Raw genomic sequence first — 222,886 nt, forward strand, 5'->3', positions numbered from 1 at the left:
GGTTCTTCATGAGGGGGTTCAGGGCCTTTCGGTACGGAGGTGGTGGCGGCCCACCGCGCGGGTGCGCGGGATGCCGGTGGAGGGGTCCGGTTCGACGTCGATCCGGATGCCGTAGGTCTGGGTGAGCCGCTCGGATTCGTAGACCTCCGCAGGGGTGCCGGAGGCGGCGATCCGCCCCGACGAGAGCAGGACGACCTGGTCGGCGACGGCGGCTGCCTGGTCCAGGTCGTGCAGGACGACCCCGACGGTCACGCCGTGGGTGTCGGCGAGATCGCGTACGAGATCGAGGATCTCCACCTGGTAGCGCAGGTCGAGGTAGGTCGTCGGTTCGTCGAGGAGCAGCACATCGGTGTCCTGCGCGAGGCAGCAGGCGAACCAGACGCGCTGCAACTGGCCGCCGGAGAGGCTCTCGACGCCGCGGTCGGCGAAGTCGGTGAGGTTGGTGACGGCGAGCGCGTGGTCGATGGTCCGGGCGCCGTCGGGGTCGCTCCCGCGCAGCCGTCCCCGGTAGGGGTGGCGGCCGAATCCCACCACGTCCCGCACGCTGAGCCCCGCCGGGGCGTTGCGGCTCTGGGCGAGCAGGGTGATGCGGCGGGCGAAGTCGTTACGCGACAGGGCCAGGGCGTCGACCGGCTCGGGGTCGCCGGGGGCGGACACCGTCACCGTGCCGGTGCGGGCCTTGTGGAGCCGGGCGACGGCGCGCAGCAGGGTGGACTTCCCGCTGCCGTTCGGCCCGATCAGGGCGGTGACCCGACCGCGCGGCAGCCGCAGATCGGCCCCGTGGACGACATCGGCGCGGTCGTACGCGACGGTCACGTCACGGGCGTCCAGGCCGACGTGGCCGGAGGGGCCTACGGGGCTGTCGGGGCCCGAGGCGGGGTCGGGCGCGGTGCGCCGGAGCGGCGGGCTGTCTTCACGGTCGTGGGCAGGAGCGATCACGTCGGTGAGGGTAGCCTAACCTTAATTCGGCGCATCACCCGGTATACGGAGTGTTCAGTTCCGGGGGTCGTGAGGGGGCGTCACCGGTCGGCCGCGGGCCCTGGCGAGTGTGGTCGCGAAGGTGCGGATCGGCCCTGATGGCGTTGCTTTCCAGTCGAAGCGGCTCGTGGAGGTTTCCGGTCGCTTCGGAATCGCCGCAGGTCAGACGGTCGTTTTCCGTTGAACCGTCGAAGGCTGTCCATATGCTGGACGAGCCTCGCGCCCCGTGTGAGCTGCCCGAACGACCATCCGGTCGGTTCGAACGAACGTCTGCGGCTGGAAGCGGGCTGTCGATGTGCGCCTACTTTCCGCACACGAAAGACTCCTGACCGCAATCAACACCCGAGCGAGGAGTTTTCACTCATGCGACACAACCGTCACGCAATCTTTGCAACCATCGCCGCGAGCACCCTGGTCCTCGGTGGCGTCGCCACCACCTCCGCCCACGCGTCGCCGGCGAGGGCGGAGAGCCTCTACGCGCCCTCCGCCCTCGTCCTCACCGTGGCCCAGGGCGAGGACCCGCTCACCGCGACGGTCCAGCGGGCGGTCACGCTCACCTGCGCCCCGAGCGCCCAGGGCACCCACCCGGCCCCGAAGGCCGCGTGCGCCGAACTCGAGTCGGTCGGCGGCCAGTTCACCGCGCTGGCCAAGACCTCGCCGGACCGCATGTGTACCCGGCAGTGGGACCCGGTCGTGATCACCGCCCACGGTGTCTGGCACGGCAAGCGCGTCACGTTCTCGACGACGTACGGCAACGCCTGCGAGCTGGCCGGCAGCATGAACGACAGTGCCGTCTACTCGTTCTGAGCCCGTTCGGCACTCTTGGGGGAATCCTGCGTCACCCGGGTACCCGGGTGACGCAGCGCGAACAGGAACGCGATGGCCAGGACGATCGCCATCCCGTAGAACACCCACTGGTTGGCCTGGGCGAAGTCCATCCGGATCGCCTGCATCGAGTCCTTCACCGCATCGGCCACCGGGCCGCTCCCGGAGGGGCCCCGGGTGTCGGCCTGACCGGTCACCGCCTGCGCGACCGACTCCGCTGCATCGCCCGCCGCCCCCTCCGGCACACCCTTGCCGACCAGCGTGCCCTCCACGTCGGTGATCGTCCGGTGCGTCAACACCGTGCCGAACACGGCGAGTCCGATGCTGGCCGCGAAGTTCCGCACGGTCTGGGTGATCCCGGTGACCTCACCGTACGAAGCGCCGATCGCCCGGTTCACCGCGTCCGTGGAGGCCGGCGCCAGCAGCAGCCCGATCCCGGCACCGGCCATGGCCGCGTACAGCCACTGGTCGTGCATCGAGAGCGTCGTCAACTTCTGGGCCCACAGGAAGAATCCGACCGCACCGAGCGCGGTGCCCAGCTTCAGCGCCGGACGGGCACCGCGCTTGTCCAGGATGCGGCCGCCCCACTGGGAGGCGAGGCCGAAGCCGATGAAGAAGTACAGGAGGTAGAGGGCCGCCTGGTTGGGCGAGGCGCTGAGCGAGACCTGGGCGTACACGGAGGCGAAGAAGAAGACCGGGACGAACGCCATCATCGAGAAGAACAGCACCGCGTTGTCGATCCGGAACGCCCGGTCCCCGAACACCTGGAGCTTGATGAGCGGGAACCGCGCGCGCAGTTCGAACCAGCAGAAGAACGCCAGCACCAGCAGCCCGACCACGATGCACGCCCACGTGACGAAGGAGCTCCAGCCCCAGGTGGACGCCTGTTGCAGGCCCAGCACCGTCAGCCCCATCCCGACCGCGACGAGCGCTGCGCCGGGAAGGTCCAGAGGCTCGCGCCGCGACCGGTCCGGGATGCGCGCCATCAGCGTCAGCACGACGGCGATGACGGCGATGGGCACGTTGACCCAGAAGATCGCGCGCCACGTCCACGCGGTGAGCCAGCCGCCGAGCAGCGGCCCCACGGCCGTCAGAGCCCCCGACAGCCCGAAGAACAGCGCCAGCGCCCGCCCCCGCCGCTCCACCGGGAACACGGCGATGACCACGGCCAGCGCGGCCGGGAACATCAGGGCCGCGCCGATGCCCTGCACGGCACGGAACCCGATCAGCCACGCCTGCGCGAAGTCCCCGGCCGGCACCGCACCGCACATCGCGGAGGCGATGACGAAGACGAGGGTGCCGATCAGCATCACACGGCGGTGCCCGTAGAGGTCGGACAGCCGCCCGCCCAGTGCGAAGAACGCGGCCAGGGTGAGCAGATAGGCATTGACGACCCACTGCATCTGCGTGGAGGTGAGGCCCAGTTCGTGGATGATGTCCGGTGCGGCGATGGCGACGATCGTCTGGTCGATGAATGTCATCGACACGGCGAACAGCATGGCCGCGAGAGCGAGGCTCTGATTCGGGGATCCGGCCCGGCGACCGGTGGCCGCCGGGCCTGACGACGCCGGTTCCGGGCCGCCCCCCTTGGAGGTGTCTGTGCCCATACGTTCATGGTGCTCGGCCTGCCACGCTGCTGCATCCCGGGCGCCCGTCGCCCCTGCCGTGACAGGGGCGACGGCGGGCTACTTGCCGGAACCTGAGTACGGCAGCAGCGCCATCTCGCGGGCGTTCTTGATGGCCGCGGCGAGCTGCCGCTGCTGCTGGGCGCTCACCCGGCTCACCCTGCGGCTGCGGATCTTGCCGCGGTCGGAGATGAACTTCCGCAGCAGATCGGTGTCCTTGTAGTCGATGTACGTGATCCTCGCCGCGTCCAGCGGGTTGGGGCGGTCCTTGACCGGCTTACGGGGGTCCTGCTTGCGTGCCATCGGGGCTCCTTGTGCGGGGAGTCGGGGTTACGGGGGTGGCGTGCCGGTTCAGACCGGGTCGAGGAGCGCGTCGAACGCGGCGGGCAGGCTCTTCCACGCCTCCCGGCCCGCCCGGTACTCCTCGTCGCTGAGCAGGCACGACTCCAGCAGCCCGGTCAGCCCGTCACGGTCGAGGCCGGGGGAGACGAAGACCAGGTGCTGGCAGCGGTCGCCGTGCTCGGGGTGCCAGTCCAGCGCTGCGGCGGCCCGCCGGTAGGGCGGCACCAGCGCCCAGGCGGCGTCCGGGAGGGAGGCGAGATAGGGGCCGGTATTCTCCACGCAGAGCGCGCCGCCCGCCGCGTCCCAGGAAAGCAGCGTGTCGGGCCGGTCCGCGAGCCAGAACCGGCCCCGGCTCCGGGCCGCCGCACAGCACAGGTCCTCCAGCGCGTGGTAGAGGCGCTCGGGGTGGAAGGGGCGGTGGCACCGCCAGACGAGCGTGGAGACCCCGGCCTCCTCCGCCTCCTGCGGCAGCAGCGCACAGGCCGGATGCTGACCTGCGGCAGCCGCCTCCACATCGAAACCGGCGACCGCGAGCCGCGCCAACTCGGGTGAGTCGGCCGCGATCTGACGGGCCATCGGGTTCATCTGACGGATCAGCGCCCGGTCCTCGTCGTCGGCGGCCGGGCTGTCGGCCACGGCGAGGACGGGAGCGTACTCCACCTGCCGGGCCCAGGTGTCCCCGATGGTCCGCTGGTCGGCGGGGGCCGCCGCGAGACCGGCCTCCGCCAGGTCGTCGCCGTTGGTGAGGCACGGCAGGACGAGGGTGGGATCGACCGCGGTGATCACATTGGTCACCTCGAAGCTGCCTGCCCCGTGGACCGCGATGACCTCGGCCATCGACTTCGGCTCCACGGAGTCCCAGAGCTCCAGGACGGCCAGCCGGGTCAGCCCGCTGTCCGCCAGCCGTTGCAGCTCGGGGACCAGGTCCTCCCGCAGCGCACAGCACGCGCAGTCGTTGACCAGGGGCGTCTCACCGGCGGACAGCTCCCCGGTGGCGTCCCGCAGGGTGCGGCGTACCGTCCCGTCGGTCGCCGTGGAGAGGTCGTGGTGGAGCGCGACGCTCTGCGGAACCTGGGAGAGCAGCGCCTCCACCACCTCGCGCCGCACCTCGGAGTGCAGCCCGCAGACGATGACGACGGGCAGCTTCCGCCGCTGTTCCTCCATCACCGGCCCTCACCGCGCCCGTACCGGCGCTCGAAGCGCTCCACGCGGCCCGCGGTGTCCAGGACACGGGCGGTGCCGGTGTAGAAGGGGTGGCTCGCGGAGGAGATCTCCACATCGACGACCGGGTAGGTGCGGCCGTCCTCCCACTCGACGGTCTTGTCGCTGGTGAGGGTGGAGCGGGTGAGGAAGGCGAAGTCGGCGGCCTTGTCGCGGAAGACGACGGGGCCGTAGGCGGGGTGGATTCCGGGCTTCATGAGGGGGTCCTAGCGGGTCGGGGGTTTGCTGCGAGGCGGGCCGGGGAGACCTCAGCGCTCCTCGCGGAAGTCGACATGGCGACGGGCGACCGGGTCGTACTTGCGCAGCACCATGCGGTCCGGGTCGTTCCGGCGGTTCTTGCGGGTGACGTAGGTGTAGCCGGTTCCCGCGGTGGAGCGGAGCTTGATGACCGGGCGTACTTCGTTGCGTGCCATGGGCGCTACTATATGGCAATGGTTTCCATTTTCAATAATGGATGCATCGATGAGAGGCAGGTAACGTCCGTGTCCGCCCACTGCCAACTGACCGGCTCCAAGCCGGGATTCGGCAACGCCATCTCCCACTCGCACCGCCGTACGTCACGCCGGTTCGACCCGAATGTCCAGCGCAAGCGGTACTGGCTGCCCAGCGAGGGGCGCCACGTGCGGCTGACGCTCAGCGCCCGCGCGATCAAGACGATCGACGTGATCGGCATCGAAGCCGCGGTCGCGCGCATCCGCGCGCGGGGAGGGAAGGTCTGATGGCCAAGAAGAGCAAGATCGCGCAGAACGAGAAGCGCAAGGCGATCGTCCAGCGGTACGCGGCCCGCCGGGCCGAACTGAAGGAGATTGTCCGCCGCCCCGGCACCCCGGCGGCCGAACGTGCCGCAGCTCTGGCGGAGTTGAGGCGCCAGCCGCGCGATGCCAGCGCCACCCGGGTCCGCAACCGGGACAGCGTCGACGGCCGGCCCCGGGGATACCTGCGCGCCTTCGGGCTCTCCCGGGTCCGCATGCGCGAACAGGCACACGCCGGATTCCTGCCCGGGGTGACCAAGTCCTCCTGGTGACGCCGGTCTGAGTGCGCGAGGGGCGGGTGGTGGCGCGGCGGTCGTGCCGCGCCACCACCCGCCCCTTGTGCTGTGCGGGCTCAGCCCTCCGGCCGGATCAGGCCGCGCTCGTACGCCTTCACCAGTCGCTGCGGCACCTGGTGGACGGTGCCCTCGATCGTCACCGAAACGAGCTGCGGCGTCGTGGCCTTCCACTGGGCCCGCCGGTGACGGGTGTTGCTGCGGGACATCTTCCGCTTCGGAACTGCCATGGGTCTCTCCTGGGGTGTGCGAGCCGCCGGCCGTGCGGACGGCGACGGCGGATGGGTCGATGGTGCCGACCGTATATGGAAATGGAAGTCGTTTCCAAGCGGTGATCCAGGGGCGGTCACCGTCCCACCGGGTCGGCGTGTGCGCCGTCACCGGGGGTGATCAGGGCGAGGTGGCCGCCGTCGTCGAGTGCGGTCGGCAGCGTGAGGGTGGTGACGGGCTCCGCCCGGTCGGCGTCGAAGACATGCACCTCGCCATGGCCGCCCCGGCTGACCGCGACCAGCCCGGCGCCGGGGGAGGCGGCGATCGCCCGCCGCTGGACGCCTTCCCAGGGGGTGCCGCCACGCCGTGGCGCACCTGGCATCGCGGGCAGCGGAAGGCGGGTGGTGATGTGCGGCCGGTCGCCCGGGGCGGTGGGCGCGGCGAGCAGGATCAGCTCGTCGCCGTCCGGGTGGATGCGGGAGTACGCGATGTGGCGTGCGGTCACTGCGAGCCGGAACACCAGTCCGGGCCCCAGCTCCAGCCTCCCCGTGGTGCCCGTGTCCAGCCCGTGCCACCAGGCGTCGTTGGTCCACTCCGGCCACTGCCCGGGGTCGGCGGGCCCGCCGCGTACACAGGACCAGAGGGTGCGCCGTACGGGGTCGAGCCGCAGGTAGTAGCCCCGGCCGCCCGTGCGTCCGTCGGCGGCCCACGGCAGGGGCGGCTCCGGCGTGAGCCCCTGCCCGTCGTGCCGGACGCGGTGCACCCCCGAGCCCGCCGCGGCGAACACCCGTCCGGTGGCCGGGTCGTGGGCGTCCCCGTGCCCGTCGGCGTCCGGCAGTCCGATCCGCTGGACGGGCTCCGCCGGCGGGCACGAAGGGGGTGCGGCCATCAGGTCGCGGTGGTGGTGGACCAGGAGTTCGCCCGGCTCCCGGTGGCGCAGCACCACGAGCGGCGACGGCCCGCCGAGGACCGTCACCCCCGGCTCGCCGGTCCGCCCCCGCACGCGTACGGCGACGGCGCCGTCCGGTGCGTCGAGGTCGACGGAGGTCAGGAGTCCGGTCCAGGCCTCCTCGTTGCGCCCGAGGCCGGTGGTGACCGCGAGGTGTCGGCCGCCCGGCGCGACTGCCAGGTGCTCGGCGGGCACCGCGACCGGTATCCGGCGCCGGACCAGGGGGCGACCCGTGTCGGTGCCGTACGGATCGAGGACCAGCAGCTCGCCCGCCCGGTCGTCCACGCAGGCGACCAGGTCATCGGGGAGGGCGAGGAACCCCGCGTGCTCGGCGAGGTGCCGGTGGTGGAGCGCCGCCCGCTCGTCACCGTCCGGGAGGTCCAACAGGCTGATGCGCCCGGCGACTTGGTCGGCGACCAGCAGGCGGGGTGGCAGATGGGGGGCGTGGGGCATGGCGGTCTCCTGGGAACGGTCGGCGCTGTCTGTCGTCATGGCGGGAGGTCTTGGCCCGCTTTATTGGAAATGATAATCATGTGTAAGGTTCCGGTCTGTGGTGGGGATGGCTCCCGGGGCCCCGCCGTCGCACCTGCCTCGTCCCCGGGGCCGTACAGAATCTGAGAGACAGCTGATGCCACGCACCGCACTGAGAGTTCGCCGCTGGGCCGCGATCGCCGTACTGGGAGGGCTGCTGGCCGGCTGCGGCACGACGGGCGACGAGACCGGGACCGCCGAACCGGCGGCCGGGGCCGGACCCCGTACGAGTACCGAGGTGCAGCCCATCAAGGCCGCCACCCGGATCACCGACGCCAAGGGCGTCACGGTCTCCCTGGAGAAGCCCCCGCAGAAGATCGTCTGCCTGGTCGCGCTCTGCGACGACATCCTCGTGGAGCTGGGCATGACCCCGGCCGCCACCAACTCCGCGGTGCTCGCGCACCCCGACTTCCTGGGCAAGGAGAAGGCGGCGAAGGTCCCCGTCGTGCCCGGCGGCTTCCTCAGCCCCGAGGTCGAGGCGATCCTCTCCCACCGGCCCGACCTGGTGATCGGCCTGGAGGACACCCACGGCAAGCTCGCCCCCGCGCTGAAGGGCGCCACCACCTTCTGGCCGGTGCAGCCGGGCTCCTGGAAGGACAGCGTCGGCTACCTGCGGGACCTCGCCGCGCTCACCGGCCGTACGGCACAGGGGGAGAAGGCCGAGAAGGTGTTCCGTACCCGGCTGGCCGAGGCCGAGGAGGCGAAGAGCGACAAGACCGCGCTGATCGTCTTCGGCAGCGACGAGAACTTCGGCGTGGCCACCCCGGAGACCGATGTGGCGGCCGGGCTCTTCCCGAGGATCTCCCACTACCCCTGGAAGAGCAGGGGAGTCGACGGCTCCTACAGCCTGGAGGAGATCCTCGCCCGGGACGTCGACGTCCTGTTCGTGGAGACGCTCTCCTTCGGCGCCCCGGACGGCAAGCTCTCCGACAAGCTCGCCAAGAACCCGCTCTGGTCACGGATCCCGGCGGTGAAGAACGGCAAGGTCATCGAGGTCGACTCCGAGGTCTGGGCCAAGGGGCGCGGCACCCGGTCCCTGGGCATCGTCCTCGACGAGGCGACGGCCGCACTGCGGTGAGGGGCCGCCGGACCACGCTTGCGCGGCTGCCCGTGGCGCCCGTCTGCCTGACGGTGGCGGCGGTGGTGAGCGCGGTGTGCGCGCTCAGCCTCGGTACGCCGTACGTTCCGCCCGGCCGGCTTCTCGCCACCCTGGGGTCCGACGACCTCGCGGGGCTCGTCGTCACCGAACTGCGGCTGCCCCGGATGGTGTTGGCGCTGGTCGCCGGTGCCTGTCTGGGAGCCGCGGGCCTCGTCCTCCAGGAGGCGCTGCGCAATCCGCTCGCCGTCCCGGAGATGCTCGGCGTCTCCTCCGGGGCCGCGCTGGGGGTGGCGGCACCGCTGGTGCTCGCCCTCTCCGTACCGCTCGGTCTTCAGCCCTTCCTGGCCCTGGCCGGGGCGGCGTTCGGCGGGCTGCTCACCCTGATCGCCGCCGGATTCGGGCGCAGCCCGTCCTCCGTGCTGCTCACAGGGGCCGCCGTCGCCGCCGCGCTCCAGGCCGGGCTGCTGGTGCTCATGGTGATGGCCGACCAGCTGGACCTCCAGCTCATCTACCGCTATCTGCTGGGCAGTCTGTCCGCCCGCACCTGGGACGACGTGACCGGGCTGCTGCCCTGGCTCGCCGTGGCGGTGCCCGCGCTCGTGCTCTGTGTGCCGGTGCTCTGTGTGCTGCGGCTCGGCGACGACGACGCCCGCGCGCTCGGCGTACGCGTCGAACGCGCGCGGGTCGCCGCGCTGGGCATCGCCGTCGTCCTGATCGCCCCCGTCGTGGCGGTCTGCGGCCCGGTGGCCTGGGTCGGCTTCCTCGCGCCCCACCTCGCCCGGCGGTTGCAGCCGGACGGCGGGGCCGCGGGGTGGCTCGTGCGGTCCGCGCTGTGCGGGGCGGTCGTGGTGCTCTGCGCGGACCAGCCCGCACGGCTGGCGCTCGCACCGGTGGAGACGCCCGTCGGCGCGTGGACGGCCCTGGTCGGGGTGCCGGTGGGGGTGGTGCTGCTGAAGCGGGGGCGGGCGGCGAAGGACCAGGGGCCCGGGCCGGTGGTCCTGCCGGTTCAGGGCGGGCCGGTCGACAGGCCCGTACCTCTCCTGCGGAAGGCGGAGCGATGAGCGTTACGGAAGCGGTGCCCGCGCCACCCCGGCCGGTGCGGCGCTCGCCCGGCGTCCGGATGGGTGCCCTGGCGGTGCTCGTCTGCGCCGTAGCTTGCGCGGACCTGTTCGCGGGGCGAGGTGTCACCGGCGAGGGGGTACGGGCCGTACTCCTCGGCGGGGTCGGCGACCCGATGGCCGAACACATCGTCCTCCAACTCCGGCTTCCCCGAATGCTGGTGGCGCTGGTCGCCGGGGCGGGCCTGGGTGTCGCGGGGCTCGTCCTCCAGTCGGCCCTGCGCAACCCGCTGGCCGGACCCGAGGTCACCGGCGTCACCCCCGGCGCGGTCCTCGGCGCGGTCGCCGCCACCGGTCTCGGCCTGGCCGGCTGGGACTCCCCGACGGCCGTCGTCGTGGCGGCCTGCCTCGGCGGGTTCGCGGGCGCGGGGCTGCTGTGGCTGCTCGCGGGACGGGAGAAGGGCGACCCGGAGCAGACCGCCGTGTACGGGGTCCTGGTGTCGGCGGTCCTCGCCGGACTCACCGCCGTCGTCCTCCTGGTGGCCCCGGGCGAACTCGGCAGCGTCGTCCAGTGGTTGATCGGCTCCACCGAGGGCCGCGTCTGGCAGCACTGGCACCTGCTCTGGCCGTGGGCACTGGTGTGGGGAGCCTTGGCCTGGCTGCTCGCCGCGCCGCTGACCCTGTTGCGCTGCGGCGACGAACAGGCCTCCGCCGCCGGGCTGAACCCGGGGCGCGGCCGCGCTGCCGCGCTCGTGTGTGCCGTGGCCCTGACGGCCGGAGCGGTCTCCGCCGTGGGGGCGCTCGGCTTCGTGGGCCTGCTGGTACCGCATCTGGCGCTGGCCGTCTTCGGCGCCGACCTGCGCATCGCCCTTCCCGGCGCCGCGCTGCTCGGCGCGGTGGTGGTGTGCGGGGCGGACGCGGCGGCCCAACTGCTCTCCCGGCTCCTGGTGGTGGCCCTCGACGCGGACCGGCTGACCCTGCCGGTCGGCGCGCTCACCACCTTTGTCGGTGCCGGGCTGCTGCTGGTCGTGGCGCGGCGACGGACGGACGAACGATGACGAGGAGGAGGCCGGAGATGGCCGCACGTACGAGAGGCGTCACGACAGATGTGGAGGCCGGGGAGAAGGGAATGGCGGAGGCGCCGGACGAGAGGAACAGCAGGGCGGGAGCACCGGACGTGGTCCGGGCGGAACGGCTCAGCTTCGGCTATCCGGGGCGTGAGGTGCTGCGCGGGATCGACCTGAGCATCGGAGCGGGCGAACTCGTCGCCCTCATCGGCCTGAACGGCTGCGGCAAGAGCACCTTCCTCAAGCTCGCCGCCGGACTGCTCACCCCCAGCGGGGGCCGGGTCCTGCTCGGAGGGGACGACGCGGCGCACCTGCCCAGACGGGCCGCCGCCCGCCGCGTGGCGCTGCTCCACCAGTCGGCACCAGCCGTACCGGCGCTGACGGTGCGGCAGTTGGTCCGCCAGGGCCGTTACGCCACCCGGGGGCCGCTCGGCATGCTGCGGGACGGCGACGACGAGGTGACGGCCCGGGCCCTCGCCGATGTCGGCGTCACCGGCTGGGCGGACCGGCCGGTGGACGCGCTGTCGGGCGGTGAACGCCAACGGGTCCGGCTGGCCATGGCGTTGGCCCAGGACGCCCCGGTCCTCTTCCTGGACGAGCCCACCACGTATCTGGATCTGCGGCACCAACTGGAGGTGCTCCAGACGGTCGTACGGCTGCGCTGTGAGCGGCGGCTCACGGTGGTGATGGTGCTGCACGACCTCAACCACGCGGCGCGGTTCGCCGACCGGATCGTCGCGCTGCGCGAGGGCCGCATCGCCGCCGACGGCCCGCCCGGAGAGGTGGTCACAGAGCGATTGCTGGCCGAAGTGCTGGGAGTCGTGGGGCGGGTGGGGGCCGACGCCGAAGGCGGCTGGCCCGTCTGTTACCCAGATCACCCTCTCGATCCGTTCCAGCTATTGCGCAATGAAAATCATATTCATTAGTGTCTGTGGTGCGGCAGAGAACGGCGTCGCAACCATCACCAACCGATCCGAATGGAGGCTTCAACTCATGGAGCACAACAAGGTGTTCAGCCCGATCGCGGACCAGGGCCAGCTCGCCCACCTCTCCGCCACCCACTCGAACGCCCTCGTCGAGAACCCCTTCGACGACGCCGTCGAGGCCGACACCGCGGACGAGAAGTAAGCGGCACCTGCCGCTGAGGCAGTCTCCCGTTCCTCGCGTGGCGGGCCCGTCCGGGCGAAACCCCGGACGGGCCCGTCCCGTTCGCACCACCCGCCCACTCCCGTACGACGCCCATCGGAGGCTCCCCGTGAACCGCAGTCGACTCGCCCCCGGCGCCGGGATCGTCACCGTGCCCGGTGGCCGGCCCGTACTCCGCACCTCCGAAGGGGAGTTCCTGCGCATCGACACCGGACGCGTCGGCGCCGAAGAGCTGGTCGGCCGACTGGTACCGGGGGAGGGGGCGTACGCGGAATCGGCCGAACTCGACCACCTGGTAACGGCATTCGAGGAAGCCGGGCACGCCGTGACCGAACCCCGCCGCCTGCCGCTCACCGGCCGGACCGTCCACCTCCTGGGCGACCCCGTACTCACCGAACCGCTCTCCCGGTTCGCCGCGGCGGAAGGGGCCGAGGTCCGTCCCGCCACCGCCGACGACGTGGCCGCACTCACGGGGGAGCGGGACACCGCCGTGCTCTGGTGCCTCGACTCGCCCGTACCGGAAGGGCTGTGGGACGAAGCCGACCGGCTGCCCGCCCGGCACACCGCCTGGCTCCGCTGCCACCGCGAAGGCGCCCAGGCCTGGATCGAACCCCTCGCCTCCGCCCCCGGCGACGTCACCGCCGCCCATGTCCGCCTGCGCAGACTGGCCGCGACCGCTGCCCACCGCGAACTCGCCGCCTACTGGGCCGGCCACCGCACCCCCGACACCGGACCGCACCCCACCCAGGCGTCCGCCGCCCTGATCGCCGCACTGCTCACCGCCGACCTGATCACCTGGGCGAACGGCGAACCGCCGAGGGGAGCCCGTCTCCCCGCCCGCCGCCGACTGCGCCAGGTCGACCTACGACACCTGACGGTCACCGAGCATCCCGTGCTCCCCGTACCGGAGGTCGCCCCGCTGCCCGCCCCCACCGCGCGGACGGCCTCGTGAACACCATGGCGGACACGGCAAACGCCCCGGCGAACACCACGACCGTGTACGTCCCCGCCCCCGACGGCACCCCCCTCGCCACCGACCTCCACCTCCCGGACTCACCGGGCCCCCACCCCGCCGTCGTGATCCGCACCCCCTACGGCCGCACCGCCCACCGCGCCGAGCTGCGCGGCTGGGCGGCCCACGGGTTCGCGGCCCTCGCCCAGGACGTACGCGGCCGGCACGGCTCGCCGGGACCGTGGCACCCCTACCGGGACCACGAGGAGAGCGACGGTGCCGCAACCGTGGCCTGGGTGCGCGAGCAGGCGTGGAGCGGCGGCGGCCCGGTCGTCGCCGCAGGCGCCTCCTACGCCGCCCACTGCGCCCTCGCCACCGCGCTCGGCCCGTCCGGCGACGGGCGGCCGGACGCCGTCATCGCCGCCGTCCCCGCCCTCGGCCTCGCCGAGACCGCCCGCGAACCCGGCGGCCCCGAACGGCTCTGGGCCCGCGCCGGCTGGTGGGCCGCGCACGGCGACCGCCCCGACTCCGCCCCCGACGCGCTGACCCGCGCCCTCGCCGAGGACCCCCGCCTGCTGGAGCACCTCCCGCTGACCCGGCTGCCCGACCGCCTGGGCCGCGCCCTGCCCTCCTGGCCCGAACTCTGGGACGCCTGCCCGCGCGGCAGGACCGTCCTCCGGGGCTCCGCCTCCCGCCTCCCCCTCCTCGCCGTCGGCGGCACCCGCGACCCCTTCGCCGAGGACACCGTGGCGCTGTGGTCCGGCTGGGGCGGCCCCGCCCGTCTGCTGCTCGGCCCCTGGGGCCACCGCCTCACCGCCGACCGGCCCGAGATCGCGGCCGACCGCCTCAACCTCGGTGCGCTGTACGTACGGTGGGCCCGCGCCGCCCTCGCCGGACGGCTGCACCCCGAGCGGCGCGGGGTCATCACCCTGGGCGGCAGCGGCCGTTGGCACGGCGTACGGCTTGACGACGCGCACGGGTCGAAGGACTCCTCGACGCGCATCACCACCTGGCCCTTCGACGCTCCGGCCGGTCTACGCCTCCTGCACGGCGCCGAGTTCACCGCCGACCCGGTCCGCCCGGTCCGCTCGGACGACCTGGCCGTCCCCGCCGACGCCACCCCCGCCGACCGCTGCCTCCTCCTCTCCCCGCCTCTGCCCCGCCCCCTGGACCTCCTCGGACCCGGCGCCGCCCGGATCCACGCCACCGCCGACACCCCCGCCGCCGACTGGGCCGTACGCGTCACCGCCCTCGACCCGGCCGGCCGCGCGGAGCCGCTCGCGTTCGGCATCGTCCGGCGCGCCGACCCGCCGGGGGAGACCGTGGAGATCACCGTGCCGCTAGGCACCCTGGGCCGCCGCCTGCCCGCCGGGACGAGGCTCCGCGCGGAGATCGCCGGACACCACTTCCCCGCGCACGCCCGCAACCCGCACACCGGCGAGAACCCGGTGACCGCCACCCGCCTCGCCCCGTCCCGCAGAGCCGTCACGGCCCGGGGCAGCGCCCTGCACCTGACCGTCGTCGCCCAGCGTCGTTACGCCGAGCCCGTACCGGAGATATGCCGTTGACCAGCACCTTGCCCATCGAAGCCCTGGTCGACCCCGTCTGCGGGTTGATCCGGGGGGTGGAGCCCGTCGAACACCCGGAAGGCGCGCCGCCCCGCTACACCGCGATGACCGCCGAGGTCGCCGACGCCCGCCGCCTCGGCGCCTGGCCGGCCGACCGGGTCTCGCTCGGCACCACCTTCGGGGACCCCGAGGGCGCCTGGATCGCCGCCGTCGCCGAGGCCGTCGAACGGTACTGCGGCAACAGGGTCCCGCCGCCCGGCCACCCCGACGCGCCCCGCAGGGCCACGGCCGCCGAGCTGGAGGCGGAGGGCCTGCGGCTGTACGGACCCGGGGCGGTGCCCTCGTACGCATCCTGGCAGCACGAGCGCCCAGGATTCCCGTACGCCGAACTCACCTTTGACACACCGGCACTGTGGACACGGGCCACCGAGAACGGCCGTCCCTGCTGGGCCCCCGTAGCGCTCACCCACCTCAACTGGCGCCAGGGTGAGCTGCGTTCGCTCCCTCGCACCCACCACCTCAACTACGCGGGCATAGCCACCGGTCAGGGCTTCGACGACGCTGCTGAGCGCGGGCTGCTCGAAGTCGTGGAGCGCGACGCCTTGGAGCTGTGGTGGCACCTGGACGGACCCACCCGGGGCATCGACCCGGCGAGCGTGCCGGGCCTCACCGAAGACTTGGCAGGTACCGAACTGGACGTCCACATCGTGGAGATGCCCTCCGAGTTCGCCCCCTGCATGGCCGCCCTGGTCCACGATCCCCGGCGCGGGATCCACGCCGCCGGGTTCGCCTGCCGGTACGACCCGGCGGAGGCCGCCCGCAAGGCAGTGCTGGAGGCCGTGCACACCTGGGTTTTCACACAGGGTGCGGTGGATGCCGACGGCTGGGTCCACCGTTCCGTGGAGGCCGGTCTCTTCGCCCGGGGCCTCTACCTGGACCACCGGGCCGACCGGCGCTATCTCGACGTCTGCGGACCGGAGTTCGCCGCCGTACGGGACCTCGGTGCCCATGTGCAGGTCTGGCTGGACGGCCGGATGGCCCCACTGGCCCGCCGCTTCACCGAACCCGCCGGGGGCATCGTCCCCGTCACCGAGGTCGCCCACGGCAGCCGGTCCACCCTGGATGCGGCGCTCAGCGACGGCGGCCACCGGGTGATCACCGTGGACCTGACCACCGAGGACATAGCCGAGACCGCGCTGCGCGTAGCCCGCGTACTGGTCTCCGGTCTGATCCCCAACGCCCCCGCCGCCTTCGGCTACTTCGGCTGCCCGCGCTTCGCCGAGGCCGCGCTCGCCCGGGGCTGGCGGACCGAAGTCCCCACCGGTCCGGCGGATTTCACCCTCGCACCGCCACCCCACATGTGATGGAGCGCGTTCCCATGACCCAGGCTCCTCCCGCAGCTTCCGGCCTCCTGCGCCGCGCCCTGTCCGACGCCAGGTCACCCCGTCTGCCGCGCTCGGTCCCGTACGTACCGGAGCGCGCCTTCCCGTGGGGCGGCCCGGCCCTCTCCCCGGCAGGGACCGGTGGAGCGGTGGACCTGGATCGTGTCCTGCGGCTGTCGCTCGCCGCCCCCGACGGGTCGACGGCGGGCCGGCTGCGGCCCGTAGCCTCGGCGGGCGCGCTCCATCCCGTACGGGCGCACCTGCTCGTCGGCCCCGGCTGCTCGCTGCCACCCGGGCGGTACGCCTACGACCCGCGCACCCACCGCGCCCGTCCACGCGGCCGGGCCCCCGCCGGCGCGGCCCCGGGAGCCGTCGTCGTCCTCAGCGTCACGGCCGCCCGTACCGTCGCGCACTACGGGCACCGCGCCTGGCCGCTGCTCCTGCTGGACGCGGGCCACGCGGCGGCCGCCCTGGCGCTCGCTGCCGCACCGTACTGCGCACAGGTCTCGCTGGACGCGGACGGCGCCGAGCTCTCCGCGGCGGCGGGGCTGCCCGGGGCGGCCGAGTGGCGCGAGCTGTGGCCCGGAAGCGAACCGGAACTCCCCCTCGCTGCTGTCTGGTTGGCGGCCGCCCGCAAGTCGGCCCCCTCAACCGACCCGCTGGCCGCCTGGGCTGATCTGCCCCGCGCCACCGCCCCGGTGCCGCAACCGGGCAGCGAGACCGCCCCGCCCCGCGAACTCGCCGCCACCAGGCACGTGTTGGACCAGCTTGCCGCAGCTCCGGGCCGCCCCACCTGGCACCCCGCCCGCCGTCCAGCCCCGGTGACGGACGACACCCTCCGTACACGAAGGAGCGCGGACCCCGCCGACCTGGCGCACCCGTCCGCCCCGTACCTGCTCGCCCAGGTTCTGGCCACCGCCGAGGGCGCGCGCCCGGACGGCCCCGCCTGGGCCGCAGCAATCGGCGGCGACACCCCGGGGCTCCTCACCACCACCGGCGTCCTCGCCTCCGGTGATGCCCGCCCCACCCTCGCCCGCTGGGCGGCGGGCCAGCAGTGGATCGGCACAGCGGGCGCGGTGCTGGTCGCCCACGGCTGCCCCGCCGACGCCCCGCCCGCCCTGATCCGCAGCAGCCATCTTGCCGCCGGTCACGCTGCCGGAGTCGCCCAGGCCCACGCCACCGCGCTCGGCCTCCGCTCGCGCCCCATCGGCTCCTGGCAGCAGGCCGACCTCGGCGCCGCGCTCGGCGACGCCCCCGGACACGACTGGATCGTCCACGGAATCGCCCTCGCCGGGCCGGTCGACCCCGCACTCCCCGCCCCACCGCCCCCGTCGGGCAAGGAAGAACGCCCATGATGCTCCACCCCGAACTCCTGCGCGCCGCCCGCACCGCCCGCCGTCCCCTCGGCTGGGCCACCGCGCTCCTCGCCGCCGTCACCCTCACCCACCTCGCCCAGGCCGTGCTGCTCGCCGTCGTCCTCTCCCGGATCGCCCAGGGAGACACGTCCGGCCTCACCCCGCTCCTCCTCTCCGTGCTGGCCGTGGTCCTTATCCGCGCCGCGCTGGGCCGCGCCCAGCGGCTGACCGCCGTCACCGCGGGAGCCGCCGTCCGGATCCGGCTCCGCGACACCCTGCTGGGCCGCCTCGGCGAACTCGGGCCCACCGCCATCACCGGCGCGCGGGCCGGAGCCGTACGCGCCACGCTCGTGGACGGCGTCGAAGGGGTGGACGCGTACGTCTCCCGCTATCTGCCCCAGGCGCTGATCACCGCCGCTGTCCCGCCCCTCCTGCTCGTCGCCGTAGCGCTCATAGAGCCGTACGCCGCCCTCGCCCTGGCCCTCGCCCTGCTGCTGGCGCTCTTCGGGCCGCGCGGGTGGGACCGGCTGCTCGCCCGGCGGGGCAAGGAGCACTGGGATTCCTACGAGGCCCTCGCCGCCGACTACCTGGAGGCGTTGCAGGGCATGGCCACCCTGCGCGCGGCCGGAGCCGTGGGCCGCGTACGGGAGAAGCTGGAGAACCGGTCGGCGGCGCTCCACCGGGCCACCGTCGCCAAACTGCGGGTCTCGCTCGTCGACACCGGCCTCACCGACCTCGCCGTGCAGGGCGGCACCGCGGCCGCCGTCCTGGTGGCGTGCTCCTCGGCGGCCACCGGACGCACCGCCGCCACCGGGACGTACCTCCTGCTCATGCTCGCCTCCGAGTGCTTCCGCCCCATCCGCGACCTCTCCCGCGAATGGCACGCGGGCTACCTCGGGGTCTCGGCCGCCGACGGGATCGCCGCCCTGCGCACCGCCGAACCCGCCGTCCCCGACCGGGGGAGGGCGCTCGCCCGCTGGGACACCGCGCCCCCCATCCGCTTCGAGGACGTGCGCTTCACCCACCCCGGCGCCGGCCGCCCCGCCCTGGACGGCGTCACCTTCACCGCACCCGCCGGGCGTACGACGGCGATCGTCGGGCCTTCGGGTGCCGGAAAGTCCACCCTGCTGAGCCTGCTGCTGCGCCAGCGTGACCCCGACGGCGGCCGCGTCACGATCGCGGGGACCGAGACCGCCGCGTACGCCCTCGCCTCCCTGCGGCGGGGCATCGCCGTCGTCTCGCAGGAGACGTACCTCTTCCACGCCACGATCGCCGAGAACCTGCGCATCGCCCGCCCCGCCGCCACCGACCAACAGCTGCGCTCCGCCGCCCGGGCGGCGGGCATAGACCGGGAGATCACCGCCTTCCCCCAGGGGTACGACACCCTCGTCGGCGAACGCGGCGCCACGCTCTCCGGCGGCCAGCGCCAACGCCTCGCCCTCGCCCGCGCCCTGCTGGCCGACGCCCCGGTCCTGATCCTGGACGAGGCGACCAGCGCGGTCGACGAGCGGGGAGAGGCCCGGATCGTACGGGAGTTGCTCGCGGCGAGCCGGGGCCGGACCTGCCTCGTCGTCGCCCACCGACTCGACGCCGTACGCCACGCCGACCACATCGTCGTCCTCGACGGCGGCCGGGTCGAGGCGTCCGGCGACCACAGCGGACTGCTGGCGAACGGCGGCGTGTACGCCTCGCTCGTCGCGGCGGGCCGCACCGCCCAGGAGGAACACGCCGCATGACCCCGCCCGACCCGAGCCCTTCTGGGGCCCGTACGCCCCCGCCCGCGTCCGGCGCAGACGAGGCCCGCACGCCTCCGGCCCTGCCCGCCCCCGCCGCAGGCCAGGCTCGTACGTCCTCGGCCTCGCCCGAGCCAGCCGCAGACGAGGCCCGCACGTCCGTGGACCCGCTTGGGCGCGCCGTGGACCATGCCCGTACGCCTCCGGCCCTGCTCGCACCCGCCGTAAGCGAGGCTCGTATGTCCTCGGCCTCGCCCGAGCCAGCCGCAGACGAGGCCCGCACGTCCGTGGACCCGCCCGCGTCCGGCGCAGACCATGCCCGTACATCCCTGACCCCGCCCGCCTCCACCGCAGGCCACGCCCGTACGTACCCGACCCCGCCGGCCCTCGCCGCGGACCAGGCCCGCACGCCCCTGCCCCTGCGCGAACCCGCCGCAGACCATGCTCGTACGCCCGCGACCCCGCCCCCACCACCGGCCACAGACCACGCCCGTACGTCCCTGACCTCGCCCCAACCCGCCGCCGACCAGGCCCGCACGCCCCCAACCCCACCCCCACCCAAGAACGCCTCCGCACCCCACCACCCCCACCCCCACGACACCGGCGCCCTCCGTTCCCTCCTTCCCGTCCTCGGCGCCCACCGCGCCACCGTCCTGCGGACCTGCCTCGCCGCCCTCGTCGACCAGGCGGCCCTCGTCGCCCTGGTCACCCTCGCCGCGCACACCGTCGGCACAGCGGTCATCGAACACCGGGCCCCATCACCCGTCACCGTCGCCGTCCTCATCGGGCTCGTCCTGCTCCGGGCGCTCGCCACCTGGCGGGAGATGGACCTCTCGCACGACCTCGCCTACCGTGTCCTGGCCGAACTGCGCGTCCGGGTCTTCGACGGGCTCGCCCGTTCCGCCCCCGCGCGGATCGCCGGGCGGCGCAGCGGTGACCTCGCGGCGACCGCGCTCGGCGATGTGGAGGCGCTGGAGTTCTTCTACGCCCACGCCATCGCCCAACTCCTCGCCTCCGGACTCGTCTTCGCCGTCGCCGCCACCCTGCTGGGCGTCCTCGGGCCGTGGCTGCTGCTCGCCGTCGTGCCCGCCGCCCTGCTCCTCCTCTGGTCGCCCCTGCTGGAGGCGCGCGGCCGGGCCGAGCGCGGTGCCAGGACCCGGGCCGCGCTCGCCGACCTCTCCGCGGAGAGCGTGGAGAGTGTCGACGGCCTCCGGGAGCTGCTGACGGCGGGTGCCCTGGGCCGTACCCGGGCCCGGCTGCGCTCCGGCGGCCGGCGGCTCGCCCGCGCCCAGCGGGCCGAGCAGTCCTGGGAGACGGGGGCCGGCGCGGCCCGGGATCTGCTCGTCGTGGCCGCCGTCATCGGGGTCGTGGCCGCTGCCGCCCATGCGACGGGCGGCAGCCGTCTCGACGGGGCCTGGGCCCCGGCCGCCATGGCCCTCGCCCTCGGCGCCCTGGCCCCGGTGGCCGAATCGGCGGCCGCACTGGGCCGGGCGGGCAGCCTGCGTGCCGCCGCCGCCCGGGTCCGCGCGGCCGTGAACGCCCCCGCCGGGGCGCCCGTCCCCGCCTCCCCGCTTTCCGTCCCGCCGGGTCCGCTGGGGCTGCGGCTGCGCGGGGTTCGGTTCGGTTACGGCTCCGCCCCTGTCCTGGACGGCCTCGACCTCACCGTACGGCCGGGGGAGACGGTGGCCCTCGTCGGCGCCTCGGGGGCCGGGAAGACCAGCTGCGCCCATCTGCTCGCCCGCTACTGGGATCCGCAGGACGGAACGGTGGAGCTGCTCCCGGAGGACCAGCCCCACTCCGTCGACCTGCGGGATCTCGCCGAGGACGACCTGCGCGCCGCCGTGTGCGTGGTCGGCCAGGAGGCCCCGCTCTTCCACGGCACCCTCGCCGAGAACCTCCGCCTCGGTGCTCCCGACGCCACCGATCAGGAGCTGGCGGATGTCGTCCGTACCTGCGGCCTCGCCCCGGTCGTCGACGCCCTGCCCCAGGGACTGGACACCCCGGTCGGCGAACGCGGCGCGACCCTCTCCGGAGGCCAGCGCGCCCGGGTCGCCCTGGCCCGGGGGCTCCTCGGCCGGCCCCGGGTCCTCGTCCTCGACGAGACGACGGCCCACCTCGACCACCGGGGCGACGAAGAGCTAGCGCGGGCGCTCGCGGCGGACTCCCGGGCCCGTACCCGTACGACGCTGATCATCGCCCACCGGCCCGCCACCGTCCGCCGGGCCGACCGCATCGCCGTCCTCGCCAGGGGGCGCATCGTCGAGGAGGGCACTTGGGACGAGCTGATCCGGGCCGGAGGCGCACTGACCCGGCTGTTCAGCCGGGCGGGGGAGAGCCGGGAGGCAGTGGGGACGGCAGATTCTGTTCCGCCCAGATGATCTTCCCCCGGTGCGTGTACCGGGTGCCCCACCGCCGGGCGAGCTGGGCGACCAGGAACAGACCCCGGCCTCCCTCGTCCGTCGTACGGGCGTGCCGCAGCCGTGGGGTGGTGCTGCTGGCGTCGGACACCTCGCAGGTCAGCACGGACTGGAGGAGCAGCCGCAGGCGTACGGGACCGGAGGCGTACCGGATCGCGTTGGTCACCAGCTCGCTGACGATCAGTTCGGTGGTCATCGTCAGCTCTTCCAGGCCCCACGCCTCCAGCTGGCGGGCCACCTTGTTCCGGGTCGCGCCGACGGCCGCCGGGTCCAGGGGCACGTCCCACGAGGCCAGCCGGTCGGGGCTGAGCACGTGGGTACGGGCGAGCAGGAGGGCGATGTCGTCCGGCTGCGGAACGGGCAGCAGCTCCTTGACCACCGCCGCGCACAGCTCGTCCAGCGGCAGCCCCTGCCGCGAGACCGCCCGGCCCAGCCGGACCATGCCCTGTTCGGTGTCCTTGTCGGTGCCCTCGACGAGGCCGTCGGTGTAGAGGCCGAGCAGGCTCCCTTCGGGCAGCTCCACCTCCATGGACTCGAAGGGGAGCCCGCCCAGGCCCAGCGGGGGGCCGGAGGGCAGGTCGGGGAAGCTGACCGCGCCTTCCGGGGTGACGACCACCGGCGGCGGGTGCCCGGCCCGGGCCATCGTGCAGCAGCGGGACGCCGGATCGTAGACGGCGTACAGGCAGGTGGCGCCCAGCACCGTCGTGCCGCCCCGGTCGGCCTTCCCGCCCGTCGGCTCCTCCTCACTCAGCCGCATGACGAGATCGTCCAGCCGGGCCAGCAGCTCGTCCGGCGCGAGGTCCATGTCGGCGAGCGTCTGCACGGCGGTCCGCAGCCGGCCCATGGTCGCGGCCGCGCTGATGCCGTGCCCCACCACATCCCCGATGACCAGGCCGACCCGGGCCCCGGACAGCGGGATCACATCGAACCAGTCGCCCCCGACCCCGTCCTTCGCGTCCGCCGGGAGGTAGGAGGAGGCCACGTCCAGCGCCGTCCCGCCGCGCAGGGTGTGCGGCAGCAGGCTCTCCTGGAGCACCAGTGCCGCCGTGTGCTCCCGGGTGTAGCGGCGGGCGTTGTCCACGCAGACCGCGGCCCGGGCCACCAGCTCCCGGGCCGGCGCCACATCGTCCTCGTCGAACGGGACCGGGTTCTGCGACCGCATGAACGTGGTGAGCCCGAGGACGGTGTCCCGTGCCCGCATCGGTACGGAGATGAGCGAGTGCAGCCCGAACTCCCGGATCCGGGCGGCCCGCGCGGGCTGCTCCACGGCCCATGCGCGGCTGTCCGGGTCGAGGAGCGGAAGGAGGACCGGGTCGCCGTCGAGGAGGAAGTGGACGTCGTGCGGCGGCGGTACGAAGTCGACGTTCTCCCCGACCCGCACCACCGCCTCCGGACATCCCTCGCGCACCGAACTCATCCCCATGCGGCGCATCTGCGGCCGCCCGTCACGCGCGCCCGCCCCGAGCAGCGGAACCCCCGGCCGCTCCCTGCCCAGCGGTGTCTCCAGCAGGTCGACGAAGACGAAGTCGGCGAACCGGGGCACCGCGAAATCGGTCAGCTCCTGGGCTGTGCGCTGCACGTCGAGGGTGGAGCCGATACTGGCCCCCGCCTCGTTCACGAGCGCCAGCAGCCTGCGCGCGTTCCACCGGTCGGTCACGTCCTGGACCATGTAGCCGATGCCGATCCGGTTCTCCTCGGCGTCCGCCAGCGGGAAGAACGAGCTCGAATAGGCCCGTCGGCGGTTCGGGTCGGACCAGCTCCAGCCCAGGTACTCGTAGTCCGTGACCGGTACACCGGTCGCCATGACCTGGCGCATCAGCCTCTCGATCGGCGCGGCGAGCAGCCCGGGCAGCACATCCGCCGGCCGCTGCCCCAGGCGCTGGTCCCGGGGGACCCCGCCGAACCGCTCCAGGGTGTCGTTGAGCCAGATGTAGCGCAGCTCCGGGTCCATCACCGCCATGCCGACCGGCGACCGGGTGAGGAACCCCTCCAGCACCGAACCGTCCACCACCCACTGCGGGCTGCGCTCCCGCCCGGAGACCAGGAAGCCCTCGCGCCCGGCGATCAGGAACGAGGCGGAGACCCGTACGTCCACGTCGATCCGCCGGTCGTCCCGGCCACGCAGAGCGATCAGCCCGCTCCACCCCGAACCGCCGCGGGCCCGGGCGGCGATCGCGGCCGTACGCCGGGGGTCCGGGGCCCCCGCCAGCAGCAGGGCGGCGGACCGCCCGACCATCTCGGCGGCCGCGTACCCCAGCAGGGCCTCCGCCCCGCGGGTCCAGCCGATGACCGTGCCGTCCCCGGCGATCACCGCCACCGCGTCGTCGCTCAGCTGTACGGGACCCCGGGGGTCCGCGTCGGGCAGCGGGCCGGGCCCCGCCGGGGGGCCCTCGTCGGCGGATGCCATGCACCTCACCACCATCTCTAGGTTTCCATGGTCGCGCGTCACCCCCGAGTACGCACCGGCCGGGGCTCCCGCACGGGCTTTCGCCCGTTCGGCGGCGTGACGCGGCGGGCCGTGTCCCCGTTGGGGGAGTGACAAGCGGTCGCTTGCCCACCTGCCCCCGCGCTGGACCCGTGTGGGTGGACGGCTCCGGCTCCCCTGAGGAGAGCCGGAGCCGTTTCCATGCGCGCGGTCAGTACCGGACGCAGATCCTGCGTTCCTTCAGCCACTGTCCCAGCCAGTCCCCGAACGGCACGGTGATGCACCACCTGCGGGTGACCGGCGGTTCGGGAGCCGCAGGCGTGGGCGGCACCGACGGCGTGGGCTCCACGGCCGGCGGCACCGTCGGAGACGGAGGCGGCGTGGGGGAAGGCGGCTGAGTCGGGGTCGGGGCCGTGGTGGGAGGCGCGGACGGGGCGGGCTTCACCGGCGCGGCCATCTCGGCGAGCTTCGTCCGGAACACCTTCGAGGCGCGCGGATTGCTCTTGCACTGCCACACCCCGTGCGGGCAGTAGTCCGTGATCGTCTGGTACAGCGGCTGGTGCCGGTCGATCCAGTCCAGCATCCGCCGCATGTACTCCGGATTGTCGCCGTTGCGGAAGAGCCCCCACTCCGGGAACGAGATCGGCTTGCCGCGCTCCGCCGCGAAGTCGACATGCTTCTGAAGGCCGTACGGGTCGTTGATCTGGTCGTCGAACGACTGGCCCGGCGGCTGGTCGTAGGAGTCCATGCCGATGATGTCGACGACGTCGTCACCCGGGTAGCACTCGGTCCACGGCACCGCGTCCCGTCCCCGGCTGGGCGTGAAGTCGAAACGGAACTCCTGGCCCGGCACCGCGCGCATCGCCGTCACGATCCGCTGCCAGTACGCCTTCCAGGACGCCGGATCGGGACCGCAGCGATGGGTGTACGTGGTGCCGTTCATCTCCCAGCCGAGCACGATCACCGTGTCCGGAACCCCCAGGGAGACCAGGCGCTCCGCCAGTTTGGTGAAGTGCCGGTCGTAGTCGCCCGCCGCTCCCGACCGCAGCAGCCGGCGGACCTGGGCGTCCGGGACGCGCTCCTCGTTCCGCTCCAGCATGGGCACGTTGAGGACGAACAACCGGTCCTTGTCCGCCTTGCGCCAGTCGGCCCAGGAATCCAGGAAGTCGGGAGTCCCCTCGATGTTCACCCAGAGGTCGCCCGGCAGGTAGGTGTGCCCCACCCGCAGCTCCGCGCCGCCGAGCCAGCGGGACAGGTCGGCCATCCTGCTCACCCCGGCCGGCCCGTAGTCCAGATAGGCGCCGTGCGCGGTGGAGCCCGCGCCCCTGGTGCCCTGCGGCCCGGGGGCGGCGCTGTCCACGGAATCGGCGCCCGGCGGCGGCTGGCCCGCGATGCCGCCGCCCGCCAGGAGACTGAGAACGGCCGCCGCGATGCATGTGGTGATGAGTCGGCGCTTGGCCGGCATGACTCCTCCTGGCTACAGGGAAATTCCGGCCGCTTCGGCCCGATGGGGAGAGAGTTTCATCATCCTGCACCGCACGCTAATAGAGTGGTCCATTTATCGCATTCGGCGTTGCGAACGGGCCGATCAGGTGAACGTCGGGCCGAAGGTGAACGGCAGCGAACCGACGCGGTTGTCGAAATTCGAATCGACCAGCTTGGGGTCGCCCGTCTGCCGGATGACGGGCCGTCGGGTGAGCAGCTCCCGGAACAGGGCCGTCATTTCGAGCCTGGCCAGATGGGCGCCGAGGCAGTGGTGCGGGCCGCCGCCCCCGTAGCCCAGGTGCGGATTCGGCGACCGGGTGATGTCGAAGAGATCCGGACGGGTGAAAACTGATTCATCGCGATTGGCGGAGGCGTAGAGCAGTGCGACTTTCTCCCCCGGAAGAAAGTTCCGGCCGCCCAGCTCGAATTCCGATACGACGGTCCTGCGGAACTGGATGATCGGCGTCGAATGGCGGACGATTTCCTCCACGGCACCCCCGATGTACCGGTCGAAGTCCGACCGCAGGAGTTCCAGTTGCTCCGGATGGCGGTCCAGCAGGGAGAGCCCGTGCGCGATCGCGTTACGGGTGGTCTCGACCCCGGCCACCAGCAGCAGCGAGAAGAAGGCGCCCAGATCCCGCGAGGAGAGCCCCTCACCGTCGATGTCCGCGCGCACCAGGGCCGAGACGAGATCGTCCTGCGGGTGATGGCGGCGCTCGTGCGCCAGACGCGCCATGACGAACTGCATCATCGCCAGCGACGCGATCCCGCGCCCGGGGATCCGCAGCCTGGCCCGGCCCCGGCGTGCGACGCCGACGTGCTCGGAGGCGTGGTCGATCTGCTCGGCGATCCGCGGCCGGTGCTCCCCGGGGATGCCCATCAGGTCGCAGATCACCTCCAGCGGCAGCCGCGAGGCCGCCGACGGCATGAAGTCGCCGGGACGCTCGGCGATCATCTCGTCCACCAGACGGGCGGCCAGCCGGTCGATGTTCTCCTCGGTGGCGGCGAGCAGCCGGGGGGTGAAGCGGCGGGAGATGATCCGGCGCAGCGCCGCGTGCTCGGGCCCGTCCATGTTGACCATCGAGTTCCCGAACAGCGCCTTCGCCCAGCCGGCCGGCTCCGGGGTGGTGACCCCCGGCGCGCTCGCGAAGACCTTCGGGGTGCGGCTCGCGGTCAGCACGTCCGCGTGGCGCACCAGGGCGTAGAAGGGCTTGCCGGAGGTACGGGCGGTGCCCGGCCGGGGCGTGAACAGCACGGGTGCGTCCAGTTCCCGCAGCCGGGCGAAGGCGGCGAGCCGCTCCGGGCGCGGCAGCTGCCAGAAGGCCGGGTCGGCGAGGTCGCAGTGGGCCGCGCGGTCCCCGGACACCTGATTCGGAACGGTCATGTCCATCCACCTCCATGAGTTCGCGAGGTCATCGTCCGGTCCGGTGCGCGACCGGCTCCGCGCGACGCGTGCCTCCGGCGCGGATGGCCGCGCAAGGTCACGCGTTTGACGGAACGCGAGGCACGCCGCGCCCACAAGAACCGTTTCGCCGCCGCCTCGTTGCCACCATCGCGAGGAACAGCACCTCGAACGAGCCGAACGAGAGGCAGTCACCCATGAGCCGAACCACGGATCCGGGCGGCGCACCGCGTGGAGCACGCGGTCCGTCGCGCCGGATCGTCCTGCGTACCGCCTTCACCGCGGCCGTGGCCGCAGGCACCGCCGCGGTCCTCCTGCCGCTGTACGACGACGAACCGGCCACCGCGCCCGCACCGGCGAAGGGGCAGGGCCACACCGCCGCCGGGGCGGAGGAGTTCGCCGAGATGTACCGGGGCCGGGAGATCCGCGGGTCGGTGACCGTCCTGGTCCCGGCCGGCGAGGCGGGCGGGGCCGGCCGGGGGGAGCCGGTCACCGAGATCCGCATCGACGGCCGCCCGCTGCACGTCATGCGGCGCGCGGACGGCACGTACCTGAGCGATGTCACGCACTACGAGTCGTTCCCCACGCTCCGCGAGACGGCCCGCGCCGCCGTGGACGAGCTGGGCACCGCGCGGCTCGCACTCCCCGCCTCGCACCACAAGTGACCGTCGCACGGCACGTGAATGTCGCACCACATGTGAACCAGGAGGACCAGAACCGGTGTACACCCGCAAGAACCAGCGCGACCTTACGCGCACCGAGAAGCGGCGCCTCGTCGACGCGATCCTGAAGCTCAAGCGCTCGGGCCGCTACGACGACTTCGTCGTCATGCACCGCGAGTACTACGTCATGGACACCGAGAACCGGCCGCGCCCCGCCCATATGACGTCGTCGTTCTTCCCCTGGCACCGCCGCTACCTGCTGGAGTTCGAGCAGGCCCTCCAGGCCGTCGACCCCGGGGTGAGCGTCCCCTACTGGGACTGGACCCAGGACCGATCGACCACCTCCTCCCTCTGGGCGGAGGACTTCCTCGGCGGCAACGGCAGGCCCGGCGACCGGCGCGTCACCACCGGACCGTTCGCCTTCGACGCGGGCAACTGGAAGGTGGGCGCCGGGGTCACCGACCAGAACTGGCTCACCCGCAACTTCGGCAGGCCCGGCAACAACCCGGTCTCCCTCCCGACCGCCGACGACGTGGCGCGGGCGCTGAAGGACCCGGTCTACGACACCGAGCCCTGGAACAGCATCAGCACCGAGGGGTTCCGCAACCGCATCGAGGGCTGGGGCATCCACCGGGTGCGCCCGGTCGGCAACCACAACCAGGTCCACCAGTGGGTCGGCGGCCCGATGGCCGGGGCCGCCTCCCCCGAGGACCCGGTCTTCTGGCTCCACCACTCCTTCATCGACCTGCTCTGGGACCGCTGGCAGAAGGCACACCCCAAGGCCGCCTACCTGCCGGGCCGCAAACCCGCCTCACCCGGCCGGGACCGTGACTACGTCTTCGGCCTCGACGACCCGATGCCCCCGTGGAACGTCACCCCCAGGAAGCTCCTCGACCACAGCAAGGTCTACCGCTACGCCTGAGCGCGCACGGCGAACGGCCGGCCCCTCCGGGAAGGAGGAGGCCGGCCGTTGCCGTGGAGCGGGGAGATCAGCGGCCGTAGCCGTAGTCACCCTTGTCGTCGTGGCCCTCGGAGACGTTGGCGCAGGTGTTGCCGAAGGCCGGGTTGAGCAGGCCGATCACGTTGACGGTGTTGCCGCAGATGTTGACCGGCACGTGGATCGGGACCTGGAGGACGTTGCCCGAGGCGACACCGGGGGACCCGATGGCCGCACCCTGGGCACCGGCGTCCGCCGAGGCCATGCCGGCGCCGCCGGCGATGAGGGCACCGGTGCCCGCCATGACGGCGGCGACCTTCGTGATACGCGACATCAGAACTCCTTGTAAGGAAGGGGGGTTGCTGCGGAGCACGAGGCCCGCATGCCCTGACAACGCGCAAGACGGCCGACGGTAACGGATCAACGTCCAGACGAAATCTCCGGTGTTGTCCTACGGCCTGTCGCCGCCCGCCTCACCGCCCGATGACCGGAAGCGTGGTAAGCCGCTCGTGCCAGTCCCGGGCGGCGGGGAACCGTGCCTTCACGGTCTCCACGGCCCGCTCCCGCACCGCCACCTGCGACTCCCGCAGCCGCAGCAGCGGCTCCAGACCCGGGCGGGCCAGCAGCAGCCGCTGGTTGACCACCGTGACCGGCTGCCAGTGGTTCTTGTACTGCTCGGCGCCGCGCAGCAGGCTCAGCACCTCCCGGCCGGTGTCCGAGGCCTGCTGGGACACCTCACGCAGCAGCATGGTCGACACATCGACCTTCCGCTCCCGCAGCCCGGGGTCCGCCCCGTACAGATAGCCGCCCGCCAGGTGCCCGGACTGAAGGGTCAGGTTGGCCGCCACGACCTCGCCGCCCATCAGGAACTCGGTGACGGCGGCCGTGCCGTTCCCCACCATCCGCCCCACCGACCGGACCAGGTGGTCCGAGAACCGGGCCCGCAGGTGCTCCGGGTTGACCCCGCGGTCGCGCCACTGGAGTTCGTGGAGCCGCAGCAGGGTGCCGATCGCCGCGGGCACCCGGTCCTGCGGGACCTTGCGGGCCTCGACGTCCAGGGCCTCGATCCGGCGGAGCTTGGCCCGCAGCCGCTGGCCGCGCGAGCCGGTGAGCCGCGCCACCAGATCGCCCAGCGGCTCGGCGGGCAGCTCCATGCAGGTCGAGTCCGTGAGCCGGCTCCGCGCGCCCGGCCACCGGCCGAACAGCAGCTGCGCCGACGCGTCCGGCCGGACCTCCCGCAGATCGACCACGGTGTGCCGGGCGGCCCGGTCCAGACCGCGCTGGAGCGCGCCGACCGCGTGCCCCGCCTCCTCCTCGTCCACCAGGATGTCGAAGAAATCGGAGATCGCCCCGCCCATCGGCACCAGCAGCGGCATCGGACGGTGCACCAGCATCAGCGGCGCCGCCCCGATCAGCCGCCCGGAGCGCCGGACCAGCAGGACCCGCAGCCTCCCCTCCTGACCGTAGGAGATCCACCAGGAGTGGAGCCACGCATGGCTCTGGAACGGGGTGGCGGTGGCGCAGCGGCGGTGCAGTGCGTCCCACTCACCGGCGAGCGCGCCGAACTCCCCGAAGTCCCGGCAGAGGGTCACGGTGAGGGTGCCCGCCCGGTCGGCCGTCATCGCACGAGCTCCCGGTCGTCGGTGGGGGTGTGGTCCTCGGCGGCGGTCGGCCCGGGCACCTGGGCGGAGACGCTCCAGCCCGCGCGCCGGGGCCGTACGAGCAGCACGAGGCCGCCCAGCAGACCGCCCGCGGCCGCTCCCACTGCGGTGCCGAGCGGCACCGACGGCGAGACCGGCTGGTCGGGCTTCATCGCATGGGTGAACTTGATCAGCTTCACCCCGGTGTCCTTGGAGACATGGCCGCTGCTCACGATGACGGCCTCGATCACCGCGTTGGCGATGTCGGCCGCCTTGTCCGCGCTGTTCGACGTGCCCGTCACCGCGATCATCGGCGAGTCGGGCGAGGTCTCCGAACGCACCTGGGAGCGCAGGGCACGCATCGGCTCACCGGCCGCGCCCTGGGCGTAGGAGAGCGTCGCGTCGCTGGTCACGAGGCGGCCGTAGGACTGGGCGTAGCCGAGCGCGGCCGAGGGGTCGGTCTCCTCCTCGGCGACCGCCATGGCGTAGCTGGTGGCCTCGTACTGGGGGGCGGCGAGCAGCCCGTACGAGAGCCCGGACGCGGTGCCGAGCAGCACACAGACGGGCAGGGGCCACCAGTGGGGCAGCCGGGTGAGGGAGGTGCGCAGCCGCTTCCGCAGGGCGGCGGGTCGCTGCTGCTCGGGAGACTCGGTCATGAAAGGGCTCTCCGGTTCGGTGGGGCGGTGTCGAGGGCGTACGCGTACACATCCATCAGGCGCTCGCTGCTGCGCCGGATGTCGTAGTGGCCGACGGCCCGTGGTGGCGGGCGGCGGTCCGGGCGGGCCTGTATCCGCTGCCGCAGCACGGCGGTCAGCTCGTCGGGGCTCCCGGCGATCCGGGTGGCGCCCGGTGCGTGGGCGGCGGACAGGTCGTCGATGGCCGGGCAGGCGTCGTGCAGGACGGGCAGCCCGGCGGCGAGCGCCTCCACGGCGGCCAGCCCGAACGACTCCTCACGGGACGTCGATACGAAGGTGTCGACGGCGCTCAGCAGGGCCGGGACCCCGGGGACCGGGCCGCCTCCGTCCGCCCCGCACTCACCGAGGAGGCGGATCCGGTCCGCCGCCCCCAGCTCGGCCGCCAGGGTCCTGAGCGCCCCGGCCTCCGGCCCGTCACCGGCCAGCAGCAGCCGGGCCTCCGGCAGCGCGGCGACCGCCCGGACCAGCACGTCGAAACGTTTGCCGGGTACCAGCCGGCCCACCCCGCCGACCACGAACGCGTCATCGGGGATCCCCAGCGCCGCCCGGACGGCGAGCCGCCGGTCCGGGTCGAAGCGGTAGCGGTCCGCGTCGATGCCGTTGGGCACCAGCCGGATCCGCTCGGCGGGCACCCCCCAGTCCCGCAGCCGCCCGGCGACGGTGGAGGAGACCGCGACGGTGGCCGCGCCGAGCCGTTCGGTGGAGAGGTACAGGGCGCGGATGCCCCGGGTCAGCGGGCGGCCCTCGATCTCGGCGCGCCCCAGGGAGTGCTCGGTGGCCACGGCCGCCCGCACACCCGCGAGGCGCGCCGCGATCCTCCCGTACACACAGGCCCGGTAGAGGTGGGTGTGGACCAGGTCGTAGCGGCCGTCGCGGATCAGCCGGGTCAGCCGCCCGACGGCCGAGAGGTCCCGGTTGCCGCGCATCCCCAGGTGGATGACGCGTACCCCGTCGGCCCGCAGGCCGTCCGCCACCGGGCCCGGGTTGGTGAGCGTCACCACGTCGCACTCCACCGGCAGATGGCGCAGCAGCAGCCGCAACTGCTGCTCGGCGCCGCCGACCCCGAGCCCGGTGATGACGTGCAGCGCCCTCACCGGGGGCCGCCCGCCCGCACCGGGGAGGCCGTACGGGAGCCCGCGCCGGGAACCGCCCCGTGGCGCAGCCCGTGCCGCAGGTCCTTCGCCCAGAGCCGTACGCCCCGGTCCGCCTGGCTGATGTGGGTGCGGGGGAGGGCGAACCGGCTGATCAGCGGCCCGGGCGCCAGCGCGCAGCCGTACCCGTACCCGGCAGAGCGCACCGCCTCCGCCACCCGCCGGTCCAACGTGCCGTACGGGTAGCAGAAGCCCTCCGGGAGCGTCCCCGTCAGCTCGGCGATCAACTCCCGGCTGTGGAACGTCTCGTGGCGCAGCTCCTCGTCCGCCAGCGTGGTGAGGTCCCGGTGCAGCAGGCCGTGCGAGCCGACCTCCATCCCCGCCTCGGCGACCCGCCGGATCTCGTCGTGGGTGAGCAGCGGTTTCCGGGGCCCCAGCGGGTCCCACTCGTTCACCCCTCCCGGCCGTCCCGGCAGGACGTAGACGGTCGCGGTGCAGCCGTGGACGCGCAGCACCGGCAGCGCCTCATGGAGGAAGTCCCCGTACCCGTCGTCGAAGGTCAGCCCGACCAGATCGCGCCTCCCCGCCGCGTGCGCCCGCATCAGCTCCGACACCCCCACCCCGCGTAGCCCTCTGCTGCGCAGCCACGCCAGCTGCTCGCCGAGCCGCCGGGGGGAGACGGTGATGCCGTACGGGTCGTCGTCGGTGTCGGTGACCGAGTGGTACGTGAGGATCCAGGGCTGGCGGCGGGTGTGCGGGCGGAGCCGGGACGAGGGGGCATCGGCGCGAGGCGCCGAGGGGTCAGCGGCCATCTGTGAACCTCCGTCGGATGAGTGCCAGCAGGGAGACGACCTCGGGCGAGCGCAGGGCCAGCCCGGTCAGGAAGAAGACGGCGGGGACGAGGACACACCCGGCGGCCAGGCTCAGCACGGCGTCGGGGAGCAGCGGCGCCGCCGCCCAGCCCGCCGCCCCGGCCACCAGGGCGGCGCCCGCGAGACGGCCCAGGGAGAGGGCGACCGCCCGGGCCCGGATCGGGACCACCCGGGTGCCGAGACCCATCAGCAGGAGCAGCGCGGTCGTGCTGATCCCGATGGCGTTGGCCGTGGCGATGCCGTCGACGCCGAAGCGGTACGTGAGCGCGTACCCGGCGCCCATCGTGACGAGCAGCCCGGTGCCCATGGCGAACGCCGGGAACCAGGTGGGCCGCCCGGACGAGAAGAACGGGCGGCTCAGCGCGCCGACGAGACAGTGGCCGAGCAGCCCCGCCGCGTAGACCCGCATCACCTGGGCGGTGGCCTCGGTGTCGGCGGTGTCGAACGCGCCGCGCTGGAAGAGCACATCGATGATCTGGGGCGCGTAACCGAGGACGACCGCCGTGCCGAGCAGCACGACCATGCCCGCCAGCGCGAGATCCCGCTCCACCCGCTGCCGGGCCTTCTCGTGGTTCCCGTCGGCCATCGCCCGCGCGACGACGGGGAACGTCACCGTGCAGATCATCAGCGAGAGCACCATCGGCATCTGCGCGACCTTCTGCGCGTAGTTCAGATGCGAGATGGCGCCCGCCGGGAGCGTGGAGGCCAGGAACCGCTCCACCAGCACCTGTGACTGACGGCTCACCACGAACAGCACGACCGGGGCGAGGACGGTCACACCCAGCAGGGGAGCGGTGCGCCGGACACGCTTCCTGATCCGCCTGAGGCGGGGCCGCGCCAGGGGCAGCAGCCGCAGGAAGGTGGGGAGCTGGGTGAGGATCATCAGCAGGCTGCCGACGGCGACGCCCGCCGCCGCCGCCCGTACGCCCCACACCGAGTGCAGCGCCAGCGTCATGCCGATGATGCCGACGTTGTACGCGACGTAGACCCCGGCGGGGGGCAGGAAGCTGCGGTGGGCGCGCAGCGCGGCGCTGAAGTAGCCGGTGATCCCGAAGGTGAGCACGGTGACGGCGGTCAGCCGGGTGCAGTCCACCGCGAGGCCCGGGTCGGCCAGCCCGGGGGCGAGGACGCCGACGACCCAGGGGGCGCCCGCCATCAGCAGCGCCGCACCGGCCATGAGCAGGACGCAGAGCCGGGGCAGGGTGGCCGCCACCAGTTGGCGTACGGGGTCGGGTCGGGGCTCCCCGTCGGCATCCGGCTCCCCGGTGGCCTCGGTGCCCTTCGCGGCCTCGGTGTCCGCGCGGCGGGTGAGGGCGAGACTGAAGGCCGGGACGAGCAGGAGCGCCATCCCGTCCTCGATCAGCAGCGTGGCCGCCATCTCCGGCACGGTCCAGGCGATCAGGAACGCGTCGCTGGCGTCGCTCGCGCCGAAGTACCGGGCGATCGCCTGGTCCCGTACGAGGCCCAGTACGGCGCCGACCACGGTCAGCACCGCAGTGGCCGCCGCCGCGCGGGCGAGGAAGGACCCGAGGCCGGGAGCCTCGCCGCCGCCCGCAGGTTCCGGCGCGTCCCCGGCGGCGGTGGTCCCCGTGAGGCCGGAGCCGGGGGGCTGGCCGGGGCCCGGGAGCAGGGGAGGGGCGGCTTTGCCGGGAGGTGCCTCGCGGGGGAGTCCCTCCCGGGAGCGGGCCTCCGCCTCCGTCCCCGTACCGGTGTCGCTCACGCGGTGCCCGCCTTCCCCGGCTCGGCCAGTGCCCACCAGGCGGCGAGCCCCAGGACGACGCCGCCCAGCACGGTCGTGGGGCCGCCGATGTCGGAGTACAGGAAGTTGACGCTCTGCCAGGTCATCAGGGCGACCGCCACCAGACCGCAGTCGACGGCCGCGTGGCCGCGTGAACGGGCCCGGACCAGCCGGCGCACCGCGCCGACGAGGATCGCCGCCCAGCTGCCGACGACCGCCGTCAGACCGATGAGGCCCTGCTCGCTGAGGATCAGCAGATACATGTTGTGCGGGGAGAGGAGGGCCTGCCTGCGGAACTCCTGGCCCGCCCCCGCCGTGTCGCTGCCGGAGGAGAGGCCGATCGAGGCGTGGGCGTCGCGGTGGGCGGGGAACCCCTTGAGGCCGACACCGGCCACGGGCTGCTCGCGCCACATGGAGCCCGCCGCGCTCCACATCGTGTACCGGTCGTTCACCGAGCGGTCGGGGGCCCGGGTCACCTGGGTCACGCTGGCGGCCCGCTCGGCGATCATCTCCGAGCCGATGCCGAACCCGCCGACCAAAACCACCGCGGTGGCACCCAGCACCGCCAGCGAGGTCAGCGCCTGCCGACGGCCCGTCAGGGAGAGAGCGACCAGGAGGGCGAGCGCCGTGGCGATCCACACCCCCCGGCTGAAGGAGAGCGCGAGCGGCACGATCAGCCCGACGGCGACGACCGCGGCTGCTGGGCGCAGCCAGGCCGGAGCGTTGCGCGGGGTCCGCAGCGCGAACGCGGCGGCGGCCAGCAGCCCGTAGGCGACGACCGTGGCCATCCCCATGATGTCGCTGGGCCCGAACGTGCCGACCGCCCGGACCTCCTCGCCCATGTACGAGGCGCCGGTCCCGGTGACGTACTGGTCGACGCCGACGACGCCCTGGACGAGGGCCAGGACCACCAGCGCACCGGCCACGATCCGGAAGCCGTGGGCGTCCTTGAGCAGGAGGCAGACGGCGGCCGGGACCAGCACGAAGACCTGGAGGTAGCGGACCAGGCCCGGCAGTGCGGCGGCCGGGTCGGCGGCCGTCACCGTCGCCACCGCGAAGCCCACGGCGGGCAGCCCCAGCACCAGGGCGGCGGCTCCGCTGAGCGGGCGCTGCCGGAGGTACAGCAGCCGTCCCACACAGACCAGCACCGCGATGCCGGAGGCGATGTCGGCCGGACCCACCCCGGGGCCGCCGCCGCCCGCGAACCCGTACGGCAGGGCGGGCAGCAGGACGGTCGCGATCAGGGGGAGCAGCGGCCACCGGCTCCGCCAGCCGCCCCGGTTCGGATGCGGAACGGTACGGGCCGGGGCCTCGGGCGCCGGTGCGGTCAGGGTGGCGGCCATCGTCAGCTGCCCCCGAGCCGGAAGAAGGAGCCCACGGTCCGCGCCAGCACGCACGCGTCCTGCCACAGGGACCAGGTCTCGATGTACCGGTTGTCGAACCGGGCCCGCTCCTCGATCGAGGTGTCACCGCGCAACCCGTTCACCTGCGCCAGCCCCGTGATGCCCACCGGCATCCGGTGCCGGTCCTGGTAGCCGGGGTGGGCGCGGCTGAACTGCGCGACGAAGAAGGGGCGTTCGGGCCGGGGCCCGACCAGGCTCATGTCGCCGCGCAGGACGTTCCACAGCTGCGGCAGCTCGTCCAGCGAGGTGCGGCGCAGCAGCCGGCCCACCCGGCTCATCCGCCCGTCGGAGGCCACGTTCCAACGGGTCGCCGACTCCTGTGCGTCGGCGGGCCGCAGCGTACGGAACTTCAGCAGGACGAACGGGCGGCCGTGGCGGCCCACCCGCTCCTGCCGGAAGATGACACCGGGACCGTCCGAGAGCCGCACCGCCAGCGCGCATCCCGCCATCAGCGGCGCCACCAGCACCAGGCCGATGGACGCCAGCAGGGCGTCCATCACCCGCTTCGCCGCATGGCTCACCGGCCGGTGCGTGCCGTCCTGGAGGGGGTGCGCGGCGAACCCCCACAGATGGTCCGGGCGGGCCCCGGCGGGGCGGGTGGCGACCGCCGTGTCGCCGCTGACCAGCCACACCCGGCAGCCGTGCCCGGTGAGCAGGGCGAACAGGGCGGCGCCGTCGGGCGTGGTCTCGGGCGGGGCGGTGAACACCGCGTGCCGCACACTGTTCTGGACGACGGCCCGCCCCACCTCCTGCGGGGTGACCAGGACCGGCAGCTTCACCCCGTCCGGCCGTGCCGTGGGCTCCTCCTCCGTGGTGGCGGGTGCGGCGACCCGGCCTACGGGGCGCAGCCCGTACTCAGGGTGGTCGTACAGCGCGGCCGTCACCTGGCGGGCGACCGGGCCGTGGCCCACGATCAGCGTCGACAGCGGGTTGCGGACGGCCGCCCGGTGCCGGACCCGGTGCACCACGGCCCGCCCGGCGGCGCACAGCACCGTCTGCGCGGCCGCCGCGTACGCCAGGACCGCCCAGCCGAACGCGTGGGCCGGGGCCCAGGCGTCGACGACCTCCATGGTCACGTACCACTGGAGCAGGGCCAGGCCGAGGAGCGCGGGCACTTCGGAGAGCACCGAGGGGGAGAGGCCGAGCCGGTAGAGCCCCCGGTACGCGTGCAGCGCCACCTGGGCCACCGCCTGGGCGGCGACCACGGGCCAGGGCCAGCCGGCCGGGGTGCACAGGGCGAACGTGCCGGCCAGCGCCGCCGCGTCGGCGCCCAGCAGCTGCGCGGCGGGCGCGACCCGGGCGCCGCTGCGCCCACCGCCGAGCTCCCGCGTACCGCCCTCGCTTCTTCGCGGCGGATGAACCGTGTGAGCCTGTACGGCTGTTGCCTGGCCGGCGCCGGGGACCGGTGCACTCTCCATCGTCATCGCTCGGTGCGCTTCCTCATCGTGGGGCCGGACAGGGAGACAATTTCCTGGTAGAGACCGGCAACCGCCCCCGCGGTCCGTCGGACGTCGAACGCCGCCCGGGCATGGCGCTGGGCCCGGTGGGACACCGCCTCGCGCAGCTCGGGATCGGTGAGAAGTGCGGTGAGCGAGGCGGCGAGCGCCGTGGGCTCCTCGGGCGGTACGAGGAGGTGGTCCTCGTCGCCCGGCGGGACGCTCTCCCGCGCCCCGCTCACATCGCTCATCACCACGGCCCGGCCGCAGGCCATGGCCTCCAGCGGGGCCAGCGCCATGCCCTCCCAGCGGGACGGCAGGACGACGACGTCGGCCGCGTGGATCCAGGGCCGTACGTCGGCGCTCGCCCCGGTGAACAGGACATCGGCCGGGGCCGCGCCCTCCAGACCGGCGCGGTCGGGCCCGTCGCCGACCAGGACCAGGCGCGCGCCCGGAACCCGCAGCCGCCGCCAGGCGTCGAGCAGGACGTCCTGGCCCTTCTGCCGGGTCAGGCGGCCGACGCAGACGACGAGGGGGGCCCGCCGATCCACCCCGTCCAGTAAGGGCAGCGAGGCCCGGGCCGCGGTGCGGTCGGCCTGTCCGCCGGGGCGGAAGCGGTCGAGGTCGATGCCGTTGTGGATCACCGACCAGCGGGCGGCGATCCCCGCCTCCTGGCCGGTGCGCCGCTCGGACTCGCTGACGCAGAGGATGTGATCGGCCCAGCGCGCCCCGAACCGCTCCCATTTCAGGGCCAGTTCGGCGGTTCGGCCGCCCACCGCCTCGAAGGACCAGGCGTGCGGCTGGAACACCGTGGGCACCTTGCCCCGCACGGCGATCCGGCCCGCGAGCCCCGCCTTGGCGCTGTGCGCGTGCACCACGTGCGGGCGGCAGTCGCGGACGATCCGCCGCGCGGCGGCGACCTCACCGGCCAGCCGCGGCCCAGGGGCCCGGGTGGCGGACCAGCCCCGGACCTGAGCGCCCGCGGCGGCCGCCCCGACGGCCAGCGGGCTTCCGGGCGGACAGGCCACCACGGGCCGCAGCCCGGCGCCGGCCTGGGCCCTGACGAGATCGGTGACGACCCGGGCCACTCCGCCGTCCACGGGCTGAACCAAATGAAGGACCGTCAATTGTCTTTCTTCGGCACGACGCATGTGCAGCACGTACGGCTCTCTTCGCTCAATCCGGTGAGTAAAGCCGAAGTGCACTTTGGCAGACATGTGACGAAATCGTGCGCGTGACTCGCTCATACGACCACGTGAGGATTACCCGCGCGATGCCGCTGATCAGGTGGTCCGCGCGGCCGTCCCGTGTCCTTGCGAAGGCGCCGGAATGCGGCGGCGAAAGGGTGGGAGGGGAGAGGCCGCAGCACCATTACGGGGGCGCGCCGAAGGAATTCCTCCGGTCGGATGTCACTCCATTCGCCGCATCTCGGGGGCGGCCGGTTGCCGCAATGGATGGCGGCCCCATCGGGCGGACAGTCACGCAGTTCTATTGTCGGCAAAGGGCTCCGCCCGGGTGGCCGCGAAGGTGACGTCCCCGGCGCGGGCGACGACCTCCACCTCGTCGCCCAGGGCCCATTCCGCGACCCGGGACGCCATCGCCGCCGGAACGCTCTCACTGATGCCCGGCGCGGCGGGGATGTCGTAGGTGGCGTGGGCGTCGTGCGGCAGCACGACCCGGTACTCCAGCTCCAGCGCCCGGCGGGCGGTGGCCAGGACGCACATCTCCGACATCACCCCGCACACGGCGAGCGACGCGACCCCGGCGGCCGTCAGCTCCGCCTCCAGCGGGGTGCCCTCGAAGCCGTCGTCCTCGGTCTTGCGGATCACGGTCTCTGCGGGGCCGCCGGTGACCGGGAGGTACAACTCCCACCCGGGGGTGTGCGGTTCGTCGGGCTCCCCGGCCGGGCCGTCGTTCTGGAGGTGGACGACGAGCGCCCCGGCCGCCCGGGCCCGGCGGACGAGGCCGTCGACCCGGTCCAGCAGCCGGGGTGCGTCGGGCACGGGGTTGCCGCCCGCGACGAAGGCCGCCTGGACATCCACGACGAGCAGTGCCTGTACGGGGGCGGGGTGGGGGTGCATACCGGCTCCGGCCTTCGGGGTGTCGTCGGGGAGGGGCGGCCATCCTTTCAGCCGGCGGCCCCGGGGGAGGCCGCCGGCCTCGGGTCACCCGGTGCGGTCGACGAGGAAGGGGATCAGGGTGAGCAGGTCACCGCGCGCCCCCTCGCGCAGCTCCACGCCGTCCAGGCAGGCGCGGGCGGCCCGCAGATGCTCCCGCGCCTCGTCGACGGCGGCCCTGCGCCCGCCGGCCTCGTCGACCAGCTCGGCCGCCCGGCGCAGCCCCGCCTCGTCGAGAGGACCGGCCCCGGTGAGCAGGGTCGTCAGCTGCCGGGCCGCCGGATGCTCGGAGGCCAGGGCCGCGAGGACCGGGAAGGTCTTCTTCAGCCGCCGCAGATCGCTGTGGACCGGCTTCCCCGTGATCTGCGGATCGCCCCAGATCCCCAGCAGGTCGTCCACCGCCTGGAACGCCACGCCCAGATGCCGCCCCGCCCGGTCCAGCGCGTCGGCCGTGGGTGCCGGAGCCCCGGCCAGTACGGCACCGAGGGCGGCGGCGCAGCCGAGCAGCGACCCGGTCTTGTGCGTCGCCATCGCCCGGTACTCGTGCGGCAGGACCGCCTCTGGCCCCGTCCACGGCCGCGACTCGAAGAGCAGGTCCTGCGCCTGACCGTGCACCAGGTCGCCCAGCGTCCCCGACAGATGACGCACGGCCGCCGTACCCGTGGGCCCGGGGACCTCGGCCAGGGTCCGGACGGCCAGCGCGAACAGGGCGTCCCCCGCCAGGACCGCTGGCCCGGTGCCGTACGCCTTCCATACGGCCGGGCGGCGGCGCCGGGTCTCGTCGCCGTCCATGATGTCGTCGTGGATGAGGGAGAAGGTGTGCACGAGTTCGACGGCGACCGCACCCGTGACCCCGTCCGTGCCGCTGCCCCCGGCGGCCTCCGCGCCGAGCACCGCGAGCGCCTGGCGGACCCCCTTGCCCTCCGAACCGGGCAGGGGCTCGCCCTCGACCCCGCTCCAGCCGAGCGAGAAGGCGGCCGTCTCGGCGTGCCAGGGGTGGAGCCGGCGCACCGACTCCACCAGCGCGGGCCGGACGAGGTCACGGCACCGGTCCAGTATCTGCGGCGCGGGCGCCTGACGGGTCGTGGACAGCGTCATCGGGCCCGGGCCTCCTCGTGCGGGGCGTCGGATGCGGTGTCGTGCGGGTGCGCGGGTTCCACGGCGGGTTCGGCGGTTCGGCGGTGCGCGGGGGCCAGCTCAGCGCCTTCCATCGGGCCCTCGCCGCGTCCGTCGTCCCCCTCGCGCTCCGCGACCGGTTCCACGCCCAGTTCCACGTACGCCTTCTCCACCATCTCCCGGGCGTTGAGCAGGCCGATCCGGCTCAGCCTGCCCCGCAGCTCGTCCAGGTCGGCGGCGGTCGCCGCGCGGTCCCGGCCGAGGCGGGCGCGGGCCTTGACCAGGCCCAGGGCCGCCAGCGCCTCGCCCCGGGGCTCGGTCATCGCACGGAACTCTCCGAGCGCCTGCTCGTAGACCTCGCGGGCCTCCTCGTACCGCCCGGCGCGGAAGAGCACATTGGCGCGCATCTTGTGGTTGTAGGCGAGCGCGCTGGAGAGCTTCATCTCCCGGCAGGTGACCTCGGCCTCGGCGAGCAGCCCGAGCGCGCGTTCCGTCTCCCCGTCGCGGAGGGAAACGATGTCGGCGATGCCGCGCAGGGCCCAGGCCCGGCCCCGCCGGTCATCCGCCTCGCCCGCGAGGACGGCCGCCTCCTCGAACATCTCCAGGGCCGAGTCGAGTTGCCCGGTGTTGCGGTGAATCTGCGCGATGCCCTCCAGCGCCCACACCGTGTGGCGCGCCTCGCCCCGGGCGCGGGCCTCGGCGAGCAGCTGCTCGTGCAGGGTGGCGACCGTCTCGTAGTCGCCCTGGATGCGACCGGTCTCGGCCAGCCCGGCCAGTGAGTAGCCGCGCGCCACCACGTCCCCGCCGCGCTTGCCCAGCTCGGCGGCGAGCCCCAGCAGCCGGAACGCGAGCCGCAGCGAACCCCGTTGACGCGCCAGCGTCCCCCCGCTCCACAGCGCCCAGGCCATCGCCCCGGTGGCCCCGGCCGAGCGCGCGGCCCGGTAGCTGGCCTTCCACGCCCGGTCCGCCTCCTCCACCTGCCCCAGCCTGCGGTGCGCCTCGGCCACGGCGAGCCCGGTCCGCGCCACCTCCTCCTGGGAGCCGGAGAGCTCGGCCTGTTTCAGATGCCGTACGCCTTCGGCCAGTACGTCGGTGAGGGAGGCGTTCACCGACATCTTGGTGAGAGCGCCCTGGTACTCGGGCGCCAGTGCCTTGGTCTGCATGGGAGCCTTCCGCGCGGTGCCCGGGCCGGGCCGATGTCCACTATGCGCCACGTGTATACATAGGGTGCATAGTTGGCCGGTTCTCCGAGCCCGGTACAGGTGGGGGCGGACACCGCCCGTTCCCGGGCGGCGATCCGTTCTGTCAGTGATCAAGACGGCAGCGGGACGCCCGGGGTTGCTCGAACCGCGCAGGACGTTCTCCGGAACCTCCCTGGGGCGCAACCCCTCGGCCGTCAGCCGGCGCGGGGCGGCTCGTGCAGGCCGAAGGGGGAGCCCTGGTCGTCGCGGCAGAGCCGGAACCGGCCGAACCGGGCGGCCGACTCGTCGTCCTCGCCGAGGTCGGTGCCCTCCACGCTGCCGCCCAGCTCGCGCACCTGCGCCACCGCCGTGGCCATGTCGTCGACCCGGAAGAAGAGGTACGGGCCGCCCCCGGGGTCACCGCCGTGGACGCCGCCCTGCCCGCTGGGGGTCCCGATCGCGTAGCCGCCCTCGCCGGAGGGGCCCGCCTCGAAGTGCCAGCCCAACAGGGCGCCGTAGAACGTCCGGGCCTTCTCGGGATCGTCCACCCCGAGCTCGAAGAAGGAGATCTCGCCGGCCATCGCGGGTACCTGCCGTCTCTACGGGGCTGCGCACGCCGGAACGCCCACGCACGCCCCTTCCACCGTACGGCGACGGCCCCGCCCACGCACCGGCGCCGTACGGCATCCCCGTACGTCTACCAACCGGTTACGTCTACGAATCGGTCTCGATCGTGGCGCCCGGCCGGGCCGGGGCAGGTGGTGGGGCAATCATGGGGGCATGTCACGGCCTCCGACGCACCTCCGCAGCCCCGAGTGGGTCACGGTGGACGCGTCCGTGCTGAACGTGGCGCTGGTGTATCCGATGCAGGGGCCCGCCGGGATCTTCGGGCCGGGGTGCGAGGCGTGTGCGCGGCTGGCCGTGGAGGAGGTCAACGCGGCGGGCGGCGTGCTGGGGCGGGAGCTGCGGCTCCTGGAGGTGGACGGCGGGGCGGCGCCGTCGAGGGTCGCGGGGGAGGTCGAGGCGCTGGTGGCGGCGGGGGCGGTCCAGGGGGTCACCGGCTGGCACATCAGCTCGGTGCGGCAGGCGGTGGCGCCACGGGTCGCGCACCGGGTGCCGTACGTCTACACCGCGCTGTACGAGGGCGGCGAGCGGACCGAGGGCGTCTTCATGACGAGCGAGACCCCGGCCTGGCAGCTGCTCCCGGCGATGCGGATGCTCGCGCGGACGCGGGACGTGCGCCGCTGGTTCGTCGTCGGGAACGACTACGTCTGGCCGCGGAACTCCGCCCGCGCGGCCCGCCGGTACGCCCGGGAGGCGCGGGGGCGGGTGTGCGGGGAGGCGTATCTGCCGCTGGGGACGGACGACTTCGCCGGTGTCCTGCGGCGTATCGAACGGGCGGACGCCGACGGTGTGCTGATTCTGCTCGTGGGCAGCGACGCGGTCCGGTTCAACCGGGCGTTCGCCGCAGCCGGGCTGGACGCCCGCTGCCTGCGGCTGAGCACACTGATGGACGAGAGCATGCTCCTGGGCAGCGGCCCCGATGCGACCGTCGACCTCTACAGCACGGCCGGGTTCTTCGCCTCGCTCGCGGACGGGAACAGCATGGACTTCCACGGCCGTTACGCGGCCCGCTTCGGCCCGGACGCACCGGTCCCCGGCAGCCTCGGCGAGTCCTGCTACGAGGGTGTGCTGCTGCTCGCCGCGCTCATCGAACGCGCACGCACCCTGGATGTGTCCGCCATCGGCGCGGCCGCCGGCCAGGTCCGGTACGAGGGTCCGCGCGGCCTGCTCGGCCTGGACGGGCGGCATGTGCGCCAGCGCATCTATCTGGCGGAGGCCGACGGCCTCGATTTCACCGTGCTCGCCCAACTTCCTTCGCCGAGGGATTTGTTGTGACGCCCTCGCCGCCCGCCAGCCCGTCGGACAGCCGGCCGAGCAGCGGCATCAGCTGATCCTCCTCGTCCTCCGTGAGCCCCGGCGACGACGGCCCCCACTCCGCCCGCACCGCGCGGGAGAGCTGCCGGCGGCGCCGCAGGCCCCGGGGAGTGAGCTGGGCGAGGACCCGGCGGCGGTCGGTGGGGTCGACGCGGCGGAACACCAGGTTCTGGTCGACGAGTTGGTCGACGATCTTGGTGAGGGTCGGCGCGGGCAGGGCGGCGTCCTCGGCGAGGGCCGTCATCGTCCGGCCCCCGTCGTCGGAGAGCAGTTCGAGGACCCGCCACGCGTCGACGGAGCAGTCGTACGCGTCGAGTGCGGACTGGACGCGCCGCGCCGCGAGGCGCTCGGCCCGGGTCAGCAGGTGGAGCAGTTCCTGGGGCTGCCTCGCCATCGCACTCCTCGGGCTCGCGTCCGCACGGCCCCGCGGTGGGGGCGCGTCGGAGCCTACAGCCGATCACCGCGCCTCCGGCAGGAATTCGCCGAATCCGATCCTTTCCGGTGGAAGCAATGAATACACCGGCCGGTAAGTCTTCCACCGCCGCATCCGGGTGACGTCGGCTCATATGGAGACCGACCGCGAATTACTTCCGTCGGAAACTGTTCCTCAACTGCGGTGCAACGCACCGGAAACAGTTCCGCCGCAGGCTGTGGACCACTTCAGCGACCAGCCCGGCGGCCACCCCGGAACGGCTGGGATCCGTGCTGTCGAAACGGCCGCACCGAGCACCTCAGGTGCCGATCCGTTCCCCGCCCTTCCCTCGACTCCCTCCCTTTCCTCGCCCAGAGGAATCCGCTCGCACCGCCCTCAGGGGCAAGGAGGTATGTGACATGTCCGGGCTCATCACCAGGCGCGGTCTCCTGACCGGCATCTCCGCTCTCGGCGCCGGCGCCGCGCTCAGCGCCTGCGGCGCGAAGACCGGCGGCGACACGTCGAAGGCCGCCGGCGCCAAGGCCGACACCTCCGGCTCCACCGTCAAGGTCGGCCTGCTGAACTCGCTCTCCGGCACGATGGCGATCAGCGAGGTGACCGTCCACAACGCGCTGCTCCTCGCGGTCAAGGAGATCAACGCCGCCGGCGGCGTCCTCGGCAAGAAGCTGGAGCCGGTCAGCCAGGACGGGGCCTCCGACTGGCCGACCTTCGCCGAGAAGGCGCAGGCGCTCATCACGGACTCCAAGGTCGTCGCGACCTTCGGCTGCTGGACCTCGGCCAGCCGCAAGGCGGTGAAGCCGGTCTTCGAGCGGAACAAGTCGCTGCTGTTCTACCCCGTGCAGTACGAGGGCCTGGAGCAGTCCCCGTACATCTTCTACTCCGGTGCCACCACCAACCAGCAGATCGTGCCCGCTCTCGACTACCTCAAGAAGCAGGGCCTCACCAAGCTCTACCTCGTCGGCAGCGACTACGTCTTCCCGCGCACCGCCAACAAGATCATCAAGACGTACGCGAAGGCCAACGGCATGGAGGTGCTCGGCGAGGACTACGCGCCCCTGGGCTCCACGGAGTTCGCGACCATCGTCAACAAGGTCAAGGGCGCGGGGGCCGACGCGGTCTTCAACACCCTGAACGGGGACAGCAATGTGGCCTTCTTCAAGGAGTACAAGTCCGCCGGGCTGACCGCGAGGAAACTGCCCGTGCTCTCCGTCTCCATCGCGGAGGAGGAGGTCAAGAGCATCGGAACGCAGTACCTGGAAGGGCAGTTGACGGCCTGGAACTACTACCAGACCACGCCCGGTGCGGCGAACGAGAAGTTCGTCGCCGCGTATCAGGCGGCGTACGGCAGGAACAAGCCCACCAGCGATCCGATGGAGGCGGCGTACATCTCCGTCCACCTGTGGAAGGCGATGGTCGAGAAGGCGGGGTCGTTCGACGTCGAGAAGGTGAAGGCGGCCTCCGACGGGATCGAGTTCGACGCACCGGAGGGCAAGGTCACGGTCGACGGGGCTACGCAGCACGTCCACAAGACCGCCCGTATCGGCAAGGTCACCGCGAACGGGCTCATCGAGGAGGTCTGGAACTCGGGCGGACCCATCAAGCCGGACCCGTACCTGAAGGGCTACGACTGGGCGGCGGACCTGTCCTGAGGCCGACGCGAAACCTGTCCCTCCGACCCGGAGCCGCTCCATGACGGTCATCCTCAACCAGTCCTTCACCGGCGTCAGCATCGGCGCCGTCCTCCTCCTCATCGCCCTCGGCCTGACCCTCACCTTCGGGCAGATGGGCGTGATCAACATGGCGCACGGCGAGTTCATCATGGCCGGCGCCTACACCACGTACGTCCTTCAGAAGTCGATCGGCGACGCGGGGATATCGCTGCTCCTCGCCCTGCCGGTCGCCTTCCTCGTGGCCGGGTCCATGGGCGCACTCCTGGAGTGGCTGCTCATCCGGCGTCTTTACACACGGCCGCTGGACACCCTGCTGGTGACCTGGGGTGTCTCGCTGATGCTCCAGCAGCTGGCGCGGGACATCTTCGGCGCGCCGAACGTGCAGACCAGAGCGCCGGACCTGCTGACGGGGAGCGTGTCCATCGCGGGGGTGACGCTGGCGAACAGCCGGCTGTTCATCCTCGGGTTCGCGCTGCTGTGCGTGTTCGGCCTGGCGGCGACGCTGCGGACCACACCGCTGGGCCGCCGGATCAGGGCGGTGGTGCAGAACCGGGACCTCGCGGAGGTGTCCGGGATCGCGACGGGGCAGGTGGACCGGACGACGTTCTTCATCGGCTCCGGGCTGGCGGGCATGGCGGGCGTCGCGCTGACGCTGATCGGCCCGATCGGACCGACGACCGGCACCAACTACATCGTGGACGCCTTCCTGGTCGTGGTCGTCGGCGGCATCGGACGGCTCAGAGGAGCGGTCATCACCGCGTTCGCCCTCGGCCTGTTGCAGTCGGTCCTCGAATACTCCACGACCGTGAGCGTGGCGAAGGTGGTGGTCCTCGTGGGGATCGTCGCCTTCCTCCAGTGGCGACCGCAGGGCCTCTACACCGTACGCACCAGGAGCCTGGTATGACGACGACCAGCACACCCCCGGCGCCCGCCCCGGCCACCGAACCCCCGGCCGCGCCGCAGGCCCCACCGTTCCTGAGCCGCTTCCGGACCCCCGCCGCCTTCCTGCTCGGCGCCGTGCTGCTGGTGGGCGTCGCCCCGCTGGCCCTGTCGGACTTCCGGCTCGGGCTGCTCGCCAAGTACCTCTGCTACGGGATCGTCGCGGTCGGCGTCAGCCTCGCCTGGGGCCGGGGCGGGCTGCTGGTGCTCGGGCAGGGCGTGTTCTTCGGCCTCGGCGGCTACGCCATGGCGATGCACCTCAAGCTCGCCGACGCGGCGGCGACCGGTGAGACCCTGCCGGACTTCATGCTGCTGTACGGCACCGAGGGCGGGCTGCCCTGGTGGTGGCAGCCGTTCGCGAACCCGGCGTTCGCGCTGGTCATGACGGTGCTGCTGCCGATGGCCGTCGCCGCGCTGCTCGGCGTGCTCGTCTTCCGCCGCCGGGTGAAGGGGGCGTACTTCGCCATCCTCAGCCAGGCGCTGGCCGCCGCGCTGGCGATCTGGCTGGTCGGCCAGCAGGCCACCACGGGCGGCACCAACGGCCTCACCGACTTCCAGGGCTTCTTCGGCTACGACCTGAACGACCCGGTCAACCAGCGGATGGTGTACATCATCATCGCGGTCGCCCTGCTGCTCCTGATGGCCGGCGCCCGGCAGCTGTTCGTCAGCCGTTACGGCGAACTCCTCATCGCCGTACGGGACTCCGAGGAGCGGGTGCGCTTCCTCGGCTACAACCCGGCCAACGTCAAGCTGGTGGCGTACGTTGTCGCGGCAGGCATGGCGGGTCTGGCCGGGGCGCTCTTCGTACCGGCCGTGGGAATCATCTCCCCGGCGCTGATCGGGGTCGTGCCCTCCATCGGCTTCGTCATCGGCGCGGCCGTCGGCGGGCGGGCGTCGCTGGTGGGCGCGGTCCTCGGGGCGATCGCGGTCGCCTGGGCGCAGAGCACGCTCTCCGACGCGTGGCCGGCCGGGTGGACCTACCTCCAGGGCCTGCTGTTCGTCGTCGCGGTCGGCTTCCTGCCCGGCGGACTGGCCTCGCTGAGGACGGTGCTGCGCGGACGGCGGAAAGCCGACGGAGTCAGGACAACCAAGGGAGTGACCACATGAGCGGCGAAGGACTGACCGTCCGCGACCTGCGGGTGACGTTCGACGGGGGAGTCAGTGCCGTCGACGGCGTCGACCTGGACATCAGCCCGGGCGACCTGCGCTTCCTGATCGGGCCGAACGGCGCGGGCAAGACCACCCTGGTCGACGCCGTCACCGGCCTGGTCCGGGCCACCGGATCGATCCGCTTCGGCGGTGAGGAGATCATCGGCGAGCCCGTGCACCGCATCGTCCGCCGGGGCATCGGCCGCACCTTCCAGACGGCGACCGTCTTCGAGCAGCTGACGGTGGAGCAGAACCTCGACATCGCGGCGGGCGCCGGCCGCAGCGCGCTCACCCTGCTCCGGCGCCGCAAACACGTCCCCGATGCGGTGGACAAGGCGCTGGAGACCACCGGCCTGACCGCGCTCCGCCACCGCCCCGCCGGGGTACTGGCCCACGGCCAGAAGCAGAGCCTGGAGATCGGCATGCTCCTCGTCCAGGACGTGAAGCTGCTGCTCCTCGACGAGCCCGTCGCCGGGATGAGCCACGACGAGCGCGAGTCCACCGGCGCGCTGCTCCAGCGGATCAGCGAGGACCGCACCGTCGTCGTCATCGAGCACGACATGGACTTCATGCGCTCCTTCGCCCGCAGCGTCAGCGTCCTGCACGCCGGCAAGGTGCTCAGCGAGGGGACGGTCACCGAGGTCCAGGCCGACGCCAAGGTCCAAGAGGTCTACCTCGGCCGCGCCTCCGAACCGGAGCCGTCGGCAGCCGTTCCCGTCCCCGTCAGCGAAGAGGTGTGACCGCCGTGCTGGAGATCAACGACGTCCACGCCGGCTACGACCGCACGACCGTCCTGCACGGCGTGACCGTAGCCGTTCCGGACGACGGCGTCGCCGCCGTCCTCGGCCACAACGGCGCCGGCAAGAGCACCCTCCTGCGCACCGCCATGGGCCTCATCAGGCCCTCGCGCGGCACCGTCCTCCTCGACGGCGAGGACATCACCCGCCTGGCCCCCCACCAGCGGGTCGCCCGCGGTATGGCGTACGTCCCCCAGGGCCAGCAGTCCTTCCCCCACCTGACCACCGCCGAGAACCTCCGGCTCGTCGCCGACGGCTCCCCGCGCGGCGGCCGCGACGCCATCGCGGAGGCCCTCGACCTCTTCCCCGTACTCCGCGAACTCGCCCACCGCCGGGCCGGCCTCCTCTCCGGCGGCCAGCGCCAGCAACTCGCCATCGCCCGCGCCCTCGTCACCCGCCCCCGGCTCCTGCTCCTCGACGAACCGACCGAGGGCATCCAGCCCTCCGTCGTCGCCGAGATCGAGGCCACCATCCTCTCCCTGGCCGCACGCGGCGGCCTCTGCGTCCTCCTCGTCGAACAGCACGTCGGCTTCGCCATGCGGGCGGCGGACCGCTACTACGTCCTGGAGGCGGGCCGGGCCACCTCGTCGGGGGAGGGGGGAACGGGTGCGGAGCGGACGGTCCGGGAGGCGCTGAGCGTGTGATCGGCGGGCCGGGAGCGCTCGCCGCGGCCATCCCGTCCCCGAACACCCCCGGACGGACGAACAACACGGGCGGCGATCCCGCGCCCGCGCTGGAATGGGCGGGTGACGGCACCCCCGGACGACTGCCTCGCACGCAACGAGTGGATCTGCGGCGCCTACCTCTCCAGCCGCCGGGAGATCCTCTGGGACGCTGCCCTCCAGCACCTCCAGCTGACCGCGCTCGCCGTACTCACCGCCCTCGCCCTCGCCGTTCCGCTGGCCCTCGCCGCCCGCCGCTGGCGGTGGGCGGCCGGCCCCGTGCTGGGGCTGACGACGATCCTCTACACCATCCCGTCGCTGGCGATGTTCTCGCTGCTGCTGCCGGTGTACGGGCTCTCCGCCGCGCTCGTCGTCACCGGGCTCGTCCTCTACTCGCTGACCCTGCTCGTCCGCAACATCCTCGCCGGGCTCCGGGCCGTCCCCGAGGAGACCCGGCAGGCCGCACGCGGCATGGGGTACGGGCCGCTGCGCCTGCTGCTCGCCGTGGAGCTGCCGCTCGCCCTGCCCGCAGCGATGGCCGGACTGCGGATCGCCACCGTCTCCGCCGTCTCCCTGGTCACCGTGGGCGCGATCGTCGGGTACGGCGGGCTCGGCAACCTCATCTACTCCGGGATGAACACCTACTTCAAGGCCCAGGTGCTGACCGCCTCCGTGCTCTGCGTCGTCATCGCCGTCGCCGCCGACCTGCTCCTCCTGGGAGCACAGCGGCTGCTGACCCCCTGGACGCGGAGGGGAAGCGAGTCATGAAGACGCTCTCCGACACCTGGTCCTGGCTCACCACCGCCACCCACTGGTCCGGCCCCGACGGGATCTGGAACCGGCTCGGCGAACACCTCTTCCTCACCGTCGTCTGCCTGCTCATCAGCTGCCTGATCGCGCTGCCCGTCGCCCTGGTCCTCGGCCATCTCGGCAAGGGCGGCGCGCTCGCCGTCAACATCTCCAACATCGGCCGGGCGGTGCCCACCTTCGCCGTGCTCGTCCTGCTGCTGCTCACCCCCGTGGGCACGTACGGCCAGTGGTCGACGATCATCGCGCTCGTGCTGTTCGCCGTGCCGCCGCTGCTCACCAACGCCTACGTGGGGATGCGCGAGGTGGACCGGGACGTGGTGCGGGCGGCCCGGGGGATGGGCATGACCGGGCGCCAGATGCTGTGGAGCGTGGAGCTGCCGCTGGCCCTCCCGCTGATCCTCACCGGCGTGCGGATCGCCGCCGTGCAGCTGGTCGCCACCGCCACCCTCGCCGCCCTGGCCGGAGGCGGCGGACTGGGCCGGATCATCACCGCCGGGTTCAACCTCGCCTCCACCCCGCAGGTGGTGGCCGGGGCCATCCTGGTGGCGGTCTTCGCCCTCCTCGTCGAGAGCCTCTTCGAGGCGGGGCAGCGGATGGCACCCAGCCGGGGGAGGGAGGCCGCATGACCCACCTGAACCGCGCCCTCGCCGGGCTCCTCCTGCTCGTCGCCACCGCTTGCACCACCGGCCCCAGCCTGGAGAACCAGGGCGAGGTCACCGCGCCGCCCGGCGACAGCAAGGAGCTGACCATCGGCTCGGCAGGCTTCACCGAGAGCGACCTGCTGGCCCAGATGTACGCCCTCCTCCTGGAGCGCGCCGGATACTCCACCGACATCGTCTCCGTCACCAACCGGGAGATCTACGAACCCGCCCTGGAAAGCGGCCAGATCGACGTCGTACCGGAGTACGCGGCGACCTTCGCCGACTGGCTGAACGCCAAGGCCGACGGAGCCGACGCGGCCCCCGTCGGATCACCCGACCTCGCCGCCACCATGAAGGCGCTCCGCGCGCTCGCGGCCCCGCGCGGGCTCATGGTGCTGGACCCCGGCCGGGCCGTCGACCAGAACGCCTTCGCGGTCGCCGCCTCCTACGCGAAGAAGCACGGCCTCAAGACCCTCAGCGACCTGGGCCGGGCGAAGCTCCCGGTGCGCCTCGCGGCGGGCGACGAATGCGTACAGCGGCCCTACTGCGCACCCGGGCTGAAGAAGACGTACGGCATCGACATCGTCGCCGTCGACCCGAAGGGCGTCGGCACCACCCAGGCGAAACAGGCCGTCCAGAACGGTCAGGACCAGATGGTGCTGACCACCACCACCGACGCCACCCTCGACCAGTTCGGACTGGTCCTGCTGGCGGATGACAAGAAGCTCCAGAACGCCGACTACGTGGTCCCCGTCGTCAACCGCGCCCGCGCCGGGAGCGATGGCGTACGCGACGCCCTCGGCCGGCTCAACACCGTCCTGACCACCGCCGACCTGGCGTCCATGAACGAACAGGTCGACAGCTGGCGCAGGCTCCCCGAGGACGTCGCACGCACCTACCTGGAGTCGAAGAAGCTCATCCCGAAGGGCTGAGCACTCAAGGTGCCGGTGGCCACGGCACATCCGCCAGCAGCGGCAGGATCTCGGCCTCCTCGTAGTAGAGGTGGGCGGTCAACTCCTCGGTCATTCGGGCCAGTTCGGTACGGAAGCGCTCCGGCTCGGCGATGGAGATGCCCGCCAGCAGAGCCGCGAGCGACGCCTGCACGGCCGCGATGGACCGGTGCTCGTCCCGGAGCCGGTCGAAGACGTGCCCGAGATGCGGGTGGTGCCCCTCCATCACCGGGAACACATGGCCGTCCTCGCTCGTGTGATGGAACTCCAGCGCCTGGCAGAACGCCAGGCAGCGCTGCCGGATCTGGAGGCCGAGACCGGGCGGGGGCGGTGCGCCCGCTCCCCGGTGGGCGGCACGGGTGGCGAAGTGCGCCTCCGTCTCCGCGTGCACCTGGGCCAGTTGGCCGCGCAGCCAGGTGTGCACCTCGGTGAGCTTGCCGGCCAGCGAGGTGACCGTGGGCGCCGGTTCCCGCGGGTCGGGGAGGTGCAGGACCACGACCGGCAGCACCCGGTCGGTCGCCGCCTGGTACTCCGCGTAGCCGGGGGCCTCGGCCACCACCCGGGCGAAAAGTTCGTCGCGCGCGGGCCCTTCGGCGGGTACGGCGAGGGTCTGGAACTCCTGGTCGCCCAGCTCCACTTGGACCGTCGGCCGGGCCAGGAGGTTGTGGTACCAGTCGGGGTGGTGCGGGGCGCCGAGGTTCGAGCCGGCGACCAACAGCCGGTCGCCGTCGCGGACATGGCCGAGCGGGGTGGTGTGGGGCTTGCCGGTACGGGCGCCGGTGGTGGTCAGCAGGAGGAGGTCGGAGCCGGCGAAAGGGCCGCCGACCTTGCCCGCGTTGGCGCGGAACTCGTCGATGACGGACTGCTGGAAGGCAGAGGGCATGGGTGTTCTGGGTCTCCCGGAAGAAGTGTGGACACGGCGCGGCGCGGGGCGCGGGTGCGGCCGGAACGGCGGCAGGCGCGGACGCGCAGGCGTCGGGTGTCAGAAGCAGCGGGCGGTGAGTGGACTCATCACGTCGTCCCTGGAAGAAGGTGCTGGCTTGACCGCCGGCCGGCCCAGATCTCTTTGGCCGACGTCACGCTGCACGCGGACCATTAGAACGAGAGCGCCCCGCGCTGTCAACGCGAGCCCCAGCCCTTCCCGACGTGCCCCCGACGCGCCTCCGGCGTGCGGAAAACGCGTTGCCCGCCCGTCCGACGCCTGCGACGCTCGGGCCCATGCCTGAACAACAGACCCTTTCGCCGCAGCAGTCCGCCCGCCGTACGCACCCGGTCACCGCCCTCTTCACACACGGCCGGCTGGTCACGATCCCGCGCAAGCAGGCCCGGCTGGAGCAGCTGCTCGTGCACCTCGCCGGGACGCTGTTCGAGCGCGACCGCTCGTACACCGAGCGGGAGGTCAACGAGGCGCTGCTCACCGTCCACGAGGACTGCTCCGCGCTCCGCCGCCACCTGGTCGTCGCCGGGCTGCTGGTCCGGCCCCGGGACGGCAGCAGCTACCGGCGCGGCAGGTGACCTCGCGCCCCTGCGGCCCGGGATGAGATCCTGCCCTCATGGGGATTCTGCGTAAGGCGTGCACGCGCTGCAAGAAGCGGGGGCGGCTGCGGGGCGGAGTGTGCCGCCGATGCCGGTTGAAGGAGCACGGGGCCGACGCGGCCGACACCGGTACCGATGTCGCGGAGGCCGTGGTGGAGGCCGGTGCGCTGGGAGCGGTGGGGCGCGTGTTCGGTGCGATCGCCCGCGCGCTGTTCAACTGACCGGCCGCACAAGGGACCTGCCGAGGGCGGCCGGCTCACCGCGCCCCCTCACGCGTCCGCCACCGAGTCGAAGTCCACCTCCTCGCGCCCCACGCCCTGCGCGTCCGCGTCCACCGACCGGCGCAGCGCCTCGTGGAGCTTCGCCGGGGTGAGGACCCCCAGGAACCGGGCCCCGTCCAGCACGGCCACCCACCCCGCGTCGTGCTGGAGCATCTCGCTGAACGCCTGCTTCAGCGGGGCCCCGACCGGCACCCACGCCTCCATCCGGCGGGCCAGCGCGCCCACCGTCCCCCGCTCCCCGGCGCTCCGCAGCGCGTCCGCCGACACCCAGCCGTGCAGCTCGCCCGTGCCGTTCAGCACCACCGCCCAGCGGGCCCCCGCCGCCCGCAGCCGCTCCGCCGCCGCCGACGCGGGCTCCTCCAGCCGGGCCACCGGCGGCTCCTCCAGGTCCTCCGCCTCGATCGCGGTCACCGACAGCCGCTTCAACCCCCGGTCGGAGCCCACGAATCGGGCGACGTACGGGGTCGCCGGGGTGCCGAGCACGGCGGCCGGGGTGTCCAGCTGTTCGATGCGCCCCTCCCCGTACACCGCGATCCGGTCGCCCATCCGCACCGCTTCCTCGATGTCGTGCGTGACCATCAGGACCGTCTTGCGCACCCGCTCCTGGAGGGCCAGGAACTCGTTCTGCAACCGCTCCCGCACCACCGGGTCCACCGCCCCGAACGGCTCGTCCATCAGCAGCACCGGCGGATCCGCCGCCAGCGCCCGCGCCACGCCGACCCGCTGGCGCTGGCCGCCGGAGAGCTGCGACGGATAGCGCGAGCCGTACGTCTTCGGGTCCAGGCCCACCAGGTCCAGCAGCTCCGCCGCCCGTTCCCGGGCCCGCGCACGTTTCCAGCCGACCAGTGCGGGGACGGTCGCGGTGTTGTCCAGGACCGTGCGGTGCGGGAAGAGGCCGACCTGCTGGATCACATAGCCGATCCGGCGGCGCAGCTTCACCGGGTCGATCCCGGCGATGTCCTCGCCGTCCACCAGGATCCGGCCCGACGTCGGCTCGATCAGCCGGTTCACCATCATCATCGTGGTCGTCTTGCCGCAGCCGGACGGCCCGACCAGCGTCACCAGCTCACCCTCCGCCACCTCGAAGGAGAGCCCGTCGACCGCCGTCGTACCGTCCGGGTAGACCTTGCCGACCTGCTCGAACCGGATCATGTCTGCACGCTAGGAGCAGCCCGGGCGCGGCGCACACGGGCCGGGACTGTCCGGGTCACCCGCCCCTGCGCCGACGGAGGCCGACCATGTGCTGAACTGGCGCCGACCCCCGACACAGGAGCACCCCGTGACCAGCTACCGCCAGCCCGGCGTCGTCCTCACCGACCGGCGTTTCACCGTCCCCCTCGACCACAGCGACCCCGGTGGTGAGCAGATCGAGGTGTACGGGCGCGAGGCCGTGGCCGCCGGGCGGGCGGGGGAGGAGCTGCCCTGGCTGGTCTACCTGGAGGGCGGCCCCGGCTTCGGCGCCCGCCGGTTCACCGGTACGGAGGCCTGGCTCGGCCGGGCGCTGCGCGAGTTCCGCGTGCTCCTCCTCGACCAGCGCGGCACGGGCCTGTCCACGCCCGCCAACCGGCAGACCCTGCCGCTGCGCGGCGGCCCGCGCGAACAGGCCGACCACCTCGCCCACTTCCGCTCCGACGCCATCGTCCGGGACTGCGAGCTGATCCGGCGGCACGTCACCGGCGGCGCGCCCTGGACGGTGCTCGGCCAGTCCTTCGGCGGGTTCTGCGCGGTCCGTTACCTCTCCTCGGCGCCCGAGGGGCTCGCGGCGGTCCTCATCACGGGCGGGCTGCCCTCGCTGGACGCCCACGCGGACGACGTCTACCGGGCCGCGTACCCCCGTATCGAACGCAAGGCCGCCGCGCATTACGCCCGCTACCCGCAGGACGTCGACCGGGCCCGCGCCATCGCCGCGTACCTCGCCGAACACCGCCCCGAGAGCGCCGGCCACCGGCTGACCCCCGAACTCTTCCAGTCGCTCGGCCACATGCTGGGCACCGGCAGCGGCAGCCACCAGCTCCACTACCTGCTGGAGAACGCGTTCGTCCGCACCCCGCACGGCACCGAACTCTCCGACACCTTCCAGGAGGGCCTGCGCTCCGCCACCTCGTTCGCCGGGCACCCGCTCTACGCCCTGGTACACGAGGCGATCTACGGGTACGGCGAGCGGCCCACCGGCTGGTCCGCCGAGCGGGTCCGCGCCGAGTTCCCGCAGTTCGACGCCGCTGCGGCCCTGGCGGGCGACGGGCCGGTCCTCTTCACCGGCGAGACCATCCACCCCTGGCACTTCGACGTCGACCCGGCGCTGCGCCCGCTCCGCGAGACCGCCGAACTCCTCGCGCAGCGCACCGGCTGGCCCGCGCTCTACGACCCCGAGCGGCTCGCCGCCAACGAGGTGCCCGTCGCCGCCGCCGTCTACCACGACGACATGTACGTGGACACCGAGCACTCGCTGCGCACCGCCGCCGCGATCCGGGGGCTGCGCACCTGGGTCACCAACGAGTACGAGCACGACGGGGTGCGCGCGGGCGGTCCGCGTGTGCTGGACCGGCTGCTGGCGATGGTCAGGGACGAGGCCTGACCACCGCGGCGGACGTCAGCGCTGGAGCGCCTCCAGCGTGGCGTCCAGGTCCGTGGTGCCCGAGCGCGAAGCCCGGTTGTACGGGAGCTTCGACAGGGCCGAGGCCATGCCGCAGGTGTTGGTGACGGCCGAGAAGACCAGGCCCGAGCCGATGCCCGCGGAGAGCCAGCGGGCGGCCGGGAAGCGGATGCCCGCCACCAGCCCGGCCACCACCAGCGAACCGGCCGCGAGCCGCACCTGCCGCTCCATGGGCCAGACGGCGCGGGCGCCCTCGGGCCGGTCCAGGCCGCGGCCGTCACCCTCCCAGGCGGACGTGCCGCCGGTCAGCGTGGCGGCCTCGATGTCGGCGCCCGCGAGGATCTCGCAGGCCCGGGTGGAGCGGACCCCGGAGGCGCACACCACCAGCAGCGAGCCGCGGGCCGAGGCGGACTTCAGGGCGGGCAGGGCGTCGGGCAGCTTGTCCAGCGGGATGTTGAGCGCGCCGGGTACATGGCCCGCGGCGTACTCGCCGGGAGCCCGCACATCGATCACGGTGAACTCCTCCAGACGGGCTGCGGCCTGGGCGGGGGAGAGGGATGCGGGGCTGGTCACGAGCGGTTCCTTTCGTCGACCGGGGCGGCGCGCGGGAGGGCTGGGACTCTACACGTGTCTCCAGCACGGCCGAGCGGCTCGGCATTCCCGTCCTCCTACCCGGGAATCCGCCGGTCACGGCCCGGGCCGGTGATCGTCGGTAGCCTGCGGGTATGACGCAGCAGCCGCTCGAACCCCTGCCCGCCGACTGGAGCCGCGCCCTGGCGGTGGTCGCCCACCCCGACGACCTGGAGTACGGCGCTGCGGCCGCCGTGGCCGACTGGACCGACGGCGGCCGTGAGGTCGTCTACCTCCTCGCCAGCCGGGGCGAGGCCGGGATCCACACCCTGCCGCCCGAGGAGTGCGCCCCGCTGCGCGAGCGGGAGCAGCGGGCGAGCGCCGCCGTCGTCGGAGTCCGTACGGTGGAGTTCCTGGACCACCGCGACGGGGTGATCGAGTACGGCACCGGGCTGCGCCGCGACATCGCCGCCGCCATCCGCCGCCACCGCCCCGAGCTCGTCGTCACCCTCAACCACCGGGACACCTGGGGCGGCGCGGCCTGGAACACCCCCGACCACCGGGCCGTCGGCCGGGCCACCCTGGACGCCGTCGCCGACGCGGGCAACCGGTGGATCTTCCCGGAGCTGAAGGAGCAGGGTCTGGAGCCCTGGGACGGGGTGCGGTGGACCGCCGTGGCGGGCAGCGACCGGCCCACGCACGCGGTGGACGCGACGGCGGGGTTCGAACGTTCCGTGGAGTCCCTGCTCGCGCACCGGACCTATATCGAGGCCCTGACGGCGGACGAGCCGGAGACCTACTGCCGGTCCTTCCTTGAGGGCATGGTGCGGGCCGAGGCCGACCGGTTCGGCGGGCGTCCGGCGGTCGCCTTCGAGGTCTTCGCCCACTGACACCACCATGAACAGGGAGGCGGGATTGACAATCCCGCTTGCCGATTCTGCAATGGGCACATGAAGGAACACGACCGGGAAGACCCCGAACTCGACGCCGTCCTCACCGGGGTCGGCCCCCGGCTGCGCCGCCTGCGCAAGGACCGCGGGGTCACCCTCTCCGCGCTCTCCGCCGCCACCGGAATCTCCGTCTCCACCCTCTCCCGGCTGGAGTCCGGCGGCCGCCGCCCCAGCCTGGAGCTGCTGCTCCCGATCGCCCGCGCCCACGAGGTCCCCCTCGACGACCTGGTGGGCGCCCCGCCCGTGGGGGACCCCCGGGTGCGGGCCAAGCCGATCGTGCAGCACGGCCGGACGATGCTGCCGCTGACCGCCCGCCCCGGTGGACTCCAGGCGTACAAGATGGTGCAGGAGGCGGGCAGCGGGGAGGAGCCGGAGCAGCGCACGCACGAGGGGTACGAGTGGCTGTTCGTGCTCTCCGGGAAGCTGCGGCTGCTGCTGGCCGAGCACGATCTGGTGCTGGAGCCGGGCGAGGCCGCCGAGTTCGACACCCGGCTGCCGCACTGGTTCGGACCGGCGGAGGACAAGCCCGTGGAGTTCCTCAGCCTCTTCGGTCCGCAGGGCGAGCGGATGCATGTGAGGGCGAAGCCGAAGCGGGGCTGAGGGGCTCGGTGCGGGGCCCGACGAGGTGTTCCCAGATGGGCAAGCGACCGCTTAGTATGCGCCGGAGCAGTGGTTACGCGAGCAGTGGAAATGCCGACAGCGGCAGCGGTTGATGCCGACAGTGTTGTGGAGGCCCCTCATGCAGGCATGGCGAGTGCACCGGAACGGCGAGCCGGGCGAGGTGATGAGCCTGGAGGAGACGGACCGGCCCGCCCCCGGCGATGGACAGGTGCTCGTCCGGGTCGCCGCGGCGAACGTCAACTTCCCCGACGCCCTGCTCTGCCGGGGCCAGTACCAGGTGCGGCCGCCGCTGCCGTTCACCCCGGGCGTCGAGGTGTGCGGCACGACGGAGGACGGACGGCGCGTCCTCGCCACCCCCGCCCTGCCGTACGGCGGTTTCGCCGAGTACGTCGTCGCGGACGAGGCGGCCCTGCTGCCCGCCCCCGACGCCCTGGACGACGCCGAAGCGGCCGCTCTCCACATCGGCTACCAGACCGGCTGGTTCGGCCTGCACCGCCGCGCGAACCTCCGGGCGGGCGAGACCCTCCTCGTCCACGCGGCGGCGGGCGGTGTCGGCAGCGCGGCCGTCCAGCTCGGCAAGGCGGCGGGCGCCACCGTGATCGGCGTCGTCGGCGGACCGGAGAAGGCGGCCGTCGCCCGCGAGCTCGGCTGCGACCTGGTCGTCGACCGGCGAAGCGAGGACATCGTCGCCGCCGTGAAGGAAGCCACCGGCGGGCGCGGCGCGGACATCGTCTACGACCCGGTCGGCGGCGAGGCGTACGCCAAGTCCGTCAAGTGCATCGCCTTCGAGGGCCGTGTCCTCGTCGTCGGCTTCGCCAGCGGCAACATCCCCGCCCCGGCGCTCAACCACGCCCTGGTGAAGAACTACTCGATCGTCGGGCTGCACTGGGGCCTCTACAACGCCAAGGACCCGGCAGCCGTCCGCGCCTGCCACGACGAGCTGACCAAGCTGGCCGCTCAGGGGATCGTGAAACCCCTGATCAGCGAGCGTGTCGAGATGGCCGGAGCCGCCCAGGCGGTCCAGCGCGTCGCCGACGGCACCAGCACCGGCCGGATCGTCGTCCTGCCCGGAGGTGTCCGATGAGCCCCGCCGTCGACGCCAACGACGTCCGCCGCCGCACCCGCGAACTCCTCGCCGCGCACCCGCCCGCCACGACCGACCGTACCGACTTCCTGAAGGCCCGGTTCGACGCAGGCCTGGCCTGGGTCCACTACCCCGTGGGCCTCGGCGGACTCGACGCGCCCCGCTCCCTCCAGCAGGTCGTCGACGCCGAACTCGCCGCCGCCGACGCGCCGGACAACGACCCGCGCCGCATCGGCATCGGCCTCGGCATGGCCGCGCCCACCATCCTCGGTTTCGGCACCGACGAACAGAAGCAGCGCTTCCTGCGCCCGCTCTGGGTGGGCGAGGAGGTCTGGTGCCAGCTCTTCAGCGAGCCCGGCGCCGGCTCCGACCTCGCGGCGCTCGCCACCCGCGCCGTCCGCGACGGCGACGACTGGGTGGTCGACGGGCAGAAGGTCTGGACGTCCAGCGCCCATGTGGCCCGCTGGGCGATCCTCATCGCCCGCACCGACCCGGACCTCCCCAAGCACCGGGGCATCAGCTACTTCATCTGCGACATGACCGACCCGGGCGTCGACGTCCGGCCGCTGCGCCAGATCACCGGGGAGGCCGAGTTCAACGAGGTCTTCCTCTCCGGCGTACGCATCCCCGACAGCCGCCGCCTCGGCCCGGTCGGCGAGGGGTGGAAGGTCGCCCAGACCACGCTGATGAACGAGCGGGTCTCCATCGGCGGCTCCCGCATCCCGCGCGAGGGCGGCATGATCGGCCCGGTCTCCCGGACCTGGCGTGACCGCCCCGAGCTGCGCACCCACGACACCCACCAGCGCCTGCTCACCCTCTGGGTGGAGGCCGAGGTCGCCCGGCTCACCGGGGAGCGGCTGCGCCAGCAGCTCGTCGCCGGACAGCCGGGGCCCGAGGGCTCGGGCATGAAGCTCGCCTTCGCCCGCCTCAACCAGCAGATCAGCGGCCTGGAGGTCGAACTGCTCGGCGACGAGGGCCTGTTGTACGGCGACTGGACCATGGTCCGCCCGGAGCTGGTCGACTTCACCGGCCGCGACGCCGGCTACCGCTACCTCCGCTCCAAGGGCAACTCCATCGAGGGCGGCACCAGCGAGGTCCTGCTGAACATCGTGGCCGAGCGCGTTCTCGGGCTGCCCGCCGAACCCCGCAACGACAAGGACGTCGCCTGGAAGGACCTGAGCCGATGACCGCGCCCACCCAGCCCCCCGCCACCCCCGACCTCCTCTACTCCCAGGACGAGGAGGACCTGCGCTCCGCCGTACGCGCCCTCCTCGCCGACCGGGCCGACGCGCCGACGGTGATCGCCGCGACCGAGTCCGACACGCCGTACGACCCGAGGCTCTGGGAGGCGTTGGCCACCGGCATCGGCGCCGCCGGACTCCTCGTACCGGAGAAGCTCGGCGGCCAGGGCGCGTCCCACCGGGAGGCCGCCGTGGTCTTGGAGGAGCTGGGCCGCAGCGTGGCCCCGGCCCCGTACCTGACCAGCTCCGTCGTGGCCACCCAGACCCTGCTCGGGCTCGCCGGGGACGACGGTCCGGCCGCCGCGCTCCTGGGCGAGCTGGCCTCCGGCACGCGTACGGCGGTGCTCGCCGTGCCCTTCGCCACGCCGCCCGCGGGGGCGCAGGCGGCCCTCACCTCACTCGACGGCACGGTACGGGGAGTCGCCGACGCGGCGGTGGCCGATGTCCTGCTGGTGCCGACCGCCGAAGGGCTGTACGCGGTCGAGGCTGCGGCCCCCCGAGTGGCGGTGGAACCCCTCGTACCGCTGGACCTGACCCGACCGCTCGCCACCCTCACCCTGACCGGCGCCACCGGGACCCTGCTCGCCGACGCGGACGCGAGCGCCACCGCCGTACGGCGTGGTCTGCTCGCCGGGGCCGGACTGCTCGCCTCCGAACAGCTCGGGATCGCGGAGTGGTGCCTCACCGAGACCGTCCGCCACACCCGCGAACGCCACCAGTTCAACCGGCCGGTGGGCTCGTTCCAGTCGCTCAAGCACCGCATGGCGCAGCTGTGGCTGGAGGTCGTCTCGGCCCGCGCCGCCGCCCGCAACGCCGCCGACGCGCTGGCCACCCACAGCCCCGACGCCCCGCTCTCGGTCGCGGTGGCCCAGGCGTACTGCTCGGGCGTCGCGGTCCACGCCGCCGAGGAGTGCGTGCAGCTCCACGGCGGTATCGGGATGACGTGGGAGCACCCGGCCCACCTCTACCTCAAGCGCGCCAAGGCGGACTCCATCGCGTACGGCTCGGCGGGCAGCCACCGCGAGGCCGTCGCGGAACTGGCGGAGCTGCCGGCGCCGTAGGGCCTGAACGCCTCGGTCCGCTCGCCCGTTCCGGTGGTGTGCTCGTGCGGGGCGATCCGTTCCGCCGCCGTGGGCGTTTGTCCGTGGGGCGCGCGTGCGCCCGGGGACACGACGGACAAGGGTGTGAGGCAGGCGATGACGGACCTGGATCGCAGGAGCATTCTCCAGCTGACCTCGGCGGCGGCCATCGCCGGGGGGCTGGTCGCCGGGGCGGGCGGCACGGCGCACGCGGCGCGCAGGGCGGACCGCCGGATCGTCCTGACCGGCAGGCGTACGGGCGCGAACATCCCGGACGTCCTCACGGTCGGCGTCCCGTACTTCGTCCGGTACGAGCTGTCGGACGCGCAGGGCGGCATCGTGGGCACCGAGAACGCCCACTGCCTGCCGGTCACGGTGGGGCTGGAGGGCTCGTCCGTCCTGGCGACGCTGGTCCTGGCCCTCGACGACGGGCTGATCACGGCTGCCACGGCCTTCCAGCGGCCGCTTCCCGCCGTGACGGAGTCCCCGGTGAACGCTCAGCCGTGGTCCCACGTCTTCGCGATCACCGGGGGGACGGGGTCCTACGTCGGCGCGGCGGGCTCGGTCACCATCGACCACCGGACGCGGGACGAGGACGTGCTCACCATCGACCTGGCCGACGCTTCGCTGTAGGCGGGAGCGGTCGGCTCCCTGAGTGGCCACCCTTTCGTACCGGCCCCGGTGCACTCGTCCCGCCTGTCGGGGCGGGGTGTACCGGGGCCTTTTACATCCTGTTTAATTGCATACTGTTCGCAATAACAGTCGATCTTGAACAGGGATGTGCAGAGTATGACGGCCCGATCGATACGGGGGGCGGTCGCCGCCACGCTGGTGACCGCACTGTCCCTGACCGCGGCAGCCTGCTCCAACCCGGACAGCCCGAAGGCCGGTTCCGGAACCGGGACCACCTCGGCCGTCGTCGGCATCGCCTACGAGCCCGACAGCCTGAGCCCGCTGCTCGGCTACGGCAAGGACGGCAACTCCAAGATCTTCGACGGGCTGCTGGCCCTGGACGCCGACATGAAGCTCCAGCCGGCCCTCGCCACCGCACTCCCCGAAGTCAGCGGGGACGGGCTGACGTACACGTACAAGCTGCGTCAGGGTGTGAAGTTCAGCGACGGGAAGGCGTTCGGCGCCAAGGACGTCGTCTTCACCTACCGCACCATCCTCGACGCGAAGACCAACAACCCCTCCCGCACCGAGCTGGACGCCGTCAAGGACGTCACCGCCAAGGGCGAGGACACCGTCGTCTTCACGCTCAAGTACCCCTACGCCCCCTTCGCCCAGCGCACCGTCCTGCCCATCGCCCCCGAGCACATCGCGGGCAAGCAGGACGTCAACAACGGCGCCTTCACCACCCGGCCCATCGGCACGGGACCGTACGTCCTCACCAAGTGGTCCAAGGGCGAGAAGCTCAGCTTCACCGCCAACCCCCACTACTGGGGCGGCGAAGCCGAGGTGAAGAAGTTCACCATGGCGATCATCAAGGACGACGACGTACGCGCCACCCGGCTGCGCTCCGGCGACCTGGACGGCGCGATCCTGCCGCCCAACCTGGCCAAGGGGTTCGCGGACGACAAGGGCAAGAAGACGTACGCCGCGAACAGCTACGACTACCGCACGGTGACGCTGCCCACCAACAACAAGGTCGCCGGTGACACCGCCGTGCGCCGCGCCCTCGATGTCGCGGTCGACCGCCAGACCATGGTCGACGCCATCCTCAACGGCAGCGGCAAGCCCGCCTACGGGCCCGTCCCCACCGACAGCGAGTGGTTCACCAAGGGCACCGAGCGCAAGCACGACGTCGCCGCCGCGAAGAAGATCCTCGACGAGGCCGGGTGGACCCCCGGCAAGGACGGCGTCCGGGTCAAGGACGGCGTGCGCGCCACCTTCCCGCTCTGGTACCTGAGCGGCGACAAGCTCCGCCAAGAGCACGCCCTCGCCTACGCCTCCGACGCCAAGAAGGCGGGCATCGACATCCGCACCGAGGCCGGGACCTGGGAGGTCATCGAGCCCCGGATGAAGCACGACGCCGTGCTCGCGGGCGGCGGCTCGCCCGCCGACCCCGACTTCGACCAGTACACCCTGCTGAAGTCCTCGCTCGCGGGCGACGGCTTCAACAACATGGCCTGGTACGACAACAAGGCCGTCGACGCGGCGATCGAGGCGGGCCGCAAGAGCGGGGACAAGGCCGAGCGCAAGAAGGCGTACGACACCGTCCAGCGCGAGCTGGTGAAGAACCCGGGCTACACCTTCCTCACCCACATCGACCACCTCTACGTCGTCGACGACCGCTTCGGCCCCCTCACCACCCAGGTGGAGCCGCACGACCACGGCCTGGCCTCCGGCCCCTGGTGGAACGTCGAGAAGTGGAAGCCCGAAAGCACGGGAGACACGGAGAAGTGAAGCGCCGCCTCCCCTGGGGGCCGATGGCACGGATGACGGGACGGCGGGCCCTGTTCGCCGTCCCGGTCCTCCTCACCGTCACCTTCGGCGTCTTCGCCGTCGCCGCCGCGTCCCCCTTCGACCCCGTCAAGGCGTACGCGGGCACCGCAGGACTCACCGCCTCCCAGGAGAACCTGGACCAGCTCCGGGCCAACCTCGGCGCCGACCAGCCCCTCGTCACCCGCTGGTGGAACTGGCTGACCTCGGCCCTCCAGGGCGACCTCGGCGACTCCAGCGTGATGCGCCAGCCGGTGACCGACGTGATCGTCGAACGCATGGGCTGGTCCGTCCTGCTCGCCGCCTCCGCCTTCCTGATCGCGATCCTGCTCGGCACCGGACTCGGCGTCCTCGCCGCCCGCAGGCCCGGCGGCTGGCTGGACCGGGGCGTCAGCTCCGCCGCGTACACCCTGGAAGCCGCCCCTGCCTTCTGGCTCGGCCTCCTCGCGATCTGGCTCTTCGCCCTGAAGCTGGACCTCCTCCCGGCCGGCGGTCTCACCGACGCCGCCAGCGAGACCGTCACCTTCGGCCAGGTCGCCTCCCACCTGGTGCTCCCGGCCGCGGTGCTCGGGATCTCCCAGCTGCCGTGGTTCTTCCTGTACGTACGCCAAGGGGTCACCGACGCCCTCGCCGAAGACCCGGTGCGCGGGGCGCGCGCCCGGGGCCTGAGCGAGCGCACGGTGCTCCTCGGCCACGGCCTGCGCTCCGGGATGCTGCCGATGCTCACCCTGATCGGCTCCCGGGTCCCCGAACTCATCACCGGCGCCCTCCTCATCGAGACGGTCTTCAGCTGGCCCGGCATCGCCGCCGCCACCGTGGAGGCCGCCACTTCGGTGGACTTCTCCCTGCTCGCCGCGCTCACGGTGCTCGCCACCGCAGCCGTCCTGCTCGGCAACCTCCTCTCCGACCTGCTCTACGGACTCGCCGACCCCCGGGTGGCCTTCGATGGCTGAGACCGCACTCGCCCTTCCGGGCCGCACCACCCGCCGCATCCGGGTCGCCACCTCCGTGACCATCGTCGTCGCCGTCGCGCTCGCCGTGCTGATCGTGCCGCCGCTGGCCCAACTCGACCAGCAGGCCGTCGACCTCTCGAACAAGCTCCACCCGCCGTCCTGGGCGCACCCCTTCGGCACCGACGACGTCGGCCGCGATCTGCTGCTGCGCTGTGTCTACGGGCTCCGCGTCTCGCTGCTCGTCGGACTGGTCGCGGCCCTCACCGCCACCGTCATCGGCACCGCGATCGGCGCGCTCGCGGCGGCCTTCGGCGGCTGGACCGACCGGATCGTGATGCGGCTCGTCGACACCTTCTCCTCGGTGCCGCACCTGCTGCTCGGCATCTTCATCGTGGCGATGTTCCGGCCCGGCGTCTGGCCGGTGATCATCTCGGTGGCGCTCACCCACTGGCTCTCCACCGCCCGGATCGTCCGCTCCGAGGTGCTCTCGCTGCGCTCGCGCCCCTTCATCGACGCGGCCGTCTCCGGCGGCGCCTCCCGGGGCCGGGTCATCGTGCGACACCTGCTCCCCGGGGTGCTGCCGCAGGCCGGGCTGGCGGCGGTCCTCATGGTGCCGCACGCCATGTGGCACGAGTCCGCGCTCTCCTTCCTCGGGCTCGGCCTCCCCGCCCACCAGGCCAGCCTCGGCAACCTCGTCCAGTCCGCGCGCGGTTCGCTGCTCGCGGGGGACTGGTGGCCGACGCTCTTCCCCGGCCTCTTCCTGATCATCCCGACGCTCGCCCTGGCGGGGATCGCCGGAGCCTGGCGGGACCGGATCAACCCGCGCCGGAAATCGGAGCTGATGCTGTGATGCGCCCTCACGCCGTCCTTGACGTCCAGGACCTCTCCGTACGCTTTCGCATGCGCGGCGGCCGGGACATCGCCGCCGTCACCGGCGCCCGGTTCTCCGTCGCGCCGGGGGAGTGCCTCGCCCTGGTCGGCGAGAGCGGCTGCGGCAAGTCCGTCCTGGCCTCCGCCCTGCTCGGCCTGCTCCCGGCCAACGCCCGGACCACGGGGAGCGCGGTGCTCGGCGGGGACGTCGACCTGCTGACGGCGGGGGAGCGGACCCTTGCCCGTACGGTACGGGGACGGCGCATCGGCCTCGTACCGCAGAGCCCCGCCGCCCACCTCACGCCCGTGCGCACCGTCCGCGCCCAGCTGGAGGAGACCCTGCGCGAGCTGACCGGGGTGCGCGGGTCCGCCGCCGTCCGGGACGCGGCGGAGAAGGCCGCCGCGCGGGCCTCGTTCCCGGCCGACCACCTCGACCGCTACCCGCACGAACTCTCCGGCGGACTCGCCCAGCGCGCGGCCACCGCCCTCGCCCTGATCGGCGACGCGCCGCTGCTGCTCGCGGACGAGCCGACCACGGGACTCGACCGGGACCTGGTGGAGCGGACCGTCGACGAGCTGCGCCGCCACACCGACGAGGGCCGGGCGCTGCTGATCATCACCCACGATCTGGCGGCGGCCGAAAGGATCGCGGACCGGGTGGCCGTGATGTACGCGGGCCGGATCGTCGAGATCGCCGACGCCGGGCCGTTCTTCGGCGCCCCCGGCCCCCGCCACCCGTACGCCAGGGGGCTGCTGGACGCCCTGCCCGAACGGGACTTCGCCCCCATCCCCGGCATGCCGCCCGAGCTGGGTGCGCTCCCCGAGGGCTGCGCCTTCGCCGCCCGGTGCGTCCGCGCCGACACCCGCTGCACCGCCGAACGCCCGGCCTTCGACGACCGACTCGCCTGCCACCATGGGCTGACCGGCCGCGCGCATTCCCTCGTGAAGGAGGCCGCCGATGCTTGAGCTGACCGGCATCACCGCCGGATACGACCGCCGCGCCCCGGTCGTCCGCGATGTCTCCCTGAGCGTCGGGCACGGCGAGGCGGTGGGGCTGCTGGGCCCCAGCGGCTGCGGCAAGTCCACCCTGGCCAAGGTCGCCGCCCTCCTGCACCGCCCGGAGGCCGGAACCATGACCCTCGACGGAACGGTCGTACGCGGCTGGCGGCACCGCGCCCCGCAGGAGCAGCGCACGGCCGTGGGCGTCGTCTTCCAGCAGCCCCGCCTCTCCGCCGACCCCCGTCTCAGCCTGCGCGAACTCATCGCCCAGCCGCTCCGGTCCACCGGCCGCCGCCGCGAGGTCCCGGCCCGGGTGGCGGAACTGGCCCCGCTGGTCGGGCTCTCCGCCGAGCTGCTGGAGCGCCGCCCGCACGCGGTGAGCGACGGGCAGCTCCAGCGGGCCTGCCTGGCGCGGGCGCTCGTGCTGCGGCCGGGGCTGCTGATCTGCGACGAGATGACGGCGATGCTGGACGCCTCGACGACGGCCGCGCTGGTCGCGGTGGTGGAGGCCTACCGTGCGGAGTCCGGAGCCGCCCTGCTGGCCGTGGGCCACGACCGGGTCCTGCTGGAGCGCTGGTGCGACCGGACGGTCCGCTGGGGAGAGCGGGCCGTGGAGCGTGCCCCGGTGGGGTGAGGGGGACGGTCAGCGCGTCCCCGCAGCGGGTACGTGGAACGCGATCCACGCATCCGGCGGCAGCTCCGGCCGGCCCGGCACGGGCCGGTGCTCCTCGGTCCAGGCGTCACCGGCCACCTCACGGGCGACGCGGCGCCAGAAGCGTACGGCCGGGGCGTTGTCGTCCTGGAAGGCGACCTCCCACGGCCCCGGGTGCCGGGCGAGGACGTCCCGGACGGCCCGCAGTCCGATACCCGACCGGCGTGCTCCCCGTACGACGAAGAAGCTGTTCAGGACCCGGACCGGCCCGGCCAGACCCCGTACGAAGGCGAGGCCGACCGGGCTCTCGTCGGCCGTCAGCAGATAGGGCACCCGGTCGGCGTCGGTGAAGGCGGCGTCCAGCCGGTCGGTGCGGAAGGTTCCGTCCGGCCTGGGCGTGATGGCGCTGAACTCGGACATGTCGTGGCGGAACATCAGCCAGAGCCGCTCCATGAGGGGGCGGTCGTCGGCTGTGGCGAGGCGTACGTGTACGTGGGTGTGAGGCATAAAAAAAGCCTCCCCGGCGGGACGTTGTCCACGGCGGGAAGGCCTGAGAGGTCGCTGACAGCTTATCAAGCGCCGACGAGAGGGCGACGGTCAGGCCAATAGTTGGCAGGTACCTGACGATCTGCTGGTGGTCGGCCCCATACTCGTCGCGTCCGGCTCACCCCGGGCCCCTCCGCCCGGCCGACCGCCTCAGGGAGCCCCCATGACTGCTCCATCAGCCCCCACAGCCCTCTCAGCCTCCTCAGCTCCTTCGGCTGCCCCGACCCGCCGTCGGGCCCTCACCGTCACCCTCGCCACAGCGGCCGCGGTGATCGCGGCTCCAGCCGGTGTGGCCGCAGCCGCCCCGTCCGCCACCACCCGTCCGCCCCGTCCGCGCCCCCTCCGCCAAGCCCACGCGCACAACGACTACCTGCACCCGCGTCCGCTCCACGATGCCCTCGCGCACGGGTTCACCAGCGTCGAGGCCGACATCTTCCTCGTCGACGGCGAGCTGCTGGTCGCCCACGACCTCGCCGAGACCGACCCGAGCCGCACCCTGGCCGGCCTCTACCTCGAACCGTTACGCGCCCTGGTCCGGGCAGGACACGGCAGCGTTTACCCGCACCACCGGCAGCCCCTGCAACTGCTCATCGACATCAAGGCCGACGGCGTCGCCGCCTACCGCGAACTCGACCGGCAGCTCGCCCGCCACCGCACCCTGTTCACCCGCTACCACCACGGCCGCGTCCGCCCCGGAGCGGTCACCGCCGTCATCTCGGGCGACCGTGCCGCCCGGGCCCCGATGGAGGCGCAGCGCACCCGCCTCGCCTTCTACGACGGCCGCCTCGACGACCTCGGCACCGCGTCGCCCGCCTCGTTCACCCCGCTGATCAGCGCCAACTGGACCCAGACCTTCAGCTGGCTCGGTGCCGGGCCCTTCCCCCGTGCCGAGCGCGACCGGCTCCGCACCCTCGTCGCCACCGCCCACCGGGAGGGCCGCCGCATCCGCTTCTGGGCCACCCCCGACCTACCCGGCCCCGAGCGCGATGCCGTGTGGAGCGAGCTCCTGGCCGCCGGGGTCGACCACCTGAACACCGACGACCTGGCCGGGCTCGAACGCTTCCTCCGCGAGCGGGCGGGCGCGGCCCCGACCCCGTAACACCGCACCGCCGGGGAGTACCCGTTCGGCGGACACGCCAGTGCGCCGAACGGCCGCTCCGCTGCGCCACACTGGCGGCCGAATGCCGCAAATCAGGCGCGGCGGAGGAGGTTGGCCATGGTCATTTCGATCTCACTGGTGCTGCTGCTGACGGTCCTGGCGGTGATCTTCCTCCGCAACGGCGGGCTGAAGCTCTCGCACGCGATCGTCTGTGCCCTGCTGGGCTTCCTGCTGGCCAGTACGAGCATGGCGCCGACCATCCACGACGGGATCGGGGCCACCGCCAACCTGGTCAGCGGCCTGCACCCCTGACCTCGGCCCCGGCCCGTACCCCCGGGGCCGTCCGCGCGGCGCCCGGCGATCCCGCACAATGGGCAGATGTCCTTTCCGCCCCCCGGACGGCACTCGGGCGCCGCCCACCACGAGTTCTGCAACACCGGCCTCTGCTGCCGGTGCCAGATGCGTACCTGGACGACGAAGGCGGGCGACGAGCGGCTCTGCGGGCCGTGCGCCGCCTGCTGCCAGATCTGCGGCCGGGCGCCCGCACCCCATCTGGACGGACTCGACGGCGGAGTCTGCGCCGAGTGCCGCGGCCTGTGCGGCCGGTGCCACGCCCCGAAACGGCACGACGGCTCCTGCGGCTGCGACCGCTGGCGGGAGAGCGCCAAGAGCAACCCGCGCGGCTATGTCCTCCAGGCGCTGCCGCAGCAGCTTCTCCAGGCGCTCGGCGGCCGGGTCCCGAGCACCGTCCACGACCTGATCCACCAGGAGCTGGAACGCAACCGCACCGCCGGTCTCCTCCGTGAACGCATCGAACGCCGCTGGAACCTGCGCTGGGCCCACGCCCTCAACGAGAAGGACGAGGACGGCCGCCGCCGGTGGAGCGCCCAGGACATCGCCGAGCAGCTGCTGATGCCCGGATCCTGCTCCGACCCGCAGTGCGAGGACGGCCATCTCGTCACCACCGACGCCCCGTGTCCGCGTTGCAGGCAGCCCCTGCACCGGTTTGTCACCTCGGTCGCCGACGGCACCGCGACCCCGGAGCACGCCCACGCGGCGGCGGCCCGGATCCGCCGGGCGATGCTGGAGAACCGCTCGCACCGGAATCCCCCGCCGCGCGGATAGGCGGGCCGGTGGGCGGACAGGCGTGCGGCTCGGCGTGTTGCGAGGCGTTGCCGCACATGGCGCGGTGTTGCGGCGGTGTGTCGTGGACGCGAAACCCGTCTGCTTTCCATGGACACTTCAAGGGGCGCGTCCTAGCGTCGGGCGGCGGCGCGACCCCCGTCCGTAACCAAGGAGCCCGATGCCCCCGCCGTACCGCCGTGCGCTCGCCCGCGCCCTGGCCCTGACGCTCGCCGTCGCCTCCGTCACGCTTCTGGGCCCCGCGGCCCCCGCCGCGGCCGAGGACATCCCCAAGGCTCCCGGCCACCGCCTGGTCAGCGACTACCAGGGCGCGCCCGCCACCGCCTCCCCGGTCCCCGGCCAGGCGCCCCCGCAGCACCCGTACCTCGCCCCCAACGGCCGCAGCGGCATGCACGCGGACGCGGCGGGCAGCGGTACGCACCCGTACTCCGGGCCGCTCGGCCGCAACCCCGAAGTGGTCAGCGAGAAGATCGCTCCGGTCGGCGGCGAGTGCGCCACTGCCACCTTCGACGCGGCGGGCCGGCTGATCACGGTCTGCGGCACCTTCACCGGCTTCCTGCTCAAGCTCCTGGACCCGCGCACCCTCGACACGCTGGCCGAGTACAAGCTGCCGCAGCGCTCGTCCACCGTCGAGGCGATCACCACCCTCGACTTTTCGAAAATCTTCAAGGACACCTCGGGCGGCGCCTACTTCTACCTGGACGACCAGGACCGGGTCGTCCTCGCCGACTCCCGCCAGCACGTCCTGCGCATCGCCCACCGGCAGAAGGCGGACGGGCGGTGGGAGTTCGTCGTCGAGAACGACTGGGACCTCACCGGGCAGGTCCCGCACGACTGCGTGAGCTGGACCAACCTCTTCCCCAGCGGTACCTGCGACCCCGTCACCTCCGTCATGCCCGACTGGCAGGGCCGGATCTGGTGGGTCACCCGGCTCGGCCGGGTCGGCACGGTCGACCCGCAGACCTCCGTCATCCGCTCCGTGCGGCTGGCCGGTGAGGAGATCCAGAACTCCTTCTCCGTGGCCCAAGACGGGGTCTCCATCGTCTCCGACCACGCCCTCTACAGCTTCACGGCCGACCCCGACGGCACCCCGCGCATCCAGTGGCGCCAGACCTACGACCGGGGCACCGGCACCAAGCCCGGCTCGGTGAACCAGGGCTCGGGGACCACGCCGGACCTCTTCGGTACCGGTGAGGAGTACGTGGCGATCACCGACAACGCGGACGACCGGATGAACGTCCTCGTCCACCGCCGGGGCACCGACGTCCCCGCCGACCGCCGCCTCGTCTGCTCGGTCCCGGTCTTCGGCTCCGGGCAGTCGACCACCGACAACTCCCTCATCAGCTGGGGCAACAGCCTGGTCGTCGAGAACAACTACGGCTACGAGAACCCCACCTCCCTGCTGCTCGGCCGCAGCGTTGTCGGCGGCGTCACCCGCATCGACGTACGGCCCGACGGCAGCGGCTGCGACACGGTCTGGGAGAGCACCGTCCGCTCACCCTCCACGGTGCCCAAGCTCTCCACGGCCAACGGGCTGCTCTACTTCTACGAGAAGGAGCCCAACGTCCTCGGCATCGACGCCTGGTACCTCACCGCCGTCGACTTCCGTACCGGTGACCGCCGTTGGCGCAAGCTGACCGGCACCGGACCGGCGTACGACAACAACTGGGCGCCCATCACCATCGGCCCCGACGGAACGGCGTACGCGGGGGTCTTCAACGGCATCGTGGCGGTGCGCGACACCCGCTGAGGCGCCGGGGAACCACGCTGACACCGCACAGAAGTGCACACCACCGCACGTGGTGAGCGGTGCGTACGGCCTATGCTCGCGGCCATGGAGCAACGGGAAGTCGTGAAGCGCGTGATCGGCATCCTCACAGAGGCGCGCGAAATGCAGCGCCTGCTGGAGGCGGACCTCGAACGGGAAGACCTGGATGCGGGAGCGGGCGCCGTCACCGCCCTGCTGAACGAGACGATGCCCCACATCGCCATCCCCGACGATTTCTCCGTCGAGGAGGTGGTGACGGTGGTCGGGCGCGAGGTCGGCGGCGCGGTCGAGCAGCTCGTGAGCGCCTTCACGCTCGCTTTCACGATGCTGGCGCAGGTGCACGACTCCGGGCAGACGGACGTCTCGTCGGCCGACGTCCTCCAGGACCTGGCGCTGCGGGTCGAGGCCGGCGGCCCCGAGGACGAGGACGACGGTCCGGTGGTCTGAGCCGTCGTCGGCGGCCTCCTGCGTTCCGCCGCGCGCGTAGGCATAGTGGAGAGGGAGAAGCGTGAATCTCCTCGCGGTACGGAGGCAGCTGTGGGTAAGAGCACCGACATGGCCCGCGCCAAGGCGCGCCGGCTGAAAGGCATGAAGAAGGAGTCGGACGGCATCGCCCTCGGCGACGAGCGGCTGAAGGCCGAAGGAAGGCAGGAGCAGGACGCGGCCCGCCGGGAGGAAGAGCGGGCCCGCGCACTGGGAGGGACTTCCGACCGCTGAGGGTGCCGGGGCGCCCGTGCTGTCGCGTTCACCGCGTACGGCACGGGCGCCCCCGTGCGTACGCGGCGCCTGCTGCCCCGCGTGCGGGGGCCTCTCTTCGCGTACGGGTGGGCGCCACGCGACGTATCGGCGGCGTGCCGCCTCAGCGGGGCCGCACCGACTCCGTGACCGCGTCCACGATCTCCTTGTCCAGGGCCGCCCGTACGAGCGCGGCAGCGAACTTCGCGTCGTCGTGCCCGCGTGCCGCCTGGGCCAGCTTGCCGGGGGAGGTGGGCAGGCCCAGCCGCTCGGCTCCCTGGAGCGCCTTCGCGCCCAGCCAGGGGCCGGTCTCCGGCCAGAGGGACTGCACCTCGCGTACGAAGATGTCGGCCCCGGCCGGTCCGATGCCCGGCACGCGCTGGAGCCCCGCCATCAGCCGGTCCCGGTCGCCGTCGGCCTCCTCGCGCAGTCGGCGCAGATCGCCCCGCCAGGTGTCCAGGACGAGCCGGGCGCCCTCACCGAGCTGGGTGGCGGTGCGTTCGTCGTAACGCCGGTAGTGGCCCTCGCCCAGCGCGTCGACCCGCTGCTGCCAGGTCGCGTCGGCCATCTTGCGCGGGGTGCGCATGCCGTGACCGAAGAGGGCGCGGGCGGCCGCCACGGCGACCGAGGCGCGGATGCGGGCGGAGAGCAGGAGGCTCAGCACCAGGAGCTGGTAGAGGGGCTGCGGGGTGTCCTTCAGCCGGATGCCCGCCTCCTCCGCGTACGTCCGGCCGCACTCTTCCACCAGCGCGTCGGCGATCCGGCGTGCCGAGGGTGGTCGCTTCCCGCTCATGCCAGGCCGAAGACCCGCGCGACGAAGAACCCGGCGACCAGCAACGCGCCGAGCACGATGAGGCCGATCCAGACGGCCGGGTGCTCCCAGACACCGCCGTCCGGACGCTCCTCGTGGGCGTCGCCGATGGAGCCCTCGGCGGGGGGCGTCTCTGTGGGGGGATTCAGGAGAACAGCCATGTCTCCAGAGTCCCCCCGTCGCCGCTCGTTCGCACGCCGTGCGAACGGGAGGGCGCCGGCACAGGGCCGGGGCTCCGGCACAGGGCCGTACGGAGGCACCCCGGGCGCGGAGCGCTGCACGCGGGGGAAACGGGGCACGGTCAAAGGATGCCCGCCGTTTCCGCGCCCGTCATCAAGCTCGTGCAGCGCACCACCGAACCCGCGGGGGTCCAGACGCTGCGCTCCACCGCGGCCGCCGTCATCGCCTACTCCGTCGCCGTCTGGGCCCTGCCCGAACCGGCACCGCTGACCGCCCCCCTCACCGCGCTCCTGGTCGTGCAGGTGACCCTCTACGCCACCCTCACCACCGGCATCCGCCGTGTGAACTCCGTGGTCGTCGGCGTGCTCATCGCCATCGCCTTCAGCTCCCTGGTGGGGCTGACCTGGTGGAGTCTCGGCCTGACCATCTTCACCTCGCTGCTGATCGGGCGGCTGGTGCGGGTCAACGAGTTCGTCCCCGAGGTGGCGATCAGCGCGATGCTCGTCCTCGGTGTCGCCCAGGTCGCCGACACGGCCTGGGACCGGGTGTGGGAGACGCTCATCGGGGCGGTGGTGGGGCTGCTGTTCAACCTGGTCTTCGCACCGCCCGTCTGGGTCGCGTCGGCAGGCACCTCCATCGGGTCTCTGGCCCGCCGGATGGGCACGATGCTGCGGAGCATGGGCGAGGAGGTGGTGGGGAACAACCCCGTCCCCCGGGCGGCGGCCCGGCTCCACGAGGCCCGCAGACTCGACCACGACATCGTCGAGGTCGACGCCTCGCTCCGCCAGGCGGAGGAAAGTCTCACCCTCAACCCCAGGGTGAGACAAGGGCTGCTCTACCGGGTCGTCCTGCGCACCGGACTCGACACCCTGGAGATCTGCGCGGTGGTGCTGCGGGTCCTCTCCCGCACCCTCACCGACCTGGCGAAGGCCCGCACCGAGGAGACGCTGTTCCCCGCCGATGTGGCGGGCCTGCTCCAGGAGCTGTTCGGCCAGCTCGCGGACGCCATCGAGAGTTTCGCCGAACTCGTCACCGCTCCGCTCGCCGCCGACGGCGAGGCGGCGGAGGACCGGCTCGCCGAAGCCCTCGCCCGCAGCCGCGCCACCCGCGACCGTGTGGCCGACCTGCTGCTGGAGGACGTCCAGGAGCATCCGCGCGAGTGGCAGCTGCACGGGGCCCTGCTCGCCGAGATCGACCGGGTACTGGCCGAGCTGGACATCGACGAACGGACGAAGCGGCTGGGCGAGGAGCTGGACCGCCGCTCGTCCGAGGCCCACGAACGCCACCCCCGGCTGCGCGCCGTCGTCCGGCGGCTGAGCCGGACCGGCACGTGAGCCGCCCCGGCGAGGCGTGTGGGGCGCGCGGGATGCGGAAGACTCCGGTCACTGGTTCGCTGGGGGCAGTGGTCCGGTTCTGACCAGGGACCAGGGACCAGGGATATGCCCAAGGAGTGGTGATGAGCGGTTCGGACGAGCCCGCCGACCTGGCGCGGCAGATGCGTGAGAAGGCCCAGCAGCTCGCCGAGGCCGCGGAGCGCGCGACAGACCCGCAGGAGCGCGAGCGGCTGGAGAAGAAGTCCCGGACGATCCGGGACCGCAGCGAGCAGCAGAGCGGCATGGCCGCCGGAGACGTCTACCCGCAGAAGTAGACACGCGTTACGCGGTACCCGCCCGCCCCGGGCTCCTTCCGGGGCGGGCGGCTCCATGTCCGCGCTCTGCCGGGCGTACGGGGCACTCACCCAGCTGCCCACTCCAGCAGCCGCTCCACCGGCCAGGTGGTCACCACCCGGTCCGCCGGTACGCCGCACTCCTCGGCCCGCGCGCAGCCGTTGATCTGCCAGTCCAGCTGGCCGGGGGCGTGCGCGTCGGTGTCGATCGAGAAGAGCGTGCCCGCCTCCACGGCTTTGCGCAGCAGCCGGCGGGGCGGGTCCAGCCGCTCGGGCCGGCAGTTGATCTCCACCGCCGTCCCCGCCTCGGCACAGGCCGCGAAGACCCGGTCCGCGTCGAACTGCGACTGGGGCCTGCCGCGCCCCGACAGCAGACGCCCCGTGCAGTGGCCGAGCACATTGGCCTGCGGATGGCGTACGGCCGCCTCCAGGCGCCGGGTCATCGGGGCCGCGTCCATCCGCAGCTTGGAGTGGACGGAGACCACCACCACGTCCAGCTGTTCCAGCAGCTCCGGCTCCTGGTCCAGCGAACCGTCGGGGAGGATGTCGCACTCGATCCCCGTCAGCAGCCGGAACGGCGCCCACTCCTCGTTGAGCCGCGCCACCACCGCCAGCTGCTCCCGCAGCCGCTCCGGCGACAGGCCGTTCGCCACCGTCAGCCGGGGCGAGTGGTCGGTGAGCACCGCCCAGTCGTGCCCCAGCTCCGCCGCCGTCCGGCCCATCTCCTCGATCGGGCTGCCGCCGTCCGACCAGTCGGAGTGGAGATGGCAGTCGCCCCGCAGCCGGGACAGCAGCTCCTGGCCCTCCTCGGGCGCGGGTTCGGCGGACGCCTCGTCCTCCAGCCGCTCCAGATAGCCCGGGACCTCACCCGCCTGGGCCTCCTGGATCACCTGGGCGGTTCGAGGGCCGATGCCGGTGACCCGTTCCAGGGTGCCCGCCGCCACCCGCTCGGCCGCCTCTCCGGGGGCCATCGCGGTCACGACCTCGGCGGCCGTCCGGAAGGCCTTCACCCGGTAGGTGGCGGCCTGCGAGCGCTCCAGCAGGAACGCGATACGCCGCAGAGCGGTGACGGGGTCCATCGGCACCTCCAGGTCGGAACGGCGGCCGCCCCGCAGGTCACCCGGCCGGGCCGCCTGTCCTCAGGATGGCCGCAGCGGTGCCGGAACGGCCACCGCACCCGCCGGTATCAGGAGCCGGGCGAGGCGTCGGCCTCCTCCGTCCCCGCCACCCAGCGCCCGGTCGTGAAGTCGTAGTCGTGGACGGGCCGCCCCGGCGCGCCACTCGTACGGAACGGCTGCCCGCCGTCGTCGATCCGCACCGTACCGGACCGACCCCCGCCGCTCCATCGCAGCTCCACCACCCAGTCGCAGTCGCAGCGGGCCGTACGTCCCGTGACGAGCAGGACCTCGGGGTCCGAGGCCGAGACGCGATACGGGAAGGAGACCGCCGGGATGGGCTCACCCGTGTCGTTGCCGGGCACCGAGCGGGCCACGGGGCGCTGAGCGTCGAGATCCACGTCGAACATCCGTGGGGTGAGTGCCCCGCCGCACCCAGAGCTCATCCGGTGCACCCGCCCGTCGGCAGGCTCCCGCCGCGCGACCACCCGGATCCGCAGCGCCTCCAGGACCACCGCCTGCTCACCCGTGCCCTGGAGAGTGATCCGTACGCCGGTCTCTCCCGCGTGCACCGCGCCGAGCCCCTTCGCCCAGGCCTCCGCGTCGGCCTCGGCCGGCGGCGGCGGGACGGCGCTCGGGGGAGGGGCGACGAGGTAGGCGTGCCCGCAGCCGTACCGCCAGACGTGGTCGTCGACGGTCCAGGTGAACGGGGGAGCGGTGGGCTTCGCCACCGGGGGCGGCGGCTCTGGGCGATCGGGCCGCGAGGGGTTGCCGAAGGCGGCGATCAGGACGAGCGCCAGGGCGGCGACGGCGGCGCAGGCGGCGAGGGGCGGCACCCACCGGCGTACGACAGGGGAGCGGGGCGTTGGGGGCGCGGGCACGGGCCGGTGCTCATCTCGCCGTACCGGAGCGCTGGGCGCGGGTGCGGTCGACGGCGGGGAGCCGCCGAGGGCCCCCGCAACCGGCTGCGCCGGGGCCAGGCCCTCGGGAGGAGCCGGGGCGGCCGGAGAGCCTGCCTGGTCGGCACCCGGGGCCGCCGGAGACCCAGCCCCCTCGCCCCCCGGGGCCGCGGCCCCCTCGGCACCAGGGCCCCCCGCCCCCGCCCCCTCCTGCCGCTCCACCCGTTCCGCGTCCGCCCGGAGCCACAGGCGGTGGAGGGTCTGCCGTTCCTCGCCCGTGCGGCCGCACAGCCGGGCCAGGCGCTCCACCGGGGCGAACTCCGCCGGTACGGTCCGGCCCGTGCAGTACCGGTGGAGCGTCGAGGCGCTGACCCCGATGCGTCGGGCGAGGGACGCGTACGTCCGGCCCGAACCCTCCCTCAGCTCCCGCAGCCGCTCCGCCAGCGCCTCCCGTGCGGGCTCCTCGTCCGCTTCCCGCTCGCCCACCACCCGATCGACCTCCCCGGCCGTTCCGGGGCGCGTTCCACCCCACCGTGAACACCCACGTCACCGGGGGTGGGACGGTTCCGGGCCGGCCGGAACCCGTGTCGTCCTTGTCGCCGCCCGATGGCCCGCCCCACGCTGGTGCCGCACCACCCGATCCGACCGATCGACCACCTGAACGGGGAGTTCATCCATGCGCACCACCCGCACGCTCCGCACCGCCCTCCTGACCGCCGCGGTCGCGGGCCTCGCCGCCACCGCACTGCCCATGGCACCCGCCTCCGCCGCCCCCGCCGCGCCGAAGCTCCTCTCCGCCGGGCAGTGGCCCGCCTCCCTCACCCCCTGGACCGCCGGGCCGGTGCGGAAGGGCCTGCCCGAGGACGGCTCCGTCTGCACGGCGGGCACCACCCAGGCCAAGGGCACCCGCCACCGGGACTTCCGTACCGAACTGGACACCGGGGCCCGGCAGACGGTCACCGTCGCTCCCACCACCGCGAAGGCGAAGGCGCTCGCCGCCGACCTGCGGACCGCGCTGGCGACCTGCCTGGAGCGGCTGAAGGAGCAGGAGCCCGGGCTCGAAGGCGCCAGCCGGTACCACGGCCGGGTGAACGTGGAGGAGGGCGCGCACATCTACAGCATCGACACCTCCTACCCGGAGGCCGGCTCCACCGACATCGGCCTGTACGCCGTCGGCCGGGACGGCCGTACCGTGACCGTCCTGGAGTGGGGACAGCTGGGTGACCTGGACGGAGCCCCGCTCCAGGGGTTCAGGAAGACGACCCGCACCGCCGTCGCCAAGCTGCACTGAGACCCGTCGGCGGAGCGGCCGGCACGGGGTTCCGGCCGCTCCGCCGACGTGCGCTGCCCCCTCTGCCGGGAGCATCCTGGCTGTGTGACCCGGCACGATGCGACCCGGCCCACCCCGTCCCCCGGAAGCGGGGCCGCGGCCGGGCGAGACGACGGCGGCCGAGTACCGGACGAGCTGTCCCTCGTACTCGCGCAGGGGGTCGTCAGCGCCGTCGAGTCCGCCGGGGGATACGCGGGGGGCATCTACCTCCGCTCCGGTACGCCGGGGCTGCTGCGCCTCGCCGTCCTTGCCGGACTGCCGGGGCCGCTGTTCCGGCCCTGGTGGCGGATGCATGTGAACCGGCCTTTCCCCGTCTCCGAGGCCTACCGCACCGGGCGGCCCGTGCTGCTCGCCGACGCGGAGGAGGCCATGCGGCGCTTTCCGCAGCTGATGGCGGGACTGCCGTTCCCGTTCGGCTCGCTGTGGGTCCCGATCACCGGCCCGCAGGGCAGCGTGGGCGTGATGGCCGTCCTGCGGGCCGCCACCCCGGGCGAGGAGGTCGCCGCCGCCGACGGGGAGCGGCTGCTGGGGCTCGGCCGCCGGCTCGGCGCCGCGCTCACGGACCTGGATTCGCGGTCCCTCCCCGTGGTCTGGGAGAAGGAGCCCATCCCCGTCCAGCTGCCGGCCGCCCCCGCGCCCCCGGTGCGCGTAGGCAGCTTCGACTGGGACCTGCACTCCGGCTCCCTCACAGCCGACGACGACCTGTGCGCGATCTTCGGGACCGAGCCCGCGGAGTTCCCCGGCACCGTCGACGCCCTCGCCGGACGCCTCGTACCGGAGGACGTGTACGGGCTGTGGGCCCTGGCCCGGCAGGCGGTGGAGTCCGCCGATCCGGTGGTCCGCCGGATGCGGCTGCGCGGCCCCGACGGCCGGTACCACCTGCTGGAGCTCTCGGGCCGCTGGACGCACCCGGACGGGGAGAGCGCCGAGAGCCATCTGAACGGCTTCGTCGTCGACTTCGGCGCGGGGCCCGTCATCGCGGAAGCGGCGGACCGGCTGCCCCGGGGGATCGTCTCCCTGGACCGGATCGGGCGCATCACGTACGCCAACGTGCTCGCGGAGGAGCTGCTGGGCCGCCCCCGCGCCGAGCTGGTCGGCCATGTCGTCTGGGAGGCGCTGCCGTGGTTCGGACATCCGGCGTACGAGGACCACTGCCGGGCGGCCCTGATCTCCGACGAACCCGTCCACTTCCTCGCCCGGCGGGCCGAGTCCGTCTGGCTGTCGGTCTCCCTGTACCCGGGTCTTGACGGGCTGAGCGCGGTCTTCCAGGCCACCGAGCAACCGGCGTACACGCCCGGCTCCGTCACCTCGCCGGGTCTGGGCATCGGCTCCACCGCCGACCGGTCCTCCGCGCTCTACCGCCCGGTCGCCCTGGCCATCGCCCTCACCGAGGCGGTCACGGCCCGCCAGGTCTCCGCCGTCGTCACCGAGGAGCTGCTCCCCGCGTTCGGCGGTAGGCAGCTCGCCATCTACCTGCTGAGCGAGCGTCACCTCCACCTCGCCTGGGAGACGGGGTTCCCCAAAGGGTTCCTCGACCGCTTCGACGGGGTCGGACTCGACGTCTCCATCCCCGGTGTGGAGACCCTGACCACCGGCCGCCCGATCTTCTTCGAGTCCATGCAGCGCCTGGCCGACGCCTACCCGGGCATCCCGATGGAGACCGACATCGGCGCGCGGGCGTTCCTGCCGCTGATCGCCTCGGGGCGGCCCGTCGGCTCGTGCATCCTCGGCTTCGACCGGCCCCGCGGGTTCAGCCCCGAGGAGCGCACCGTCCTGACCGCCCTCGCCGGGCTCATCGCCCAGGCTCTGCAACGTGCGCAGCGGTACGACAGCGAGTCGGCGCTCGCCCGGGGGCTCCAGGACGCCCTGCTGCCGCACCGGCTGCCGGAGGTCGAGGGGGTCGACACCCTCGGGCGCTATCTCTCCGGCACCCAGGACATGGAGGTGGGCGGCGACTGGTACGACGTCATCGAGACCGGCGACGAACTGGCCCTGGTCATCGGCGACGTCCAGGGGCACGGTGTCTCGGCGGCCGCCACCATGGGGCAACTGCGCAGTGCGGTACGGGCGTTCGCCCTGAGCAACCATGACCCGCAGGAGGTGATGAGCGGGACGAACCGGCTGCTCATCGATCTAGACCCGGGACAGTTCGCCAGCTGCTGCTACATCGTGCTGGACCCGCTCACAGGGCGGGCCCGTGCCGTACGGGCGGGCCATCCGCAGCCGGTACTGCGCCACCCCGACGGCCGGACCGAGGTGCTGGACCTGCCCGGCGGCATCGTGCTCGGCATCGACGGGCAGGCGGCCTACCCCGTCACGGAGCTGCGACTCGACCCGGGCGATGTGCTGGCCCTGTTCACCGACGGGCTCATCGAACGCCCCGGGACCGACATCGACGAGGGCATCGAACGGCTGCGCGCCACCATCGCCGGGGTCGGCTCCGTGCCGCTGGCCCAGCTGGCGAACCGGGTGATCGGGGAGGCCAGACAGGCCACGGACCGCCCCGACGACATCGCGATCCTGCTGGCCGCCCGCTGGACGCACGTCCCGGAGAAAGCGCCGCCGCCCGCCCGGGAGGCCGCCCCGCCGGACCTGTGGCGGACGTTCCGCGGGCCGGGCCCGCAAGGCGCGGAGAGTGCCACGGACCCGGCCTGAGGAGTGACGGGACTGATCAGGCGCCGGAGGCGTCCAGCATGCCCTCGCGCTCCACGACCTTGATGCGCTCACGGCCCTGGGCCGCGCCGAGCGCCTGCTCGTGGGCGTCCAGCTTGTGCCAGCCCTCCCACGTCGTGTAGCGGACGTTCCGGCTCTCCAGGAAGGCTTCGACGGCCTCAGGAGCGGGCGTAGCCGGTTCGGGCAGACGGCCGGCGGCGCGGTCCTCCAGCAGGCAGGCGACCGTCTCGTTGGCGTCGCCCTTGGTGTGGCCGATCAGACCGATCGGGCCGCGCTTGATCCAGCCCGTGACGTAGACCGAGGCCATGTGCTCGTCACCGGCGATGACGCGTCCCGCCTCGTGCGGGACGGTGCCGGAGGCCACGTCGAAGGGGAGCTTGGGCAGCTCCTCCGAGTAGTAGCCGACGGCGCGGTAGACGCTCTGCATGTCCCAGTCGGTGAACTTCCCGGTGCCCCGGACGTTGCCGGTGCCGTCCAGCTCGGTGCGCTCGGTGCGCAGCGCGGTGACCTTGCCGTCCTCGCCCAGGATCTCGACCGGGGACTCGAAGAAGTGCAGGAAGAGCTTGTGCGGGCGGTCGCCGACATCGCGGATCGCCCAGTTCTCCAGGGTCTGCGCGACCATGTTGGCCTGCTTGTTCTCCCGCCGGGTGGCGATGGAGCCCTCGTCGTACTCGATGTCCTCGGGGTTGACGATGACCTCGATGTTGGGCGAGTGGTCCAGCTCCCGCAGCTCCATCGGGCTGAACTTGGCCTGCGCCGGGCCACGCCGCCCGAACACATGCACCTCCAGCGCCTTGTTCGCCTTGAGGCCCTGGTACACGTTGTCCGGGATCTCGGTGGGCAGCAGCTCGTCCGCCGTCTTGGCCAGCACCCGGGCCACGTCCAGCGCCACGTTGCCGACGCCGAGGACGGCGACCTTTTCCGCCGTCAGCGGCCAGGTGCGCGGGACCTCGGGGTGGCCGTCGTACCAGGAGACGAAGTCGGCCGCGCCGTAGGAGCCGTCCAGCTCGATGCCCGGGATGTCGAGGGCGCGGTCGGCCTCGGCGCCGGTGGAGAAGATCACCGCGTCGTAGAAGGACCGCAGGTCGTCCAGGCCGATGTCGTTCGGGTAGCTGACGTTGCCGAAGAGGCGGATCTGCGGCTTGTCCAGCACCTGGTGCAGGGCCTTGACGATGCCCTTGATCCGGGGGTGGTCGGGGGCCACGCCGTAACGGATCAGGCCGAAGGGGGCGGGCATGCGCTCGAACAGGTCGATCGAGACGCCCGGGTCCTGGCAGACCTCGGATTTGAGCAGCGCGTCCGCAGCGTAGATACCGGCAGGGCCGGCTCCGACAATGGCGACGCGGACGGGGCGTGTCATGGCGTGGTGATCCTTAAGGCGGGCGAACGCGGGCAGGTACAGCGTACGTCGGAGGTAAGGGTTGGCTTACTAGTCTCCACCCCACACCGTAAGCCCTCGGCCGGCGAGACCCTCGAACCGGCCTACGGAACCGCCCGATAAGTCCGTTTCTGCGGGGCGGTATGGGTGATTTGAGTCTTTTGGACTTCTCTTCCATAAAGGGGCTATTGGGGCCGTTGAGCTATTTTGGCCGCGCCTGTTTCGGCCACCTCCGCGCGAAGTGGTGAGCGTCACGTCCGAGGGTGCGGACGCAGAAGTGGAGGGTTCGGTTCCCTTCTGTGCGAAGAAAGTTGACGACGCGGCGGAACGGGTGGATCCGGGAATTCCTGAATTCGATCTTGCGGAGAAAGGTCATCCGGAATTCGGGGCTTGTTCTGTCCGGCGCTTTTCGCCTACGGTCACGCTCAATCCGGATGGAACGCCGAATCCTGCCGCCGTCCGGGAAACCGAAACCCACTCACGTACGGCAGGAGCGGGGGACCCAGGTAAGCCGCCGATCCGGTATCCGGAACGGCTAGGGGTGAAGTCGCATGTCCATGCGGCCAGACATCTCCCGTCTGAACCCGACAGCTCACCTCGTAGGCGCCGGAGAGGAAATTCCCCATGCCCGCACAGGGTAAGCACCGCCGTCCCAAGTCCGTCTCGCTGAGCCGCGGCATCGCCGCCGTGACCACGGGTGGAGCCGTTCTGGCCCTCCCGGTGCTCGGCGCCACCACCGCATCCGCCGCCCCCGCGCACTCCGTCGCCGCGGAAAAGGCGGTGGCTCCCGTCTCCGTGACCGCCCAGGCGAATTCCGTGACGAAGGCCGCGCCCGTCAAGCATTCCGTGGTGTCCGGCGAAACGCTTTCCAAGATCGCCCGCGAGCATTCCGTCAGCGGCGGCTGGAAGAAGCTGTACGAAGGCAACCGCAAGGTCGTCGGCGAGAACCCGAACCTTATTCACCCCGGTATCACGCTGACCATCGGCGCCAAGGCTGCCGCCCCGTCAGACGCCAAGGCCGGCAAGGCTGCCGCCCGCACCGCCACGACGGAGCGCGCCGACCGCTCGGAGCGCACGACGGCCGCTCCCGCCGCCGCCCCGGCCGCCGCCGCTCCCGCCACGTACACCAACGATCTCGATGGCTGGATCAAGGAGTCGCTGGCGGTCATGGCCCAGCACGGCATCCCCGGCAGCTACGAGGGTATCCACCGCAACATCATCCGCGAGTCCTCGGGCAACCCGAACGCCATCAACAACTGGGACTCCAACGCGGTGAAGGGCACCCCCTCCAAGGGCCTGCTCCAGGTGATCGACCCGACGTTCCAGGCGTACCACGTGCCCGGCACCTCGACCGACAGCTACGACCCGGTCGCCAACATCACCGCCGCGTGCAACTACGCCGCGGACCGGTACGGCTCGATCGACAACGTCTTCGGCGCCTACTGATCCCCGTACGCGCGCACGCCCGAGGGGCCCCGGACCACACCGGTCCGGGGCCCCTCGGCGTACCGGGAAGTTACCCCCAAGTTTCTAGTGACTTACCACGCGATCGACAGTAGAACCTGTTGCACTCTGTCGAGAGTGAGGGATGTCACATGAACGACACCACCCCGCACGGCAACGCCCCCAAGGGTGTATCGCGTCGAAGATTCATCACTGGAACAGGTTCTCTTCTCGGGGTCGCGGCGCTCGCCGGATCCACCACACCGGTCTGGGCCACGGCCCGCGCGGCGGCGGCCCCGATCGGTTCCGGCGCCCATGTGCCGGTGCTGATCGTCGGCACCGGATACGGCGGCTCGGTCGCCGCCCTCCGGCTCGCCCAGGCCGGCACGGACGTCCACATGGTCGAGATGGGCATGGCCTGGGACACCCCCGGCGCGGACGGCAAGATCTTCGCCAACACCACCAGGCCGGACGACCGCTCCTTCTGGCTGCGCACCCGGACCAAGCAGCCGCTGAGCAACTTCCTCGGCTTCCCGATCGACAGATCCGTCAACCGCTACACCGGGATCCTGGACGCCGAGGAGTTCGCCGGCATCACCGTCTACCAGGGGCGCGGTGTTGGAGGCGGGTCGCTGGTCAACGGAGGCATGGCCGTCACGCCCAAGCGGGAGAACTTCGCCGCGATCCTGCCGTCGGTCGACGCCGCGGAGATGTACAGCACCTACTACCCGCGCGCCAACGCGGACCTCGGCGTCACCACCATCGACCCCGCCTGGTTCGACAGCGTCGACTGCTACCAGTACGCCCGGGTCGGCCGGAAGCACGCGCAGCGCTCGGGCTTCCCGTTCCTCTTCGTGCCCGCCGTGTACGACTGGGACTACATGAAGCAGGAGGCCGCCGGGACCGTACCCAGGTCAGCGCTGGACGCCGAGATCCTCTACGGCAACAACTACGGCAAGAAGTCGCTCCAGAAGACCTACATCGACCGGATCAGGGCCACGGGCCGGGTCACCATCACCCCGCTGCACAAGGTCACCCGCGTCTCCCCGGCTTCCGGCGGCGGCTACACGGTCCTCATCGACCAGCTGGACACCACCGGCCGGACCACCGCCACCAAGACCGTCACGGCGGACAAGGTCTTCTTCGCGGCAGGCAGCGTCGGCACCAGCAAGCTGCTCGTCGGCCTCAAGGCGACCGGAGCGCTGCCCGCCCTCAACAACGAGATCGGCAAGGGCTGGGGCGACAACGGCAACGTCATGTGCGGCCGGGCCAACCACCTCTGGGACCCGACGGGGAAGGTGCAGTCGTCCATCCCCACCGGCGGCATCGACAACTGGGACGCAGGCGGAGCGTTCGCCGAAGTCGCTCCGCTGCCCACCGGCATCGAGACCTGGGCCTCGTTCTACCTCTCGATCACCAAGAACCCCCACCGGGCCCAGTTCACCTGGAACGCGGCGGCGGGGAGGGCCGAACTGAACTGGCAGACGGCGTGGAAGCAGCCGTCCATCGATGCCGCGAAGACCATCTTCGACAAGATCAACCAGAAGGAGGGGACGATCTACCGCACGGACCTCTTCGGGACCTACAAGATCTGGGGCGACCACCTCACCTACCACCCCCTGGGCGGCGCGGTCCTGGACAAGGCCACCGACAACTACGGCCGGCTGCACGGCTACCCGGGTCTGTACGTCATCGACGGCGCCCTGATCCCCGGCAACACCAGCGTCAACCCGTTCGTCACGATCACCGCGCTCGCCGAGCGCAACATCGAACGCATCATCGCCACCGATCTGTAGGGGCGTACGGAGAGCCCGGGGCCGGGAGTGCCAACCCGGCGGCCCCGGACTCCGTCAGTGACCCGGCAGCACACACACCGCGTCGATCCCCAGTACATGGTTGAGCCGCCCGAACGCCAGCCAGGAGCCGATGCTCATGGACAGCTCCACGATCTCCACCTGGCTGTAGTGCGCGGTCATCCGCTGCCAGAAGGCGTCGTCGAGACCGTGGTGGTCCAGCGCGTACCGCTCCGCGTACTCCGCCGCCAGCCTGGTCCGCACGTCGAAGGCGTCCGTCGTACGCCACTTGGCCACCGCCTGCGCGAACTCCTCCTCGACCTTCTCCCCGTCCCGCTCGGTCCGCCAGTCCAGGCAGAACAGGCACCCGTTGACCTGCGCGATCCGCAGCCGCGCGGCCTCGAACTCCCGCAGGCCCAGCGTCGTGTGCTCGTACACGGACATCGAGAAGGCGGCGGCGGCCACGCCGATGCCGGGGACCATCTCCCCCCATACGTAACCGATGGGCTCCTGGCCCTCCGGGATGTCGATGATCATGCCGGTCTCCTTCCCAGCCTGCCGACGGCGGGCCGCAGCGGGATGTCCAGTGCGTCGTACAGGCCCGGTTTCGCGTCCACCAGCCAGTCGATGGCCGAGACGAGCCGCCCGACCGCCGTAGCGTTCCCGCCCGCCGACCGGTTCTCACCCTCGTCGAAGGCCTCGACCGTCACCTCGATACGGGGGCGGCCCTCGATCACCACGCGGTGCGCGCCCACGCCGTCGGGCGGGGAGGGCCAGTCCGGTGCGCACGAGGGATGGATACGGGTGATGTGCTCGATCACGATGCGGGGCTCCCCGCCCACGACGCCCTGCACCTCGAACCGCACCGCGCCCTGGGTGCCCGCCGCGAACTCGCCCATCGTGCGGGTGGTCACCGACGTCTCCAGCGCCCGGCGGTCCAGCGTCTCGCGGATCTCGTCCAGTTCGACGCCCAGCGCCCGGGCCATCAGCCGTATCTGACCGCCCCACACCATCGTCGGAACGGTCTCCGCCAGCATCAGCGGCTGGTAGTCCAGCGGGTGCCCCATGCCGATCAGATGGCGTACCGACTCCTCCTGCTCGTACGTGGAGTAGTCGAAGATCTCCTGGCAGCGGATCACATCCACCTCGGTGCCCAGACCGCTGATCAGCAGCGGCAGGACGTCGTTGCCCCAGCCGGGGTCGACCCCGGAGACGAAGAGGGAGCCGCCGCCCTCCGCGACGGCGGCCAGGACCGGATCCCGCAGCTCCGGCGGGGCGTTGCGCTGGTCGTAGAGCGGATAGAGGGAGGGCGTGACGACGACCGCTCCGGCCCGGATCGCCCGGCCGATGTCGGTGAGAGCGTCGTCGGGGCGGATGTCGCCGGACGCCGCGTAGACCACCGCGCGGGGGCGGTCGGCCAGGACGGCGGCGATGTCGTCGGTGGCCGCGACGCCGAGCGTGCGGCCGAGCGCGCCCAACTCGCCCGCGTCGCGGCCGACCTTGGCCGGATCGTGGACGAGGACGGCGGTGAGTGTCAGTGCCGGATGGGCCTCGACGGCGCGGATCGCCGCGCGGCCGACGTTGCCGGTACCCCAGACAACCGTGGGAATCATGCGCGGAGGGTAGCGGCCGGACCTCGCACTTCCCAGAGCCGTGGAGGGGTGAATTCGGGGCTCGGGAAAGGGTGTTGCCGGGCCGGCGGATGACCGCCGGCCCGGCAGCCGTACAGAGGGGATTACCGCCCCGCGCGTGCGATGTTCGGGCTGCCGCTGATGGTGAACTGCGAGCCGGGCTCGATCAGCACATGGCCGTCACGCGAGTTGGTGATCGTCACATCGGTCAGCGTCGCGTTGCCGCGCGCGCCGCCCATCGCGAGGATGCCGGAGCCGTTGTTCGACTTGTCGATCCTGACGTTCTGGATCTTCACGTCCGGCATCAGGCCGCCACCCGTCTTGAACTGGATGCCGTCGTAGGTGGAGTCGATGATGTCGGTGTCGCGGATCGTGACGCCGGGGATGGGCAGGTTCTGCGGGAAGAGCGTGATCGCGCCGAACTCCTGGTCCTCGTTCCAGAAGGCTCCTCCGGTGCGGTACAGGGCGTTGTTGGCGATCAGCGTCTGCCCGGAGAAGGGCAGCGGGTCATGGTCGGTCGCCAGCATGATCGCCGGGTAGTTCATGGTGTCGGCGATGATGTTGTTCTCGATCTTGTTGCCGTAACCGCCGTATATCGCGATGCCGTTGGCGCGCCAGGGCAGCTGGATCGTGTTGTTGCGGAAGCTGTTGTCGTGGCCGATGTCGACGGACTGGTCCTTGACGTACTTGCTGGACCAGACGGCGAGCGCGTCGTCGCCGGTGTTGCGGAACGAGGAGTTGTAGACCGTCGAGTTGCGGGTGCCGTTGGCGAAGTTGATGCCGTCGGCGTAGGTGTTGCGGATGCGCATCCCGGTGAACTCGACGCCGTCGCCCGGGTTCCACAGGGCGGGGATGTTGTCGAAGTCGCGGCCCGCCCAGACGGCCACGTTGGCGTGTTCGATCCAGACGTTGCTGATCTTCGTGTTCTTGCCGAACCGGCCGTTCAGCGCGACACCGCCCTCATGGTTGCCGTCACCGCCGCGGATCGTCCCGGAGCCGAAGATCGCGATGTCGGAAATTTTCGTGTTCTCGTCGATGTCGAAACCGAAGTTGCCCTCGTGCGGGTGGTTGATCCCGCCCGCCTCGTGCGGCGGGGTCAGCGTGTAGAGCTGGGAGTGCCACATGCCCGCGCCCCGGATCGTCACGTCGCGGATGCCCACCTGGTTCCACTGGCCCCGGTCCAGCGGGTCGTCGGTGAGGATCTTCTGCTCCTGGCGCCACTGGCCCGCCGGGATCCAGACGCAGCCGATCTGGCCGTTCTGGTTGGCGGTCACCGCGCGCTGGATGGCGGCGGTGTCGTCGATCCCGTCGTTGGGGACCGCGCCGTACTGCGTGATGGAGACGCAGCCCGAGGGCTGGGCGGTGGGCGGGGCGACCTGCTCCAGGTCGATCAGGTCGATGATGTAGAACGCTGCGTTGTCGCCGGAGTCCCGCTGGAGCCGGAACTTGGTGCCCGCCGGGTAGGTCTGGGCGAGCAGGGCGTGCGACTCGTCGAACAGCCGCCGCGCGTCGCCGCCGGGGGTGTTGGTGAGGCCCTCGGGGCTGTCGGTGTTGCCGTACAGCCAGCTGTGCTTGGAGGAGAGGTCCAGCTTGCGCACGAACTGGCCGTTCGCGTAGAGGCTGATGGTCGCCTGGCGGCCGCCGCCGCCCGCCGCGTCCGGGATGGAGTTGCGTACGACGATGGAGTTCGACGCGTTGGCCGAGGTGAACTCCACGTACTCACCGGTGGAGTTGAGCCGCACCGACTTGCGCCCTGAGGACTCGGTGGCGAAGTTGGTGTGGCCGAAGGTCCGCTTGGCGTCCGCCGTCAGCAGGGTGCCCCGGTACGCGGCGTCCTCCGCCTCGTACTCCGTGTACGGCACCGCCGCGCCGCGCCCGACGACGATGGAGCGGGCGAGCACGTTGTTGGTCTCGTTCGTCTCCGCGACCAGGTTCGTCGCGTCGGCCGTGGCGGTCAGGGTGGCACCGCCGCTGGCCGCCGTCCAGCTGCCGCTGATGGGCACGTTCACCGTGGCGCCCGCAGGGACGGCCGGGGTCGTGCCGTTGAGCGTGGTGGAGCCCGCGGTCAGCCGGGTGACGGTGCCCGCGCTCACCGCGCTGGTGCCGCGGTTGTGCACGGCGACGGTGAAGGTGACCGCCGCGCCGACGGCCGGGTTGGACGGGCTGGAGGTGATGGAGCGGACCTCCAGATCGGGGCCGGGGCTCTGGCCGACCACCAGCGGGGAGGCGGTGGTGCGGCTGTTGTTGGTGTTGTCCGACTCGATGATCGTGTCGGCCGGGTCCACCAGCGCCGAGACGGTGTACGAGCCCTGCGGCCGCTTGCCGACCGGCACCGAGAAGGTCGCGGAGGCCCCCGCGGCGAGCGCGCCGACCGGGGCGCTGCCCACGACCACGCCGCCCAGGCTCACATCGACCGTGGTCGCGGCCGAGGGAGCCGTACCGATGTTGCGGACGGTCCCCTGGACCGTGACGTTGTCGGCCTCCGAAGGCGCCGAGGGGGACCAGGACAGGGCGCTCACGGTCAGGTCCGGGTTGGGCGCGGGCGTCCCGAGGATCTGGATCTCGGCGACCTGGGCCCCGGGTGCCCCGGTGTTGGAGAAGAACTGGAGCTGGAGATCGGCGGCCCGGCCGCTGACCGGGACGGTCACCGTGTTCCGGTTGGTCGCCGGGTTGAACACATGGCCGGCCCGGGCCTTGAGCGAGGTGAAGGCGGTGCCGCTCTGCGTCCGGCCGAGCACCTGGAACTCCTGGGTCCTGGTGGACCAGATCGGGTCCGGGTTCAGCTTGATCACCACGGACTGGAGGTCCGCGTCGGCCCCCAGCTTCACCGTCAGGTTCGAGGGCAGCCCGTTCGACTCCCAGTAGGTGTTCACCTGGCCGTCGTTGGCGTTGACGACGGGGAAGCCGCCGTGCGATCCGCTGGCCGTGACGGTCTTGCCCCGGGCCAGATCGGTCGCCTCAGCCGCTGCTGCCTGGACGGGAAGCAGGCCGACGGTGACGAGCCCCGCTATGAGCAGGCCGGTGATCGATCTTTCGCTGAGCCGTTTCCATCTCATGCTGTCCTCTGCTTCCACGGTATTTGAGCCATGCAGTCAATGTTTTGCAAACAGCAGTTGATAGATTTCTGGTCTGTTTCTGATTTGTCAACGGTTCTCGCATGCTCGCGTCATGAAGGCATGCTGAGTGACGCCCCGTCAGAGGGCTTTGGGTGGCGCCGGGTTCAGGCCAGCGCTGTGCCGCGCGCCAGCAGCAGCGCCACGTCCGCCGCCGCCACGGCCACCGCTCCTGCCAGCGCGGCCTTGTGCCACCACCGGCCGAGCGCCGGCCCCAGCAGTGCCGCCGCACCGGCCAGGACGAGGACGGCCAGGGACCCGGCGTCCACCGGACCGGGCGGGCCCAGCACCAGGACGGCCGTCGCCGCGAGGAGCGGCACCGGCAGCAGCAGCCTGGTCCCTCTGGCGCCGAGCCGGTGCGGCAGCCCCCGGATACCGGCGGCCCGGTCCGCCTCGATGTCCGGGAGGGTGTCGCCCAGATGCGCCGCACACCCCAGCAGCGCCCCGGCGGTGACCGTCCACCACCGGGGCCAGGGCGCGTCGGGCAGGCTGAGCGTCACCAGCGAGGGGAGCGCGGCGAACCCGGCCGCGTACGGCACCCAGGAGAGCGCCGTCGCCTTCAGCCGCAGGTTGTAGAGCCAGGCGGCGGCGACCGCGGCCAGGTGCACCGTACCGGCGAGAAGACCGCAGGCCAGCGAGAGCGGTACGCACAGGGCGAGCGCGACCGCCGACGCACCCCACACCGCGCCCACGGAGACCGCACCGTCGGCGACCGGCTTCCCCCGCCGCCCGGCCCGGGCATCGCGCCCTGCGTCGTACGCGTCGTTGCACCAGCCCACCGAGAGCTGCCCGGTCAGCACCGCCACCCCGACCAGGGCGAGCCGCGCCGGGGAGAGCCCCACCCCGACGGCCAGGGCGCAGGCGAGCGCGGTCACCGCGACCACCGGCCCCGGATGGCAGGCCAGCGCCAGCCCCGCCGCGCGGCCCGGCCACCGGACCGCCGACGCCGACGTCCTCGCCCCGTCCATGGCACCCATCGGGCGATCGTAGAGACCTGTGGGCCCGTCAACACGGTGGCCGCGCGGGTCCCTTACCGGGATTCACCGGACTTTCCGGTCAGGATGGGGCAATGACGTCCCCGACGCAGGAGCCGCAATGACCCGGATCGCCGCGGTCCACGGGGCCCTGCCGCCCCACCGCCACACCCAGCACGAGGTCACCGACATGGTGGCCGCCACCTGTCTGCCGCCCGGTGCCGACCGCCGCGTCCTGGACCGGCTCCACGAGAACGCCCGCGTCCGCACCCGGCATACGGTGCTGCCGCTGGAGGGCTACCGCGACCTGGACGGCTTCGGTTCCGCCAACGACGTGTTCATCCGCTCGGCCGTCGACCTCGGCGGCCAGGCCGTACGCGGCGCCCTGCGCGCGGCGGGGCTGCGCCCCACCGATGTGGACCTGCTGATGTTCACCTCCGTCACCGGCATCGCCGCCCCCTCCGTCGACGCCCGGCTGGTGGCCCGCCTCGGCCTGCGCTCCGATGTGAAGCGGCTGCCGGTCTTCGGCCTCGGCTGCGTCGCCGGAGCGGCCGGGGTGGCCCGGGTCCACGACTACCTGCTCGGCCGCCCCGACGACGTCGCCGTGCTGCTCTCCGTCGAACTGTGCTCGCTCACCTTCCAGCGCCACGACGTGACCCCCGCCAACCTGGTGGCCACCGCCCTGTTCGGCGACGGGGCCGCCGCGGTGGTCGCCCTCGGCGGACGCCGGGCCACCGCCGGACCCGAGATCGTCGCCACCCGCAGCCGGATGTACCCGGAGACCGAGCATGTGATGGGCTGGTCCATCGGCTCCACCGGATTCAGCGTGGTCCTCGATCCGGCCGTGCCCGACGTCGTACGCCGGTACCTCGCCGACGACGTACGGGAGTTCCTCGACGAGCATGGTCTCAAGCCGAAGGACATCGCCCACTGGGTCTGCCACCCCGGCGGCCCCAAGGTCCTGGAGACCGTCACCGAGGTCCTCGACCTGCCCGAGGGGGCACTCGACGTCACCTGGCGCTCGCTGTCCGACGTCGGCAACCTCTCCTCGTCCTCGGTCCTGCACGTCCTGCGCGACACCATCGAACACCGCCGCCCCGAACCGGGCACCCCCGGGCTCCTGCTGGCCATGGGCCCGGGCTTCTGCTGCGAACTGGTGCTGCTGCGCTGGTAGGAAGGTACGGCCCATGATCTGGTACACCGCCCTGGTGCTCGCCGTCGCCGCCGAACGCCTCGCCGAACTCGTCGTCGCCCGCCGCAACACCCGCTGGAGCCTGGCCCGCGGCGGCACCGAGGCGGGCAGCGGCCACTACCCGGCGATGGTCCTCCTGCACACCGGCCTGCTGGCCGGCTGCCTCGCCGAGGCCCACTACGCCGACCGCCCCTTCCTGGCCGCCCTCGGCTGGACCATGGCGGCCGTCGTCGTGGCGGCGCAGGCGCTGCGCTGGTGGTGCATCACCACGCTCGGGCCCCGGTGGAACACCCGCGTCATCGCCGTCCCCGGCCTGCCCCTGGTCACCGGCGGCCCCTACCGGTGGCTGCGCCACCCGAACTATGTCGCCGTCGCGGCCGAAGGCATCGCGCTGCCCCTGGTCCACGGAGCGTGGGCGACTGCGGTGGTCTTCACCCTGCTCAACGCCGTCCTCATGGCCGTCCGGATCCGCTGTGAGGACGAGGCGCTGGCCCGCCTCCCGGTGGCGGAAGCGCGGGCGTGATCGACATCCTGGTCGCGGGCGGCGGCCCGGCGGGGCTGGCCGCCGCGATCCGGGCCGCCCGGGCGGGCCTGGAGGCTGTGGTCGTCGAACCCCGCCCCGCCCCCGTCGACAAGGCCTGCGGCGAGGGCATCATGCCCGGCGGCCTCGCCGCCCTCCACCGCCTCGGCGTGCACCCGGCCGGACAGCCCCTGCGCGGCATCCGCTACACCGACGGGCGGCGCAGCGCGGAGGCGGAGTTCCGGGGCGCGTACGGGCTCGGTGTCCGGCGCACCGCCCTGCACGCGGCCCTCCACGAGCGGGCCGAGGCCCTCGGCGTACGCATCGTGGAGGGCAAGGTCCGGGAGGTCCGCCAGGACGAGCGGACCGTCACCGCCGCCGGTCTCACCGCCCGCTGGCTCATCGCCGCCGACGGGCTCCACTCGCCCCTGCGGCGCGCCCTCGGCCTCGACCACCCCGTCCCCGGCCCCGGCCGCTACGGGCTGCGCCGCCACTACCGCACCGCCCCCTGGACGGACCTGGTCGAGGTGCACTGGTCGCCGCACGGCGAGGCGTACGTGACCCCCGTGGGCGACCACCTGGTGGGCGTCGCCGTACTCAGCCGCGACCGCCGCCCCTACGCACAGCACCTGGCCGACTTCCCGGCCCTGGCCGCCCGGCTCGGCCCGCACGCCACCCCCGTACGCGGGGCGGGCCCGCTCCGGCAGCGGGCGCGGGGGCCCCGGGCCGGGCGGGTCCTGCTGGTCGGCGACGCGGCGGGGTACACCGACGCGCTGACCGGGGAGGGCATCGCCCTCGCCGTGGCCACCGCGACGGCCGCCGTCGGCTGTCTGGCCGCCGGACGCCCCGAGGACTATCCGGCGCGGTGGACGAGGGCGACACGCCGCTACCGGCTCCTCACCCAGGCCCTGCTGGGGGCCGCGGGCCACCCCGTCCCGCGCCGGATGATCGTCACGGCGGCCCACCGCGCACCCGCTCTCTTCCGCACGGCGGTCCGGGCGCTCCAGTGACGCGAGCCGGCCGGTCGGAGGGGCCAGGTGATCGAATGGCGAGGCTCCCGGTTCCGTCATAACGTCGACCGGGTGAACGCCCGCGTTCATCCGGCCGACGGAGAGACCGACCGCCCCGACGGGGCGCAGCGCCCTCGGAACGAGAGACGAACCCACCTATGACGGGCTCCCACGCGACACCCGGAAAGGCCGCCCGGCCCGATCGGCAGGGCCGCGGCAGCGGGCTGGCACTCCTCGTCATCGCCTCGTGCCAGCTGATGGTGGTCCTCGACATCACCATCGTCAACATCGCCCTCCCGCACATGCAGAAGTCCCTGGGCTTCTCCACCGAGAACCTGTCCTGGGTGGTCAACGCCTACACGCTGACCTTCGGCGGACTGCTGCTGCTCGGCGGGCGGCTCGGTGACATCCTCGGCCGCCGCCGCGTCTTCATCTTCGGCGTGCTGCTCTTCGTGCTCGCCTCGCTGCTCGGCGGACTCTCGCAGGAGTCCTGGCAGTTGCTGGCCGCCCGCTCGCTCCAGGGCGTCGGTGGCGCCATCGCCTCGCCGACCGCCCTGTCGCTGATCACCACGACCTTCCGCGAGGGCCCCGAACGCAACCGCGCCTTCGGGGTGTTCGCCGCGGTCTCGGCGGGCGGCAGCGCGATCGGGCTGCTGGCGGGCGGGGTGCTCGTCGAGTGGCTGGACTGGCGCTGGGTCCTGTTCGTGAACGTCCCCATCGGCCTGCTCATCGCCTTCGCCACCCCCCGCTACATCCGCGAGTCCGAACGGCATCCGGGCCACTTCGACGTCGTCGGCGCCCTCACCTCGACCGTCGGCATGGTGCTGCTGGTCTACGGCTTCATCCGCGCCTCCGAGGACGGCTGGAGCGACTCGCTCACCCTCGGCTCCTTCGCGGCGGCGCTCGTGCTGCTGGCGCTGTTCATCTTCATCGAGAGCCGCTCCCGGCAGCCGATCACCCCGCTGTGGATGTTCCGCGACCGCAACCGCGCCGGGACCTACGCGATGATGCTGAGCCTCGCCGCGGCGATGTTCGGGATGTTCTTCTTCCTGACGCTCTTCGTCCAGAACGTGCTGGGCTTCAGCCCGCTGCGGGCCGGACTCGCCTTCCTGCCGGTCAGCGTCATCATCGCGGTCGGCGCCGGCCTGGCCTCCCAGCTGCTGCCCAGGCTGGGGCCCAAACCCTTCATGGTGACGGGCGCGCTGCTGGCCGCCATCGGGCTCGGCTGGCTGACGCTGACCGACGTCCACAGCACGTACCTTGGCTCCATCCTCGGCCCGATGCTCGTCTTCGGCCTCGGCATGGGCATGCAGTTCGTCTCCCTGACCCTCATGGCGGTCTCCGGCGTCGCGCCGAAGGAGGCGGGCGCCGCGTCCGGTGTCCTCAACGCGACCCAGCAGGTGGGCGGCTCCCTGGGGCTCTCCATCCTGGTGACCATGTTCGGCACGGCCAGCCGCCACGAGGCCACCGACCAGGTGCCGCGCTTCCTGGAACAGGCCACCCCGGCCCAGCTCCTCCAGTTCCGCAGGACCGGGGAGCTGCCACCGCCCTGGGGCGACGAGGTCCTCACCGCCGGTGTCTCCAGCGCCTTCGTCGTCGCGGCCTGCTTCGCCGTCTTCGCCGCCCTGGTCGCCCTGGTGATCATCCAGGTCCGCCCCTCCGACCTGGCCCGGCTCCAGGGCGGCGCCACCCCGGGGGTGACCGCCCCCGGCGGGACGGCCTCCGACAGGACATCCTCCGGAACAACGTCCTCCGCAACGGCCGACGACACCTCCGGCACACCCCCCGACACAGCGAAAGGCCCCCACAGCCATGGACTGGACCCTTGAAGTGATCGTGCTCCCCGTGACCGACCTGGACCGGGCCCGTGACTTCTACCGCGACAAGCTCGGCTTCCACGTCGACATCGACGGCGAGGTGATGCCGGGGGCGCGCGTCGTCCAGCTCACCCCGCCCGGCTCGGGCTGCTCCATCGCCCTGACCGACGGCGTGCCGAACCCGACGGGGGAGCCGCAGCCGGGCACGTACCACGGCCTCCAGCTCTGCGTCACCGACATCGACGCCGCCCACGCGGAGCTCGTCGCCCGAGGGGTGGAGGTCTCCGAGCCCCAGCGGTACGCCCCCGAGGACGGGGCCACGTTCATGTACTTCACCGACCCGGACGGCAACGGCTGGGCCGTCCAGGAGTACCGCCGCCGGCTGACCGAACCCCTGCACCAGGTCCTCGCCGATCTGGCCGCGAAGGGGGCCGGGGAGACGGCGGACTGACCCGCTCGTCCCCTTTGCCGCTCGCACACCCGCCCACCGGGGCCCGCACCGCCTGCCGCGGTGGATCGCGCCGCGCCGGTCCATCACAATGCTCCCCGTATCACCGCAGTGATCCATGAACACGAGGGAGCAGCATCCAATGGCCGGCAACACAGACATGGTGGCCTTCGTCCAGGCGCGTCTCGCCGATGAGGAACAGGTCGCCCTGGCTGCCGGCGGGGACCGGTGGCGGTGTCCGGCGGATGTGCCCGGCGAGGTCCACGACCGCAGGGGCGGGGTCGCGTTCACGGTGCGGGACCGCGGCTTCGACCACCACATCGCCCTCCAGGACCCCGCCCGCACCCTGGAGCGGATCGAGACGCACCGGGTGCTGCTGGGGGAGTACGTCGAGGTCGCCGAGCTGGACACCGACCGCCCCGCCCAGGACTTCCGCTCCGGCCGGGCGGTGGGCCTGGGCTTCGCCGTACGCCAGCTGGCCGCCGAGTACGCCGGGCACCCGGACTACCAGGCGCGGTGGCTGCCCCGGTTCATCCAGTAGCGAGAAGGGGACGCGGGGCGCCGGGAACCGGTAACTTACTCGCAAGTAAGTCGAGTTCCCGGACCATCCGAAGCCCCGAGGAGTCCCCATGCCCCGCCGGACACGCTCCCCCCTGCTGCTCGCCGGACTCATGGCGGGAGCGGGGGTGCTCCACTTCGCCGTCCCGAAGGCGTTCGACGCCACCGTGCCCCGGATCCTGCCCGGAGCGCCCCGAACCTGGACGTACGCGAGCGGAGTGGTCGAACTCGCCCTGGCAGCGGGGATCGCGCACCCCCGGACGCGGGGCGCCGCCGCCCGGGCGACCGCGGGATTCTTCGTCGGGGTGTTTCCGGCCAATGTGCAGATGGCCGTGGACTGGCGTGACCGGCCCCGGCCGCAGCGGGCCGCCGCCCTGGCCCGGCTGCCCCTCCAGCTGCCGCTGGTCCTGTGGGCGCGGAGCGTCGCCCGGGGCGCCGACGCGCCCTGAACGGGGCGCAGTCGGTGCGGTTCGAGCCACCTGCCCGGAGGAAGATCCACACCAAAATGGCGTTGCTCTCTGGTGAGGAGTGATCCCGCCGTGTAGCGTCCCTGGCAGATGTCGTGGTTCGCAGTACCTGCCCGCGCCTGGCGCGGGCGTTTTGCTGTGCAGTGCCTGAGAACCAGGGCGATCACCTCCGGGTCCGCGCGGTGCGGATCCGTTTACTGCTGAGAGGTACAGGCATGGCCAGCGGAACCGTCAAGTGGTTCAACTCGGAAAAGGGCTTCGGCTTCATCGCGCAGGACGGCGGCGGCCCCGACGTCTTCGCGCACTACTCCAACATCAACTCCACCGGCTTCCGTGAGCTCCAGGAAGGCCAGGCGGTGACCTTCGACATCACCCAGGGCCAGAAGGGCCCGCAGGCGGAGAACATCACCACCGCCTGATCCGGGTCGAACGACCACTGGGGCCCCCAGGACGCATCGCGTCCTGGGGCCCCAGTGCGTCCTACGCCGGTTACCCGGTGGACTCGTCCGGTGTCGGGTGCTCCTCGGGGTGCGCACCCGCGTTGCGCGGCTCGTCCCGGCCGGAACCCGCCTCGTCCGGATCGGGGCGGTCGCCGCTCTCACGGGCGACCCGGTCCGGAATCGGTATGTCGAGGGCGTCCTCGCCCTCCTGGTGCTGCTGGTCCGGCAGATCCGCCGGTACGGGGGGCGGGCTGCCGGAAGCCCCGGTGTAGGCGGTGCCTTCCGGCCTGCGGTCGGTCATGAGAGCTTCCTTCCGTGCTGCCCCGGAGAGCCCGGGGACGAGTCGTTCGTCCTGCTGGGTACCCCTTGCGGACCGAACGATTCACCGGAGGCGGGGCCGGGGGAGACTTCCCACACGGGGGTATGGGTCGCACATGTCGGGGTACTCGGGGCTGTGCCCGAGCGCACAGCACGGGCACACGACATTCACATGAAGCATCCCGCCCGGAAGGATCCCCCGCATGCTGATGGCCCACCCCACCGTGCTGCGCAACCTGGTCGAGCAGTACGAGGCCCTGCGCCTGCTGCACGCGGAGAGCGGCACCACCGAGGCGCGGCAGCGCATGGACGACGTGGCGTACACCCTGTGCGTCTCCACGGGCACGGGCGATGTCGACAGCGCGCTGGTCGCCGCCCGGCACCGGCTGCCGGGGGCCCGCCCCGAGGACGACTCCATCCTCTCGGCCTGATCACCGGATGAACAACGAAGGGGTGGGCGCTGTGGTGCGGACCGTGGGCGTGGAAGAAGAACTGCTGTTGGTGGACCCGGACAGCGGGGAGGTGCGAGCCCTCTCCACGGCTGTGCTGGCCCTCGCCGAGAAGGACGCGGAGGGGGAGTCGGCCTTCGAGCCGGAGCTGCACCGCCAGCAGCTGGAGTTCGCGACGCATCCCTGCCGTGAGATGGCCGAGATCGCCGAGGCGGTGCACCGGTGGCGCGCCGAGGCGATCCGCCACGCCGCCGACGTAGGGGCATCGGTCGCGGCCCTGGCGACCTCACCGCTGCCCGTGAGCCCCATGATCGGGGCGGGCGAGCGGTACAACTGGATGGCGGAGCACTACGGGCTGACCGCCCAGGAGCAGCTGACCTGCGGCTGCCACGTACACGTCTCGGTCGAGTCGGACGAGGAGGGCGTCGCGGTCCTGGACCGGGTGCGCGGCTGGCTGCCCGTCCTGCTCGCCCTGAGCGCCAATTCCCCCTTCTGGCAGGCGCAGGACACCCAGTACGCCAGCTACCGCAGCCGGGTGTGGGGCAGGTGGCCCTCGGCCGGGCCCGTGGAGCTGCACGGCTCCGCCGAGCGCTACCACGAGCAGGTGAAGGCCCTCGTCGGCACCGGCGTGCTCAAGGACGAGGGGATGGTCTACTTCGACGCGCGCCTCTCGCACAGCTACCCCACAGTGGAAGTGCGGATCGCCGACGTCTGCCTGGACCCGGCGGACACGGTGCTGTTGGCCACGCTGGTGCGGGCGCTGGTGGAGACGGCGGCGCGCGAGTGGCGGGCCGGGGTGCCTGCCCTGGACACCGAGGTGGCTCTGCTGCGGGTGGCCTCCTGGCAGGCGGCCCGATCCGGTCTCGAGGACCGGCTGATCCACCCTCGGACCCTGCGGCCCGAGCCCGCCGCCGACGTACTCCAGGCGCTTTTGGCCCATGTGCGGGAGGCCCTGGAGGACAGCGGCGACCTCAAGGCCGCCCAGAAGGCGCTGGCCGCCCTGGAGCGGCGCGGCAACGGGGCCAGGGTCCAGCGCGAGATCCTGGAGCGGACCGGGAGCCTCCGCGACACCGTCGCGGAGTGCGTCCGCATCACCGGGGGATGAGCACGACCGACCGTAGGACCTGTGAGGAGAGGAGCAGCACATGGCCACCACCGATCTCGGCAACCGCCGGATCCTGGCGATCGTCACCAACTACGGGGTGGAGCAGGACGAACTCGTCGTCCCCGTGAAGCACCTGCGCGACAGCGGCGCACAGGTGAGCGTGGCGGCGGTCTCCGACGACGAGATCCGCACCCTCGTGGGCGACAAGGACCCCGGCGACACGGTGCGGCCCGACCTCACGCTGGCGGACGTCGACCCCGCCGCGTACGACCTCCTGCTCATCCCGGGCGGCACGCTCAACGCCGACACGCTGCGCCTCCAGGACGCCACCACCCGGATCGTCAGCTCGTTCGCGGCCTCCGGCCGGCCCGTCGCGGCGATCTGCCACGGCCCGTGGGCGCTCATCGAGGGCGGCTACGTCCAGGGCAAGACCCTGACCTCGTACGCGTCCCTCAGGACCGACCTCACCAACGCCGGCGGCTCCTGGGTCGACAAGTCGGTGGTCCGTGACGACGAGGGCGGCTGGCCGCTGATCACCTCGCGGACGCCCGACGACCTGAAGGACTTCCTGCGCGAGATCGACGCGGTGCTCACCGAGTCCTGACGGGCACCCGACGGCCCCCGCTCGCACACCGCGGCGGGGGCCGTCGGCATGTCCGCGTACGCGGGTACGGGGACGGGTGCAGGGAGGCAATAGGGCCACCGCGCACTTACCGGCCGGGACGTGGTCGCGGTATCCAGGAAAGAGGCTGCCGGTAAGAAGCTCCTGAAGCGGGCCGACCCGAGGAGGGCTCATGGACGCCCCGACCGCCACTACGGCCGACACGGACGTACTGGACACACCTCAGGAAGACCCCACCGTCCATATCTTGTGGATCAACGCCGGGCTGAGCTGCGACGGGGACTCGGTCTCCCTCACCGCCGCCACCCAGCCGAGCATCGAGGAACTCGCCCTCGGCGCCCTGCCAGGACTGCCCAAGGTCGCCGTCCACTGGCCCCTCATCGACTACGAGTGCGGGCCCGTCCAGGGCGCCGACAACTTCGTGGAGTGGTTCTTCAAGGCCGACCGGGGCGAGCTGGAACCCTTCGTCCTGGTGGTCGAGGGCTCCATACCGAACGAGCGCATCAAGCCAGAGGGCTACTGGTGCGGCTTCGGCGACGACCCCGAGACCGGCCAGCCCATCACCACCAGCGAGTGGCTGGACCGGCTCACCCCCAAGGCCCTCGCGGTCGTCGCCATCGGCACCTGCGCCACCTACGGCGGCATCCACGCCATGGCGGGCAACCCCACCGGAGCCATGGGCGTACCCGACTACCTGGGCTGGGAGTGGAAGTCCAAGGCGGGCATCCCGATCGTCTGCATCCCCGGCTGTCCCGTCCACCCCGACAACGCCTCCGAGACCCTGCTGTACCTGCTCTACCAGGCCGCCGGCGCCGCGCCCATGATCCCGCTGGACGAGGAGCTGCGGCCCACCTGGCTGTTCGGCGCCACCGTCCACGAGGGCTGCGACCGGGCGGGCTACTACGAGCAGGGCCAGTTCGCCGACGAGTACGGCTCCCCGCAGTGCCTGGTCAAGCTCGGCTGCTGGGGCCCGGTCGTCAAGTGCAACGTGCCCAAGCGCGGCTGGATCAACGGCGTCGGCGGCTGCCCCAACGTCGGCGGCATCTGCATCGGCTGCACGATGCCCGGCTTCCCCGACAAGTTCATGCCCTTCATGGACGAGCCACCCGGCGGCCACGTCTCGGCGGCGGCGAGCGGGATCTACGGCTCCGTCATCCGCCGGCTGCGGCACTTCACCGAGAAGACGGCCGACAAGGAACCGAAGTGGCGCACCAAGACCGACACCATCAAGACCGGCTACCGGCCGCCCTGGTGACCCGGGCCCCCGGCGATCCCGGGGAGCCGTAGGGCCAGGACGGGCAGCTCGACCTACCAGAAAGGCGGCGCGGGACCATGGCGACTGCGACCGGCAAACACGCCGTCGACGCTGACGGCCTCATGGAGATGTCGTGGGACCCGATCACGCGCATCGTCGGCAGCCTCGGCATCCACACCAAGATCGACTTCGCCGCGAAGCGGGTCGCGGAGTGCTACAGCACCTCCTCGATCTTCCGCGGCTACAGCGTCTTCATGAAGGGCAAGGACCCCCGGGACGCCCACTTCATCACCAGCCGCATCTGCGGCATCTGCGGTGACAACCACGCCACCTGTTCCGTCTACGCGCAGAACATGGCGTACGGCGTGGCACCCCCGCACCTCGGTGAGTGGATCATCAACCTCGGTGAGGCCGCCGAGTACATGTTCGACCACAACATCTTCCAGGAGAACCTGGTCGGCGTGGACTACTGCGAGCGGATGGTCGCCGAGACCAACCCCGGCGTCCTCGAACTCGCCGAACGCACCGAGGCCCCGCACGCCGCCGACCACGGCTACCGCACCATCGCCGACATCATGCGCTCCCTGAACCCGCTGGAAGGCGAGTTCTACCGCGAGGCCCTCCAGGTCAGCCGCTACACCCGGGAGATGTTCTGCCTGATGGAGGGCCGCCATGTGCACCCCTCCACGCTCTACCCCGGCGGCGTCGGCACGGTCGCCACGATCCAGCTCTTCACCGACTACCTCACCCGCCTCACCCGCTACGTGGAGTTCATGAAGCGGGTCGTCCCGCTCCACGACGACCTCTTCGACTTCTTCTACGAGGCGCTGCCCGGGTACGAGGAGGTCGGCCGCCGTCGCATCCTGCTCGGCTGCTGGGGCGCGCTCAACGACCCGGAGCACTGCGACTTCAAGTACGCCACGATGGAGGACTGGGGCCGCAAGATGTTCGTCACCCCGGGCGTCGTGGTCGACGGCGAGCTCGTCACCAACAGCCTCGTCGACATCAACCTCGGCATCCGCATCCTGCTCGGCTCCTCCTACTACGAGGACTGGGCGGGCATGGGCAAGTTCGTCGAACGCGACCCCCTCGGCAACGAGCTGGACGAACGCCACCCCTGGAACCAGCACACCATCCCGGCCCCGCAGAAGCGCGACTTCGACGACAAGTACAGCTGGGTCATGTCCCCGCGCTGGTTCGACGGCACCGACCACCTCGCCCTGGACACCGGCGGCGGCCCCATCGCCCGCCTCTGGTCCACCGCCCTGTCCGGACTCGTCGACATCGGCTACATCAAGGCCACCGGCCACAGCGTCCAGATCAACCTCCCGCGCACCATGACCAAGCCGGAGATGTCGCTGGAGTGGACGATCCCGCAGTGGTCCAACGCCATCGAACGCAACCGGGCCCGCACCTACTTCCAGGCGTACGCGGCCGCCGCCGCCCTCCACTTCGCCGAGCAGGCGATGGAGGAGGTCCGCGCCGGACGCACCCAGACCTGGGAGCAGTTCGACGTCCCCGACGAATCGATCGGCTGCGGCTTCACCGAGGCCGTACGCGGCGTCCTCTCCCACCACATGGTCATCCGGGACGGGAAGATCGCCAACTACCACCCCTACCCGCCGACCCCCTGGAACGGCAGCGTCCGCGACAGCTACGGCACCCCCGGACCGTACGAGGACGCCGTCCAGAACACGCCCATCTTCGAGGAGAACACCCCCGAGAACTTCAAGGGCATCGACATCATGCGGGCCGTCCGCAGCTTCGACCCGTGCCTGCCGTGCGGCGTCCACATGTACGTCGGCGGCGGCCGGACCGTCGAACAGACCCATATGCCGACCGGGCTGAGTGGACTGGCGGGCGGCTGACCCCCGTACGGGACGGGCGGAGCCGACCCCGTACTCCAGGAAAGGGGCCCACGATGGCGGGAGCCGACCCCGGTGCACGCATCGGTGAACTGCTGGACCGACTGGGACGCGAGGCCGGACCCCAGGCCCGCGAGACCGCCGACGAACTCGTGCGCAGCGTCGTCGAGTTCTACGGGGAGGGCCTCGCCCGCACCGTACGGCTGCTGCGCGCCGCCCCGGCCGGCTCCGACCCGCTCGCCGTGCTCACCGCCGACGAACTCGTCGGGGATCTGCTGATCCTGCACGACCTGCACCCCGAGGACACCATGACCCGGGTCGGCCGCGCACTCGACAAGGTCCGCCCCTACCTCGGCTCGCACGCCGGGGACGTCGACGTCGCAGGCCTGGACCTGGAGACACCCGAAGGGCCCACCCTGCGGCTGCGGTTGCGCGGCAGCTGCGACGGCTGCCCGTCCTCCACCCAGACCGTGCGCTGGACCATCGAGGAGGCCGTCGCCCGCCTCGCGCCGGAGATCGCGCACATCGAGGTGGAGGGGGTCGCCGAGGCCCCGGCCGCCGACGGACAGCCCCTGCTCCAAATCCTGCCCCACCCGCCCGCCGACGCCCCGGGCACGCAGCCCCCGGCCGCCGACGCGGAACCGCCCCGCTGGCACACCCTCGCCACCCCCGCCCTGCCCGCCCGCGACCACGCCACCCGCGTCGCCGACATCGAAGGCAACGCGCTCCTCCTCGTCCGGCTCCCCGGCAATCTGTACGCCTACCGCGACCGCTGTCCCGGCTGCGGGGCCGATCTGCGCACCGCACCCCTCGACGGGGAGTTCCTGAGCTGCGCGGAGTGCGCCGCCCGGTTCGACGTACGGCACGCGGGGCGCGGCGAGCAGGCCCACCTGGAGCCCCTGCCGCTCCTGGAGGAGGAGGGCGCCGTCCGGGTCGCGCTGCCCGAGCTGCTGGGGGCAAGGCCGTGAGCGCGGGCGTCCTCGCCCAGTTCACCCGGCGGCCGCCACCGCCGGGGGAGCGGTGCGAGCTGTGCGGGGAGCCGCTGCCGGACGAGCACCGGCACCTCGTCGACACCACCCGGCGCTCCCTCAAGTGCTCCTGCCCGCCCTGCCACCTGCTCTTCACCCGGCCCGGCGCCGGACAGGGCCGCTTCCGGGCCGTCCCGGACCGCTACCTCACCGACCCCGGCTTCACCCTCGACGGCGACGGCTGGAACCGGCTCCAGATCCCCGTCGGCCTCGCCTTCTTCTTCCGCAACTCCGCCCTCGACCGGTTCGCCGCCTTCTACCCCAGCCCCGCCGGAGCGACCGAGAGCGAACTCGACCCCGCGACCTGGGACGCCGTCATCGGCCGCACCCGTCTCGCCGGGCTGCTGGAGGACGACGTGGAGGCGCTGCTGCTGCACGCCGAGCGCGGAGAGCCGGCGACCTGCACCCTCGTACCGATCGATGTCTGCTACGAACTCGTCGGGCGGATGCGGCTCCACTGGAAGGGCTTCGACGGCGGAGCCGAGGCCCGCGCGGACATCGAGGAGTTCTTCGAGCGTGTCGCGGCCCGCGCACGACCGCTGCCCGCAGAGAGCGGGGAGCCCGCGGAGACCGAGGCCTCAGCCACGGGGAATCCCGGGGGCGCCCCATGACCGACCTCGACTTCCGCTGCACCGGCGTTCGGCCCGAGCCCTTCGGCGCGAGCCCCACGCTCCTGTTCGACCTGCGCATCGAGGAGCTGGACCACCAGCCCGTCCACGCCGTCGCCCTGCGCTGCCAGATCCGGATAGAGCCGGCCCAGCGCACCTACGACCCGGACGAGGTCGACATGCTGGGCGACCTGTTCGGCGAGCCCAGCCGCTGGAGCAGCACGCTGAAACCGCTCCAGTTCGCCCACGCCTCCATCACCGTGCCCGCCTTCACCGGCACCACCCACGTCGACCTCCCGGTGCCCTGCACGTACGACACCGAGGTCGCCTCCGCCTCGTACTTCCGGGCCCTCGCACGCGGCGAGATACCCCTGCTGCTGCTCTTCTCCGGCACGGTCTTCACCGGCCGCAACGGCTTCCGCGCCGAGCCGATCCCCTGGCACAAGGAAGCGTCCTGCCTGATGCCCGTGGACGTCTGGCGGGAGCTGATCGAGTCCTACTTCCCCAACACCGGCTGGCTGCGGCTGCGCAAGGACAGCCTGGAGGCGCTGCGCCGCTACCGCTCGGCGCGCGCCCTGCCGTCCTGGGAGCAGGTCTTCGACGAGCTGCTCGCCACCGCCGAGGCGACGGCGGCCGCGGAAGCGAAGGGGGCCGAGTGAGATGACGAACCCGGACCTGCTGCCCCCGCCCGGGAGCGCCGACGACGCCCTCGACCAGGCCCGTACGGTCGCCGACGCCGTCCTCTTCGAGGGGTACGTCCTCTACCCGTACCGCGCCTCGTCCGCGAAGAACCAGATGCGCTGGCAGTTCGGCGTCCTGGTGCCGCCCTCCTGCGCGGCACAGGGCGGTGAGTACGCGGAGCAGCGCACCGACCTCCTCCTCGAACCCCGCACCGCCGACCGGCTCCACGCCGAGCTGCGCTTCCTGCACGTCCGGCGGCGGACCGTCGAACGCCTCGACCCCGACGGCACCTACACCGAGGTGCCCGAACTGGAGCTGCCCGACCGGGTCCTGGTCCCCTGGGACGAGGGCCACGAGGAGCGCATCCGGCTGCACGCGCCCCTCGCCGAGCTGACGGGAGCGCAGGCCCACACCCGTACCGCCACCTTCGACCTGCCGCCCGCCGTCGAGTACGAACCCGTGCGGGACGCGGAGGGCCGCGTCCTGGGACGGCTCGTACGGCGACGGGCCCGGCTGTCCGGCGAGATCCGCCCCCGGGCCGAGCAACTCCCCGGCCCCTACCGGGTCTCGCGCCTCACCGTCACCGTGCACAACACCACCGGCGCCCCGGCCGGGGACCGGACGACGGCCCTCCCGCACAGCATGATCGGCGCCCACCTGCTGCTCGCCGTCGAGGGAGGCAGGTTCCTCTCCATGACCGATCCGCCCGAGTGGGCCCGCCCCGCCGTCGCGGAGCTGCGCAACGACCACACCTGGCCGGTGCTCGCGGGCCCGGCCGACCGTGAGGACCTCGTCCTCTCCTCGCCGATCATCCTGGAGGACCACCCCGTCCTCGCGGAGGAGAGCCCCGGACCGCTGTACGACGCCACCGAGATCGACGAGATCCTCTCGCTGCGCACCGCCGCCCTCACCGAGCGGGAGAAACGGGAGGCGCGCGGTACGGACGACCGGGCCGCCGAGGTCATCGACCTGGTGGACTCCATGCCCGATGCCGTAAGGGAGCGGCTGCACGGGGCGATCCGGGGGCTGCGCGAGGTGACGGGCGAGGAGCCATCCGCAGCGCCCACTCCCGGGCTCACCCTTCCCGAAGGCGGCGGGCATCCCTGGTGGGACCCGCAGCAGGATCCCGAAGCGGCCGACGCGCCCACCACCATCCCCATTGACGGTGAGGCCGTGGGCCAGGGCTCCCGGGTCCTCCTCACCCCGGGGGCCCGCCGCACGGACGCCCAGGACACCTTCCTGCGGGGCTGCCCGGCCACCGTCGAGGCCGTCGTCGCGGACCTGGACGGCGAACTCCACCTGGCCGTGGTCCTGGACGACGATCCGGGCACCGACATCCGCCGCCAGCAGGGCCGCTTCCTCTACTTCAAGCCGGACGAGGTGGCGCCGCTGAAGGAGCCGGGGGAGGAGGAGCCATGAGCGGTACGGAGACACCGGAACGCACCCTGGTCGCCGGGGTCGGCAACATCTTCCTCCAGGACGACGGCTTCGGGGTGGAGACGGTCCGGCGGCTCGGCCGCCTCGACCCGTCCCGCCTCCCGCCCGGCACCGAGCTGATGGACGCCGGAATCCGCGGGGTGCACCTCGCCTACCGGCTCCTGGAGGGCTACCGCACCCTCGTCCTGGTGGACCTGGTGAGCCGGGGCGGCCCGCCCGGCACGCTGTACACGATCGACGTCGGACCGCAGCCCCCGGCCGCCGGCCACCGGCCCGGGCCTCTCGACACCCACGCGATGGACCCCGCCACCGTGCTCGGCCTGCTGCACGACCTGCACGCCGGCGCGGGCGGCACGCTCCCCGACGAGGTGTACGTCGTCGGCTGCGAGCCCCGCGACACGGGGGAGGGGATCGGGCTGAGCCCGCCCGTCGAGGAGGCGGTGGACCCGGCGGTGGAGCTGGTGCTCGGCCTGCTGTCGCGTCGCGGCGTCCCCGTACCCGGCCCCGTACCGCAGAAGAACTGAGAGACCACGACGGAACTGAGAGAGCACGACGTTGGAGGCACAGGATGCACTGGATGTGGATCGGCGTCGCCGCGGGCCTCGCGGCCGTGTACGGCGTCGTCAGGAACCTGCCCGACGCCCGGCGCTACCTGCGCATGCGCCGGATGTAGTCCGCGTGTTCGGAGTGGTGCGGGGAACCCTCCTCGCCCCCGACGTCCTCCAGCTGCACATAGCGCTCGAGGAAGAGATGGAGGGTGCTGTGCAGTTCTCCCAGCCGGACGAACCAGAGGGCGAGGTTCATGGCGCCCTGCGGAGTGATGGCGTACACGCGACGGGCGGGGCCGGAGGCGGAGGCGCACCACTGCGAGGTGACCTCGCCGCACTTCTCCATGGACCGCAACAGCCGGTAGACGTGGGCCGACTCGGCTTCCTCCCAGCCGAACGCCCCCAGGCGCTGCACCAGCTCGTAGCCGTGGCCCCGGCGTTCCGCCAGGAGCAGGAGCAGGACCGGGGTGAGCAGCGCTCGCCGTTCGACCTCGTGACCAGCCATGGTCCTTTCAGGGTAGCGAGGGGGTGAGCGCCGTGCATGAGCTGTCGATCGCGATGGCCGTCGTCGACCAGGTCGACGGCGCGCTGCGGGAGCGCGGCGCCGAACAGGTCCCGGTCCGCTCGCTGACCCTGCGGGTCGGGGAGCTGTCCGGGGTGGTGCCCGAGGCGCTGGACTTCTCCTTCGGGGTGGCGGCCGAGGGCACTGCCCTGGCGGACGCCCGGCTGCTGATCGAGACTGTTGAGGGAAGAGCCCGCTGCGAGAGCTGCGGCCGGGACACCGCGACCGGGATGCCCCCGGACCTGTGGTGCGCCACCTGCTCACGGGCGATGAGCCTGACCGGCGGGCGCGAACTGGAGATCGCCCGGGTCGTCCTGGAGGACCCGGAGATCAGGCAGGGGGACGACATACCGGAGGCGAGCCATGTGCCGCACCGTTGACCTGCATCAGGCCGTGCTGGCGAAGAACGACACCAACGCGGTGGAGCTGCGCCGCACCCTGGACGATCGCGGCACCACGGCCGTCAACCTCATGTCCAGCCCCGGCAGCGGCAAGACCGCCCTGCTGGAGGCCCTGCTGACCCGGGCCGTCGCCGCGGGCACCCCGGCCGCCGCCGTCACCGCCGACCTCGCCACCGAGAACGACGCGACGCGCCTCGCCCGCTCGGGCGCCCCCGTGCAGCAGATCCTCACCGACGGGCTCTGCCACCTGGAGGCGGGCATGCTCGGGGCCAAGCTGGAGGGCTGGCTGCCGGAGGGGACCCGGCTGCTGTTCGTCGAGAACGTCGGCAACCTCGTCTGCCCCGCCTCCTACGACCTCGGCGAGACCGTGCGGATCGCGCTCGCCTCGGTGACCGAGGGCGAGGACAAGCCGGTGAAGTACCCGGCGGCCTTCGGCCTCGCCCACCTGGTCGTGGTGACCAAGACGGACCTCGCGGACGCGGTGGAGTTCCGGCGGGAGGCCTTCCTCGGCGGAGTCCAGCAGGTCAACCCGGGCGTGCCCGTCATCGAGACCTCGGCCAGGACCGGCGAAGGCATCGACGCGCTGCTCGCCCATGTCCTGCGGGCGGCGGACGGCCTGGAGAGCCATACGCCGGTGCTCGCGCGGCAGCACGAGAAGCACCTGCACCACCACCACGACACCCCTTCCGCCTCCGCCGAGCACTCCCACGCCCCCGCCGGAACCCCGCGATGACCACGGCGGACCCTCTGCCCCAGCCCACGGCGGCCCCGCAGGACCGGGTCCGCCGCCACCTCACCGTGCGCGGCGCGGTCCAGGGCGTCGGCTTCCGTCCGTTCGTCTACACGCTGGCCGAGGAGCACGGCCTCACCGGCTGGGTCACCAACGACGCCGACGGCGTGCGGACGGAGGTCGAGGGACCGGCGGCGGCGGTCGACGCCTTCACCGACGCGATCGGCACCCGCGCGCCCCCGCTCGCCGTCGTCGAATCGGTGGAGCCGCGCCCTGTGCCGCCCCTCAACGACGGCTGCGGCTTCACCATCCGCCCCTCCGCCTCCTCCGGCACCGGCCGCACCCTGATCCCGCCGGACACCGCGACCTGCGACGCCTGCCTGGCCGAGCTCGCGGACCCGGCCGACCGGCGCCACCGCCACCCGTTCATCACCTGCACCCACTGCGGACCCCGCTTCACCGTGGTCACCGGCCTGCCCTACGACCGGCCCCTCACGACCATGGCCGGCTTCCCGATGTGCCCGGACTGCGCCCGCGAGTACGCCGACCCCGCCGACCGCCGCTTCCACGCCCAGCCGATCGCCTGCCCGGCCTGCGGTCCCCGCCTCACCCTCCGCCGACGACAGGACGACCCGGGCGCGCTGCACGGGGACGACGCGCTCGCGGAGGCCCGGCGGCTGCTCGCGGCCGGCGCGGTCGTCGCGGTCAAGGGGATCGGCGGCTACCACCTCGCCTGCGACGCCGGGGACCCCACCGCCGTACGCACCCTGCGCAAGCGCAAGAACCGGGGCGGCAAGCCCTTCGCCGTCCTCGCGGACTCCCTGGAGACCGTCCACCGCCTCGCCGAGGTGGACGAGGCCGAACGCGACCTCCTCACCGGCCCCCGTAAACCGGTCGTCCTGCTACGCCGCCACGCCTCGCCGTCCGCGGAGGTGGCCCCGGACGTCGCCCCCGGCAGCCCCGATCTCGGCGTGATGCTCCCGTACACCCCGCTGCACCGCCTCCTCCTCGGCCTGACCGGCGACCTGCCCGGGCCACGTGTCCTCGTCATGACCAGCGGAAACCGTTCCGGCGAGCCGATCGTCACCGACGACGCCGAGGCGCTCGCCCGGCTGGACGGGCTGGCCGACGCCTGGCTCCAGCACGACCGGCCCATCCATGTGCCGTGCGACGACTCGGTGGTCCGGATCTGCGCCGGGGCCGAACTCCCGGTCCGGCGCTCACGCGGCTACGCGCCGCTGCCGCTCGCCCTGCCGCTGCCCGTCCTCCCGGCCCTCGCGGTCGGCGGCGACCTGAAGAACACCTTCTGCGCCGCCGACGACCGCTACGCCTGGCTCTCCGCCCACGTCGGCGACATGGACGACCTCGCCACCCTCACCGCCTTCGCCGAGGCCACCGCCCACCTCACCGGCCTCACCACCGTCACCCCGAGCCTCCTCATCGCCGACCGCCACCCCGGCTACCGCTCCACCCGGTGGGCCCGCCGCACCGCCGAGGCGCGCGGCCTGCCCCTCCGCCAGGTCCAGCACCACCACGCCCATGTCGCCTCCACCATGGCCGAGCACGGGCTGGACGGCACCGCGCCCGTCATCGGCATCGCCTTCGACGGCACCGGCTACGGCGACGACGGGGCGGTCTGGGGCGGGGAAGTCCTCATCGCGGACTACGACGGCTTCCAGCGCTTCGCCCACCTCCGTTACGTGCCGCTGCCCGGCGGTGACGCCGCCGTCCGCAACCCGTACCGGATGGCGCTCTCCCACCTGCGCGCCGCCGGAGTGCCCTGGTCGGACGGGCTGCCCTGCACCGCCATCGCACCGCCCGGCGAACGGCGGCTGCTGGAGCGGCAGTTGGAGCGCGGACTGAACTGCGTCCCCACCTCCAGCATGGGCCGCCTCTTCGACGCCGTCTCCTCGCTCGCGGGCGTCTGCCACCGGGTGGAGTACGAGGCCGAGGCGGCGATGCGGCTGGAGAACGCGGCGCTGGGTGCCCCTGGTCCGCACCCTCGCTCCGGCGACGACGGGCGCGGGCGGGCGTACGGGTTCATCCTGGGAGCAGAGCCGGGCGGGCCGGAGCTCCCGCTGATCGCCGACCCGTCACCGGTCCTGGCGGCCGCCGCGGCGGATGTCCTGGCCGGTGTGCCGGCCCCGGCCGTGGCCCGCCGCTTCCACCGGGCGGTGACCGGCCTCGTCCGTGACGTGTGCGCGGCGGCCCGGCTCCGTACGGGCATCGCCACCGTGGCCCTGACCGGAGGTGTGTTCTGCAACGCCCTTCTGACGGAGGGCTGTTCGGCCGGCCTGGAGGAGGACGGCTTCACCGTACTGAGACACCGCAAGGTGCCCCCCAACGACGGCGGGCTCGCGCTCGGACAGCTGATGGTCGCCGCCCGGACGAAGGAGTGAGGGAGGAGAGCGCCATGTGTCTGGCCGTACCCGGCCGAGTGCTGGAGATCGAGGAACGCGACGCCACCCGGATGGCCAAGGTCGACTTCGGCGGCGTCGTCAAGGACGTCTGCCTGGAGTACGTCCCCGACATGCAGGTGGGGGACTACGCCATCGTCCACGTCGGATTCGCCCTGCAACGACTCGACGAGGAGTCGGCGCGCCAGACCCTGGAACTCTTCGAGAACCTCGGCGTCCTGGAGGAGGAGTTCGGCGACCACTGGGGCAAGGCGGCCAAGGACGCGGGCGCCCAGCGCCCCGCCGGAACGGAACTCCCGGCAGAGAGCACCGAAAAGGAGGGGCGGTCATGAAGTATCTCGACGAGTTCAGCGACCCGGTCCTCGCCAAGCGGCTCTTCGACGACATCCGGGCGCTCACCACCAAGCCCTGGTCCCTGATGGAGGTCTGCGGCGGGCAGACGCACTCGATCATCCGCCACGGCATCGACCAGCTGCTCCCCGACGAGATCCGGCTGATCCACGGCCCCGGCTGCCCGGTCTGCGTCACCCCGCTGGAGATCATCGACAAGGCCTTGGAGATAGCCTCCCGTCCCGATGTGATTTTCTGTTCGTTCGGCGACATGCTCCGGGTGCCGGGAAGCGGCCGCGATCTCTTCCAGGTGAAGAGCGAGGGCGCGGACGTCCGCGTGGTCTACTCGCCGCTGGACGCCCTGCGCATCGCCCAGGAGAACCCGGAGAAGCAGGTCGTCTTCTTCGGTATCGGCTTCGAGACCACCGCCCCGCCCAACGCGATGACGGTCTACCAGGCGAAGAAGCTCTCCATCCCCAACTTCAGCCTGCTGGTCTCCCATGTACGGGTGCCTCCGGCGATCGACGCGATCATGAACTCGCCGGACTGCCAGGTGCAGGCCTTCCTCGCCGCCGGCCACGTCTGCACGGTCATGGGCACCAAGGAGTACCCGGCGCTCGCCGCCGAGCACGAGGTCCCCATCGTGGTCACCGGCTTCGAACCGCTGGACATCCTCGAAGGCATCCGGCGTGCGGTACGGCAGCTGGAGGCGGGCGAGCACACCGTCGAGAACGCCTACCCGCGCGCCGTCAACGAACAGGGCAGCCCGGCCGCCCAGGCGATGCTGGCCGATGTCTTCGAGGTCACCGACCGCTCCTGGCGCGGCATCGGGATGATCCCGCAGAGCGGCTGGCGGCTGTCGCCCAAGTACCGGGAGTACGACGCCGAGTACCGCTTCTCCGTCACCGGCATCGAGACCGAGGAGTCCACGGTCTGCCGCAGCGGCGAAGTCCTCCAGGGCCTGATCAAGCCGCACGAGTGCGCCGCGTTCGGCAAGGAGTGCACCCCGCGCAACCCGCTGGGCGCCACGATGGTCTCCAGCGAGGGCGCGTGCGCCGCGTACTACCTGTACCGGCGGCTCGAAGCACCGGCGGCGAACGCCCCGGCGAAGGAGGCGAGTTCCGTTGGCTGACATCGCCCCGGCCCCCCTTCCGGAACCCGCCGACTTCTCCGGCTGGACCTGCCCCGCGCCCCTGCGCGACCACGAACGCATCGTCATGGGCCACGGCGGCGGCGGAACGCTCTCCGCCGAGCTGGTGGAACACCTCTTCGCCCCCGCCTTCGGCAGCGACGTCCTCGCCGAACTGGGCGACTCCGCGCACCTGACGATGGGCGGCGCCCAGCTCGCCTTCTCCACCGACTCCTTCGTCGTCCGGCCGCTCTTCTTCCCCGGCGGGTCCATCGGCGACCTGGCCGTCAACGGGACGGTCAACGACCTCGCCATGGCCGGTGCCGTCCCCGCCTACCTCTCCTGCGGCTTCATCCTGGAGGAAGGCATCGAACTCTCCGTCGTCGGCCGGGTCGCCCAGGCGCTCGGCGACGCCGCGCGTACCGCCGGAGTGACCGTGGCGACCGGCGACACCAAGGTCGTCGACGCCGGACACGGCGACGGGATCTTCATCAACACCGCCGGGATCGGGCTGGTCCCCGACGGCGTCGACATCCGCCCGCAACGGGCCGCCCCCGGCGATGCGGTCCTGGTCAGCGGCCAGATCGGGGTGCACGGGGTGGCCATCATGAGCGTGCGCGAGGGGCTGGAGTTCGGCGTCGAGATCCAGAGCGACACCGCCTCCCTGGCCGGGATGGTCGCCGACATGCTCGCCGTCTGCCAGGACCTCCACGTCCTGCGCGACCCCACCCGGGGCGGGCTGGCCACCTCGCTCAACGAGATCGCCGGAGCCGCCGGTGTGGGCATCACCCTCGACGAGCGGTCCCTGCCCGTGCCCGACACCGTCGCCAACGCCTGCTCGTTCCTCGGCCTCGACCCGCTGTACGTCGCCAACGAGGGCAAGCTCGTCGCGTTCGTACCGCCCGAGCACGCCGACGCCGTCCTGGAGGCGATGCGCGCCCACCCGCTCGGCAAGGAGTCGGTGCGGATCGGGACCTGCGTGGAGGACCACCCCGGCATGGTCGTGGCCGCCACCGGCCTCGGCGGGACCCGGGTGGTGGACATGCCGCTCGGTGAGCAACTGCCCCGGATCTGCTGACGCGGGTGGTTACCGGTCCGGCAGCAGCGCGGGGTCCGTGGCCGCCGAGCGCAGGCGCTGGTGGATGCCCTTGGCTGCCTTGTCGTAGCTGCCGAACTCGTTGTGCAGGACGGATTCGGCGTTGGCCAGCTCCAGCAGCGCGGCGATCTCGAAGGCGAGCTGCGGGACGTCCGTCTCCTCCGCTAGCTCTCCGGCCGCCCGTGCCCCCCCCGTACGGTCTCCTCGACGTAGGCGGACCACCGGGCGCGGACGGTCGCCAGCACATCGTGCACCTGGCCCTCGCGGGCGTCGTACTCCGCCGACACCGCGTAGAAGAAGCAGCCGCCCGGGAAGACCCGGTCCCGGGAGTACGCCAGCCAGGCGGTGCACGGGCGCCACAGCCGGGCGATCCCCGGGGGAAGTTCCTCGGCCGGCCGCACCACGTGCTGGGTGTAGCGGGCGACAGCCGCCCGTACGGTGGCGAGTTGCAGGTCCTCCTTGGAGCCGAAGAGGGCGAACACACCGCTCTTGCTGAGCTTCAGCTCGGTCGCCAGCCGCCCCAGGGAAAGCCCGTCCAGACCCTCCACGGAAGCGATGTCCACGGTGCTCCGGAGGATCAGCTCGCGGGTCTGGTTCCCGCGCGCGATCCGCCCGTCGGTGTGCGGCGCCGCCATGCCCCTGCCTGCTTTCGCCGGTCGGGTTCCCGGTGCTGCGGGAAGAGGGAGCCGGTCTAACGACTAGGCGTACGACCGTGCGGTCAGTACGCCGGGGGTCAGCAGGTCAGTGGGGGAGGGCGGATTCCGCCGCGCCCTGCGGCCGCCCCTCTTGGCGACGGCCTCCTCCCGCAGCCGGCTCCTGAGGCGGTCGCGGAGGCCGAGGGGGGAGGAGAACAGGTCGATCAGCAGGTCGAAGTCGCAGACCCGCTGATGGTCACGACCTTCGGTACGGTCACGCCGTGTTCGAGGGCGAAGAACGATCCGAGCGCCCCCAGGGAGTGCGCCACCACCGCCTTGAACGTGCCGTACCGCTGGTGGAGCGCGGTGATAGCGGTCCGGTAGTCCAGGACCGTGGTGCTCCGGCCGGTGGAGTCGCCATGGGCGGGTGCGTCGAAGGTGATGACGCTGCGGCCCCGGTCGAGGAGGGCCGGTACGAACGAGGAGAGACGCGATCCGCGCGACTGCCGGCCGTGCGCCAGGAGGACCGGCCGGGTGCCTTCGTCCCACCGACAGGTCATCACGGACGCACCGTCCACCTCGATCGGTTCGGTGTGGGCCCGGTCGAACAGCTCGCGTTCGGAGGCCCGCATCGCACTCCGGGGGAGCGGCATGTGGAACAGGGCGTGCGCGGCTGATGCCGCGAGCCGCCCCGAGACGAGGGAAGCGCTGTTGAGGGCGGTGCTCGCGACGCGTTCGGCCAAAGTCATACCCGTTGCTCCTCGATGGGCTTCCAGGAGCCAGGACATTGGCACGAACGACCGTGCTGGTGGTTTGACCGCGAAGTCCGCCGTGCCGACCCGGCCGGTATCGGACCGTAGTCCCGAGGCGGTATCGAACAAGGGGTCAGAGAAGGTTAGGCTGACCTAAGTCGATCGGAGCCGCCTGGGGCGAGTGCTCCGGGCCGGACGGCCGCCTCCGCGCGCGCCGAAGCCCGTCCCGGTGGCGCATCCGTCACCCGTGGCGGTGTCCGATGGGCGTATCCGCGTCCTGTCGCCGTCGCGAACAGGTCGACCGCCGCGCACGAAGGGGCCATGCCCATGACGATCCACCGAGCCGTCGTCGCCCGAGTCCAGCCGCTCACCGCGACCATGACCCGGGTCACGCTGCACGGCGAGGGGCTCGCCGGCTTCGAGTCCACCGGGGTCGGCGACGAGTACATACGCCTCTTCTTCCCGCACGGCCCCGACCGCACCGACCTGTCCCTGCCCCTCACCACGGAGAAGGGGTGGGAGACCCCGGAGGGGCGGCCCGTCGCCCCGATGCGTACGTACACCGTGCGGGCGGTGCGCCCGGAGAGCCAGGAGATCGACGTCGACTTCGTGCTGCACGACCACGGGGTGGCGTCGACCTGGGTGGCCGGGGCGCAGCCCGGGGACGTCATCGGCGTCAACGACCCCACCGGCCTCTACAGCCCCCCGGACGACCTCGCCTGGCAGGTGCTGATCGCCGACCAGACCGGACTGCCCGCCGTGGCCCGTCTGCTGGAGAACACCCCGGACGAGGTCGCCACCCGCGTGGTCGTCGAACTGCCCGGTCCCGAGGCCGTCCAGCCGCTGCCCGGCACCAAGGTGACCTGGACGTACGGCGGCAACGGCCATGGGGCCAGCAGGCTGGCCGAGCTGGTGAGCGCCGCGATCCCGCCCGGCACGGACATGGCCGGCGGCTACATCTGGGTCGCCGGTGAGACCAACGCGCTGCGTACCGTACGCCGTTACCTCCGCAAGGAGCTGGGGCTGCCCGCCACCCGGTTCAAGGTCGTCGGCTACTGGATCCCGGACGCCGACAGCTGGAACGAGCGGTACGAGGCCCTGCCCGACTCCGTGCGCGCCGAGCTGGTGGCCCTCTGGGACGACCCGGTCGGCGACGAGGAGGACCTCACCATCCGGTACGAGGCGCGCCTGAGCGATCTCGGGCTCTGAGGCCCGGGCCCCGGTCGCGTATGGCAATGCTCCTGATGCGCAGGGGAGTTGCGGGGTTCGAGGACTCAACCGGCGGCGATGCGGGTAGAGTCGCTGCCGTCGAAGTAAAGGCAGCCTTACCTAAGGTCGAGGAGGATCGGTGACCAACCCGTTCGAGGACGAGAACGGCACCTACCTGGTGCTCGTCAACGACGAGGGACAGCACTCCCTGTGGCCCGCCTTCGCGGAGGTGCCCGGCGGGTGGACCGTGGCGCACCCGGAGGACACCCGCCAGGCCTGCCTCGACTACGTGGAGCGGAACTGGACCGACCTGCGGCCCAGGAGCCTGAAGGAGAGCATGGCCACCGACCCGGCCTGAGCCGTCCGCGCCACGCGGGGCGATGCGCCTAGGCTGCCACCGGCACGAGAACCGGCCGCGACCCAGGAGCACGCCCCATGTCCCAGCCCGCCCCGCACCACCCGTACCCCGATGCCTTCCGGCCGGACGACGCACCGGCACCGCACGCACTCCTCGCGCCGGTGCTCGGGCTGCTGGGCACCTGGGCGGGGAGCGGGCGGGGCGAGTATCCGACGATCGAGGGTGCGTTCGCCTATGCGCAGGAGGTCACCTTCAGCCATGACGGACGCCCCTTCCTCCACTACGCGTCGCGCGCCTGGGTGGTCGACGCCGAGGGGCGGCCGCTGCGTCCGTCGGCCCGGGAGAGCGGCTGGTGGCGGCTCCAGCCGGAAGGGCGGGTGGAAGCGCTCATCACCCAGCCCACCGGCATCGCGGAGATCGCGGCCGGCCGGGCCGGCGACGGCTCCGTCGACCTCGCCACCCACGAAGTGGCTCTCACGCCCACCGCCAAGCGGGTCGATGCCACCCGCCGCCGCTACACCCTGACCGGCGCGGACACCCTCACCTTCGTCCACGACCTCGCGGCGGTGGGGCAGCCGCTGCGGCACCATCTGTCGGCGGAGTTCCGGCGGTCTGGCAAGAGTTAGGGCTTGTGGGGCATAGGTCGGATTTGCATACCGGCGGTCTTGTAGGGCATATGGACAGGACAACTTTTGGTAAAGGAGTTCGTATCCGATGTCCATGCCCAGTTACCCACAGCAGCCGAATGCGGACCAAGGGCAGTACGGCGCCCAGTACGGTGCTCCGGAACCCACCAGGAACAACGGCTTCGCGGTCACCGCTCTCGTGCTGGGTCTGCTCGCCTGCCTCTTCTTCTGGACGGTTGTCGGGGGACTCCTTCTCGGCCTGCTCGCCCTGGTGTTCGGCATCCTCGGGGCGCTCCGCGCCCGTGGGGGCCAGGCCCCGCGCAAGGGCATGGCGATCGCCGGTGCCGTGCTCGGCGCACTCGGCCTGATCGGCTCGGTCGTCGTCCTCATCATCGGCATATCCCTCTTCAACTCCGAGTCGTTCCAGGACCTCCAGGACTGTGTGGACCGGGCCGAGACCCAGGCCCAGGAGGACCGCTGCGCGGAGGACTTCGGCGAGAACCTGTTCAAGTGACCTCGAACGGCGGGACGGCGGTTTGCGACCGCGCCCCGAGTTTGTGACGGTAGGGGCGGGGAGTAGTCTTCCTCACCACCGGACCCCACGGTCCGGCGGATCATGTGTGCCCAACCGAGCAGAGGGAAGAGGAGGGTTCGATGTCCTCGAAGCGACGTCGTAAGAAGAAGGCCCGCCGCAAGAACGGCGCCAACCACGGCAAGCGCCCGCAGAGCTGAGGCCAGGTCCGGGGGTCCGAGGGGCAGCACCGCACGGTGCTGCCCCTCGGACCTGTTCCGGGCCGGGCGCACGGGCTCGCCCCCGGCCCGTCGCGCCGGGAATGCGGGAGAGTGGCCGGAGCACTCATAAGGTGAGCCCATGTCTGCCACGTTGAGCTCCGAAAAGAGCGCCGCCGCGCTCCGTAGATCGGCACGCGTCTCGCTCGAACTGCTGCTGGTCCTGTTGATGGCCACCGTCGTCCTGTGGCTGCTGGGCCGTACGTGGTCGGTGGTGTGGCCCCTCATAGTGGGTCTGCTCCTCACCACCCTGACCTGGCCGATCGCCCGCTTCCTGCGCAACCGGGGGTGGCGGCCCGCACCGGCGGCCGCGCTGGTGACCGTGCTGTTCCTGCTGGTCGGCAGCGGCATCGTCGCGCTGATCGCGGTGCCGGTGGCCTCCCAGTCCGGCCAGCTCGCCGACGGGGTCGTCGAAGGCATCGGGAGGCTGCGCGACTGGGCCGCAGGGCCGCCGCTGAACATCAGCGACGCCCAGATCACCGGTGCTTTCGACGCCGCCGTCGACCGCATCGAGAACAGTGCGGGCAGCGTCGTCACCACCGCGGTCACCGGGGTGAGCACCGTCTTCAGCGGCCTGGTCACCGCCATTCTGGCCGTCTTCCTGATGTTCTTCTTCCTCAAGGACGGTCCGCGCTTCCTTCCCTGGCTCGCCCGCCAGCTGCCCGGCCGCCTCGCCGCCGACGTCCCCGTCGTGGCCGAGCGCTGCTGGAACACGCTGGGTTCGTTCGTGCGGTCCCAGGCGTTCGTCGGCCTGCTGGACGCCGTCTTCATCGGCATCGGCCTGTGGATCCTGGATGTGCCGCTGGTGCTGCCGCTGGCGGTGCTGACGTTCGTCTCCGCGTTCGTGCCGATCGTGGGCGCGGTCTTCGCCGGTTTCGTCGCGGTGCTCATCGCACTGGTCTCGAACGGTCTGACGGACGCGCTGATCGTGCTGGCGATCATCATCGCGGTGCAGCAACTGGAGGGCAACGTCTTCCAGCCCATGATCCAGAGCCGTGGACTCGGCCTGCACGCGGCGGTGGTCCTGCTGGCGGTGACGCTCGGCGGCAGCCTGGCCGGCGTCGTGGGCAGCCTGCTCGCGGTACCGGCGGCGGCGCTGATCGCCGTGGTCTGGAACTACCTGCGCGAGCAGCTCAGCGACCCGGGGGAGGGGTCGGAGCGGCAGGACCGGGCGCCGGACCCCGAACCGGCCCCCGGCGGGCCCGAGTCCGATGCCCCGGTCCCCGCATGACGCCGTAACAGCCCCTCCTGCGGGCGCCCTTGACCGCTCAGCGCTGTCGGACCCGACCGGCCCGCCTCGGCACCACCGAGGCGGGCCGGTTTCCGTTGCCCGCTTCAGGCCCCCGGCGGGCCGGGTCGTGGAGAGCTCGTACAGATTCTCCGCACGGGTCTAGGCCCGCACTCCCCTCTTGCTATACCTTGCGTCTAATAAGCTTGCTAGACGCAGCGTCTAACAAGCGGGGCGGCGCTCGGCGGCCATCGATCTCATCGGGCGGGAACGCGATGGGAGAGGGGCCGGGCGGCGCCGGGCCGATCTCTCGAGTCAAGGAGCCGCACCATGTCAAGCAGCACCGTTCGGCCGGAGGACCAGGACCGGCTCGCCGAGCAGGACGTCGCCCGGCGACTGCTGGACTCGGCCGCCAAACTCTCCTACGACCCGGCCACCCAGGTGGACTGGGAGACCCCCCTCGACCCGGACCACTACGGTGCGAGCCCCGAGTGGTCCACGCTCTACAACACCGCGTACTGGAACGAGCTGACCGACGCCCAGCGCAAGGCGCTCACCCGGCAGGAAGCGGCCTCCGTCGCCAGCACGGGCATCTGGTTCGAGATGATCCTCCAGCAGATGGTGCTCCGCGACATGTACGCCAAGGACCCCACCGACCCCCGGTTCCAGTGGGCGCTCACCGAGGTCGCCGACGAGTGCCGCCACTCGATCATGTTCGCCCGGGGCGCGGCGAAGCTGGGCGCCCCCGCCTACCGGCCGCGCCGCCCCGTGGTTGAGCTGGGGCGCGCCTTCAAGACCCTGGCCTTCGGCGAGGCCGCGTACGCGGCGATACTCGTGGCCGAGGAAGTCCTCGACGTGATGCAGCGCGACTGGATGCGCGACGAGCGGGTGGCGCCCTTCGTCCGCACCATCAACAACATCCATGTCGTGGAGGAGTCGCGGCACATGAAGTTCGCCCGCGACGAGACCCGCAAACGGCTGCGGGACGCGGGCGCCGTACGCCGCCAGCTCAACGCGATCGTGGTCGCGATCGCCTCGTACTACATCGTCACCAGCATGGTGAACCGGGACGTCTACGCCAACGCGGGCCTGGACTCCCGGCGGGCGCGGGCCGAGGCCAAGGCCAACGAGCACCACAAGTCGCTGATGCGGTCCAGCTGTTCGGGGCTGATGGAGTTCCTGGCCTCGGCCCGGCTGCTGACGAAGCCGGCGCTGTTCTTCTACAAGCGCGCCTCGCTGATCTGACCGCGGCAGCGGTACGGCCCCGCGGCCGGTCCGATCCCTCACCACGACCCGAGACGACGAGATGACCTACGCCATCACCCAGACCTGCTGCTCCGACGCCACCTGCGTCGCCGTCTGCCCCGTCAACTGCATCCACCCGACCCCCGAGGAGCGGGCGTTCGGGTCCACGGAGATGCTCTACGTCGACCCGGAGACCTGCATCGACTGCGGGGCCTGCGCTGACGCCTGCCCGGTCGACGCGATCTTCCCGGTGGACAGCCTCTTCGGGGCGCAGAAGGAGTACGCCGCCATCAACGCGGCCTACTTCGCGGACCGGGAGCCCGAACCCGCCCCCGCCGGGCCGAACTTCCACGCCTGGGGCGAGCCCACCTTCGAGCGCGGCCTGCCCGCCGACTTCGCCCCGATCAGGGTGGCGGTCGTCGGCACCGGACCGGCCGGGATGTACGCGGCCGAGGACCTGCTCCTGCACACCAACGCCGAGGTGACCCTGGTCGACCGGCTCCCGGTGGCGGGCGGCCTCGTCCGCTACGGCGTGGCGCCCGACCACCCCGCGACGAAGAAGGTCGGCGAGACCTTCGCCCGGTTCCACTCCCACCCCCGGGTACGGATGCACCTGGGCGTCGAGGTCGGCAAGGACATCACCGCCCAGGAGCTGGCCGCCCACCACGACGCGGTGGTCTACGCGGTCGGCGCCTCCACCGACCGCAGGCTCGGCATCCCGGGGGAGGAGCTGCCGGGCAGCGCCTCGGCCACCTCGTTCGTCTCCTGGTACAACGCCCACCCGGAGGTGGCGCCCGAGTCCGTGTCCCTGGCGGCGGAGCGCGTGGTCGTCGTCGGCAACGGCAACGTCGCCCTCGATGTCGCGCGCATCCTCGTCACGGACCCGGAGGCGCTGGCCGCCACCGACATCGCCGACCACGCGCTCGCGGCGCTGCGGGCGTCCCGGGTCCGTGAGGTGGTGCTGCTGGGGCGGCGCGGTCCCGAGGATGCGGCCTGCACCGCCTCCGAGCTGCTCGCCCTGAAGCACCTGCCGGGTGTCGGCCTGGTCGTCGACGACCACGACCCCAGGACCGGCGCCGCGATCGACGCGGCGGCCCCGGGCACGAAGGCGGCCCTCCTGCGGGACGTGGAGCGCCGGGCGGTGGACTGGTCGCAGCCGCCCGCACCGGGCCGCCGCATCGTCTTCCGCTTCCACTCGGCCCCGGTCGCGGCGCTCGGGGAGGACGGTGTCACGGCCGTGCGCGTGACGGAGGGGCCGGGCGAGCAGGACATCCCGGCGGGCCTGCTGCTGCGGGCGATCGGCTACCGGGGCGTGGCCGTGCCGGGGCTGCCCTTCGACGAGGCGTCGGGGACCGTACCGCACGAGGGCGGCAGGGTGAGCGGCATGGCGGGGACGTACGTCGTCGGCTGGATCAAACGCGGCCCCTCGGGCGGCATCGGCGCCAACCGGACCTGCGCGGCCGAGACCGTCGGAACGCTGCTGGCCGACGCCGTGGCGGGCGCCCTGCCCTCCCCGGCCCACCCGGCCACGGCGTTCCGCCGCCTCGCGCGCGGCCGCGGCCGGAACGTCGTCGACGCCCGGGGGCTGGCCGCCATCGACCGGGCGGAGACGGCCCGAGGCCGCGAGCACGGCCGGCCGCGCGTCAAGCTCGGCACGGTGCCCGCCCTGGTCGCGGCGGCGAAGGGCCGCCGTTGGAAGACGCCCAGCTGATCCGGCCGCGAACAGAGCCGAGGCCCCACCGGTCGGTGAACCGGTGGGGCCTCGGCGGTTCGTGCAGGCAGGAGGGGAGCGCCTGCATGAACTCGGGTCAGGGGGACTCGTACCCGCTGTGCGCCGGATTGCACCTGGAAGTGCGCGTGGGGTGCGGCACAGGGGCCCGGGCGCCCGATATCGAGGTCCGCGGCGGCGCGGTCAGCGGGTTTCGGGATCCCCGCCGGACACTGTCAGCTCGGCCAGTTTCTGGAATTCACCGAGATCGTAGTTGGCGAGCACCGAATCGAGGTTGGTGAGCGCGCCGAGGCGTTCCACGAATCCCTGGGGGTCGTATTCGATCTGGAGCGCGACCCGGCTGGAACGGTCGTCGAGCCGATGGAAGGTGACCACCCCGGCATGATGGACACCCTCGGTCGTCTTCCACGCGATCCGGTCCTCCGGCACGACCTCCGTCAGCTCCGCGACGAACCCCTTGTCCGCCCCGGGCAGCGACAGCTGCCAGGCGAAACGCCGCTCGTCCAGCGGATCGACCCGCTGCACATGGCTCAGGAACTTCGGCCACTGGGTGACATCGCTCCACAGCGCCCAGGTGACGGCGACCGGCGCCTGGATGTCGACGGTCTCGACGATGGAGGAGGACATGCACGACCACCTTGCTTTCCCTCGGATACGGCTTGGGTTCTCTGGTACCCGCATCCGGTGGGCCCACGCGAAGCCGGCCGACGGAAAACCTTCAGCCGACGGAAAACCTTTATGAGGCGCATACTCGAAGGTAGTCGGCATTGTTTGGAGGGCTCCATGATTGTCCTCGGTGTCATTCTTCTGGTGATCGGCCTGATCGCCGGCATTTCCATCCTCTGGACCATCGGCATCATCCTGGTGGCCATCGGTCTGGTGCTCTGGGTCCTGGGAGCGACGGGCCGCGCGGTGGGCGGAAGGCGCCACTACTGGTAGCCCGCCGGGCGTGGAGCCCGCAAACCCGCACGGCCTTCGCCGCCGTCCCCACGGGGCGGCGGCGAAGGCGCGTTGTCAGTGCCTTCTCCTACGGTGTGGTCAGTGAGATCCGCCGGAACAGCCGCGGGTCCGCCCTGGGGAGGGGTCTGCCATGTCCACCGCGTCCACCGTGCCGACGACGACGTATCTGGAGCTGTCACAGGAGGGCGCCGGTGCGCACAAGTTCTACGAGGTGACCGTCGACGGCCTGGTCGTGACGGTGCGCTACGGACGGATCGGTGCCGCCGGGCAGACCCAGACCTCCACGTTCGCCACGCTCGCCAAGGCGCAGGCCGCGGCGGCGAAGAAGGTGGGGGAGAAGGTCCGCAAGGGCTACGCCCCGGCCGTCCCCGGGCAGCGCGCACCCCGGTCGGTGACCCGCCGCCAGGTGACCTCGGCGCCCTCCACCGCGCGCGCCGTCGCCCCCGTGCTCTGGCGTTTCCGCACCGGCTCCTCGGCCTTCGGTATCCACGTCGACGACGAGCAGTGCTGGGTGGGCAACCAGGCGGGCGATGTCTACACCCTGGACCACGAGGGCGGCGTCCTCGCCCGCTTCAGCCTCCCCGACGGTGTGAAGTGCCTGGTCGCCGACGACTTCTGGATCTACGCGGGCTGCGACGACGGCCGGGTCTACGACCTCTCCTCCAAGCTGCCGTTCGCGGCGTACGACATCGCGGCGGACGTCGACATCTTCTGGCTGGACATCCACGAGGGCCTGCTGAACGTCTCGGACCGCGACGGCCGGCTGACCGTCATCGACCACGAGGACGAGCACCAGTGGGCGCGCCGCAGCCAGGGCGAGCACGCCTGGATGGTCCGCGCCGACGACCGGGCGGTCTACCACGGCCACCACCGGGGCGTCACCGCCTACGCCCCGGACGGCGGCGGCGAGTTGTGGCACACGGCCACCCGCGGCGGCGTCCTGTTCGGCTGGCAGGAGGACGAAGCGGTGTACGCGGGGACGGCGCACCGGGCGGTCCAGCGGCTGGCGAAGGCGACCGGCGCGATCGAGGCCACGTACGCCTGCGACAGCGCGGTCTACTCGTGCGCCACCTCGCCCGGCGGACGGTTCGTCTTCGCGGGCGACGCCTCCTCGTCCGTGTACTGCTTCGACCAGGACGGCACCCGCCTGTGGAAGCTCGGTACGGGCGGCGGGTCGGCGCTGTCGATGCAGTACCGCGAGGGGCGGCTGTACCTCGTGACGACCGACGGTTCGCTGGTCTGCGTGGACGCGAGCGAGGCGGCCATCTCGGCGGCCCAGCAGGGCACGGTGCCCGCTCCCCGCGATGTGAAGCTGGCCGCCGCACTGCCGACCTACGCACCCGCCACCGCCGCCGCGGCGGTCACCACCGTGACCCACGCCCCCGCCGGATCGGTCGTCGTCGAGTGCGTCCAGGACACCGGCGGCCGCCTCCGCGTGCACGTGGTGTCCGGGGGCTACGACACCTCCTGGAACGTCCAGTTCCCCCGTGCGATACGGCAGCCCGGCGCGCGGTACGTGGTGGACGCCCTGCACGCGGCCGCCGGCGGTTTCTACCGGGTGCGGGGTGACATCCGGCGGCTGGAGTGAGGTGTGCCGGGCCGGTGGGCCCGTGGTCAAGTACCGGCTTCCATCCTGCACTTGCACGACAAGCGGAAAGATGAAGCATCTCCTTCACTCGTACGAGTGAGTGCCGCGCCCAGGTTGAAGGAAGCCGCTCCCAACGCAGATCCTCTTCCTTTCGCTTTCCTTCCGCTTTTCGCTCAGGAATGGTCGCAGTGTGATCGGAGAGGCCGCTCAGCGGCTCCGGCGAAGGGTGCGGCTCCGACCTCAACAGAACAAGATCATTCCGCTTTCACAGGCTTTCCTCGCAGTGGCACCGGATTCCCCCGCTGGCTACGTTGCGGTGCGGACAGACGGGAATGGGGCTTCGCCGGGTGCGCTCGGTGTACCCCGGAGTGCGGGCGAGGGGCGAGGGCGATGGAGCGGGTGGAAGGGCGGAGCGCGGGCCGCCCTGTGTTCAGTGTCTGCGCGTTCGAGGGGTGCCGGCGCCGGTTCCGTCAGCGGAACGCCACGGGCCGGCCCCGCACCTACTGCCAGGTCGCCTGCCGGCGACGCGCGCAGCGCCTGCGTGACCTAGTCGGCACGGAAGCCGAACGCCCCCGTGCCGGAACGGGGGTCACCGGCCCCGGGCGGTCGGGGGCGCCGGAAGGCCGGCGCCTGTTCGGGCTGTTGCTGCGGAATCTGCTCTGGTTGAGCGGGCTCACCGTGGACGAGGTCGCCGACCTGACACAGACGCGGCCCGAGCGGGTGGCGGCGGTGATCTGCGGCGACTCCGTGCCGGGCTGGCCGGCCACCTTCATGCTCGTCACCGCGATGAGGGGCTCACCCGATGACGCGCGCTGGCTGTGGGAGTGGGCCCGCGGACAGCGGCCGCGACGCCCCGCATCGCACGCCGCCGCGGTGTACCGGGCCCATGCCGCCCTCAGAGGCCTGCGGTTCGTGTCGGCCCTGCCCCCGGCCGGATCCGACAGCGGGAAGCGGATGTCCGTGGACGGCCCGGGTCTGCCCGAGGTCCTGTCGGACTGGGACCGGACCCGGGAGCTGGTCGAGAGCCTGGGCGGAAGTGCGGAACGGTTTCGGCCATTGTGGGAGCAGGTCCGCCGCTCCGCACCCGGCACCCCCGCGTTCCTCTCCTCCGGTGAGGACGGCGACGGTGCAACAGAGGAGTGAAACGGCGGGAGCGATACGCGCCCGGCGCGCCCAGCCCGCGCGCAGCGCCTCCGCGTCCGGCTGCCCCGAGCCGCCCTCCTGCGCTCTCCCGTCCGCGACGGCCGTCACGGACAACGTGCTGGAGCTACGGATGCCCGCAGCTTTCATGGCCTTCTGCACCCGGCGAATGACCGCCTACACGCGCTTCGCCACGGTCTGTACCGGCTGCCGGGACACCGGCACGGAGCTGGCACAGGAGGCGCTGGGGGACCTCGCGGCCGTCTGGGAGAAGGCACTGCGCAGTCCCTCGCCGGCGGCGGTCTCCTGGGATCTGCTCAGCGTGCGCGGCAGCGCCAGGGCCCGGTCCCGCCCGGGCGGCTCGGTCTACCGCTTGATGCCCCGCCTCCACGGCGACGCCGTGGTGCTGCGCTACCGCCTGGGTCTCACGCTGCCGGAGACGGCGGAACTCATGGGGGTGGGCCGGCTGGAGCTGAACGGAATGCTGCGCTATGCGACGAGAAGAGTTCTAGAGTCGGGCATATGCGTTTGACATAACCGAACGGTCGGCAGCTTGATTCCGGGCTTGTCGGGGCGCCGATATCCGTGACCGAAAGTAGTGTTCTCGAAGGGCCCGCATCCCCCCCAGGCGGTGAAGCCGCTGGCCACGGCGGAGGGGGGCTCCTAGCATGGAGCCCTGCTCGGAAATGGAATCCGACGCCGCGCGGGGCGCTGCGGCGCGGAAAGGCTACGGGGAGAAATGTCATCCAACCTGATTTCGGCACGCCCAGCGTAGCGAGGATGTACGACTACTTGATCGGTGGGCGCGACAATTACCCATCGGACCGGGAAGCGTGTGCGGAACTCCTGCGGATCGCTCCCAGTACACGTGAACTGGCCCTGATCAACCGCGCCTTTCTGCTCCGCGCGGCTCGCTATCTGGCCGCGGAATGCGGCATCAAGCAGTTCATCGACCACGGCTCGGGCCTGCCCACCCAGCCGAATGTCCACCAGGTCGTCCAGGAAGTCCACCCCGACGCACGCGTGGTGTACGTGGACAACGATCCCATCGTCCTGGGCCACGGGCGCATGATGCTCGAAGAGGACACGGCGACCACCGCGGTGATACTCGAGGACATGCGCCGGACCGACGCCGTGTTCGAGAGCGACGAGGTGAGACGGCTCATCGACTTCGGCCAGCCCGTCGCGGCTCTCTTCGTCTCGGTCCTGCACTGCGTGCCCGAGAAGGACGACCCCTGGGCGCTGGTGCGGGACGTGGCGCGCCGACTGCCGTCGGGCAGTTACCTGGTCGTCTCCCAACTGGCGAGCGACGACGAGCAACTGCGCAGCGACATCACCCAGTTCATGCATGCCGCGACGGGCGGAAACTGGGGCGAGGTCAGGTCCCTGGCCGAAGTGAACCGCTTCTTCGAAGGGCTGGACCTGGTGGAGGGCGACGCACCGTGCGAGGTGTCGCTCTGGCGGCCGGACAGTGAGATCGGGCCCCGCCAGGAGACCCAGGAGTGGGTCGAGTACGGGGGTGTGGCCCGGGTCCGCTGAGCGGTGGCCCGTCGATCAGGTCGCGCTCGTCGTCCGGCACCCCTCTGAGGGTGTCCGACGGATCATGGCCGGACACCCCTAGGGCCTGTCGTCAAACTGCCGTCTGCCGCGCGACGCCTGGCACGCCCGCTCGCGGCGTTGCCGGAATGGCCAAGTAGCTCCGCTACGAGGCCATTCCGGCGCCTTGCGATCGCACGCACCAGACGCCGCGCGGCCGCCCTTCGGGCGACGACGGCAGTTTGACGACAGGCCCTAGCGCTGCCCGACGAGCCGGTCGATATGGGACTGGATGATCTCCAGCGTCGCATCCTTGCCGGCGGCCCCCATGAACAGCGTGGTCAGCCGCTGGCGGTGCTGGTCGATGCTGTCCTGGTCGCTCAGATAGGACCCGCCCACATTGCTGGACTCGATGTAGACCACATCGCTGCCCTGCCCCGGCTCCATCGTGAGCAGGGTGACCGAGTTGTGCGCGGGGGCCAGGGCGGCGAGTGCGTCGAACGGCAGGACCCTGATGTGGATGCGCCGGTTGTTCTCCGCGAGGCTGTACAGCTGGCGCAGCTGCCCGCGCATGACCGTCGTGCTGCCCTTGGTCCGCCGCAGGACGTTCTCGTCGAGTACGGCGTAGAAGTCGGGCGCACCAGGCAGGAAGAGGAACATCTGGCGCTGTAGGCGGACAGCCATGCGGCGGCGGACCCGCGCGATGTCTGGCTCGTGGAGCGTGCCCTCGGAGTCGGCGGCCGCCTCCGTCATGATCGCCAGGGCGTAGTCGGGCGTCTGGAGCAGGCCCGGAACGTGGTGGGTCTCGAACGTGCGGATCTCGCGAGCCGCCCGCTCCTGGCTGAACAGCCGGTCGCTGTGACCGGGCACGACGTCCCGGTACTCGGCCCACCACTCCTTGACGCTCGCCTCCTTCGCCATGTCCAGGCAGGCTTGGAGGTTTCCCGGGTCGCCGTCGGTGTAGAACTCGACCAGCGCCCGGACCTGTTCTTCATGGACCGGCACCTTGGCGCCCTCGTACTTGCTGAGCATCGACGCCGAGCCGATCACCTTGGCCGCCACCACGTCGGTCTGACGCAGCCCGGCCTCCTCGCGCAGCCGTCGCAGATGCCTCCCCAGGAGGTCAGCTGCGACGGCCGGCGGCCTGCCCGGCTCGCCACCAGCGTCCGGAAAAGCTCTCACATCTCGATCGGGCATCCTCGCTCCTCGCCCCTCACCGGCCCGGCGGCCAGTATTTCAGAGCGAAGAGTCAACGATGGCGAGGTGGCGGACGGCTATCTCTTTTTCAGACAGTCATGCCGTCGAACTCGCCACTCTTGGCACCCGCCAGAAACGCCTTCCATTCCGCCGAGTTGTACACCAGCGCGGGGCCGCTGGTGTCCCGGGAGTTGCGAAGGGCGACGTGGCCTTCCTCCAGACGTGCAATTTCCACGCAGTTCCCGCCGATGCCGTCGCTCGCCGTGGCCTTCACCCACGTGACGTTCGTGATCGAGTCTGCCGGAACACCGTTGCTGTACATACGATTCACCTGCCCTTTCGGTCCTGACCTGCTGGAATGTGAGCGAGAGCGACAGGGTCGTGTCGCGAGCGCGCTCGGTCGGCACCCCGGTTTCATGCACCCGTGAAAGTTCATGGGCGGTGGGGTCGCTGGCGATCCTATCCCCGGGAAAGGGCCTTTCGGTGTCCCTCGAAAGGGTGTTCCTGCGGGGTGACAATATGGGTCGCCGGGTGATCATTCACGGGCCGGGCGGCCACTCCCCGGCCACTCCCGCGCGGGGGCCGGCCAGGCGGTGGAGATTGGCCGGGGGCGATGAGGTGGCGAGCACTGGCAGACCCTGGCGGATTCCGGCGGAGAGCTATTTTCCTTTTCAATCACCGGTCGGCGGTCCGGGGGCGCGCCCGGCCGGGCGGAGGCCGGCGGCCGGCGATTTGTTCACGCGAGTGCAACGCCGTTCGCCTGTCCCGGGCCGGGGGAGCCCGCCTACCGTGGACGGGTGACCCTCCCCGCGCTCCACCGCCGACTGCACGTGGACCTGGTGCGCACGTCCGCCTCCCTCTGTCGACGGGCCCGCCTCCGTCCCCGTACGACAACAGCCGCGAGCACAGGGAGCAGATGGGCATGACCACCGTCACCACGCACGAGATACGCCGTGTCGGACCCAGGATCGGCGCCGAGGTGATCGGCATCGACCTCACCCAAGCCGTCGACGAGAAGACCGCCGACCAGCTGCGCCAGGCCTTCGAGGACCACAAGGTGCTGGTGTTCCGGAACCAGCACCTGACCCCCGATCAGCACGTCGAGGCCGTACGCATCTTCGCGGAGCCCTTCGACCACCCCACCGCCGTCAAGGACACCGCCAACCCGCTGGTCTACCCGTACAACGTCCAGCAGACGGGGAAGGCGAGCCAGTGGCACATCGGCGGGCTGTGGCGCAGCCCCGTCTTCGCCATCGAGTCGCTCACCTACGAGGAGGTCCCCGAGCTCGGCGGGCACACCCTGTGGGCCGATCTCCAGGCCGCGTACGACGATCTGTCGGAGCCCTTCAAGACCCTGCTCGCCTCGGTGAGCGCCGCCTATGACGCCGACCCGCAGAACTACGCCCAGGGGAAGAAGCGGACCGCCGTCGCGGAGACCGTGGAGCACCCCGTCGTCCTCGAACACCCCCTCACCGGGCGGAAGGGGCTGTTCATCAGCAGCTCGGCCCTCCACCTCACCGGCGTCACGCCGCAGGAGAGCAAGGTGCTCCTCGACCATCTGCTCCGGCACGCCTCCTCGCCGGACTACACCATCCGCTTCGGCTGGAACCCCGGCGACTTCGTGCTCTGGGACAACCAGGCGACCTGGCACTACGCCGTGGACGACTACGGCGACGGCGCCCGCGTCTACCGCAAGGTGATCGGCGTGGAGCGCCCCGGGACCGCGACCACCGGCTGACCCCGTCCGCGGCCCGCTCACCCCACACTGCGCCGTACGGGTGAGCGGGCCGCCCCGCCGGGAATACCAGGCACGGGTGACGGTTGATCACACCATGACTTCCTTGACGCACGAGGCATTCGGACGGGTCGGCATCTGGAGCGGCGCCCTGCACGGGTCGCGGACGGACGACGCGGGCAGGAAGGCGATCGCGGAGGCGGTCGCCGAACTCGAAGAGCTGGGGTACGGCACCCTCTGGATCGGCGGCAGCCCCTCGCCGGACGACGCCGCTGCCCTCGTCGACGCGACGCGTACGGTGACGGTGGCCACCGGCATCCTGAACATCTGGAGCCACACCGCCGAGGAGGTCGCCGCCCGGATCTCCGTCATCGAGGAGGCCGCACGCGGGCGCTTCGTCCTCGGTCTGGGCGTCAGCCACGGCCCGATGGTGCCGCAGTACGCGAAGCCGTACAGCGCGATGGTGGCCTACCTCGACGCCCTCGACGCGGCGCACCCGTCCGTGGAGCCCGGCGAGCGGGTCCTGGCCGCGCTCGGCCCGAAGATGCTGAAGCTCGCCGCCGACCGGGCGCTGGGCGCACACCCCTACCTCGTCACCACCGAGCACACGGCGGAGGCCCGCGAGGCGCTCGGCCCCGACGCCCTGCTCGCCCCCGAGCTGACGGCCGTCCTCGACACCGACCTCGACCGGGCCCGCACCACCGCGCGGAACATGCTGGCGATGTACCTCCAGCTCCCCAACTACACCGCCAACCTGCTGCGGCTGGGGTTCGCGGAGAGCGACTTCGAGGACGGCGGCAGCGTCCGCCTCCTCGACGCCCTCTTCGCACTGGGCGACGCCGAGCACGTGAAGTCCCGGACCCGGGAGTACCTCGACGCGGGCGCCGACCACGTGGCGCTCCAGGTGCTCACCGCGGAGGAGGGCGGCGCCGGACTGCCCCGGGCCCAGTGGCGGGAGCTCGCGGAAGCGTTCGGGGACGAGCTGTAGAGAGCGCCGAATATTAGTCGTTTATTAGTCGTTCACCCCCTCTTGACCCCTCCCTTCGCCCAGCGGCAAAGTGCTGGCTAATCCGCATTAGCGCCGCAGGAAATTTTGGCGGCCCCGTGACTAATGCGCATTAGTCGAGGGAGTGGGCATGGCGGAAAGCGGACCTACCCGGCAGCGGCGCGGCCGGCCGCGCCAGGCCGAGGTGGCCCGGCTCGCGGGCGTGTCGCAGACGACGGTGTCGCTGGTGCTCGGCGGCAACAAGCAGGGCATCGTGCTGCACGAGGACACCCGGGCCAGGGTGCTGGCCGCCGCCCGCGAGCTCGGTTACGTCCCCGACCCGGCCGCCCGCCGCCTCGCCGCCGCCCGGAACAACCTCCTGGGCGTCTTCAGCTTCACCGCCACCTTCCCGACCGCCGTGGAGCACTCGTACTACCCGATCCTCGTCGGCGTGGAGCAGGAGGCCGCCGCCCAGGGCTACGACCTGGTCCTCTTCACCGGGTCCAGCCCGGGCGGCGCCCATGCCGGGGGCCCCGGCGCGCTGAACCGGGTGCGGCTCGCGGACGGCTGCCTCTTCCTCGGCCGCCACGTCCCGGACGACCAGCTGCGCAGGCTCGTCGCGGACGGCTACCCGGCCGTGCACATCGGCCGCCGCGACGAGCTGGAAGGGCTCGCCTGGGTCGGCGCCGACTACGTCTCCGCCAGCGCCGAGGTCGTCCGCCACCTCGCGGACCTCGGCCACCGGCGGATCGTCCTGGTCCGCGAGGACGACGACGCCCCCGCCTCCACCGACCGCGAGCACGGCTTCCGTACCGCGCTCGCCGCGTGCACCGGCCCGGGCGCCGCCGACGACTCCGCAACCGTCGTACGCACCGCGCACCCCGCGCACGACATCACCCCGGCATGGGTGCGCGACCGACTGGCCGAGGGCGTCACCGCGTTCGTCGCCGAGGAGACCGACACCGGGGCCGCCTGGCGGGCCCTGCACACGGCCGTCGCCGCCGCCGGGCTCACCGCGCCCGACCACCTGTCGCTGGCCCTGCTCGGCTCGCCGCCCGCCGACCTGGCCGCCGCCCTCCCGCCGACCGGCTTCGACATCCCCCGGGCCGAACTGGGCGCCGCCGCGGTCCGCATGCTCACCGCCCAGCTCTCCGGCCACGAGCACACCGAACCCCTTGTGGCCTGCGGCTTCCGCGCCGGGAGCACGGCGGGCCCGCCGCCGCCCGACCGGGCGCGCTGAGGTCCACCGGCCGCCGCGCCCCATCCCCGTACCGCCCCACACCCCCCGTACACCCACCGCAAGGAGTCAACGCCGTATGCCCACCCCCATCGGCACCCCCACCGAGACCGACGTCCTCATCGTGGGCGGTGGTACGGGCGGCGTCGCCGCCGCGCTCGCCGCCTGCCGGGCCGGCCGTGCCGTCGTCCTCACCGAGGAGACCGACTGGATCGGCGGCCAGCTCACCTCGCAGGCCGTCCCGCCGGACGAGCACCCCTGGGTCGAACAGTTCGGCGTCACGGACACCTACCGGGCGCTGCGCGAGTCGATCCGCGCCCACTACCGGCAGTGGTACCCGCTGCGCGCCGAAGCCCTGGACCTGCCGCTCCTCAACCCCGGTGCGGGCCGGGTCAGCAAGCTCTGCCACGAACCGCGCGTCGCCCTCGCCGTGCTGGAGTCGATGCTCGCCCCGCACATCGCCGCGGGCCGCCTCACCGTACTGACCCACACCCGGCCCGTGGCCGCCGACACCGACGCCGACCTGGTCCGCGCCGTCACCGTCGAGGACATCCGCGACGGTGACCGGCACACCGTCGCCGCCCCCTACGTCATCGACGCCACCGAGACCGGCGAACTGCTGGAACTGGCCGGTGTGGAGCACGCGTCGGGCGCCGAGGCCCGCTCCGAGTACGACGAGCCGCACGCCCCCGAGACCGCCGACCCGCTCAACCAGCAGGGCATCACCGTCTGCTTCGCCCTCTCCCACCACCAGGGCGAGAACCACACCGTCGACCGCCCCGACGACTACGCCTTCTGGCGCTCCTACCGCCCGGACTTCTGGCCCGGACCGCTCCTCGGCTTCACCGCACCCGACCCCCGCTCCCTGGCCGCCGTCACCCGCACCTTCGAACCCAACCCGGACATCGACCCCCTCGCCGTCAACGCCGACCAGAGCGCCGACGCGGGCGACAAGGAGCTGTGGGGCTTCCGCCGCATCCTCGCCCGCAAGCTGCACCGCCCGGGCGCGTTCGACTCCGACATCACCCTCGTCAACTGGCCGCTCAACGACTACTGGCTCAAGCCCCTCATCGGCGCGGGCGAGGAGACGAGCCGGGCCGCCGTCGCCGAGGCCCGCCAGCTCTCGCTCTCCGTCCTGTACTGGCTCCAGACCGAAGCCCCCCGTACCGACGGCGGCACCGGCTTCCCCGGCCTGCGGCTGCGCCCCGACGTCACCGGAACCGCCGACGGCCTCGCCAAGGCCCCGTACGTACGCGAGTCCCGCCGCATCAAGGCCGTCACCACCGTCACCGAGCACGACGTGGCCATCGACCTCGTCGGCCCGTACGGGGGCACCCGGCACCGCGACTCCGTCGGCGTCGGCGGCTACCGCATCGACCTGCACCCCTCCACCGGCGGTGACAACTACATCGACATCGGCTCCGTCCCCTTCGAGATCCCCCTCGGCGCCCTGGTGCCGCGCCGGGTGCGCAACCTGCTCCCCGCAGGCAAGAACATCGGCACCACCCACATCACGAATGGCTGCTACCGCCTCCACCCCGTCGAGTGGAACATCGGCGAGGCCGCCGGCGCGCTCGCCGCGCACTGCCTGGACGAGGGTGTACGCCCGCACCAGGTGCAGGAGGAGGACAAGCGGCTGGAGGAGTTCACCCGCGTCCTCGACCGGGCGGGCGTCCAGCGCCACTGGCCCGACGTACGGGGCTACTGACCGCGAGCAGCACCGCAGTTCGGTCCGCACGACACAAGGAGGTGTCACCAGCATGACCACGCAACCGCAACCGCAACCGCAACCACAAGTGCAACAGCAACCGCACCGCATACGTGTCGGCATCGACGTGGGCGGAACCTTCACCGACGCCGTGGCCGTCGACTCCGCGACTCTCCGACTCGTCGCCCAGGTGAAGGTCCCCACCAGCCACCACCACGAGGACGGCGTCGCCCACGGCATCGTCGAGGCACTCGACCGGCTGCTCAAGGACGTCGGCTGCGCCCCCGAGGACGTCGCGTTCCTCGCCCACGGCACCACGCAGGCCACCAACGCCCTGCTGGAGGGCGATGTCGCCCCCGTCGGCCTGATCGGCATCGGCACCGGACCCGGCGCCCTGCCCACCAAGCGGCTCGCCGGACTCGCCGCCCTCGAACTCACCCCCGGCAAGAAGCTCCCGCTCCACTACGCCCACGTCGCCGACCCCGACGACACCGCGTCCGTCCACGCCGCCGTCGCCACGGTCACCGCCGCCGGAGCCCAAGTCCTCGTCGCCAGCGAGCCGTTCAGCGTCGACGTACCGGACGGCGAGCAGGCCGTGCTGGACGCCGCACGCGAGCACGGGCTGCCGATGACCGCCGCCCACCAGATCACCTCGCTGTACGGGCTCCGCAAGCGCACCCGTACCGCCGTCGTCAACGCGGCGATCCTGCCGAAGATGCTCGCCACCGCCGACCTGGTGGACCGCAGCATCGCGGCTGCCGGAGTGACGGCCCCGCTGATGGTGATGCGCTGCGACGGGGGCGTCATGTCGCTGGACGAGATGCGCCGCCGCCCGCTGCTCACCGTGCTGTCGGGGCCCGCCGCCGGTGTGGCCGGGGCGCTTATGCAGGAGCGGGTCAGCGAAGGGGTGTTCCTGGAGACGGGCGGTACCTCGACGGACATCAGCGTCGTCCGGCGCGGCAAGGTCGCCGTCCGGCACGCCACGATCCTCGGCAGGTCCTCCTACCTCTCCGCCCTCGACGTCCGGACCGTCGGTGTCGGCGGCGGCTCCATGGCCCGGATCGCGGGCGGCAAGGTGCACGCCGTCGGCCCGCGCAGCGCCCATATCGCGGGCCTGCCGTACGCCTGCTTCGCCGACCCGGCCGAGCTGGCAGGCGCCCGGCTGGTCACCGTACGGCCACTCGACGGCGACCCGGACGACTACGCCGTACTGGAAGCCGCCGGCGGCCGGTTCGCCATCACCATGACCTGCGCGGCGAACGCGCTGGGCCGGGTCCCGGAGGGCGACTTCGCCGCCTGCGACCCCGAAGTGGCGCGGATGGCGCTGCAACCGCTCGCCGACGCGCTCTCCACCGATGTGGCCGGGGCCGCCGCCCAACTCCTCGACGCAGGAGTGAAGCAGGTCAAGGATGTCACCGAGGCGATGATGCGCGACTACCGCCTCGACCGCGACACCGCCGTCCTCGTCGGCGGCGGAGGCGGCGCCGCGTCCGTCACCCCGCACCTTGCCGCCGACACCGGACTGCCCGGCCGGATCGCCCGCCACAACGAGGTCATCAGCCCGATCGGGGTCGCCCTCGCCCTCGTCCGGGAGCAGATCGAGAGGATCATCCCGGGCGCCACGCAGGAACAGATCCTCGGCGTACGCAACGAGGCCGAGGCCGCCGTCGTCGCCCAGGGCGCCGCACCCGCAGCCGTGGAGGTCGAGGTCACCGTCGACCCGCAGACCAACACCGTACGGGCCGTCGCCACCGGCGCCACCGAACTGCGCACCCAGGACCGGGCCCACCGCACCGGCGACACGGAGCGGCTGGACGCGGCGGCCGCCAGCCTCAAGGCCGACCCGTCCACCGTCGAGGTGCTCGCCGCGACGCCCGCGCACACCGTCTACGGCTCCGAACAGCACCGCCGCTTCCGCAGGACCCGGCACCCGGTGCGGGTCCTGGACGCCGACGGGGTGGTACGGCTCCACGCGGCCGACGCCACGGTCGCCACGACCACCGTCGGCCAGGCGCCGGAGCTCCTCGCCGACCTGGTCCGCAACGCCACCTCGTACGGCGACGGCGGCGTCCGCGCCCCCGCCCTGCGGCTCCTGCTCGGCGCCCGGATCGCCGACCTCTCCGGCGTCCTGGAGGCGGGCCCGCTGCTGGCCCTGGCCCGCAGCGAACTGCGCTCCCGCGCGGCGGACGAGCAGGTCGTCGCGGTCGTGGAGGTGCGCTCATGAGCGCCGGTACGCCGTCGGCAGCGGCAGCCGTGCGCTCGCGCGCGGGGAGGGCGGGGGCGACGGCGGTGGGCCCGGGGCGTCAACGCCCCCGTACCGCAGGGGCGTTGGTTGCCCTCACCCCGGCCCGCCGCGAGGCGCTGCGTGCCGAGTGCGCGCGGCTGGAGGCGCTGGACGACGCCGAGTTCGGCGTACGGCTGCTCGCTCACACCCCGACGCACGAGACGCGCGAGGAGGCGCTGCTGCGCCACTGGGCGCAGACGGCAACGGAGTTCGGCAGGGAACTGGCGGTGGACGCGACCTCCCCAACGGCAGCGGCATCCCCACGGGCAGAGCCCTCCCCACCGGCACAACACGCCCCGCACCCCGCACGCGTCGTCGAGACCACCGGTGGCCTCGACCGGCTGCTCCTCGCCCGGTACACCTCCCGTCCCGAGCCCACCGTCGAACTCTTCACCGACACCATCGCCCTCGGCGAGCAGCTCGTGGACGTACTCGGCTGGCGGGACCGCTACGCCGCCGGTTCGCTCCGCGCCGCAGCCCTCGCCCACGAGCACGCCCACTGCCTGCTGCACCGCGACGCCCGCATCCGCCGCGCGCTCCGCGACCGGCTCGGCCACACCGCCCTGCGGCTCGGCCGGTTCCGCGTCCCCGGGCATGTCGCCGGAGCCGACGAAGTCGCGGCGCACGCCTACGCGGGCGCCGTCTGCGGCCTGGGCCGCTCCCCGCTCCTTCTCACCGCCGCGCTCGTGAGCGCGGTGCAGGCCCTCGGAGAGGACTGAGACCCGCCATGGGAATCGTCATCCTGCTGCTCATGCTCGCCGGTGTCGTCCTCATGCTCACCCGCAAGCTCCCCACCGCGTTCGCCCTCGTCCTGCTCGCCCTCGCCATCGCGTTCGTCGCCGGAGCACCGCTCACCGGCGAGAACAGCGTTCTCGACACGGTGATCCAGCAAGGCGCGCCTGCGCTCGCCGCGACCATGCTCGCCGTACTCATCGGCTCCTGGCTCGGCAAGCTGATGGAGGAGACCGGCATCGCGGGCACCCTCGTCCGCAAGATCGTCGAGTTCGGCGGCGACCGCCCCACCGTCGTCGCCCTCGGCGTCCTGGCCGTCTCCGCGCTCATCGGCACCGTCACCGGCTCCGCGCCCGCGGCGATGATGGCGGGCATCATCGGCATCCCCGCGATGATCGCCGTCGGCGTGCCGAAGACCACCGCCGCGGGCACCATCCTCATGGGCATCGCCGCCGGGCTGCCGTTCGAGCTGCCCGTCTGGCAGTTCTTCTCCACGGCCCTGGAGCTGCCCATCGACACGGTGAAGAGCTTCATGATGCGGCTGTTCCCCTTCGCCGCTTTCTTCGCCGTCCTCTTCGTCCTGGTGGAGACCCGCCGCAAGGGTGTGGAGCACGCCTGGTCGCTGGCGTCGGCGCCCGAACGCCCCGGGGACGGCGGCGACAGCCCGAAGAGTCCGGGGGAGCGCCGCCGGAACCGCGCCCGGCGCATGGGCGACGCGCCCTGGTACGCGCTGCTCGCCCCCGCCGTGCCGCTGGTGCTCGCGCTCGGCTTCGAGCTGCCCATCATCCCGTCGATGCTCGCGGGCGTGCTGTGGGCGCTGGCGGCCACCACCCGGCCCGGGCAGCTCAACAAGCGGCTCCTGCGCACGCTGTACGGCGGGTTCGAGGTGGCCGCCCCGCCCATCGCACTGTTCATCGCGATCGGCATCCTGCTCGCGGCGGTGAAGCTCCCCGGTGCCGTAGAGGCGCTGGACCCCCTGGTGAAGGCCGTCGCACCGGGCAACCCGGTCGTCTTCGTGCTGGTGTTCACCCTGCTCGTACCGCTCTGCCTCTACCGGGGCCCGCTCAACGTCTACGGCCTCGGCGCCGGAATCGCCGGTGTCCTCATCGCAGCCGGTATCTACCCGGCCGTCGCCGTGCTGGGCCTGACCGCCTCGTACAACCAGGTCTTCGGCGTCAGCGACCCGACCAGCACCCAGACCGTGTGGGCGGCGCAGTTCTCCGGCGTCAGCCCGCAACAGGTCATGCTGCGCACCCTGCCGTACGTCTGGTGCGTCGCGCTCGGCGGCCTGATCGTCACCGCCGCCACCCAGCTCTGACCGTACGAGAACGAGACCCGCCCCACCCGCACTGTCCACCAGCACAGAGGAGCCGTAACGCCATGACGCTAGACCGCCGCCTCTTCCTGCGCACCGCCACCGCCGGCGGTGCCCTGATCGCCCTCGGCGCCCAGGGCACCGCACCGGCCGCCGCCGCCCCCGGCGGCTTCCCGGACTACCGCTACGTCGGCACGCTGCTCAAGCCGGGCCAGCTCTCGTACAACCCCACCGGCGAGATCATCTTCCCCTGCATCCGCGGGGTGTACGACAAGCTGAGCAACCCGCTCGGCCGCTACTACCTCTACTACGCACCGCACGACGCGCCCGGCGGTATCTGCCTCGCCTACGGCAACTCGCTGGAGGGCCCCTTCACCGAGTACAGGGCCAACCCGATCGTCCGCAAGGACTGGTCACCGCACTACAACGTCAGCCACGTCTCCTCGCCGCACGTCCTCTGGAACGCGGACGCCCGTGAGCTGTGGCTCTACTTCCACGGCGAGAACAACACCACCCGCCTCGCCCGTTCCAAGGACGGCATCAACTTCACGTACGACAGGACGGTCCTCACCACCGCCATGATGCCGACGGGCTCCCGTGAGACCTCCTACGCCCGGGTCTTCCGCCACGACCTGCCGTCGCGGGGCGCGAAGTACGTGATGCTCTTCATGTGGAACCAGGCGAACGACCACCGTGACATCGGCTGGGGCTGGTCGGCGGACGGCCGCAACTGGACCTTCTCCCAGCAGCCGTTGATCGATCACGCGGCGGTCGGCGCCGTCAACGTCAGCGGGCCGCACCTGCTCACCCGGGGCGGCAGCGCGTACGTCGTCTACCACACCGACAAGGGCAGCGGCGGCGACATCAAGATCACCGAGGTGGGGATGGACTTCTCCCGCCGCAACCACCTCGGCGTCTTCTACAACTCGGGCAGCGCGGCACCGGAGAACGGCCGCGCGGCCGCCCCGTCGTTCGGGACCGACGGCGGGGTGCCGTACATGATCTACGAGGCGGGGGAGCGGCTGTCGGGCGCGATCGCGGTGGCGCGCGGCTGACCACCGTGACGGGGGCGGGTGGCCGACTGGAGCCCGAACGAGGTGCTGCCCGCCCTCGCCGAGCGGGGGCGCACCCCCTGGATCAGCGCTTGCTCTGACGCGTGGCCGGAAAGTGCTGGTCAGCCGTCCGATCCGCCGGCCCCGGCCCGGTCGACAGCGCTGACCGTCCCGGTCACTTACTGGTGATGCTCCATGAACCGTCGCCCTCCTCGGCGGTGTTGTCGAGGGCGGTCCACGCGGCGTCGTCGAGATTGAGCGCGTGGAGGAGGTAGGCGGAGATCGCGTCCGCCACGAGGGCGACGCGGGCGGGGTCCTCGTCGGTGGTCTCGGCGACCATCTCGCCGGCTATGCCGCCCATGGTGTGTTCGGCCTCCGCGATGGTGAGCAGGCTCTTGGGGGCCGGGCTGAGGTGGTAGGCGTCGGTGAACCATTCCGGTCCGCGGGTGGAGAGCTGCGAGTCGTCCTTGCCACCCGCGACGATCAGCGCAGGGGTGGTCATGGTGGAGTAGTCCGGCTTCATGAACGGAAGGTTCTCGGCGGCGAACGGGGTGAGGGTGTCGCCGGTTCCGGTCGCCCCGATGAGGGCGCCGGCCGCGACCGCGGGGTGGGAGAAGTCCTCCCCGGGGAGACCGTCGGCGCCGAGCACGCGCGCGCCGAGGACGGCGCCCGCGGTCTGGGCGCCCCAGGAGTGGCCGACCACGGCGGTGTGCTCACGGTCGGCACGGTCCTCCAGTCCGGCCTCGGCCAGGATGTCGCCGAGGTGGTCGAGGACCGCGTGGAGGTCCGTGATCCGTACGCGCCAGACGGTGGCGAAGCGTGGGTCGTCCCAGGCGATGGCGTTGCGGCGGGAGTCGAGGTGGGTGGGCTGCACCACGACGAATCCGGCGGCGGCCCACCGGTCGACGAGGGGCTCGTATCCGTCCAGGGACCATGCGTTTCCGTGGGAGAACACGATGACGGGGAGGTTCCGGCCCGACCGGGGAGCGGTGACCTTCACCTGGAGGTCTATGGCGCGGCCGGGCGCGGGAACGGTGATGGGCCTGACCGAGACGATCTGCTGGCCGAGGGGGCGAGAGGGCATGGGAGACCTGCGCTTTCTCTACGGGGCGGCTCTGCCATACTTTGGCGGAGCGCCGTTCCGCCAACTTAGCGGAACATTGTTCCGCGAGCAAAGGGAGACATCCGTGCCAGAGCCGGTCGGGATTCGCCAAGCACAGGCGCAGCGCACGCGCGGCGGCGTGCTGGAGGCCGCGGCGGCGGTCTTCGTGGACCAGGGCGTCCAGGCGCCCGTCCGTGACATCGCCGAACGCGCCGGTGTCGGTGTCGGCACCGTCTACCGGAACTTCCCGACCCGGGCGGACCTGGTCACCGCCGTCTACCGGCACCAGATCGACGCCTGCGCCGCGCTCGCGCCCCGGCTCCTGGCGGAATCGGAGTCGCCGTTCACCGCGCTGACTTTGTGGACGGACGCGTTCGTGGATTTCCTCGTGACCAAGCACGGCCTCGGTGCGGCGCTGGGGTCCGGCGATCCGGGGCTGGAGAGGCTTCACGCCCTCATGCTCGAAACCCTGGTCCCGGCCTGCGCGACGCTCCTGGATGCCTGTGCCGCCGCCCGTGAACTCAGCGGCGACATCGGCGCCTACACGCTCATGCGTGCCATCGGGAACCTCTGCATCACCGGCCCCGACTACGACCGGGCCGACGCCGCACGCATGGTCGCCACCCTTCTCGCGGGGTGCCGCAGTACGGCCTAGCGGCGGGATCCGGCCCGGTGCGGGGAGCGCCGTCGTCGTTCCGTACAAGCACCGGACGGCGGCGCGGCCATGTGGTTGAATCCTCAATATCGGTTGGCCGAAAATGATCGGTGCATCAGCGTGGTCGGCCATGGACCGACGGGAGCCGGCCGAGTACCGCGCTGCCGTTCCAGGTGGCAGTTGCGCGGCCACCCCCGACCGCTCGAAGAAGGACTCCGTCCATGGAAGCCACCGTCACCAATTTCCACTACGGGGCAGTGACCCCCGTCGCCGCGTTCCTGATGGCCTGCCTCGGTGCGGCGCTGGGGCTGAGATGCACGACCCGCGCGATCCGGCGCGGAACGAACCGGGCCGGCTGGCTCGCCCTCGGCGCGGTGTCGATCGGGTGCGGCATCTGGACCATGCACTTCATCGCCATGGCCGGATTCACCATCGACGGCATGTCGATGAAGTACGACTCCGCGACCACCGTTCTCAGCCTGGTGGTCGCGATAGCCGTGGTCGCCGTGGGTGTGTTCCTGGTCGGATTCCGGGGGCCGGGAACCCTGGTGCTGACCACGGCCGGTGTCTTCACCGGGCTGGGCGTCGCCGCGATGCACTACCTCGGCATGGCCGCCATGCACACCCCCGGTGAGCTGAACTACTCCTACGGAACGGTGGCCCTGTCGATCCTTATCGCAGTCGTGGCCGCGACCGCCGCGCTCTGGGCGGCGGTATCCGTGCACGGGCTCGGCGCGAGCGTCGGGGCCAGCCTGATCATGGGGGTGGCCGTCACCGGTATGCACTACACCGGCATGGCGGCGGTCGCCGTCCCCGTCGACCACCACGGAGCGGGCACCCAGTCGTCGGCCGGGATGCTGTCGTTCCTGCTGGTCATGCTGGCAGGCCCGCTGGCCGCCCTCGTCATGTCCGCCGTGGTCGTCATGTTCGACGGCGATGTGATGCTGGGCGCCGACGAGCGGGGCGCGCGCACCTCGGGTCCGGCGCCCGCCCCCGGCCACGCCGTCACGGGCCGGGGCGGATCCGGCTCCTACCACGGCCCGGGGGCCTGAGCGCCGCAGGCGAGTCCGGGCCCCTACGAACCACCGCCGCCCGCGGAGGCCTTGGCCCGGAGAATCGTCCCCACGGACTTCTCGCGCCACCGCTCCAGGAGTTCGTGGAAGGCGAACGCGCCGTCGGGGTAGGCGTTGGGGCCGTTCGGCCGGCCGCGTCCCTCACGGTTGTAGTAGCCGGGGGTGCACTCGGCGTGGAACCACTCGTGGTCCGGGGCGTCCTCGGCCAGCGCGGCGATCCAGGCGTCCTCGTCCTCGCGGGACGGTTCGATCACGGCACCCTCGGCCTCGGCCGCCGCGACCAGGGCTGCGGCATGGACCGCCTGCTCGTCGAGGATGTGGGTGAAGTTGACGCTGCTGGCGTTCTGGAGGGTCCCCATCTGGATCAGGTTCGGGAACCCGTTGCTGGTGAAGCCGTGCAACGTACGCGGACCCTCCTGAGCCCACCGGTGCAGCAGCTGAGTGCCGCCCCGGCCGTGGACGGGGAGCTTCCCGGAGAGGATGCCGGAGGTTCCGACGGAGAACCCGGTGGCGAAGATCAGACAGTCGAGTCCGTACGTCGCGTCCCCGACCACGACCCCGTGTGCGGTGACCCGTTCGATGCCATGGGTGTCGGCGGTGTCGACCAGAGTGACGTTGGGCCGGTTGAACGCCGGGTAGTACGCGTCCGAGAAGGCAGGGCGCTTGCAGGCGTACCGGTACCAGGGCTTGAGCTTCTCCGCCGTACCGGGGTCGGTGACCGACTCCGCCACGCGGGCGCGCAGTTCGTTCATCTTGGCGGCGTCGGCAGCCTCGTACGCGGCCTCGAAGGCCTGACGGTCACCACGGCGGCGGAAGCTCGGCAGGAGCTTCTCCAGGAGGACCGCCGACCGGGTCCAGCTGTCCGCCACGAGATCCCGGTCGGCCGACTCGCCGGAGACGATCCGCAGGTAGTTGTCCCGGCGTTCGCGGGCCCAGCCCTCGCGGTCCGCGCCGACATCGTGGGCCGTGGTGCGGCGGTTGGCGCGCACGTCCACGGTGGAGGGGGTGCGCTGGAAGACCAGGACGTGCCCGGCGTCCTCGGCCAGCTTCGGTATGACCTGGATGCCCGTGGCTCCCGTGCCGACGACGCCCACCCGCTTGCCCGCGAGGCCGGTCATGCCGCCCTCCGGAGTGCCGCCGGTGTAGGCGTAGTCCCACCGCGAGGTGTGGAACGTATGGCCCTCGAACTCCTCGATGCCGGGGATCCCGGGGAGTTTCGGCTCGGAGAGGGTGCCGGTCGCGGTGACGACGTACGTGGCCCGGAACGCGTCCCCGCGGTCGGTGGCCACGATCCACGCCTCCGACTCCTCGTCCCAGGTCAGGGAGGTGACCCCGGTGGAGAAGAGGGCGTCCGGACCGAGGGAGAACTTTTCCGCGATCCGCACCGCGTGGCGGCGTATCTCCTCACCGGGGGAGTATTTCCACTCCGGTACGTAGCCGGTCTCGTCCAGCATCGGCAGGTAGACGTGCGACTCGATGTCGCAGTGGACGCCCGGGTACCGGTTCCAGTACCAGGTGCCCCCGAAACCGCCTCCCTTCTCGACGATCCGGATGCGCTCCACACCCCGCTGCCGTAACCGCGCCCCCGCCAGGATGCCGCCGAAACCACCGCCGACCACGGCGACATCGACCGTGTCGTGCAGCGGCTCCCGCTCGGTCGGCTCGGTGTACGGGTCGTCGGCGTAGTAGCCGAACTCGGCGTCGGTGGCGCGGTATTGGCGGTTGCCGTCGGGCCGGACGCGCCGCTCGCGTTCGATGCGGTAGCGCTGCCGCAGAGCCTCCAGCTCTTCGGGGTCCGGTATGTGAGGAGTCGTCATGCGGGGCCTCGATCCTGCCGGTCGAACCGTCCCGGGGCGAACGGTCATCGGCTACGGTAACAATAACCGGACAGTGGTGTCCGGTTGGAACGCGGGTACGGCACGGCATTCGGCCACAGCGCGTGAAGGTGAACTGCCCGGCCGGCCGCACCCGCACACAGCGGACAGGAAGAGTGATTCCTCCATGCGTCGACTCCCGCCCCGAGCCCTCGCCGCCCTCGCCACGGCCGGCCTGCTGACCCTCGCCGGATGCGGTACGGAGACCGGGGACCCCGGTGGTCCGACGGCGGCCGGTGACGGTGCCAGGACCATCCGGGCCCAGCAGGTCATGCAGCTGACACGGACACACGAAGAGACCGGGATGACCCTGCTGGAGGGCCCGGCCTTCCACCCGGACGGCGGCCTGTTCGTCGTCGACGTCACCGCGCCCGAGGGCAAGCCCAAGGTCATGCGGGTCGATGTACGGAAGAAGACGGTGCGGGCCGTCCACACCGACGGCCGAGGGGCCTACACCTCGGCCCAGTTCAGCCCGTACGACGGGCGGCTCTATCTCACCGACTACGCCCACGGCGAGATCGTGAGCCTCGCACCGGACGGCAGCGATCCGCGCACCTTCTTCTCCGGCGAGGTCGACGGAGCACGGATGAACCCGGACGACATCGCCTTCGACGAGGAGGGCCACCTGTACGTCAGCGACTCACGCGGCCTGTCCGAGGGAGCGGAGCACGGGCGGGTCGTGCGCGTCGACCGCGACGGCGCGAAGGCGACCGTGCTGGCCGACAACCTGGCGGCGACGAACGGCATCTCGTTCGACGAGGAGTACCGCGGTCTGTGGATCAGCGAGCTGACGCAGAACCGGATCTCGTACCTGCGCCTCGGTGGAGGCGGTCAAGGCAGTGAGGTCACCTCCCGGCACACCGCGATCCGCGTCGACGGCGGGATCGCCCAGACCGACTCGATCGCCGTGGACGCGGACGGCAACCTCTACCAGGGCCTCCACGGCCGCCCCGCGATCCTCGTGTACGACAAGCACGGCGAGCGCCTGGCGACGGTCGAAGTCCCTGCCCGCACCGAGGGACTCGACTCGGCGACGAACGTGGCGATCACCCCCGGCGGAACCAGGGCGTACATGACCGTCAGCGGCCCCGGTGGGGGATACCTCTACGCCTTCGACGCCCTGGGGAAGGGCACCCGCCAGTCGAACGGCGGGTGACAGCCGCTGACGCCGGTCACCCGTCGAAGGGCCGCAGCGGCCCCACCTCGACGCCGAGCAGCCGCCAGGCCGCCAGTGCCCGGCGCTCCCGCTCCGCACGGGTGGGGCCGGTCACGGCGCCCGAGACCATGGCGACCGCGAGCACGAGGTCGTCCGACGCCCCCAGCCGATGGCCGTCCGGCAGGTGCTCCCGCAGACTCCGCTCGACCCGCTCCGACAGGGCCGAGGCGGAGGCGTGGATACCGTCCGGGCGGCCGCCCGTCCGGTCGGCGTGCAGGAGGCCGATGAACGCCGCCGACTCCGTCAGATGCCACGTCAGCACACCGAGCACACCGGCCAGGGTGGCGCCCGCGGCCGCGGCCGCCTGCTCCACCTCCCGTACGTTCTCCTCCAGCACGGCGTTCGCCACGGCCGCCCGGTCAGGAAAGTGCCGGTAGAGAACGCCCTGCCCGACCCCGGCCCGACGGGCGATCCCGGAGAGCGGTGCGTCCAGACCGTGCTCCGCGTAGACCTCGCGGGCGGCGGCGATCAGGGCCGCCCGATTGCGCGCGGCGGCCTTCGGCCCGTCGTTCGCGGGCCGTTTCTCCTCCGCCGTGGGGTGCTGCGTCACGTCGGAAGGGTACCGGCCGGGCCGGATGACCGTCGGCCCACCGGTGACGGCCCGTCCGCCCGCACCCGCTACCGCCCGGGCCTCCGCACGAAGAACTCGTTGCCGTCGGGGTCCAGCATCAGCACGCGGCCGTCGTCGCCCTCGCCGGCGTCCGGGCGGGTCGCGCCGAGCGCGACCAGGCGGGCGACCTCCGCCTCCCGGTCGGTGCCGGAGGGGAGCGCCAGCTCGAAGGAGAGCCTGTTCGGACCCGCCTTCGGCGCCACCGGCGGCCCGCCCCAGGTGATCTTCGCACCACCGTCCGGCGACTGGATCGCGGTCTCCTCGTCCTGGTCCCAGACCAGCGGCCAGTGCAGCGCCGCGCTCCAGAAGTAGCCGACGTCCTGCGTACCGTCGCAGGCCAGCGCCCCGATGGAGCCGGTGTCGGCGAGGAACGTGTTGCCCGCCTCGATGACACAGAACTCGTTGCCGTCCGGATCGGCGAGCACCACATGCCCGTCCTCGGGCAGCTGACCCACGTCGATGTGGCTCCCGCCGTGCTCCAACGCCCTGGCGACCGTGCGCCCCTGGTCCTCCGGGGACGCGCTCGTCAGGTCGAAGTGCGCCCGGTTCCGGCCGGTCTTCGGCTCCTGGCCGGGCAGAAAGCGGATGCGGAACCCGGCGCCGTCAGGGGGCAGGAGCGCGGCGTCCTCGCCCTGACCCCCGGCCGGCTCCCAGCCCAGGACCCCGGACCAGAACCGGGCCAGCTCCGACGGCCGGTTCGCCCGGAAACAGATCGCGAACAGCTGACTGGTCATACCCCGTGCATCTCCGATCCACCGACGGCCGCTCCGGCCTCTGTGACGCGGGCGCAGCTCAGGGACCGACGTGCGGCGTCCGCATCCGGGTTTCCGTGGCGGGAGCAGTCCGGTACGACGCTGATCACGCGGAAGGGAACGGGCATCCCTTCACAGCGCCCGCTCTCCGGCCAGCAGCAGTTCGGGCGGGGCGGTGAGTTCACGGCCGAGCAGGGTACGGAGCACCGCGTAGCCGCCCGCGTCCCCGGCGAGGACTCCGCCGAGCAGGGTCCGGCCGTCCGGAGCCAGGACCAGCTTGCCGTACGTGTCGGCGGCGCGGTCCTCGCGTACGAACTCCATGGCCCCCTCGGTCCGGGCGTGGACGTCGCCGAAGCCCGCGACCTCCACGCCCAGCAGCTTGAGCTTCGCCGACATGTCCGCACCGGGGAAGACGGCGGACGGCGAGCCCAGCAGCTGACGCGCGACCGCCTCCGCCATGCGGTACCCGGGTGCGGCGAGGCCGTAACAGCGGCCGAGCACCGCAGCGCATTCCCCCACGGCCCACACGCGCCCGTCCGCCGTACGGCACCGCTCGTCCACCAGGAACCCACCGCGCCCGGCGCGTTCGAGCCCGGCCGGCCCGGCCAGCTCGTCGCGCGGGCGCACCCCTGCGGCGAACACGACCGTGGAGGCGGCCAGTTCGGTGCCGTCCGACAGGGTGACCGCCCGCACCCGGCCGTCGGGCCCGGCGTCGAGAGAGACGAGACCGCGACCGCAGTGCACGCCCACCCCCAGCTCACCCACGAGCCGTCCGAGGACCCGGCCGCCGCCCTCGTCGACCTGGAGGGGCATGAGGTGCGGTGCCATCTCCACGACGTGCGGCCGCGCCCCGAGCAGCCGCAGCGCCCGCGCGGCCTCAAGACCCAGCAGGCCGCCGCCGATGACGACACCGGGTTCCCCAGGTCGCACGGCGGCCCGGAGCGCGTCGAGGTCCTCGATCGTCCGGTAGGTGAAGCAGCCGGGGAGGTCCCGGCCGGGCACGGGCGGCACGAACGGGCGGGATCCGGTGGCCAGGACGAGCGCGTCGTACCGGAGGACGGTGCCGTCGGCGCAGGTCACCGTGCGGGCTCCGCGATCGATGAGGACCGCCCTGGTGTTCAGCCGCAGGTCCACCAGCGGGTCGGTGCGCAGCAGGGGCGTGGTGAGGTCGAGGTCGGCGGCGGACTTCCCGTCGAGGTACGAGGACAGGGCGACGCGGTCGTAGGCGGGCCGCGGCTCCTCCGCCGCGACCACGATCCGCCACCGCCCCGCCCGGTCACCCGCCCGGACCTCCTCGACCAGCCGGTGCCCGGCCATCCCGTGGCCGACGACGACCAGGACGGATGTCATGCGCCGGCTCCTTCCGCGACCGGGTCACCGGCCCCCGCCACGCCGGGGCGGCCGTTCCCCGATCCGTCTCGCAGGTCCGTCTCGCAGATCCGGCGGACAACCTCCGTACAGCTGCCGCAGCCCGTGGTGGCCCTGGTCGCCACGGCGATGGCGGGAAGGTCACGCGCGCCCTGCCCCCACGCCCGCTCCAGGTTCTTCCGGGTGACGTTGTTGCACTGGCACACCACCGCCGTGTCCGGGAGCGCCCCGGAGCTCGCGTACTCCTCGTCCGTGCCCAGCAGCAGGGCGAGCCGGTCCGGGGGCAGCGGACGGTCCTCCGCGTACAGCCGGCCGACGGTGGCGACGGCCCGGTCCAGGCCCACCAGAATCCCCGCGTGCACCCGGCCGTCGCGCAGGACGAGGCGCCCGTACCGCCCGCCGGCGGGGTCGGACAGCACCACCTGCTCGTCGTCGCCCGGGGCGTCCAGCGCCCCCGGCGGACCCAGGATCGCGAGCGCGGGCAGCCGGGGCCGGACGACGGGGTGCCGGGAGGGCCGCAGGCGGCCGTCGCCGCCGCAGAGCGTCCGGGCCAGGGCGTCCGCCTGGTCCCAGGCGGACGTGAGAGTGGAGTGGTGGCCGGGCCGCTGCTGCACGCAGTCGCCCAGGGCGTGGATGTACGGGTCGCTGGTACGCAGCCGGTCGTCCACGACGATGCCGTCACGGACGGCCAGTCCGGCGGTGCGGGCGAGACCCGTGTCGGGTTCGGTGCCGGTGCACAGGAGCAGGGTCCCGGCGGCCAGCGGCCGGACGTCGTCCAGGACGATCTTGCCGGGTTCCACGGCGACGACCCGCCGCCCGGTCTCCACCACCACGCCCGCTTCCCGGAGCACGGCCGTCACAAGGTCCCCGGCACGCGCGTCCAGCAGCCGGTGCATCGGGTGGGCGCCGGGGTGGACGAGGGTGACGTCGTGTCCGGCGCGGCCCAGCGCGTACGCGGTCTCGGTGCCCCGCAGCCCGCCGCCGACCACGATGACGGGCCCTCGGACGACCGGCCGGGCACCCAGGAGCGTGTGCGGGACCCGGATGTCGGGAGTGCTCCGCTCCCCGGCACCACCGGCGAGCCGCGGCAGGACCGGCCGGGAACCGGTGGCCAACACCAGGATGCCGTAGGGGTGTTCGGTGCCGTCGTCGCTCCGTACGAGACGGCGCCGAGGCTCCACCGTAGTGATCCGGCTACCCGTTCGGATCCGGACGCCCGGCGGGAGCGGTGCGAGCGTCAGAGCGTCGGCGGGCAGCGTTCCGTCGAGTACGGAGACCAACTGGCCCCGGTGGTACGCGGGGTCCGGCTCGGCGCCGAAGACGGTGACGGGCCCCCGCTGGCCGTGGTGGTGCAGGCGCTGGACCAGACGGTGGGCAGCGGGGCCGTAACCGACGACGGTGACCGCGCTCGTGCCGTCGAGGGTGGGGCCAGACATGCCGTCGACAGTGATCGCGGGCCTGCCGTCGACCGTGGTGGCGGTCATGCCGTGTACTCCCGGCAGGGCTCTACGCGTACGGCGCACACCTTGAACTCGGGCATGCCGCTGACCGGGTCGAGAGCCGGTCCGGTCAGCAGGTTGGCTCGTCCGGCGCCCGGGAAGTGGAAGGGCAGGAAGACGGTGTCGGTGCGCAGGGTGCGGACGAGGCGCACCCGGGCGACCGTGGAGCCGCGCGCCGAGGTGACCCGGGCCAGTTCACCGTCCCCCAGTCCGTAGTGGGCCGCCGTGCCGGGATGGATCTCGACGTGCGCCTCGGGTGCGGCGGCCATGAGCGCGGGTACGCGGCGGGTCTGGGCCCCCGACTGGTACTGGGCGAGCACCCGCCCGGTGGTGGCGTGGAGCGGGTAGCGGGCGTCGGGTGTCTCGGCGGCGTCGCGGTGCTCCACGGGGGCCAGGCGGGCCCGGCCGTCGGCGTGGGCGAACCGGTCGAGGAAGAGCCGGGGCGTGCCGGGGTGGTTCCCGTCGGCGGTGTCCGGGCAGGGCCAGTACAACGCCTCACCGGCGTCGAGGCGTTCGTAGCTGATGCCCGCGTAGTCGGCCCGGCCTCCGCTGGAGGCCCGGCGCAACTCGTCGAAGACCGTACGCGGCTCGGTGGGGAAGCGGTGGGCGGGCTGCCCGAGCCGCACCGCGAGGCCGTGCAGCACCTCCAGGTCGGTGCGGACGCCGGGGGGCGGGGCGAGGGCGGCCCGTCGGCGCAGGACGCGTCCTTCGAGGCTGGTCATCGTGCCCTCCTCCTCGGCCCACTGCGCCACGGGCAGGACCACGTCCGCCAGTTCGGTGGTCTCGGACGGCACCAGGTCCGCCACCACCAGCAGGTCGAGTGATGCCAGGCGCCGCGCTATGTGACCCGCGTTGGGGGCGGAGACCACCGGGTTCGAACCGAAGACCAGCAGGGCCCGGGGGCCGTCGGCGGTGCCCAGGGCGTCCAGGAGCTCGTACGCGCTCCGCCCGGGTCCGGGCAGGGAGTCCGGGTCGACCCCCCAGACCCCGGCGACATGGGCGCGGGCCGCCGGGTCGGTGATCATGCGGTACCCGGGGAGCTGGTCGGCCTTCTGGCCGTGCTCACGACCGCCCTGGCCGTTGCCCTGGCCGGTGAGACAGCCGTAACCGCTGCCCGGCCGCCCGGGCAGGCCGAGGGCGAGGGCCAGGTTGATGAAGGCGGCGGTGGTGTCGGTCCCCTTGCTGTGCTGCTCCACCCCGCGCCCGGTGAGGAGGTGGCGGCGCCCGGCTTCGGCGAGCATGCGTACGGCCGTCCGCTGGTCCTCCACGGGGACGCCGGTGACCTGCTCCACGCGCTCGGGCCACCAGGGCAGGGCGCACCGCCAGGCGGCGTCGATGCCGGTGGTGCGGGTGTCGAGGTACTCCTTGTCCAGGTGGTTCTCGGTCACCGCGATGTGCAACAGGCCCAGCGCGAGGGCGAGATCGGTGCCGGGGGCGGGCCGGAGGTGCAGCGCCGCCTGCTCGGCGGTCCGGGTGCGGCGGGGGTCGACGACGATCAGCCGGGGGCGGACCAGATGCCGCATCAGCGGGGGCATGGTCTCGGCCGGGTTGGCACCGGCGAGCAGGACGACATCGGCGTCGGCGAGGTCGGTGACGGGGAACGGCAGCCCGCGGTCGAGGCCGAAGGCCGCGTTGCCCGCGGCCGCCGCCGAGGACATGCAGAACCGGCCGTTGTAGTCGATCTGGCTGGTGCCGAGCGCGATGCGGGCGAACTTGCCCAGCGCGTAGGCCTTCTCGTTGGTCAGCCCGCCGCCCCCGAACACGCCCACGGCGTCGGGGCCGTACCTCTCGCGCACCCGCTCCAGGCGCGAGACGACCAGGTCCAAGGCGTCGTCCCAGCCCGCCGGGGCGAGTGCGCCGCCCGGCCCGCGTACCAGAGGGGTCCGCAACCGGTCGGGAGCGGTGAGCACGGCGGGGGCCGTCCAGCCCTTCTGGCACAGCCCGTCCCGGTTCACCGGGAAGTCGGGCGACGGCTCCACCTCGACGGCCCGGCCGCTACGGCGCAGCAGGGTGCCGCACTGGAGCGCGCAGTACGCGCAGTGGGTACGGACGGCGGCCTCGGGTGCCACAGCTCGCTGATCGGGGGCCCGGTCAGCGGACATGCGAGGTCCGGGGACGGGCCGGGCGGGGAGCGGAGGCCTGGGCGCGCTCACGGCCCAGGTAGACCCGCAGCAGGATCAGCACGCACAGGGCGTAGAAGCCGAGGAAGCAGAGGAAGGCGGTCTCGCCGCTGCCTCCGTCCTGGTACGAGGCCCGGAAGGCGAGGTTCACGGCGACACCGCCGAGCGCGCCGACGGCCCCGGCGATCCCGATGACCGCCCCCGAGACCCGCCGCGCCCGGGCGAAGGCCCGCGGGGCGTCGGCCCCGGAGGTGATGGCCTCCTCCGCCTCCCGGGCGAACACGGCCGGGATCATCTTGTACGTCGACCCGTTGCCGAAGCCGCTGAGGACGAACAGCACGGTGAACCCGGCGACGAACAGGGCGAACGACCCGGCCCGGGACGCGATCAGCAGCACACAGGTGCCCGCACCCAGCCCCACGAAGGTCCACACACTGACGCGGGCTCCACCCCACCGGTCGGCCACCTTCCCGCCGAACGGCCGGGCGAGGGACCCGAGCAGAGGGCCGAGAAAGGTGACGGATGCGGCCTCCAGCGGGGTGGACCCGAACTCGCTCTGCAGAACGAGGCCGAAGGCGAAGCCGTAACCGATGAACGAACCGAACGTGCCGATGTAGAGGACGGATATCCACCAGGTGTGACGGCTGCCGGCGGCCTCGCGCAGAGCACCCGGCTCCGCGCGTACCGCCTCGACGTTGTCCATCCTCAGCGCCGACAGCACGGACACGACCACGATCAGCGGCAGGTAGAGGGCGATCACGTACGACGGGTGGGTGTTCCCGGCCGTGGCGATGACCAGCAGACCCAGGATCTGGATCACGGCCACGCCCAGATTGCCGCCGCCCGCGTTCACTCCCAGGGCCCAGCCCTGATGCCGCTGCGGGTAGAAGATGGTGATGTTGGTCATCGAGGAGGCGAAGTTGGCGCCTCCCACACCCGCCGTGGCACCGATCAGCAGGAACACCCACAGGGGCGTCCCGGGGCGCTGGACGAAGACGAACGCGAGGACCGTCGGCACCAGGAGCACGGCGGAGGCGAACACCGTCCAGTTGCGGCCGCCGAAGCGGGTCACGGCGTAGCTGTACGGCAGCCGCAGCACCGCGCCGACCAGGGTGGGGACGACCACCAGCAGGAACTTCTCGTCCGGGGCGAAGTCCAGGCCGATCTCGGGCGACATGAACAGGACGAGCACCGACCACAGGCTCCACACGGAGAACCCGATGTGTTCGGAGAGGACGGACAGCACCAGGTTGCGGCGGGCGATCCTCCTGCCGGTGCGCGCCCAGAATTCCTCGTTCTCCGGGTCCCAGTCCTGGATCCACCGTCCGGAAGCGGACCGTCGGCTCTTCATGTCTGCGGGTCTCCCGGGTCGGAGGGGCGTGCCCCGGTCAGCCGTGGAGAAGGAGGAGGGGCACCGCACTCGACGATGGTGTTCGCCATGCCGGGGATCCTGCCGATCACGGTGCGCAGGGGTCAACGAGCTCCCCGCTGATCCGTCAAGTTCCGGAGGCCGGACGGGACAGCAGGGACGGGGCGGAACCGCCCGACCGCGCGGTTCCGCCCCGTCCCCTCCGGTGTAGGAAGCCCTAGAAGAAGCCCAGCTTCTGCGCCGAGTACGACACCAGGAGGTTCTTCGTCTGCTGGTAGTGCTCCAGCATCATCTTGTGGTTCTCCCGGCCGATGCCCGACTCCTTGTAGCCGCCGAACGCCGCGTGGGCCGGATAGGCGTGGTAGCAGTTCGTCCAGACCCGGCCCGCCTTGATGGCGCGCCCTGCCCGGTAGGCCGTGTTGGTGTCGCGGGTCCACACGCCCGCTCCGAGGCCGTACAGCGTGTCGTTGGCCGTCGTGATGGCGTCGTCGAAGTCGGTGAAGGAGGCCACCGCCACGACCGGGCCGAAGATCTCCTCCTGGAAGATCCGCATCCGGTTGTCGCCCTCGAAGACCGTCGGCTGGACGTAGTAGCCGCCCGCCAGTTCGCCGCCGTGCTCCACGCGCTGACCGCCCGTGAGGATCTTCGCGCCCTCCTGCTGGCCGATCTCCAGGTAGGAGAGGATCTTCTGGAGCTGGGAGTCGGACGCCTGCGCGCCGATCATCGTGTCGGTGTCCAGGGGGTGGCCCGGCACGATCTTCTCCGTACGGGCGATCCCGGCCTCCAGGAACGCCCCGTAGTGCCCCCGCTGGATCAGGGCGCGCGACGGACACGTACACACCTCGCCCTGGTTGAGGGCGAACATCGTGAACCCTTCGAGGGCCTTGTCGAGGAAGTCGTCGTCACTGCGGGAGACGTCGTCGAAGAAGATGTTCGGCGACTTGCCGCCCAGCTCCAGCGTCACCGGCTTGAGGTTCTCGGAGGCGTACTGCATGATCAGCCGCCCCGTCGTGGTCTCGCCGGTGAACGCGATCTTCGCGACGCGCGGGCTGGAGGCCAGTGGCTTTCCGGCCTCCTCGCCGAAGCCGTTGACGATGTTGACGATCCCCGGCGGCAGCAGATCGGCCACCAGGCTCATCCAGAAGTGGATCGACACCGGGGTCTGCTCGGCCGGCTTCAGGACCACCGCGTTGCCCGCCGCCAGAGCGGGGGCGAGCTTCCAGGTGGCCATCAGGATCGGGAAGTTCCACGGGATGATCTGGCCGACCACGCCCAGCGGCTCATGGAAGTGGTACGCGACGGTGTCCTCGTCCAGCTCGCTGAGCGAGCCCTCCTGGGCGCGCAGGACCCCCGCGAAGTAGCGGAAGTGGTCGATGGCCAGCGGGATGTCGGCGGCCAGCGTCTCGCGCACCGGCTTTCCGTTCTCCCAGCTCTCGGCGACCGCCAGCTCCTCCAGATGCGCTTCCATCCGGTCCGCGATCCGGTTCAGGACGGCGGCCCGGTCACCGGCCGGGGTCGCGCCCCACGCGGGCGCGGCCGCGTGTGCCGCGTCCAGGGCGAGTTCGACGTCCTCGGAGGTGCCGCGGGCGACCTCGGTGAAGGGGCGGCCGTTGACGGGGCTCGGGTTCTCGAAGTACCCGCCCCGGACCGGCGGGACGTACGCGCCGCCGATCCAGTGGTCGTAGCGGGACGCGTACGTGACGATCGCGCCCTCGGTGCCTGGTGCGGCGTAACGGGTCATCTCTGTGGCCTCCCGGATCCGGTGCCGCCCGCCGTTGGACGGCCCTCGGCGCGAGGCTAGGAGCACGGACGTTGCAACGCCGTTGCGGTGTGGGCGTCGCTCGGATACGCGGTGGGGGCGGGGGGCCTCGGTGGGTGCGGCGTCGCTCGGGTGCGTGGTTAGGGTGCGGGACTTCGGCGGGGCGTCGCCCGGATACGCCCTTGCGGTACGGGACTTCTGCGAGGGTCGCCCGGATACGCCCTTGCGATAAGGGCCGGGCGCGCCGCTGCCGGGTTCAGCCGCCCCTGTCCGGCGCCCGGCCCCTGCCTCAACCGTCCCTGTCCGGCGCCGAGCCCCCTCAGCCGCCCTGTTCCGCGTCCAGCCTCCGCACCCTCGCCAGCAGCGCCGCCCGCTGCCCCGCCGGTGCCGCGCCCGCCAGCGCCTGCCACACCGCCAGGTCGTCCTCGCCCCACGGGCTGTACGCCCAGTCGGCCAGCAGCCCGGGGTCACCCCGGGCGATCAGCGCCGCCCGCAACTCGTCCGCGATGCGGTGGCGCAGCCGTACGACGGCGGGGGCGCGCGACCCCGGCAGCAGCGGGCCCGCGTACGCGTCCAGCGCAGCCGCCACCGCCCCGGAGCCCAGCCGCCGCGTCACCGTGTCGAAGTCGGCGTCCACGGGCAGGGCGAGCCGGTACGGGCGCGAATGCAGGAGGTCGGGGCCCAGCAGCCGCCTGAGCCGGGAGAGTTCGGCCCGCAGCGTCACCGGGGGCACCGACTCGTCCTCGTACAACTCGATCAGCAGCTCGTCCCCGCTCAGTCCCTCCGGGCGGCGGGCCAGGGCGACGAGGATCTCGCTGTGCCGCCTGCTGAGCCGGATCCTGCGGCCGCCCGCGCGCAGCACCGCCTCGTCCCGGCCCAGCGCGCTCAGCCGCACCGACCCACCGTCCGCCGCCGGTGCCAGCAGCGCGAGGTGGGACTCGGCGGCCCGCGCCACCGCCTGGACGAAGGCCAGACTGTGCGGGTGCGCCAGCCGGTCGCCGCCCGTGATGTCCACCGCCCCCAGCACCCGGCCGGTGTGGGGGTCGTGCAGCGGGGCCGCCGCGCACGTCCACTGCTGGACCGGGCGCAGGAAGTGCTCGGCCGCGAAGACCTGCACCGGCCGGCCGACCGCGATGGCCGTGCCCGGCGCGTTGGTCCCGGCTACGCTCTCCGCCCAGCGCGCGCCCTCCACGAAGTTCATCGCCCCCGCCCGGCGGCGGGCCGTGGCATGGCCCTCCACCCACAGCAGCCTGCCGTGGGCGTCGCAGACGGCCAGCAGATGCTCCCCGTCCGTGGCGTAGGCGCCCATGAGTTCACGGATCACGGGCATCGCCCGGGCCAGCGGATGCGCCTCGCGGTACGGCCCCAGCTCGTCCGCCCCGAACTCCACCACGGGCGCGCCGTCCGGGCTGACCTGGGCCCGGGCCGAGCGGAGCCACGACTCGCCGACCACCGTACGTACCGGCCGCTCCAGCCGCCCCGCCGACGTGAACGCCTCGTGCGCGCGGCGCAGCGCCCCGACCTGTTCACCGGGGTCCGTATCAGCGGCCAGGGCCACCCAGGGGTCCGTCAACTCACCCTCCCTCCGGGGCCGTCCTGCCTCCCATCGTCGTCGCCACAGGTCGCCGCGACAACCTGGCTGCGGTGGGTAATCGGCGCGGGGTCAGGGGAGGTCGACGAGCCGCAGATAGCGCTCCCAGTCCCAGAGGACACCGGGGTCGGTGTGGTCGCTGCCGGGCACCTCGTGGTGGCCGATGATGTGCGCGCGGTCCTTGGGGATGCCGTGCCGCGCGCAGATGTCCGCGGTGAGGAGCGCCGAACGCCGGTACATCGCGTCGGTGAAGAACTCCGGACGGTCCACCCACCCCTCGTGCTCTATGCCGATGCTGCGGGTGTTGACCTCCCAGTTGCCCGCGTGCCAGGCGATGTCCTCTTCCCTGACGCACTGGGCGACATGGCCGTCACCGGAGCGCACCACGTAGTGGGCGGAGACCTGCTTGGCCGGATCGCCGAAGATGCCGATCGTCGGGGTGAACAGCTGCTGCGCGACGTGGATGACGACACGGTCGATCCGGCGCTCGGACGGGTGCGAGGGGACGGTGTAGTTCGCCGTGTGGGCGGGCGCCCAGAGAGCCGTCGGGTAGTCCGCGACGGCGGGCGGGGGAGCGACGGCCCGTGCCGACGCCGGGGCCAGCGCCGCCGCCACGGTGACGGCGGCCCCCTGAAGGAGCCTTCTGCGGTGCATCGCACTCCTGAGGAGGCCGGGGTCGCTCTATAAGCGGACGCGTGAGGGAAAGAGGAGGCCGGAGCCGTCTTCCGACGATGACGTACGGAAGAGGGCCCCGGTTCCCCCACACGTGCCGACGGACTTCCGCGCCTGCCCACGGCTCCGGCCCGCGACGGACCTCAGGCCTCGCCCACGGACCGGCCCGCGACGGACTTCCGCGCCTGCCCACGGCCCCGGCCCGGGACGGACCTCAGGCCTCGACCACGGCCCCGGCGAGCGCCCCCGCCAGCGCACCCGCAGGGTCGTCGTCCGCCGGCCCCGCGGGCACCCAGCGGCCACGCTCCTTGCGGTAGGGCCACCACCGGCCGTCGCGGTCATAGCGGAGCTGGACATCGGCGCCCGCCACCGTCCACCGGGCCCGCGCCGCCCGCAACTGCGGCCGCTCGCCCTCCTCCCAGGCCTCCGCGAGCCGCGCACGGGCCCGGGCGAGGGAGTCCGGGTCCGGTTCCCACTCCTCGTCCAGCACCGCCAGCCCGGCGACCCCTCCGTACCGCCAGGCACGCACCGCCGGCTCCAGTTCGGCACGCGCCCGCCCGGCACCCTGGGCCAGCCGCGTCGCGATCCACGGCTCCGGAGAGGCGTCGGCGGCCATCCGTACCGCGTCCTGCTCCGCTGTCAGCTCCGCCGGAACCGGCTGCCGTTCATGCCCCGGAACCAGCGCCTCCAGCAGCAGCCGACGGGCCCGTACGGCGCTGTCGGCGGCCAGCACCTCCAGCGCCGCCGGGTCGAGGCCGGCCGGCGGCCCCGCCTCCGTGTCCAGCGACGGCGGCGGCCCCGGCTCCTCGGGCACTAGCGGGGGCCCGGGCAGCGGCGGCAGGATGGAGCCCGCGGCGAACGCCTCGCCGGCCGGGACCCCGTACACATCCTGGTCCACGTCCTCCGGCGCGGCACCGCCCTCCGCACCCCGCACCGCGCGGGCGGCGCTGCGGACCTGGAGCTCGTCCAGCAGCCGCCGCTCGCCGCGCCCCCGCATCAGCAGCAGGACGAACGGGTCCTCGTCCAGCAGCCGCGCCACCTGGTAGCACAGGGCACCCGAGTGGGCGCAGTGGTCCCAGGTCCCGCAGGTGCACTCCGGCTCCAGATCGCCGATACCGGGCAGCAGCTCCACCCCGGCGCCCGCCGCGTCCTCCACCAGGTGCGGCTCCATCTCCCGGTCCAGCAGCGCCGCGATGTGCCCGGCCCGGTCCACCGCCATGTCCAGGAAGCGGTCCCACGCCTCGTCGCTCAGCTCCTGGAGCAGCACATCGCTCCGGTGGCCCGTACCGTCCCGGTCCCGTACGACGGCCGTGATCCGGCCGGGGCGCACGGAGACCGCCCCGACGGCCCCCTCCCGGGCCAGCCGACGCCCCTGCTTGAGCTGCTGACCGTCCAGGGCGGTGTCCTCCAGCGCCTGGAGCCACGCCCGGCCCCACCACGACGTGGCGAAGGCCCGACCAGGCGGGGGCGGCAGCGGCGCGAACGTACGCTCCGCTCCACCGCCGGAATCCACCGCGTCCGACCCGAACTCGTAGTCGTCGCTCATCGTGCGCCCCCTCGCAGTTCGACCAGATCGGCCAGTTCCGCATCGGTCAGTTCGGTCAGTGCCGCCTCCCCGGAACCGAGCACCGCGTCCGCCAGCCCCTGCTTGCGGGCGAGCATCTGGGCGATCCGGTCCTCGATCGTCCCCTCGGCGATCAGCCGGTGCACCTGGACGGGCTGTGTCTGCCCGATCCGGTACGCCCGGTCGGTCGCCTGTGCCTCGACCGCCGGGTTCCACCAGCGGTCGAAGTGCACGACATGACCGGCCCGGGTGAGGTTGAGCCCGGTCCCCGCCGCCTTCAGGGAGAGCAGGAACACCGGTGCCTCGCCCGCCTGGAAGCGGCTCACCATCTCCTCCCGGCGCGCCACCGGCGTACCGCCGTGCAGGAACTGCGTAGGCACCCCGCGCGCGGCGAGATGCTCCTCCAGCAGCCGCGCCATCTGTACGTACTGCGTGAACACGAGTACGGAGGCCTGCTCGGCCAGGATCGTGTCCAGGAGCTCGTCCAGCAGCTCCACCTTCCCCGACCGGTCCGCGATCCGCGGCCGCTCCTCCTTCAGGTACTGCGCCGGGTGGTTGCAGATCTGCTTCAGCGCCGTCAGCAGCTTCATCACGAGCCCCCGCCGCTCGAACCTGTCCGCGCCGGAGATCTCGGCGAGCGTCTCGCGGACCACCGCCTCGTACAGCCCGGTCTGTTCGGCCGTCAGCGACACCGCCCGGTCGGTCTCCGTCTTCGGCGGCAGCTCCGGGGCGATCCCCGGGTCGGACTTGCGGCGGCGCAGCAGGAACGGGCGGACCAGGGCCGCGAGCCGCTCGGCGGCCCCCGGGTCGCTGCCACCCTCGACGGCGGCGGCGTACCGGGTACGGAAGGTGGCGAGCCGGCCCAGCAGCCCGGGCGTCGTCCAGTCCAGGATCGCCCACAGCTCGGAGAGGTTGTTCTCCACCGGGGTGCCGGTGAGGGCGACGCGGGCCCGGGCGCCGATGGTGCGCAGCTGCTTGGCCGTCGCCGAGTGCGGGTTCTTGACGTGCTGGGCCTCGTCGGTGACGACCATGCCCCAGGAGGCGGCGGCCAGCCGGGGCGCGTCCAGACGCATCGTGCCGTACGTCGTCAGGACGAACTCGCCGTCCACCAGCCCCTCCAGGGAACGCGACGCGCCGTGGAACCGGCGTACGGGGGTGCCCGGGGCGAACTTCTCGATCTCCCGCTGCCAGTTGCCCATCAGCGAGGTCGGGCACACCACCAGCGTCGGGCCGGCCGCGTCCGGGTCGCCCTGGCGGTGCAGATGGAGAGCGATGAGCGTGATCGTCTTGCCCAGGCCCATGTCGTCGGCGAGGCAGGCCCCGAGACCGAGCGAGGTCATGGTGTTCAGCCAGTTCAGACCGCGCAGCTGGTAGTCGCGCAGCGTCGCGGTCAGTGCCTCGGGCTGTCCGATCGCCTGCTGAGCCGCCGACTCCGGGTCGGCCAGCCGCTGCCGCAACCGCTCCAGCCAGCCCGTCGCGGCCACCTCCACCCGGCGCCCGTCCACCTCGGTGGAGCCGGTCAGCGCCGCGCCCAGGGCGTCGATGGGGGTGACCTTGCGGTCCTGGGTCTCCCGGGCCCGGCGCGCCTCCTCCGGGTCGATGAGGACCCACTGGTCCCGCAGGCGCACGATCGGCCTGCTGGACTCCGCGAGCCGGTCCAGCTCCTCGCGGCTCAGCTGCTGGTCGCCCAGGGCGAACCGCCAGTCGAACGCGAGCAGGGCGTCGGCGGACAGGAACGACGGCGTGTCCGCGACGGTACGCCCCCGCTGTTCGTCACCCTCTTCGCCGCTGCCGTCCTGTCCGTCGGCCGGGCCGATCACCGCGCGGGCGGTCAGCTTCCTCGCCAGCTCCTTGGGCCAGTGGACCTGCACACCCGTGGCTGCCAGGGCGCGCGAGGCGGGCCCCAGCAGCTCGGCGATCTCCTCGTCGGCGGGCTCCACCGCGTCCGGGACGGCGGCGGACAGCAACGGGGCCAGCGGCGGCCAGGCGCGGGCGGCGCGGCGCAGGGCGAGCAGGGCGTCCATCCGGGCCCGTGGCCCGAACGCCGCCGCACTCCGGGTGCCGCCCGCCCACACCTCGGCCGCGTCGGCGACCAGGGAGGGGTCGCTGACGCTGTGGATCTGTAGGACGGCACGGAAGGAAGGTCGCGCGTCGTCATAAAGAGGGGCGTCGGTGGCCGGGTCGGCACGGACAGGGGCATCGGTGGCCGGCGCGTCGTGGAGAGGGGCGTCGGTGGCCGGTGAAGCCGTTCCGGTCACCTCGATGCGCAACGAGAGCCGTACGCCCGCATCGTGACCGGCCGCCACATCGGCTGCCCACGCCCGTGCCTGGGGGAGGTGCTGCGGTTCCCTGGCGGCGAACGCGGGGCCCGCCGCGGCGAACCCGGCAGCGGGCGTCCGGGGCAGCCCGTCCGCCACCGCGTCAAGGAACGCCCGCAGCAGCCGCTCCGGTTCGGGCAGCAGCAGAGGGCCGTCCACCGCCGCGCCGGTCTCCAGCGGGGTCGCGTGGGCGGTGGGCGGCATCGACGCGGCAAGCTCCCGGATCCGCTCCAGATCCCCGGCGCCCAACGGCCCGACCCGCCAGGCGTCCTGGTCGGTGGGGCTGAGCCCCGGCAGCAGGAGACCACGGGCGACGAACTGGAGGCCGAGCAGCGCGGCGGCGCCCCAGAAGGCGGTCGCGGGGGAGGCCTGCCCGTCGGCCCGCGCCCGTGTCAGCACCGGCAGGGCCTCCCGTACGGGAAGGTGCAGGCCGGGCACGGTACGGCGCCGAAGGTCGGCTCCGGCCACGGTGAGGTCCGACAAGATCCCGGGCGCTTCGGGAGGGGTGCTACCGTCCGGGTTCCAGAAGGCGATCAGGCCGGTACGGGACGGATCCGCGGGGATGAAGACCGCGGAGCAGCGGGACAGCTCGGAAATCCGGGAAGGCGTTGCCGCAGGGTGCCGGTGCACAGCGATGTCAGATTCCTCAAATTTGACTAGTTGGTCGGGGTCGCCGAGGGTACTCCACCCGAAGCAGCGATGCGCCACCCCCTTCTGTGATCTGCCTCACTTCTCCACGTCCTCTCGCGCTGGTGGTGGAGCTGGCACCACCACGGAGCACGGGGGTCTGCCCCAGGAAGATCGGGGTGGTGGCGCCATGGTTGCCGTGGGACTCCGATCCGTACGTTTAACGAGGTCAGAGCCTATGTTTGAGAGACCGGAGACCTCATGTCCCAGGCAACAGCCACCGTTGCGGACCCCGCTGGTGACAGCAGTTCGGAACGGGCTGGCCTCCCGGCTGCCGGCAGTGATTTCGCCCCTCTGCTGCGTGCTGTGAAGGGGCAGGGCCTCCTCGAACATCGCACCGGGCGGTACGCGATCAGCATCGCCGCCAACCTGGCGGCCCTGGGCGGGGTGATCGCCGCGTTCGTCCTGCTGGGTGACACCTGGTGGAGCCTCTTCCTCGCTCCTCCGCTGGCGGTCCTGTGGACGCGGACGGCCTTCGTCGCCCATGACGCGGGCCATTCCCAGATATCCGGTGACCGCAGGGCGAGCAAGCTGATCGGCCTGGTCCACGCCAACCTGCTCCTCGGTATGAACGAGGCGTGGTGGAACGACAAGCACGTACGTCACCACGCCAACCCCAACCACGTGGACAAGGACCCCGATGTCGGCGTCGGTGCCCTCGTATGGACCCAGAAGCAGGCTGCGCAGCGCGCAGGGTTCGCCCGCTGGCTGACCCGCAACCAGGCCCGGCTGTTCTTTCCGATGCTGCTGCTCGAAGGCATAGCCCTGAAGGTCTACGGGTTCCAGTTCCTGCGCCGCCAGCCGGCCGGGGAGCGTGCGGTCTCGGCCCTGCTGATGACCGCGCACCTCGGGCTGTACACGACCCTGCTGCTGACCGTCCTGTCCCCGGCCAAGGCTGTCGTTTTCGCCCTGCTGCTGCACGCCCTGTTCGGTCTCCACCTGGGGATGGCCTTCGCCCCGAACCACAAGGGCATGGAGATGCCGGACCCGGACGGGGAGCGCTGGGGGCATCTGCGGCGCCAAGTCCTGACCTCGCGCAATGTGCGCGGCGCGATGCTCACCGACTGGTTCCTCGGCGGTCTGAACTACCAGATAGAGCACCACCTGTTCCCGAGCATGCCCCGGCCCCACCTGCGGCTGGCGCAGCCCCTGGTCAAGGCGCACTGCCGGAGCATCGGCATGCCGTACGCGGAAACCGGACTCGTGGAGTCCTACCGCCAGGCGCTGGCCCACATGCACGAGGTCGGCGAGCCGCTGCGATGAGGGGCGCCATGGGGGACAGAAAGGCCGGTCACGGGGGACAGTGGGAGTACGTGCGGGGGAACGTAAGGACGCACGGACGCGTTGACAGGACAGAAGCGGCGCCGGCCGCGAAGGAGGCGTGGACCATGTCGAACGGTGCGAAGGTCGCTGTCGCGGGGGTGGTGGCCGCGGCCATCCTGTGGCCCCTGATCGGATTCTGGTGGGCGCTGCTGGTGGTGATCGGCGTCCCCGTCGCGGGCTATCTGCTGCTGGACCCGTCCCAGCGACGCAGGCTCCGCAGGATCAACCGCAAGGAAATCGGCCGCTGAGCACGGAATCCAGCCGGTGGCCGGACCGCTGAGCCCGGGCCCCAATCGTGGCAGGGGCCCGGTGCCGGATCGTGGTCACGCCGGATGCGGCGCCAGCGCGTCCAGGGCCTCCAGCAGGCCGGGCAGCGCGGGCCCGCGCCCGACGGGCAGCACCTGGCCCGGCTCCTCGTCCAACAGGATCAGCGCTATGTCGTCGGTCCTGGCGACCATCGACCACCCCGGGCCGTCGACCCGCAGCGTGCGTGCGTCGGCCGAGGCGAAGACGGAGCGGATCCGGCCGGGCGGCGGCGGAGTCCTCGTATAGGCGAGGGCCTCCGACAGGGCCCGTCGTACGCCGGGGTGCTGCCGGGTCGCAGCGGCACCGGGCTCCGCGCCCCCGCCACCGTCGGCGGCAGCGCCGCCGTCCACGGCAGCGACATCCCCGGCAGCGGCATCGCCGTCGGCGCCTCCGTCGGCGGCGGCTCCGCCCTTCGGCCCACCGCTTCGGGTACCCCCGCCTCCCGGCTCGCTGCTTCCGTCACCTTCGCCTCCTGGCGCACCGCTTCCGGGTCCGCCGCTTACCGGCTCACCGGCACCGGCACCGCTGCCTTCGGTCGACTCCCCGCCCGGCCGGAGGAACTCCGCATCGTCGATCTGCTCCCGCCACTGCGTCCACCGCACCGCGATCTCGTCCGCCCCGAGCCGCCGTTGCGCGGGGCCCCAGGACCCCGTGTCCGGAGGAGCCAGCGGGGCGGGGCCCGCCCCCTCGGTCTCCGGATCGTGCGGGGCGGGCACACCGGGCGCGGCGACAGCCACGGCCAGCGGCCAGCCGGGCAGCGCGCACACCACGGAGCGGTCGTCGGGGGAGAGGTCGTACTCCATACCGCAGTCCCACGCGGCGATGGCCACGGCCACCAGGGAGACGTCCTCGACGACCACGGTCCAGCGGGCCCCGTCGCCGTCCTGCCCGAGGACGAGGCCGTACCCCTCCTCGTACGGTTCGAGGCCGAGCGCGCCGCACGCGGCCACATAGTCGTCGCCCAGCACGCTCGGGAACCGGGCAGGGGTGAGCAGCACGGCGGTCAGCACCAGCAGCGCGTCGTCGTCGGCGTCCGCACCGGCCACAGTGTCCTCCTCGTCCCTGATCCACATCCGTGCGGCCACCCGTCGCCCGGGCCCGCCCCACGTCGTCCGTCGGCGCACCTTAACTACTCGGTAACCCCGCCGTCGAGGCCCCTGACGGGCAACGACGGGCCGGATCCCCGGGTCCCTCGTCCGGGTCGTCGTGGCCGGGAAGGACCGGGACGCAGGGGGTGATCCGCGTAGGATCGGAGCTCCGGACGAACGAGGGGGAGGCCATGGTCCAGCGGTACGAACGGCTGAAGGAGATTCAGCGACTCGACCCGGAGCGGGACTTCCTGGAGATCTACCGCCTCACCGTGACCTACGAGTTCCCCTGGGACATCACCCGCGCCCTCGAACTCGCCCTCTACCGCACCTACGCCGTGCCCAGCATCGGCCGACTCCTCGATGAGACAGCGGAGTTGACCGGTCGTTCGCAGAAGCGGTACGACGACACCGCCCTCCTCCTCGACACCGTGGTGGAGCACGGATTCGACACCGAGGAGGGCCGCACGGCCGTCCGCCGGATCAACCAGATGCACCGCAGCTACGACATCAGCAACGACGACATGCGGTACGTCCTGTGCACCTTCGTCGTCACACCGAAGCGCTGGCTGGACGAGTTCGGCTGGCGCCGGCTCTCCGACCACGAGCTGCGGGCGTTCGCCGCGTACTACCGCACCCTGGGTGCGCGGATGGGGATCAAGGACCTCCCGCAGAGTTACGAGGACTTCGAGCGCACCCTCGACACCTACGAGCACGAGCACTTCGGCTGGGACGCGGGGGCCCGCCGGGTCTCCGACGCCACTCTGGAGCTCATGGCCTCCTGGTATCCGGCACCGCTCGCCCCGGTGGTCCGGGGAGCCAGCCTCGCCCTCCTGGACGACTCGCTGCTGAGGGCGTTCCGCTACGAGCGCCCGGGCCCCGTGGCCCGTGGACTGACCCGGGGCGCCCTGCGCCTGCGGGCCCGTGCCGTCCGGCTGATGCCGCCCCGCCGCAAGCCGCACTACGCACGCCAGAACCCCGAGATCAAGGGCTACCCGGACGGCTACGAGGTCGCCGCACTCGGTACGTTCCCCACCCCGGGCGTCCGTGGCTGCCCGGTTCCGGGCCATCGGCGGCCGTCCGAGGCGCCCGTCGAGTGATCCAGGCGGATCCGCGGCCCCCGCCTTGTGGATGTAGGTTCACCGCCGGACGACGGAGCGGGCCGGTGCCACACATGGACACCGGCGGGAGGGAGGGGGCGGTGTACGAGGCCGAGTTCGACGGGCGGGGCAGCCGGATCAGATGGACCGAGGCGGCCGGCCGTGGGGGAGCGGGCAGCGCCGTCGCGGGGGCGGCCACCGTCTATGTGCACGGGCTGGGCGCGATGTCGGCCGTCTACCACGCCCATGTGGCGGCCCACCCGGCCCTGTCCGGTCGCCGCTCGCTCTTCGTGGACCTCCCCGGACACGGCATCAGCGACCGCCCCGCCGACTTCGGCTACACGCTGGAGGACCACGCCGACGCGCTCGCCGCGGCCCTGGACGCGGCGGGTGTCGGCGGTGCCCGGGTCGTCGGGCACCGCATGGGCGGCTCGGTGTCCGTCGTGCTCGCCCACCTGCGCCCCGATCTCGTCTCGGGGCTGGTCCTCACGGAAGCGAACCTCGACCCGGACCCGTCGCCGACCGCCGGCAGCAGTTCCATCGCCGCGTACACGGAGGAGCAGTTCGTGCGGGGCGGCGGCTTCGCCGAGATCCTGCGGCGGTTCGGCCCCACCTGGGCCGCGACCATGCGTCTGGCGAACCCCCTCGCACTGCACCGCTCGGCCACCGGGCTGGTGCGGGGCACGGGCCCGACCGTGCGGCGGATGCTGATGGAATCAGCGGTGGACCGGAGCTTCATCCAGGGGACACTGAGCGGCGAACTCCCCGGCGCCGCAGACCTGGTCGCCTCGGGAGTGCGCGTGATCGAGTCGCCCGGGGCCGGGCACAACGTCATGTTCGACCGCCCCGATGTGCTGGCGGCGGCCGTCGCGGGCTCCACCGCCTGAGGCCGCACCGCGAGACTTCCTGTACGGCACCGGGGCCGGGCCGGTGGTCCGTGGTCCGTCAGGGCTGACGTACGGCGAGTGCGAGGAAGCGGTCGTCCTCGTCGGTGTAGGAGTCCAGCCGCCATCCGGAACCCGCCATCAGGGCCCGCAGCCGGGGCTCGGCCCGCAGGTCGTCGTCGGTGAGGGTGCGCCCGTGCCGCGCGGCCAGGGCGGCCCGGCCGATCGGGTGGAACAGGGCCAGCACCCCGCCCGGCCGCACCACCCTCGCGAGCTCCGCCATATCGGCCTCGGGGCGGGCCAGGTGCGAGATCAGCCCGGCCCCGAACACCGCGTCCAGCGCCCCGTCCCGCAGCGGCAGCCGTGCCACGTCCGCCCGGATCAGCGTGCCGCTCTCCCCGTGCCCCGCCCGCACAGCCGCTTCCAGCATGGCGGGGGTGAGGTCGGCGCCCAGCACGGTCCCCCGTGGTCCGACGACCGCGCGCAGGGCCGGGAGCGCCCGCCCCGTACCGCAGCCCGCGTCGAGTACGGCGTCCCCGGGGCGCAGTCCGAGCTGACCGGCCGCTGCGGCGTAGGCCGGGCCGTCGTCGGGAAACCGGCTGTCCCAGCCGGCCGCGCGCGGGGTGAAGAAGTCCAGGACCTGGGTGTGGTGGTCATCGGCCATACCGACATGATCGCGCAGCCGACCCCCGGACGGAACGCCGAGGAGCGGCGGCCCGTGCGGGGGTCGGTAGTACGTGCCGGCCGGACGAGTGCGTACGGCTCAGACGATTCCGTACGGCTCAGACGTTGACGCCGTAGTCGGAGGCGATGCCGGCGAGCCCCGAGGCGTACCCCTGGCCGACCGCGCGGAACTTCCACTCCGCACCGTGCCGGTAGAGCTCACCGAAGACCATCGCGGTCTCGGTGGAGGCGTCCTCGCTGAGGTCGTAGCGGGCCAGCTCCACACCGTTCGCCCGGTTCACCACGCGGATGAACGCGTTGCGCACCTGGCCGAAGCTCTGGCCCCGGCTCTGGGCGTCATGGATGGAGACCGGGAACACGATCTTCGCGATCTCGGCGGGGACCGATGCCAGGTCGACCTCGACCGACTCGTCGTCGCCCTCGCCCTCACCCGTCAGGTTGTCGCCGGTGTGGCGGACGGACCCGTCGGGGCTGTTGAGGTTGTTGTAGAAGACGAAGTGGGCGTCGGAGAGGACCTTGCCCGCCTCGGAGCACAGCAGCGCACTGGCGTCCAGGTCGTGATCGGCTCCGGTCGTGGTCCGCACGTCCCAGCCGAGGCCGACCGTCACGGCCGTCAGGCCGGGGGCCTCCTTGGACAGGGAGACGTTGCCGCCCTTCGCCAGGCTCACACCCATGAATTTCCTCCAGTGTTTCCGTCTGTTCCGTCGGTCCGCACGGCTGATCGGTCGATCCCCTGATCCTGCGGTGCGTGCTGCGTCGCTGTCACTACAAGTGGCCGCTACTGGTACGAACGCCCCACACGGCCCCGAGGGTTCCCGGATTGCGCAAGCCGTGAAATGAACGCGGCCGAGTACCCGGTCCGGGCAGCCGGGCCCGGGCGTCGCATCAGCGGGCCTCGTCGTCCTTCATGGCCTTCGCCTCGCTCTTGAGGATCCGCATCGACTTCCCCAGGGCGCGGGCGGTGTCCGGCAGCTTCTTCGAGCCGAAGAGCACGACCACCACGATGGCGAGGATCAACAGGTGCCAGGGCTCCAGTCCGTTGCGCAACATTCTGGTCCCGCCCTTCTCTCCGTCCACGCGACAACAGTTGCCGCATTGCGCAACTGTACAACTGTGGGCCGGGGGTCGGACGGCCACCCCCTCAGCGCTCCGCGCCGACCGCCTCCCGTACATCCGGCTCCTGCCCGGCGTCGGCCGGACGGCGCCGCTCGTAACGCCTGCGTGCCGCCGTGAGCCCCACCGCGTACAGGCCCAGCACCGAGCCGATCAGCAGGTAGTACAGAGGCGGCAGGGCGGTCATCCCGAGGAACGGTCCCAGCGGGGTCAGAGGGAGCAGGACGCCGACGACGGCGAGCCCGGCGGCCGCTGCCCGCAGAGGCCCGCCGGCCCGGCGCTCGGCGGCGCTGCGACCGGTCCGCAGCAGGACCATCACGAGCGCCTGGGTCAGCAGGTTCTCGGTGAACCACCCGGCGTGGAACGCCGCCTCGCCGTCGGTCCCGGCCGCGTTGTGCAGAGCGAGGGCGAGCACGCCGAAGGTGGCGAGGTCGGCGGCCGCGTTGAGCAGCCCGAACCTGGTGATGAAGCGCAGGAAGTCGCGTGAGCGCAGGACCGTGGGCCGGCGCAGGGCGGACGCGCCCGGGCGGTCGAACGCGAAGGCGAGCTGGGCCGCGTCGAAGCAGAGGTTCTGCACCAGCACCTGCGCCGGGAGCATGGGGAGGAAGGGCAGCATCAGCCCGGCCGTCAGCATGGCGATGACGTTGCCCAGGTTGGAGGAGAGGGTGATGCGCAGATAGGTGGCGATGTTCGCGCTGCTGTGCCGCCCCGCCAGCACCGCCCGGTCGATCGCGGTGAGGTCCTTCTCCGCCAGCACGACATCGGCCGCCTCGCGCGCCACATCGACCGCGTTGCGCGGGCAGATCCCGACGTCGGCCGCGTGCAGGGCGGGCAGATCGTTGACGCCGTCGCCGAGGAACCCGGTCGTGTGCCCGGCGGCCCGCAGCGCCGAGACGATCCGGGCCTTGTGCTCGGGGGTGCAGCGCGCGAACACGGTCGCCCGGTCCGCGACCCGCGCCAGCTCCGCATCCGACAGCGTGTCCACCAGCTCGGCCGTCACCACATCGCCGTACGCGCCCGCCCCGTCCGTGCGCAGGCCCAGGTCCCCGCAGACCCGGGCCGCCGTGCCCGGGTGGTCGCCGGTCAGCACCTTGACGGCCACTCCCCGCCGGGCCAGTACGCCGAGGGCGTCGGCGGCGCTCGGCGTGGGGACGTCCCGCAGCGCGACCAGGCCCACGAAGGTCAGACCGCGCTCGTCCGCCGGGGTGTACGCCCCATGCCTTACGGGCCGGTCGGCGCGGGCCACGGCCAGCAGGCGCAGCCCCGACTCCGCCTTCCGGCCGGCCAGGGCGAGCAGCCGCTCCCGCTCGCCCTCGTCCAGCGCGCACCGTTCGAGCACCGTCTCCACGGCCCCCTTGGTCACCATCGTGTGGACGCCGAGCCGGCCGGGGCGGCGGAGCACCGCGGTCGCGACCCGCCGCACCGGATCGAAGGGCAGCGCGGCCACCCCCTCGTACACGGAGGTTTCCGCCCACTCCTCGGCGTCCTCCGCGGCGTCCAGCACCGCTTCGTCGAGGGCGTCCGGTGCGGGCAACTCCGCCAGCTGGAGGGTCCACAGCGCGCTGAGCGCCGCCCACCGCAGTACGTCGGGATCGGGCCGGTCCGAACCGTCGACCGCCGTCTCGACGACGGGCCGGTCCTCGGTCAGCGTGCCCGTCTTGTCCAGGCACAGCACATCGACGGCGCCCAGGTCGTGCAGGGCGGGCAGCCGTTTGACGATGACCCCGCTGGTCCGCGCCAGCCGGGCCGCACCCCGTGCGAGCGCCGTCGTGACGATGACGGGAAGCATCTCGGGTGTGAGTCCCACCGCCACGGCGACGGCGAAGGGCAGCGTCTCCAGGCCCCGGCCCCGTAGCGCCGCGTTGGCCATCAGCACCAGTGGCGGGGTCAGCAGCATGAACCGGATCAGCGTCCAGGAGATGCCCTGTACCGACCGGTCGAACGCGCTCGTACCCCGGTGCCGGGCCCGGCCGTCGTGCGCGGCGGCGAACCGGGTCGCCCCTCCGGTGGCCACGATCACCGCCGTGCCGCTGCCGGACGTCACACTGCTGCCCTGGAAGCAGAGCTGCGGCTGCGCGAAGGGCCCGGCTCCGGCGAGCGCGGGGTCCGGCGCGTCGAGGGGATGCTTCGCCACCGGCGCCGACTCGCCGGTCAGGGCCGACTGGTGCACCGTGAGCCCGCCGGCCCGCAGTACCTGCACATCGGCCGGTACGAGGTCGCCCGGTCCCAGCCGGATCACATCGCCCGGCACGAGGTCGGCCACCGGAACTTCCCGTTCCAGGGGTGCCGCGTCCGCCGAGGACCGGCGCACCACTGTCGCCGTGGTCGCCACCAGCTCCCTGAGCGCGGCGGTCGAACGGTCCGCGCGGTGTTCCTCGGTGGAGCGCAGCAGACAGCTGACGGCGACCAGGGCCAGGATCACGCAGGCCGTTCCCCAGGCGGAGACGACGGCGGAGACCAGTCCCAGACAGAGCAGTACGGAGGTGAAGGGGTCCCGGAGGCTGCCGACGAAGCGCCGGGGCCAGGGAACCGGCCGCCAGGCGGGCAGCACGTTCTCGCCGAACCGCGCGAGCCGCTCCTCGGCCCGCGCCTCCACCAGACCGCGCGGTCCGCTGTCCAGCGAGCGCAGTATCTGGAGGGAGGTCTTCACCCGCGGGGAGTCCGGTCCGGCGTCGGAAGGCGAGTCGACGGTACGGGGCTCGGTTCCGACGCTCGTCGGCAGGGGCCCCGACCCGGACGCCTCGACGGCCGGGAACGGTGTCACGGAGGCCGGTGTGCCGGGGGCGGTCCGGCCGGGTCCCGCGGCTGCGCTGCCCTCAGGCACCGAGCTCACGCAGGCGGACGGGCTCCTGGGCCGGGTGGCCCGCGCGCTCGGCGAGCTGTCCGACCATGAGCCGGACGACCGTCACCACATCGGGGTCGTCGACCAGATAGACCTGCCGTCGGCCCTCCCGGCGCGAACGCACCAGACCGGCCAGCTTGAGCTTCGTCAGATGCTGGCTGACCGAGGGCAGCGTGCCGCCCACCCGCTCGGCGAGGCCCGTCACATCGCTCTCGCCCTGCGCCAGGGCCCACACGATGTGCAGCCTCGCCGGAGTCGCCAGGAGCCCGAACGCGGCCGCGGCCTCGGCCAGCACCTCGGCGGGCGGATCCTGGAAACCGCCGCCCGTACCTGTCGACACGCTTGCTCTCTCCCTGCCGCGACCGAAAGAAACCAGTGTAGAGGCCGCCCCGGACACCGACGAGATGCGCCAGGAGTGGGCGGGTGAGGTCCGCATCGATCAAGAACGATCAACCGTCTCGGACCGTACACCTGGTTGCCATGCTGTCCCGACGCCGATGTTCGAACGGTTGGACCGACCGGACGTCGCGGCGGCGTGCGGCTCATTCGCAGGAGAATCTTTCCAGGAGAAGTGATCGATGTCCTTTGAGCACGTCGGAAACGCACACAGCACGCGCGGCCTCCATGGGGACGACTCCGCGATGGCCTTGAAGATCCTGGTGGCGGGCGGCTTCGGCGCCGGGAAGACGACCCTCGTCGGCGCGGTCAGCGACATCCGCCCGCTGCGGACCGAGGAACCGCTCAGCGAGGCCGGACGGGGAGTGGACGACACGGAAGGGGTGGCGCGGAAGACCGCCTCGACCGTAGCGATGGATTTCGGCCGTATTACCATCCACGCCGGTCTGTCCCTGTACCTGTTCGGCACACCGGGTCAGGACCGCTTCTGGTTCCTGTGGGACGAGCTCTCCGAAGGCGCCCTCGCAGCGGTCGTCCTCGCCGACACCCGGCGCCTGGAGGACTGCTTCGCGGCCGTCGACTACTTCGAGCGCCGGCGCATCCCCTTCGTCGTCGCCGTCAACCGCTTCCCCGGTGCGCGCGCCTACGCGGTGAACGATGTGGCGCACGCCCTTGACCTGGACCGGGGCACACCTGTCGTGCTGTGCGACGCGCGTGACCGGGACTCGGGGAAAGACGTCCTGATCCGTACGGTCGAGTACGCCGGGCGTGTGCACACCGCCCGGCTCCTCGACTCCGTCGGCTGACCTCCGACGGTTGGACGCGGCCGTTCAGTCGACCATGTCGGCCAGGGCGATCACCTTGTCGATCCGCACGCGCACCACCAGTTCACCGGGCACGCCGTTGCGGCGGCCGAACTCCTCGGCGGCCTCCGGCCCGACGTAGCGCCGCGCGATCTCCGTCGCCCACCGCAGCAGCTCCTCGGGGTCCTCGCTCAGCTCCGCATGCCCCTGCACCACGGCGAACGCGTACGGCGGCCGGTCGTCGTCGATACACAGGGAGACCCGTCCGTCGCGCTCCAGATTGCGGCCTTTCACACTCTTCCTGCCGGTGTTGAAGACCAGTGAGTCGCCGTCGAGGAGGAACCAGACGGGTGCGATGTGCGGACTGCCGTCGGCCCGCACGGTCGACACCTTCGCGGTGCGGGTGCCCTCGGAGAGAAAGGCCCGCCATTCTTCTTCGTCATGTGATGTGCCATGAGCTCATCCTGGGCCCGCTGCCCGCATGGCGCGAAGCGGCGCCCCGGCAGGCGGGGGGCGCTTGCCCGTACGGAGGCGGTGCGCAAGGCTTACGCGCGTAGCGGGGGTACGGGGAACGTAGGTACGGGGAGGACGAGCAGATGGCGCTTGACCGGGGACTTGACTGGCTCCTTGACGATCTCACCAGCAGGGTGCAGTACATACGGCACGCCCTGGTGCTGTCGAACGACGGCCTGGTCACCGGGGCCAGCACCGGACTGGCCCGCGAGGACGCCGAACACCTGGCCGCGGTCTCGTCCGGCCTGCACAGCCTGGCGCGCGGTTCGGGGCGGCACTTCCGGGCGGGGCGGGCCCGCCAGACCATGGTCGAATTCGACGAGGCGCTGCTCTTCGTGACGGCCGCGGGCGACGGCAGCTGCCTCTGCGTGCTGACTGCGGCCGAAGCGGACGTGGGGCAGGTCGCCTACGAGATGACCCTGCTCGTCAACCGGGTCGGCGAACACCTCGGCGTATCCGTCCGCCAAGGCGGCCCGGAGGACGAAAAGCCCTTCTGACACCTTCCTGACCTGCGACTTCACCCGGTCGGGAGAGTTATCCACAGGCTGGAGCGGAAGTCACCCCGCCGGGCTACCGTGATCACGGAGAGTATTCGAGCTCACGGGGAGGACGGCCATGACGGTCAAGGAAGCGATGCGCACCGGCGCCGAGGGCGCGCACGGAATCAAGGGCGCCGAGAGCGCGCACCGAGTCAGGGGCACCGGTGGGAGCGGGGCCGAGGGGGAGCAGGCCTCGCCCGATACGTCGTCGGCCACGGTGGCCACGGTGGCCGCAGGCCGTGCGGCACAGGAACTGGGGCTTCGGCGCAACGAGTTCGAGCTCGCCGTGCACCTCGGGCTGATCGCCGTCACCGCCGGGCCCGGCGGCAGGCCGCGGGTGCACGATCGGGAGATCGCGCGGCTGCGCGACGACCCGGGATTCCCCGACGGGCTGGCCGAGCGGGTACGCACCGTCGGCACCGCCGAAGGTGCCGCTCTGCTCGGCATCGTCCCCGCGCGGTTCACCCGGCTGGCCCGGGCGGGCTGCTTCTCGCCGGTCACGTTCTATCTGAACCGGTACCGAGCGGTGGTCTGGCTCTATCTCGCGGACGAACTGGCCTCGTTCGCGGTGCGGGAGCCCGAGCTGCTCGCCGGCCGCACGCCCCTCGGAATGCGGACGATGCTGGAGGCGGGCGGCGACCGGAGGGCGCGGAACTGGCGCAATCAGCGCATCGACCGACTCCTGAAGCGCACCGACGACCCCTGGGCGCAGGCGGCGGTCGAGGCGTCCGCACTGGACTCCGCCCACCTCGCGGAGGTGGTGGAGGACCCGTACGAACGTGCCTATCTCGCACGGGTCAGGCCGGAGCCCGTCTTCGGCCGGCCCGGCTCCGTGGCGGCCAGGGAGACCATGGGGGAGCTGATGCTGGCGGACGACCCCGACGAGATCCTGTGGCGGCGGATCAACCTGACGCTCGCTCTGGACCTGGCCCGCGAGGCACGGCCGGCCCCACGGCCGGGCGACGACCCCGGGACGCGGACGGCGCCGCGCCCGGCACCCATCCCGCGTTCGGCCCCACCGCTACCTGTGCCCGCTGCGGAGGAGGCAGCGCCGCAGCTGTCGTCGTCCGCCGGGGTCCCGCCCTCCGGTGCACGGGAACCGGGCGGGAAACGGCTGCTCGCCAGGCTGGGATGGCGCCGGAGGGGCGACGGATAGCCGCTCGCGCACGTGCGTTCGAGTTGGGCATCATGTCCGCATGTTGATCAGGGAAGCAACCACCGAGGACTGGCCCGCCATCTGGCCGTTCTTCCACACGATCGTCGCCGCAGGCGAGACCCTCACCTACCCGCCGGACCTCGGGAAGGAGGAAGCCCAGGGGTGGTGGTACGTCGGCGCCCCGAACCGCGTGGTCGTCGCCGTCGACGACACGGGCGAGATCCTCGGCACCGCGAAGATGAACCGGAACCACATGGGCAACGGCTCGCACGTGGCCAGCGCCACGTACATGGTCGACCCCGCCCACTCCGGCAAGGGGGTGGGGCGTGCCCTGTGCGAGCACTCGGTCGACTGGGCCCGCACATCGGGTTTCCGGGCGATGCAGTTCAACGCGGTGGTCGAGACGAACACCCGCGCGGTCAAGCTCTACGAGTCCGTCGGCTTCGAGGTGATCGGCACCCTTCCCGAGGGGTTCAACCACCCGACCGAGGGCTATGTGGGGCTGCACATCATGCACAAGGCCCTCTGAAATCGCCGGACCGAGGCGAGAATTCCGGGCCGCGGCTTCGGCCACCGGCCGATCTGCAATCGGCGGACAGTGGCTGGAAGTAGCTGTCCATCTTGTCTCATGTGGCGGAGATATCGCCGGAGTTGGTTCCGGAGGGGACGTGTGGGGCGGGTGCGCCCTCCCGGGGCGATGGCAGTACTGTGCGCCCCACCGCCATTCGGGCGATGAGATCCAGCTGGAGGAAGTATCCATGACCATACCCAGGAGATCGTGGCGTGGCGCGGGAGTTCTCGTGGCCGCTGCGGTCGTCGGTCTGACCGGAGGCGTCATCACCGCCGGTCCGGCCGCGGCTCACACTCCCACCTGGGCTGTGACCTGCGACGAGGTGACCGTTGACCTCAAGTACTACACGCCGAACGTCCCCAACACGGTGACCGTCACGGTGGACGGCAAGGACCTGCTGCCCACCGAGACGTTCGGCAAGGAGTTCAGCAAGAAGCTCACGCTTCCCGAGCACTCCGAGAAGCTGACCGTGCGACTGGTCGTCAAGGACGGCAGCAAGGGCGGCAAGTACTCGTACGAAGGCGAGAAGACGGCCGACGTGTGCGAGGGCGAGCCCACTCCCACGCCGACGCCGACCGAGTCCACGCCCGAGGAGCCGACTCCCACCGAGTCCACGCCGACCGAGCCGACTCCCACCGAGTCGACCCCGTCGGAGACCCCGGGCACGGAGACGCCGGAGCCGAGCGACACCCCCAGCGCTGAGCCTTCGGAGTCCGCGCCCGCGGTGCCCGCCCCGAGCGAGAGCTCGCCGCCGCTTGCCGAGACCGGTTCGTCGTCCGCCACGCCGGTCATCGGTGGCGCCGCTGCCGCGGTACTGCTTGCCGGTGGCGGCATCCTGTGGGCCGTCCGTAAGCGGCGTACCACCCAGGCCTGACACCTGTGCGTCCGGCGTCGCTCCCGCTCCGGGCGGTGAGCGACGCCGGGCCGCCCGGAGTGCCGGAGCCGCCGGTCGAGGGGCGTGCCGCGTCATTCGACGTGATGCGGCACGCCCCTCATCGCTGCCCGGCGGGCGGGACCTGCTCCACGGCGGCCGGTGCGGGCGCGGTGGCCGGCGGGGGAGCGGGACCGATCTCGCACCAGACCGCCTTGCCCTCGCCGCGGGGTTCGATGCCCCAACGGGTGGCGACCGCGTCCAGCAGGAGCAGCCCCCGGCCCGATGTCGAGGTCTCTCCCGGGGTACGCCGCCGGGGCCAGGCACTCGACCGGTCCTGCACCGAGAGCCGGATCCGCCGCACCGGCTCGGGCAGCACCTCCAGAGTGAGGACCGCCCCGCCCTCCGTGTGCAGCAGCACGTTCACCAGCAGCTCGCCCGTGACCAGTTCGGCGTCGTCGGCGAAGTCGGCCATGTCCCAGTCGGCGAGCGCCTGGCGCACGATCGCCCGGGCGTCCGACAGCCCTTCCGGGTCCGCCTGATGGATGTACTGGTGCAGCCGGGGCGCGTGCGAGGACCCCACATCCGGGCTGCGCCGCAGTACCAGGAGGGCCACGTCGTCCCCCGAACCCCAGCGCTCCCAGAGCCGGTCCGAGAGATGGTCGGCCAGCGCCTCGGCCCCCGCGGGCCCCGCGCTCACCTCGCTCCGCAGCGCCTCCACCCCGGTGTCCAGATCGGCGCCAGGCTCCTCCACCAGACCGTCCGTGTACAGCACGAACGTCTCCCCGGGCACCAGGTCGAGACGGGTCTCCGGGTACTCCTCGTCCTCGAACTCCGTGGAGATGCCCAGCGGCAGACCGCCGCGCACCTGCGGACTGCCCACCCGCCCGTCGGTGTGCCGGATCAGCGGCCCCAGATGCCCGGCCCGGACCACCCGTGCCGCCCCCGTCGCCAGGTCGACCTGGGCGTAGGTGCAGGTCGCGAAGCGGTCGGTGTCCAGCTCGGAGAGGAAGCGCGAGGCCCGCGCCAGCACGGTCGACGGGGGGTGACCCTCGGCGGCGTACGCGCGCAGGGCGATACGCAACTGGCCCATGATCGCGGCCGCGTGGGTGTCGTGCCCCTGCACGTCCCCGACGACCAGCCCGTAACGGTTCTTGGGCAGGGCGATCACGTCGTACCAGTCGCCGCCGACCTGCCGCCCGCTCCACGCCGCGTGGTAGCGCACCGCGATCTCGCCGCCCTCGATGTCCTGTATGCGGGGCGGAAGCATCGCGGACTGGAGCTGGGTGGCGAACTCCCGCTCCTCGTCGAAGAGCATCGCCCGCTGGAGCGACTGCGCCACGATGGCCGCGAGCCCCAGGCACAGGATCCGCTCGTCGGCGTTGAAGACGGTGCGCTCCCGGTAGAACAGGGCGAGCCCGCCGAGCGACCGGGCCTGGGCGACCAGGGGCAGATAGGCGGCGGCCCGGAACCTGAGATGGCCCAGATGCGGCTCCAGCACCGGATAGCGCCGAGCCAGTGCCGCCAGCGACGTGATGAACCGCGGCCGCCCGCTGCGGATGGCGTCGGCCAGCGGAAGGTTGCGCTCCAGGTCCCCGGAGCCGAGGCCGTCGAGTGCCTCCAGCGACTCGCCGCTCAGCGCCACGATGTTCAGCGCGGAGTTCTCCACGAGCCCCAGGGCCAGCCCGTCCGCCCCCAGCCTCGCCAGCCCGCCCGGACCGGTGAGCGCCGCCGTCACATCGTCCACGGTCACCGCGCGTGACATCGCGCTGGTCGTGCGTTCGACGATGTTGGTCTGACGCTGCCGGCGCTTTTCCAGATCGAGGACGAAGGCCGAATGGGTGACTTCCGCCGTCGCGTCGCGGACGACCCCCACGATCCGGTGGGCCTTCCCGTCCTTCGACCGCAGGATGCGGGCCTGGACATGGGTCCACTGGGTCGTCCCGTCGTCCAGAGGCACCCGGAAGTGCACGTTGTAGGAGTTGCTGCCGCCCGTGATGGCCTCGTCGATCGTGACGTCCAGCCGGGCCCGCTCCGCCGGCTCCAGCCGCTCCACCAGGGCGCCGGGGCGCGAGTCGTACGCCGCCGGGTCCACACCGAACACAGCGAGCCCCGCCTCGTCGATGTCCAGGGTCCGGGCATCGAGATCCCAGTCGAAGCTGCCCGTCCGGTTCATGGCGAGGCGTTCCGTCGGCCCGATCTCACCGTTGGTCCTCCGGTCGATCCGGCGGAGCGGAGCGGCTTCGGTGTCCTGGCGCCCTTCGTGCTCGGTCATGCATGCTCCGGAGGTCGTCCGGCGGGGCGCGCGGCGACGCGCCCCGTAGGCCTCAATTGTCGAGCCGCTTCCACCGGAGTGCCACAGCGGAGCACCACCGAAGTTCCCTCCCGGAGCGTGCGCCGGGCCCTAGGGCCGACCCCCTGTCCGGAAGGAGGGCGGGGAGTCGCAGAATGGCAGGAACGGACCGTTCGGCGGCGACGGACGGCCCCTACCCCAGGTCTCCACCGTGCCCAGTGAGCGGAGCGCACACATGATCGACGACCGGCCCGTCCTGCTGGAGACCCGAGGGCGCTCCCTGCACATCACCCTGAACCGGCCCCGCGCCATCAACGCCCTCACCCACACCATGGTGCGGCTCCTCGACGAGGCGCTCGCCCGGGCCGAGCAGGACGGGACGGTCGCCTCGGTCGTCCTGGCCGGAGCGGGCGGACGCGGCCTCTGCGCGGGCGGTGACATCCGCGCCCTCCACGACGACACCCGCGCCGGAGGCCGTGCTTCCCTGGACTTCTGGCGCGACGAGTACCGCCTCAACGCCCGCATCGCCCGTTTCCCCAAGCCGTACGTCGCCCTGATGGACGGCATCGTGATGGGCGGGGGAGTCGGGGTATCCGCCCACGGCTCGCTCCGGATCGTCACGGAGCGCTCACGTGTGGCCATGCCCGAGACCGCCATCGGGTTCGTACCCGATGTCGGCGGTACTTACCTGCTGGCCGCCGCCCCCGGCGAGCTGGGCACCCACCTGGCGCTCACCGGCCGCTCCGTCGGCGCGGCCGACGCCCTGCTCTGCGGCCTCGCCGACCATTACGTACCCACGCGGTATCTGCCGGAGCTCACCGACGCCCTGGCCGGGGCGGGGACCGCCGAAGAGGTGGCGCGGACCGTGCAGCGGTTCACCGAGGAACCGCCCGCCGGTGAGCTCGCCGCGCAGCGCGACTGGATCGACGCCTGCTACGCCGCGGACACCGTCGAGGAGATCGTCCGACGGCTCCGGGCCGCGTCTGCCCCCGAGGCGGCGGACGCGGCGGGGGAACTCGTGGGACGGTCGCCGCTGGCGCTCAAGGTCACGCTCGCCGCCGTACGCCGGGCGGCCCGGCTCAACAGCCTGGAAGCCGTCCTCGACCAGGAGTACCGCGTCTCCTGCCGGGTCCGTGAGGAGCCGGACTTCGTGGAGGGGGTGCGCGCCCGGATCATCGACAAGGACGGCAGCCCGCAGTGGAAGCCGGCCACCCTCGCCGAGGTGGACGACAGCGCGATCGCCCGCTTCTTCGCCCCTCTCGGCGAGGATGAGGAGGAGCTCGGCCTCGCCCCCGGAACCGCCCCCGACGGGACGGCCTGAGACCGAGCCCCTCCGCCGGTGTGCCTACCTGTCGCTGCCGGACAGACTCGGCTGCAACTCCCGTACCAGAGCGAACAGCCGGTCCTCGTTCCCCGTCAGCCCCGCGCCCCGCAGGGCGCGGTCGGCCTCCCGCATGGGTGATGTGAGCAGCGGCAGATACAGGGGTGCGTCGTCCGGGTCCGAGAGCGCGGCCCGGGTGGCCTCCAGCAGGCGGACATACGCCTGCGCCGCGGCGAGCTCGTCTTTGTCCATCTCAGCGTCTCCTGGTCAGAGGTGTCGGACCGTCAAGCATCTCGCACGGGTCTGACATCGCCTTTCCGATCCGCTACCGCACCCCGGCAACTCCCGCCGGTGGCTCAACCTCCAGATACCGCCGCCTGCGCGGACCCCGGTAGAGGAGCACGGTCCAGCCGTGCCGCCGCAGCACCTCGGCGCACCCGGCCAGCGCCTCCTCCTCGTGGTGCGCGGCGCCGCTGCCCGGCGGCCCCGCCCACTCGACCCGTACCGTCCCGGCCGACTCGCCCGTCCGCACCCGGTACCCGGCCGACACCCGCTGCCCCGACGCGTCCACGGCGGACGGAGCGGCTCCGGAGCTCTCCAAGGCCAACGCGACGGCCCGTACCGGCTGGTGAAGCTCCCAAGGGGCCGGCGTGGCCTCCGGATCACCGGCCCGCCCGTCACCGGTCAGACGGCGGATCTGGAGCAGCCCCTCGAAGGCGGTCCGCACCGAGGCGGCGCGCGCCTCGGCGGTCCCGGTGAACGGCGGCCCGTCCCCGGTCGCGGGCTCGAACCCCGCGCCCTCCTCGCTGCCCATACGTCCCCCTGTGCTCGGCCCCGGCGTACGTGGCCCAGTGTGCACCGGGGGAGTGACAACCGCCGGTGCCTCGAGAACCGGTGCCTCACAACCGGGCGGTGTCCGGCGCCAGGGTTCAGGCAGCTCCCCGGAGGTCCTCCTCCACGGCGGCCTTGAGGCGCCGGAGGGTGGTCCGGATGTTGCCGCGCTGGAACTGCGCGAAGGTCTTGCCCCTGGTCGCGACGCGATCGAACCCGTTGGCCAGGAAGTCGGGCCAGGAGCGCCGGTCGTCGGTCCAGGTCTCGGTCACCCGGGTCCCGCCGTCCACCGCTTCGAAGCGGTACTCCCAGGTCGCGATGGGTCCGCGGAGGCGTGGCCGCCGGACGCCGATGGCATGGACCCGGAAGGCGAAGCGCTCGCCCGGATCGGCCGCCGTCACGGTGCACCGGGTCGTCCAGCTCACGCCGCCGCGCTTGTTCCGGCCCTCGAAGACCATGCCCACATAGGCGTCGCGCCGCTCCCCCTGGACGGTCGCCCCCTTGTTCTCGGGGCTCCAACGGCCCATCGCCGTGGGGTCGCTGAGCCGTTCGTAGATCTGCGCGGGAGGGGCGTCGACGATGATGCTGTCCGCCACGGACATGGTGCGGGGCATGGCGCAACTCCTTCACCACGGTCGTCGTCGGGCCGTATCCGGGACCGGACGGACCGTGGCGCCGCATCCCGGCCCACACCTTACTCGCGAGTAGTAAACGTGGTGAACGTGCTGTGCCGGGAAGCTGTCCGGGCACCGGCACCACGCCCGCCCGTGGTGCCGCTCACCGTGTCCGCCGCTCGCGCCGGTTCGCCACCCTTACCCGTACGTCGGTCGGCAGGCCGCGTACGCCCGCGCAGCGCCGAGCGTCCGCGACCACGCCGTCGGCGACCCGGCGCACGACGTCCGCGGGCCGGGCCTCGGGTTCCACGACCAGCGTCACCGCCGCCCGCAGCGGCCGGCCCGCCAGGCGCACCCGGGCGTGCGCCACCCCGTCGACCGCGGCCGCCTGCGAGGTCATCGCCCGCTCCCACGCCCGCCGCCGCAGCGTCAGACCGGCGCCCCGCAGCCCCACCCACCTCGGCCCGGACGCCGACACCTGCGCGCCGAACCATCGGAGGAACAGCGCCAGTACGAGGGTGAGCGCCACGATCACGGCAGGCGTCCACCAGCCGTTCCCCCGCAGCCGGGCCAGTCCGCCGCGGTCCAGCAGCACCCCTTCGGCCGCGCGCCCGGACCACCAGCCCGGCACCTCACGCGCCACCCGGCCCAGCCCCGAACCGTCCCCGACGGCCAGCAGAGCTCCGCCGGCCAGGAGGGCGAGGCCGACCACCCCGAGCAGCCCCCGGTTCACCACGCCACGCCCGATCACCGGCACGCACCCCACACCCTCACGCCGTCATCGGCCACGGAACCAGCTGTCACGCCGCTATCCGTCACGTAGCTCATGCAGCTCACGCCTCTCCGCCGTCCCGAAGCCTGTGCCGGGGCCCGCCCTGAGACCCGTCCCGAGGATCTTCCCGAAGCTCATCCCGAGCCCCGCTCAGAGGCCGTTCCCGAGCCTCGTCCTGCGCTCCGTCCCCAGCCCGGTCCTGCGCCCCCGGCCCGCCCACGACCGGCTGCTTCTCCGCCGAAGCCAGTCCCGCCGGCTCCGGTTCCTGCCCCGGCACCGAGGCGAGCCACCCCGCCTGCCGCCGCACCCGCACCCGCAGCACGGGCGGACGGGCCAGGCCCAGCTCCAGCAGGCCCGCGCCCAACACCCGTACCGCCTCGGCGCGTACCTCCTCCGGGTCGCCGTATCCCACGGCGGCCCGCACCAGCGCCCGTCGGCGACGCACGCTCACCCGCGCCCGGACGATCCCAGGGACCCCGAGCGCCCGCTCCCGCAGGATCCGGGCCGCCGCCGTACGGTCCAGGGCCGCCCGTACCTCCGGGGCCGGCGCCGCCATCCGGAGCCGTCGCCGCAGCCCCGGCAGGAGCGCGCACCCCAGCAGCCAGAGACCCGCGAGCGCCGCGACCGCCCCACCGAGCCGTACCACCGAGTCCGCCGGACCGTGGGTCGCCGCCCAGTCGGCCACCGTCGTACGCCAGTGGGCGGGCGCTTCGCCGAACCGGACCGCGACCACGTCGACCAGCACCAGCCCGCACGCCACAGCCCCCACGGCAGCCAGCACCGCCGCGGGGACCCGGCGTTGCGACCTGATACGGGGCCCGGGGCGGCGGCCCTTCGCACCGTCCAGGCCCGGGGCCGCCTCCACAGCTTCCGGAACCACCGGCGCCGGGCCCACCGTCAGCGCGTCGACGTGAATCTCGGTACGGGGCACGGCCAGACCCGTCAGGGCCGCCGTCCGTGTCTCCGCCCGGTCCCGGACCCGCTGCGCGGCCTCGTCGGCCCGCACCGGATAGGGCAACCGCACACCGACCGCGATCCGCGCCGAGGCCCCGCGCACATCGGCGGAGCCCCGGATCACCGACCCGCCGTCGGGCAGCGCCTCGGCGGCGGCCCGTTCGGCGATCCGCCGGACCGCCCGGGGGGCCACCGTCGTCGTACCGCGCCCGGCGGCGGGGACCGTCACGGCCGCCTCCCCACCAGCGAGTCGAGGAACTCCCGCAGCCCGGTGCCCCGGTCCGCCAGGTGACCGGCGAACCAGCCCAGCGCGCCGAGCGCGGCCACCACGAGGAACGCCCCGAACCCGCCGAACCAGCCCGCGAACCCCAGCGCCATGCCCGCCGCGGCCCCGATCACGCCCCGGCCCGGCACACCGTCCGCCGGGCCGGGGCCGTCCACCCTCCGTGTCATGCCGTCACGCCACGCGGGTCTCGGCCACGGGGGCCTCGTCGTCGTCCTCGGGCAGGTGTACGTCGTTCACGGTCACGTTGACCTCGACGACCTCCAGGCCCGTCGTCCGCTCCACCGCCGCGATGACGTTCTCGCGCACGTCGCGCGCCACATCGGTGATGGCGACGCCGTACTCGACGACGAGGTCCAGGTCGATGGCCGTCTGACGCTCGCCCACCTCGACCTTGACGCCCCGTCCGACGTTCGGGCGGCCGCCCGGAACCCGGTCGCGCACCGCGCCGAGCGTGCGGGAGAGGCCGCCGCCCATGTCGTACACGCCCGGGATCTCCCGGGCCGCCATCCCCGCGATCTTCACCACGACGGTGTCCGCGATGGAGGTACGGCCCCGCGTCGCCGCGGGCTCGGTCGCGCCGGTGGCCCCGCGCCCCACGGTCGTCGTACCGGTGACGGCGCCGCTCTGCTTCGGTCCGCCCGTGCCCGGCCCCGTACCCGCGGCGGGAACGGCTGCGGCTGTCTCGGTGGTGGTCATGAAAACTCCTCGCGTATCGCTCGGGTCGTATCGCCTGTCATCTCGTTGGACACGCTGTCCGCCGATTCGTCACGCGGGTTCCCGGAAACTTTCCGCCGATCCCCGATCGGGCGTCGCGGTCCGGGGCACATCAGTGCGTGACGTTCTGCCGTGCGAGGTGTCCAACGCAGAGAAGTGGTGTCCGACGGAAAGAACCGACAGGACCGATCAGGACCGAGAAGGTGTCGTGGAACCGACTGAGGGAGGGGCTGGTCCGTGCCCGGCGACGGGAATCAGATGACGGAACGGGCGCCGGAGGGCGTCCGGGCCGACGAGGCGCTGCTGGTCGTCCGGGCCGGGGAGGGCGACGAGGAGGCGTTCGAGGTGCTCGTACGACGGCACAGCCCCGCCATGCTGCAACTCGCGGTGCGGCTCCTGGGGGACCGGGCGGACGCGGAGGACGCCGTACAGGACTCCTTCGTCAGCGCGTGGCGCAAGCTTCCGGAGTTCCGCCGGGACGCCTCCCTCCATACGTGGCTCTACCGCATCGTCACCAACCGCTGCCTCAACCGGCTCCGGGCCCGCAGACCGGCGGCAGACCTCGACTCGGTCCCCGAACAGGCCGCCCCGGAACACCAGGCGTCTCCTGCCCGCGCGGTCGAGTCGCGGGCCGCGGCCGACGCGCTGGCCGAGGCGATGGCGGGCCTCTCGCCCGAACAACGTGTCTGCTGGGTGCTCCGCGAGATGCAGGGGCTGTCGTACGAGAGCATCGCGGACACGGTCGGAATCAGTCTGCAGGCGGTCCGCGGCCGGGTCTTCCGGGCCCGCCGCTACCTGACGGAGGCGATGAGCGCATGGCGATGAGCGCCAACCCCGACCGGCCGGAAGAGAGCCGGTACGAAGAGGAGGAGCGGCTCGCCTGCGGGCGCCTGCTGAGCGACGTCTGGGACGCCTGGGACGCGGGCCGGACCGCCGACGACCCCCACCTCCTCGCCTGCCCGCACTGCTCGGCCGCCCTGGCCGAACTCACCGGCCTGGGCGATGCCGTACGCCGCACCTGCGCCGAGGAGCCCGGAGTGCCGGAGGCGGCCACGGCCGCGATCACGGCCCGCGTGATGGACCTCGTACGCCTCGAACTGCGCCCAGGGCGCCCGCTTCCCCTCGGGGAGCCGGAGGAGGACCACTGGATCGTCGAGGCCGCGGCCGCACGGCTGCTGCGGGCGGCGGTCGACGCGCTGCCGGGCGTACGGGCCGGGAGCTGCCGGATCGCCCCGCTGGACCCGGCCGATCCGACAGGCCCGGTGCACGTACGCGTCGAGGTCGCGGCGCGCCTGGACCGGTCGCTGCCGGATCTGGCCGACGCCGTACGGGCGCGGATCGCGGCGGTCGCCGACCAGGACATCGGCATCCGCCTCGGCGCGGCCGACGTCCGGGTCGTGGACATCCTCGACGACGAGGGCGACGACGGCGGTGGCATGTACGAGGGCCACGGCACGGGAGGAGCAGCGTGATGACGGCCGACACACTCCGGGACCGGCTCGCCGAAGCGGCGGCAAGGGCCGCCGAGGACGTCCCCGGCGTCGCCTTCCTGCGCCCCGGCGTCGTGGACCTGCTGCGGACGCGGGTGGCCGACCGCGCCCCGCGACCGGCGGCGGGACCCGGTGGACGGGCGCAGGGCGTACGGGTGAGCCGGGACGAGGCCACCGGTGTCTGGCTCATCGACATCCGCCTCGTGCTGCACCGCGGACACCGGGCCCTGGACGTCACCCGGGCCGTACACACCGCCGCCCTCGCCGCCGTCCGCGCGGAGCCGGCGGTCTCGGTGCGCGTCACGGTGACGGGGGTGGTCTGAGCGGCGGGCCCCGGAGGATAGACGGGGGCCGGGCCGTCCGGGGTCACGCCCCGGACGGCCCTGCCCCCGCCACGGCGCCGATCAGGCGCGCCACTCCGCGGTGCGCTCCGGCGACGCCTCCGCCAGCGCCTTCACGATGGCGTCGGCATCGCCCCGGTTGCCGTAGACCGGCGTCCCGGGCTGCTGGCGCCACGACTCGTCCAGGCCACCGGCGTCGACCGTGTTGAAGCCGAGCTCGTCGATGAGGTCGCGGACGGCCTGCTTGGCCGCCGGGTCGTCCCCGGCCACCGGCAGCGCCTGCCGGCCCGTGCTGCCCTGCGGAGCGCCCCGGTCCAGGATGTCCTGCGCGTACGTCCCGTTGAACGCCTTGATCACCGGGTGGCCGATCTGCTGCTCGGTCCACCGGCTCTCCGGCAGCCCGTCCTCGATGGCGGTGATCCTGCCGTCGCGCTGCTGCGGATAGTAGTTCCCCGTGTCGATGACCACGGCGCCCTCGGCCGCCCCGTCCAGGAACCCGTCCGGCAGATTGGGTACGGCCTTGAGCGGGACGGTCACGACCACGACATCGGCGTCCCGCGCCGCTTCGGACGCGGCCACCGCAGTGGCTCCCGTCTCCTCGGCCAGGGCGCTCAGGGTCTCGGGACCGCGGGAGTTGGCGACCGATACGTCATGTCCGAGTGCGGTCAGCCGCCTGGTGAGATTTCCGCCGATGTTGCCCGCTCCGATGATGCCGATCTTCATGGATCCGACCTTCCGATACCTGCTGAGTGGGAAGAAGTGTTCTGCCGCTTCACCAACTCCGCTGCCCGGCGAGCTATTCCGAGCCGTGTGGGCCATTTGAGTGTCCTTGCCGGGCGCTCGCGCGGGACGGGGAAGGATGTCCCACCGGACCGATCGCCGCGGGTCCATCCTGGTCGCCGAGTCCATACGGGCCGTTGACCGAAGGAGCGTCGCAGTGACGACGAGGGGCATCTCGCAACCGGTGGAGACCGATGCCGCAGAGGGGGACGAACTGCCGGTACGGCTCAAGGAGCCGGGCAACGTCGTCATCAAGTGGATGACCACCACGGACCACAAGACGATCGGGACGCTCTATCTCGTCACCTCCTTCGCCTTCTTCTGCGTCGGAGGGTTGCTGGCCCTGGTGATGCGCGCCGAACTGGCGCGCCCCGGAACGCAGCTGATTTCGAACGAACAATTTAATCAGGCGTTCACGATGCACGGCACGATCATGCTGCTGATGTTCGCGACGCCCTTGTTCGCCGGGTTCGCGAACTGGATCATGCCGCTCCAGATCGGCGCACCCGATGTGGCGTTCCCGCGGCTGAACATGTTCGCGTACTGGCTGTACCTCTTCGGCTCGCTCATCGCGGTGGCCGGCTTCCTCACCCCGCAAGGGGCCGCCGACTTCGGCTGGTTCGCCTACGCGCCGCTGAACGACGCCGTCCGCTCGCCGGGCATCGGCGCCGACATGTGGATCATGGGTCTGGCCTTCTCCGGCTTCGGCACGATCCTCGGCTCGGTCAACTTCATCACCACGATCATCTGCATGCGCGCCCCCGGCATGACGATGTTCCGCATGCCGATCTTCACCTGGAACGTCCTGCTGACCGGTGTGCTCGTCCTGCTGGCCTTCCCGGTCCTGGCCGCCGCCCTGCTGGCCCTGGAGGCGGACCGCAAGTTCGGCGCCCATGTCTTCGACGCGGCCAACGGCGGCGCGCTGCTGTGGCAGCACCTCTTCTGGTTCTTCGGCCACCCCGAGGTCTACATCATCGCCCTGCCGTTCTTCGGGATCGTCACCGAGATCTTCCCGGTCTTCAGCCGTAAACCGGTCTTCGGCTACATCGGTCTGGTCGCCGCCACCATCGCCATCGCGGGCCTTTCCGCGACGGTGTGGGCGCACCACATGTTCGTCACCGGCGCGGTTCTGCTGCCGTTCTTCTCCTTCATGACGTTCCTCATCGCGGTGCCGACCGGGGTGAAGTTCTTCAACTGGATCGGCACCATGTGGAAGGGGTCGATCTCCCTGGAAACGCCGATGCTCTGGTCGATCGGATTCCTGGTCACCTTCCTCTTCGGCGGCCTCACCGGCATCATTCTCGCCTCGCCGCCGATGGACTTCCACGTATCGGACTCGTACTTCGTCGTGGCGCACTTCCACTATGTGGTCTTCGGAACCGTGGTCTTCGCGATGTTCGCCGGATTCCACTTCTGGTGGCCGAAGTTCACCGGGAAAATGCTGGACGAGAAGCTCGGAAAGGCCACTTTCTGGACGCTGTTCGTGGGATTCCACGGGACGTTCCTCGTACAGCACTGGCTCGGTGCCGAGGGAATGCCGCGTCGTTACGCGGACTATCTCGCGGCGGACGGATTCACCGCGCTGAACACCATTTCGACCATTGCCTCCTTCGTCCTCGGTCTCTCCCTCCTGCCGTTCTTCTACAACGTCTGGAAGACCGCCAAGTACGGCAAGAAGATCGAGGAGGACGACCCGTGGGGTTACGGCCGTTCGCTGGAGTGGGCTACCTCCTGCCCGCCGCCGCGCCACAACTTCGTCACCCTGCCGCGGATCCGTTCCGAGTCCCCGGCGTTCGACCTGCACCACCCGTCGTTGCGGGCGATCGACGAGGCCGCCAACCGGCCCGACACCTCCGCCACCGTGGCACCGGGAGACAGGCAGGAGTGACCCCGGCCCGTCCCGACCCGGAGAGCCCGACGAGAGGAGGACGCGTGAACCCCGACAAGGACAGCGCCCGCGGCCTGGCCCAGCTGGAGGGCTACCTGCTGTGGAACGCCGAGGTCGAGAGGGCGCGAGCGCAGGCACGGCGCTTCACCGACGAGCTGCCCTGGCTCACCACCGCCCAGCGCGAGGACGTCGAACGCGTCTACCTCACCGACCGGGTCGCGGTCTCCCGCGAGTCGCTCGTCCGCGTCCGCGACCGGGCGGCCGAACTGCGCGGGGAGTACACCGCGCGCTACGAGCGGCTCCGGGCCCGGTGCGTCGCCCTCTCGGTCGTGGCGGTCGGCGCGGTCACCGGCATCGGTACGTCGCTGACCCTGCTGCTGCGCTGAGCAGGCCGCGATCCGGTGCGGCCCGGCCGCGGCCGCACCGGACCGGCCCGCGCGCAGACGCTGCCGTACCAGCGGTCGATGCCGTACGAGTCAGTGCCGTACGAGACAGAACGGGTGCCCGGCCGGATCGGCGTAGACGTTCCAGCCACGCCGCCCGTCGCCCCCGTCCAGGAGGGACGCCCCCAGCGCCAGCACCTGCTCATGGGCGCGGTCCAGATCGGAGACGGCGAGATCCAGGTGCGCCTGCTGGGGCGGATCCTGCCCCGGCCACGCGGGCGGCCGGTGGTCCGGGACCCGCTGGAGGGCCAGCACCAACCCGGCCGTGTGCACGGTGGACCACCCGTCGTCGAGGGCCCACCGCCGGTCGGGCCGGTCGACCTCACCGCCGAGCAGCGACGCGTAGAAGCCGGCGAGTTCCCTCGGGTCCCGGCAGTCGAGTACCAGACACTGCAGCTCAGCGATCATGCCCCGCATCGTAGGGCGTCCACCGGACGGGCCGTCAGACGAGGGCGCCGGAACGGCCGGAGGCGCGGTGGGCCGCATCGACAGCCGCCAAGTGCGCCGCGATCCGTTCGGCGTGCGGTGCGGGCAGCTCGCCGCTTCCGTCATGGAGGTGGACCGCACATGCCGTCGTCGTGTCCACGAGCCGTTCCAGAGCGCCGGCCACCTCCTCGAAGCCGGCTGTCGGCCCCGCGACCGGCGGGAGTTCGGCCGCCGAGAGGTCCACGGCGGCCCGGGCCGCGGCGAGCGAGCGGTAGGCGTCGCGGCGCAGCGCCCCGCGCCCCGTGCCGTCCTGGGGGTGGGCCAGTACGTGCCGCAGATACCGGTGTGCCGCCGCCACCGCCGTATCCACCGCGTCCCGCACCCGGTGGCCCCGCTGCCCGGGCAGCGGCAAATGCCCCACCAGCACCACGATCGCGCAGGCCGTCAAGGACTCCACGACCCGGCCCCACGCGGCCTGCGGCTCGCCCGCCAGCAGGACGAGGGAGAGCACGAGCACGGTGACGACGGCGGTCTGGGCGGCGAAGTGCCGGGTGGCGACGGGGATCAGGGCCCCGCACACGGCGACCGCCGCGACGGCCGGCAGCGGACCGGCCACCAGTGCGAAGAACCCGGCGAAGACGGCGGCCCCCACGACCGTCCCCGCGGCCCGGCTCAGCACGCGGGAGACGAGCGGCCCCAGGTCCGGCTTGACCAGGAACACCGCCGTCGCGGGCATCCAGTACCAGTGCTCGTGGTCCAGGCCGAGCGCCGCCGCCGCACTGATCCCGCAGCACAGGGCCACCCGGACCCCGTACTCACGCCCCGCCGGGCCGAAGGCCCTGCGCAGCACCCGAACGAGCCCCGGCCGACCCCGCGCGGTCCGCAGGGACTGCCCGGCCCGGTGGTCGAACGCCTCCGCGACGGCCAGCAGGGCGTCGTCCAGGGCCCGGAGCCCCGCACCGGACCGCGCCGGCGCGGGCAGCGGCCCGCAGGCGCTCCCCGTACGCACCGCGTGAGCCAGCCGGAGCGGCCCCTCCGCGACCCGATCGGGCAACGGCTCACCGGCCCACGCCAGCGCCGTCGCCGCCTCGGCCAGAGGCAGCGCCGCCGCGTACTGGGCGTGCAGCCGCCGCTCCGCCGCCGAGCTCGCGTAGCGGCGCAGCCGGGGCCCGGACAACGCGTCCTGCGCCTGGTCGAGTGCGGCCGTGAGCGCCGCCCGGCGCGCCGGAGCCCGAGAACCGCCCGCCGCGCGCAGCAGCCCGGCGACCGCAGCGTACACCCCGGCCACCGCCTCGCGCTCGCCGTCGTACAGGTACGGGCCCCCGCCGCCCGGCCGGCGCGAGGGCGGCACCAGGAGCAGGAACCGCGACGGCAGCACCAGCCGCAGCAGCACCGCCCACCCCGCCCCCGCCAGGAAGAGCAGCGCCCGCTCCCCACCGGACTCCGGCAGCGGCATCCCCGCCCCGATCACGGCCGCCACCAGCAACTGCGTACCGCAGGCCGAAGCGAGGGGCCCCGTCGAACTGAGCGCCCCCGCCAGGAGCCCCAGCGCACCGAGCAGCAACGGCAGCACGAACACCGCTGCCCCCGGCGGGCCGACCGAGGGCAGCAGCGAGCCGACCAGCAGCCCGGCCGCGCCCGCCAGCGCCGGGACCCCCACCCGCGACACCGACGAACGGCGGCCGCCCGGCCGGTCGTTGATCCCGGCGAACATCGCCCCCAACGCCACCGGAACACCCGCCGTCGGCCGGTCGGCGAGCACCGCGAGCAGCAGCGGGACCATGGCGAGCGCCCCGCGTACGACCGCACCACCGTGGACCGGTCCGCGCTGCGTACGCAGTACGTGGCCGAGCCAGAGCGGCAACGGCCGGACGGCGAGGGGGAAAACGGGTGACACCACCGGGCTCCAGTCCACAGGGAGGAGGATTCGCCGGGGGACACCATCGGCCTGGGCGCTGCCACCAGTGTGGATCACCGAGGTGGATAGGGTGCTTCGCCCGCATTTCGGCCAGGTGAAAGATCACCGCGCGGGCCCGCGGGCCGCCGCCGACTCCTCAGCGGGCACCGAACTTCTGCGTCCACACAGGCCCGCCGCCGGAGTCCACCTTCCCTATGCCCATCTCCTTGAAGGAGCAGTTCAGGATGTTGGCGCGGTGACCCGGGCTGTTCATCCACGACTTCATCACATCGGCCGGGGTCCGCTGCCCCTTCGCGATGTTCTCGCCGTAGGTGCTCCACCGGTATCCGGCGGCGGTGATCCGGTCGCCCGGGTCGGTGCCGTCCGGGGAGGTGTGCGAGAAGTAGTCCCGGGACGCCATGTCGGCCGAGTGCCGCTGCGCCGCCGTCGCCAGCAGATCGTTGGAGGTCAGCGGGCCGCACCCTTCCTTCGCCCGCTCGGCGTTGACGATCTGGAGGACCTGCTCGCCCTCCGACGCCGGAGGCGCGGGCGCGGGCGGCGGCGGGGGCTTCGGGGCCGGGGCGGCCGTGCTCGGGGCGGGCGGCCGGGTGCTCTTCGTGGGGGAGGGCTTGGGCTTCGGCTTGGGCGAAGGGCTCGCCGTCGGCGAGGCACTGGCCGAGGGGGACGCGGAGGAGGCCGAGGCGGACGGCGACGCGTTCGTCGCCGTGGGGGAGGGAGTGCCACCGGTGGGGAGGACCGCGCTCTCGCTCGGCACCCCGGAACTCAGCGTCGTCGCGTCCCGGTCCTCGCCGTCGGTGTAGAGGTGCACGGCCGCGCCGCCGGTCCCCAGGGCCGCGACGGCGACCACCGCGGCGATGGCGGAGTTGCGGCGCCGCCGCCGCACCTGGGAGCGCCTGCGCTCGGCCCGTCCCGCCCCGGCGGCCGAGTCCACGCCGAGGTGCGCGGCGGTCGGCAGCAGGTCCGGGGCCACCGCCCCTCCGGCGGCCCCGGCCACCGGGACCAGCGCCAGGCCCACCAGCAGGCCCTCCGCGGGCACCAGACCCGAACCGTGGCCCGAGCAGACGGTGCAGTCACGGGCGTGGCGGGCCAGCCGCTTGCGCCACAGGGCGGACGGGACCCCGTCCCAGCCCGAGAGCATGTCCTCCAGCAGTACGCACGGCGGGTCGGCCGTCAGCGCGCCCACCACGACCCTGGCCGCCTCCAGCTGCGCCTTCATCCGCTGGACGCGTACGGCGGTGTGCTGCGGCGAGAGCTCCAGGGCCGCGGCGACCTCGGCCCGCGACAACTGGCCCGCCGTCTCCAGCCACCACAGCGACAGCAGCGCGCGGTCGTCCTCGTCCAGCCACCGCGTCGCCTCCGCCACCTGGCGGCGCTGCCCGGTCAGCCCGAGCCGCAGAATGGTCAACTCGACGAAGTCGGCGCGCGGATCGGCCAGGTCGAACGTGTCGTCCAGCCGACCGGGCACGGCCCCGGACCGGCCCTCGCGCCAGTGCCGGCGTATCTCGTTCATGGCTATCGCCACCAGCCACGAACGGAATCTCTCCGGATCACGGAGCTCGGGCAGGCTGCGCAACATGCGCAGCACCGTCTCCTGCACCACGTCGTCCACATCCGCGTGCCCGTTCAACGCCCGGCCGACGACGTTGTAGAGCAACGGCAGATACGACTGGACGAGCCGGTCCTTGGCCTCCTGGTCGCCGTTCCGCGCCGCCGCGATCAAGGCCGTCCCGTGATCCTTGCCCATGCTGTGTTCACTCTTCCGGGGTCGGGTGCTGTCACTTCCCACACTCCGGAGATGCGGTGCGGGCGAGGCGATAACAAGAATCCGACGAGCCTCCCGGAATTCTTCCGGGAGGCTCCCGCGACCCGGAGACGCCTGCCGGGCGCGCACCCGGTCCGTGCCACGGGATACGACCCGCGGCACGGACCGGGTACGAGCGGACAGGGCCGGCCGTTCACCGGCGGCGGTTCAGGAGCGCGGCGGCCCGTCCTGGCCGCGCTCCGTGCCGAACTGCTGCCTCAGCTTGTCCTGGGCGGTGTCGACCTGGCCGCTGTACTTGCCCTTGGTCCGGTCGTCGACCATGTCTCCCGCTTTGTCGATGCCCTTGCCTGCCTGGTCCTCGTGGCCCTTGAGCATCTTCTTGATCTTGTCCAGTGCGGACATGCCTGATCCTCCTCGCTCCGTGCCCCCCACCCATCAAGGGTCACCGCACCCGGCCCGGTCCGCATCCCCGAGGGGGCCGAGGTGTCCGCACGGTGGACGGGAAGTGTGAAGCCGCGCCGGCTGGGCAGATACCGGTCACCTGGAGGAGGTGGTGGCCATGGGCCGCATCCGCATCGTTGTCCGTCGACCCCCGCCCCCGTCCGGGCCGCCCCCGCTCGACCTGCGCACCCCCTCCGGCCGGCCGCTGCCGTACTGACCGGAGGACGGCCGCCCGCCACCGCTCACCGGGGCGCGGCGGAGCGTCACCGGCCGGAGTGCGGCGGCCCGTCGTCGTACCGCGCCGAAGGCGGTCCCGGCAGCGGGGCCAGCTGCTCCACCAGCGCCTCCAGCTCCACGACCGCGTTCTCCGTCTCATGGCGGATGTTCTGGTGCTCGGCGACGATCGCCCCGAGCAGCAGCGCCGTGAGCGCCACACAGCCGTTGAGCACGGTGAGGTTGGCCATGATCTCCATCAGCGTGTGGCCGGCGAACGGCCCCAGCCCGTCCGTACCCGCGGTGATCGCCAGCACCGACACCACCAGGGCGCACGGCGCGCTGCCGGGGAGCTGGAACCGGAGCGCCGCCCAGATGATCACCGGGAACACCAGGTAGATCATGGAGAGCGAGCTACGGGTCGAGAAGATCCCCGCCACCACCACGACGACCGCGAGCAGACAGGCCTCCGGCCACCGGTCGGACAGCCGGGGCCGCCGCACCCGGCTCAGCACCAGCAGCACGGGGGTGACCACGAGGACCCCCATGGCGTCCCCGGCCCACCAGGACGACCAGACCAGCCAGAACCGCCCCGGCGGCACCTTGTCGTCCAGCATCAGCGTCACGCTGCCGACCGTGGCACTGATCAGCATCCCGGCGAACGCGCCGAGGAAGACCAGACAGACCCCGTCCCGCAGCCGGGCCAGTTCGCTGCGGAAGCCGACCCTGCGCAGCAGCGCGTAGGCGGCCAGCGGCGCGAGCGTGTTGCCGAGCACGATGCCCAGCCGCGACACAGTGAACGCGTCACCGATGGCGGAGACCGTGAAGAGCGCGCCCAGGGCGATGCCCGGCCAGATCCGGCCCCCGAGGTACAGCAGGGCGGCGAGCGAGATGCCGGTGGGCGGCCAGAGCGGGGTGACCACCGCGCCGTCCACCACCACCTGGCGCGTCAGCCCGAGCCGCCCCGACAGGTAGTAGGCGCCGGCCACCCCCAGGACCTGCGCCACGTACACGGCCCCACGTCTGGCTTCCTTGCTGCGGATCACAGCACTCATCAGACACCGACCGTGCGGACGGGGCAGCCGGTGACACGCGCCCTTGAGCCCTCGGCGTCAGCGCGCCCGGGCCGGGGCGTGCCGCAGGACCAGTACCGCCGCGTCGTCCTCGTGGCCCGTCAGCTCCGCCGCCCCGAGGACCCCGTCGGCCAGCGCTTCCGCGCTCTCCCCGGCATGCGCTGCGACCAGCTGGCGCACCCGTTCGAGACCGTCCTCGATCAGCAGCGACGGGCCCTCTACGACACCGTCGGTGAGCAGCACGATCGCGCCGTCCGTGTCCAGGGTCCGCCGGGTGACCGGATACCGCTCGCCCGTCTGGATGCCCAGCGGCAGGCCTCCCGGGTCCTCCGTGACGCCCGACCGGCCGTCCACCGTCGCCCACACACTGGCCACATGCCCGGCCCGCGCACTGTGCAGCTCCCAGGTGTGCGGATCCAGCCGCAGGAACGTACAGGTCGCGAAGAGGCCGGAGTCCACCGAGAGCAGGAGGTCGTTGGTCCGGCCCATCACCTCGCCCGGGTCGGAGACCGTACCCGCGATCGCCCGCATCGCTATGCGGACCTGCCCCATGAAGGCGGCCGCCTCCACGTCGTGGCCCTGCACATCACCGATCGCGAACCCCAGGGCGCCGTCCGCCAGCGCGAAACCGTCGTACCAGTCACCGCCGATGTCCAGGCCGTCACGGGCGGGCGCGTACCGCGCCGCGGACTGGATGCCGGGGAGGTCAGGAAGGGTCGCCGGAAGCATGTCGCGCTGAAGGGCCTGCGCGAGTTCCACTCTGGCCTGGTGGAATTCCACCTCCCGCCGAGCGCGGGCGGTGAGGCTCTGCAACGTGGTGAGCAGGTCCTCGGCGCTAACTGAGCGGGGAGTCCGACGCCGGTTCATTGGCTGCTCCGCGGTGCGTGAGTCCCTGAATCATATGGTGCACGCCTCGTGGCGGCGACTTCGCCGACGCCGGGGCACCCCCGCCGGATGGCCGGATGGCCCCGCACGCCGGGCCGTTGTCAGTGGCCGGTGGGATGCTGCCTGCATGGACGAGCTGATGAGGCAGCGGCGGGTGTACGGCACCGACCACGACGACCCGCACCCGGGCCCGAGGCCGGGCCACGACTACCGGGAGCTGGTCGGCGGCCCGCTCGACGGGCTGCTCCTGGACGTCACCGGCTGGAGCGACGAGGTCCTGCGCGAGGGGGTCCGGCTGGTCACGGAGATAGGCGCCTACGGACCGGGCGGCCGCGCGGAGTACGGGCCCCGCTCGATCGACGGCCACCAGTGGGACTGGCGGGGAGACGTCCGCTAGGAGGGGGCCGGAGCCCGCTCCGGGGGCGCGGCAGCGCGCGTGCCCCGGCGGACGGCGACGGAGGGGCGGGGGAGGGGGACGGGGGCGTCGCGCCGTCCGATAGGTTCTCCGGTCATGTGGGCTTTGAGCGCCGTCGGATACCGTCGGCTGGGTGCGGCAGCCGCCCTTGCGACCGCCGTGGGCGGCTGGATCTCCGGAAAACTGCCGGCCCACGACCCCTGGGGCCTGTGGACCGACCACGGCTCCACCGCGCGCACGGCCGCCGCCGTCCTCGCCTACGCCGGACTCACCGTGCTCGTCGTCGCCTGGTGGCAGTACGGCAGAACCGCCTCCTCCGTACGCGAGACGCTCACCACCCTCGCCTGGTGGACGGCACCGTTCCTGCTCACGCCCCCGCTCTACAGCGCCGACGTCTACAGCTACATCGCCCAGGGCGCCATGGTCGTCGAGGGCCACGACGTCTACACCGTCGGCCCTTCCAGCCTGGACCCCGCCGGGATCGGCGGCGACGCGGCGGCGAGCGTCGGTCACCACTGGCGCGACACCCCGGCCCCGTACGGCCCCCTCTTCCTCCTGCTGTCCGCCGCCGTCGCCAGGACGACCGGCGGCACCATCGTCCCCGCCGTCCTCGCGATGCGGCTCATCGCGCTCGCCTCCCTGGTCCTCATCGTCTGGGCCCTGCGCCGACTGGCCCGGGAGCACGGCACCAGCGAGAGCCGCGCCCTGTGGCTGGGGGCGCTCAACCCGCTCCTGCTCATGCACGTCGTCGGGGGCATGCACAACGACGGCCTGATGATCGGCCTCATGCTGGCCGGGCTCGCGCTCGCGCTGCGCGGCCGCTGGGTGGCCGGCAGCGCCCTCGTCGGGCTCGCGATGATGGTCAAGTCCCCGGCCGCCGTATCGCTGCTGTTCATCGGCGTGATGGTGTACGCCTCCGCCACCGGGCCTCAGTTGCGGCGCTGGGCCAAGGGGCTCCTCGCGCCCGGCCTCGTCGCCTGCGCGGTCGCCGGATCGGCGACCCTGATCAGCGGCACCGGCTTCGGCTGGCTCAGGACCCAGGGAGTCGCCGGCAACATCCACACAGCGCTCTCCGTCGTCAGCGACCTCGGCCTTGGCCTCGGCGAACTGGGGCGCCTGCTCATGGGCACCGACCCCGAACCGGTCAAGACTGCCGTGCAGAACCTCGGCCTGGCCGCGGCGGTCGCCGTGATCCTCGTCCTGGCATGGAGGTCGAAGAACGGCCACCTGCCACCGGTCCACGCCCTGGGCCTGGGACTGCTGGCACTGGTCGTCCTCTCGCCCATGGTGCAGCCCTGGTACCTCCTGTGGGGGCTCGCGGTCGTGGCCGCCACCCAGCAGTACGGCCGCGTCCCCACGGTCCTGATCGTGCTGTCGGCGGCCCTCGTGTACGAGACCCACCCCACCGGCGCCACCCCGCCCTACGGGTTCGCCCTCGCCGGGATCGCGGCGCTCCTCGCCACTCTCGCCGTCCGCCGCGCCCCCTTCCATCCGGAAGCCGCACCCGTCCCCGGACCACGCACCGGCGACCTGGACGCCCCGCTGAGCACCGAGGCCCCGCAGGCCACCCCGTAGATAATCCCTCGACGCCCTGAGCGGACCTCCGCTACGCTGATCGCGTCCTGTTGTCTCCGATAGAGGTGGACGTTGCGCATCTGAGGTCCGCGATCATCACGCGGTACGGCCTGGCCCGTACACCGGTCACGACGCTGTCGGCATGTCTGCCGCCCGTGACTCCCGCGTGGATGCGACCTCGGTGCTGAGCCGTCCCTCACCTTCGCAGGACTGTTCTCCCCACCACTCTCCGGCCCCCCGAGCCGGGTCGCCGCGTGCTGTTCGCATACGAAGCCCCCCGTTCCTCCCGCTTCCGACTGCGAGAACCCACCATGAGCCATCCCACCGCGCCCAGCGCCTCCGTGGCCGTCTCCAACCTCACCTTCCGGTGGCCCGACGGCACCACCCTCTTCGACGGGCTCTCCCTCACCGTCCCCCGGGGCCGCACCGGCCTGGTCGGCGCCAACGGCACCGGCAAGTCGACCCTGCTGCGCCTGCTCGCCGGGCCCCTGCGCCCCTCGGAGGGGTCCGTCACCGTGGGCGGAAACCTCGCCCACCTCCCGCAGAACATCACCCTGGACACGGACCTGCGCGTCGACGGGGCCCTCGGCATCGCCGAGCGGCGGGCCGCCCTGCGCGCCATCGAGTCCGGCGACGTACGGGAGGAGCACTTCGAGACGGTCGGCGACGACTGGGACGTCGAGGAACGCGCCCTGGCCACCCTCGGCTCCCTCGGACTCGGCGCCGTCGGACTGGACCGCACGGTGGGCCAGCTGTCCGGCGGCGAGACCGTCCTGCTGCGGCTGGCGGCCCTGCTGCTGGAGCGCCCCGACGTCCTGCTCCTGGACGAGCCCACCAACAACCTCGACCTGTTCGCCCGCCGCAGGCTCTACGACGCCGTCGACTCCTGGCGTACCGGCATCCTCATCGTCGTCAGCCACGACCGGGAGCTGCTGGAACGGGTCGACCGCATCGCCGAACTGCGCTCGGGCTCGGTGAGCTGGTACGGCGGTGGCTGGTCCGCCTACCAGGAGGCCCTGGCCACCCAGCAGGAAGCGGCCGGCCGGATGCTGCGCTCCGCCGAGGCCGACGTACGGCGCCAGCAGCGCGAGCTGGAGGAGACCCGGATCAAGGTGGCCCGCCGCCAGCGTCACGACAAGAAGCTGGACGGCCAGCGCAAGGCCCCGCGCATCGTCGCAGGGGAGCGCAAGCGCTCGGCCCAGGAGTCCGGGGACCGGCTGCGCGGGCTGCACGAGGACCGCCTCGACGAGGCCCTCGAGCGCCGGGAGGAGGCGGCCGAAGCCGTCCGCCGCGACGCCGAGATCAAGGTGAGCCTGCCCCACACCGCCGTACCCGCGGGCCGCACCGTCCTGACCGTACGGGAGCTGGGCCTGCCCTACGGGCGGCTGCGCGAGGGCAGCCTCCAGGTCAAGGGCCCCGAACGCATCGCCCTGGTCGGCCGCAACGGGGCGGGCAAGACGACCCTGCTGCGCACGCTCACCGGGGAGCTCGCACCGACCTCCGGCGAGGCCACGGCCTCGGTGCCGCTGAAGTTCCTCCCGCAGCGCCTCGACGTCCTCGACGACACCCTGAGCGTCGCCGCGAACGTCGCCCGCACGGCCCCCGGCACCACCGACAACCAGATCAGGTCCCAGCTCGCCCGGTTCCTCTTCAAAGGCGCCCGGGCGGAGCAGCCTGCGGGCACCCTCTCGGGCGGCGAACGCTTCCGGGCCGCCCTCGCGGCGACGATGCTCGCCGCCCCCGCCCCGCAGCTGCTCCTGCTGGACGAGCCGACGAACAACCTCGACCTGGCCAGCGTGCGGCAGCTGACGAGCGCCCTGGAGTCCTACGAGGGCGCCCTCGTCATCGCCGGCCACGACCTGCCGTTCCTGGAGTCCGTGGGGATCACCCGCTGGATCCTGCTGGACGACGAGCTGCGGGAGACCGACGCGGAGGAGGTACGTGAGCTGTTCGGCAGCCCCGAGTCCGCCCCGGCGTGACCCGGGCGCGGTGCACCGGGCGTACGGGGCGTGGTCAGGCCGCCTCGTAGCGGTGGGCCCGTCCGCCCCGCCATTCCACCCAGACCGGGTTGTCGAGGATCCGGTCCGCCTCTTCGAGGCCGGCCTCGCTCAGGAACACGATGACGTCGTGGTCGCTGTGGGCCAGCCCGAGTATCTCGTCCCGGCCTTCGTAGTGCACGGTCACCCGGCGGCCGCCCGAGGGGGTCGGCCGGTGGATGACGATCGGGGGATTTGCCATGGCTCCACCCTGCGACGAGCCCCGCCCCCTCGCATCCCCGCCCCGGCCACTCCCTGGGTGTGACGGGGACGGGTCCGGAACGGCGGTCCCCCTTCCGGGAGGCGGAACGGGGACCCTCACCGCCCGGCGGGGCCGATTTCCACCGTTGTGGTGACGCGCACCAGCGACGGGGCGCGCGGGGCGGAGCCGAACCCGAAGGCGACCGGTGGATCGAGGGGAGTGAGCGGCCCCAGGTCCGCCCCGTCCAGCACGGCCTCGGCGGCCAGGACGGGCCGCAGGTCCCGCGCCCCGTACCACTCCCGCCGCCCAGGGCCCGCGCGCCCCAGAGTGCGTACGCCGGGCATCAGCAGCCGGGCCGGAACATCGCACAGCGCGGCCCAGAGCGGGCTGCGGACGAGCGGGGAGGGCACGGCGGAGAGCAGCCTGCCGAGTGCGGTCCGGCGTCCCGCGTGCAGCCGCAGGCGCAGCGGCCCCGCCTCGACGACCCAGACGTGCCCGGAGACCGATACGGAGCCGGTGACGGACACCGGGACCACCTCGGTCCGGTCGAAGCGGTAGGTGGCGGCGACGAAGTCCGCGATCTGCTGCGACGGCGCCAGCAGGACCCGCTCGCCGTCGGCGTACTCGACCATGACGTCGCTGAACGCCCCGAACGGCGAACGCGGCCAGTGCCCGACCACCAGCCGGACGCCCGAGGCGGTCCCCACCCCGGCGATCCAGCCGTCGAACCGCAACCGCTCGCCCGCCACGGCCGCCTACTCGAACCGCGACGGGTCGCCGGCGCCCCGCCGTACGATCTCCGGCTCTTCACCGGAGAAGTCGATCACCGTGGTCGGCTCGGTGCCGCAGTCGCCCGAGTCGATGACGGCGTCCACCTCGTGGTCCAGCCGCTCCTTGATCTCCCAGCCCTGCGTCAGCGGCTCCTCCTCGTCCGGCAGCAGCAGAGTGCTGGACAGCAGCGGCTCGCCCAGCTCGGCGACCAGCGCCTGGGTCACGACATGGTCGGGGATGCGGACGCCCACCGTCTTCTTCTTCGGGTGCAGCAGCTGGCGGGGCACCTCCTTCGTCGCCGGGAGGATGAAGGTGTAGCTGCCGGGCGTGGCCGCCTTCACCGCGCGGAACACGTCGTTGTCGACGCGGACGAACTGCGCCAGCTGCGCGAAGTCGTGGCACACCAGCGTGAAGTGGTGGCGGTCGTCGAGGTTGCGGATCGACCGGATCCGGGCGATGCCGTCGCGGTTGCCCAGCTGGCAGCCCAGCGCGTAACAGGAATCGGTCGGATACGCGACGAGCGCACCGGAACGGATGCTGTCGACCACCGTGCCGATGGTGCGCGGCTGGGGATTCTCGGGGTGCACGTCGAAATACTTGGCCATCCGCCGAGCTTACGTGCTCGGAAGCGGCCCGTCCGGACAGTGCGGAGGAGGCGGCCCGGTACACCGGGCCGCCTCCCTTTACCGCTTCCGTACGGTCAGATACTGCCTTCGTAAGGTCAGACCGTTGCGGGGCCGACCAGCTCTTCCAGGACGTCTTCCATCGTCACGAAGCCGATGACCGTCCCCTTGTCACCGGCGACGGCGGCGAGGTGCGTACCGGCGGCGCGCATCGCCGTCAGGGTGTCGTCCAGCGGGGTGTCGATCTCGACCCGGATCACCGGATGGATCGCGCTCGCGGGCAGCGGCTTGGTGCGCTCCGCGACCCCGAGGGCGTCCTTGATGTGCAGATAGCCCAGCACCCCGTCGTCCGGCCCGGTCACCGGCAGCCGGGAGAAGCCCGAGGCGACCGCGGCCCGCTCCAGCTGCTGCGGGGTGATGCCGAGGTCGACGGTGACGGTCCGGTTCAGCGGGACCATCACCTCGCCGACCGGCCGGGTGCCCAGCTCCAGGGCGTCCTGGAGCCGCTCGCCGTCGGCAGGGGCGAGGAGACCGGCTTCGCTGGAGTCCTTCACCAGCCGGACCAGCTCGTCGTCGGTGAAGACCGAGGAGACCTCGTCCTTCACATCGACCTTGAGCAGCCGCAGCAGCATGTTGGCGAACGCGTTGATACCGAAGATGACCGGGCGCAGCGCCCGGGTCAGCCACACCAGGGACGGGCCCAGCGCCAGGGCCGTGGCGACGGGCGCGGCGAGCGCGATGTTCTTCGGGATCATCTCCCCGATGAGCATGTGGAGATAGGTCGCCAGGGTCAGCGCGATCACGAACGCGATCGGGTGGACCAGGGGGGCCGGTACGCCGATCGCGTCGAACGGCGGCTCCAGCAGATGAGCGATGGCCGGTTCGGCGACGGCGCCCAGCACCAGCGAGGAGATCGTGATGCCGAGCTGGGCCGTGGCCATGGCGGCCGACAGGTGTTCGATGCCCCACAGGGTGCTCTTGGCCCGCCGGCTGCCGCGCAGGGCCTCCGGTTCGATCTGGCTGCGGCGCACGGAGATCAGCGCGAACTCCGCGCCGACGAAGAACGCGTTCGTGAGGAGGGTGAGCGCGCCGATCAGAAGCTGGACGGTGGTCATCGGGCGTCCTCCTCCACGAGGGTCAGGGCCGGGGCGGGCGCGGTGATCCGCACCCGGTCGGCCCGGTGGTGTTCGATGTCGAGGACGTCGAACTGCCAGCCGTCGACCTCCACCCGGTCCGTGCGGACGGGGATGCGGGCGAGCTGGTTGGCGAGCAGCCCGGCGAGTGTCTCGTACGGGCCTTCCGGCGCGCGGAAGCCGATCCGGTCGAGTTGGTCCAGCCGGATGCTGCCCTCGGCCTCCCAGACCGCACGGCCGTCGCCGAGCGGCTCGGCCGGTGCCAGGTCGGGCCGCTCGTGCGGGTCGTGCTCGTCGCGGACCTCTCCGACGACCTCCTCGACGATGTCCTCCACGGTGGCGACCCCCGCCGTACCGCCGTACTCGTCGATGACGACCGCCATGGTCCGGTGGCGGCGCATCTGCGCCAGCAGCCGGTCCACGGGCAGTGAGTCCGGTACGAGGAGGGGCTCGGTGGCCAGAACGGTGACCGGGGTCCGGGCGCGCTCGGACTCGTCCAGGGCCAGCACGTCGCGGATGTGGACCGTACCGATGACGTGGTCCAGGCTGTCGCGGTAGACCGGGAAGCGGGACAGGCCGGTGGCCAGCGTGAGGTTGGCGGCGTCGGCCGCGGTGGCGTGGGCCTCCAGGGCCCGGACGTCCACCCGGGGCGTCATCACGTTCTCGGCGGACAGCTCCGCCAGGTGCAGGGTGCGGACGAACAGCTCCGCCGAGTCCTGCTCGATGGCGCCCTGGCGGGCCGAGTGCTGGGCGAGGGCGATGAGCTCCTGCGGGGTACGGGCCGAGGCCAGCTCCTCGGCCGGCTCCAGGCCGAACCGGCGCACGGCACGGTTGGCGGTGTTGTTGAGGTGCCGGATCAGCGGGGCGAAGCAGGCCGTGAACGCGCGCTGCGGGCCGGAGACGACCTTGGCGACGGCGAGCGGGCTGGAGATCGCCCAGTTCTTCGGGACGAGCTCACCGACGACCATGAGGACGACGGTGGACAGCGCCACACCGAGCAGGGTCGCGACCGTGGACACGGCGCCCGACGGTAGGCCGGCGGACTCCAGCGGGGAGCGCAGGAGCACGGCCAGGGACGGCTCGGCCAGCATGCCGATGACCAGGGAGGTCACGGTGATGCCCAGCTGAGCGCCGGACAGCTGGAACGTGAGCCGCTTGGCGGCCTTGAGCGCGCTTTCGGCCCCGCGTTCACCGGCCTGCGCGGCGCGTTCGAGCTCACCGCGCTCGATGGTGGTCAGCGAGAACTCGGCCGCGACGAACACCGCGCACGCCAGAGTCAGCCCGAGGGCGAGAAGGAGCAGGAGTACTTCGCTCACCGTGTCACCTCCGTCCCCTGGTGTGCCGGGGCAGGGATGACACGGTTCGTACTGGGAGGCTCACCCATTGCGGTACCGCAGCTCCTTCTCTGTTCGGGTCGTCGGAATGACGTCGGGCGGATGGAAACCCGCCCTGTAGATAGTAAAGGGGGCGCAAAGCGATCGGGAGTGGTGCGCATCACAGGAGGGTGCGGCTGGGTAGAGAGGTGTTTTCACCCCACGAAGAAGGAGTGGACGCCGGACATGGTGTTCAAGAAGTTGCTCGGAGCCCTCGGGGTCGGCGGCCCCTCGGTCGACACCGTTCTGCAACCCGCCCCCGCCCTTCCGGGCGGACCCCTCTCCGGCGAGGTCCGCCTGCGCGGCGGCGGGCGGGGTGTGACGGTCGAACAGATCTCCCTCCTCCTGGTCGCCCGGGTCGAGGTGGAGGGAGCCGACGAGGAGCACGACTCCACGGTCGTCCTCGAACGGTTCACCGTCGGCGGCGGGTTCCGGCTCGCGGAGGACGCCGAGCACACCGTGCCGTTCACCGTCACCCTGCCCTGGGAGACCCCGGTCACAGAGCTCCACGGCCAGCCGCTGGGCCCCGTGCTCGGGATCCGTACGGAGCTGGAGGTGGCCGGAGCGCGGGGCAAGGGCGACCTGGACCCGCTCGCGGTGGCGCCGCTGCCCGCCCAGGAGGCGGTCCTGGAAGCGTTCGGGCAGCTCGGATACGGCTTCAAGTCGGCCGATCTGGAGCTCGGCCACATCCGGGGGACCGGCCAGCAGCTGCCCTGCTACCAGGAGATCGAGATCGTGCCGCCCGCCGACCGGGCCCACGCGGTGAACGAGATCGAGGTGACGTTCCTCGCCGCGCCGGGCGGCCTGGAGGTCGTGATCGAGGTGGACAAGCGCGCCGGGCTCCTCACCGAAGGCCACGACACGGTGCACCGCTTCACCACCTCGCACCACGCGGTGCCTCAGGCCGACCGCAACGCCGAGGTCGACGCCTGGCTCCAGCAGGTGATCGGCGCGCAGACGGCCTACGCCACGCCGTACCCGTACGCACAGGGCGGCAGCCACCACGACGACCACCACCACGCGCACCACCGCTCGGGCCCCGGGACCGGGGCGGTGGTGGCGGGAGTCGCGGCCGGTGCCGCCGTCGGTGTCGTCGGCGGAATGGTCGCCGCCGAGGTGATCGACGAGATCGGCGACGCCTTCGAGGGCGACGACGACGGCGGGGAGGGCGGCGAGGAGGAGTAACCCCCGGGGCGGCCCCGTGCGGATCTGCCCCTCGGGGCGCGGCTCCGCGCGGGGCGGCATCCGAGTGGCGGAAAACCCTTGCTCCGGGTGGCGCCCCCCGCAGGTGTGCCGGGCGCCTGACGAGGAAGGTGGAGGGGGTGAACCGCCGCCCGGACGTGTCGACGAGGAGATCCATGAACGCAGAGACCCGGCCTCCCGACCGGGCGCACCAGCGCCCGAAAGGCGTCACCGACACGACCGTCGAGGCGCTCGGCGCCCTGTCGAAGGCGCTGGAGACTACCGAACGGGCCCGGGGCGCCCTCTACACCTTCCACCAGCTCACCGGCAGCGCCGACCTCACCCTCGACGACGCCGTACGGCTGCTCCGCGAGGCCGGGCACGGGGACCAGGCCGACCGGGTCCAGCGGGAGATCCTCGGGCGCAACGTCATCCCCGGCCACTGGACCTTCCAGATCGTCGAGGAGTACAACGCCACGTACTACGACGTGTTCCGGACGGTCGAGGAGGAGATCCGGGGCGAACTCGCCGAGGGCCGTGACCACTTGTACGAGGCCGAGATGAAGGAGGACCGGCGCACGCGAGGCCACCCGGACCACACCGCGACCTAGGGCCTGTCACGGCGCGTCGCACGCATCCGTCCGGCCCCTCGGTACGGAAGGATTCCGTACCGGTCCAGCCGGAAGGATCCGTACCCGTCCAACCGAGAGGGGGAGCCGTGCCTGACGCCGACGTCGTCATCGTGGGCGCCGGAGCGGCCGGGCTGAGCCTGGCGTACCACCTGTGCCCGCCGGGCGGCGCCGTACCGCTGTCGGTCGTGCTCGTCGACGCCCCGCCGGGGCCCTTGAGGCCGCCGCCGCGCACGTGGTGCTACTGGGAGCCGCCGGGCGGAGCCTACGACTCCGCCCTCGCCGCTTCGTGGCCACGGCTGCGGGTGCGGGCGGCCGACGGGACCGCCACGGTGAGCGACCCGTTCCCCTTCCGCTACAAGATGCTGCGCTCGGACGCCTTCGAGGCAATGGTCGGCCGACGTCTGTCCCAGGCGCCGGCCTTCCGCCGGATCGAGGCCACGGTGACCGCCGTACGCGACGCACCGGACGGCGGCGCCGAAGTGCTCACCCGAGGCGGGCAGGTTCTCGTCCGTGGCCGCCGGGTCTTCGACTCGCGCCCGCCCGTCCGCCTGCCGCCCGCCCGCACCACCCTGCTCCAGCACTTCATGGGCTGGTTCGTCCGCACCGAGCGCCCCTCCTTCGACCCGACGACCGCCGACCTGATGGACTTCCGCACACCGCAGCCCGCACATGGACTCTCCTTCGGCTACGTGCTCCCCCTCGACCCGCACACCGCCTTGGTCGAGTACACCGAGTTCTCGCCCGCCCCGCTGGGCACCGAGCAGTACCTGCGCGCCCTGCGCCACTACACCCAAGAGGTCCTGAAACTAGGGGAGTTCCGGATCACGGCGCAGGAACGCGGCGTCATCCCCATGACCGACGGCCGCTTTCCGCCCCACGAGGGGCGGTCCGTGCACCGCATCGGCACCGCAGGCGGCGCGACCCGCCCCTCCACCGGCTACACCTTCGCGGCCGTGCAGCGGCAGAGCCGGGCCATCGCGGGCCGACTCCGCGCCGGACGCGAGCTGCGGATGCCCGCGCCGTACGGGGCCTGGCCCCGAGCCATGGACGCGGTCATGCTGCGGGCGCTGGACAGCGGCCGGGTCGACGGCGCCGACTTCTTCACCCGCCTCTTCCGCACCGTCCCCGGCGAACGGCTGCTCCGCTTCCTGGACGGCAGCTCCCACCTCCACGAGGACCTGCTGATCGGCCTGCGCACACCGGTCGTCCCGATGCTGCGGACCGTCGTCGAACTCCCCTTCAGAGCGAGAAACCAACCCCCACCGACCGGCCACGAAGAGAGCACCCCATGACCCTGTTGCGCGGCGACGCACTGTCCGCGGCCTTCGATCACGGCTCCGGCGCCTACGACCGGCTCGTCGCGGCCAGCCCCGGCTACCACGCCCATCTGCGCCGCTCCGCCCGCCGGTTGGGGCTGCCCGACGGCGGGCGCGGGCTCCGCGTGCTGGACCTGGGATGCGGTACGGGTGCCTCCACGGCCGCGCTCCTCGCCGCCGCACCGTACGCCCGGATCACCGGCGTCGACGCCTCCGCGGGCATGCTGGACCGAGCGGCCGCGAAGAGCTGGCCACCGGGCGTCGACTTCGTGCACGCCCCGGTGGAGGAGCTGGCGGACCGGCTGCGCCCCGGCTCCTTCGACGCGGTGTTCGCCGGGTACCTCTTCCGCAACCTCGCCGACCCCGACAAGACCCTCGACCTGGTACGCGGTCTGCTCGCCCCGGGCGGCCGCCTCGCGGTGCACGAGTACACGCTCGGCGGATCCCCCGTCCACCGTGCCGTGTGGAACACGGTCTGTGCCGCGATCATCCAGCCCGCCGGACGGCTCGCCGGGGACGCCGAGCTCTACCGCCATCTCCGGCGCAGCGTCGTCGAGTTCGACACCGCCCCCGCTTTCGCCGACCGGGTGCGGAGGGCCGGATTCACCGGCGTACGCATCCTCCCGCTGCCCGGCTGGCAGACCGGGATCACCCACACCTTCGTGGGCCGCGCGGGGAGGGGGCGTGATGTTTCCGCGCGACACCGGAACGGGGCAGCGGCGCGGCCGGGACCGCCGGGCGGCCGTGGTGCCCGCCCCTGACGGCCGCGCCCGCTTCACACCGCAGGACGCCCCCACTGCGGCGGTCGTCGGAGGCGGCATCGCCGGGATCGCGGCGGCCACCCTGCTGGCCGAGCGCGGCGTACGCGTCACCCTCCACGAGCGGGAACGCAGCCTGGGCGGACGGCTGGCGGGCTGGCCCACCGAACTCGCCGACGGCACGACCGTCACCATGAGCCGGGGCTTCCACGCCTTCTTCCGGCAGTACTACAACCTGCGCGGCCTGCTGCGCCGGGTCGACCCGGGCCTCGACTCGCTCACCCGGCTGCCCGACTACCCGCTGCGGCACAGCTCGGGCCTCCACGACAGCTTCGCCCGGGTGCCGCGCACCCCTCCCCTCAGCGCCCTGGGGTTCGTCGCGCTCAGCCCCACCTTCGGTCTGCGCGACCTGGTCCGGATGAACCCGCGCGCCGCCCTGCCACTGCTGGACGTCCGCGTCCCCGAGGTCTACGACCGCCTCGACTCCATCAGCGCCCATGACTTCCTCACCGGCATCCGCTTCCCCGAAGCCGCCCACCACCTGGCGTTCGAGGTGTTCTCCCGCAGCTTCTTCGCCGATCCGCGCGAACTGTCGGCGGCGGAGCTGGTGCTGATGTTCCACATCTACTTCCTCGGTTCCAGCGAGGGCCTGCTCTTCGACGTCCCCGACGAGCCGTTCCCCACCGCACTGTGGGACCCGCTCCACCGCTACCTGGAGGGCCACGGTGCCGACGTACGCACCGGGACCCCTGTCCGGCAGGTGCGGCCGCTGTCCGACGGCGGACTGGACGTCACCACCGACGAGCGCACCACGCGGTACGACGCCCTCGTCCTCGCCCTGGACAGCGGCGGCCTGCGCCACGTCGTCGGCGCCTCCCCGGAGCTGGGCGACGCCGAGTGGCGGGCCAGGATCGACGGGCTGCGCACCGCCCCGCCGTTCCTGGTCTCCCGGCTCTGGACCGACCGGCCGGTGGCGTACGACCGGCCGGGATTCCTGGGCACCAGCGGCTACGGGCCCCTGGACAACGTGAGCGTCCTGGAGCGCTGGGAGGGCGAGGCCGCCCGCTGGGCCCGGCGCACCAAGGGGTCGGTCGTCGAACTGCACGCGTACGCCGTCGCACCGGACGCGGACCGGGGCGCCCTACAGGCCGAGGTGCTGCGCCAACTCCACCGGATCTACCCGGAGACACGGAGCGCCCGCATCGTCGACGAGCGCCACGAGTGGCGGGCGGACTGCCCGATGTTCCCCGTGGGCGGCTACCGGGACCGGCCGGGCGTGCGCACCCCCGACCCGGCTGTCACGGTGGCCGGGGACATGGTCCGCACCGGGCTGCCGGTGGCGCTGATGGAACGCGCGGCCACCAGTGGATTCCTCGCCGCGAACGCCCTGTTGGAGCGGTGGGGCGTACGCGGGCAGACGCTCTGGACCGTTCCGCGCGCCGGGCGCTCGGCGGCCCTGCGGCGGCTCGCGGCGCTGGGGGCCGACTGAGGGAGGGGGCCTCGTGGCCCCTCAGCCCTTCAGCCCGGGAACCGCCCGCTGTCGCGCAGCTCCCAGCGCCTCTCCGCGTACGCCAGGTCGTCCCGCCACAACCGCCCGGCCGAGGCGCGCATCAGCGGGCGCAGCAGCGGCGCGGCCGCCCGGGCCACCGCGAACCCGCGCCGGTCCGACGCCGCGACCAGCGCCTCCGTCACGGCGGTGCGGGGCCGCCCCCGCTCGTCCGGGGCCAGGGGAGTGGCGTGGGTCTCCACGACGGACCCCGCGCCCTCGCCCTCGACGATGTGCATGACGACCGTACGGGGCTCGGGCGCCGTGAACCGGGCCCGCACCGGCACCACCAGCCGCCCGGCCACCTTGAAGGAGACGTCGACCATGAACCCGTCGTCGTCCGCCGGGGAGTGGGCCGGGGAGTCGGCGGGCGTTCCGGTCACCGTCAGATCCACGAAGGAGTACGGGTGGAACCACGCCCCGTGCCACGGATCGAGGCGGTTGGCCACCACGTCCTCCGGCTCGCAGCGGCCCACGCCGGAGTAGACCGCCTCCACGGCGTCCCGGACCCTCGGCCGGACCGGAACGTACGGCCGCTCCGAAGGCGTCTCGCCGCCCACCGCGTCGAGTCGCACCCAGAGCAGGACCCCGTCGTCGAAGGCCGGATAGGGCTCCCACCCCGCGAACGGCCCGCCGTCCAGGGCCAGTCCGTGCCAGTGGCAGACCAGCGTGCCGCAGCGGACGGGGCTGTCCCGCAGGGGCGCCCCCAGGTGCGGGCAGGCGCCCGGCCCGGTGCGGAGCCTCCCCTCGGCGTCCCGCCACGCGACCACCTCGGTGGAGCCGACCGTGACGCCGAGGGTCCGGCCGGGCGGCAGGTCGCGCGAGGCGCCGATGACGTACCAGTTGCCGGACGGCCGGCTCTGCGCCCGCTTGAGGGCGTCCGCGATCAGCCCCGGTTTCGCCTCCCGCCAGGTCGGCGCCTGCCGCTCCCACGGCACGGGCGCGCGCCGCAGCCGCAGCGGAATACGGCTGGGGCGTCCTGGCCCGGGGCTCATACCGCCTCCTCACGTACGGGGGCCACACGCGGCCGGGACGGCGGGGAGGCACAGGCTCCCGCGACCGGTGCCTTCTCCTCGCCGCGCCGGCGCACCGCGCGTACGGCGACCGCCCGTACCAGCCCGTCCAGCGCCACCACCGCCCGCCGTCGGCGCGGCACGACCGACCGGCGGTGCAGGACCGCGTACCCGTCGGCCTCGATCGCGTCCAGGATGCCGCTGTAGAGCACGAACGCCGTACGGATACAGGGCCGCGACACCGGCGCGAGCATCGCGATCCCGGGCAGGGCGTCCCGGTACACCGCCCGGTTGTGGGCGGCGGCGGCCCGCAGCACGTCGGTGATCCGCGCGTCCCGCACCCCTGTCCGCCTGCTCCACTCGAAGCGCTCCCGGTCGACCCCGTGCGCGGCCAGCAGCTCCGCCGGCAGATAGAGCCGGCCCCGGTCCAGGTCCTCGCCCACATCCCGCAGGAAGTTCGTCAGCTGGAAGGCGACACCGAGCGCGGCCGCGTGCGGAGCGGCCTCCTCGCGCGGCCCCACCGTGCCGAGCACCGGCAGCATCTGAAGGCCGATCACCGCGGCCGAACCGTGCATGTACCGGCCCAGATCCTCGTACGAGGCGTACCCGCCGACCGTCAGATCGCTGCGCATCGAGGCCAGGAAGTCGGTGAAGTGGACGCGGTCGATGCCGTACCTCCGTGCCGTGTCGGCGAGCGCCCGGATCACCGGCTCGGTCGCCCCTTCCCGCCGCAGCCCCGCCTCCAGCTGGGCCTCCAGCGCGAGCAGGGCACGGGCGCGCTCCCCGGGCGTGGCCGTGGAGTCGAGGTCGTCCACGATGTCGTCGGCCCAGCGGGCGAAGCCGTACAGGGCGTGGACGGCCGGGCGCCGGTCGACGGGGAGCAGCCGGGTGGCGAGGAAGTACGTCTTGCCGTGGCGGGCGTTGAGCTCCCGGCAGCGGGCGTACGCCGCACGGAGGGCGGGTTCACGGATGCCGGCGGCGTCGAGTTCACGGACGGTCATGCAGCGGTGCCTTTCCGGTCGGTGAGGGGGCCGGTGATCCTCTGAGCGGCCAGCTTCCCGGAGATCAGGACGGTCGGCACGCCGACGCCAGGCGTGGTGCCGCACCCCGCGAGGACGGCGTTGACCGTGCCCCGCACCAGGTTGCGCGGCCGGAACGGGCCGGTCTGCGGGAAGGTGTGGGCCACGGAGAACGGGGTGCCCGCCGCATGCCCCTGCTCGGTCCAGTCGACCGGCGTGACCAGCCCCTCCTCCTCGATCGCCGCACCCAGTCCGGGCATCTCCCGGCGCTCCAGCTCGGCCAGCAGCTCGTCCCGGTAGCGGGGCCCCAGCTCCCGCCACTCCCGTACACCCGGCCCGACCTCGGTGTTCGGGCAGGGAGCCAGCACATAGTGGAGGTGCTTGCCCGGCGGGGCGAGGGAAGGGTCGGTCGCGGTGGGCCGGGTGATGAGGAGCGACGGGTCCGACATCAGCTCGCCGGTGCGGGTGAGTTCACGGAAGGTGCCCTTCCAGGCCGCGCCGAACGAGATGGTGTGGTGCGCCAGATCCGGCCACGTGCGGTCCGTGCCCGCGTGCAGGATCACCGCGGACGGCGAGTGGCGCAGGCGGAGGGGCCGGTGGGGGGCGCGGCCGAGGAGCCGGTAGGTGACGGGCAGGTCGGGGGTGAGGACCACCGCGTCGCAGGGGATGCGCTCCTGGTCGGTGACGACGGCGGTGACGCGGTCACCCGAACGCTCCAGCCGGGTCACCGTCTGCCCGTAGCGGAACGCGGCGCCCGCCTCGGCGGCCGAGTCCGCCAGCGCACGCGGCAGCGCGTGCATGCCGCCCTCGGGGAAGTACACCCCGGCGATCGTGTCCATGTAGGCGATGACGGCGTACGCGGCGAGCGCCCGGGCCGGCGGGACACCGGCGTACAGCGCCTGGAACGAGAAGACCCTGCGCAGCCGTTCGTCCGAGACGAAGTGCCCGATCCGCGCGTCGAGTCGGCCGAAACCGCCGAGGGCGGCGAGGCGGGCCAGGTCGGGGTGGGCGAGCTGGAGCGGCGAGTCGAAGTTGGCGTCGATGAAACGGCGCATCTGCACCCGGTAGAGGCGCTCCAGCCACCTGCGCAGCCGCCGGTAGCCGACCGCCTGCCGGGCCCCGGCGAACTGCTCCACCGCCGCCTCCATCGCGGCCCCGTCGGTGTGCACGTCGAGTTGGCTCCCGTCGGCGAACCTGGCCCGGTAGGCGGGGTCCAGCCTGATCAGCTCCAGCCGGTCGGCCAGCCGGTCCCCGACCGCCGCGAAGGCCTCCTCCACCAGGTCCGGCATGGTGAGCACGGTGGGACCGGTGTCGATGCGGTAGCCGCCGGACTCCAGCAGCCCGGCCCGCCCGCCGGGCCCGGGGTCGCGCTCCACCACCGTCACCCGGCGGCCCGCGCCGAGGAGGTGGAGCGTCGCGGCCAGCCCCGCCAGACCGGCGCCTACCACCACCACATGGTCGACGGGTCCCTTGACCGTGATCACCGGATACGTCCTCCTTCGGCCGTGGTCAGGACCCGGGCCGCCACCCGGCTGTCGTGCCCGCGGGTGTCGTCGGGGGTGGCGGGGGAGTGCCCGGAGCGGCCCCCGGAGACGGTGTGCAGCAGACCGAGGAGCTGCCGTCCGCCGTGCGCGTCGACATCGACGGCCTCGCCCAGGCGGCGTACGGCGTGGTCGCGGAGGCGCTCGGCCTTCCGCTCCACATGGCCGCGCGCGCCGGTCGCCTCCAAGACGTTGCGTACGTCCGCGAGATCCTCCTCGGTGACATCGGCGTTGCCCACCGTGTGGCCGAGGACGGCCAGGGCCCCTTCGTCGCCCGCGGCCTCGGCCCGCTCCCGGGCGACGGCGAGGAGATAGGTCGGCTTTCCCTCGCGGATGTCGTCGCCGGACGGCTTCCCGGTCAGATCCGGGTCGCCGAAGACGCCGAGGAGGTCGTCCCGGAGCTGGAAGGCGATGCCCGCGCACCGGCCCGCCGAGCGCAGGGAGGTCGTGGTGCGCTCATCGGCATCGGCCAGGGCCGCCCCGATCGCCAGGGGCCGCTCCACGGAGTACAGGGCGCTCTTGAGGCAGGCGGTCCGCACGGCCCGCGCCGCCGAGGAGCCGCCGGTGGCCTGGCCGTGCAGGTCCAGGTACTGCCCGGCGACCATCTCGGTCCGCAGGGAGCGCCAGATCGACCGGATCCGGTGGCGTACGGGGGCGGGCAGCTCCGTCTCCGCGACGGTGTCGTCGGCCCAGACCAGCGCGAGGTCCCCGGCCAGCACGGCGGCCGAGGTGCCGAAGGCGGAGCCCCGTTCGGAGTCCGGGGAGAGACCCGCCCGGGTGGCGAGGCCGATGTGCACGGCGGGCTTGCCCCGGCGGAGCCGCGAGCGGTCCATCACATCGTCGTGGATCAGCGCGCAGGTCTGGATCAGCTCCAGCGCGACCCCCAGCCGCAGCGCGGCGGCGGTGGACCCGGCGTCCGCAGCGCCGCAGGCCCGCATCCCCCACCACAGGAGCCTCGGGCGCATCCGCTTGCCCCCGTCCAGCGTGAAGTCGGCGACCCGCCCGGCCAGGTCCCCGGCGAACGAGGCGTCGATCTCCGACGCCTGCGCGACCCGTTCCGCGAGGACCGCCCGTGCGGTACGCAGGACGGCGCCGACCACGTCCGCGTCGACGGCCGTGGCCGCCGTGGTGGAGGGGCCGGGGCCCGCCGGGAGCGGACAGGCGGCGAAGGAGTGCTCCACGGCCTGGATGCGGGCCATCTCACGTCCTTCCGCTCAGGGGGCGAACCATTCGTCACTCCTTCCGGACTCGTACCCCGTACGGATGCGGTTCGTCAGGACTGATCGGGTGGGCGGGCCGCACAGGGAGGGAGGCGGTGGTCAGAGACGATCACGACAGCGGCACGCTCCCGGCGCAGAAACACCCGGAGCGGCGTGCCGGGAACGGTGGGCCCGCCCGTTCGGCCTACGGGCGCGGGGGAGCGGGCGCACGGCCGGACGGCCGGTCACCTGCGGGCGAGTTGCCTGCGGTGACCGGCCGTCCGGGGAGGGTGTACGGGCCTGCCGGGGGGTCAGCGGACGTCGACGTAGTCGGTGGCGCTGGTGGAGCCCAGACGGGCGGAGGTGGCCTTGAACTCGGCCTTCCAGGTGCCGTCCTTCTTGGCGGTGAAGCCCTTGGTGAAGACGCCCTTGCTGTTCGTGCGCACGGTGGCCAGCTTGGTCCACTTCTTGGAGCCCTTGGCCTGGAACAGGATGTTCACGGACTGGCCGGAGGTGTTCTTCCAGGTGCCGTCCAGGCTGCGCAGGGTGCCCTTGGCCGTGATGGTGCGGCCCTTGCGGACCGGCTCCGGGGAGGCGTCGAAGCCGGAGACCGAGGTCCGCAGCTTGACGTCCACGTAGTCGGTGCCGCTGACGGCGGCGGCGCGGTCGGCGGTGCCCGCGTAACGGGCACGCCAGGTGCCGTCCGCCTTGGCGGTGACCGAGGTGGCGAGGGCGCCCTTGCTGTCGGTGGTGACGGTGGCGGCCTTGCTCCAGGTCTTGGCGCCCTTCGCCTGGAACTCGATGACGACGGACGCCTTGGCCAGCGGAGCCCAGGCGTTGCTCGTGGCGCCGGCGGTCTGGAGGGTGCCGCTCACCTTCAGCTTGCCGCCCTTGGCGACCGGCTCGGGGGAGGCGTTGAAGGAGATGATCCGGGCGGGCACGGCGGAGACGGTGAGCGTGGCGGCCGAGGTGGCGGTCTCGCCGGACGCGTTGACGAACACGGCGCGGTAGCGGTGCGTGTTGAGCGCGGCGCTCGCCTTCACCGTCAGGGTGGTGGTGGCGGCCCCGGCGACGGTGCTCCAGGTCTTGCCGCCGTCGGCGCTGCGCTCCCAGCGGACCGAGTCGTAGCCGGTCGCGTCGGCGGTGAAGACGGCGTCGGCGCCCGAGCGGGCGGTACGGGCGGCGGGCTGCCGCGTCACGACGGCGGCCGGGACGGCGTCGCCGAACCAGAGGGGCTGTGCGACGTCCTGGGCGCGCGAGGGCATCCAGGTCGCGTCGGTGCCGTCGTGCGAGTTGAAGGTGGTGACGAAGCAGGCGGTCGTACGGCAGTCGACGGTGGTGGTGCCGGAGGTGAACGTCTCGGTGAGCTTCGCCGTCACCGTGAAGGAGCCGTCGGCGCCGACCTGGCGGACCCAGGCGGCGTTGCCGTAGACGCTGGGGTACGTGGTGCCGTTCAGGGCGACGGACTGCGCGAGGTAGACACCGCGGCCGGGCTGGTAGCCCTTGCCCTCGACCGTGACCTGGGTCTCTGCGCCGAGCTTGGTGACCTGGCTGACGGTCAGGGTGGGGACGCTGGTGGTGCCGGCGACGGCGACGGGGTCCAGCGCGGAGCCGGGCTCGTACATGGGCCGGCCCTGGTAGGCGAAGATCTCCGCGCCCTTGGCGGTGAGGGCCGACGCGATCCCGGTCCAGTTGAGGGCGGCGCCGTTCAGTGCTCCGGCCGAGGCCTTCAGGGTGGCGAGCTCCACTCCGGCCGTGGCGACCGGGTCCTTGCCGGCCTCCAGGTCCGTGGTCACGTCCACGAAGAGCGAGCCCACGCCGTTCTTGAGGACGACCCGGGGGTTGGCGAGGGTGATGGCGGTGATGCCGTGGCTGGGCACCGCGTAGGTGACCGAGCCGCCGAAGCGGACATCGGCGTTGGCCTTGGCCGGGTCCACCGAACCGTGCTTGACGGGGTATCCGATCAGCCCGGCAGCGTCCTTGGTGGCGCCGCCGGCCACCGTCACCGTACCGCCGCTGCCCGTGACGTAGCCGAACCAGGACTTCTTGAAGCCCCAGGAGGACCCGCCGGACACCAGGATCGGGGCGGCCGCCGAGGTGGTCCCGGCCTGCTGGTCCTGCTGGGCCTGCGCGGCGGCGAGGGCCTTCGGTGCGGCCGAGGCGGGAACGGCGAGGACGCCGGTGCCCATGGACACGGCGGTCAGGGCGGCGAGAGCGGCGAGGCGGCCGCGGCGGGGCATGGACATGCGCTGCATGTCTCCTTCGGGGAGGGCAGGGCACAGCGGTTGGGGGCAGCCGTGCCTGGACGAATGACAAAGAAGTGGGGATACCGGCTTCTCGCGTGGGGACCCGAAGACGACAGTCGTCATATTAGGTGAGGCTTACCTAAATGTCACCGCCCGGGTGTTCGATACCCGTTCCCGCTTGACCTTGACACCGTGACAGGCTTTTCACTGCCAGCAGAGGAGGTGATCGCGATGACGGTCACAGGACAGGACACAGAGGCAGTACGGGCGCTCAGGGCGCTGGAGGACGACCGTTCGTCCGTGCGGCTGCGGGCCGCCCTGGCGATCGGGACGACACCCGACCCGGACAACGTGGACCCGCTCGTCGGGCGGTGTGCGATCGAGCCCGAGTTCTTCGTGCGGGACATGCTGACCTGGGCACTCACCCGCCACCCGGTCCGCCTGACACTCCCGGCCCTGCTCCGCGAACTCCACTCGGAGCGTGCGCAGGCACGGAGCCAGGCCCTGCACACGCTGTCCAAGATCGGGGACCGGCAGGCGTGGCCGGCGATCACCCGGTCCCTGCTGACCGACGCCGACGACGAGGTGGCCCGGAGCGCCTGGCGGGCCGCGGCCCTGCTCGTACCGGAGGGCGAGGAGGCCGCACTGGCCACCGTGCTGGTGACGCAGCTCGGGCGCGGTGGGCAGGAGACACAGCTGAGCCTGAGCCGGGCACTGGTCGCGCTGGGGGAGGCGATGGAGCCCGCCCTGCTCGCCGCGACGACGGCCGCCGACCCGCGCATCCGGGTGCACGCGCTCGCCACACAACGGCTCCGGCGCGACCCGGACGCCGGATTCACGTACGCGATCGAGGAGGCGAAGCGCGTCGTGGCCCTCGGCGGCGCCGGCCAGGAGGGACGATAGGGCGTGCTGATCGGTGAGGTGGCGCGGCGGTCCGGGGTCAGTGCCCGCATGCTCCGGCACTACGAGTCCCTCGGTCTGGTGCGCCCCTCGGGCCGTACGGGCTCCGGCTACCGGGAGTTCTCCGAGGAGGACATCCGGCGGATCTTCCACATCGAGAGCCTGCGCGCGCTGGGGCTGACGCTGCGCGAGGTCAAACGCGCTCTCGACGACCCGGGCTTCACGCCCTCGGCGCTCGTCGACGACCTCATCCGCCGGACGCGCGAACGCATCGCGGCGGAGACGGAGTTGCTGACGCGGCTGCGCCGGATCCATGCCGCGGAGCCCACCGGCTGGCGGGACGCCCTCCAGGTCGTCACGCTCCTCCAGGCGCTGGGGTCGCAGAGCGCCGGCGCGCGTCAGCGCGCGGCCCTCTCCTCGGCCTCTTCGGCCGACGAGGTTCCCGTGCCGGTGGAGGCCCTGGTCGAGGGAGTCCTCGCCGAGAGCGATCCCTACGTCGCCGGGGCCCTCCGCTGGGCGCTCGCACGGTCGGGCGAAGCCGCCCCGGCCCTGCTGGCGGAGGGGATCGGCTCACCGGTGGCCGAGGTGCGCGAGCGCGCCGTCCGGGCCCTCGCCGAGATGCCCGGCGATGAGGCCACCGGGCATCTGCGGGACGCCCTCGCGCACCCCGACGCCGTGCTCCGCGGGCAGGCGGCGCTGGCGCTGGGTGCACGGGGCGAGGCCGAAGCCGTCCCGACCCTCGTCGACATGGTCGTGGAGGGGAGGAACGACACCGACGCGGCCGACGCGCTGAGCGTGCTCGCGGCCGACACCCCGGCGGCGGACCGGATCGCGACCCTGCTCCTCGACCGCCTCGCCCACGACACCACCGAACCGCCCGCACGCGGCCGGCTGACCCAGGCGCTGGCCGGCATCCCGGGGACGGTGGCCTCACGCGCCCTCGCGGAGCTGTCGCACGACGCGGACCGCGCCGTCGCACTCACCGCCACCTACCTGCTCCGACTCCGCGACGCACAAAGGTGACTGACCTCCCCGGGGCCCTGCCTATGCCCCGGAGACGCGGCGTACACAGTCCGTCTCTACGTCCGCCCCGGCTTGTCCGCGAACACCCACCGGTTGCCCGCCAGTGCGTCGTTCGGCTCCGGCAGCGGTCCGCGCCCGTGCCGACGGGTGAAGTCGAAGGGGGTGTGGACGGCGGTGGACCAGCCCTTGTCCGCCAGATCACCGGCGGAGTCGGGCCGCGGCTCCCTGGCGAACAAGTCCAGCAGGTCGATGCCGAGTTGGCGGTGTGTCGACGTGTAGAGGGGGCTGTCGCGGTACTCCATGAGGTCCTTGTCGAGTTTGACCTCGAACGCCAGCGCACTTCCCTCTGTGCTCAGCCGGTCCACCGTATCGATCAGATACGTCTCGGCGGCGGGCGGCAGATAGAACAGCAGCCCCTCGACCAGCCAGACGCTCGGCGCGGCCGGGTCGAAGCCCGCGCCGGGCAGGGCACCGGCCCAGTCGTCGCACAGATCCATCGGGACCGGTACGCGGGCCGCCTTCGGGGCGGCCGAAAGACCGCCCAGCACCTGGTGCTTGAACGCCAGCACCTGCTCCCGGTCGATCTCGAAGATCACACAGCCGGGCGGCCAGTCGAGCCGGAACGCCCGCGAATCCAGCCCCGCCCCGAGAAGCACCACCTGCCGGGCGCCCCCCGCGTGCACCGACTGGAGCAGGAAGTCGTCCAGGACCCGCGTCCGCAGCCCGAAGTACCGCGCGAACCGCCCCCACAGCGGGTTCGTCTCCCCGTCCGGCACCTCCCGGGGGTGGACCGGCCAGCCCTCGGACGCCGGTGCGGCACGCACGAAGTGCTCCGCGTAGACGTCCTGCGCCAGGCTGTCGGGGCGGTGGGTCTCGATGGCCCGCGCCGCGGCGACCAGAAGGGCGGTCACACCGACCCCTCCTGCCACACCCTCCACACCGGTGTTCCGGTGCGCTGTATCGACCATGTGCACTCCTCTTGGTGCGAGTAGAGATCACGCTTGATGCGGAATGAGGACCGGTTTGACCACGAGGCCCGCCTCGCAGTCGCGTTCGGCCTCGTTGATGTCGTCGAGCGGATACGTACGGATCAGCTGGTCGAAGGGGAACCGGCCGGCCTGCCAGAGCGCGGTCAGCCGGGGGATCAGCAGTCCCGGCACCGCGTCCCCCTCGCAGATGTGGGAGATCCTCCGGCCCCGGTCCAAGGTCCCCGGTTCGAGCGGCAGCACGGTGTGCAGCCGTGCCACCAGGCCGAGGTGGCCCCTCGGGCACAGGGCCCGCAGCGCGTCGTTGATCAGCCGCGGGGAAGCCGTGGTGTCCAGCGCGTACTGCGCGCCGCCGTCCGTCAGCCGCCGGATGTGGCCCGGCAGGTCGGCGGAGTCCGCGCGCACCGGGACCGCGTCCAGCTTCTCGGCGAGGGCGAGCCGTTCGGGGTGCCGGTCGACCGCCACCGCCACCGCCCCGGAAGCGGTCGCCGCCATCACCGCGGCCAGGCCCACCGCTCCCGCGCCGAGGACCACGACGGTGTCGCCGGGGCCCGCGCCGAAGGAGTTGAGGACCGCTCCGGCCCCGGTGAGGAAGCCGCAGCCGAGCGGCCCGAGCAGGGCCAGGGGGAGCGAGGGATCGACCCGTACGGCGTTGCGGGCCGGGACCATCGCGTACGCGGCGAAGGAGGACTGGCCGAACCACCGGGGGGCCAGAGCGCCCCCGGCCGCGTCGGTGAACCGGGAGGCGTTCTCCGGGCGCCCGCCGAAGAGGTTGAGCGCGGCGAACCGGTCGCAGTAGGCGGGGGCCGCGCCCAGGCAGCTCCGGCAGTGCCCGCAGGAGTCGAAGCTCAGCACGACATGGTCACCGGCAACGAGGCCGGTGGCCGGGCCGCCCGTCTCCACCACCACCCCGGACCCCTCATGGCCGAGCACCGCAGGCAGCGGTGAGCGGCCCGCCGAACGCCGGACGGCCAGATCGGTCCGGCACATCCCGCACCCCGCGATCCGGACCAGGGTCTCCCCCTCGGCCGGCCCGGAGTTCAGGATCACCTCCTCGACGGCGAACGGGTCCTCGTACGAGCGCAGTACCGCCGCGGCGAACCTCATGGGCACACCTCCTGAGGACGGTGTACGACGAAGGGCCGGAGGTTCCCGTAGAGCCCCCACGGGCCGCCCGCGACGCCGACACCGCTCTCCTTGATGCCCGCGAACGGCTGGGCGAGGGACAGTTCGGCGTGGTGGTTGATCCACGCCGTCCCGCACTCCAGCCGCTCGGCCACCGCCCCGGCCCGGTCCAGGTCGGTCCCCCACACCGAACCGCCCAGCCCGAAACGGGTGGAGTTGGCCGCCGCTACGGCCTCGTCGAGACTCCCGTACGACAGCACCGGCAGCACCGGACCGAACTGCTCCTCCGTCACCACCCCGCTGTCGGGCGGCACATCGGCCAGGACGGTCGGGGCGTGGAAGTAGCCCGGCCGGTCCAGCCGGTGGCCGCCCGCCACGGCCTGGGCGCCGTCCGCCAGCGCCCGGGCCGTGCAGCGCTCCACCCGGTCCAGCTGGGCCGCGTTGTTGAGCGGCCCCAGCTCCGTACCCGGGTCGAGACCGGCCCCGACGACCACGGTCCTCGCGCGTGCCGCCAGCGCCTCGACCACCTGGGAGTGCAGCCGGGCCGGGGCGTACACGCGCTTGACCGCCATGCACACCTGCCCGCAGTTGCGGAACGCCGCCCAGAACAGCCGGTCCGCGATCCGCTCCACATCCACGTCGTCCAGCAGGACGGCCGCGTCGTTCCCGCCCAGCTCCAGGGTGACCCGGGCGAGGCCGGGCGCCGCGGCCGAGGCGACGGCCCGCCCCGTGGGCACCGAACCGGTGAACGTCACATGGCGGATCCCCGGGTGCGACACCAGGCGCGCACCCAGGGGCTCGCGGCCGGTGACCATCGTCAGCACACCCTCGGGGAGGGTGGCTGAGAGGACGGAACCCAGCAGCCGGGTGGCGAGCGGGGTGAAGGGGGAGGGCTTGAGCACCACCGTGTTGCCCGCCGCCAGCGCGGGCGCGAACTTCGCCGAGGCGAGCTGGAGCGGAAAGTTCCACGGGACGACTGCGGCGACCGGACCGAGCGACCGCCAGCGGATCTCGCTGTGCACCGGCCGTCCGTCCTCGATCGTCCGCACCTCGGGGGCCATCCCGGCGAAGTGGCGCAGGCGGGCCGCCGTTCGGGCCACCTCCGCGTACGACTCGGCCAGCGGCTTGCCCTGTTCCCGGGTCAGCAGCGGCGCGAGGTCCGCCCCGGCCGCCTCCACCGCGTCCGCCGACGCCAGCAGGGCGGCGGCCCGGGCGGCGGGATCGGACCGCCAGCTCAGCCAGGCCTCATGAGCCCGGCCGACCACACCGTCCAGCTCCTCCGGCCGCTGCTCGGGCGCCTCGTCGAAGGCCTCGCCCGTCGCCGGATCGAGAACGGCGAAGCGCTCACGGGCGCCCACGCCGGCGGTCAGAGGGCGGCCACGGTGGCCGCGTGCTCCTGGGCGTGTCGCTCCATCTCCGCCCGGAAGGCGGCCACCAGCCGGGGCTGGATCCTCCCGGCGTTCCGGTCGCCCCCCT

General features: G+C 72.7%; 217 protein-coding genes, 1 pseudogene and 1 riboswitch (2 of these 219 running past the window's edge). Of the genes and pseudogenes, 123 read left to right on the forward strand and 95 right to left on the reverse strand.

Annotation, left to right across the window (positions count from 1 at the left end; all coding sequences use genetic code 11):
* Both GTY67_RS32635 and GTY67_RS32640 read right to left on the reverse strand, forming a co-directional pair.
* A protein-coding gene (locus GTY67_RS32635) for an iron-siderophore ABC transporter substrate-binding protein (RefSeq protein ID WP_161281421.1) crosses the window boundary here: on the reverse strand, window positions 1–10 show its beginning. It extends 965 nt beyond the left edge of the window; the window shows 10 of its 975 coding nt (coding positions 1–10); it begins with the start codon at window positions 8–10; its stop codon lies beyond the left edge, outside the window.
* Between the two features lie 8 nt (window positions 11–18).
* Window positions 19–939, reverse strand: a complete 921-nt coding sequence (locus tag GTY67_RS32640; RefSeq protein WP_176727528.1) for an ABC transporter ATP-binding protein — start codon at window positions 937–939, stop codon at window positions 19–21.
* A gap of 402 nt (window positions 940–1,341) precedes the next feature.
* Between GTY67_RS32640 and GTY67_RS32645 the strand changes: the two genes are divergently transcribed.
* Window positions 1,342–1,785 (forward strand): subtilase-type protease inhibitor, encoded by a 444-nt coding sequence (locus tag GTY67_RS32645; protein ID WP_161281422.1) that lies wholly within the window; start codon window positions 1,342–1,344, stop codon window positions 1,783–1,785.
* Here GTY67_RS32645 and GTY67_RS32650 read toward each other — a convergent pair.
* The 5 genes from GTY67_RS32650 to rpmG form a co-directional block, all read right to left on the reverse strand.
* Window positions 1,773–3,410, reverse strand: coding sequence for an MFS transporter (locus tag GTY67_RS32650; protein WP_161281423.1), 1,638 nt, complete (start codon window positions 3,408–3,410; stop codon window positions 1,773–1,775). The two genes, GTY67_RS32645 and GTY67_RS32650, sit on opposite strands and share 13 nt — an antisense overlap.
* Before the next feature lie 78 nt (window positions 3,411–3,488).
* A complete protein-coding gene (gene rpsR / locus GTY67_RS32655) occupies window positions 3,489–3,731 on the reverse strand; it encodes a 30S ribosomal protein S18 (protein ID WP_093692393.1) in 243 nt (80 codons plus the stop codon).
* 48 nt (window positions 3,732–3,779) lie between these two features.
* Entirely contained in the window at window positions 3,780–4,934 is a 1,155-nt protein-coding gene (locus tag GTY67_RS32660) for a GTP-binding protein (RefSeq protein ID WP_093692392.1), read from the reverse strand.
* Window positions 4,934–5,188: a type B 50S ribosomal protein L31 gene (locus GTY67_RS32665; protein WP_093692391.1), complete on the reverse strand. Its 255-nt coding sequence runs from the start codon at window positions 5,186–5,188 to the stop codon at window positions 4,934–4,936. Before GTY67_RS32665 ends, GTY67_RS32660 begins: the two co-directional genes overlap by 1 nt.
* A gap of 51 nt (window positions 5,189–5,239) precedes the next feature.
* A complete protein-coding gene (gene rpmG, locus GTY67_RS32670; RefSeq protein ID WP_003964410.1) occupies window positions 5,240–5,404 on the reverse strand; it encodes a 50S ribosomal protein L33 in 165 nt (54 codons plus the stop codon).
* 69 nt (window positions 5,405–5,473) lie between these two features.
* Here rpmG and rpmB point away from each other — a divergent pair, with 69 nt between their 5' ends.
* Together rpmB and rpsN are read left to right on the forward strand one after the other, a co-directional pair.
* Window positions 5,474–5,710, forward strand: a complete 237-nt coding sequence (gene rpmB, locus GTY67_RS32675) for a 50S ribosomal protein L28 (protein ID WP_093692390.1) — start codon at window positions 5,474–5,476, stop codon at window positions 5,708–5,710.
* Window positions 5,710–6,015 (forward strand): 30S ribosomal protein S14, encoded by a 306-nt coding sequence (rpsN, locus tag GTY67_RS32680; RefSeq protein ID WP_161281424.1) that lies wholly within the window; start codon window positions 5,710–5,712, stop codon window positions 6,013–6,015. Before rpmB ends, rpsN begins: the two co-directional genes overlap by 1 nt.
* An 80-nt stretch (window positions 6,016–6,095) precedes the next feature.
* Here rpsN and rpmF read toward each other — a convergent pair whose 3' ends face one another.
* Window positions 6,096–6,266, reverse strand: coding sequence for a 50S ribosomal protein L32 (gene rpmF / locus GTY67_RS32685; protein WP_161281425.1), 171 nt, complete (start codon window positions 6,264–6,266; stop codon window positions 6,096–6,098).
* A 116-nt stretch (window positions 6,267–6,382) separates the two neighbouring features.
* Window positions 6,383–7,648 (reverse strand): hypothetical protein, encoded by a 1,266-nt coding sequence (locus GTY67_RS32690; RefSeq protein ID WP_161281670.1) that lies wholly within the window; start codon window positions 7,646–7,648, stop codon window positions 6,383–6,385.
* A gap of 175 nt (window positions 7,649–7,823) precedes the next feature.
* On the opposite strand from GTY67_RS32690, the gene GTY67_RS32695 reads away from it, so the two are divergent.
* From GTY67_RS32695 to GTY67_RS32740, 11 genes are all read left to right on the forward strand, one after another.
* A complete protein-coding gene (locus tag GTY67_RS32695; protein ID WP_161281426.1) occupies window positions 7,824–8,804 on the forward strand; it encodes an ABC transporter substrate-binding protein in 981 nt (326 codons plus the stop codon).
* A 32-nt stretch (window positions 8,805–8,836) separates the two neighbouring features.
* Window positions 8,837–9,886 (forward strand): iron ABC transporter permease, encoded by a 1,050-nt coding sequence (locus tag GTY67_RS32700; protein WP_161281427.1) that lies wholly within the window; start codon window positions 8,837–8,839, stop codon window positions 9,884–9,886.
* Entirely contained in the window at window positions 9,883–10,941 is a 1,059-nt protein-coding gene (locus tag GTY67_RS32705) for an iron ABC transporter permease (RefSeq protein ID WP_161281428.1), read from the forward strand. Before GTY67_RS32700 ends, GTY67_RS32705 begins: the two co-directional genes overlap by 4 nt.
* A gap of 71 nt (window positions 10,942–11,012) precedes the next feature.
* Window positions 11,013–11,876 carry an ABC transporter ATP-binding protein gene (locus GTY67_RS32710; protein WP_161281671.1) on the forward strand — a complete coding sequence of 288 codons (864 nt, stop codon included), beginning with the start codon at window positions 11,013–11,015 and terminating at the stop codon, window positions 11,874–11,876.
* A gap of 67 nt (window positions 11,877–11,943) precedes the next feature.
* A complete protein-coding gene (gene amiA, locus GTY67_RS35400; RefSeq protein ID WP_015613003.1) occupies window positions 11,944–12,078 on the forward strand; it encodes a streptamidine family RiPP in 135 nt (44 codons plus the stop codon).
* Between the two features lie 127 nt (window positions 12,079–12,205).
* A complete protein-coding gene (locus tag GTY67_RS32715; RefSeq protein ID WP_161281429.1) occupies window positions 12,206–13,048 on the forward strand; it encodes a hypothetical protein in 843 nt (280 codons plus the stop codon).
* 5 nt (window positions 13,049–13,053) lie between these two features.
* The gene (locus tag GTY67_RS32720) at window positions 13,054–14,616 is read left to right on the forward strand and encodes a CocE/NonD family hydrolase (protein ID WP_161281430.1); all 1,563 of its coding nucleotides are present in this window, start codon (window positions 13,054–13,056) and stop codon (window positions 14,614–14,616) included.
* Complete coding sequence (locus tag GTY67_RS32725) at window positions 14,613–15,980, forward strand: YcaO-like family protein (RefSeq protein ID WP_202462423.1); 1,368 nt, start codon at window positions 14,613–14,615, stop codon at window positions 15,978–15,980. The genes GTY67_RS32720 and GTY67_RS32725 overlap by 4 nt, the downstream gene beginning before the upstream one ends.
* A 14-nt stretch (window positions 15,981–15,994) precedes the next feature.
* Window positions 15,995–17,353: a nitroreductase gene (locus tag GTY67_RS32730; RefSeq protein ID WP_161281432.1), complete on the forward strand. Its 1,359-nt coding sequence runs from the start codon at window positions 15,995–15,997 to the stop codon at window positions 17,351–17,353.
* Window positions 17,350–19,089: an ATP-binding cassette domain-containing protein gene (locus tag GTY67_RS32735; protein WP_161281433.1), complete on the forward strand. Its 1,740-nt coding sequence runs from the start codon at window positions 17,350–17,352 to the stop codon at window positions 19,087–19,089. Before GTY67_RS32730 ends, GTY67_RS32735 begins: the two co-directional genes overlap by 4 nt.
* Before the next feature lie 497 nt (window positions 19,090–19,586).
* Window positions 19,587–21,464: an ABC transporter ATP-binding protein gene (locus GTY67_RS32740; RefSeq protein WP_161281672.1), complete on the forward strand. Its 1,878-nt coding sequence runs from the start codon at window positions 19,587–19,589 to the stop codon at window positions 21,462–21,464.
* Here GTY67_RS32740 and GTY67_RS32745 read toward each other — a convergent pair.
* The 3 genes from GTY67_RS32745 to GTY67_RS32755 form a co-directional block, all read right to left on the reverse strand.
* Window positions 21,403–23,910: a SpoIIE family protein phosphatase gene (locus GTY67_RS32745; protein ID WP_161281434.1), complete on the reverse strand. Its 2,508-nt coding sequence runs from the start codon at window positions 23,908–23,910 to the stop codon at window positions 21,403–21,405. The two genes, GTY67_RS32740 and GTY67_RS32745, sit on opposite strands and share 62 nt — an antisense overlap.
* 229 nt (window positions 23,911–24,139) lie before the next feature.
* Window positions 24,140–25,393 carry a glycosyl hydrolase gene (locus GTY67_RS32750; protein WP_161281435.1) on the reverse strand — a complete coding sequence of 418 codons (1,254 nt, stop codon included), beginning with the start codon at window positions 25,391–25,393 and terminating at the stop codon, window positions 24,140–24,142.
* Window positions 25,394–25,516: 123 nt separating this feature from the next.
* On the reverse strand, window positions 25,517–26,797 hold the full coding sequence (locus tag GTY67_RS32755; protein WP_161281436.1) for a cytochrome P450: 1,281 nt from the start codon (window positions 26,795–26,797) through the stop codon (window positions 25,517–25,519).
* A 215-nt stretch (window positions 26,798–27,012) separates the two neighbouring features.
* On the opposite strand from GTY67_RS32755, the gene GTY67_RS32760 reads away from it, so the two are divergent.
* Both GTY67_RS32760 and GTY67_RS32765 read left to right on the forward strand, forming a co-directional pair.
* Entirely contained in the window at window positions 27,013–27,480 is a 468-nt protein-coding gene (locus GTY67_RS32760) for a tyrosinase family oxidase copper chaperone (RefSeq protein ID WP_161281437.1), read from the forward strand.
* A gap of 55 nt (window positions 27,481–27,535) precedes the next feature.
* Window positions 27,536–28,399, forward strand: coding sequence for a tyrosinase family protein (locus GTY67_RS32765; RefSeq protein ID WP_093687787.1), 864 nt, complete (start codon window positions 27,536–27,538; stop codon window positions 28,397–28,399).
* 67 nt (window positions 28,400–28,466) lie between these two features.
* On the opposite strand, the gene GTY67_RS32770 is transcribed toward GTY67_RS32765, so the two are convergent.
* From GTY67_RS32770 to GTY67_RS32830, 13 genes are all read right to left on the reverse strand, one after another.
* The gene (locus GTY67_RS32770; protein ID WP_093687789.1) at window positions 28,467–28,748 is read right to left on the reverse strand and encodes a chaplin; all 282 of its coding nucleotides are present in this window, start codon (window positions 28,746–28,748) and stop codon (window positions 28,467–28,469) included.
* 139 nt (window positions 28,749–28,887) lie between these two features.
* On the reverse strand, window positions 28,888–30,036 hold the full coding sequence (locus GTY67_RS32775; protein ID WP_161281438.1) for a GNAT family N-acetyltransferase: 1,149 nt from the start codon (window positions 30,034–30,036) through the stop codon (window positions 28,888–28,890).
* Complete coding sequence (locus GTY67_RS32780; RefSeq protein WP_161281439.1) at window positions 30,033–30,710, reverse strand: lipopolysaccharide biosynthesis protein; 678 nt, start codon at window positions 30,708–30,710, stop codon at window positions 30,033–30,035. Before GTY67_RS32780 ends, GTY67_RS32775 begins: the two co-directional genes overlap by 4 nt.
* Window positions 30,707–31,843 (reverse strand): glycosyltransferase, encoded by a 1,137-nt coding sequence (locus tag GTY67_RS32785; protein ID WP_161281440.1) that lies wholly within the window; start codon window positions 31,841–31,843, stop codon window positions 30,707–30,709. Before GTY67_RS32785 ends, GTY67_RS32780 begins: the two co-directional genes overlap by 4 nt.
* A complete protein-coding gene (locus tag GTY67_RS32790; RefSeq protein ID WP_161281441.1) occupies window positions 31,840–32,652 on the reverse strand; it encodes a polysaccharide deacetylase family protein in 813 nt (270 codons plus the stop codon). Before GTY67_RS32790 ends, GTY67_RS32785 begins: the two co-directional genes overlap by 4 nt.
* Window positions 32,642–34,432 (reverse strand): lipid II flippase MurJ, encoded by a 1,791-nt coding sequence (locus tag GTY67_RS32795; RefSeq protein WP_161281442.1) that lies wholly within the window; start codon window positions 34,430–34,432, stop codon window positions 32,642–32,644. Before GTY67_RS32795 ends, GTY67_RS32790 begins: the two co-directional genes overlap by 11 nt.
* Window positions 34,429–35,793 carry an O-antigen ligase family protein gene (locus tag GTY67_RS32800; RefSeq protein WP_161281443.1) on the reverse strand — a complete coding sequence of 455 codons (1,365 nt, stop codon included), beginning with the start codon at window positions 35,791–35,793 and terminating at the stop codon, window positions 34,429–34,431. The genes GTY67_RS32795 and GTY67_RS32800 overlap by 4 nt, the downstream gene beginning before the upstream one ends.
* Before the next feature lie 2 nt (window positions 35,794–35,795).
* Entirely contained in the window at window positions 35,796–37,277 is a 1,482-nt protein-coding gene (locus GTY67_RS32805; protein ID WP_161281444.1) for a sugar transferase, read from the reverse strand.
* The gene (locus GTY67_RS32810; protein WP_202462725.1) at window positions 37,274–38,440 is read right to left on the reverse strand and encodes a glycosyltransferase; all 1,167 of its coding nucleotides are present in this window, start codon (window positions 38,438–38,440) and stop codon (window positions 37,274–37,276) included. The genes GTY67_RS32805 and GTY67_RS32810 overlap by 4 nt, the downstream gene beginning before the upstream one ends.
* Before the next feature lie 327 nt (window positions 38,441–38,767).
* Complete coding sequence (locus tag GTY67_RS32815) at window positions 38,768–39,370, reverse strand: isochorismatase family protein (protein WP_161281445.1); 603 nt, start codon at window positions 39,368–39,370, stop codon at window positions 38,768–38,770.
* Window positions 39,371–39,454: 84 nt separating this feature from the next.
* A complete protein-coding gene (locus GTY67_RS32820) occupies window positions 39,455–40,504 on the reverse strand; it encodes a polyprenyl synthetase family protein (RefSeq protein WP_161281446.1) in 1,050 nt (349 codons plus the stop codon).
* Window positions 40,501–41,685, reverse strand: coding sequence for a tetratricopeptide repeat protein (locus GTY67_RS32825; RefSeq protein ID WP_161281447.1), 1,185 nt, complete (start codon window positions 41,683–41,685; stop codon window positions 40,501–40,503). Before GTY67_RS32825 ends, GTY67_RS32820 begins: the two co-directional genes overlap by 4 nt.
* 233 nt (window positions 41,686–41,918) lie before the next feature.
* Entirely contained in the window at window positions 41,919–42,284 is a 366-nt protein-coding gene (locus tag GTY67_RS32830) for a VOC family protein (protein ID WP_161281448.1), read from the reverse strand.
* A gap of 199 nt (window positions 42,285–42,483) precedes the next feature.
* Here GTY67_RS32830 and GTY67_RS32835 point away from each other — a divergent pair, with 199 nt between their 5' ends.
* Window positions 42,484–43,602, forward strand: coding sequence for a substrate-binding domain-containing protein (locus GTY67_RS32835; RefSeq protein ID WP_161281449.1), 1,119 nt, complete (start codon window positions 42,484–42,486; stop codon window positions 43,600–43,602).
* Here GTY67_RS32835 and GTY67_RS32840 read toward each other — a convergent pair.
* Window positions 43,559–44,035: a MarR family transcriptional regulator gene (locus GTY67_RS32840; protein ID WP_161281450.1), complete on the reverse strand. Its 477-nt coding sequence runs from the start codon at window positions 44,033–44,035 to the stop codon at window positions 43,559–43,561. The two genes, GTY67_RS32835 and GTY67_RS32840, sit on opposite strands and share 44 nt — an antisense overlap.
* Window positions 44,036–44,472: 437 nt before the next feature.
* Between GTY67_RS32840 and urtA the strand changes: the two genes are divergently transcribed.
* From urtA to GTY67_RS32880, 8 genes are all read left to right on the forward strand, one after another.
* Window positions 44,473–45,723: an urea ABC transporter substrate-binding protein gene (gene urtA / locus GTY67_RS32845; RefSeq protein ID WP_093687817.1), complete on the forward strand. Its 1,251-nt coding sequence runs from the start codon at window positions 44,473–44,475 to the stop codon at window positions 45,721–45,723.
* A 40-nt stretch (window positions 45,724–45,763) separates the two neighbouring features.
* On the forward strand, window positions 45,764–46,648 hold the full coding sequence (gene urtB, locus GTY67_RS32850) for an urea ABC transporter permease subunit UrtB (protein WP_161281451.1): 885 nt from the start codon (window positions 45,764–45,766) through the stop codon (window positions 46,646–46,648).
* Window positions 46,645–47,790 (forward strand): urea ABC transporter permease subunit UrtC, encoded by a 1,146-nt coding sequence (urtC, locus tag GTY67_RS32855; protein ID WP_161281452.1) that lies wholly within the window; start codon window positions 46,645–46,647, stop codon window positions 47,788–47,790. The genes urtB and urtC overlap by 4 nt, the downstream gene beginning before the upstream one ends.
* Window positions 47,787–48,572 (forward strand): urea ABC transporter ATP-binding protein UrtD, encoded by a 786-nt coding sequence (gene urtD / locus GTY67_RS32860; protein WP_161281453.1) that lies wholly within the window; start codon window positions 47,787–47,789, stop codon window positions 48,570–48,572. The genes urtC and urtD overlap by 4 nt, the downstream gene beginning before the upstream one ends.
* A 5-nt stretch (window positions 48,573–48,577) precedes the next feature.
* Window positions 48,578–49,273 (forward strand): urea ABC transporter ATP-binding subunit UrtE, encoded by a 696-nt coding sequence (gene urtE, locus GTY67_RS32865; protein WP_093688214.1) that lies wholly within the window; start codon window positions 48,578–48,580, stop codon window positions 49,271–49,273.
* Window positions 49,274–49,375: 102 nt separating this feature from the next.
* On the forward strand, window positions 49,376–50,059 hold the full coding sequence (locus GTY67_RS32870) for an ABC transporter permease (RefSeq protein ID WP_093687825.1): 684 nt from the start codon (window positions 49,376–49,378) through the stop codon (window positions 50,057–50,059).
* Window positions 50,056–50,727 carry an ABC transporter permease gene (locus tag GTY67_RS32875; protein WP_093687827.1) on the forward strand — a complete coding sequence of 224 codons (672 nt, stop codon included), beginning with the start codon at window positions 50,056–50,058 and terminating at the stop codon, window positions 50,725–50,727. Before GTY67_RS32870 ends, GTY67_RS32875 begins: the two co-directional genes overlap by 4 nt.
* Complete coding sequence (locus GTY67_RS32880) at window positions 50,724–51,674, forward strand: ABC transporter substrate-binding protein (RefSeq protein WP_161281454.1); 951 nt, start codon at window positions 50,724–50,726, stop codon at window positions 51,672–51,674. Before GTY67_RS32875 ends, GTY67_RS32880 begins: the two co-directional genes overlap by 4 nt.
* A gap of 4 nt (window positions 51,675–51,678) precedes the next feature.
* On the opposite strand, the gene GTY67_RS32885 is transcribed toward GTY67_RS32880, so the two are convergent.
* Window positions 51,679–52,575, reverse strand: coding sequence for a nitroreductase/quinone reductase family protein (locus tag GTY67_RS32885; protein ID WP_161281455.1), 897 nt, complete (start codon window positions 52,573–52,575; stop codon window positions 51,679–51,681).
* A gap of 335 nt (window positions 52,576–52,910) precedes the next feature.
* Between GTY67_RS32885 and GTY67_RS32890 the strand changes: the two genes are divergently transcribed.
* Together GTY67_RS32890 and GTY67_RS32895 are read left to right on the forward strand one after the other, a co-directional pair.
* Window positions 52,911–53,207 (forward strand): DUF2087 domain-containing protein, encoded by a 297-nt coding sequence (locus GTY67_RS32890; protein ID WP_093687832.1) that lies wholly within the window; start codon window positions 52,911–52,913, stop codon window positions 53,205–53,207.
* Between the two features lie 38 nt (window positions 53,208–53,245).
* Entirely contained in the window at window positions 53,246–53,449 is a 204-nt protein-coding gene (locus GTY67_RS32895; RefSeq protein ID WP_141712238.1) for a hypothetical protein, read from the forward strand.
* Between the two features lie 48 nt (window positions 53,450–53,497).
* Here GTY67_RS32895 and GTY67_RS32900 read toward each other — a convergent pair whose 3' ends face one another.
* Complete coding sequence (locus GTY67_RS32900; protein ID WP_093687834.1) at window positions 53,498–54,661, reverse strand: betaine/proline/choline family ABC transporter ATP-binding protein; 1,164 nt, start codon at window positions 54,659–54,661, stop codon at window positions 53,498–53,500.
* Window positions 54,662–54,788: 127 nt separating this feature from the next.
* Here GTY67_RS32900 and GTY67_RS32905 point away from each other — a divergent pair, with 127 nt between their 5' ends.
* Window positions 54,789–56,084 carry an alpha/beta fold hydrolase gene (locus GTY67_RS32905; protein WP_161281456.1) on the forward strand — a complete coding sequence of 432 codons (1,296 nt, stop codon included), beginning with the start codon at window positions 54,789–54,791 and terminating at the stop codon, window positions 56,082–56,084.
* A gap of 15 nt (window positions 56,085–56,099) precedes the next feature.
* Here the strand turns inward: GTY67_RS32905 and GTY67_RS32910 are convergent, their stop codons facing one another.
* On the reverse strand, window positions 56,100–56,675 hold the full coding sequence (locus tag GTY67_RS32910; protein WP_093687838.1) for a rhodanese-like domain-containing protein: 576 nt from the start codon (window positions 56,673–56,675) through the stop codon (window positions 56,100–56,102).
* A 152-nt stretch (window positions 56,676–56,827) separates the two neighbouring features.
* Between GTY67_RS32910 and GTY67_RS32915 the strand changes: the two genes are divergently transcribed.
* From GTY67_RS32915 to GTY67_RS32965, 11 genes are all read left to right on the forward strand, one after another.
* A complete protein-coding gene (locus GTY67_RS32915) occupies window positions 56,828–57,562 on the forward strand; it encodes a PIG-L deacetylase family protein (protein ID WP_161281457.1) in 735 nt (244 codons plus the stop codon).
* Window positions 57,563–57,622: 60 nt separating this feature from the next.
* Complete coding sequence (locus GTY67_RS32920) at window positions 57,623–58,222, forward strand: XRE family transcriptional regulator (protein WP_161281458.1); 600 nt, start codon at window positions 57,623–57,625, stop codon at window positions 58,220–58,222.
* Window positions 58,223–58,361: 139 nt separating this feature from the next.
* Entirely contained in the window at window positions 58,362–59,327 is a 966-nt protein-coding gene (locus GTY67_RS32925) for an NADPH:quinone oxidoreductase family protein (RefSeq protein WP_161281459.1), read from the forward strand.
* Window positions 59,324–60,514, forward strand: a complete 1,191-nt coding sequence (locus GTY67_RS32930; RefSeq protein ID WP_161281460.1) for an acyl-CoA dehydrogenase family protein — start codon at window positions 59,324–59,326, stop codon at window positions 60,512–60,514. The genes GTY67_RS32925 and GTY67_RS32930 overlap by 4 nt, the downstream gene beginning before the upstream one ends.
* Window positions 60,511–61,629, forward strand: a complete 1,119-nt coding sequence (locus GTY67_RS32935; protein ID WP_161281461.1) for an acyl-CoA dehydrogenase family protein — start codon at window positions 60,511–60,513, stop codon at window positions 61,627–61,629. The genes GTY67_RS32930 and GTY67_RS32935 overlap by 4 nt, the downstream gene beginning before the upstream one ends.
* 135 nt (window positions 61,630–61,764) lie before the next feature.
* On the forward strand, window positions 61,765–62,280 hold the full coding sequence (locus tag GTY67_RS32940) for a hypothetical protein (protein WP_161281462.1): 516 nt from the start codon (window positions 61,765–61,767) through the stop codon (window positions 62,278–62,280).
* 156 nt (window positions 62,281–62,436) lie between these two features.
* Window positions 62,437–64,053, forward strand: coding sequence for an ABC transporter substrate-binding protein (locus GTY67_RS32945; protein WP_161281463.1), 1,617 nt, complete (start codon window positions 62,437–62,439; stop codon window positions 64,051–64,053).
* Window positions 64,054–64,076: 23 nt separating this feature from the next.
* Complete coding sequence (locus GTY67_RS32950) at window positions 64,077–65,042, forward strand: ABC transporter permease (protein WP_093687854.1); 966 nt, start codon at window positions 64,077–64,079, stop codon at window positions 65,040–65,042.
* Window positions 65,035–65,892, forward strand: a complete 858-nt coding sequence (locus GTY67_RS32955) for an ABC transporter permease (protein WP_161281464.1) — start codon at window positions 65,035–65,037, stop codon at window positions 65,890–65,892. Before GTY67_RS32950 ends, GTY67_RS32955 begins: the two co-directional genes overlap by 8 nt.
* On the forward strand, window positions 65,892–66,878 hold the full coding sequence (locus tag GTY67_RS32960) for an ABC transporter ATP-binding protein (protein ID WP_093687858.1): 987 nt from the start codon (window positions 65,892–65,894) through the stop codon (window positions 66,876–66,878). The genes GTY67_RS32955 and GTY67_RS32960 overlap by 1 nt, the downstream gene beginning before the upstream one ends.
* Entirely contained in the window at window positions 66,871–67,545 is a 675-nt protein-coding gene (locus tag GTY67_RS32965) for an ATP-binding cassette domain-containing protein (RefSeq protein ID WP_093687860.1), read from the forward strand. Before GTY67_RS32960 ends, GTY67_RS32965 begins: the two co-directional genes overlap by 8 nt.
* A 9-nt stretch (window positions 67,546–67,554) precedes the next feature.
* On the opposite strand, the gene GTY67_RS32970 is transcribed toward GTY67_RS32965, so the two are convergent.
* On the reverse strand, window positions 67,555–68,070 hold the full coding sequence (locus GTY67_RS32970; RefSeq protein WP_093687862.1) for a GNAT family N-acetyltransferase: 516 nt from the start codon (window positions 68,068–68,070) through the stop codon (window positions 67,555–67,557).
* A 202-nt stretch (window positions 68,071–68,272) separates the two neighbouring features.
* On the opposite strand from GTY67_RS32970, the gene GTY67_RS32975 reads away from it, so the two are divergent.
* From GTY67_RS32975 to GTY67_RS33000, 6 genes are all read left to right on the forward strand, one after another.
* Complete coding sequence (locus GTY67_RS32975; RefSeq protein WP_161281465.1) at window positions 68,273–69,208, forward strand: phosphatidylinositol-specific phospholipase C/glycerophosphodiester phosphodiesterase family protein; 936 nt, start codon at window positions 68,273–68,275, stop codon at window positions 69,206–69,208.
* Window positions 69,209–69,325: 117 nt separating this feature from the next.
* Window positions 69,326–69,520 carry a hypothetical protein gene (locus tag GTY67_RS32980; RefSeq protein WP_015613051.1) on the forward strand — a complete coding sequence of 65 codons (195 nt, stop codon included), beginning with the start codon at window positions 69,326–69,328 and terminating at the stop codon, window positions 69,518–69,520.
* Window positions 69,521–69,586: 66 nt separating this feature from the next.
* Window positions 69,587–70,333 carry a hypothetical protein gene (locus tag GTY67_RS32985; RefSeq protein ID WP_161281466.1) on the forward strand — a complete coding sequence of 249 codons (747 nt, stop codon included), beginning with the start codon at window positions 69,587–69,589 and terminating at the stop codon, window positions 70,331–70,333.
* A 178-nt stretch (window positions 70,334–70,511) separates the two neighbouring features.
* A complete protein-coding gene (locus GTY67_RS32990; protein ID WP_161281467.1) occupies window positions 70,512–72,101 on the forward strand; it encodes a hypothetical protein in 1,590 nt (529 codons plus the stop codon).
* A 72-nt stretch (window positions 72,102–72,173) separates the two neighbouring features.
* A complete protein-coding gene (locus GTY67_RS32995; protein ID WP_161281468.1) occupies window positions 72,174–72,566 on the forward strand; it encodes a hypothetical protein in 393 nt (130 codons plus the stop codon).
* Between the two features lie 90 nt (window positions 72,567–72,656).
* On the forward strand, window positions 72,657–72,836 hold the full coding sequence (locus GTY67_RS33000; protein ID WP_093687872.1) for a hypothetical protein: 180 nt from the start codon (window positions 72,657–72,659) through the stop codon (window positions 72,834–72,836).
* A gap of 142 nt (window positions 72,837–72,978) precedes the next feature.
* Here the strand turns inward: GTY67_RS33000 and GTY67_RS33005 are convergent, their stop codons facing one another.
* Entirely contained in the window at window positions 72,979–73,647 is a 669-nt protein-coding gene (locus GTY67_RS33005; protein WP_093687874.1) for an endonuclease, read from the reverse strand.
* Window positions 73,644–73,826 (reverse strand): DUF6480 family protein, encoded by a 183-nt coding sequence (locus GTY67_RS33010; RefSeq protein ID WP_093687876.1) that lies wholly within the window; start codon window positions 73,824–73,826, stop codon window positions 73,644–73,646. Before GTY67_RS33010 ends, GTY67_RS33005 begins: the two co-directional genes overlap by 4 nt.
* A 147-nt stretch (window positions 73,827–73,973) precedes the next feature.
* Here GTY67_RS33010 and GTY67_RS33015 point away from each other — a divergent pair, with 147 nt between their 5' ends.
* Both GTY67_RS33015 and GTY67_RS33020 read left to right on the forward strand, forming a co-directional pair.
* Window positions 73,974–75,179 carry an aromatic acid exporter family protein gene (locus GTY67_RS33015; protein ID WP_093687878.1) on the forward strand — a complete coding sequence of 402 codons (1,206 nt, stop codon included), beginning with the start codon at window positions 73,974–73,976 and terminating at the stop codon, window positions 75,177–75,179.
* 122 nt (window positions 75,180–75,301) lie between these two features.
* Window positions 75,302–75,493 carry a DUF6381 family protein gene (locus GTY67_RS33020; protein ID WP_093687880.1) on the forward strand — a complete coding sequence of 64 codons (192 nt, stop codon included), beginning with the start codon at window positions 75,302–75,304 and terminating at the stop codon, window positions 75,491–75,493.
* A gap of 86 nt (window positions 75,494–75,579) precedes the next feature.
* Here the strand turns inward: GTY67_RS33020 and GTY67_RS33025 are convergent, their stop codons facing one another.
* Both GTY67_RS33025 and GTY67_RS33030 read right to left on the reverse strand, forming a co-directional pair.
* A complete protein-coding gene (locus GTY67_RS33025; protein WP_161281469.1) occupies window positions 75,580–76,590 on the reverse strand; it encodes a PHP domain-containing protein in 1,011 nt (336 codons plus the stop codon).
* Between the two features lie 107 nt (window positions 76,591–76,697).
* Window positions 76,698–78,011 (reverse strand): helix-turn-helix transcriptional regulator, encoded by a 1,314-nt coding sequence (locus GTY67_RS33030; RefSeq protein ID WP_343238800.1) that lies wholly within the window; start codon window positions 78,009–78,011, stop codon window positions 76,698–76,700.
* 190 nt (window positions 78,012–78,201) lie between these two features.
* Between GTY67_RS33030 and GTY67_RS33035 the strand changes: the two genes are divergently transcribed.
* Together GTY67_RS33035 and GTY67_RS33040 are read left to right on the forward strand one after the other, a co-directional pair.
* Entirely contained in the window at window positions 78,202–78,816 is a 615-nt protein-coding gene (locus tag GTY67_RS33035) for a hypothetical protein (RefSeq protein ID WP_161281471.1), read from the forward strand.
* Between the two features lie 84 nt (window positions 78,817–78,900).
* Window positions 78,901–81,510 carry a SpoIIE family protein phosphatase gene (locus tag GTY67_RS33040; RefSeq protein WP_161281472.1) on the forward strand — a complete coding sequence of 870 codons (2,610 nt, stop codon included), beginning with the start codon at window positions 78,901–78,903 and terminating at the stop codon, window positions 81,508–81,510.
* A gap of 16 nt (window positions 81,511–81,526) precedes the next feature.
* On the opposite strand, the gene GTY67_RS33045 is transcribed toward GTY67_RS33040, so the two are convergent.
* Complete coding sequence (locus tag GTY67_RS33045) at window positions 81,527–82,888, reverse strand: FAD-dependent oxidoreductase (protein ID WP_093687890.1); 1,362 nt, start codon at window positions 82,886–82,888, stop codon at window positions 81,527–81,529.
* 448 nt (window positions 82,889–83,336) lie between these two features.
* A riboswitch (cyclic di-AMP (ydaO/yuaA leader) is annotated at window positions 83,337–83,527 on the forward strand.
* A gap of 3 nt (window positions 83,528–83,530) precedes the next feature.
* Between GTY67_RS33045 and GTY67_RS33050 the strand changes: the two genes are divergently transcribed.
* The gene (locus tag GTY67_RS33050; protein WP_161281473.1) at window positions 83,531–84,352 is read left to right on the forward strand and encodes a transglycosylase SLT domain-containing protein; all 822 of its coding nucleotides are present in this window, start codon (window positions 83,531–83,533) and stop codon (window positions 84,350–84,352) included.
* 149 nt (window positions 84,353–84,501) lie between these two features.
* Window positions 84,502–86,145: a GMC oxidoreductase gene (locus GTY67_RS33055; RefSeq protein ID WP_202462424.1), complete on the forward strand. Its 1,644-nt coding sequence runs from the start codon at window positions 84,502–84,504 to the stop codon at window positions 86,143–86,145.
* A gap of 54 nt (window positions 86,146–86,199) precedes the next feature.
* Here the strand turns inward: GTY67_RS33055 and GTY67_RS33060 are convergent, their stop codons facing one another.
* The 4 genes from GTY67_RS33060 to GTY67_RS33075 all read right to left on the reverse strand — a co-directional run bounded on the left by GTY67_RS33060 (window position 86,200) and on the right by GTY67_RS33075 (window position 91,854).
* Window positions 86,200–86,679, reverse strand: coding sequence for a carboxymuconolactone decarboxylase family protein (locus GTY67_RS33060; protein WP_161281474.1), 480 nt, complete (start codon window positions 86,677–86,679; stop codon window positions 86,200–86,202).
* Complete coding sequence (locus GTY67_RS33065) at window positions 86,676–87,755, reverse strand: dihydrodipicolinate reductase (protein WP_093687897.1); 1,080 nt, start codon at window positions 87,753–87,755, stop codon at window positions 86,676–86,678. Before GTY67_RS33065 ends, GTY67_RS33060 begins: the two co-directional genes overlap by 4 nt.
* A gap of 122 nt (window positions 87,756–87,877) precedes the next feature.
* The gene (locus GTY67_RS33070; RefSeq protein WP_161281475.1) at window positions 87,878–90,829 is read right to left on the reverse strand and encodes a CARDB domain-containing protein; all 2,952 of its coding nucleotides are present in this window, start codon (window positions 90,827–90,829) and stop codon (window positions 87,878–87,880) included.
* A 164-nt stretch (window positions 90,830–90,993) separates the two neighbouring features.
* Window positions 90,994–91,854, reverse strand: a complete 861-nt coding sequence (locus tag GTY67_RS33075) for a UbiA family prenyltransferase (RefSeq protein WP_161281675.1) — start codon at window positions 91,852–91,854, stop codon at window positions 90,994–90,996.
* Between the two features lie 127 nt (window positions 91,855–91,981).
* On the opposite strand from GTY67_RS33075, the gene GTY67_RS33080 reads away from it, so the two are divergent.
* The 8 genes from GTY67_RS33080 to GTY67_RS33115 all read left to right on the forward strand — a co-directional run bounded on the left by GTY67_RS33080 (window position 91,982) and on the right by GTY67_RS33115 (window position 98,291).
* Window positions 91,982–93,034: a 3-oxoacyl-[acyl-carrier-protein] synthase III C-terminal domain-containing protein gene (locus tag GTY67_RS33080; protein ID WP_161281476.1), complete on the forward strand. Its 1,053-nt coding sequence runs from the start codon at window positions 91,982–91,984 to the stop codon at window positions 93,032–93,034.
* Window positions 93,035–93,047: 13 nt separating this feature from the next.
* Complete coding sequence (locus tag GTY67_RS33085) at window positions 93,048–93,575, forward strand: isoprenylcysteine carboxylmethyltransferase family protein (protein ID WP_161281477.1); 528 nt, start codon at window positions 93,048–93,050, stop codon at window positions 93,573–93,575.
* Window positions 93,572–94,582: an FAD-dependent monooxygenase gene (locus GTY67_RS33090; protein ID WP_161281478.1), complete on the forward strand. Its 1,011-nt coding sequence runs from the start codon at window positions 93,572–93,574 to the stop codon at window positions 94,580–94,582. The genes GTY67_RS33085 and GTY67_RS33090 overlap by 4 nt, the downstream gene beginning before the upstream one ends.
* 158 nt (window positions 94,583–94,740) lie before the next feature.
* On the forward strand, window positions 94,741–96,411 hold the full coding sequence (locus GTY67_RS33095) for an MFS transporter (RefSeq protein WP_161281479.1): 1,671 nt from the start codon (window positions 94,741–94,743) through the stop codon (window positions 96,409–96,411).
* Complete coding sequence (locus tag GTY67_RS33100; protein ID WP_161281480.1) at window positions 96,395–96,850, forward strand: VOC family protein; 456 nt, start codon at window positions 96,395–96,397, stop codon at window positions 96,848–96,850. The genes GTY67_RS33095 and GTY67_RS33100 overlap by 17 nt, the downstream gene beginning before the upstream one ends.
* 139 nt (window positions 96,851–96,989) lie before the next feature.
* Window positions 96,990–97,388, forward strand: a complete 399-nt coding sequence (locus GTY67_RS33105) for a DUF6221 family protein (protein WP_093687911.1) — start codon at window positions 96,990–96,992, stop codon at window positions 97,386–97,388.
* Between the two features lie 88 nt (window positions 97,389–97,476).
* The gene (locus GTY67_RS33110) at window positions 97,477–97,854 is read left to right on the forward strand and encodes a hypothetical protein (protein ID WP_093687913.1); all 378 of its coding nucleotides are present in this window, start codon (window positions 97,477–97,479) and stop codon (window positions 97,852–97,854) included.
* A 233-nt stretch (window positions 97,855–98,087) separates the two neighbouring features.
* A complete protein-coding gene (locus GTY67_RS33115) occupies window positions 98,088–98,291 on the forward strand; it encodes a cold-shock protein (RefSeq protein WP_003964323.1) in 204 nt (67 codons plus the stop codon).
* A 70-nt stretch (window positions 98,292–98,361) separates the two neighbouring features.
* Here GTY67_RS33115 and GTY67_RS33120 read toward each other — a convergent pair whose 3' ends face one another.
* Window positions 98,362–98,613: a hypothetical protein gene (locus GTY67_RS33120; RefSeq protein ID WP_093687915.1), complete on the reverse strand. Its 252-nt coding sequence runs from the start codon at window positions 98,611–98,613 to the stop codon at window positions 98,362–98,364.
* 220 nt (window positions 98,614–98,833) lie between these two features.
* On the opposite strand from GTY67_RS33120, the gene GTY67_RS33125 reads away from it, so the two are divergent.
* The 10 genes from GTY67_RS33125 to GTY67_RS33170 all read left to right on the forward strand — a co-directional run bounded on the left by GTY67_RS33125 (window position 98,834) and on the right by GTY67_RS33170 (window position 108,204).
* A complete protein-coding gene (locus GTY67_RS33125; protein ID WP_093687917.1) occupies window positions 98,834–99,061 on the forward strand; it encodes a DUF5133 domain-containing protein in 228 nt (75 codons plus the stop codon).
* Window positions 99,062–99,068: 7 nt separating this feature from the next.
* Window positions 99,069–100,184 (forward strand): glutamate--cysteine ligase, encoded by a 1,116-nt coding sequence (locus tag GTY67_RS33130; RefSeq protein WP_202462425.1) that lies wholly within the window; start codon window positions 99,069–99,071, stop codon window positions 100,182–100,184.
* A 40-nt stretch (window positions 100,185–100,224) separates the two neighbouring features.
* A complete protein-coding gene (locus GTY67_RS33135; protein WP_161281481.1) occupies window positions 100,225–100,788 on the forward strand; it encodes a type 1 glutamine amidotransferase domain-containing protein in 564 nt (187 codons plus the stop codon).
* A gap of 190 nt (window positions 100,789–100,978) precedes the next feature.
* Window positions 100,979–102,061, forward strand: a complete 1,083-nt coding sequence (locus tag GTY67_RS33140; protein WP_176727408.1) for a hydrogenase expression protein HypE — start codon at window positions 100,979–100,981, stop codon at window positions 102,059–102,061.
* Between the two features lie 77 nt (window positions 102,062–102,138).
* Window positions 102,139–103,929 (forward strand): nickel-dependent hydrogenase large subunit, encoded by a 1,791-nt coding sequence (locus GTY67_RS33145; protein WP_161281482.1) that lies wholly within the window; start codon window positions 102,139–102,141, stop codon window positions 103,927–103,929.
* A gap of 53 nt (window positions 103,930–103,982) precedes the next feature.
* Window positions 103,983–104,894, forward strand: a complete 912-nt coding sequence (locus tag GTY67_RS33150; RefSeq protein ID WP_202462426.1) for a NifU family protein — start codon at window positions 103,983–103,985, stop codon at window positions 104,892–104,894.
* Window positions 104,891–105,565: a DUF5947 family protein gene (locus GTY67_RS33155; protein ID WP_161281484.1), complete on the forward strand. Its 675-nt coding sequence runs from the start codon at window positions 104,891–104,893 to the stop codon at window positions 105,563–105,565. Before GTY67_RS33150 ends, GTY67_RS33155 begins: the two co-directional genes overlap by 4 nt.
* Window positions 105,562–106,221 carry a DUF6084 family protein gene (locus tag GTY67_RS33160; protein ID WP_161281485.1) on the forward strand — a complete coding sequence of 220 codons (660 nt, stop codon included), beginning with the start codon at window positions 105,562–105,564 and terminating at the stop codon, window positions 106,219–106,221. The genes GTY67_RS33155 and GTY67_RS33160 overlap by 4 nt, the downstream gene beginning before the upstream one ends.
* Window position 106,222: 1 nt before the next feature.
* Window positions 106,223–107,662, forward strand: coding sequence for a hypothetical protein (locus GTY67_RS33165; protein ID WP_161281486.1), 1,440 nt, complete (start codon window positions 106,223–106,225; stop codon window positions 107,660–107,662).
* Window positions 107,659–108,204: a hydrogenase maturation protease gene (locus GTY67_RS33170; protein WP_161281487.1), complete on the forward strand. Its 546-nt coding sequence runs from the start codon at window positions 107,659–107,661 to the stop codon at window positions 108,202–108,204. The genes GTY67_RS33165 and GTY67_RS33170 overlap by 4 nt, the downstream gene beginning before the upstream one ends.
* A gap of 124 nt (window positions 108,205–108,328) precedes the next feature.
* Here GTY67_RS33170 and GTY67_RS33175 read toward each other — a convergent pair whose 3' ends face one another.
* On the reverse strand, window positions 108,329–108,733 hold the full coding sequence (locus tag GTY67_RS33175) for a helix-turn-helix transcriptional regulator (protein WP_161281488.1): 405 nt from the start codon (window positions 108,731–108,733) through the stop codon (window positions 108,329–108,331).
* A 32-nt stretch (window positions 108,734–108,765) separates the two neighbouring features.
* Here GTY67_RS33175 and GTY67_RS33180 point away from each other — a divergent pair, with 32 nt between their 5' ends.
* The 6 genes from GTY67_RS33180 (at window position 108,766) to hypE (ending at window position 114,875) form a co-directional block, all read left to right on the forward strand.
* The gene (locus GTY67_RS33180) at window positions 108,766–109,170 is read left to right on the forward strand and encodes a hydrogenase maturation nickel metallochaperone HypA (protein WP_161281677.1); all 405 of its coding nucleotides are present in this window, start codon (window positions 108,766–108,768) and stop codon (window positions 109,168–109,170) included.
* A complete protein-coding gene (gene hypB, locus GTY67_RS33185; RefSeq protein ID WP_161281489.1) occupies window positions 109,154–109,924 on the forward strand; it encodes a hydrogenase nickel incorporation protein HypB in 771 nt (256 codons plus the stop codon). The genes GTY67_RS33180 and hypB overlap by 17 nt, the downstream gene beginning before the upstream one ends.
* A complete protein-coding gene (hypF, locus tag GTY67_RS33190; RefSeq protein WP_161281490.1) occupies window positions 109,921–112,320 on the forward strand; it encodes a carbamoyltransferase HypF in 2,400 nt (799 codons plus the stop codon). Before hypB ends, hypF begins: the two co-directional genes overlap by 4 nt.
* Window positions 112,321–112,334: 14 nt before the next feature.
* Window positions 112,335–112,670, forward strand: a complete 336-nt coding sequence (locus GTY67_RS33195) for a HypC/HybG/HupF family hydrogenase formation chaperone (RefSeq protein ID WP_161281491.1) — start codon at window positions 112,335–112,337, stop codon at window positions 112,668–112,670.
* Window positions 112,667–113,800 carry a hydrogenase formation protein HypD gene (hypD, locus tag GTY67_RS33200; RefSeq protein WP_093687941.1) on the forward strand — a complete coding sequence of 378 codons (1,134 nt, stop codon included), beginning with the start codon at window positions 112,667–112,669 and terminating at the stop codon, window positions 113,798–113,800. The genes GTY67_RS33195 and hypD overlap by 4 nt, the downstream gene beginning before the upstream one ends.
* An 85-nt stretch (window positions 113,801–113,885) precedes the next feature.
* Window positions 113,886–114,875 (forward strand): hydrogenase expression/formation protein HypE, encoded by a 990-nt coding sequence (hypE, locus tag GTY67_RS33205; protein ID WP_237503060.1) that lies wholly within the window; start codon window positions 113,886–113,888, stop codon window positions 114,873–114,875.
* Window positions 114,876–114,884: 9 nt separating this feature from the next.
* On the opposite strand, the pseudogene GTY67_RS33210 reads toward hypE, so the two are convergent.
* Together GTY67_RS33210 and GTY67_RS33215 are read right to left on the reverse strand one after the other, a co-directional pair.
* Window positions 114,885–115,528, reverse strand: a pseudogene (locus GTY67_RS33210) (TetR/AcrR family transcriptional regulator).
* A 224-nt stretch (window positions 115,529–115,752) separates the two neighbouring features.
* Window positions 115,753–116,277 (reverse strand): alpha/beta fold hydrolase, encoded by a 525-nt coding sequence (locus tag GTY67_RS33215; protein WP_161281492.1) that lies wholly within the window; start codon window positions 116,275–116,277, stop codon window positions 115,753–115,755.
* A 330-nt stretch (window positions 116,278–116,607) separates the two neighbouring features.
* Between GTY67_RS33215 and GTY67_RS33220 the strand changes: the two genes are divergently transcribed.
* From GTY67_RS33220 to GTY67_RS33250, 7 genes are all read left to right on the forward strand, one after another.
* Window positions 116,608–117,489: a siderophore-interacting protein gene (locus GTY67_RS33220; protein ID WP_161281493.1), complete on the forward strand. Its 882-nt coding sequence runs from the start codon at window positions 116,608–116,610 to the stop codon at window positions 117,487–117,489.
* Window positions 117,490–117,628: 139 nt separating this feature from the next.
* On the forward strand, window positions 117,629–117,847 hold the full coding sequence (locus GTY67_RS33225) for an MbtH family protein (protein WP_161281494.1): 219 nt from the start codon (window positions 117,629–117,631) through the stop codon (window positions 117,845–117,847).
* Between the two features lie 77 nt (window positions 117,848–117,924).
* The gene (locus GTY67_RS33230) at window positions 117,925–118,473 is read left to right on the forward strand and encodes an FABP family protein (RefSeq protein WP_161281495.1); all 549 of its coding nucleotides are present in this window, start codon (window positions 117,925–117,927) and stop codon (window positions 118,471–118,473) included.
* 88 nt (window positions 118,474–118,561) lie between these two features.
* Window positions 118,562–118,987 carry a DUF4190 domain-containing protein gene (locus tag GTY67_RS33235; RefSeq protein ID WP_093687953.1) on the forward strand — a complete coding sequence of 142 codons (426 nt, stop codon included), beginning with the start codon at window positions 118,562–118,564 and terminating at the stop codon, window positions 118,985–118,987.
* Window positions 118,988–119,344: 357 nt separating this feature from the next.
* Entirely contained in the window at window positions 119,345–120,493 is a 1,149-nt protein-coding gene (locus GTY67_RS33240; RefSeq protein ID WP_161281496.1) for an AI-2E family transporter, read from the forward strand.
* Window positions 120,494–120,820: 327 nt separating this feature from the next.
* Entirely contained in the window at window positions 120,821–121,735 is a 915-nt protein-coding gene (locus GTY67_RS33245) for a diiron oxygenase (RefSeq protein WP_161281497.1), read from the forward strand.
* Window positions 121,736–121,796: 61 nt separating this feature from the next.
* Window positions 121,797–123,446, forward strand: coding sequence for an FAD-dependent oxidoreductase (locus GTY67_RS33250; RefSeq protein ID WP_161281498.1), 1,650 nt, complete (start codon window positions 121,797–121,799; stop codon window positions 123,444–123,446).
* A 201-nt stretch (window positions 123,447–123,647) separates the two neighbouring features.
* Here the strand turns inward: GTY67_RS33250 and GTY67_RS33255 are convergent, their stop codons facing one another.
* Complete coding sequence (locus GTY67_RS33255; RefSeq protein ID WP_093687961.1) at window positions 123,648–124,091, reverse strand: SRPBCC family protein; 444 nt, start codon at window positions 124,089–124,091, stop codon at window positions 123,648–123,650.
* 156 nt (window positions 124,092–124,247) lie between these two features.
* Between GTY67_RS33255 and GTY67_RS34730 the strand changes: the two genes are divergently transcribed.
* The 5 genes from GTY67_RS34730 (at window position 124,248) to GTY67_RS33275 (ending at window position 128,691) form a co-directional block, all read left to right on the forward strand.
* Complete coding sequence (locus GTY67_RS34730) at window positions 124,248–124,403, forward strand: DUF6131 family protein (protein WP_015613097.1); 156 nt, start codon at window positions 124,248–124,250, stop codon at window positions 124,401–124,403.
* A gap of 151 nt (window positions 124,404–124,554) precedes the next feature.
* Window positions 124,555–126,012 (forward strand): WGR domain-containing protein, encoded by a 1,458-nt coding sequence (locus GTY67_RS33260; RefSeq protein ID WP_161281499.1) that lies wholly within the window; start codon window positions 124,555–124,557, stop codon window positions 126,010–126,012.
* 663 nt (window positions 126,013–126,675) lie between these two features.
* Entirely contained in the window at window positions 126,676–127,155 is a 480-nt protein-coding gene (locus tag GTY67_RS33265) for a hypothetical protein (protein ID WP_141712239.1), read from the forward strand.
* 130 nt (window positions 127,156–127,285) lie between these two features.
* On the forward strand, window positions 127,286–127,684 hold the full coding sequence (locus tag GTY67_RS33270; RefSeq protein WP_237502970.1) for a hypothetical protein: 399 nt from the start codon (window positions 127,286–127,288) through the stop codon (window positions 127,682–127,684).
* A 212-nt stretch (window positions 127,685–127,896) separates the two neighbouring features.
* Entirely contained in the window at window positions 127,897–128,691 is a 795-nt protein-coding gene (locus GTY67_RS33275) for an SAM-dependent methyltransferase (protein ID WP_256062194.1), read from the forward strand.
* Between the two features lie 252 nt (window positions 128,692–128,943).
* Here the strand turns inward: GTY67_RS33275 and GTY67_RS33280 are convergent, their stop codons facing one another.
* Together GTY67_RS33280 and GTY67_RS33285 are read right to left on the reverse strand one after the other, a co-directional pair.
* Window positions 128,944–129,885 carry a DUF5753 domain-containing protein gene (locus tag GTY67_RS33280; RefSeq protein WP_161281500.1) on the reverse strand — a complete coding sequence of 314 codons (942 nt, stop codon included), beginning with the start codon at window positions 129,883–129,885 and terminating at the stop codon, window positions 128,944–128,946.
* Between the two features lie 88 nt (window positions 129,886–129,973).
* Entirely contained in the window at window positions 129,974–130,207 is a 234-nt protein-coding gene (locus GTY67_RS33285; protein WP_093687973.1) for a DUF397 domain-containing protein, read from the reverse strand.
* A 600-nt stretch (window positions 130,208–130,807) separates the two neighbouring features.
* Here GTY67_RS33285 and GTY67_RS33290 point away from each other — a divergent pair.
* From GTY67_RS33290 to GTY67_RS33325, 8 genes are all read left to right on the forward strand, one after another.
* On the forward strand, window positions 130,808–131,623 hold the full coding sequence (locus GTY67_RS33290) for a TauD/TfdA family dioxygenase (protein ID WP_161281501.1): 816 nt from the start codon (window positions 130,808–130,810) through the stop codon (window positions 131,621–131,623).
* Between the two features lie 94 nt (window positions 131,624–131,717).
* Window positions 131,718–132,608 (forward strand): LLM class F420-dependent oxidoreductase, encoded by an 891-nt coding sequence (locus GTY67_RS33295; protein ID WP_161281502.1) that lies wholly within the window; start codon window positions 131,718–131,720, stop codon window positions 132,606–132,608.
* A 148-nt stretch (window positions 132,609–132,756) separates the two neighbouring features.
* Window positions 132,757–133,845, forward strand: coding sequence for a LacI family DNA-binding transcriptional regulator (locus tag GTY67_RS33300; protein ID WP_202462428.1), 1,089 nt, complete (start codon window positions 132,757–132,759; stop codon window positions 133,843–133,845).
* Between the two features lie 76 nt (window positions 133,846–133,921).
* Window positions 133,922–135,550: an FAD-dependent oxidoreductase gene (locus GTY67_RS33305; protein ID WP_161281503.1), complete on the forward strand. Its 1,629-nt coding sequence runs from the start codon at window positions 133,922–133,924 to the stop codon at window positions 135,548–135,550.
* A 52-nt stretch (window positions 135,551–135,602) separates the two neighbouring features.
* The gene (locus GTY67_RS33310; protein ID WP_161281504.1) at window positions 135,603–137,774 is read left to right on the forward strand and encodes a hydantoinase/oxoprolinase family protein; all 2,172 of its coding nucleotides are present in this window, start codon (window positions 135,603–135,605) and stop codon (window positions 137,772–137,774) included.
* Complete coding sequence (locus GTY67_RS33315; protein ID WP_237502971.1) at window positions 137,771–138,553, forward strand: hypothetical protein; 783 nt, start codon at window positions 137,771–137,773, stop codon at window positions 138,551–138,553. Before GTY67_RS33310 ends, GTY67_RS33315 begins: the two co-directional genes overlap by 4 nt.
* An 8-nt stretch (window positions 138,554–138,561) precedes the next feature.
* Window positions 138,562–139,884, forward strand: a complete 1,323-nt coding sequence (locus tag GTY67_RS33320) for a TRAP transporter large permease subunit (RefSeq protein WP_093687983.1) — start codon at window positions 138,562–138,564, stop codon at window positions 139,882–139,884.
* A 62-nt stretch (window positions 139,885–139,946) separates the two neighbouring features.
* Window positions 139,947–140,936, forward strand: a complete 990-nt coding sequence (locus tag GTY67_RS33325; RefSeq protein ID WP_093687985.1) for a hypothetical protein — start codon at window positions 139,947–139,949, stop codon at window positions 140,934–140,936.
* Between the two features lie 172 nt (window positions 140,937–141,108).
* Here GTY67_RS33325 and GTY67_RS33330 read toward each other — a convergent pair whose 3' ends face one another.
* Window positions 141,109–142,017: an alpha/beta fold hydrolase gene (locus GTY67_RS33330; RefSeq protein ID WP_161281505.1), complete on the reverse strand. Its 909-nt coding sequence runs from the start codon at window positions 142,015–142,017 to the stop codon at window positions 141,109–141,111.
* A gap of 103 nt (window positions 142,018–142,120) precedes the next feature.
* On the opposite strand from GTY67_RS33330, the gene GTY67_RS33335 reads away from it, so the two are divergent.
* Window positions 142,121–142,690, forward strand: coding sequence for a TetR/AcrR family transcriptional regulator (locus GTY67_RS33335; protein ID WP_343238802.1), 570 nt, complete (start codon window positions 142,121–142,123; stop codon window positions 142,688–142,690).
* A gap of 221 nt (window positions 142,691–142,911) precedes the next feature.
* Window positions 142,912–143,742 (forward strand): MHYT domain-containing protein, encoded by an 831-nt coding sequence (locus GTY67_RS33340; protein ID WP_161281507.1) that lies wholly within the window; start codon window positions 142,912–142,914, stop codon window positions 143,740–143,742.
* A gap of 23 nt (window positions 143,743–143,765) precedes the next feature.
* Here the strand turns inward: GTY67_RS33340 and GTY67_RS33345 are convergent, their stop codons facing one another.
* Window positions 143,766–145,580, reverse strand: coding sequence for an NAD(P)/FAD-dependent oxidoreductase (locus GTY67_RS33345; protein WP_161281508.1), 1,815 nt, complete (start codon window positions 145,578–145,580; stop codon window positions 143,766–143,768).
* A gap of 184 nt (window positions 145,581–145,764) precedes the next feature.
* On the opposite strand from GTY67_RS33345, the gene GTY67_RS33350 reads away from it, so the two are divergent.
* Window positions 145,765–146,793 carry an SMP-30/gluconolactonase/LRE family protein gene (locus tag GTY67_RS33350; protein WP_161281509.1) on the forward strand — a complete coding sequence of 343 codons (1,029 nt, stop codon included), beginning with the start codon at window positions 145,765–145,767 and terminating at the stop codon, window positions 146,791–146,793.
* Window positions 146,794–146,809: 16 nt separating this feature from the next.
* On the opposite strand, the gene GTY67_RS33355 is transcribed toward GTY67_RS33350, so the two are convergent.
* The 11 genes from GTY67_RS33355 to GTY67_RS33405 form a co-directional block, all read right to left on the reverse strand.
* Complete coding sequence (locus tag GTY67_RS33355; protein WP_093687996.1) at window positions 146,810–147,403, reverse strand: TetR/AcrR family transcriptional regulator; 594 nt, start codon at window positions 147,401–147,403, stop codon at window positions 146,810–146,812.
* 68 nt (window positions 147,404–147,471) lie between these two features.
* Window positions 147,472–148,197, reverse strand: coding sequence for a VOC family protein (locus GTY67_RS33360; RefSeq protein WP_161281510.1), 726 nt, complete (start codon window positions 148,195–148,197; stop codon window positions 147,472–147,474).
* 150 nt (window positions 148,198–148,347) lie between these two features.
* Window positions 148,348–149,565 (reverse strand): FAD-dependent oxidoreductase, encoded by a 1,218-nt coding sequence (locus tag GTY67_RS33365; protein WP_161281511.1) that lies wholly within the window; start codon window positions 149,563–149,565, stop codon window positions 148,348–148,350.
* Complete coding sequence (locus GTY67_RS33370) at window positions 149,562–151,067, reverse strand: FAD-dependent oxidoreductase (RefSeq protein WP_237502972.1); 1,506 nt, start codon at window positions 151,065–151,067, stop codon at window positions 149,562–149,564. The genes GTY67_RS33365 and GTY67_RS33370 overlap by 4 nt, the downstream gene beginning before the upstream one ends.
* On the reverse strand, window positions 151,064–153,184 hold the full coding sequence (locus tag GTY67_RS33375; protein WP_161281512.1) for a molybdopterin oxidoreductase family protein: 2,121 nt from the start codon (window positions 153,182–153,184) through the stop codon (window positions 151,064–151,066). Before GTY67_RS33375 ends, GTY67_RS33370 begins: the two co-directional genes overlap by 4 nt.
* Complete coding sequence (locus GTY67_RS33380; RefSeq protein ID WP_161281513.1) at window positions 153,174–154,553, reverse strand: nitrate/nitrite transporter; 1,380 nt, start codon at window positions 154,551–154,553, stop codon at window positions 153,174–153,176. Before GTY67_RS33380 ends, GTY67_RS33375 begins: the two co-directional genes overlap by 11 nt.
* Window positions 154,554–154,788: 235 nt before the next feature.
* The gene (locus GTY67_RS33385; protein WP_093688006.1) at window positions 154,789–156,312 is read right to left on the reverse strand and encodes an aldehyde dehydrogenase family protein; all 1,524 of its coding nucleotides are present in this window, start codon (window positions 156,310–156,312) and stop codon (window positions 154,789–154,791) included.
* Between the two features lie 337 nt (window positions 156,313–156,649).
* Complete coding sequence (locus GTY67_RS33390) at window positions 156,650–157,903, reverse strand: GAF domain-containing protein (protein WP_161281514.1); 1,254 nt, start codon at window positions 157,901–157,903, stop codon at window positions 156,650–156,652.
* A 90-nt stretch (window positions 157,904–157,993) separates the two neighbouring features.
* Window positions 157,994–158,575, reverse strand: a complete 582-nt coding sequence (locus GTY67_RS33395; RefSeq protein ID WP_093688010.1) for an N-acetylmuramoyl-L-alanine amidase — start codon at window positions 158,573–158,575, stop codon at window positions 157,994–157,996.
* Window positions 158,576–158,807: 232 nt separating this feature from the next.
* On the reverse strand, window positions 158,808–160,139 hold the full coding sequence (locus GTY67_RS33400; RefSeq protein ID WP_161281515.1) for an SWF or SNF family helicase: 1,332 nt from the start codon (window positions 160,137–160,139) through the stop codon (window positions 158,808–158,810).
* On the reverse strand, window positions 160,136–163,105 hold the full coding sequence (locus GTY67_RS33405; protein WP_161281516.1) for a DEAD/DEAH box helicase: 2,970 nt from the start codon (window positions 163,103–163,105) through the stop codon (window positions 160,136–160,138). The genes GTY67_RS33400 and GTY67_RS33405 overlap by 4 nt, the downstream gene beginning before the upstream one ends.
* 258 nt (window positions 163,106–163,363) lie before the next feature.
* Here GTY67_RS33405 and GTY67_RS33410 point away from each other — a divergent pair, with 258 nt between their 5' ends.
* Both GTY67_RS33410 and GTY67_RS33415 read left to right on the forward strand, forming a co-directional pair.
* Window positions 163,364–164,425 (forward strand): acyl-CoA desaturase, encoded by a 1,062-nt coding sequence (locus tag GTY67_RS33410; RefSeq protein WP_161281517.1) that lies wholly within the window; start codon window positions 163,364–163,366, stop codon window positions 164,423–164,425.
* A gap of 125 nt (window positions 164,426–164,550) precedes the next feature.
* A complete protein-coding gene (locus GTY67_RS33415; protein ID WP_093688018.1) occupies window positions 164,551–164,733 on the forward strand; it encodes a hypothetical protein in 183 nt (60 codons plus the stop codon).
* A gap of 75 nt (window positions 164,734–164,808) precedes the next feature.
* Here the strand turns inward: GTY67_RS33415 and GTY67_RS33420 are convergent, their stop codons facing one another.
* The gene (locus tag GTY67_RS33420) at window positions 164,809–165,864 is read right to left on the reverse strand and encodes a hypothetical protein (RefSeq protein WP_161281518.1); all 1,056 of its coding nucleotides are present in this window, start codon (window positions 165,862–165,864) and stop codon (window positions 164,809–164,811) included.
* Between the two features lie 206 nt (window positions 165,865–166,070).
* Between GTY67_RS33420 and GTY67_RS33425 the strand changes: the two genes are divergently transcribed.
* Together GTY67_RS33425 and GTY67_RS33430 are read left to right on the forward strand one after the other, a co-directional pair.
* A complete protein-coding gene (locus GTY67_RS33425; RefSeq protein WP_161281519.1) occupies window positions 166,071–166,979 on the forward strand; it encodes an oxygenase MpaB family protein in 909 nt (302 codons plus the stop codon).
* A gap of 101 nt (window positions 166,980–167,080) precedes the next feature.
* The gene (locus GTY67_RS33430) at window positions 167,081–167,866 is read left to right on the forward strand and encodes an alpha/beta hydrolase (protein WP_161281681.1); all 786 of its coding nucleotides are present in this window, start codon (window positions 167,081–167,083) and stop codon (window positions 167,864–167,866) included.
* Between the two features lie 58 nt (window positions 167,867–167,924).
* Here the strand turns inward: GTY67_RS33430 and GTY67_RS33435 are convergent, their stop codons facing one another.
* The 5 genes from GTY67_RS33435 to GTY67_RS33455 form a co-directional block, all read right to left on the reverse strand.
* Window positions 167,925–168,527: a methyltransferase domain-containing protein gene (locus tag GTY67_RS33435; protein ID WP_161281520.1), complete on the reverse strand. Its 603-nt coding sequence runs from the start codon at window positions 168,525–168,527 to the stop codon at window positions 167,925–167,927.
* A 118-nt stretch (window positions 168,528–168,645) separates the two neighbouring features.
* On the reverse strand, window positions 168,646–169,221 hold the full coding sequence (locus GTY67_RS33440) for a TerD family protein (RefSeq protein ID WP_161281521.1): 576 nt from the start codon (window positions 169,219–169,221) through the stop codon (window positions 168,646–168,648).
* 211 nt (window positions 169,222–169,432) lie between these two features.
* The gene (tatA, locus tag GTY67_RS33445) at window positions 169,433–169,597 is read right to left on the reverse strand and encodes a Sec-independent protein translocase subunit TatA (protein ID WP_093688028.1); all 165 of its coding nucleotides are present in this window, start codon (window positions 169,595–169,597) and stop codon (window positions 169,433–169,435) included.
* 91 nt (window positions 169,598–169,688) lie between these two features.
* On the reverse strand, window positions 169,689–172,493 hold the full coding sequence (mgtA, locus tag GTY67_RS33450; RefSeq protein WP_161281522.1) for a magnesium-translocating P-type ATPase: 2,805 nt from the start codon (window positions 172,491–172,493) through the stop codon (window positions 169,689–169,691).
* Window positions 172,477–172,842 carry a metalloregulator ArsR/SmtB family transcription factor gene (locus tag GTY67_RS33455; protein ID WP_018512826.1) on the reverse strand — a complete coding sequence of 122 codons (366 nt, stop codon included), beginning with the start codon at window positions 172,840–172,842 and terminating at the stop codon, window positions 172,477–172,479. The genes mgtA and GTY67_RS33455 overlap by 17 nt, the downstream gene beginning before the upstream one ends.
* Before the next feature lie 238 nt (window positions 172,843–173,080).
* On the opposite strand from GTY67_RS33455, the gene GTY67_RS33460 reads away from it, so the two are divergent.
* On the forward strand, window positions 173,081–173,704 hold the full coding sequence (locus GTY67_RS33460; protein ID WP_161281523.1) for an ATP/GTP-binding protein: 624 nt from the start codon (window positions 173,081–173,083) through the stop codon (window positions 173,702–173,704).
* A gap of 24 nt (window positions 173,705–173,728) precedes the next feature.
* On the opposite strand, the gene GTY67_RS33465 is transcribed toward GTY67_RS33460, so the two are convergent.
* Complete coding sequence (locus tag GTY67_RS33465) at window positions 173,729–174,082, reverse strand: PPOX class F420-dependent oxidoreductase (protein ID WP_343238804.1); 354 nt, start codon at window positions 174,080–174,082, stop codon at window positions 173,729–173,731.
* Window positions 174,083–174,297: 215 nt separating this feature from the next.
* Between GTY67_RS33465 and GTY67_RS33470 the strand changes: the two genes are divergently transcribed.
* The 4 genes from GTY67_RS33470 (at window position 174,298) to GTY67_RS33485 (ending at window position 177,354) form a co-directional block, all read left to right on the forward strand.
* A complete protein-coding gene (locus tag GTY67_RS33470; RefSeq protein ID WP_093688036.1) occupies window positions 174,298–174,711 on the forward strand; it encodes a roadblock/LC7 domain-containing protein in 414 nt (137 codons plus the stop codon).
* A gap of 118 nt (window positions 174,712–174,829) precedes the next feature.
* Window positions 174,830–175,909, forward strand: coding sequence for a DUF6397 family protein (locus GTY67_RS33475; protein WP_161281524.1), 1,080 nt, complete (start codon window positions 174,830–174,832; stop codon window positions 175,907–175,909).
* A gap of 40 nt (window positions 175,910–175,949) precedes the next feature.
* Window positions 175,950–176,438, forward strand: a complete 489-nt coding sequence (locus GTY67_RS33480) for a GNAT family N-acetyltransferase (RefSeq protein ID WP_161281525.1) — start codon at window positions 175,950–175,952, stop codon at window positions 176,436–176,438.
* Window positions 176,439–176,667: 229 nt separating this feature from the next.
* The gene (locus GTY67_RS33485; RefSeq protein WP_093688042.1) at window positions 176,668–177,354 is read left to right on the forward strand and encodes an LAETG motif-containing sortase-dependent surface protein; all 687 of its coding nucleotides are present in this window, start codon (window positions 176,668–176,670) and stop codon (window positions 177,352–177,354) included.
* A 118-nt stretch (window positions 177,355–177,472) separates the two neighbouring features.
* On the opposite strand, the gene GTY67_RS33490 is transcribed toward GTY67_RS33485, so the two are convergent.
* On the reverse strand, window positions 177,473–179,626 hold the full coding sequence (locus tag GTY67_RS33490; protein WP_161281526.1) for a SpoIIE family protein phosphatase: 2,154 nt from the start codon (window positions 179,624–179,626) through the stop codon (window positions 177,473–177,475).
* Window positions 179,627–179,879: 253 nt separating this feature from the next.
* Between GTY67_RS33490 and GTY67_RS33495 the strand changes: the two genes are divergently transcribed.
* Complete coding sequence (locus GTY67_RS33495) at window positions 179,880–180,965, forward strand: enoyl-CoA hydratase/isomerase family protein (protein WP_161281527.1); 1,086 nt, start codon at window positions 179,880–179,882, stop codon at window positions 180,963–180,965.
* A 24-nt stretch (window positions 180,966–180,989) separates the two neighbouring features.
* Here GTY67_RS33495 and GTY67_RS33500 read toward each other — a convergent pair whose 3' ends face one another.
* The 7 genes from GTY67_RS33500 to GTY67_RS33530 form a co-directional block, all read right to left on the reverse strand.
* Window positions 180,990–181,217 (reverse strand): hypothetical protein, encoded by a 228-nt coding sequence (locus tag GTY67_RS33500; RefSeq protein ID WP_093688048.1) that lies wholly within the window; start codon window positions 181,215–181,217, stop codon window positions 180,990–180,992.
* Window positions 181,218–181,290: 73 nt separating this feature from the next.
* Window positions 181,291–181,779 carry a hypothetical protein gene (locus GTY67_RS33505; RefSeq protein ID WP_161281528.1) on the reverse strand — a complete coding sequence of 163 codons (489 nt, stop codon included), beginning with the start codon at window positions 181,777–181,779 and terminating at the stop codon, window positions 181,291–181,293.
* A 115-nt stretch (window positions 181,780–181,894) separates the two neighbouring features.
* Window positions 181,895–182,410, reverse strand: a complete 516-nt coding sequence (locus tag GTY67_RS33510; protein WP_161281529.1) for an SRPBCC family protein — start codon at window positions 182,408–182,410, stop codon at window positions 181,895–181,897.
* 163 nt (window positions 182,411–182,573) lie between these two features.
* The gene (locus tag GTY67_RS33515; RefSeq protein WP_161281530.1) at window positions 182,574–183,167 is read right to left on the reverse strand and encodes a hypothetical protein; all 594 of its coding nucleotides are present in this window, start codon (window positions 183,165–183,167) and stop codon (window positions 182,574–182,576) included.
* Window positions 183,168–183,243: 76 nt separating this feature from the next.
* Window positions 183,244–184,365 carry a DUF6286 domain-containing protein gene (locus GTY67_RS35405; RefSeq protein ID WP_161281531.1) on the reverse strand — a complete coding sequence of 374 codons (1,122 nt, stop codon included), beginning with the start codon at window positions 184,363–184,365 and terminating at the stop codon, window positions 183,244–183,246.
* On the reverse strand, window positions 184,362–184,589 hold the full coding sequence (locus GTY67_RS33525) for a hypothetical protein (protein ID WP_093688058.1): 228 nt from the start codon (window positions 184,587–184,589) through the stop codon (window positions 184,362–184,364). The genes GTY67_RS35405 and GTY67_RS33525 overlap by 4 nt, the downstream gene beginning before the upstream one ends.
* A gap of 4 nt (window positions 184,590–184,593) precedes the next feature.
* Window positions 184,594–185,118, reverse strand: a complete 525-nt coding sequence (locus tag GTY67_RS33530; RefSeq protein WP_093688060.1) for an Asp23/Gls24 family envelope stress response protein — start codon at window positions 185,116–185,118, stop codon at window positions 184,594–184,596.
* A gap of 255 nt (window positions 185,119–185,373) precedes the next feature.
* Here GTY67_RS33530 and GTY67_RS33535 point away from each other — a divergent pair, with 255 nt between their 5' ends.
* Genes GTY67_RS33535 through GTY67_RS33545 form a run of 3 tightly spaced genes read left to right on the forward strand, consistent with a single transcriptional unit; the run spans window position 185,374 to window position 186,949 of the window.
* Window positions 185,374–185,961 carry a sigma-70 family RNA polymerase sigma factor gene (locus tag GTY67_RS33535; protein ID WP_161281532.1) on the forward strand — a complete coding sequence of 196 codons (588 nt, stop codon included), beginning with the start codon at window positions 185,374–185,376 and terminating at the stop codon, window positions 185,959–185,961.
* On the forward strand, window positions 185,952–186,608 hold the full coding sequence (locus tag GTY67_RS33540; RefSeq protein WP_161281533.1) for a hypothetical protein: 657 nt from the start codon (window positions 185,952–185,954) through the stop codon (window positions 186,606–186,608). The genes GTY67_RS33535 and GTY67_RS33540 overlap by 10 nt, the downstream gene beginning before the upstream one ends.
* The gene (locus tag GTY67_RS33545) at window positions 186,608–186,949 is read left to right on the forward strand and encodes an Asp23/Gls24 family envelope stress response protein (protein WP_161281534.1); all 342 of its coding nucleotides are present in this window, start codon (window positions 186,608–186,610) and stop codon (window positions 186,947–186,949) included. The genes GTY67_RS33540 and GTY67_RS33545 overlap by 1 nt, the downstream gene beginning before the upstream one ends.
* An 81-nt stretch (window positions 186,950–187,030) precedes the next feature.
* On the opposite strand, the gene GTY67_RS33550 is transcribed toward GTY67_RS33545, so the two are convergent.
* Window positions 187,031–187,999, reverse strand: a complete 969-nt coding sequence (locus GTY67_RS33550) for an NAD(P)-binding domain-containing protein (protein ID WP_343238805.1) — start codon at window positions 187,997–187,999, stop codon at window positions 187,031–187,033.
* Here GTY67_RS33550 and ctaD point away from each other — a divergent pair.
* Both ctaD and GTY67_RS33560 read left to right on the forward strand, forming a co-directional pair.
* Window positions 187,905–189,635 carry a cytochrome c oxidase subunit I gene (gene ctaD, locus GTY67_RS33555; RefSeq protein WP_093688070.1) on the forward strand — a complete coding sequence of 577 codons (1,731 nt, stop codon included), beginning with the start codon at window positions 187,905–187,907 and terminating at the stop codon, window positions 189,633–189,635. The two genes, GTY67_RS33550 and ctaD, sit on opposite strands and share 95 nt — an antisense overlap.
* A 44-nt stretch (window positions 189,636–189,679) precedes the next feature.
* Window positions 189,680–190,021 (forward strand): hypothetical protein, encoded by a 342-nt coding sequence (locus GTY67_RS33560; protein ID WP_093688072.1) that lies wholly within the window; start codon window positions 189,680–189,682, stop codon window positions 190,019–190,021.
* A gap of 90 nt (window positions 190,022–190,111) precedes the next feature.
* On the opposite strand, the gene GTY67_RS33565 is transcribed toward GTY67_RS33560, so the two are convergent.
* The 6 genes from GTY67_RS33565 to GTY67_RS33590 all read right to left on the reverse strand — a co-directional run bounded on the left by GTY67_RS33565 (window position 190,112) and on the right by GTY67_RS33590 (window position 196,778).
* Window positions 190,112–190,486 carry a VOC family protein gene (locus tag GTY67_RS33565; RefSeq protein WP_161281536.1) on the reverse strand — a complete coding sequence of 125 codons (375 nt, stop codon included), beginning with the start codon at window positions 190,484–190,486 and terminating at the stop codon, window positions 190,112–190,114.
* A 34-nt stretch (window positions 190,487–190,520) separates the two neighbouring features.
* On the reverse strand, window positions 190,521–192,287 hold the full coding sequence (locus GTY67_RS33570; protein WP_161281682.1) for an FUSC family protein: 1,767 nt from the start codon (window positions 192,285–192,287) through the stop codon (window positions 190,521–190,523).
* A 271-nt stretch (window positions 192,288–192,558) separates the two neighbouring features.
* A complete protein-coding gene (locus GTY67_RS33575; RefSeq protein ID WP_161281537.1) occupies window positions 192,559–194,166 on the reverse strand; it encodes a sigma-70 family RNA polymerase sigma factor in 1,608 nt (535 codons plus the stop codon).
* Between the two features lie 225 nt (window positions 194,167–194,391).
* Entirely contained in the window at window positions 194,392–194,586 is a 195-nt protein-coding gene (locus GTY67_RS33580; RefSeq protein ID WP_093688076.1) for an antitoxin, read from the reverse strand.
* 302 nt (window positions 194,587–194,888) lie between these two features.
* On the reverse strand, window positions 194,889–195,884 hold the full coding sequence (locus tag GTY67_RS33585) for an MASE1 domain-containing protein (RefSeq protein ID WP_343238816.1): 996 nt from the start codon (window positions 195,882–195,884) through the stop codon (window positions 194,889–194,891).
* Between the two features lie 66 nt (window positions 195,885–195,950).
* Complete coding sequence (locus tag GTY67_RS33590; RefSeq protein ID WP_093688080.1) at window positions 195,951–196,778, reverse strand: PP2C family protein-serine/threonine phosphatase; 828 nt, start codon at window positions 196,776–196,778, stop codon at window positions 195,951–195,953.
* A 145-nt stretch (window positions 196,779–196,923) separates the two neighbouring features.
* Between GTY67_RS33590 and GTY67_RS33595 the strand changes: the two genes are divergently transcribed.
* From GTY67_RS33595 to GTY67_RS33605, 3 genes are all read left to right on the forward strand, one after another.
* Entirely contained in the window at window positions 196,924–197,193 is a 270-nt protein-coding gene (locus GTY67_RS33595; RefSeq protein ID WP_093688082.1) for a hypothetical protein, read from the forward strand.
* Window positions 197,194–197,307: 114 nt separating this feature from the next.
* Window positions 197,308–198,786: a polyprenol phosphomannose-dependent alpha 1,6 mannosyltransferase MptB gene (mptB, locus tag GTY67_RS33600; RefSeq protein ID WP_161281539.1), complete on the forward strand. Its 1,479-nt coding sequence runs from the start codon at window positions 197,308–197,310 to the stop codon at window positions 198,784–198,786.
* A 311-nt stretch (window positions 198,787–199,097) separates the two neighbouring features.
* Entirely contained in the window at window positions 199,098–200,765 is a 1,668-nt protein-coding gene (locus tag GTY67_RS33605; protein ID WP_093688086.1) for an ABC-F family ATP-binding cassette domain-containing protein, read from the forward strand.
* Window positions 200,766–200,799: 34 nt separating this feature from the next.
* On the opposite strand, the gene GTY67_RS33610 is transcribed toward GTY67_RS33605, so the two are convergent.
* The 5 genes from GTY67_RS33610 to GTY67_RS33630 form a co-directional block, all read right to left on the reverse strand.
* The gene (locus GTY67_RS33610; RefSeq protein WP_018512798.1) at window positions 200,800–201,024 is read right to left on the reverse strand and encodes a hypothetical protein; all 225 of its coding nucleotides are present in this window, start codon (window positions 201,022–201,024) and stop codon (window positions 200,800–200,802) included.
* Between the two features lie 116 nt (window positions 201,025–201,140).
* On the reverse strand, window positions 201,141–201,773 hold the full coding sequence (locus GTY67_RS33615) for a hypothetical protein (RefSeq protein WP_161281540.1): 633 nt from the start codon (window positions 201,771–201,773) through the stop codon (window positions 201,141–201,143).
* Between the two features lie 6 nt (window positions 201,774–201,779).
* On the reverse strand, window positions 201,780–202,400 hold the full coding sequence (locus tag GTY67_RS33620) for an L-threonylcarbamoyladenylate synthase (protein ID WP_161281541.1): 621 nt from the start codon (window positions 202,398–202,400) through the stop codon (window positions 201,780–201,782).
* Window positions 202,401–202,516: 116 nt separating this feature from the next.
* Window positions 202,517–203,533, reverse strand: coding sequence for a hemolysin family protein (locus tag GTY67_RS33625; protein ID WP_093688092.1), 1,017 nt, complete (start codon window positions 203,531–203,533; stop codon window positions 202,517–202,519).
* Window positions 203,530–204,867 (reverse strand): hemolysin family protein, encoded by a 1,338-nt coding sequence (locus GTY67_RS33630; RefSeq protein WP_093688094.1) that lies wholly within the window; start codon window positions 204,865–204,867, stop codon window positions 203,530–203,532. Before GTY67_RS33630 ends, GTY67_RS33625 begins: the two co-directional genes overlap by 4 nt.
* Before the next feature lie 243 nt (window positions 204,868–205,110).
* On the opposite strand from GTY67_RS33630, the gene GTY67_RS33635 reads away from it, so the two are divergent.
* From GTY67_RS33635 to GTY67_RS33655, 5 genes are all read left to right on the forward strand, one after another.
* Window positions 205,111–206,109: a sporulation protein gene (locus tag GTY67_RS33635; protein ID WP_161281542.1), complete on the forward strand. Its 999-nt coding sequence runs from the start codon at window positions 205,111–205,113 to the stop codon at window positions 206,107–206,109.
* A 173-nt stretch (window positions 206,110–206,282) separates the two neighbouring features.
* The gene (locus GTY67_RS33640) at window positions 206,283–206,717 is read left to right on the forward strand and encodes a hypothetical protein (RefSeq protein WP_093688098.1); all 435 of its coding nucleotides are present in this window, start codon (window positions 206,283–206,285) and stop codon (window positions 206,715–206,717) included.
* Window positions 206,718–206,824: 107 nt separating this feature from the next.
* Entirely contained in the window at window positions 206,825–208,030 is a 1,206-nt protein-coding gene (locus GTY67_RS33645; RefSeq protein ID WP_161281543.1) for a lycopene cyclase family protein, read from the forward strand.
* The gene (locus tag GTY67_RS33650) at window positions 208,027–208,815 is read left to right on the forward strand and encodes a methyltransferase domain-containing protein (RefSeq protein ID WP_237502974.1); all 789 of its coding nucleotides are present in this window, start codon (window positions 208,027–208,029) and stop codon (window positions 208,813–208,815) included. The genes GTY67_RS33645 and GTY67_RS33650 overlap by 4 nt, the downstream gene beginning before the upstream one ends.
* Window positions 208,742–210,301, forward strand: a complete 1,560-nt coding sequence (locus GTY67_RS33655) for an NAD(P)/FAD-dependent oxidoreductase (RefSeq protein ID WP_161281683.1) — start codon at window positions 208,742–208,744, stop codon at window positions 210,299–210,301. The genes GTY67_RS33650 and GTY67_RS33655 overlap by 74 nt, the downstream gene beginning before the upstream one ends.
* Window positions 210,302–210,330: 29 nt before the next feature.
* Here GTY67_RS33655 and GTY67_RS33660 read toward each other — a convergent pair whose 3' ends face one another.
* The 5 genes from GTY67_RS33660 to GTY67_RS33680 form a co-directional block, all read right to left on the reverse strand.
* Window positions 210,331–211,353, reverse strand: a complete 1,023-nt coding sequence (locus GTY67_RS33660; RefSeq protein WP_093688106.1) for a DUF5914 domain-containing protein — start codon at window positions 211,351–211,353, stop codon at window positions 210,331–210,333.
* The gene (locus GTY67_RS33665; RefSeq protein ID WP_093688108.1) at window positions 211,350–212,372 is read right to left on the reverse strand and encodes a phytoene/squalene synthase family protein; all 1,023 of its coding nucleotides are present in this window, start codon (window positions 212,370–212,372) and stop codon (window positions 211,350–211,352) included. Before GTY67_RS33665 ends, GTY67_RS33660 begins: the two co-directional genes overlap by 4 nt.
* Complete coding sequence (locus GTY67_RS33670) at window positions 212,369–213,874, reverse strand: phytoene desaturase (RefSeq protein ID WP_161281544.1); 1,506 nt, start codon at window positions 213,872–213,874, stop codon at window positions 212,369–212,371. Before GTY67_RS33670 ends, GTY67_RS33665 begins: the two co-directional genes overlap by 4 nt.
* A complete protein-coding gene (locus GTY67_RS33675) occupies window positions 213,871–215,130 on the reverse strand; it encodes a polyprenyl synthetase family protein (RefSeq protein ID WP_161281545.1) in 1,260 nt (419 codons plus the stop codon). The genes GTY67_RS33670 and GTY67_RS33675 overlap by 4 nt, the downstream gene beginning before the upstream one ends.
* Window positions 215,131–215,441: 311 nt before the next feature.
* On the reverse strand, window positions 215,442–217,376 hold the full coding sequence (locus GTY67_RS33680) for an HtaA domain-containing protein (protein ID WP_161281546.1): 1,935 nt from the start codon (window positions 217,374–217,376) through the stop codon (window positions 215,442–215,444).
* 231 nt (window positions 217,377–217,607) lie between these two features.
* Between GTY67_RS33680 and GTY67_RS33685 the strand changes: the two genes are divergently transcribed.
* Both GTY67_RS33685 and GTY67_RS33690 read left to right on the forward strand, forming a co-directional pair.
* Window positions 217,608–218,279 (forward strand): HEAT repeat domain-containing protein, encoded by a 672-nt coding sequence (locus GTY67_RS33685; RefSeq protein ID WP_161281547.1) that lies wholly within the window; start codon window positions 217,608–217,610, stop codon window positions 218,277–218,279.
* A 3-nt stretch (window positions 218,280–218,282) separates the two neighbouring features.
* The gene (locus GTY67_RS33690) at window positions 218,283–219,299 is read left to right on the forward strand and encodes a MerR family transcriptional regulator (RefSeq protein WP_161281548.1); all 1,017 of its coding nucleotides are present in this window, start codon (window positions 218,283–218,285) and stop codon (window positions 219,297–219,299) included.
* Window positions 219,300–219,355: 56 nt separating this feature from the next.
* On the opposite strand, the gene GTY67_RS33695 is transcribed toward GTY67_RS33690, so the two are convergent.
* The 4 genes in view from GTY67_RS33695 to GTY67_RS33710 are tightly spaced (at most 27 nt apart) and all read right to left on the reverse strand, a layout consistent with a single transcriptional unit that may run on beyond the window.
* Window positions 219,356–220,267 (reverse strand): class I SAM-dependent methyltransferase, encoded by a 912-nt coding sequence (locus tag GTY67_RS33695; protein WP_161281549.1) that lies wholly within the window; start codon window positions 220,265–220,267, stop codon window positions 219,356–219,358.
* A gap of 27 nt (window positions 220,268–220,294) precedes the next feature.
* The gene (locus GTY67_RS33700; RefSeq protein WP_161281550.1) at window positions 220,295–221,392 is read right to left on the reverse strand and encodes an NAD(P)-dependent alcohol dehydrogenase; all 1,098 of its coding nucleotides are present in this window, start codon (window positions 221,390–221,392) and stop codon (window positions 220,295–220,297) included.
* Window positions 221,389–222,768 (reverse strand): aldehyde dehydrogenase family protein, encoded by a 1,380-nt coding sequence (locus tag GTY67_RS33705; protein WP_343238807.1) that lies wholly within the window; start codon window positions 222,766–222,768, stop codon window positions 221,389–221,391. Before GTY67_RS33705 ends, GTY67_RS33700 begins: the two co-directional genes overlap by 4 nt.
* 8 nt (window positions 222,769–222,776) lie before the next feature.
* Window positions 222,777–222,886 carry the 3' end of a (5-formylfuran-3-yl)methyl phosphate synthase gene (locus GTY67_RS33710; RefSeq protein ID WP_093688126.1) on the reverse strand. Its footprint extends 643 nt past the window's final position, so only the last 110 of its 753 coding nucleotides appear in the window; its start codon lies off the right edge, out of view; the stop codon is at window positions 222,777–222,779.

Origin of the sequence: Streptomyces sp. SID8374 (assembly GCF_009865135.1) — a bacterium.
In the GTDB taxonomy this organism is placed as follows: domain Bacteria; phylum Actinomycetota; class Actinomycetes; order Streptomycetales; family Streptomycetaceae; genus Streptomyces.

Coding starts and splice junctions, on each gene's coding strand:
- GTY67_RS32930 (WP_161281460.1), top strand. CDS start 59,324: ATGAGCCCCGCCGTCGACGCCAACGACGTCCGCCGCCGCACCCGCGAA.
- rpsN (WP_161281424.1), top strand. CDS start 5,710: ATGGCCAAGAAGAGCAAGATCGCGCAGAACGAGAAGCGCAAGGCGATC.
- GTY67_RS33010 (WP_093687876.1), bottom strand. CDS start 73,826: ATGGCTGTTCTCCTGAATCCCCCCACAGAGACGCCCCCCGCCGAGGGC.
- GTY67_RS32990 (WP_161281467.1), top strand. CDS start 70,512: ATGCCCCCGCCGTACCGCCGTGCGCTCGCCCGCGCCCTGGCCCTGACG.
- GTY67_RS33395 (WP_093688010.1), bottom strand. CDS start 158,575: ATGCACCGCAGAAGGCTCCTTCAGGGGGCCGCCGTCACCGTGGCGGCG.
- GTY67_RS33075 (WP_161281675.1), bottom strand. CDS start 91,854: ATGGACGGGGCGAGGACGTCGGCGTCGGCGGTCCGGTGGCCGGGCCGC.
- GTY67_RS33700 (WP_161281550.1), bottom strand. CDS start 221,392: ATGAGGTTCGCCGCGGCGGTACTGCGCTCGTACGAGGACCCGTTCGCC.
- GTY67_RS32970 (WP_093687862.1), bottom strand. CDS start 68,070: ATGCCTCACACCCACGTACACGTACGCCTCGCCACAGCCGACGACCGC.
- GTY67_RS33255 (WP_093687961.1), bottom strand. CDS start 124,091: ATGTCCTCCTCCATCGTCGAGACCGTCGACATCCAGGCGCCGGTCGCC.
- GTY67_RS33125 (WP_093687917.1), top strand. CDS start 98,834: ATGCTGATGGCCCACCCCACCGTGCTGCGCAACCTGGTCGAGCAGTAC.
- GTY67_RS33495 (WP_161281527.1), top strand. CDS start 179,880: ATGATCGACGACCGGCCCGTCCTGCTGGAGACCCGAGGGCGCTCCCTG.
- GTY67_RS33460 (WP_161281523.1), top strand. CDS start 173,081: ATGTCCTTTGAGCACGTCGGAAACGCACACAGCACGCGCGGCCTCCAT.
- GTY67_RS32690 (WP_161281670.1), bottom strand. CDS start 7,648: ATGCCCCACGCCCCCCATCTGCCACCCCGCCTGCTGGTCGCCGACCAA.
- GTY67_RS33310 (WP_161281504.1), top strand. CDS start 135,603: ATGACCACGCAACCGCAACCGCAACCGCAACCACAAGTGCAACAGCAA.
- GTY67_RS33665 (WP_093688108.1), bottom strand. CDS start 212,372: ATGACCGTCCGTGAACTCGACGCCGCCGGCATCCGTGAACCCGCCCTC.
- GTY67_RS32835 (WP_161281449.1), top strand. CDS start 42,484: ATGTCACGGCCTCCGACGCACCTCCGCAGCCCCGAGTGGGTCACGGTG.
- GTY67_RS33100 (WP_161281480.1), top strand. CDS start 96,395: ATGGACTGGACCCTTGAAGTGATCGTGCTCCCCGTGACCGACCTGGAC.
- GTY67_RS33415 (WP_093688018.1), top strand. CDS start 164,551: ATGTCGAACGGTGCGAAGGTCGCTGTCGCGGGGGTGGTGGCCGCGGCC.
- GTY67_RS33505 (WP_161281528.1), bottom strand. CDS start 181,779: ATGGGCAGCGAGGAGGGCGCGGGGTTCGAGCCCGCGACCGGGGACGGG.
- GTY67_RS32980 (WP_015613051.1), top strand. CDS start 69,326: ATGGTCATTTCGATCTCACTGGTGCTGCTGCTGACGGTCCTGGCGGTG.
- GTY67_RS33370 (WP_237502972.1), bottom strand. CDS start 151,067: ATGACCGCCACCACGGTCGACGGCAGGCCCGCGATCACTGTCGACGGC.
- GTY67_RS33475 (WP_161281524.1), top strand. CDS start 174,830: ATGACGGTCAAGGAAGCGATGCGCACCGGCGCCGAGGGCGCGCACGGA.
- amiA (WP_015613003.1), top strand. CDS start 11,944: ATGGAGCACAACAAGGTGTTCAGCCCGATCGCGGACCAGGGCCAGCTC.
- GTY67_RS32985 (WP_161281466.1), top strand. CDS start 69,587: ATGTCCTTTCCGCCCCCCGGACGGCACTCGGGCGCCGCCCACCACGAG.
- GTY67_RS33285 (WP_093687973.1), bottom strand. CDS start 130,207: ATGTACAGCAACGGTGTTCCGGCAGACTCGATCACGAACGTCACGTGG.
- GTY67_RS32775 (WP_161281438.1), bottom strand. CDS start 30,036: ATGACGGCCGACCGGGCGGGCACCCTCACCGTGACCCTCTGCCGGGAC.
- GTY67_RS33080 (WP_161281476.1), top strand. CDS start 91,982: ATGACCCGGATCGCCGCGGTCCACGGGGCCCTGCCGCCCCACCGCCAC.
- GTY67_RS33290 (WP_161281501.1), top strand. CDS start 130,808: ATGACCACCGTCACCACGCACGAGATACGCCGTGTCGGACCCAGGATC.
- GTY67_RS33105 (WP_093687911.1), top strand. CDS start 96,990: ATGGCCGGCAACACAGACATGGTGGCCTTCGTCCAGGCGCGTCTCGCC.
- GTY67_RS33660 (WP_093688106.1), bottom strand. CDS start 211,353: ATGAGCCCCGGGCCAGGACGCCCCAGCCGTATTCCGCTGCGGCTGCGG.
- GTY67_RS33365 (WP_161281511.1), bottom strand. CDS start 149,565: ATGACATCCGTCCTGGTCGTCGTCGGCCACGGGATGGCCGGGCACCGG.
- GTY67_RS33545 (WP_161281534.1), top strand. CDS start 186,608: ATGACGGCCGACACACTCCGGGACCGGCTCGCCGAAGCGGCGGCAAGG.
- GTY67_RS32730 (WP_161281432.1), top strand. CDS start 15,995: ATGACCCAGGCTCCTCCCGCAGCTTCCGGCCTCCTGCGCCGCGCCCTG.
- GTY67_RS33490 (WP_161281526.1), bottom strand. CDS start 179,626: ATGACCGAGCACGAAGGGCGCCAGGACACCGAAGCCGCTCCGCTCCGC.
- GTY67_RS32645 (WP_161281422.1), top strand. CDS start 1,342: ATGCGACACAACCGTCACGCAATCTTTGCAACCATCGCCGCGAGCACC.
- GTY67_RS33435 (WP_161281520.1), bottom strand. CDS start 168,527: ATGGCCGATGACCACCACACCCAGGTCCTGGACTTCTTCACCCCGCGC.
- GTY67_RS32810 (WP_202462725.1), bottom strand. CDS start 38,440: ATGCGTCGTGCCGAAGAAAGACAATTGACGGTCCTTCATTTGGTTCAG.
- mptB (WP_161281539.1), top strand. CDS start 197,308: ATGTGGGCTTTGAGCGCCGTCGGATACCGTCGGCTGGGTGCGGCAGCC.
- GTY67_RS33695 (WP_161281549.1), bottom strand. CDS start 220,267: ATGGTCGATACAGCGCACCGGAACACCGGTGTGGAGGGTGTGGCAGGA.
- GTY67_RS33385 (WP_093688006.1), bottom strand. CDS start 156,312: ATGACCCGTTACGCCGCACCAGGCACCGAGGGCGCGATCGTCACGTAC.
- GTY67_RS33580 (WP_093688076.1), bottom strand. CDS start 194,586: ATGTCCGCACTGGACAAGATCAAGAAGATGCTCAAGGGCCACGAGGAC.
- GTY67_RS33675 (WP_161281545.1), bottom strand. CDS start 215,130: ATGGCCCGCATCCAGGCCGTGGAGCACTCCTTCGCCGCCTGTCCGCTC.
- GTY67_RS33035 (WP_161281471.1), top strand. CDS start 78,202: ATGCGCACCACCCGCACGCTCCGCACCGCCCTCCTGACCGCCGCGGTC.
- GTY67_RS32805 (WP_161281444.1), bottom strand. CDS start 37,277: ATGACGATGGAGAGTGCACCGGTCCCCGGCGCCGGCCAGGCAACAGCC.
- GTY67_RS32815 (WP_161281445.1), bottom strand. CDS start 39,370: ATGCACCCCCACCCCGCCCCCGTACAGGCACTGCTCGTCGTGGATGTC.
- GTY67_RS32880 (WP_161281454.1), top strand. CDS start 50,724: ATGACCCACCTGAACCGCGCCCTCGCCGGGCTCCTCCTGCTCGTCGCC.
- GTY67_RS33575 (WP_161281537.1), bottom strand. CDS start 194,166: ATGGGCAAGGATCACGGGACGGCCTTGATCGCGGCGGCGCGGAACGGC.
- GTY67_RS33480 (WP_161281525.1), top strand. CDS start 175,950: ATGTTGATCAGGGAAGCAACCACCGAGGACTGGCCCGCCATCTGGCCG.
- GTY67_RS33375 (WP_161281512.1), bottom strand. CDS start 153,184: ATGTCCGCTGACCGGGCCCCCGATCAGCGAGCTGTGGCACCCGAGGCC.
- GTY67_RS32895 (WP_141712238.1), top strand. CDS start 53,246: ATGGGGATTCTGCGTAAGGCGTGCACGCGCTGCAAGAAGCGGGGGCGG.
- GTY67_RS33050 (WP_161281473.1), top strand. CDS start 83,531: ATGCCCGCACAGGGTAAGCACCGCCGTCCCAAGTCCGTCTCGCTGAGC.
- tatA (WP_093688028.1), bottom strand. CDS start 169,597: ATGTTGCGCAACGGACTGGAGCCCTGGCACCTGTTGATCCTCGCCATC.
- GTY67_RS33140 (WP_176727408.1), top strand. CDS start 100,979: ATGGACGCCCCGACCGCCACTACGGCCGACACGGACGTACTGGACACA.
- GTY67_RS33025 (WP_161281469.1), bottom strand. CDS start 76,590: ATGGACCCCGTCACCGCTCTGCGGCGTATCGCGTTCCTGCTGGAGCGC.
- GTY67_RS33245 (WP_161281497.1), top strand. CDS start 120,821: ATGTCAAGCAGCACCGTTCGGCCGGAGGACCAGGACCGGCTCGCCGAG.
- GTY67_RS33235 (WP_093687953.1), top strand. CDS start 118,562: ATGTCCATGCCCAGTTACCCACAGCAGCCGAATGCGGACCAAGGGCAG.
- GTY67_RS33295 (WP_161281502.1), top strand. CDS start 131,718: ATGACTTCCTTGACGCACGAGGCATTCGGACGGGTCGGCATCTGGAGC.
- GTY67_RS33525 (WP_093688058.1), bottom strand. CDS start 184,589: ATGACACGGAGGGTGGACGGCCCCGGCCCGGCGGACGGTGTGCCGGGC.
- GTY67_RS32925 (WP_161281459.1), top strand. CDS start 58,362: ATGCAGGCATGGCGAGTGCACCGGAACGGCGAGCCGGGCGAGGTGATG.
- GTY67_RS33350 (WP_161281509.1), top strand. CDS start 145,765: ATGCGTCGACTCCCGCCCCGAGCCCTCGCCGCCCTCGCCACGGCCGGC.
- GTY67_RS33240 (WP_161281496.1), top strand. CDS start 119,345: ATGTCTGCCACGTTGAGCTCCGAAAAGAGCGCCGCCGCGCTCCGTAGA.
- GTY67_RS32665 (WP_093692391.1), bottom strand. CDS start 5,188: ATGAAGCCCGGAATCCACCCCGCCTACGGCCCCGTCGTCTTCCGCGAC.
- rpsR (WP_093692393.1), bottom strand. CDS start 3,731: ATGGCACGCAAGCAGGACCCCCGTAAGCCGGTCAAGGACCGCCCCAAC.
- GTY67_RS33060 (WP_161281474.1), bottom strand. CDS start 86,679: ATGATCATCGACATCCCGGAGGGCCAGGAGCCCATCGGTTACGTATGG.
- GTY67_RS33305 (WP_161281503.1), top strand. CDS start 133,922: ATGCCCACCCCCATCGGCACCCCCACCGAGACCGACGTCCTCATCGTG.
- GTY67_RS33230 (WP_161281495.1), top strand. CDS start 117,925: ATGTCCCAGCCCGCCCCGCACCACCCGTACCCCGATGCCTTCCGGCCG.
- GTY67_RS32660 (WP_093692392.1), bottom strand. CDS start 4,934: ATGGAGGAACAGCGGCGGAAGCTGCCCGTCGTCATCGTCTGCGGGCTG.
- GTY67_RS33380 (WP_161281513.1), bottom strand. CDS start 154,553: ATGAAGAGCCGACGGTCCGCTTCCGGACGGTGGATCCAGGACTGGGAC.
- GTY67_RS33565 (WP_161281536.1), bottom strand. CDS start 190,486: ATGATCGCTGAGCTGCAGTGTCTGGTACTCGACTGCCGGGACCCGAGG.
- GTY67_RS32945 (WP_161281463.1), top strand. CDS start 62,437: ATGACGGCCCGATCGATACGGGGGGCGGTCGCCGCCACGCTGGTGACC.
- urtD (WP_161281453.1), top strand. CDS start 47,787: ATGAGCGGCGAAGGACTGACCGTCCGCGACCTGCGGGTGACGTTCGAC.
- GTY67_RS33250 (WP_161281498.1), top strand. CDS start 121,797: ATGACCTACGCCATCACCCAGACCTGCTGCTCCGACGCCACCTGCGTC.
- GTY67_RS33625 (WP_093688092.1), bottom strand. CDS start 203,533: ATGACCACCGTCCAGCTTCTGATCGGCGCGCTCACCCTCCTCACGAAC.
- GTY67_RS32975 (WP_161281465.1), top strand. CDS start 68,273: ATGACTGCTCCATCAGCCCCCACAGCCCTCTCAGCCTCCTCAGCTCCT.
- GTY67_RS32735 (WP_161281433.1), top strand. CDS start 17,350: ATGATGCTCCACCCCGAACTCCTGCGCGCCGCCCGCACCGCCCGCCGT.
- GTY67_RS32955 (WP_161281464.1), top strand. CDS start 65,035: ATGGCTGAGACCGCACTCGCCCTTCCGGGCCGCACCACCCGCCGCATC.
- GTY67_RS32875 (WP_093687827.1), top strand. CDS start 50,056: ATGAAGACGCTCTCCGACACCTGGTCCTGGCTCACCACCGCCACCCAC.
- GTY67_RS33150 (WP_202462426.1), top strand. CDS start 103,983: ATGGCGGGAGCCGACCCCGGTGCACGCATCGGTGAACTGCTGGACCGA.
- GTY67_RS33470 (WP_093688036.1), top strand. CDS start 174,298: ATGGCGCTTGACCGGGGACTTGACTGGCTCCTTGACGATCTCACCAGC.
- GTY67_RS32915 (WP_161281457.1), top strand. CDS start 56,828: ATGACGCAGCAGCCGCTCGAACCCCTGCCCGCCGACTGGAGCCGCGCC.
- GTY67_RS33635 (WP_161281542.1), top strand. CDS start 205,111: ATGGTGTTCAAGAAGTTGCTCGGAGCCCTCGGGGTCGGCGGCCCCTCG.
- GTY67_RS32695 (WP_161281426.1), top strand. CDS start 7,824: ATGCCACGCACCGCACTGAGAGTTCGCCGCTGGGCCGCGATCGCCGTA.
- GTY67_RS33015 (WP_093687878.1), top strand. CDS start 73,974: ATGCCCGCCGTTTCCGCGCCCGTCATCAAGCTCGTGCAGCGCACCACC.
- GTY67_RS33610 (WP_018512798.1), bottom strand. CDS start 201,024: ATGGCAAATCCCCCGATCGTCATCCACCGGCCGACCCCCTCGGGCGGC.
- GTY67_RS32790 (WP_161281441.1), bottom strand. CDS start 32,652: ATGGCCGCTGACCCCTCGGCGCCTCGCGCCGATGCCCCCTCGTCCCGG.
- GTY67_RS33605 (WP_093688086.1), top strand. CDS start 199,098: ATGAGCCATCCCACCGCGCCCAGCGCCTCCGTGGCCGTCTCCAACCTC.
- GTY67_RS32755 (WP_161281436.1), bottom strand. CDS start 26,797: ATGACCGTTCCGAATCAGGTGTCCGGGGACCGCGCGGCCCACTGCGAC.
- hypB (WP_161281489.1), top strand. CDS start 109,154: ATGTGCCGCACCGTTGACCTGCATCAGGCCGTGCTGGCGAAGAACGAC.
- GTY67_RS32770 (WP_093687789.1), bottom strand. CDS start 28,748: ATGTCGCGTATCACGAAGGTCGCCGCCGTCATGGCGGGCACCGGTGCC.
- GTY67_RS33655 (WP_161281683.1), top strand. CDS start 208,742: ATGTTTCCGCGCGACACCGGAACGGGGCAGCGGCGCGGCCGGGACCGC.
- GTY67_RS33360 (WP_161281510.1), bottom strand. CDS start 148,197: ATGACCAGTCAGCTGTTCGCGATCTGTTTCCGGGCGAACCGGCCGTCG.
- GTY67_RS33115 (WP_003964323.1), top strand. CDS start 98,088: ATGGCCAGCGGAACCGTCAAGTGGTTCAACTCGGAAAAGGGCTTCGGC.
- GTY67_RS33135 (WP_161281481.1), top strand. CDS start 100,225: ATGGCCACCACCGATCTCGGCAACCGCCGGATCCTGGCGATCGTCACC.
- GTY67_RS32820 (WP_161281446.1), bottom strand. CDS start 40,504: ATGACGCTGTCCACGACCCGTCAGGCGCCCGCGCCGCAGATACTGGAC.
- GTY67_RS33215 (WP_161281492.1), bottom strand. CDS start 116,277: ATGACTTTGGCCGAACGCGTCGCGAGCACCGCCCTCAACAGCGCTTCC.
- GTY67_RS33165 (WP_161281486.1), top strand. CDS start 106,223: ATGACGAACCCGGACCTGCTGCCCCCGCCCGGGAGCGCCGACGACGCC.
- GTY67_RS33510 (WP_161281529.1), bottom strand. CDS start 182,410: ATGCCCCGCACCATGTCCGTGGCGGACAGCATCATCGTCGACGCCCCT.
- GTY67_RS33170 (WP_161281487.1), top strand. CDS start 107,659: ATGAGCGGTACGGAGACACCGGAACGCACCCTGGTCGCCGGGGTCGGC.
- GTY67_RS32840 (WP_161281450.1), bottom strand. CDS start 44,035: ATGGCGAGGCAGCCCCAGGAACTGCTCCACCTGCTGACCCGGGCCGAG.
- GTY67_RS32780 (WP_161281439.1), bottom strand. CDS start 30,710: ATGACCGAGTCTCCCGAGCAGCAGCGACCCGCCGCCCTGCGGAAGCGG.
- GTY67_RS33020 (WP_093687880.1), top strand. CDS start 75,302: ATGAGCGGTTCGGACGAGCCCGCCGACCTGGCGCGGCAGATGCGTGAG.
- GTY67_RS33065 (WP_093687897.1), bottom strand. CDS start 87,755: ATGATTCCCACGGTTGTCTGGGGTACCGGCAACGTCGGCCGCGCGGCG.
- GTY67_RS33595 (WP_093688082.1), top strand. CDS start 196,924: ATGGACGAGCTGATGAGGCAGCGGCGGGTGTACGGCACCGACCACGAC.
- GTY67_RS32920 (WP_161281458.1), top strand. CDS start 57,623: ATGAAGGAACACGACCGGGAAGACCCCGAACTCGACGCCGTCCTCACC.
- urtC (WP_161281452.1), top strand. CDS start 46,645: ATGACGACGACCAGCACACCCCCGGCGCCCGCCCCGGCCACCGAACCC.
- GTY67_RS32705 (WP_161281428.1), top strand. CDS start 9,883: ATGAGCGTTACGGAAGCGGTGCCCGCGCCACCCCGGCCGGTGCGGCGC.
- hypF (WP_161281490.1), top strand. CDS start 109,921: ATGACCACGGCGGACCCTCTGCCCCAGCCCACGGCGGCCCCGCAGGAC.
- GTY67_RS32800 (WP_161281443.1), bottom strand. CDS start 35,793: ATGGCCGCCACCCTGACCGCACCGGCGCCCGAGGCCCCGGCCCGTACC.
- GTY67_RS33220 (WP_161281493.1), top strand. CDS start 116,608: ATGACGATCCACCGAGCCGTCGTCGCCCGAGTCCAGCCGCTCACCGCG.
- GTY67_RS33420 (WP_161281518.1), bottom strand. CDS start 165,864: ATGTGGATCAGGGACGAGGAGGACACTGTGGCCGGTGCGGACGCCGAC.
- GTY67_RS33055 (WP_202462424.1), top strand. CDS start 84,502: ATGAACGACACCACCCCGCACGGCAACGCCCCCAAGGGTGTATCGCGT.
- GTY67_RS33070 (WP_161281475.1), bottom strand. CDS start 90,829: ATGAGATGGAAACGGCTCAGCGAAAGATCGATCACCGGCCTGCTCATA.
- GTY67_RS32995 (WP_161281468.1), top strand. CDS start 72,174: ATGCTCGCGGCCATGGAGCAACGGGAAGTCGTGAAGCGCGTGATCGGC.
- GTY67_RS32650 (WP_161281423.1), bottom strand. CDS start 3,410: ATGGGCACAGACACCTCCAAGGGGGGCGGCCCGGAACCGGCGTCGTCA.
- GTY67_RS33680 (WP_161281546.1), bottom strand. CDS start 217,376: ATGTCCATGCCCCGCCGCGGCCGCCTCGCCGCTCTCGCCGCCCTGACC.
- GTY67_RS32960 (WP_093687858.1), top strand. CDS start 65,892: ATGCGCCCTCACGCCGTCCTTGACGTCCAGGACCTCTCCGTACGCTTT.
- GTY67_RS32745 (WP_161281434.1), bottom strand. CDS start 23,910: ATGGCATCCGCCGACGAGGGCCCCCCGGCGGGGCCCGGCCCGCTGCCC.
- GTY67_RS32710 (WP_161281671.1), top strand. CDS start 11,013: ATGGCGGAGGCGCCGGACGAGAGGAACAGCAGGGCGGGAGCACCGGAC.
- GTY67_RS33110 (WP_093687913.1), top strand. CDS start 97,477: ATGCCCCGCCGGACACGCTCCCCCCTGCTGCTCGCCGGACTCATGGCG.
- GTY67_RS33280 (WP_161281500.1), bottom strand. CDS start 129,885: ATGCCCGATCGAGATGTGAGAGCTTTTCCGGACGCTGGTGGCGAGCCG.
- GTY67_RS33260 (WP_161281499.1), top strand. CDS start 124,555: ATGTCCACCGCGTCCACCGTGCCGACGACGACGTATCTGGAGCTGTCA.
- rpmG (WP_003964410.1), bottom strand. CDS start 5,404: ATGGCACGCAACGAAGTACGCCCGGTCATCAAGCTCCGCTCCACCGCG.
- GTY67_RS32750 (WP_161281435.1), bottom strand. CDS start 25,393: ATGCCGGCCAAGCGCCGACTCATCACCACATGCATCGCGGCGGCCGTT.
- GTY67_RS33095 (WP_161281479.1), top strand. CDS start 94,741: ATGACGGGCTCCCACGCGACACCCGGAAAGGCCGCCCGGCCCGATCGG.
- GTY67_RS33315 (WP_237502971.1), top strand. CDS start 137,771: ATGAGCGCCGGTACGCCGTCGGCAGCGGCAGCCGTGCGCTCGCGCGCG.
- GTY67_RS33270 (WP_237502970.1), top strand. CDS start 127,286: ATGCCCGCAGCTTTCATGGCCTTCTGCACCCGGCGAATGACCGCCTAC.
- GTY67_RS33410 (WP_161281517.1), top strand. CDS start 163,364: ATGTCCCAGGCAACAGCCACCGTTGCGGACCCCGCTGGTGACAGCAGT.
- GTY67_RS33400 (WP_161281515.1), bottom strand. CDS start 160,139: ATGAGCGACGACTACGAGTTCGGGTCGGACGCGGTGGATTCCGGCGGT.
- urtB (WP_161281451.1), top strand. CDS start 45,764: ATGACGGTCATCCTCAACCAGTCCTTCACCGGCGTCAGCATCGGCGCC.
- GTY67_RS33650 (WP_237502974.1), top strand. CDS start 208,027: ATGACCCTGTTGCGCGGCGACGCACTGTCCGCGGCCTTCGATCACGGC.
- GTY67_RS33340 (WP_161281507.1), top strand. CDS start 142,912: ATGGAAGCCACCGTCACCAATTTCCACTACGGGGCAGTGACCCCCGTC.
- hypE (WP_237503060.1), top strand. CDS start 113,886: ATGGGCCACGGCGGCGGCGGAACGCTCTCCGCCGAGCTGGTGGAACAC.
- rpmF (WP_161281425.1), bottom strand. CDS start 6,266: ATGGCAGTTCCGAAGCGGAAGATGTCCCGCAGCAACACCCGTCACCGG.
- GTY67_RS33530 (WP_093688060.1), bottom strand. CDS start 185,118: ATGACCACCACCGAGACAGCCGCAGCCGTTCCCGCCGCGGGTACGGGG.
- GTY67_RS32825 (WP_161281447.1), bottom strand. CDS start 41,685: ATGCAGACCAAGGCACTGGCGCCCGAGTACCAGGGCGCTCTCACCAAG.
- GTY67_RS32950 (WP_093687854.1), top strand. CDS start 64,077: ATGGCACGGATGACGGGACGGCGGGCCCTGTTCGCCGTCCCGGTCCTC.
- GTY67_RS33195 (WP_161281491.1), top strand. CDS start 112,335: ATGTGTCTGGCCGTACCCGGCCGAGTGCTGGAGATCGAGGAACGCGAC.
- GTY67_RS33300 (WP_202462428.1), top strand. CDS start 132,757: ATGGCGGAAAGCGGACCTACCCGGCAGCGGCGCGGCCGGCCGCGCCAG.
- GTY67_RS33425 (WP_161281519.1), top strand. CDS start 166,071: ATGGTCCAGCGGTACGAACGGCTGAAGGAGATTCAGCGACTCGACCCG.
- GTY67_RS33085 (WP_161281477.1), top strand. CDS start 93,048: ATGATCTGGTACACCGCCCTGGTGCTCGCCGTCGCCGCCGAACGCCTC.
- GTY67_RS32890 (WP_093687832.1), top strand. CDS start 52,911: ATGCCTGAACAACAGACCCTTTCGCCGCAGCAGTCCGCCCGCCGTACG.
- GTY67_RS33620 (WP_161281541.1), bottom strand. CDS start 202,400: ATGGCCAAGTATTTCGACGTGCACCCCGAGAATCCCCAGCCGCGCACC.
- GTY67_RS33570 (WP_161281682.1), bottom strand. CDS start 192,287: ATGGTCCCGCTGCTGCTCGCGGTGCTCGCCGACCGGCCGACGGCGGGT.
- GTY67_RS34730 (WP_015613097.1), top strand. CDS start 124,248: ATGATTGTCCTCGGTGTCATTCTTCTGGTGATCGGCCTGATCGCCGGC.
- GTY67_RS33550 (WP_343238805.1), bottom strand. CDS start 187,999: ATGACGACGTTGCCCGGCTCCTTGAGCCGTACCGGCAGTTCGTCCCCC.
- GTY67_RS32760 (WP_161281437.1), top strand. CDS start 27,013: ATGAGCCGAACCACGGATCCGGGCGGCGCACCGCGTGGAGCACGCGGT.
- GTY67_RS32830 (WP_161281448.1), bottom strand. CDS start 42,284: ATGGCCGGCGAGATCTCCTTCTTCGAGCTCGGGGTGGACGATCCCGAG.
- GTY67_RS32900 (WP_093687834.1), bottom strand. CDS start 54,661: ATGATCCGGTTCGAGCAGGTCGGCAAGGTCTACCCGGACGGTACGACG.
- GTY67_RS33145 (WP_161281482.1), top strand. CDS start 102,139: ATGGCGACTGCGACCGGCAAACACGCCGTCGACGCTGACGGCCTCATG.
- GTY67_RS33045 (WP_093687890.1), bottom strand. CDS start 82,888: ATGACACGCCCCGTCCGCGTCGCCATTGTCGGAGCCGGCCCTGCCGGT.
- GTY67_RS33500 (WP_093688048.1), bottom strand. CDS start 181,217: ATGGACAAAGACGAGCTCGCCGCGGCGCAGGCGTATGTCCGCCTGCTG.
- GTY67_RS33005 (WP_093687874.1), bottom strand. CDS start 73,647: ATGAGCGGGAAGCGACCACCCTCGGCACGCCGGATCGCCGACGCGCTG.
- GTY67_RS32885 (WP_161281455.1), bottom strand. CDS start 52,575: ATGCCCTCTGCCTTCCAGCAGTCCGTCATCGACGAGTTCCGCGCCAAC.
- GTY67_RS33440 (WP_161281521.1), bottom strand. CDS start 169,221: ATGGGTGTGAGCCTGGCGAAGGGCGGCAACGTCTCCCTGTCCAAGGAG.
- GTY67_RS33590 (WP_093688080.1), bottom strand. CDS start 196,778: ATGAACCGGCGTCGGACTCCCCGCTCAGTTAGCGCCGAGGACCTGCTC.
- GTY67_RS33160 (WP_161281485.1), top strand. CDS start 105,562: ATGACCGACCTCGACTTCCGCTGCACCGGCGTTCGGCCCGAGCCCTTC.
- GTY67_RS33540 (WP_161281533.1), top strand. CDS start 185,952: ATGGCGATGAGCGCCAACCCCGACCGGCCGGAAGAGAGCCGGTACGAA.
- GTY67_RS33130 (WP_202462425.1), top strand. CDS start 99,069: ATGAACAACGAAGGGGTGGGCGCTGTGGTGCGGACCGTGGGCGTGGAA.
- GTY67_RS33345 (WP_161281508.1), bottom strand. CDS start 145,580: ATGACGACTCCTCACATACCGGACCCCGAAGAGCTGGAGGCTCTGCGG.
- urtA (WP_093687817.1), top strand. CDS start 44,473: ATGTCCGGGCTCATCACCAGGCGCGGTCTCCTGACCGGCATCTCCGCT.
- GTY67_RS33320 (WP_093687983.1), top strand. CDS start 138,562: ATGGGAATCGTCATCCTGCTGCTCATGCTCGCCGGTGTCGTCCTCATG.
- GTY67_RS33330 (WP_161281505.1), bottom strand. CDS start 142,017: ATGCCCTCTCGCCCCCTCGGCCAGCAGATCGTCTCGGTCAGGCCCATC.
- GTY67_RS32965 (WP_093687860.1), top strand. CDS start 66,871: ATGCTTGAGCTGACCGGCATCACCGCCGGATACGACCGCCGCGCCCCG.
- GTY67_RS33175 (WP_161281488.1), bottom strand. CDS start 108,733: ATGGCTGGTCACGAGGTCGAACGGCGAGCGCTGCTCACCCCGGTCCTG.
- GTY67_RS32720 (WP_161281430.1), top strand. CDS start 13,054: ATGGCGGACACGGCAAACGCCCCGGCGAACACCACGACCGTGTACGTC.
- GTY67_RS33640 (WP_093688098.1), top strand. CDS start 206,283: ATGAACGCAGAGACCCGGCCTCCCGACCGGGCGCACCAGCGCCCGAAA.
- GTY67_RS33120 (WP_093687915.1), bottom strand. CDS start 98,613: ATGACCGACCGCAGGCCGGAAGGCACCGCCTACACCGGGGCTTCCGGC.
- GTY67_RS32940 (WP_161281462.1), top strand. CDS start 61,765: ATGACGGACCTGGATCGCAGGAGCATTCTCCAGCTGACCTCGGCGGCG.
- GTY67_RS33325 (WP_093687985.1), top strand. CDS start 139,947: ATGACGCTAGACCGCCGCCTCTTCCTGCGCACCGCCACCGCCGGCGGT.
- GTY67_RS33485 (WP_093688042.1), top strand. CDS start 176,668: ATGACCATACCCAGGAGATCGTGGCGTGGCGCGGGAGTTCTCGTGGCC.
- GTY67_RS32935 (WP_161281461.1), top strand. CDS start 60,511: ATGACCGCGCCCACCCAGCCCCCCGCCACCCCCGACCTCCTCTACTCC.
- GTY67_RS33685 (WP_161281547.1), top strand. CDS start 217,608: ATGACGGTCACAGGACAGGACACAGAGGCAGTACGGGCGCTCAGGGCG.
- hypD (WP_093687941.1), top strand. CDS start 112,667: ATGAAGTATCTCGACGAGTTCAGCGACCCGGTCCTCGCCAAGCGGCTC.